Origin of the sequence: Streptomyces sp. GMY02 (genome assembly GCF_019056675.1) — a bacterium.
In the GTDB taxonomy this organism is placed as follows: domain Bacteria; phylum Actinomycetota; class Actinomycetes; order Streptomycetales; family Streptomycetaceae; genus Streptomyces; species Streptomyces odonnellii.
On record NZ_CP077658.1, the window covers coordinates 7,191,094 to 7,421,779 of the forward strand.

General features: G+C 69.7%; 200 protein-coding genes, 1 tRNA gene, 3 rRNA genes, 12 pseudogenes and 3 riboswitches (1 of these 219 cut by a window edge). Of the genes and pseudogenes, 115 read left to right on the top strand and 101 right to left on the bottom strand.

The genetic code is table 11. From position 1 onward, the window contains the following. Positions 1–528: 528 nt before the first annotated feature. The 13 genes from KQY30_RS30620 (at position 529) to KQY30_RS30680 (ending at position 15,764) form a co-directional block, all read left to right on the top strand. Positions 529–2,054, top strand: a 16S ribosomal RNA gene (locus KQY30_RS30620). A gap of 306 nt (positions 2,055–2,360) precedes the next feature. Continuing rightward, positions 2,361–5,483: ribosomal RNA gene (locus KQY30_RS30625) — 23S ribosomal RNA — on the top strand. An 81-nt stretch (positions 5,484–5,564) separates the two neighbouring features. After that, positions 5,565–5,681, top strand: a 5S ribosomal RNA gene (rrf, locus tag KQY30_RS30630). The 16S, 23S and 5S rRNA genes sit together here, the layout of an rRNA operon. A 136-nt stretch (positions 5,682–5,817) precedes the next feature. Then, the gene (locus KQY30_RS30635; RefSeq protein ID WP_046507525.1) at positions 5,818–6,426 is read left to right on the top strand and encodes a CDP-alcohol phosphatidyltransferase family protein; all 609 of its coding nucleotides are present in this window, start codon (positions 5,818–5,820) and stop codon (positions 6,424–6,426) included. A gap of 110 nt (positions 6,427–6,536) precedes the next feature. After that, entirely contained in the window at positions 6,537–9,041 is a 2,505-nt protein-coding gene (locus KQY30_RS30640) for a mannose-1-phosphate guanyltransferase (RefSeq protein ID WP_217309784.1), read from the top strand. A gap of 100 nt (positions 9,042–9,141) precedes the next feature. Next, a complete protein-coding gene (locus tag KQY30_RS30645; RefSeq protein ID WP_217309786.1) occupies positions 9,142–10,071 on the top strand; it encodes a DUF881 domain-containing protein in 930 nt (309 codons plus the stop codon). Beyond that, positions 10,068–10,400, top strand: coding sequence for a small basic family protein (locus KQY30_RS30650; RefSeq protein WP_023543062.1), 333 nt, complete (start codon positions 10,068–10,070; stop codon positions 10,398–10,400). Before KQY30_RS30645 ends, KQY30_RS30650 begins: the two co-directional genes overlap by 4 nt. 56 nt (positions 10,401–10,456) lie before the next feature. After that, positions 10,457–11,203, top strand: a complete 747-nt coding sequence (locus KQY30_RS30655) for a DUF881 domain-containing protein (protein WP_254407715.1) — start codon at positions 10,457–10,459, stop codon at positions 11,201–11,203. 148 nt (positions 11,204–11,351) lie between these two features. Further along, positions 11,352–12,173: an FHA domain-containing protein gene (locus KQY30_RS30660; protein ID WP_254407716.1), complete on the top strand. Its 822-nt coding sequence runs from the start codon at positions 11,352–11,354 to the stop codon at positions 12,171–12,173. A gap of 16 nt (positions 12,174–12,189) precedes the next feature. Continuing rightward, positions 12,190–12,927 (top strand): MerR family transcriptional regulator, encoded by a 738-nt coding sequence (locus tag KQY30_RS30665; RefSeq protein WP_217309790.1) that lies wholly within the window; start codon positions 12,190–12,192, stop codon positions 12,925–12,927. Positions 12,928–12,980: 53 nt separating this feature from the next. After that, positions 12,981–13,454, top strand: coding sequence for a bifunctional nuclease family protein (locus tag KQY30_RS30670; RefSeq protein WP_006123076.1), 474 nt, complete (start codon positions 12,981–12,983; stop codon positions 13,452–13,454). 183 nt (positions 13,455–13,637) lie between these two features. Next, a complete protein-coding gene (locus tag KQY30_RS30675) occupies positions 13,638–14,207 on the top strand; it encodes a MerR family transcriptional regulator (protein WP_217309792.1) in 570 nt (189 codons plus the stop codon). A gap of 75 nt (positions 14,208–14,282) precedes the next feature. Continuing rightward, positions 14,283–15,764 carry a DNA polymerase IV gene (locus KQY30_RS30680; RefSeq protein ID WP_217309794.1) on the top strand — a complete coding sequence of 494 codons (1,482 nt, stop codon included), beginning with the start codon at positions 14,283–14,285 and terminating at the stop codon, positions 15,762–15,764. Here KQY30_RS30680 and KQY30_RS30685 read toward each other — a convergent pair. After that, positions 15,653–16,057, bottom strand: a complete 405-nt coding sequence (locus tag KQY30_RS30685) for a PRC-barrel domain-containing protein (protein WP_217309796.1) — start codon at positions 16,055–16,057, stop codon at positions 15,653–15,655. The genes KQY30_RS30680 and KQY30_RS30685 overlap by 112 nt on opposite strands. A gap of 111 nt (positions 16,058–16,168) precedes the next feature. After that, a riboswitch (glycine riboswitch) is annotated at positions 16,169–16,266 on the top strand. Between the two features lie 176 nt (positions 16,267–16,442). Here KQY30_RS30685 and gcvP point away from each other — a divergent pair. Further along, a pseudogene (gene gcvP, locus KQY30_RS30690) lies at positions 16,443–19,335 on the top strand (aminomethyl-transferring glycine dehydrogenase). Between the two features lie 149 nt (positions 19,336–19,484). On the opposite strand, the gene KQY30_RS30695 reads toward gcvP, so the two are convergent. Both KQY30_RS30695 and KQY30_RS30700 read right to left on the bottom strand, forming a co-directional pair. Continuing rightward, entirely contained in the window at positions 19,485–19,691 is a 207-nt protein-coding gene (locus KQY30_RS30695) for a DUF5999 family protein (RefSeq protein WP_046508513.1), read from the bottom strand. Between the two features lie 327 nt (positions 19,692–20,018). Continuing rightward, positions 20,019–20,636 carry a hypothetical protein gene (locus KQY30_RS30700; protein WP_217309797.1) on the bottom strand — a complete coding sequence of 206 codons (618 nt, stop codon included), beginning with the start codon at positions 20,634–20,636 and terminating at the stop codon, positions 20,019–20,021. A 501-nt stretch (positions 20,637–21,137) separates the two neighbouring features. Here KQY30_RS30700 and KQY30_RS30705 point away from each other — a divergent pair. Beyond that, a complete protein-coding gene (locus KQY30_RS30705) occupies positions 21,138–22,673 on the top strand; it encodes a glutamate--cysteine ligase (protein WP_217309799.1) in 1,536 nt (511 codons plus the stop codon). 44 nt (positions 22,674–22,717) lie between these two features. Here the strand turns inward: KQY30_RS30705 and KQY30_RS30710 are convergent, their stop codons facing one another. Beyond that, the gene (locus tag KQY30_RS30710) at positions 22,718–24,487 is read right to left on the bottom strand and encodes a substrate-binding domain-containing protein (protein WP_217309800.1); all 1,770 of its coding nucleotides are present in this window, start codon (positions 24,485–24,487) and stop codon (positions 22,718–22,720) included. Between the two features lie 97 nt (positions 24,488–24,584). Between KQY30_RS30710 and KQY30_RS30715 the strand changes: the two genes are divergently transcribed. Further along, the gene (locus KQY30_RS30715) at positions 24,585–25,397 is read left to right on the top strand and encodes a CPBP family intramembrane glutamic endopeptidase (protein ID WP_217309802.1); all 813 of its coding nucleotides are present in this window, start codon (positions 24,585–24,587) and stop codon (positions 25,395–25,397) included. A gap of 79 nt (positions 25,398–25,476) precedes the next feature. Here the strand turns inward: KQY30_RS30715 and KQY30_RS30720 are convergent, their stop codons facing one another. Beyond that, entirely contained in the window at positions 25,477–26,298 is an 822-nt protein-coding gene (locus KQY30_RS30720; protein ID WP_217309804.1) for a PhzF family phenazine biosynthesis protein, read from the bottom strand. A 138-nt stretch (positions 26,299–26,436) separates the two neighbouring features. On the opposite strand from KQY30_RS30720, the gene KQY30_RS30725 reads away from it, so the two are divergent. Then, positions 26,437–27,060 carry a PadR family transcriptional regulator gene (locus KQY30_RS30725; protein WP_217309805.1) on the top strand — a complete coding sequence of 208 codons (624 nt, stop codon included), beginning with the start codon at positions 26,437–26,439 and terminating at the stop codon, positions 27,058–27,060. 116 nt (positions 27,061–27,176) lie between these two features. Here the strand turns inward: KQY30_RS30725 and KQY30_RS30730 are convergent, their stop codons facing one another. Next, positions 27,177–27,371 (bottom strand): hypothetical protein, encoded by a 195-nt coding sequence (locus tag KQY30_RS30730; protein WP_217311413.1) that lies wholly within the window; start codon positions 27,369–27,371, stop codon positions 27,177–27,179. A 296-nt stretch (positions 27,372–27,667) separates the two neighbouring features. On the opposite strand from KQY30_RS30730, the gene KQY30_RS30735 reads away from it, so the two are divergent. From KQY30_RS30735 to KQY30_RS30745, 3 genes are all read left to right on the top strand, one after another. Then, positions 27,668–28,219: a Clp protease N-terminal domain-containing protein gene (locus tag KQY30_RS30735; RefSeq protein ID WP_254407383.1), complete on the top strand. Its 552-nt coding sequence runs from the start codon at positions 27,668–27,670 to the stop codon at positions 28,217–28,219. A gap of 208 nt (positions 28,220–28,427) precedes the next feature. Next, positions 28,428–29,489: a DMT family transporter gene (locus tag KQY30_RS30740; protein ID WP_217309809.1), complete on the top strand. Its 1,062-nt coding sequence runs from the start codon at positions 28,428–28,430 to the stop codon at positions 29,487–29,489. Positions 29,490–29,761: 272 nt separating this feature from the next. Beyond that, entirely contained in the window at positions 29,762–30,697 is a 936-nt protein-coding gene (locus KQY30_RS30745; protein ID WP_254407717.1) for a DMT family transporter, read from the top strand. A gap of 148 nt (positions 30,698–30,845) precedes the next feature. Here the strand turns inward: KQY30_RS30745 and KQY30_RS30750 are convergent, their stop codons facing one another. After that, a complete protein-coding gene (locus KQY30_RS30750; RefSeq protein WP_217309811.1) occupies positions 30,846–31,538 on the bottom strand; it encodes a pyridoxamine 5'-phosphate oxidase family protein in 693 nt (230 codons plus the stop codon). A gap of 35 nt (positions 31,539–31,573) precedes the next feature. On the opposite strand from KQY30_RS30750, the gene KQY30_RS30755 reads away from it, so the two are divergent. Further along, positions 31,574–32,905: an aminotransferase class I/II-fold pyridoxal phosphate-dependent enzyme gene (locus KQY30_RS30755; RefSeq protein ID WP_217309813.1), complete on the top strand. Its 1,332-nt coding sequence runs from the start codon at positions 31,574–31,576 to the stop codon at positions 32,903–32,905. Positions 32,906–32,953: 48 nt separating this feature from the next. Here KQY30_RS30755 and KQY30_RS30760 read toward each other — a convergent pair whose 3' ends face one another. Continuing rightward, complete coding sequence (locus KQY30_RS30760; protein ID WP_217309814.1) at positions 32,954–34,009, bottom strand: DMT family transporter; 1,056 nt, start codon at positions 34,007–34,009, stop codon at positions 32,954–32,956. A 73-nt stretch (positions 34,010–34,082) separates the two neighbouring features. Between KQY30_RS30760 and KQY30_RS30765 the strand changes: the two genes are divergently transcribed. Next, positions 34,083–34,988 carry a LysR family transcriptional regulator gene (locus KQY30_RS30765; protein WP_217309815.1) on the top strand — a complete coding sequence of 302 codons (906 nt, stop codon included), beginning with the start codon at positions 34,083–34,085 and terminating at the stop codon, positions 34,986–34,988. Positions 34,989–35,074: 86 nt separating this feature from the next. Here KQY30_RS30765 and KQY30_RS30770 read toward each other — a convergent pair whose 3' ends face one another. Further along, positions 35,075–35,578 (bottom strand): Rieske (2Fe-2S) protein, encoded by a 504-nt coding sequence (locus KQY30_RS30770; protein WP_217309816.1) that lies wholly within the window; start codon positions 35,576–35,578, stop codon positions 35,075–35,077. 73 nt (positions 35,579–35,651) lie between these two features. Then, on the bottom strand, positions 35,652–37,832 hold the full coding sequence (locus KQY30_RS30775) for a prolyl oligopeptidase family serine peptidase (RefSeq protein WP_217309817.1): 2,181 nt from the start codon (positions 37,830–37,832) through the stop codon (positions 35,652–35,654). A 189-nt stretch (positions 37,833–38,021) separates the two neighbouring features. On the opposite strand from KQY30_RS30775, the gene KQY30_RS30780 reads away from it, so the two are divergent. From KQY30_RS30780 to KQY30_RS30810, 7 genes and pseudogenes are all read left to right on the top strand, one after another. Further along, positions 38,022–38,882 (top strand): HipA family kinase, encoded by an 861-nt coding sequence (locus tag KQY30_RS30780; protein ID WP_217309818.1) that lies wholly within the window; start codon positions 38,022–38,024, stop codon positions 38,880–38,882. After that, the gene (locus KQY30_RS30785) at positions 38,879–39,262 is read left to right on the top strand and encodes a DUF3037 domain-containing protein (RefSeq protein ID WP_217309819.1); all 384 of its coding nucleotides are present in this window, start codon (positions 38,879–38,881) and stop codon (positions 39,260–39,262) included. Before KQY30_RS30780 ends, KQY30_RS30785 begins: the two co-directional genes overlap by 4 nt. Positions 39,263–39,659: 397 nt before the next feature. Then, positions 39,660–40,421, top strand: coding sequence for a 3-oxoacyl-ACP reductase FabG (fabG, locus tag KQY30_RS30790; RefSeq protein WP_217309820.1), 762 nt, complete (start codon positions 39,660–39,662; stop codon positions 40,419–40,421). A gap of 17 nt (positions 40,422–40,438) precedes the next feature. Then, positions 40,439–41,290, top strand: coding sequence for an SDR family oxidoreductase (locus tag KQY30_RS30795; protein ID WP_254407384.1), 852 nt, complete (start codon positions 40,439–40,441; stop codon positions 41,288–41,290). Positions 41,291–41,462: 172 nt separating this feature from the next. Then, on the top strand, positions 41,463–43,043 hold the full coding sequence (locus tag KQY30_RS30800) for an ABC transporter substrate-binding protein (protein WP_217309821.1): 1,581 nt from the start codon (positions 41,463–41,465) through the stop codon (positions 43,041–43,043). 91 nt (positions 43,044–43,134) lie between these two features. Then, a pseudogene (locus KQY30_RS30805) lies at positions 43,135–43,817 on the top strand (uracil-DNA glycosylase). 134 nt (positions 43,818–43,951) lie between these two features. Further along, entirely contained in the window at positions 43,952–44,428 is a 477-nt protein-coding gene (locus KQY30_RS30810) for a hypothetical protein (RefSeq protein WP_217309822.1), read from the top strand. Positions 44,429–44,682: 254 nt separating this feature from the next. On the opposite strand, the gene KQY30_RS30815 is transcribed toward KQY30_RS30810, so the two are convergent. The 3 genes from KQY30_RS30815 to KQY30_RS30825 all read right to left on the bottom strand — a co-directional run bounded on the left by KQY30_RS30815 (position 44,683) and on the right by KQY30_RS30825 (position 46,618). Continuing rightward, positions 44,683–45,171, bottom strand: coding sequence for a hypothetical protein (locus tag KQY30_RS30815; RefSeq protein ID WP_254407385.1), 489 nt, complete (start codon positions 45,169–45,171; stop codon positions 44,683–44,685). Between the two features lie 215 nt (positions 45,172–45,386). Beyond that, complete coding sequence (locus tag KQY30_RS30820) at positions 45,387–45,914, bottom strand: DinB family protein (protein ID WP_217309826.1); 528 nt, start codon at positions 45,912–45,914, stop codon at positions 45,387–45,389. Between the two features lie 41 nt (positions 45,915–45,955). Continuing rightward, positions 45,956–46,618 (bottom strand): TetR/AcrR family transcriptional regulator, encoded by a 663-nt coding sequence (locus tag KQY30_RS30825; RefSeq protein ID WP_217309828.1) that lies wholly within the window; start codon positions 46,616–46,618, stop codon positions 45,956–45,958. A gap of 115 nt (positions 46,619–46,733) precedes the next feature. Here KQY30_RS30825 and KQY30_RS30830 point away from each other — a divergent pair, with 115 nt between their 5' ends. Beyond that, on the top strand, positions 46,734–47,969 hold the full coding sequence (locus KQY30_RS30830) for an FAD-dependent monooxygenase (protein ID WP_217309830.1): 1,236 nt from the start codon (positions 46,734–46,736) through the stop codon (positions 47,967–47,969). 37 nt (positions 47,970–48,006) lie between these two features. Next, positions 48,007–48,924: a Gfo/Idh/MocA family protein gene (locus KQY30_RS30835; protein WP_217309832.1), complete on the top strand. Its 918-nt coding sequence runs from the start codon at positions 48,007–48,009 to the stop codon at positions 48,922–48,924. Here KQY30_RS30835 and lnt read toward each other — a convergent pair. Continuing rightward, the gene (gene lnt / locus KQY30_RS30840) at positions 48,836–50,500 is read right to left on the bottom strand and encodes an apolipoprotein N-acyltransferase (protein ID WP_217309833.1); all 1,665 of its coding nucleotides are present in this window, start codon (positions 50,498–50,500) and stop codon (positions 48,836–48,838) included. The two genes, KQY30_RS30835 and lnt, sit on opposite strands and share 89 nt — an antisense overlap. Positions 50,501–50,715: 215 nt before the next feature. Continuing rightward, positions 50,716–51,153: a nuclear transport factor 2 family protein gene (locus tag KQY30_RS30845; protein WP_217309835.1), complete on the bottom strand. Its 438-nt coding sequence runs from the start codon at positions 51,151–51,153 to the stop codon at positions 50,716–50,718. A 579-nt stretch (positions 51,154–51,732) separates the two neighbouring features. Between KQY30_RS30845 and KQY30_RS30850 the strand changes: the two genes are divergently transcribed. The 3 genes from KQY30_RS30850 to KQY30_RS30860 all read left to right on the top strand — a co-directional run bounded on the left by KQY30_RS30850 (position 51,733) and on the right by KQY30_RS30860 (position 54,270). Then, positions 51,733–52,707, top strand: coding sequence for a RimK family alpha-L-glutamate ligase (locus KQY30_RS30850; RefSeq protein WP_217309836.1), 975 nt, complete (start codon positions 51,733–51,735; stop codon positions 52,705–52,707). Continuing rightward, positions 52,704–53,603, top strand: a complete 900-nt coding sequence (locus KQY30_RS30855; RefSeq protein ID WP_217309838.1) for a RimK family alpha-L-glutamate ligase — start codon at positions 52,704–52,706, stop codon at positions 53,601–53,603. The genes KQY30_RS30850 and KQY30_RS30855 overlap by 4 nt, the downstream gene beginning before the upstream one ends. A gap of 76 nt (positions 53,604–53,679) precedes the next feature. Continuing rightward, positions 53,680–54,270 (top strand): GNAT family N-acetyltransferase, encoded by a 591-nt coding sequence (locus KQY30_RS30860; protein WP_217309840.1) that lies wholly within the window; start codon positions 53,680–53,682, stop codon positions 54,268–54,270. A gap of 11 nt (positions 54,271–54,281) precedes the next feature. Here the strand turns inward: KQY30_RS30860 and KQY30_RS30865 are convergent, their stop codons facing one another. Together KQY30_RS30865 and KQY30_RS30870 are read right to left on the bottom strand one after the other, a co-directional pair. Then, a complete protein-coding gene (locus KQY30_RS30865) occupies positions 54,282–54,464 on the bottom strand; it encodes a hypothetical protein (protein ID WP_046500521.1) in 183 nt (60 codons plus the stop codon). Between the two features lie 203 nt (positions 54,465–54,667). After that, positions 54,668–55,543, bottom strand: a complete 876-nt coding sequence (locus KQY30_RS30870) for an undecaprenyl-diphosphate phosphatase (RefSeq protein WP_217309841.1) — start codon at positions 55,541–55,543, stop codon at positions 54,668–54,670. A gap of 326 nt (positions 55,544–55,869) precedes the next feature. Between KQY30_RS30870 and KQY30_RS30875 the strand changes: the two genes are divergently transcribed. Genes KQY30_RS30875 through meaB form a run of 3 tightly spaced genes read left to right on the top strand, consistent with a single transcriptional unit; the run spans position 55,870 to position 61,095 of the window. Continuing rightward, on the top strand, positions 55,870–57,744 hold the full coding sequence (locus KQY30_RS30875; protein WP_217309843.1) for a methylmalonyl-CoA mutase family protein: 1,875 nt from the start codon (positions 55,870–55,872) through the stop codon (positions 57,742–57,744). After that, positions 57,744–60,107 carry a methylmalonyl-CoA mutase gene (gene scpA / locus KQY30_RS30880; RefSeq protein ID WP_217309845.1) on the top strand — a complete coding sequence of 788 codons (2,364 nt, stop codon included), beginning with the start codon at positions 57,744–57,746 and terminating at the stop codon, positions 60,105–60,107. Before KQY30_RS30875 ends, scpA begins: the two co-directional genes overlap by 1 nt. A 4-nt stretch (positions 60,108–60,111) precedes the next feature. Then, entirely contained in the window at positions 60,112–61,095 is a 984-nt protein-coding gene (gene meaB / locus KQY30_RS30885; RefSeq protein ID WP_217311415.1) for a methylmalonyl Co-A mutase-associated GTPase MeaB, read from the top strand. 157 nt (positions 61,096–61,252) lie between these two features. Here meaB and KQY30_RS30890 read toward each other — a convergent pair whose 3' ends face one another. Then, positions 61,253–62,116, bottom strand: a complete 864-nt coding sequence (locus KQY30_RS30890; RefSeq protein ID WP_217309846.1) for a hypothetical protein — start codon at positions 62,114–62,116, stop codon at positions 61,253–61,255. Between the two features lie 462 nt (positions 62,117–62,578). Here KQY30_RS30890 and KQY30_RS30895 point away from each other — a divergent pair, with 462 nt between their 5' ends. The 3 genes from KQY30_RS30895 to KQY30_RS30905 all read left to right on the top strand — a co-directional run bounded on the left by KQY30_RS30895 (position 62,579) and on the right by KQY30_RS30905 (position 65,027). After that, positions 62,579–63,205: a histone protein gene (locus KQY30_RS30895; RefSeq protein ID WP_217309848.1), complete on the top strand. Its 627-nt coding sequence runs from the start codon at positions 62,579–62,581 to the stop codon at positions 63,203–63,205. A 6-nt stretch (positions 63,206–63,211) separates the two neighbouring features. Then, the gene (locus tag KQY30_RS30900) at positions 63,212–64,174 is read left to right on the top strand and encodes an SRPBCC family protein (protein ID WP_217309850.1); all 963 of its coding nucleotides are present in this window, start codon (positions 63,212–63,214) and stop codon (positions 64,172–64,174) included. A 145-nt stretch (positions 64,175–64,319) separates the two neighbouring features. Beyond that, complete coding sequence (locus KQY30_RS30905) at positions 64,320–65,027, top strand: RraA family protein (RefSeq protein WP_217309852.1); 708 nt, start codon at positions 64,320–64,322, stop codon at positions 65,025–65,027. Positions 65,028–65,057: 30 nt separating this feature from the next. On the opposite strand, the gene KQY30_RS30910 is transcribed toward KQY30_RS30905, so the two are convergent. Further along, positions 65,058–65,921 carry a spermidine synthase gene (locus tag KQY30_RS30910; protein ID WP_217309853.1) on the bottom strand — a complete coding sequence of 288 codons (864 nt, stop codon included), beginning with the start codon at positions 65,919–65,921 and terminating at the stop codon, positions 65,058–65,060. Between the two features lie 94 nt (positions 65,922–66,015). Then, positions 66,016–67,185 carry an elongation factor Tu gene (gene tuf / locus KQY30_RS30915; RefSeq protein WP_217309855.1) on the bottom strand — a complete coding sequence of 390 codons (1,170 nt, stop codon included), beginning with the start codon at positions 67,183–67,185 and terminating at the stop codon, positions 66,016–66,018. 507 nt (positions 67,186–67,692) lie between these two features. On the opposite strand from tuf, the gene KQY30_RS30920 reads away from it, so the two are divergent. After that, a complete protein-coding gene (locus KQY30_RS30920) occupies positions 67,693–68,394 on the top strand; it encodes a TVP38/TMEM64 family protein (RefSeq protein ID WP_217309857.1) in 702 nt (233 codons plus the stop codon). Positions 68,395–68,409: 15 nt separating this feature from the next. Here KQY30_RS30920 and KQY30_RS30925 read toward each other — a convergent pair whose 3' ends face one another. Further along, positions 68,410–69,480 carry an enoyl-CoA hydratase/isomerase family protein gene (locus tag KQY30_RS30925; RefSeq protein ID WP_217309858.1) on the bottom strand — a complete coding sequence of 357 codons (1,071 nt, stop codon included), beginning with the start codon at positions 69,478–69,480 and terminating at the stop codon, positions 68,410–68,412. A 48-nt stretch (positions 69,481–69,528) separates the two neighbouring features. Beyond that, positions 69,529–69,767, top strand: a riboswitch (cobalamin riboswitch). Between the two features lie 302 nt (positions 69,768–70,069). Between KQY30_RS30925 and metE the strand changes: the two genes are divergently transcribed. Further along, positions 70,070–72,361 carry a 5-methyltetrahydropteroyltriglutamate--homocysteine S-methyltransferase gene (gene metE, locus KQY30_RS30930; protein ID WP_217311416.1) on the top strand — a complete coding sequence of 764 codons (2,292 nt, stop codon included), beginning with the start codon at positions 70,070–70,072 and terminating at the stop codon, positions 72,359–72,361. A 54-nt stretch (positions 72,362–72,415) separates the two neighbouring features. Here metE and KQY30_RS30935 read toward each other — a convergent pair whose 3' ends face one another. Continuing rightward, entirely contained in the window at positions 72,416–73,753 is a 1,338-nt protein-coding gene (locus KQY30_RS30935; RefSeq protein WP_217309859.1) for an MFS transporter, read from the bottom strand. A gap of 161 nt (positions 73,754–73,914) precedes the next feature. After that, a complete protein-coding gene (locus KQY30_RS30940) occupies positions 73,915–75,042 on the bottom strand; it encodes a hypothetical protein (protein WP_217309860.1) in 1,128 nt (375 codons plus the stop codon). Positions 75,043–75,137: 95 nt separating this feature from the next. Between KQY30_RS30940 and KQY30_RS30945 the strand changes: the two genes are divergently transcribed. Further along, entirely contained in the window at positions 75,138–75,590 is a 453-nt protein-coding gene (locus KQY30_RS30945) for a DUF4442 domain-containing protein (protein ID WP_217309861.1), read from the top strand. A gap of 93 nt (positions 75,591–75,683) precedes the next feature. Beyond that, entirely contained in the window at positions 75,684–76,403 is a 720-nt protein-coding gene (locus KQY30_RS30950; protein ID WP_254407387.1) for a DedA family protein, read from the top strand. 112 nt (positions 76,404–76,515) lie between these two features. Here the strand turns inward: KQY30_RS30950 and KQY30_RS30955 are convergent, their stop codons facing one another. Then, a complete protein-coding gene (locus KQY30_RS30955; protein WP_217309862.1) occupies positions 76,516–77,046 on the bottom strand; it encodes a gamma carbonic anhydrase family protein in 531 nt (176 codons plus the stop codon). Between the two features lie 207 nt (positions 77,047–77,253). Between KQY30_RS30955 and KQY30_RS30960 the strand changes: the two genes are divergently transcribed. Further along, entirely contained in the window at positions 77,254–78,480 is a 1,227-nt protein-coding gene (locus KQY30_RS30960; protein WP_217309863.1) for a cytochrome P450, read from the top strand. A gap of 125 nt (positions 78,481–78,605) precedes the next feature. Here KQY30_RS30960 and KQY30_RS30965 read toward each other — a convergent pair whose 3' ends face one another. The 5 genes from KQY30_RS30965 to KQY30_RS30985 all read right to left on the bottom strand — a co-directional run bounded on the left by KQY30_RS30965 (position 78,606) and on the right by KQY30_RS30985 (position 83,147). Next, the gene (locus KQY30_RS30965) at positions 78,606–79,871 is read right to left on the bottom strand and encodes a cytochrome P450 (protein ID WP_217309864.1); all 1,266 of its coding nucleotides are present in this window, start codon (positions 79,869–79,871) and stop codon (positions 78,606–78,608) included. Continuing rightward, positions 79,868–80,482, bottom strand: a complete 615-nt coding sequence (locus KQY30_RS30970; protein ID WP_217309865.1) for an ATP/GTP-binding protein — start codon at positions 80,480–80,482, stop codon at positions 79,868–79,870. The genes KQY30_RS30965 and KQY30_RS30970 overlap by 4 nt, the downstream gene beginning before the upstream one ends. Further along, a complete protein-coding gene (locus KQY30_RS30975; RefSeq protein ID WP_217309866.1) occupies positions 80,463–80,819 on the bottom strand; it encodes a DUF742 domain-containing protein in 357 nt (118 codons plus the stop codon). Before KQY30_RS30975 ends, KQY30_RS30970 begins: the two co-directional genes overlap by 20 nt. Then, positions 80,816–81,277 carry a roadblock/LC7 domain-containing protein gene (locus KQY30_RS30980; RefSeq protein WP_106409542.1) on the bottom strand — a complete coding sequence of 154 codons (462 nt, stop codon included), beginning with the start codon at positions 81,275–81,277 and terminating at the stop codon, positions 80,816–80,818. Before KQY30_RS30980 ends, KQY30_RS30975 begins: the two co-directional genes overlap by 4 nt. Positions 81,278–81,359: 82 nt before the next feature. Continuing rightward, positions 81,360–83,147 (bottom strand): sensor histidine kinase KdpD, encoded by a 1,788-nt coding sequence (locus KQY30_RS30985; protein WP_217309867.1) that lies wholly within the window; start codon positions 83,145–83,147, stop codon positions 81,360–81,362. Positions 83,148–83,636: 489 nt separating this feature from the next. On the opposite strand from KQY30_RS30985, the gene KQY30_RS30990 reads away from it, so the two are divergent. From KQY30_RS30990 to KQY30_RS31000, 3 genes are all read left to right on the top strand, one after another. Further along, positions 83,637–84,377, top strand: coding sequence for a DapH/DapD/GlmU-related protein (locus KQY30_RS30990; protein ID WP_217309868.1), 741 nt, complete (start codon positions 83,637–83,639; stop codon positions 84,375–84,377). A 127-nt stretch (positions 84,378–84,504) separates the two neighbouring features. Next, on the top strand, positions 84,505–85,077 hold the full coding sequence (locus tag KQY30_RS30995; RefSeq protein WP_046498261.1) for a helix-turn-helix domain-containing protein: 573 nt from the start codon (positions 84,505–84,507) through the stop codon (positions 85,075–85,077). 75 nt (positions 85,078–85,152) lie between these two features. Then, positions 85,153–85,707 carry a YbaK/EbsC family protein gene (locus KQY30_RS31000; protein WP_217309869.1) on the top strand — a complete coding sequence of 185 codons (555 nt, stop codon included), beginning with the start codon at positions 85,153–85,155 and terminating at the stop codon, positions 85,705–85,707. Between the two features lie 48 nt (positions 85,708–85,755). Here KQY30_RS31000 and KQY30_RS31005 read toward each other — a convergent pair whose 3' ends face one another. Both KQY30_RS31005 and KQY30_RS31010 read right to left on the bottom strand, forming a co-directional pair. Next, positions 85,756–86,163, bottom strand: a complete 408-nt coding sequence (locus KQY30_RS31005; RefSeq protein ID WP_217309870.1) for a CoA-binding protein — start codon at positions 86,161–86,163, stop codon at positions 85,756–85,758. A 161-nt stretch (positions 86,164–86,324) separates the two neighbouring features. Further along, positions 86,325–87,083: a hypothetical protein gene (locus KQY30_RS31010; protein WP_217309871.1), complete on the bottom strand. Its 759-nt coding sequence runs from the start codon at positions 87,081–87,083 to the stop codon at positions 86,325–86,327. Positions 87,084–87,330: 247 nt separating this feature from the next. On the opposite strand from KQY30_RS31010, the gene KQY30_RS31015 reads away from it, so the two are divergent. The 8 genes from KQY30_RS31015 to KQY30_RS31050 all read left to right on the top strand — a co-directional run bounded on the left by KQY30_RS31015 (position 87,331) and on the right by KQY30_RS31050 (position 97,921). After that, on the top strand, positions 87,331–88,605 hold the full coding sequence (locus tag KQY30_RS31015; RefSeq protein WP_254407718.1) for a hypothetical protein: 1,275 nt from the start codon (positions 87,331–87,333) through the stop codon (positions 88,603–88,605). After that, on the top strand, positions 88,602–90,254 hold the full coding sequence (locus KQY30_RS31020; protein WP_217309872.1) for a VWA domain-containing protein: 1,653 nt from the start codon (positions 88,602–88,604) through the stop codon (positions 90,252–90,254). The genes KQY30_RS31015 and KQY30_RS31020 overlap by 4 nt, the downstream gene beginning before the upstream one ends. Then, the gene (locus tag KQY30_RS31025; protein ID WP_254407388.1) at positions 90,238–91,014 is read left to right on the top strand and encodes a hypothetical protein; all 777 of its coding nucleotides are present in this window, start codon (positions 90,238–90,240) and stop codon (positions 91,012–91,014) included. Before KQY30_RS31020 ends, KQY30_RS31025 begins: the two co-directional genes overlap by 17 nt. 71 nt (positions 91,015–91,085) lie before the next feature. Beyond that, a complete protein-coding gene (locus KQY30_RS31030) occupies positions 91,086–92,087 on the top strand; it encodes a zinc-dependent alcohol dehydrogenase family protein (protein WP_217309873.1) in 1,002 nt (333 codons plus the stop codon). A gap of 93 nt (positions 92,088–92,180) precedes the next feature. Then, positions 92,181–92,801, top strand: coding sequence for a YigZ family protein (locus KQY30_RS31035; protein WP_217309874.1), 621 nt, complete (start codon positions 92,181–92,183; stop codon positions 92,799–92,801). Further along, on the top strand, positions 92,798–93,964 hold the full coding sequence (locus KQY30_RS31040) for an exonuclease SbcCD subunit D (protein WP_217309875.1): 1,167 nt from the start codon (positions 92,798–92,800) through the stop codon (positions 93,962–93,964). The genes KQY30_RS31035 and KQY30_RS31040 overlap by 4 nt, the downstream gene beginning before the upstream one ends. Next, positions 93,961–96,951: an AAA family ATPase gene (locus KQY30_RS31045; RefSeq protein WP_217309876.1), complete on the top strand. Its 2,991-nt coding sequence runs from the start codon at positions 93,961–93,963 to the stop codon at positions 96,949–96,951. The genes KQY30_RS31040 and KQY30_RS31045 overlap by 4 nt, the downstream gene beginning before the upstream one ends. Before the next feature lie 118 nt (positions 96,952–97,069). Then, positions 97,070–97,921: an SDR family oxidoreductase gene (locus KQY30_RS31050; RefSeq protein WP_217309877.1), complete on the top strand. Its 852-nt coding sequence runs from the start codon at positions 97,070–97,072 to the stop codon at positions 97,919–97,921. A gap of 135 nt (positions 97,922–98,056) precedes the next feature. Here the strand turns inward: KQY30_RS31050 and KQY30_RS31055 are convergent, their stop codons facing one another. The 5 genes and pseudogenes from KQY30_RS31055 to KQY30_RS31075 form a co-directional block, all read right to left on the bottom strand. Continuing rightward, positions 98,057–99,739 (bottom strand): DUF885 domain-containing protein, encoded by a 1,683-nt coding sequence (locus KQY30_RS31055; protein ID WP_217309878.1) that lies wholly within the window; start codon positions 99,737–99,739, stop codon positions 98,057–98,059. A 365-nt stretch (positions 99,740–100,104) separates the two neighbouring features. Beyond that, complete coding sequence (locus tag KQY30_RS31060) at positions 100,105–101,589, bottom strand: GNAT family N-acetyltransferase (RefSeq protein ID WP_217309879.1); 1,485 nt, start codon at positions 101,587–101,589, stop codon at positions 100,105–100,107. A 94-nt stretch (positions 101,590–101,683) separates the two neighbouring features. Next, positions 101,684–104,356 carry a DUF6493 family protein gene (locus tag KQY30_RS31065; RefSeq protein WP_217309880.1) on the bottom strand — a complete coding sequence of 891 codons (2,673 nt, stop codon included), beginning with the start codon at positions 104,354–104,356 and terminating at the stop codon, positions 101,684–101,686. Continuing rightward, a pseudogene (locus KQY30_RS31070) lies at positions 104,353–105,722 on the bottom strand (SWIM zinc finger family protein). Before KQY30_RS31070 ends, KQY30_RS31065 begins: the two are co-directional and overlap by 4 nt. 169 nt (positions 105,723–105,891) lie before the next feature. Next, positions 105,892–107,544, bottom strand: a complete 1,653-nt coding sequence (locus KQY30_RS31075; protein ID WP_217309881.1) for an alkaline phosphatase — start codon at positions 107,542–107,544, stop codon at positions 105,892–105,894. 149 nt (positions 107,545–107,693) lie between these two features. Here KQY30_RS31075 and sigJ point away from each other — a divergent pair, with 149 nt between their 5' ends. Then, a complete protein-coding gene (sigJ, locus tag KQY30_RS31080) occupies positions 107,694–108,590 on the top strand; it encodes an RNA polymerase sigma factor SigJ (RefSeq protein WP_254407389.1) in 897 nt (298 codons plus the stop codon). 256 nt (positions 108,591–108,846) lie between these two features. Then, entirely contained in the window at positions 108,847–109,611 is a 765-nt protein-coding gene (locus KQY30_RS31085) for a GntR family transcriptional regulator (protein ID WP_217309883.1), read from the top strand. 60 nt (positions 109,612–109,671) lie between these two features. Here KQY30_RS31085 and KQY30_RS31090 read toward each other — a convergent pair whose 3' ends face one another. After that, positions 109,672–110,835, bottom strand: coding sequence for an ROK family transcriptional regulator (locus KQY30_RS31090; protein ID WP_217309884.1), 1,164 nt, complete (start codon positions 110,833–110,835; stop codon positions 109,672–109,674). Between the two features lie 128 nt (positions 110,836–110,963). Here KQY30_RS31090 and KQY30_RS31095 point away from each other — a divergent pair, with 128 nt between their 5' ends. Continuing rightward, positions 110,964–111,404: a nitroreductase family deazaflavin-dependent oxidoreductase gene (locus tag KQY30_RS31095; RefSeq protein WP_217309885.1), complete on the top strand. Its 441-nt coding sequence runs from the start codon at positions 110,964–110,966 to the stop codon at positions 111,402–111,404. A gap of 81 nt (positions 111,405–111,485) precedes the next feature. Next, entirely contained in the window at positions 111,486–111,926 is a 441-nt protein-coding gene (locus KQY30_RS31100; protein ID WP_217309886.1) for a hypothetical protein, read from the top strand. 134 nt (positions 111,927–112,060) lie between these two features. Here the strand turns inward: KQY30_RS31100 and purB are convergent, their stop codons facing one another. The 6 genes from purB to KQY30_RS31130 all read right to left on the bottom strand — a co-directional run bounded on the left by purB (position 112,061) and on the right by KQY30_RS31130 (position 118,327). After that, positions 112,061–113,503: an adenylosuccinate lyase gene (purB, locus tag KQY30_RS31105; protein WP_217309887.1), complete on the bottom strand. Its 1,443-nt coding sequence runs from the start codon at positions 113,501–113,503 to the stop codon at positions 112,061–112,063. Positions 113,504–113,732: 229 nt separating this feature from the next. After that, positions 113,733–114,302: a peptidase inhibitor family I36 protein gene (locus tag KQY30_RS31110; RefSeq protein ID WP_254407719.1), complete on the bottom strand. Its 570-nt coding sequence runs from the start codon at positions 114,300–114,302 to the stop codon at positions 113,733–113,735. 247 nt (positions 114,303–114,549) lie between these two features. Next, the gene (locus tag KQY30_RS31115) at positions 114,550–115,344 is read right to left on the bottom strand and encodes an SGNH/GDSL hydrolase family protein (RefSeq protein ID WP_217309889.1); all 795 of its coding nucleotides are present in this window, start codon (positions 115,342–115,344) and stop codon (positions 114,550–114,552) included. Between the two features lie 92 nt (positions 115,345–115,436). Beyond that, positions 115,437–116,450 (bottom strand): hemolysin family protein, encoded by a 1,014-nt coding sequence (locus KQY30_RS31120; RefSeq protein ID WP_217311418.1) that lies wholly within the window; start codon positions 116,448–116,450, stop codon positions 115,437–115,439. Next, positions 116,450–117,823, bottom strand: coding sequence for a hemolysin family protein (locus tag KQY30_RS31125; RefSeq protein WP_217309890.1), 1,374 nt, complete (start codon positions 117,821–117,823; stop codon positions 116,450–116,452). The genes KQY30_RS31120 and KQY30_RS31125 overlap by 1 nt, the downstream gene beginning before the upstream one ends. Before the next feature lie 78 nt (positions 117,824–117,901). Continuing rightward, positions 117,902–118,327 carry a GNAT family N-acetyltransferase gene (locus tag KQY30_RS31130; RefSeq protein WP_217309891.1) on the bottom strand — a complete coding sequence of 142 codons (426 nt, stop codon included), beginning with the start codon at positions 118,325–118,327 and terminating at the stop codon, positions 117,902–117,904. Positions 118,328–118,461: 134 nt separating this feature from the next. On the opposite strand from KQY30_RS31130, the gene KQY30_RS31135 reads away from it, so the two are divergent. Next, the gene (locus KQY30_RS31135) at positions 118,462–118,689 is read left to right on the top strand and encodes an antitoxin (RefSeq protein WP_217309892.1); all 228 of its coding nucleotides are present in this window, start codon (positions 118,462–118,464) and stop codon (positions 118,687–118,689) included. After that, a complete protein-coding gene (locus KQY30_RS31140) occupies positions 118,686–119,057 on the top strand; it encodes a hypothetical protein (RefSeq protein WP_046508085.1) in 372 nt (123 codons plus the stop codon). Before KQY30_RS31135 ends, KQY30_RS31140 begins: the two co-directional genes overlap by 4 nt. A 76-nt stretch (positions 119,058–119,133) precedes the next feature. Here KQY30_RS31140 and bioD read toward each other — a convergent pair whose 3' ends face one another. From bioD to bioB, 3 genes are read right to left on the bottom strand one after another with little or no spacing between them, the layout of a single operon-like run. Continuing rightward, entirely contained in the window at positions 119,134–119,844 is a 711-nt protein-coding gene (gene bioD / locus KQY30_RS31145) for a dethiobiotin synthase (protein WP_217309893.1), read from the bottom strand. Positions 119,845–119,847: 3 nt separating this feature from the next. After that, a complete protein-coding gene (locus KQY30_RS31150) occupies positions 119,848–121,137 on the bottom strand; it encodes an adenosylmethionine--8-amino-7-oxononanoate transaminase (protein WP_217309894.1) in 1,290 nt (429 codons plus the stop codon). Then, entirely contained in the window at positions 121,130–122,314 is a 1,185-nt protein-coding gene (gene bioB, locus KQY30_RS31155; protein WP_217309895.1) for a biotin synthase BioB, read from the bottom strand. The genes KQY30_RS31150 and bioB overlap by 8 nt, the downstream gene beginning before the upstream one ends. Before the next feature lie 144 nt (positions 122,315–122,458). Here bioB and KQY30_RS31160 point away from each other — a divergent pair, with 144 nt between their 5' ends. Then, a complete protein-coding gene (locus tag KQY30_RS31160) occupies positions 122,459–123,631 on the top strand; it encodes an 8-amino-7-oxononanoate synthase (RefSeq protein WP_217309896.1) in 1,173 nt (390 codons plus the stop codon). Here the strand turns inward: KQY30_RS31160 and KQY30_RS31165 are convergent. Together KQY30_RS31165 and KQY30_RS31170 are read right to left on the bottom strand one after the other, a co-directional pair. Then, complete coding sequence (locus KQY30_RS31165) at positions 123,621–123,824, bottom strand: DUF397 domain-containing protein (protein ID WP_254407390.1); 204 nt, start codon at positions 123,822–123,824, stop codon at positions 123,621–123,623. The genes KQY30_RS31160 and KQY30_RS31165 overlap by 11 nt on opposite strands. 107 nt (positions 123,825–123,931) lie before the next feature. Then, entirely contained in the window at positions 123,932–124,786 is an 855-nt protein-coding gene (locus KQY30_RS31170) for a helix-turn-helix transcriptional regulator (protein WP_217309898.1), read from the bottom strand. 261 nt (positions 124,787–125,047) lie between these two features. Here KQY30_RS31170 and KQY30_RS31175 point away from each other — a divergent pair, with 261 nt between their 5' ends. Then, positions 125,048–125,479 carry an ATP-binding protein gene (locus KQY30_RS31175; RefSeq protein WP_046494630.1) on the top strand — a complete coding sequence of 144 codons (432 nt, stop codon included), beginning with the start codon at positions 125,048–125,050 and terminating at the stop codon, positions 125,477–125,479. 156 nt (positions 125,480–125,635) lie between these two features. Here KQY30_RS31175 and KQY30_RS31180 read toward each other — a convergent pair whose 3' ends face one another. The 4 genes and pseudogenes from KQY30_RS31180 to KQY30_RS36790 all read right to left on the bottom strand — a co-directional run. Beyond that, positions 125,636–126,109: a C40 family peptidase gene (locus tag KQY30_RS31180; protein ID WP_217309899.1), complete on the bottom strand. Its 474-nt coding sequence runs from the start codon at positions 126,107–126,109 to the stop codon at positions 125,636–125,638. A 4-nt stretch (positions 126,110–126,113) separates the two neighbouring features. After that, positions 126,114–126,305: riboswitch (cyclic di-AMP (ydaO/yuaA leader) on the bottom strand. A gap of 333 nt (positions 126,306–126,638) precedes the next feature. Further along, positions 126,639–126,947: a hypothetical protein gene (locus tag KQY30_RS31185; RefSeq protein WP_217309900.1), complete on the bottom strand. Its 309-nt coding sequence runs from the start codon at positions 126,945–126,947 to the stop codon at positions 126,639–126,641. Positions 126,948–126,954: 7 nt separating this feature from the next. Then, a complete protein-coding gene (locus KQY30_RS31190) occupies positions 126,955–127,608 on the bottom strand; it encodes an ATP-dependent Clp protease proteolytic subunit (RefSeq protein ID WP_217309901.1) in 654 nt (217 codons plus the stop codon). A gap of 306 nt (positions 127,609–127,914) precedes the next feature. Then, positions 127,915–128,117, bottom strand: a pseudogene (locus KQY30_RS36790) (hypothetical protein); the annotation flags it as partial. 76 nt (positions 128,118–128,193) lie between these two features. Here KQY30_RS36790 and KQY30_RS31195 point away from each other — a divergent pair. Continuing rightward, positions 128,194–128,787: a hypothetical protein gene (locus KQY30_RS31195; protein ID WP_217309902.1), complete on the top strand. Its 594-nt coding sequence runs from the start codon at positions 128,194–128,196 to the stop codon at positions 128,785–128,787. A 2-nt stretch (positions 128,788–128,789) separates the two neighbouring features. Here the strand turns inward: KQY30_RS31195 and KQY30_RS31200 are convergent, their stop codons facing one another. Further along, entirely contained in the window at positions 128,790–129,194 is a 405-nt protein-coding gene (locus KQY30_RS31200) for an NUDIX hydrolase (protein ID WP_217309903.1), read from the bottom strand. A gap of 14 nt (positions 129,195–129,208) precedes the next feature. On the opposite strand from KQY30_RS31200, the pseudogene KQY30_RS31205 reads away from it, so the two are divergent. Further along, positions 129,209–129,607, top strand: a pseudogene (locus KQY30_RS31205) (transposase); the annotation flags it as partial. 10 nt (positions 129,608–129,617) lie between these two features. Here the strand turns inward: KQY30_RS31205 and KQY30_RS31210 are convergent. From KQY30_RS31210 to KQY30_RS31225, 4 genes are all read right to left on the bottom strand, one after another. Continuing rightward, positions 129,618–130,139 carry a hypothetical protein gene (locus KQY30_RS31210; protein ID WP_217309904.1) on the bottom strand — a complete coding sequence of 174 codons (522 nt, stop codon included), beginning with the start codon at positions 130,137–130,139 and terminating at the stop codon, positions 129,618–129,620. A 33-nt stretch (positions 130,140–130,172) separates the two neighbouring features. Then, entirely contained in the window at positions 130,173–130,370 is a 198-nt protein-coding gene (locus tag KQY30_RS31215; RefSeq protein WP_217309905.1) for a hypothetical protein, read from the bottom strand. Between the two features lie 389 nt (positions 130,371–130,759). Beyond that, complete coding sequence (locus KQY30_RS31220) at positions 130,760–132,313, bottom strand: IPT/TIG domain-containing protein (protein ID WP_254407392.1); 1,554 nt, start codon at positions 132,311–132,313, stop codon at positions 130,760–130,762. Positions 132,314–132,675: 362 nt separating this feature from the next. After that, positions 132,676–133,035 carry a hypothetical protein gene (locus tag KQY30_RS31225; protein WP_217309906.1) on the bottom strand — a complete coding sequence of 120 codons (360 nt, stop codon included), beginning with the start codon at positions 133,033–133,035 and terminating at the stop codon, positions 132,676–132,678. A 346-nt stretch (positions 133,036–133,381) separates the two neighbouring features. On the opposite strand from KQY30_RS31225, the gene KQY30_RS31230 reads away from it, so the two are divergent. Then, complete coding sequence (locus KQY30_RS31230) at positions 133,382–134,554, top strand: hypothetical protein (protein ID WP_217309907.1); 1,173 nt, start codon at positions 133,382–133,384, stop codon at positions 134,552–134,554. A 494-nt stretch (positions 134,555–135,048) separates the two neighbouring features. Here KQY30_RS31230 and KQY30_RS37230 read toward each other — a convergent pair whose 3' ends face one another. Then, positions 135,049–135,177 carry a hypothetical protein gene (locus tag KQY30_RS37230; protein ID WP_302185345.1) on the bottom strand — a complete coding sequence of 43 codons (129 nt, stop codon included), beginning with the start codon at positions 135,175–135,177 and terminating at the stop codon, positions 135,049–135,051. A gap of 158 nt (positions 135,178–135,335) precedes the next feature. Here KQY30_RS37230 and KQY30_RS31240 point away from each other — a divergent pair, with 158 nt between their 5' ends. The 4 genes from KQY30_RS31240 (at position 135,336) to KQY30_RS31255 (ending at position 138,744) form a co-directional block, all read left to right on the top strand. Beyond that, positions 135,336–136,205, top strand: coding sequence for an alpha/beta fold hydrolase (locus KQY30_RS31240; protein ID WP_217309908.1), 870 nt, complete (start codon positions 135,336–135,338; stop codon positions 136,203–136,205). 371 nt (positions 136,206–136,576) lie between these two features. Further along, a complete protein-coding gene (locus tag KQY30_RS31245) occupies positions 136,577–137,479 on the top strand; it encodes an alpha/beta fold hydrolase (protein WP_217309909.1) in 903 nt (300 codons plus the stop codon). A 125-nt stretch (positions 137,480–137,604) separates the two neighbouring features. Next, entirely contained in the window at positions 137,605–137,805 is a 201-nt protein-coding gene (locus KQY30_RS31250; protein ID WP_217309910.1) for a hypothetical protein, read from the top strand. A 111-nt stretch (positions 137,806–137,916) separates the two neighbouring features. Beyond that, the gene (locus KQY30_RS31255) at positions 137,917–138,744 is read left to right on the top strand and encodes a bifunctional 2-polyprenyl-6-hydroxyphenol methylase/3-demethylubiquinol 3-O-methyltransferase UbiG (RefSeq protein WP_254407393.1); all 828 of its coding nucleotides are present in this window, start codon (positions 137,917–137,919) and stop codon (positions 138,742–138,744) included. 310 nt (positions 138,745–139,054) lie between these two features. Here the strand turns inward: KQY30_RS31255 and KQY30_RS31260 are convergent, their stop codons facing one another. Both KQY30_RS31260 and KQY30_RS31265 read right to left on the bottom strand, forming a co-directional pair. Then, entirely contained in the window at positions 139,055–139,441 is a 387-nt protein-coding gene (locus KQY30_RS31260) for a hypothetical protein (RefSeq protein ID WP_217309911.1), read from the bottom strand. Between the two features lie 665 nt (positions 139,442–140,106). Beyond that, positions 140,107–140,460, bottom strand: a complete 354-nt coding sequence (locus tag KQY30_RS31265; RefSeq protein WP_217309912.1) for a hypothetical protein — start codon at positions 140,458–140,460, stop codon at positions 140,107–140,109. 151 nt (positions 140,461–140,611) lie between these two features. Here KQY30_RS31265 and KQY30_RS31270 point away from each other — a divergent pair, with 151 nt between their 5' ends. Continuing rightward, positions 140,612–140,812, top strand: a complete 201-nt coding sequence (locus KQY30_RS31270; protein ID WP_217309913.1) for a hypothetical protein — start codon at positions 140,612–140,614, stop codon at positions 140,810–140,812. Between the two features lie 61 nt (positions 140,813–140,873). Here the strand turns inward: KQY30_RS31270 and KQY30_RS31275 are convergent, their stop codons facing one another. Beyond that, complete coding sequence (locus tag KQY30_RS31275; protein WP_217309914.1) at positions 140,874–141,494, bottom strand: VanZ family protein; 621 nt, start codon at positions 141,492–141,494, stop codon at positions 140,874–140,876. 698 nt (positions 141,495–142,192) lie between these two features. Beyond that, the gene (locus KQY30_RS31280) at positions 142,193–142,936 is read right to left on the bottom strand and encodes an NUDIX domain-containing protein (protein WP_217309915.1); all 744 of its coding nucleotides are present in this window, start codon (positions 142,934–142,936) and stop codon (positions 142,193–142,195) included. Positions 142,937–144,316: 1,380 nt separating this feature from the next. Here KQY30_RS31280 and KQY30_RS31285 point away from each other — a divergent pair. The 3 genes and pseudogenes from KQY30_RS31285 to KQY30_RS37510 form a co-directional block, all read left to right on the top strand. Then, a pseudogene (locus KQY30_RS31285) lies at positions 144,317–144,594 on the top strand (ISAzo13 family transposase); the annotation flags it as partial. A gap of 1,081 nt (positions 144,595–145,675) precedes the next feature. Next, positions 145,676–145,873, top strand: a pseudogene (locus tag KQY30_RS31295) (hypothetical protein); the annotation flags it as partial. Positions 145,874–146,043: 170 nt separating this feature from the next. Further along, positions 146,044–147,126, top strand: a complete 1,083-nt coding sequence (locus KQY30_RS37510; protein WP_367997451.1) for a helix-turn-helix domain-containing protein — start codon at positions 146,044–146,046, stop codon at positions 147,124–147,126. A 341-nt stretch (positions 147,127–147,467) separates the two neighbouring features. On the opposite strand, the gene KQY30_RS31300 is transcribed toward KQY30_RS37510, so the two are convergent. Both KQY30_RS31300 and KQY30_RS31305 read right to left on the bottom strand, forming a co-directional pair. Continuing rightward, positions 147,468–147,986, bottom strand: coding sequence for a hypothetical protein (locus KQY30_RS31300; protein ID WP_217309917.1), 519 nt, complete (start codon positions 147,984–147,986; stop codon positions 147,468–147,470). 50 nt (positions 147,987–148,036) lie between these two features. Next, on the bottom strand, positions 148,037–148,570 hold the full coding sequence (locus tag KQY30_RS31305) for a hypothetical protein (protein ID WP_217309918.1): 534 nt from the start codon (positions 148,568–148,570) through the stop codon (positions 148,037–148,039). A 596-nt stretch (positions 148,571–149,166) separates the two neighbouring features. Between KQY30_RS31305 and KQY30_RS31310 the strand changes: the two genes are divergently transcribed. Beyond that, complete coding sequence (locus tag KQY30_RS31310; RefSeq protein WP_217309919.1) at positions 149,167–149,880, top strand: C40 family peptidase; 714 nt, start codon at positions 149,167–149,169, stop codon at positions 149,878–149,880. 791 nt (positions 149,881–150,671) lie between these two features. Continuing rightward, a complete protein-coding gene (locus tag KQY30_RS31315) occupies positions 150,672–151,061 on the top strand; it encodes a hypothetical protein (RefSeq protein WP_254407394.1) in 390 nt (129 codons plus the stop codon). A gap of 18 nt (positions 151,062–151,079) precedes the next feature. Here the strand turns inward: KQY30_RS31315 and istB are convergent, their stop codons facing one another. The 7 genes from istB to KQY30_RS31350 all read right to left on the bottom strand — a co-directional run bounded on the left by istB (position 151,080) and on the right by KQY30_RS31350 (position 157,564). Continuing rightward, positions 151,080–151,874, bottom strand: a complete 795-nt coding sequence (gene istB, locus KQY30_RS31320; RefSeq protein WP_217309920.1) for an IS21-like element helper ATPase IstB — start codon at positions 151,872–151,874, stop codon at positions 151,080–151,082. Positions 151,875–152,190: 316 nt separating this feature from the next. Next, positions 152,191–152,625: a DUF5395 domain-containing protein gene (locus tag KQY30_RS36795; RefSeq protein WP_254407395.1), complete on the bottom strand. Its 435-nt coding sequence runs from the start codon at positions 152,623–152,625 to the stop codon at positions 152,191–152,193. A gap of 272 nt (positions 152,626–152,897) precedes the next feature. Then, positions 152,898–153,728: a S1 RNA-binding domain-containing protein gene (locus KQY30_RS31330; protein ID WP_217309921.1), complete on the bottom strand. Its 831-nt coding sequence runs from the start codon at positions 153,726–153,728 to the stop codon at positions 152,898–152,900. Between the two features lie 35 nt (positions 153,729–153,763). Next, positions 153,764–155,308 carry a hypothetical protein gene (locus tag KQY30_RS31335; RefSeq protein WP_217309922.1) on the bottom strand — a complete coding sequence of 515 codons (1,545 nt, stop codon included), beginning with the start codon at positions 155,306–155,308 and terminating at the stop codon, positions 153,764–153,766. Continuing rightward, positions 155,305–155,625, bottom strand: a complete 321-nt coding sequence (locus KQY30_RS31340; RefSeq protein ID WP_217309923.1) for a helix-turn-helix transcriptional regulator — start codon at positions 155,623–155,625, stop codon at positions 155,305–155,307. Before KQY30_RS31340 ends, KQY30_RS31335 begins: the two co-directional genes overlap by 4 nt. 88 nt (positions 155,626–155,713) lie before the next feature. Continuing rightward, on the bottom strand, positions 155,714–156,682 hold the full coding sequence (locus KQY30_RS31345; RefSeq protein ID WP_254407396.1) for a tyrosine-type recombinase/integrase: 969 nt from the start codon (positions 156,680–156,682) through the stop codon (positions 155,714–155,716). A 117-nt stretch (positions 156,683–156,799) separates the two neighbouring features. Further along, a complete protein-coding gene (locus KQY30_RS31350) occupies positions 156,800–157,564 on the bottom strand; it encodes a hypothetical protein (protein WP_254407397.1) in 765 nt (254 codons plus the stop codon). A gap of 284 nt (positions 157,565–157,848) precedes the next feature. On the opposite strand from KQY30_RS31350, the gene KQY30_RS31355 reads away from it, so the two are divergent. After that, a complete protein-coding gene (locus tag KQY30_RS31355; RefSeq protein ID WP_302185346.1) occupies positions 157,849–159,531 on the top strand; it encodes a serine/threonine-protein kinase in 1,683 nt (560 codons plus the stop codon). Positions 159,532–159,630: 99 nt separating this feature from the next. On the opposite strand, the gene KQY30_RS31360 is transcribed toward KQY30_RS31355, so the two are convergent. Together KQY30_RS31360 and KQY30_RS31365 are read right to left on the bottom strand one after the other, a co-directional pair. Continuing rightward, positions 159,631–160,437, bottom strand: a complete 807-nt coding sequence (locus KQY30_RS31360; protein ID WP_217309925.1) for a hypothetical protein — start codon at positions 160,435–160,437, stop codon at positions 159,631–159,633. 126 nt (positions 160,438–160,563) lie between these two features. Beyond that, the gene (locus KQY30_RS31365) at positions 160,564–161,007 is read right to left on the bottom strand and encodes a hypothetical protein (RefSeq protein WP_217309926.1); all 444 of its coding nucleotides are present in this window, start codon (positions 161,005–161,007) and stop codon (positions 160,564–160,566) included. A gap of 194 nt (positions 161,008–161,201) precedes the next feature. Between KQY30_RS31365 and KQY30_RS31370 the strand changes: the two genes are divergently transcribed. The 6 genes from KQY30_RS31370 (at position 161,202) to KQY30_RS31395 (ending at position 169,528) form a co-directional block, all read left to right on the top strand. Then, the gene (locus KQY30_RS31370) at positions 161,202–162,005 is read left to right on the top strand and encodes a hypothetical protein (RefSeq protein ID WP_217309927.1); all 804 of its coding nucleotides are present in this window, start codon (positions 161,202–161,204) and stop codon (positions 162,003–162,005) included. A 336-nt stretch (positions 162,006–162,341) separates the two neighbouring features. After that, positions 162,342–163,361 (top strand): winged helix-turn-helix domain-containing protein, encoded by a 1,020-nt coding sequence (locus tag KQY30_RS31375; protein WP_217309928.1) that lies wholly within the window; start codon positions 162,342–162,344, stop codon positions 163,359–163,361. Between the two features lie 378 nt (positions 163,362–163,739). Beyond that, positions 163,740–164,270 (top strand): hypothetical protein, encoded by a 531-nt coding sequence (locus KQY30_RS31380; RefSeq protein ID WP_217309929.1) that lies wholly within the window; start codon positions 163,740–163,742, stop codon positions 164,268–164,270. 123 nt (positions 164,271–164,393) lie between these two features. Then, positions 164,394–165,176, top strand: coding sequence for a hypothetical protein (locus tag KQY30_RS31385; protein WP_217309930.1), 783 nt, complete (start codon positions 164,394–164,396; stop codon positions 165,174–165,176). A 7-nt stretch (positions 165,177–165,183) separates the two neighbouring features. Next, positions 165,184–167,394 (top strand): PQQ-binding-like beta-propeller repeat protein, encoded by a 2,211-nt coding sequence (locus tag KQY30_RS31390; protein ID WP_302185347.1) that lies wholly within the window; start codon positions 165,184–165,186, stop codon positions 167,392–167,394. Beyond that, positions 167,336–169,528, top strand: a complete 2,193-nt coding sequence (locus KQY30_RS31395; protein ID WP_217309932.1) for a PQQ-binding-like beta-propeller repeat protein — start codon at positions 167,336–167,338, stop codon at positions 169,526–169,528. The genes KQY30_RS31390 and KQY30_RS31395 overlap by 59 nt, the downstream gene beginning before the upstream one ends. Before the next feature lie 392 nt (positions 169,529–169,920). Here the strand turns inward: KQY30_RS31395 and KQY30_RS31400 are convergent, their stop codons facing one another. From KQY30_RS31400 to KQY30_RS31410, 3 genes are all read right to left on the bottom strand, one after another. Then, a complete protein-coding gene (locus KQY30_RS31400; RefSeq protein WP_217309933.1) occupies positions 169,921–172,560 on the bottom strand; it encodes a serine protease in 2,640 nt (879 codons plus the stop codon). 13 nt (positions 172,561–172,573) lie between these two features. Beyond that, positions 172,574–172,903 (bottom strand): trypco2 family protein, encoded by a 330-nt coding sequence (locus KQY30_RS31405; RefSeq protein ID WP_217309934.1) that lies wholly within the window; start codon positions 172,901–172,903, stop codon positions 172,574–172,576. Positions 172,904–173,379: 476 nt separating this feature from the next. After that, entirely contained in the window at positions 173,380–174,798 is a 1,419-nt protein-coding gene (locus KQY30_RS31410) for a hypothetical protein (RefSeq protein WP_217309935.1), read from the bottom strand. On the opposite strand from KQY30_RS31410, the gene KQY30_RS31415 reads away from it, so the two are divergent. Next, positions 174,797–176,680 (top strand): hypothetical protein, encoded by a 1,884-nt coding sequence (locus tag KQY30_RS31415; RefSeq protein WP_217309936.1) that lies wholly within the window; start codon positions 174,797–174,799, stop codon positions 176,678–176,680. The genes KQY30_RS31410 and KQY30_RS31415 overlap by 2 nt on opposite strands. A 473-nt stretch (positions 176,681–177,153) precedes the next feature. Here the strand turns inward: KQY30_RS31415 and KQY30_RS31420 are convergent, their stop codons facing one another. Next, a complete protein-coding gene (locus KQY30_RS31420; protein ID WP_217309937.1) occupies positions 177,154–177,465 on the bottom strand; it encodes a hypothetical protein in 312 nt (103 codons plus the stop codon). 361 nt (positions 177,466–177,826) lie between these two features. Between KQY30_RS31420 and KQY30_RS31425 the strand changes: the two genes are divergently transcribed. Both KQY30_RS31425 and KQY30_RS31430 read left to right on the top strand, forming a co-directional pair. Beyond that, positions 177,827–178,303, top strand: coding sequence for a hypothetical protein (locus tag KQY30_RS31425; RefSeq protein WP_217309938.1), 477 nt, complete (start codon positions 177,827–177,829; stop codon positions 178,301–178,303). A gap of 179 nt (positions 178,304–178,482) precedes the next feature. Further along, positions 178,483–181,425 (top strand): tetratricopeptide repeat protein, encoded by a 2,943-nt coding sequence (locus KQY30_RS31430; RefSeq protein ID WP_217309939.1) that lies wholly within the window; start codon positions 178,483–178,485, stop codon positions 181,423–181,425. A 155-nt stretch (positions 181,426–181,580) separates the two neighbouring features. On the opposite strand, the gene KQY30_RS36800 is transcribed toward KQY30_RS31430, so the two are convergent. Continuing rightward, on the bottom strand, positions 181,581–181,772 hold the full coding sequence (locus tag KQY30_RS36800) for a hypothetical protein (protein WP_254407399.1): 192 nt from the start codon (positions 181,770–181,772) through the stop codon (positions 181,581–181,583). A 447-nt stretch (positions 181,773–182,219) separates the two neighbouring features. On the opposite strand from KQY30_RS36800, the gene KQY30_RS31440 reads away from it, so the two are divergent. The 5 genes and pseudogenes from KQY30_RS31440 to KQY30_RS31460 all read left to right on the top strand — a co-directional run. Beyond that, complete coding sequence (locus tag KQY30_RS31440; protein WP_217309940.1) at positions 182,220–182,453, top strand: hypothetical protein; 234 nt, start codon at positions 182,220–182,222, stop codon at positions 182,451–182,453. Further along, positions 182,450–182,725: a hypothetical protein gene (locus KQY30_RS31445; protein ID WP_217309941.1), complete on the top strand. Its 276-nt coding sequence runs from the start codon at positions 182,450–182,452 to the stop codon at positions 182,723–182,725. The genes KQY30_RS31440 and KQY30_RS31445 overlap by 4 nt, the downstream gene beginning before the upstream one ends. Beyond that, complete coding sequence (locus KQY30_RS31450; protein ID WP_217309942.1) at positions 182,722–183,090, top strand: hypothetical protein; 369 nt, start codon at positions 182,722–182,724, stop codon at positions 183,088–183,090. The genes KQY30_RS31445 and KQY30_RS31450 overlap by 4 nt, the downstream gene beginning before the upstream one ends. A gap of 1,681 nt (positions 183,091–184,771) precedes the next feature. After that, a complete protein-coding gene (locus KQY30_RS31455) occupies positions 184,772–185,959 on the top strand; it encodes a PstS family phosphate ABC transporter substrate-binding protein (RefSeq protein ID WP_217309943.1) in 1,188 nt (395 codons plus the stop codon). 121 nt (positions 185,960–186,080) lie between these two features. Then, a pseudogene (locus KQY30_RS31460) lies at positions 186,081–186,521 on the top strand (transposase); the annotation flags it as partial. On the opposite strand, the gene KQY30_RS31465 reads toward KQY30_RS31460, so the two are convergent. After that, positions 186,505–186,921, bottom strand: coding sequence for a MarR family winged helix-turn-helix transcriptional regulator (locus KQY30_RS31465; protein ID WP_217309944.1), 417 nt, complete (start codon positions 186,919–186,921; stop codon positions 186,505–186,507). The pseudogene KQY30_RS31460 and the gene KQY30_RS31465 sit on opposite strands and share 17 nt — an antisense overlap. A gap of 114 nt (positions 186,922–187,035) precedes the next feature. Between KQY30_RS31465 and KQY30_RS31470 the strand changes: the two genes are divergently transcribed. Next, positions 187,036–187,950: an alpha/beta hydrolase gene (locus tag KQY30_RS31470; RefSeq protein ID WP_217309945.1), complete on the top strand. Its 915-nt coding sequence runs from the start codon at positions 187,036–187,038 to the stop codon at positions 187,948–187,950. A gap of 130 nt (positions 187,951–188,080) precedes the next feature. Here the strand turns inward: KQY30_RS31470 and KQY30_RS31475 are convergent, their stop codons facing one another. Continuing rightward, positions 188,081–189,334, bottom strand: a complete 1,254-nt coding sequence (locus tag KQY30_RS31475; protein ID WP_217309946.1) for an IS701 family transposase — start codon at positions 189,332–189,334, stop codon at positions 188,081–188,083. 88 nt (positions 189,335–189,422) lie between these two features. Between KQY30_RS31475 and KQY30_RS31480 the strand changes: the two genes are divergently transcribed. Beyond that, on the top strand, positions 189,423–190,532 hold the full coding sequence (locus tag KQY30_RS31480) for an IS630 family transposase (protein WP_217308917.1): 1,110 nt from the start codon (positions 189,423–189,425) through the stop codon (positions 190,530–190,532). Positions 190,533–190,547: 15 nt separating this feature from the next. On the opposite strand, the pseudogene KQY30_RS31485 reads toward KQY30_RS31480, so the two are convergent. Together KQY30_RS31485 and KQY30_RS36805 are read right to left on the bottom strand one after the other, a co-directional pair. After that, positions 190,548–191,359: pseudogene (locus KQY30_RS31485) on the bottom strand (IS5 family transposase). A 59-nt stretch (positions 191,360–191,418) separates the two neighbouring features. Then, positions 191,419–191,867 (bottom strand): annotated as a pseudogene (locus KQY30_RS36805) (IS5 family transposase); the annotation flags it as partial. Between the two features lie 635 nt (positions 191,868–192,502). Between KQY30_RS36805 and KQY30_RS31495 the strand changes: the two are divergent. Further along, entirely contained in the window at positions 192,503–193,147 is a 645-nt protein-coding gene (locus KQY30_RS31495; RefSeq protein WP_254407400.1) for a pentapeptide repeat-containing protein, read from the top strand. 79 nt (positions 193,148–193,226) lie between these two features. Here KQY30_RS31495 and KQY30_RS31500 read toward each other — a convergent pair. The 7 genes and pseudogenes from KQY30_RS31500 to KQY30_RS36810 form a co-directional block, all read right to left on the bottom strand. Next, positions 193,227–193,514: pseudogene (locus KQY30_RS31500) on the bottom strand (DUF1524 domain-containing protein); the annotation flags it as partial. A gap of 76 nt (positions 193,515–193,590) precedes the next feature. Then, the gene (locus tag KQY30_RS31505) at positions 193,591–193,965 is read right to left on the bottom strand and encodes a hypothetical protein (RefSeq protein WP_217309948.1); all 375 of its coding nucleotides are present in this window, start codon (positions 193,963–193,965) and stop codon (positions 193,591–193,593) included. Between the two features lie 5 nt (positions 193,966–193,970). Continuing rightward, positions 193,971–194,552, bottom strand: a complete 582-nt coding sequence (locus KQY30_RS31510) for a hypothetical protein (protein ID WP_217309949.1) — start codon at positions 194,550–194,552, stop codon at positions 193,971–193,973. A gap of 174 nt (positions 194,553–194,726) precedes the next feature. Beyond that, positions 194,727–196,721, bottom strand: a complete 1,995-nt coding sequence (locus KQY30_RS31515; protein ID WP_217309950.1) for a hypothetical protein — start codon at positions 196,719–196,721, stop codon at positions 194,727–194,729. Continuing rightward, positions 196,718–197,053, bottom strand: coding sequence for a helix-turn-helix transcriptional regulator (locus tag KQY30_RS31520; protein ID WP_055600122.1), 336 nt, complete (start codon positions 197,051–197,053; stop codon positions 196,718–196,720). The genes KQY30_RS31515 and KQY30_RS31520 overlap by 4 nt, the downstream gene beginning before the upstream one ends. Beyond that, positions 197,047–198,096, bottom strand: coding sequence for a tyrosine-type recombinase/integrase (locus KQY30_RS31525; protein WP_254407401.1), 1,050 nt, complete (start codon positions 198,094–198,096; stop codon positions 197,047–197,049). The genes KQY30_RS31520 and KQY30_RS31525 overlap by 7 nt, the downstream gene beginning before the upstream one ends. A gap of 247 nt (positions 198,097–198,343) precedes the next feature. Then, positions 198,344–198,541: pseudogene (locus tag KQY30_RS36810) on the bottom strand (HNH endonuclease); the annotation flags it as partial. Positions 198,542–198,808: 267 nt separating this feature from the next. Between KQY30_RS36810 and KQY30_RS31530 the strand changes: the two are divergent. Both KQY30_RS31530 and KQY30_RS31535 read left to right on the top strand, forming a co-directional pair. Beyond that, entirely contained in the window at positions 198,809–199,810 is a 1,002-nt protein-coding gene (locus KQY30_RS31530; RefSeq protein WP_254407402.1) for an AraC family transcriptional regulator, read from the top strand. A gap of 1,966 nt (positions 199,811–201,776) precedes the next feature. After that, positions 201,777–202,595 carry an isocitrate lyase/phosphoenolpyruvate mutase family protein gene (locus KQY30_RS31535; protein ID WP_217309952.1) on the top strand — a complete coding sequence of 273 codons (819 nt, stop codon included), beginning with the start codon at positions 201,777–201,779 and terminating at the stop codon, positions 202,593–202,595. Between the two features lie 441 nt (positions 202,596–203,036). Here KQY30_RS31535 and KQY30_RS36820 read toward each other — a convergent pair whose 3' ends face one another. Continuing rightward, a complete protein-coding gene (locus tag KQY30_RS36820; RefSeq protein ID WP_254407404.1) occupies positions 203,037–203,564 on the bottom strand; it encodes a hypothetical protein in 528 nt (175 codons plus the stop codon). A gap of 490 nt (positions 203,565–204,054) precedes the next feature. Here KQY30_RS36820 and KQY30_RS31545 point away from each other — a divergent pair, with 490 nt between their 5' ends. Next, a complete protein-coding gene (locus KQY30_RS31545; protein ID WP_217309953.1) occupies positions 204,055–204,615 on the top strand; it encodes a peptidase inhibitor family I36 protein in 561 nt (186 codons plus the stop codon). Positions 204,616–204,951: 336 nt separating this feature from the next. Further along, positions 204,952–205,025, top strand: a tRNA-Ala gene (locus KQY30_RS31550). Positions 205,026–205,077: 52 nt separating this feature from the next. On the opposite strand, the gene KQY30_RS31555 is transcribed toward KQY30_RS31550, so the two are convergent. Together KQY30_RS31555 and KQY30_RS31560 are read right to left on the bottom strand one after the other, a co-directional pair. Further along, complete coding sequence (locus KQY30_RS31555) at positions 205,078–205,281, bottom strand: hypothetical protein (protein ID WP_217309954.1); 204 nt, start codon at positions 205,279–205,281, stop codon at positions 205,078–205,080. Positions 205,282–205,478: 197 nt separating this feature from the next. Then, positions 205,479–205,946, bottom strand: a complete 468-nt coding sequence (locus KQY30_RS31560) for a hypothetical protein (RefSeq protein ID WP_217309955.1) — start codon at positions 205,944–205,946, stop codon at positions 205,479–205,481. A gap of 212 nt (positions 205,947–206,158) precedes the next feature. Between KQY30_RS31560 and KQY30_RS31565 the strand changes: the two genes are divergently transcribed. Both KQY30_RS31565 and KQY30_RS31570 read left to right on the top strand, forming a co-directional pair. Further along, a complete protein-coding gene (locus tag KQY30_RS31565) occupies positions 206,159–206,437 on the top strand; it encodes a hypothetical protein (RefSeq protein WP_217309956.1) in 279 nt (92 codons plus the stop codon). A 379-nt stretch (positions 206,438–206,816) separates the two neighbouring features. Continuing rightward, on the top strand, positions 206,817–207,119 hold the full coding sequence (locus tag KQY30_RS31570) for a type II toxin-antitoxin system Phd/YefM family antitoxin (RefSeq protein ID WP_217309957.1): 303 nt from the start codon (positions 206,817–206,819) through the stop codon (positions 207,117–207,119). 108 nt (positions 207,120–207,227) lie between these two features. Here the strand turns inward: KQY30_RS31570 and KQY30_RS31575 are convergent, their stop codons facing one another. Beyond that, complete coding sequence (locus KQY30_RS31575) at positions 207,228–208,235, bottom strand: ABC transporter permease (protein WP_217309958.1); 1,008 nt, start codon at positions 208,233–208,235, stop codon at positions 207,228–207,230. A 191-nt stretch (positions 208,236–208,426) separates the two neighbouring features. On the opposite strand from KQY30_RS31575, the gene KQY30_RS31580 reads away from it, so the two are divergent. The 8 genes from KQY30_RS31580 (at position 208,427) to KQY30_RS31615 (ending at position 215,495) form a co-directional block, all read left to right on the top strand. Further along, positions 208,427–209,065: a TetR/AcrR family transcriptional regulator gene (locus KQY30_RS31580; RefSeq protein ID WP_217309959.1), complete on the top strand. Its 639-nt coding sequence runs from the start codon at positions 208,427–208,429 to the stop codon at positions 209,063–209,065. Positions 209,066–209,201: 136 nt separating this feature from the next. Then, positions 209,202–209,504, top strand: coding sequence for an urease subunit gamma (locus KQY30_RS31585; RefSeq protein ID WP_217309960.1), 303 nt, complete (start codon positions 209,202–209,204; stop codon positions 209,502–209,504). Between the two features lie 13 nt (positions 209,505–209,517). After that, entirely contained in the window at positions 209,518–209,829 is a 312-nt protein-coding gene (locus KQY30_RS31590) for an urease subunit beta (RefSeq protein WP_217309961.1), read from the top strand. Beyond that, positions 209,822–211,543 (top strand): urease subunit alpha, encoded by a 1,722-nt coding sequence (locus KQY30_RS31595; protein ID WP_217309962.1) that lies wholly within the window; start codon positions 209,822–209,824, stop codon positions 211,541–211,543. The genes KQY30_RS31590 and KQY30_RS31595 overlap by 8 nt, the downstream gene beginning before the upstream one ends. After that, a complete protein-coding gene (locus tag KQY30_RS31600) occupies positions 211,543–212,247 on the top strand; it encodes an urease accessory protein UreF (RefSeq protein ID WP_217309963.1) in 705 nt (234 codons plus the stop codon). The genes KQY30_RS31595 and KQY30_RS31600 overlap by 1 nt, the downstream gene beginning before the upstream one ends. A 96-nt stretch (positions 212,248–212,343) precedes the next feature. After that, positions 212,344–213,021 carry an urease accessory protein UreG gene (gene ureG, locus KQY30_RS31605; RefSeq protein ID WP_217309964.1) on the top strand — a complete coding sequence of 226 codons (678 nt, stop codon included), beginning with the start codon at positions 212,344–212,346 and terminating at the stop codon, positions 213,019–213,021. Then, positions 213,018–213,773 (top strand): urease accessory protein UreD, encoded by a 756-nt coding sequence (locus KQY30_RS31610; protein ID WP_217309965.1) that lies wholly within the window; start codon positions 213,018–213,020, stop codon positions 213,771–213,773. The genes ureG and KQY30_RS31610 overlap by 4 nt, the downstream gene beginning before the upstream one ends. A 210-nt stretch (positions 213,774–213,983) precedes the next feature. Next, a complete protein-coding gene (locus KQY30_RS31615) occupies positions 213,984–215,495 on the top strand; it encodes an alpha/beta hydrolase (RefSeq protein ID WP_217311425.1) in 1,512 nt (503 codons plus the stop codon). Positions 215,496–215,587: 92 nt separating this feature from the next. Here KQY30_RS31615 and KQY30_RS31620 read toward each other — a convergent pair whose 3' ends face one another. Together KQY30_RS31620 and KQY30_RS31625 are read right to left on the bottom strand one after the other, a co-directional pair. Further along, on the bottom strand, positions 215,588–216,358 hold the full coding sequence (locus KQY30_RS31620; protein WP_217309966.1) for a 1-acyl-sn-glycerol-3-phosphate acyltransferase: 771 nt from the start codon (positions 216,356–216,358) through the stop codon (positions 215,588–215,590). A gap of 169 nt (positions 216,359–216,527) precedes the next feature. Beyond that, entirely contained in the window at positions 216,528–218,471 is a 1,944-nt protein-coding gene (locus KQY30_RS31625; protein WP_217309967.1) for a multicopper oxidase family protein, read from the bottom strand. A gap of 263 nt (positions 218,472–218,734) precedes the next feature. Here KQY30_RS31625 and alsS point away from each other — a divergent pair, with 263 nt between their 5' ends. From alsS to KQY30_RS31650, 5 genes are all read left to right on the top strand, one after another. Continuing rightward, complete coding sequence (alsS, locus tag KQY30_RS31630; protein ID WP_217309968.1) at positions 218,735–220,420, top strand: acetolactate synthase AlsS; 1,686 nt, start codon at positions 218,735–218,737, stop codon at positions 220,418–220,420. A 34-nt stretch (positions 220,421–220,454) separates the two neighbouring features. After that, positions 220,455–221,270 carry an acetolactate decarboxylase gene (budA, locus tag KQY30_RS31635; protein WP_254407405.1) on the top strand — a complete coding sequence of 272 codons (816 nt, stop codon included), beginning with the start codon at positions 220,455–220,457 and terminating at the stop codon, positions 221,268–221,270. A 248-nt stretch (positions 221,271–221,518) separates the two neighbouring features. Further along, positions 221,519–222,334 (top strand): SAM-dependent methyltransferase, encoded by an 816-nt coding sequence (locus tag KQY30_RS31640; protein WP_217309969.1) that lies wholly within the window; start codon positions 221,519–221,521, stop codon positions 222,332–222,334. A 222-nt stretch (positions 222,335–222,556) separates the two neighbouring features. Next, positions 222,557–222,778: a hypothetical protein gene (locus tag KQY30_RS31645; RefSeq protein ID WP_046494665.1), complete on the top strand. Its 222-nt coding sequence runs from the start codon at positions 222,557–222,559 to the stop codon at positions 222,776–222,778. Positions 222,779–222,856: 78 nt separating this feature from the next. After that, on the top strand, positions 222,857–224,059 hold the full coding sequence (locus KQY30_RS31650; protein ID WP_217309970.1) for an SPFH domain-containing protein: 1,203 nt from the start codon (positions 222,857–222,859) through the stop codon (positions 224,057–224,059). Between the two features lie 91 nt (positions 224,060–224,150). Here the strand turns inward: KQY30_RS31650 and KQY30_RS31655 are convergent, their stop codons facing one another. Next, positions 224,151–224,984, bottom strand: coding sequence for a helix-turn-helix transcriptional regulator (locus KQY30_RS31655; RefSeq protein WP_217309971.1), 834 nt, complete (start codon positions 224,982–224,984; stop codon positions 224,151–224,153). A 152-nt stretch (positions 224,985–225,136) separates the two neighbouring features. On the opposite strand from KQY30_RS31655, the gene KQY30_RS31660 reads away from it, so the two are divergent. Further along, positions 225,137–226,030 carry an NAD(P)-dependent oxidoreductase gene (locus tag KQY30_RS31660; protein WP_217309972.1) on the top strand — a complete coding sequence of 298 codons (894 nt, stop codon included), beginning with the start codon at positions 225,137–225,139 and terminating at the stop codon, positions 226,028–226,030. Positions 226,031–226,085: 55 nt separating this feature from the next. Here the strand turns inward: KQY30_RS31660 and KQY30_RS31665 are convergent, their stop codons facing one another. The 5 genes from KQY30_RS31665 to KQY30_RS31685 all read right to left on the bottom strand — a co-directional run. Next, positions 226,086–226,244 carry a hypothetical protein gene (locus KQY30_RS31665; RefSeq protein WP_217309973.1) on the bottom strand — a complete coding sequence of 53 codons (159 nt, stop codon included), beginning with the start codon at positions 226,242–226,244 and terminating at the stop codon, positions 226,086–226,088. A 93-nt stretch (positions 226,245–226,337) separates the two neighbouring features. After that, on the bottom strand, positions 226,338–227,288 hold the full coding sequence (locus KQY30_RS31670) for a cytochrome c oxidase assembly protein (RefSeq protein WP_217309974.1): 951 nt from the start codon (positions 227,286–227,288) through the stop codon (positions 226,338–226,340). A 193-nt stretch (positions 227,289–227,481) separates the two neighbouring features. Next, positions 227,482–228,507 carry a 6-phosphofructokinase gene (locus KQY30_RS31675; RefSeq protein ID WP_046494675.1) on the bottom strand — a complete coding sequence of 342 codons (1,026 nt, stop codon included), beginning with the start codon at positions 228,505–228,507 and terminating at the stop codon, positions 227,482–227,484. 228 nt (positions 228,508–228,735) lie between these two features. Beyond that, a complete protein-coding gene (locus KQY30_RS31680) occupies positions 228,736–229,464 on the bottom strand; it encodes a type 1 glutamine amidotransferase (protein ID WP_217309975.1) in 729 nt (242 codons plus the stop codon). 49 nt (positions 229,465–229,513) lie between these two features. After that, on the bottom strand, positions 229,514–230,686 hold the 3' portion of the coding sequence (locus tag KQY30_RS31685; RefSeq protein ID WP_217309976.1) for a MurT ligase domain-containing protein. It continues 66 nt past the right edge of the window; the window shows 1,173 of its 1,239 coding nt (coding positions 67–1,239); its start codon lies off the right edge, out of view; the stop codon is at positions 229,514–229,516.

The window sequence follows — 230,686 nt, forward strand, 5'->3', positions numbered from 1 at the left end:
GTCCGTGAGGGGACAACGTGCTGTTCAGAAGGGTAAGTCATAGGAAGTGCCGGTTCCGAGGGAGACCAGCCGGTTGGCGGACCGTGCGGCAGGCCGGAAACGATTTGCCTGTGCCGGTCGACGGCATGTAGGGTCGAACCCCTGCCTGGCCCCAGCGCGACTTTGAGTCGGGGGTCGGCGGTATCTATCAATTCTTGATCCCAACCCGGATGTGGATTCGCATGCCTGCGAATCGGTGGTCGGGGAGAGGGAAAAGGACTGGTAGAGTCGGAGACGCAAGACCGAAGGGAAAAGCCCGGAGGAAAGCCCGGAAGGGTGAGTACAAAGGAAGCCTCCGTTCCTTGAGAACTCAACAGCGTGCCAAAAGTCAACGCCAGATATGTTGATACCCCGACCAGCGGGAACGGTTTTCTGTTCCGGCAGGTTGAGGTTCCTTTGAAGAAAACACAGCGAGGACGCTGTGAACCACTGGTCCTATTCCGGCCGGTGGTTCCGCTCTCGTGTGTGATACCGGATATCCGGTGCACATTCACGGAGAGTTTGATCCTGGCTCAGGACGAACGCTGGCGGCGTGCTTAACACATGCAAGTCGAACGATGAAGCCTTTCGGGGTGGATTAGTGGCGAACGGGTGAGTAACACGTGGGCAATCTGCCCTTCACTCTGGGACAAGCCCTGGAAACGGGGTCTAATACCGGATAACACTCTTCTCTGCATGGGGGAGGGTTGAAAGCTCCGGCGGTGGAGGATGAGCCCGCGGCCTATCAGCTTGTTGGTGGGGTGATGGCCTACCAAGGCGACGACGGGTAGCCGGCCTGAGAGGGCGACCGGCCACACTGGGACTGAGACACGGCCCAGACTCCTACGGGAGGCAGCAGTGGGGAATATTGCACAATGGGCGGAAGCCTGATGCAGCGACGCCGCGTGAGGGATGACGGCCTTCGGGTTGTAAACCTCTTTCAGCAGGGAAGAAGCGTGAGTGACGGTACCTGCAGAAGAAGCGCCGGCTAACTACGTGCCAGCAGCCGCGGTAATACGTAGGGCGCAAGCGTTGTCCGGAATTATTGGGCGTAAAGAGCTCGTAGGCGGCTTGTCGCGTCGGATGTGAAAGCCCGGGGCTCAACCCCGGGTCTGCATTCGATACGGGCAGGCTGGAGTGTGGTAGGGGAGATCGGAATTCCTGGTGTAGCGGTGAAATGCGCAGATATCAGGAGGAACACCGGTGGCGAAGGCGGATCTCTGGGCCATTACTGACGCTGAGGAGCGAAAGCGTGGGGAGCGAACAGGATTAGATACCCTGGTAGTCCACGCCGTAAACGTTGGGAACTAGGTGTTGGCGACATTCCACGTCGTCGGTGCCGCAGCTAACGCATTAAGTTCCCCGCCTGGGGAGTACGGCCGCAAGGCTAAAACTCAAAGGAATTGACGGGGGCCCGCACAAGCAGCGGAGCATGTGGCTTAATTCGACGCAACGCGAAGAACCTTACCAAGGCTTGACATACACCGGTAACTGGCAGAGATGTCAGCCCCCTTGTGGTCGGTGTACAGGTGGTGCATGGCTGTCGTCAGCTCGTGTCGTGAGATGTTGGGTTAAGTCCCGCAACGAGCGCAACCCTTGTTCTGTGTTGCCAGCATGCCTTTCGGGGTGATGGGGACTCACAGGAGACTGCCGGGGTCAACTCGGAGGAAGGTGGGGACGACGTCAAGTCATCATGCCCCTTATGTCTTGGGCTGCACACGTGCTACAATGGCCGGTACAATGAGCTGCGATGCCGTGAGGCGGAGCGAATCTCAAAAAGCCGGTCTCAGTTCGGATTGGGGTCTGCAACTCGACCCCATGAAGTCGGAGTTGCTAGTAATCGCAGATCAGCAGTGCTGCGGTGAATACGTTCCCGGGCCTTGTACACACCGCCCGTCACGTCACGAAAGTCGGTAACACCCGAAGCCGGTGGCCCAACCCCTTGTGGGAGGGAGCTGTCGAAGGTGGGACTGGCGATTGGGACGAAGTCGTAACAAGGTAGCCGTACCGGAAGGTGCGGCTGGATCACCTCCTTTCTAAGGAGCATCTAGACCCCCAACGGGGTCCAGAGCCACTACGCCGGCAAGTGTCCGGCGGTGGTCAGCTCATGGGTGGAACGTTGACTATTCGGCACGATCGGCATGATGGGTTCACTAGTACTGCTTCGGCGTGGAACGTGGGTCTGTGGTGCTGGTCGGGTCGGGCGCGCTGTTGGGTGTCTGAGGGCACGGGCGAGTGTGTTGCCTGTTTCTTCAGTGCCGGTCCCAGTGAACTCGCTGTATGGCGGGGTGGTGGGTGGCTGGTCGTTGTTTGAGAACTGCACAGTGGACGCGAGCATCTGTGGCCAAGTTTTTAAGGGCGCACGGTGGATGCCTTGGTACCAGGAACCGATGAAGGACGTGGGAGGCCGCGATAGGCCCCGGGGAGCTGTCAACCGAGCTGTGATCCGGGGGTGTCCGAATGGGGAAACCCGGCAGTCGTCATGGGCTGTCACCTGCTGCTGAACACATAGGCAGTGTGGAGGGAACGAGGGGAAGTGAAACATCTCAGTACCCTCAGGAAGAGAAAACAACAGTGATTCCGGGAGTAGTGGCGAGCGAAACCGGATGAGGCCAAACCGTATGTGTGTGATACCCGGCAGGGGTTGCGCATGCGGGGTTGTGGGAGTTTTCTGGATCGGTCTGCCGGCCGGTCGGCGAGTGAGAAACCGTATGGGTAGGCGAAGGGCATGCGAAAGGCCCGGCGTAGAGGGTAAGACCCCCGTAGCTGAAATTTGTACGGCTCGTTTGGAGATTTCCCAAGTAGCACGGGGCCCGAGAAATCCCGTGTGAATCTGGCGGGACCACCCGCTAAGCCTAAATATTCCCTGGTGACCGATAGCGGATAGTACCGTGAGGGAATGGTGAAAAGTACCGCGGGAGCGGAGTGAAATAGTACCTGAAACCGTGTGCCTACAAGCCGTGGGAGCGTCGGAGCAAGGCTTGCCTTGTTCTCGTGACTGCGTGCCTTTTGAAGAATGAGCCTGCGAGTTTGCGGTGTGTTGCGAGGTTAACCCGTGTGGGGGGAGCCGTAGCGAAAGCGAGTCCGAATAGGGCGTTTTAGTAGCGCGCTCAAGACCCGAAGCGGAGTGATCTAGCCATGGGCAGGTTGAAGCGGCTGTAAGAGGTCGTGGAGGACCGAACCCACCAGGGTTGAAAACCTGGGGGATGACCTGTGGTTAGGGGTGAAAGGCCAATCAAACTCCGTGATAGCTGGTTCTCCCCGAAATGCATTTAGGTGCAGCGTCGTGTGTTTCTTGCCGGAGGTAGAGCACTGGATAGGCGATGGGCCCTACCGGGTTACTGACCTTAGCCAAACTCCGAATGCCGGTAAGTGAGAGCGCGGCAGTGAGACTGTGGGGGATAAGCTCCATGGTCGAGAGGGAAACAGCCCAGAGCATCGACTAAGGCCCCTAAGCGTATGCTAAGTGGGAAAGGATGTGGAGTCGCAGAGACAACCAGGAGGTTGGCTTAGAAGCAGCCATCCTTGAAAGAGTGCGTAATAGCTCACTGGTCAAGTGATTCCGCGCCGACAATGTAGCGGGGCTCAAGCATACCGCCGAAGTCGTGTCATTGCAGCATGAGGGCCAACGCCCGCTGTGATGGGTAGGGGAGCGTCGTGTGCCGGGTGAAGCCGCCGCGTAAGCGAGTGGTGGATGGTTCACGAGTGAGAATGCAGGCATGAGTAGCGATTCACACGTGGGAAACGTGTGCGCCGATTGACTAAGGGTTCCTGGGTCAAGCTGATCTGCCCAGGGTAAGTCGGGACCTAAGGCGAGGCCGACAGGCGTAGTCGATGGACAACCGGTTGATATTCCGGTACCCGCTTTGAAACGCCCAGTATCGAATCCATTGATGCTAAGGCCGTGAAGCCGCCCTGGAGCCTTCGGGCAAAGGGGAGTGGTGGAGCCGTCGATCCAAGGTGGTAGTAGGTAAGTGATGGGGTGACGCAGGAAGGTAGTCCAGCCCGGGCGGTGGTTGTCCCGGGGTAAGGGTGTAGGGCGTTGTGCAGGTAAATCCGTGCAACATAAGTCTGAGACCTGATGCCGAGCCGATTGTGGTGAAGTGGATGATCCTATGCTGTCGAGAAAAGCCTCTAGCGAGTTTCATGGCGGCCCGTACCCTAAACCGACTCAGGTGGTCTGGTAGAGAATACCGAGGCGTTCGGGTGAACTATGGTTAAGGAACTCGGCAAAATGCCCCCGTAACTTCGGGAGAAGGGGGGCCACACCAGGTCAAGGCACTTGCTGCCGGTAGCTTGGGGTGGCCGCAGAGACCAGCGAGAAGCGACTGTTTACTAAAAACACAGGTCCGTGCGAAGCCGTAAGGCGATGTATACGGACTGACGCCTGCCCGGTGCTGGAACGTTAAGGGGACCGGTTAGCTCCATTTCGGTGGGGCGAGGCTGAGAACTTAAGCGCCAGTAAACGGCGGTGGTAACTATAACCATCCTAAGGTAGCGAAATTCCTTGTCGGGTAAGTTCCGACCTGCACGAATGGCGTAACGACTTCTCGACTGTCTCAACCATAGGCCCGGTGAAATTGCATTACGAGTAAAGATGCTCGTTTCGCGCAGCAGGACGGAAAGACCCCGGGACCTTTACTATAGTTTGATATTGGTGTTCGGTTCGGCTTGTGTAGGATAGGTGGGAGACTGTGAAGCGGCCACGCCAGTGGTTGTGGAGTCGTTGTTGAAATACCACTCTGGTCGTGCTGGATGTCTAACCTGGGTCCGTGATCCGGATCAGGGACAGTGTCTGATGGGTAGTTTAACTGGGGCGGTTGCCTCCTAAAGGGTAACGGAGGCGCCCAAAGGTTCCCTCAGCCTGGTTGGTAATCAGGTGTTGAGTGTAAGTGCACAAGGGAGCTTGACTGTGAGACCGACGGGTCGAGCAGGGACGAAAGTCGGGACTAGTGATCCGGCGGTGGCTTGTGGAAGCGCCGTCGCTCAACGGATAAAAGGTACCCCGGGGATAACAGGCTGATCTTCCCCAAGAGTCCATATCGACGGGATGGTTTGGCACCTCGATGTCGGCTCGTCGCATCCTGGGGCTGGAGTCGGTCCCAAGGGTTGGGCTGTTCGCCCATTAAAGCGGTACGCGAGCTGGGTTTAGAACGTCGTGAGACAGTTCGGTCCCTATCCGCTGTGCGCGTAGGAGTCTTGAGAAGGGCTGTCCCTAGTACGAGAGGACCGGGACGGACGAACCTCTGGTGTGCCAGTTGTTCTGCCAAGGGCATGGCTGGTTGGCTACGTTCGGGAGGGATAACCGCTGAAAGCATCTAAGCGGGAAGCCTGCTTCGAGATGAGGACTCCCACCCCCACTGAGGGGGTAAGGCTCCCAGTAGACGACTGGGTTGATAGGCCGGATATGGAAGCCAGGTGACTGGTGGAGTTGACCGGTACTAATAGGCCGAGGGCTTGTCCTCAGTTGCTCGCGTCCACTGTGTTAGTTCTGAGACCACGAACAGCCGTGACTTCTTCCGGCGGGCTTGTGTGTTTCGCAGTGTTTCGGTGGTTATAGCGTGAGGGAAACGCCCGGTTACATTCCGAACCCGGAAGCTAAGCCTTACAGCGCCGATGGTACTGCAGGGGGGACCCTGTGGGAGAGTAGGACGCCGCCGAACAAACTTTATAAGAATGCCCTGTACCAGAGGTCTGGTACAGGGCATTTCTGTTTGCTCACCCCCTTGCACTCCACTGCAGACGCTGAGGGTAAGGTCAGGACGCATCGTTGGCACGTTCCACACAGGAGGCCCCCGGGTGGAGGTCCAGGAGACTCGCGTTCAGACGGACCGGGTGCTCACCGTCCCCAACATCCTCAGCATGGCCCGGCTCGTCGGCGTCCCCCTCTTCCTGTGGCTGATCCTTCGTCCCGAGTTCGGCGGACCGAACAGCGACGGCTGGGCATTGCTGGTCCTGATGCTGAGCGGTGTCAGCGACTATCTCGACGGCAAGCTCGCCCGCCGCTGGAACCAGATCAGCAGCCTCGGCCGACTGCTGGACCCCGCCGCGGACCGGCTCTACATCCTTTCCACTCTCGTCGGACTCACCTGGCGCGAGATCCTGCCGCTGTGGCTCACCGCCGCCCTATTGGCCCGCGAGCTGATGCTTCTGGTGATGGTGGGAATCCTTCGCAGGCACGGCTATCCGCCACCCCAGGTGAACTTCCTGGGGAAGGCGGCTACCTTCAACTTGATGTACGCCTTCCCGCTCCTGCTCCTGAGTGACGGAAGCGGTTGGCTTGCGTCACTCGCCGAAGTTTTCGGATGGGCGTTCGCCGGATGGGGTACAACTCTCTACTGGTGGGCAGGGATCCTGTATGTGGTCCAGGTCCGCCGGCTTGTGAAGGCGGACACCGCGGCCGATTAGCTCGTCGAGTGCGCCGTGCAGTGTCGCCGGCGCACGCCTGACGCCTTAGGGGCCGCTGTCCAGACGGGTGAAGTCGGCGAGACCGTCTCTTCAAGGAGGACGCTTCCGACATGAAGGCCGTCGTGATGGCTGGTGGCGAAGGCACTCGGCTTCGCCCCATGACCTCGAGCATGCCCAAGCCGCTCCTGCCGGTGGTGAACCGGCCGATCATGGAGCATGTGCTGCGGCTGCTCAAGCGCCATGGGCTCAGCGAGACCGTCGTAACCGTGCAATTCCTTGCCTCCCTCGTCAAGAACTATTTCGGCGACGGTGAAGAGCTCGGTATGGAGCTCACCTACGCCAACGAGGAGAAGCCGCTCGGCACCGCGGGGAGCGTGAAGAATGCGGAGGAGGCGCTGAAGGACGATGCCTTCCTCGTCATTTCCGGCGACGCGCTCACCGACTTCGATCTGACCGACCTCATCGCCTTCCACAAGGAGAAGGGCGCACTGGTGACGGTGTGCCTGACCCGGGTTCCGAATCCGCTGGAATTCGGCATCACCATCGTGGACGAGGAAGGCAAGGTCGAGCGTTTCCTGGAGAAGCCCACCTGGGGCCAGGTCTTCTCGGACACCGTCAACACGGGCATCTATGTGATGGAGCCCGAGGTCTTCGACTATGTCGAGGCGGATGTCTCGGTGGACTGGTCCGGCGATGTCTTTCCTCAGCTCATGAAGGAAGGCAAGCCGGTCTACGGCTATATCGCCGAGGGCTACTGGGAGGACGTCGGCACACACGAGAGCTATGTGAAGGCCCAGGCCGATGTCCTGGAAGGCAAGGTCGATGTGGACATCGACGGGTTCGAGATCTCGCCGGGCGTCTGGGTCGCCGAGGGCGCCGAGGTCCATCCCGACGCGGTCCTGCGCGGGCCGCTGTACATCGGGGACTACGCCAAGGTCGAAGCCGACGCGGAAATCCGCGAGCACACCGTCGTCGGATCCAACGTCGTCGTCAAGACCGGTGCGTTCCTCCACAGAGCCGTCGTCCACGACAACGTTTATATCGGGCAGCACAGCAATCTGCGCGGCTGCGTGATCGGCAGGAACACCGACATCATGCGGGCCGCCCGGATCGAGGACGGCGCGGTCATCGGCGACGAGTGCCTCGTCGGCGAGGAATCGATCATCCAGGGCAATGTGCGGGTCTACCCGTTCAAGACCATCGAGGCCGGCGCGTTCGTCAATACATCGGTCATCTGGGAGTCCCGGGGACAGGCGCATCTCTTCGGCGCCCGTGGTGTCTCGGGCATCCTGAACGTCGAGATCACGCCGGAAGTGGTGGTGCGGCTGGCCGGCGCGTACGCCACCACCCTGAAGAAGGGCTCCACCGTCACCACGGCGCGTGACCACTCCCGTGGTGCCCGCGCACTCAAGCGGGCCGTGATCTCCTCGCTCCAGTCCAGCGCCATCGACGTACGGGACTTGGAGAACGTACCGCTGCCGGTCGCCCGGCAGCAGACCGGCCGGGGCAGCGCCGGCGGGATCATGATCCGTACCTCGCCGGGCGTGCCGGACTCCGTGGACATCATGTTCTTCGACGAGCGCGGTGCGGATCTCTCCCAGGCGGGCCAGCGCAAACTCGACCGCGTATACGCGCGCCAGGAGTACCGGCGCGCCTTCCCCGGCGAGATCGGGGACCTGCACTTCCCCTCCAGTGTCTTCGACTCGTACACCGGCTCGTTGCTGCGCAATGTTGATACGTCGGGGATCTCGGAGGCGGCGCTCAAGGTCGTCGTCGACGCGTCCAACGGCAGCGCGGGGCTCGTACTGCCCAGCCTGCTGGGCCGGCTCGGGGTGGACGCGCTGACCATCAACCCCGGTCTGGACGAGTCCCGGCCGACGGAGACGGTCGAGTCGCGCCGTTCCGGACTGGTCAGGCTCGGCGAGATCGTCGCTTCGGCGCGCGCCGCGTTCGGGGTGCGCTTCGACCCTGTTGGCGAGCGGCTGTCGCTGGTCGACGAGCGTGGCCGGATCATCGAGGACGACCGTGCCCTGCTGGTGCTCCTCGACCTGGTGGCCGCCGAGCGGCGCAGTGGCCGGGTGGCGCTGCCGGTGACGACCACGAGGATCGCCGAGCAGGTCGCCGCGTACCACGGCACACAGGTGGCATGGACGACGACCTCACCGGACGACCTGACCCGGGTGGGCCGTGAGGAGTCCACGATCTTCGGCGGTGACGGGCGCGGAGCCTTCATCGTCCCGGAGTTCAGCAGTGTCCTGGACGGTACGGCGGCCTTTGTGCGGCTGATCGGTCTGGTGGCGCGTACGCAGCTCACGCTCAGTCAGATCGACGCCCGTATCCCCCGTGCCCATGTGCTGCGGCGCGATCTGGCCACGCCCTGGGCCGTCAAGGGTCTCGTCATGCGCAGTGTCGTGGAGGCGGCCGGGGACCGGCAGGTCGACACGACCGACGGTGTACGGGTCGTGGAGGCCGACGGCCGCTGGGTGATGGTGCTGCCCGACCCCGCCGAGGCCATCACCCATCTGTGGGCGGAAGGCCCGGACGACGCGTCGGCGCAGGCGCTGCTCGACGAGTGGTCCGCCGTGGTCGACGGCGCAGGTCACCAGGGTCCTTAGGGCAAGTCGTACCGGTGTGCCGGACATGCCCCTGAAGGGTGCCCGGCACACCGGTGGGGCCATTCGGCGGTAGCGGCCGCGACGTGCGACGATGTGCGGCATGCCGCAGCAGCCCCCCATTCGGAGCACCTCTGCTCCGCCCGTCCGCCCCGATGCGTCGATGTCGCTGCTGAACAATGTGATGGATCACAGCCTCGACGAGGGGTACGCGGAGGCGGCGGCCCGCAGGGACGCCGAGGAGGGCGGTCTGCCCAGCACGCTCCGCGCGAAGCTGTGGCTCGCGGCCGGTCTGGTGCTGGCCGCTCTGGTGGTCACGGTGGGCGCCGCGCAGGCGCGGATCTCGGCGCCGGTCGTGGCCAAGGAACGCGATGAGCTGATCGACCGCATCAACGCGGAGACCTCCACGGCCGACGAGCTGGAGAAGTCGGTCGAGAAGCTGCGCGACGAGGTGGGGGCGCGCCAGCGTGCCGCCCTGCGCGCGCACGGCGGCGACACCGGCGAGCGGATCGCCCTGCTGGCGGGCGCCACTCCGGTGCGCGGACCCGGTGTGAAGCTCGTGGTCGACGACGCCAGGGAATCGGGGTCGGACGGCGGCGGGCCGCGCGGCAGCGGCGGCTTCTCCGACACCGGCCGGGTACGCGACCGTGACATGCAGCGAGTCGTCAACGGCCTGTGGGAGTCGGGCGCGGAAGCGATCGCCATCAACGGGCAGCGCCTGACATCGCTGTCCGCGATCCGGGCCGCGGGCGATGCCGTGCTGGTCGACAACAGGCCACTGGTGCCGCCGTACACGGTGCTCGCGGTGGGGAACGGCAAGAAGCTGAGCGCCGCGTTCCAGGACAGTGCCGATGGCCGGTATCTGCAGTCGTTGCAGCAGAACTTCGACATCCGCACCAGCATTTCCGATCAGGAAGAGGTGCGTCTGCCTGCCGCGCCGAGCCTGATCGTACGTACAGCAGAGCCGGGGGCCGCCGACGCCGGGAAGGGCGACGGGCAGGGCACGGCAGACACCGGGAAGGGCACATCGTGATCGCCGTACTGGGCCTCGTCGTGGGAGTCGTGGTCGGACTGTTGGTCCGGCCCGAGGTGCCGGCGGTGGTCGAGCCCTATCTGCCGATCGCCGTCGTCGCGGCCCTCGACGCGGTCTTCGGCGGCCTGCGGGCCATGCTCGACGGGATCTTCGTCGACAAGGTGTTCGTGGTCTCCTTCCTGTCGAACGTGGTGGTGGCGGCACTGATCGTGTTCCTCGGCGACAAGCTGGGCGTGGGCGCGCAGTTGTCCACGGGGGTGGTCGTCGTGTTCGGTATCCGGATCTTCTCCAACGCTGCCGCGATCCGCCGGCATGTCTTCCGGGCGTGACGCCGATGAGCAGCGTGGAGACACCCGAGGACGCGAACGGTACGGCCGGTACGGACATGCCGCCGGCGCCGGGACCCGAACAGCTCACCGGCCGCCAGCGATTGGCGGCGGGTCTGTGGCCGCCCCGGGTCACCCGGGCCCAACTCACCGTCGCGGGCCTGCTGTTCGTGCTCGGACTCGGGCTCGCCATCCAGGTCACGTCCAACAACGACGACAGCGCCCTGCGCGGCGCCCGCCAGGAGGACCTCGTCCGCATCCTCGACGAACTGGACGACCGCACCCAGCGGCTGGAGGACGAGAAGCAGCGGCTCGACGACCAGCGCACCGAGCTGGAGAACAGCTCGGACCAGGCCGAGGAGGCCCGTAGACAGACGCTGGAGAAGGCCCAGCAACTCGGAGTCCTGGCCGGTACGGTCGCCGCCCAGGGGCCCGGTATCAGCCTGACGATCAGCGACCCGAACAGCGCGGTCGAGCCGGACATGCTGCTCGACACGATCCAGGAGCTGCGGGCGGCAGGCGCCGAGGCCATCCAGGTGGACGGGGTGCGGGTGGTCGCGGACACCTATTTCTCGGGTGCGGGCGGCGACGTCGAGGTGGACGGGCGGCCGGTGACGGCGCCGTACGAGTTCAAGGTCATCGGCCGGCCGCAGGATCTGGAGCCCGCTCTCAACATTCCCGGCGGCGTGGTCCAGACGCTGGAGAAGGAGCAGGCCACGGCCACGGTGACACGGGCTGAGAAGATCGTTGTGGATGCCTTGCGACCGGCGGAGCGGCCTGACTACGCTCGGTCGTCGTCGGGGTGAGCCGGCGGGGCATGGCGGCCGTCCGACGCGGGCATGAGCTTGCGGGGGGTCGGCGCACGATCAGCGTGGTGTGTGGTGGAAACTGTCCGGTGGATACGGACGTTGTCAAGATGTCCGGGTCGGCAGGTGTGTTCATTCAGGGTTCGTCCTGCCCCACGGGCGGGTCTGTTTCGGTCAAGGGGAATCGCCCGTGAAGTTGTTTGGGAAGTTGTTCGGCAAGAGCGCCCGCGAGGAAGGCGGCGGTTCGGCCCGCCACCGTGCGTCGCGGCACGGTCAGGGCGAGGAGCAGAGCGGCGAGCGCCCGCTCTTCCGCGACCAGGTGGGCGGCGACGCCCCCGGCGCGTCGTCTGTTGACCCTGCAGGTCCCGGCCGCATAGGTTTCGGGCAATCATCTGCCCCGGCGGGGCAGTCGCGGCAGGAGGATCCCACTATGGCGGGCTTGCCGGTCTGTACGAGGTGCGGACACCGGAACGCGGAATCGAGCCGGTTCTGCTCCAACTGCGGTGCGCCGCTGCGGGGCGGGGCGCCCGCCGAGCGCGCCTCGGAGACCACCTCGACGATCTCCATCTCGGGTCTTGAGGCGTACGACTCCGAAGTGACCGGCCAGACGGCGCTTCCCTCGCTCACGCCGGAGGCTCAGGCCGCCGTCGACGCGCTGCCGCCGGGCTCGGCGCTGCTGGTGGTGCGCCGGGGTCCGAATTCGGGCAGCCGCTTCCTGCTGGACAGCGAGCTGACCACGGCCGGCCGGCATCCGCAGAGCGACATCTTCCTTGACGACGTGACCGTGTCGCGCCGCCATGTGGAGTTCCGCCGGGGCGCGGACGGGCACTTCACCGTCTCGGACGTCGGCAGCCTGAACGGTACGTACGTCAATCGTGAGCGGATCGATTCGGTCCTGCTGGCGAACGGCGACGAGGTCCAGATCGGTAAGTACCGGCTGGTCTTCTACGCGAGCCAGCGGGGCGTGTGACCCTCAGGGAAGGTCCATGCTGCGACCACCGACGGGCGGTGCCGGCGACGGCACCGCCCCCACGGGCGAGCTGATGAGCATCGGCGCGGTGCTCGGCCGCCTCCGGGAGGAGTTTCCGGGGGTCTCCGTCTCCAAGATCCGTTTCCTGGAGTCGGAGGGGCTGGTGGAGCCGCACAGAACCCCCTCCGGTTACCGGAAATTCAGTCCCGAGGACGTCGAGCGGCTCGCCGACGTCCTGCGGTTGCAGCGGGACCACTACCTGCCGCTGAAGGCCATCCGGGAGTATCTCGACGCCCGTGGCCGCGGCGAGCAGCCGGAGCTGCCGGCCCTGAAACGCGGGTCCCGGCCGGTCGGCGCGGGCGAGCCGGAGCCCGAGGGCGCCACCGCCGCCACGATCGGGCGCGACGAGTTGCTGGCCGCCGCCGAGGTCGGCGAGAGCAGGCTCGACGAGTGGGAGGCGTACGGCCTCATCACTCCGATGCCGGACGGCGGGTACGACGCGGAGTCCGTCACGGTCGCGAGACTTGTCTCGGATCTGGGGAGATTCGGTCTGGAGCCACGGCATCTCCGCGCCATGAAAGCCGCCGCCGAGCGCGAGGCGGGACTGGTCGAACAGGTGGTGGCGCCACTGCGCAGACACCGTAATCCGCAGACCAGGGCCCATGCCGAGGCCACCACGAAGGAGCTGGCGGCGCTGTCCGTACGGCTGCACGCGGCGCTGGTACGGACGGCTCTCGGGGTCCGGCAGCACTGATCGCGGGGGAGCCCGACTACCCAAACCTGCCGGGCACGTCCTAGGGTTGCTGTGTGAACGAGCTCGACGTTGTGGGTGTCCGGGTGGAAATGCCCTCCAACCAACCGATCGTGCTCCTGCGTGAAGTGGGAGGCGACCGGTACCTCCCCATTTGGATCGGACCGGGGGAGGCGACCGCCATTGCCTTCGCCCAGCAGGGCATGGCTCCGGCGAGGCCGCTGACCCATGATCTCTTCAAGGATGTCCTTGAGGCCGTGGGCCAGGAGCTGACCGAGGTCCGGATCACGGACCTGCGCGAAGGGGTCTTCTACGCGGAGCTGGTCTTCGCCAGTGGCGTGGAGGTGAGCGCCCGCCCGTCCGACGCCATAGCGCTGGCGCTGCGCACGGGTACGCCGATCTACGGCAGTGACGGGGTGCTGGACGACGCGGGTATCGCGATCCCGGACGAGCAGGAGGACGAGGTGGAGAAGTTCCGCGAGTTCCTCGACCAGATCTCGCCGGAGGACTTCGGGACCAACAGCCAGTGAGCGGCCGCCGGTGAGAGCCGATCCGGGCTCCGTCAGCGCATTCGGCCATGCTTTCCCCGGAAAGGGGCACGGCAAACCACTCTCAGGGTGATTATCACTCGGCGTGGCGAGTGTGGCGATCGTTGACGCACCCCGGGTGACTGCCTACCTTCGACAAGGCAGGTCTAGGACGGAGGGGTCGGCGTGAGAAGCAGCGGCGACAGTACGGCGGCGGGCGGTCCGTATCCGCCTCACGGCAGTGCGGCCGACCCCGGGGCGGAGACGGTCGGATACCGCGGTCCGACCGCGTGCGCGGCGGCCGGGATCACGTACCGCCAGTTGGACTACTGGGCCCGGACGGGACTGGTCGAGCCGAGTGTGCGGCCGGCGTACGGCTCGGGCACACAGCGGCTGTACAGCTTCCGCGATGTGGTCGTGCTCAAGATCGTGAAGCGGTTCCTGGACACCGGGGTCGCGCTGCAGAACATCAGGGCGGCGGTCCAGCATCTGCGGGCCCGCGGCTTCCGCGATCTGGAGCGCATGACACTCATGAGCGACGGCGCGACCGTCCATGAGTGCACCTCGCCCGACGAGGTCGTGACCCTGCTCCAGGGCGGGCAGGGCGTCTTCGGGATCGCCGTGGGGGTGGTGTGGCGGGATGTCGAGGCGGCCCTGTCGCAGCTCCACGGGGAGCGGATCGACACCGGCGAGACCCTGATCGGGCACAACCCCGCCGACGAACTGGCGCGGCGGCGCCGGGACCGGGCGGTCTGACCGCCGCGGACCTGGCCCGGTTGCCGGTGCCGTTGCCGGTGCCGATTGTCAGTGGTGTGAGGCAGCATCGGGCCTGTGAGATCCGCGCCGACGATCCTGCATCTGGACATGGATGCCTTCTTCGCCGCCGCCGAGCAGGCGGCGAAGCCGAGTCTGCGCGGAAAACCGGTGGTGGTGGGCGGTCTGGGGCCGCGCGGGGTGGTGTCGACGGCGTCGTACGAGGCGCGGCGCTTCGGGGTGCACTCCGCGATGCCGATGGCCCAGGCGAGACGGCTGGCGCCGAACGCGGCGTATCTGGTGCCGCGCTTCTCGCTCTACCGCGCGGTGAGCGAGCAGGTCATGGAGCTGCTCGCGGGGCTCTCCCCGCTGGTGGAGCCGCTGAGCCTGGACGAGGCCTTCGTGGACCTGGAGGCGGGCGGCTCGGCCCATGACACGGCGTCGGCGCGGGCGGCCGGTGAGCGGCTGCGGGCGGACATCAGGGCGGTCACCGGGCTGACCGGCTCGGTGGGGCTCGCCGGTTCCAAGATGCTCGCGAAGATCGGCTCGGAGCAGGCCAAGCCCGACGGGCTGGTCGTGATCGAGCCCGGCACGGAGCGGGAGCTGCTGGGGCCGATGCCGGTGCGGACGCTGCCCGGCGTCGGGCCCGCGACCGGGGAGCATCTGCGCCGGGCCGGGATGACCACGGTCGCCGAGCTGGCCGAGGCGGGCGAGGACGAGCTCGTACGGCTGCTGGGAAAGGCGCACGGCGCCTCGCTGTACCGGATGGCGCTGGGGCACGACGACCGGCCCGTGGTGTCGGAGCGGGAGACCAAGTCCGTGTCGGTCGAGGACACCTTCGATGTCGATCTGCACGATCGGGTACGGGTGCGGACGGAGGTGGACCGGCTCGCGGACCGGTGCGTGGAGCGGCTGCGGGCGGGCGGGCACTCCGGGCGGACTGTGGTGCTGAAGGTGCGGCGGTACGACTTCTCGACGCTCACCCGGTCGGAGACGCTGCGCGGGCCCACGGACGATCCGGGAGTGGTGCGGGAGGCGGCGGGGCGGCTGCTGGAGTCGGTGGACACGACGGGCGGGGTGCGGCTGCTGGGGGTAGGGGTGACGGGGCTCGCGGACTTCACGCAGGAGGACCTGTTCGCGCAGGCCGCGGCCGAACGCCCCGTACCGGCACCCGCCGCACCCGAGCCCGAGGCCGCACCGGCGCGGCCCGCCGGGAGCCCCCAGGAGCCGGAGGCGCCCGCCGAGCGGCGCTTCCCGGCCGGCCACGATGTCCGGCACACCGAGTACGGGGCGGGCTGGGTGCAGGGCAGCGGGCTGCGGCGGGTGACCGTACGGTTCGAGGAGCCCGGGTCCGCGCCGGGGCGGGTGCGGACCTTCTGGGTCGACGACCCCGATCTGACGCTCTCCGAGCCGCTGCCCCTGGTGCCCCCGGCGGAGACCGACCCCGGTCAGTCGTCCTGGCCCGCGACCCGGCCGAAGTCCCGTTCGGAGTCCCGGTCGGACAGGGAGGCGGACCCTTCCGGCGGCTCGGGCTCCGGATCGGGGAGGGCGATGCCGTAGTGGTGGTAGAGCTGGAGCTCCTGCTCCGGCGAGAGATGGCGGCCGACGCCGAAATCGGGGGCGTCCTTGATCAGCGCGCGCTCGAAGGGGACCTGGAGCGCGTCATCCACCAGAGTGCTGGGGGCGAGCGGGACAAAGGCATCACGGCTGAACAGCCCGGTGCGGACCGCGGCCCACTCCGGGATTCCGGTGGCGTCGTCGAGATACACCTCGTCCACCGTGCCGAGCCGGTGGCCGTTGCGGTCGAACGCCTTGCGGCCTATCAGGCTGCGCGGATCGATATCAGTCTCCACGGTCCCTCCAACGGGTCGCACATGCTCGTATCACTACAAAAATGCAGATCCGGGGTGTCGGCCACTCGAACGTCACGCTCAAGTCCTCGCTGGTACGCTGGCAGCGGCTGCTGACCCCGTGCGGGAGAGTCCTCCGGTGAGAAGTCCGGAGGCGCCGAAGGAGCAAATCCTCCCCGGAATCTCTCAGGCCCCCGTACCGCACGGACGAGGTCACTCTGGAAAGCAGGGCGGGCGTCGGACGGCATCCGCTCTCACCGACGGTGAAAGCCGGCCCGTCTGAGACGGACCGGTGAAGCTCTCAGGTCGAGATGACAGAGGGGGAGGCCGTCCGGGCACCCGTGCCGTGGTGCCCCTCGCAGGTCGTGTCAGACCAGGAGGCCTCCCAATGACCGCCCACCGCATACCCCTCGCCCAGTTGGAGCGCGGCACCCCCTTCGAACAGCGCCACATCGGGCCCGACACGGGGGCGCAGGCGAAGATGCTGGCGCAGGTCGGCTACGGCTCGCTCGACGAGCTGACCGCCGCCGCGGTGCCCGAGGTGATCAGGAGCACGGAGGCGCTGGATCTGCCCGGCGCGCGCACCGAGGCCGAGGTCCTGGCCGAGCTGCGGTCCCTCGCCTCGCGCAATCAGGTGCTGGCGCCGATGATCGGCCTCGGCTACTACGGCACGTTCACCCCGCCGGTGATCCTGCGCAACGTCATGGAGAACCCGGCCTGGTACACCGCGTACACGCCGTACCAGCCGGAGATCTCCCAGGGGCGCCTCGAAGCGCTGCTCAACTTCCAGACCGTCGTGGCCGACCTGACCGGCCTGCCCACCTCGGGCGCCTCCCTGCTCGACGAGGGCACCGCCGCCGCCGAGGCGATGGCGCTCTCCCGCCGGGTCGGCAAGGTCAAGGGCGGGGTCTTCCTGGTGGACGCCGACGCGCTGCCGCAGACCATCGCCGTGATCCGGACCCGCGCGGAGCCGAGCCGGTGTCGATGTGGTGGTCGCCGATCTGAGCGACGGCATACCGGACGGGATCGCCGAGCGCGGGGTCTTCGGGGTGCTGCTCCAGTACCCGGGCGCCTCCGGTGCCGTACGGGACATCAGGCCCGTCGTCGAGCAGGCGCACGGCCTCGGCGCGATCGTCACGGTCGCCGCCGATCTGCTCGCGCTGACCCTCCTCACCTCACCCGGCGAGCTGGGCGCGGACATCGCGGTCGGCACCAGCCAGCGGTTCGGGGTGCCGATGGGCTTCGGCGGGCCGCACGCCGGGTTCATGGCCGTACGGGAGAAGTTCGCGCGCAGCCTGCCGGGCCGGCTCGTCGGGGTCTCCGTGGACGCCGACGGGAACAAGGCGTACCGGCTGGCGCTCCAGACCCGCGAGCAGCACATCCGCCGCGAGAAGGCCACCAGCAACATCTGCACCGCTCAGGTGCTGCTCGCCGTGATGGCGGGGATGTACGCGGTCTACCACGGCCCGGACGGGCTGCGCGGGATCGCCCTGCGCACCCACCGGTACGCGGCGATCCTGGCCGCCGGGCTGCGTGCGGGCGGGGTGGAGCCCGTGCACGGCGCGTACTTCGACACCCTGACCGTCCGGGTGCCGGGGCGTGCCGCCGAGGTGGTCGCCGCCGCCCGTGAGGACGGCGTCAACCTGCGCCTCGTCGACGCGGACACCGTCTCCGTCGCCTGTGACGAGACCACCGGCCGCGCCCAGGTGACCGCCGTATGGACCGCCTTCGGTGTCACGGGCGATCTCGACGCACTGGACGAGGCCGCCCGCGACTCCGGCGCCCTGCCCGCGGCGCTGCTGCGCACCGACGACTATCTGACGCACCCGGTCTTCCACCAGCACCGCTCGGAGACGGCGATGCTGCGCTATCTGCGCCGGCTCGCCGACCGTGACTACGCGCTGGACCGCGGCATGATCCCGCTCGGCTCCTGCACCATGAAGCTCAACGCGACCACCGAGATGGAGCCGGTCACCTGGCCCGAGTTCGGGGCGCTGCACCCCTTCGCGCCGGCCGAGCAGGCGCAGGGCTATCTCAACCTGATCCGGGAGCTGGAGGAGCGGCTCGCCGAGGTCACCGGCTATGACGCGGTGTCCCTCCAGCCCAACGCCGGTTCGCAGGGCGAGCTGGCCGGGCTGCTGGCCGTACGGGCGTACCACCGGGCCAACGGCGACACGGACCGTACCGTCTGTCTGATCCCGTCCTCCGCGCACGGCACGAACGCGGCGAGCGCGGTGATGGCCGGGATGAAGGTCGTTGTCGTCAAGACCCGTGAGGACGGCGACGTCGACGTCGAGGACCTGCACGCCAAGATCGCGCAGTACGGCTCCGAACTGGCCGTCCTGATGGTCACCTACCCGTCCACGCACGGGGTGTTCGAGGAGCACATCGGCGACATCTGCGCGGCCGTGCACGACGCGGGCGGCCAGGTGTACGTCGACGGCGCGAACCTCAACGCGCTGGTGGGGCTGGCCAAGCCGGGCCGGTTCGGCTCGGACGTGTCCCATCTCAATCTGCACAAGACCTTCTGCATCCCGCACGGCGGCGGCGGCCCGGGTGTCGGTCCCGTCGGGGTACGGGCGCACCTCGCCCCGTATCTGCCCAACCACCCGCTCCAGCCCGCGGCGGGACCCGCGACGGGCGTCGGGCCGATCTCGGCGGCGCCGTGGGGCTCGGCCGGCATTCTGCCGATCTCCTGGGCGTACGTACGGCTGATGGGCGGCGAAGGGCTGAAGCGCGCGACCCAGGTCGCCGTGCTCGCCGCCAACTACATCGCCAAGCGCCTTGAGCCGCACTACCCGGTGCTCTACACGGGGCCCAACGGGCTGGTGGCGCACGAGTGCATCGTGGATCTGCGGCCGCTGTCCAAGGCCACCGGGGTGAGCGTCGACGACATCGCCAAGCGTCTGATCGACTACGGCTTCCACGCGCCGACGATGTCGTTCCCGGTGGCCGGCACGCTGATGATCGAGCCCACCGAGAGCGAGGACCTGAACGAGATCGACCGCTTCTGCGAGGCGATGATCGCCATTCGTCAGGAGATCGAGCGGGTCGCGTCGGGCGAGTGGCCCGCGGACGACAATCCGCTGCGCAACGCTCCGCACACGGCGGCCACGCTGGGCGGCGAGTGGGCGCACCCGTACAGCCGCGCCGAGGCGGTCTTCCCGGCCGGGGTGTCGGCCGCGGACAAGTACTGGCCGCCGGTCCGCCGTATCGACGGTGCGTACGGCGACCGCAATCTGGTCTGCTCCTGCCCGCCGTTGGACTCGTACGACCACTGACGGACACGGGACCGGACTCGTAAGGTTCTAAGGTTCGTAGGGCCACTGCCTGGCGGCAGGGGGCACGGCGCGCGTCGGGGCCGGTGCGGAGGAAGCTCTCCGGGCCGGCCCCAGTCAGTTCCGGCGGCCCCCCGGGACCGCCGACGGCATCAGGCCGCCGTCACCACCTGGTCGGTGCCCAGCGGGCGGTGCGGGTCGATGATCTTTCCGTCCGGCAGCAGTTCACCGGTGTCCTCGAAGAGCAGGACGCCATTGCACAGCAGACTCCAGCCCTGCTCCGGGTGGTGTGCCATCAGTCGTGCGGCGTCGCGGGCGGCGGAGTCGGCTGTCGGGCAGGCTGGTTGATGCTGGCACATGGGCGAGTTCTTTCGCTGTGTCGTGGTGAGAGTCCTGCGGCTCGATGTGGTCAAGGCCGCCCCCCGTATCTGTTTGGTCCAGTCCTAGTGTTGCCCTACGGATGGTAATCCGCAGGGATTTCGCGGCAGCGCTTCCTTTTGCTTAAGGACGTGTCACCCGCCCGGACGGTTCAGTTCAACTGGACTGTCCTTCCGGGTGGTTCAGGGTGACCTGAGAGGACTACTCCGCATGGGCAAAAGGGTGCCCCGCGGCCTGAGTGACCGCGGGGCACGGAAGGGGTACGGAAGAAGGCGCGACAGTGAAAGGCCCGAACCGCCGGAGGCGCTTCAGGCCGTCGTGCTCAGCAGCGGAGCGGGAGCGAGCCGCAGTCCGATCCTGGGCAGCAACTCGGCCACCCGGTGCGGACGGTGGGCCGCGAAGCCCGGTGGCGCGGGTGCGAGCGGCACCAGGATGTCGGCGGGCTCGGGCGCCCCCGTGGAGGCGTCGGCCTCCGTGTCCCCGTGCAGCCAGAGCGTGAGCATGTACAGCTCGGGGACCGACAGCAGCCGCGGCTGGAAGTCGGTACCCAGGGTCTCCGCCTGGCGGAGCGCACGCTCCGTGGCGGTGATGTACGGGCCTTCGAAGAAGCGCGAGAAGGCCCAGCCGTCCGCGGTGAGCATGGTGTCGGCGGCGGCCACGGCACGGTCGCCGCTGTGGATCAGGAACCGCCAGCCGACCAGCCTGGTCTGTGGTGTGCGTGCCTCGGCGGTACCGGTCAGGCTTGCCGGGGTGACAGGACTGAGAACGCTGAGAACGTGGACGGGAAGCGGCAGTTCGGGGCTCAGCGGTCCCTGGACGGACTGCAGAGCGGGGGTGCGGGCATCGCGCACGGCGGTAGGGGAACCGAGTGCCGCGAGAACGCTGCGCAGCGCGGGCGCGGGAGCCGGGGGAACATGCAGCGGCATGGTGGGTTGCCTCTCACTTCTGGAGACAGGGTGATGCGTGAGGTGGAGCGCGGGCGAGTGCCGACGTCACTGTCAGCATCGGGTCAGAGGCCGGCCCAGGGTCGTGGAACGACCGGACGCCGACTCTCTGCCTCGTGGGCGCAGTTTATACGACGCGTGTTCACGGCATGTTTCTGCTAGCTCTCGCGGATATTGCCCGCAAGGCATATTCCGGTCCGTCTTCTGCGGACTTTCTGTTGATAAACGGTGAAGGCAGGCGTCTGGCCTGGGCTTGTCCGTCCGGACGGGTCGGCTGAAACTCGCCGTTGTTTCCCAGGGGTCATCGGACGGCGGAAACGGAACCCGCCGCCATGCCAAAGGAATGTGCCGTACGACCGTTGTGGACACTCTACCCCCGACCGGGCGACCACGGGGACGTTACGGATCACCCAGTGTGGGCATTATCGATCGTGACACGAGCGGCCGACGCTGCGGGCTGCCCACTCGAGGAGGGACACTTCGATGGGGGAGAAGGTCGAGGCGGACGGGTCCGAGCTGTCCGACCGGCGGAAATACCGCAGGAAGCTGCAACAGTGCCTGGCGGTGCTGGGGCGGCTCCTGGCCGAGGAGAGGTTCGACCGGCCCAAGAATCTGATGGGTCTGGAGATCGAGCTGAATCTCGTCGGCTCCGACGGGATGCCCCGCATGATGAATGCGGAGGTGCTCAGGCGTATCGCGAGCGGTGATTTCCAGACCGAACTCGGAATGTTCAACCTGGAAGTGAACGTGGCTCCGCATCGGCTGGGCGGACGCGTTCTCGACCAGCTTGCCGAGGAACTGCGCGCGGGTCTCGGATATGCCCACAGGAAAGCGTGCGAGGTCGACGCGGGAATCATGATGATCGGTATTCTGCCGACTCTCGGACGGCATGACGTGGTCCCCGACAATCTCTCGGACGTCCACCGATACACCCTGCTCAACGATCAGATGGCAGCGGCCAGGGGCGAGGACTTCACCCTGGACATCGAGGGGGTCGAGCGGCTCACCTGCACCTCGGCGTCCATCACCCCCGAAGCCGCCTGCACCTCCGTACAGTTGCATCTCCAGGTCACGCCCGACCGGTTCGCGGATGTGTGGAACGCGGCCCAGGCGATGGCGTCGGTGCAGGTGGCACTTGGTGCCAACGCGCCGTTCCTGTTCGGCAGAGAGCTGTGGCGGGAGTCCAGACCGCCGCTGTTCGAACAGGCCACCGACACCAGGCCGCCGGAGCTGAAGGCCCAGGGAGTACGCCCCAGGACCTGGTTCGGCGAGCGCTGGATCGAGTCCGCGTACGACCTGTTCGACGAGAATCTGCGCTATTTCCCGCCCCTGCTGCCGATCTGTGACGACGAGGACCCGCTGCGGGTGCTCGACGAGGGAGGCGTGCCGGAACTCCAGGAACTGGCGCTGCACAACGGCACGGTCTACCGCTGGAACCGCCCGGTGTACGAAGTGGCCGGCGGCGTACCGCATCTGCGAGTGGAGAATCGGGTGCTGCCCGCGGGCCCCACCGTCACCGATGTGATCGCCAACGCCGCCTTCTACTACGGGCTGGTGCGCGCGCTGGCCGAGGACGCCAGGCCGGTGTGGAGCCGGCTGCCCTTCGCCGAGGCCGCGGCGAACTTCGAGGCCGCCTGCCGCCATGGCATCGATGCCGAACTGCGCTGGCCGCGCCCGGGGCGGGCCGCCGGAGTCACCACGGTGCCGGTGGTCAAGCTCGTACGGGACGAACTGCTGCCGCTCGCCGCGGCGGGGCTCGACGCGTGGCAGGTCGAGCCGGCCGACCGGGACTTCTATCTCGGTGTGATCGAGGGACGGTGCCAGCGGCGGATGAACGGGGCGTCCTGGCAGGTGGACACCTTCCACCGGGCACTGGAGGCCGGTCTGGAGCGGGATGCCGCGCTGGCGGCCACCACGCGGCGGTACGCCGAGCTGATGCACCGGGGGGACCCGGTGCACACCTGGCCGCTGGGCCTGCCCACGCTGTCCTTGCGGGATGAGAGCGGGACCGTGAGCTGAAGGGGCGGACGAGGGAACGGGCGGGCGCCCGGGCCGGGTCCGGCTTACGATTCGTGCGTGTGGCCGACCGCCATGATCGCCCGAAGGATCACGGCCTGGATGTCGGCGGGGTCGCTCACCTCGTACCCCGCCCCCTCGGTCGCCTCGGCGATCTGGTCGACCTCGCGCCGGTCCGCGTCCGGCCCCACGGCGATCGCGACCAGGGACACCGGGCGTGCGGGATCCACCAGTTCCTTGAGCCGTTTGATGAGTTCGGCGCGGGAAATGCCGTCGTCGTCCTGGTTCGAGCCGTCCGTGAGCAGAATGACCGCGTTGAACTTGCCGCGTACGTAACCGGCTTGGGCTTCCCGGTAGGCGGCCAGCGCCGTGTCGTACAGCCCGGTGTCGCCGTCGGGGATGGGCTTGAGTGCGGTGATGGCGCCGGACAGCCGCTCGCGGTGCGTGCCACCGCCCTTCACCGGGTCGCCGAGCCGGACCGTCTCCTGGAGCTTGCGGTAGTCCTTGGCGCCGTCGAGCCGGGTGCTGAACTCCCACAGCCCGATCTCGTCCTCGGGCGTGAAGGTGTTGAGCGCCCGGAGAAGTGAGGCCTTGGTGATGTCCATCCTGCTCTGCCCGTTCCGTCCCGGCACGGGCGCGGTCATCGAGGCCGAGGCGTCCACGACCGTGGTCAGCCGGGCACTCTGCACCGTCACCGTCCACAGCCCGAGGGCCTGCTGCACCGCCTCGGACGACGGAGAGTCCGCGTCGCGCTCCTCGTACGGCTGCGGGGAGCGCCCGCCCGCCATGCTGACCAGCGCGGGCGCCACCGGCAGGTCCGCCACCCGGAAGCCGTGCTGCTCCAGGGTGCGGTACGCGGGCTTCTCACCGAGCAGCAGCATGAAGCGCATGGCGGCGCGGCTCTGGTCGGTGGTGAGGCGGGTGACGTTGACGAGGTTGTACGGGTAGTCGAGCGCGGGCGCGCCGTCCGTCGGGTAGAAGAGGCTGAGATTGGCCGAGCCGGTGCCGGCCGCGTTGTGCGCGTACGCGGCCTGCTCGGAGAGCAGCACCGCCTCGTTGGCTCCGTCCGCGCCCGCGCCGTCCGCCGCCAGCGTCCCGAGCGCCTGGGTGTCGGAGCCGGAGACACGGCGGGTGAGCAGTTCGGCGGTGGCGGCGGTCAGTGTGGTGTCCTTCGGCGCCTCCCGCCGCGAGGACTCCGAGATGCTGCTCAGCGCGAGCAGACCGGTGGCGCTGCGGGCGGGATCGGCCGCGCCCAGGAGCAGGCGGTCCTTGCCGGTCGCCAGGGCGGCAAGCCCGGCCCAGGTGTAGGTCTTCGCGGGCCAGCCCAGGGCCCGGGCGGACTCCGGCACCGTGGCCAGCGTCACGGGCGAGAGGGCCACATTGCCCGCCGGGGTCAGCGGGACGCCGTCGCGCCCCGCCCCCTCGGCGCGGTCGACCCAGACTCCGGAGTCGGGCACCCAGATCTGGAAGTCGGGGGTGCTGGTGCCGGCGGCGAGCATGTCCGCGACCTTGTCGTTCTCGCGGGCCTCGACCCGTACGTCGAGACAGCGGCCGTCGGAGGTGACGTGGTCCCGGCGGGCGCGGTCGGCCACGGAGCGCAGGGCGGGGGCGATGTCGGGCGAGGCCACGAGATCCACCCGTACCGGAGCGGGGTCGCACGGACCACCGAACGAGAGAAGCCCGCTGCCCACCGCGACCCCCGCCCCCGCCGTCACGGCGAGGACGATCGAGACGGCGATGGCCACGCGGCGGCGGCGCGGCGAACCGGCCCTGCCCGCGCTCCTTGAGGGCTTGTGGGGCAAGCTGTGACGTCCCATGGTCCCCGGCCTGTCGTACGCGATCTTCGTACCTGCATTCGAGACCCTAGCGGCACCGCGCACGGCATGGGACGGGAATAGTCAACTGGAGGCGGGCGTGCAGTCGGAGGCGGGACGGGTGGCCGGTTCTTACCCCGAGGAGGTTCCCGAGGGGGCTGCCTCACGGCGGATCCTGCGGTCCGAGACGGTGCTCGTACTGGCGCTTTCGCTGGGCGCGAGCGGGGTGTCGGCGCTGATCAGCTTTGTCGGTTCGCTGACAAAGCCGGGGGCGCTCAGTGACCAGGCGGCATCGCTCAACTCGTCGGCGGCCCCCGGGCGGCCCTGGCTCGATCTGGCCTGGCAGCTCTTCGGGATCACAACCGCCCTGGTGCCGGTCGCGCTGGTCGCGCATCTCCTGATCCGGGAGGGCAGCGGGCTGCGCGCCATCGGCTTCGACGGCCGTCGGCCCTGGTCGGACCTGGGGCGCGGCGCGCTGGTGGCGGCGGGGATCGGCAGCACGGGCCTGGCCTTCTATCTGGCGGTGCAGGCGGCCGGTTTCAATCTCACGGTGGTGCCGGAGTCGCTGCCCGAGGTGTGGTGGAAGTTCCCGGTGCTGATCCTCTCGGCGGTGCAGAACGCCGTACTGGAGGAGGTCATCGTCGTCGGGTATCTGCTGCGCCGGCTCGGGCAGCTCGGGTGGACACCGATGGCGGCGCTGGTGGCCAGCTCGGTGCTGCGCGGCTCGTACCACCTGTACCAGGGGGTCGGCGGCTTCCTGGGCAACATGGTGATGGGCGTGGTGTTCGTGCTGCTCTACCGGCGGTGGGGGCGGGTGGGCCCGCTGGTGGCGGCGCACGCGCTGCTCGACATCGGGGCGTTCGTGGGGTACGCGCTGCTGGCGGGGAAGGTGGGCTGGCTGCCCACGGTGTAGCGCCGTGGGCAGCGCCGGGAGCCGCTGCGGTTCAGGCGGAGCTGGGTTCAGAGGGAGTCGAATTCAGGGGGCGCTGGATTCAGGGGGAGCTGAGGAGTTCGCCGTCGATGACGGTGACCGCGCTGCCGGTGAGCAGGGTCCGGTGGCCGCGCAGTGCCGTACGGACGAGTCCGGTACGGGCGGAGGCCTGGAGGCCGGTCAGTTCCGTACGGCCGAGCCGCGCGGACCAGAACGGGGCGAGCGCGGTATGGGCGCTGCCGGTCACCGGATCCTCGTTGATACCGGGCCCCGGGTAGAAGCACCGCGAGACGAAGTCATAGCCCTGGCCGGGGTCCTCGGCGGCCGCGGTGACGATGATGCCGCGCCTGGAGAGGCCGACGAGCGCGGCGAAGCCGGGAGCGAGCGCGCGTACGGTCCGCTCGTCGGCCAGCTCGACGAGCAGGTCCCCGACATGGGCAGCGGTGTCGTGCACCGAGACCGGCCGCGCGCCGAGCGCCTCCACCATGCCGTCCGGGGTCTCCACGGGAGTCAGTGACGAGGTCGGGAAGTCGAGGGTGAGGGTGCCGTCCTCGGCCGCGGCCGCCCCGAGGACACCGGGGCGGGCGGCGAACCGTACGGCACCTGTCGTACGCCCGGTGGAGCGCAGCACATGCGCGGTCGCGAGCGTGGCATGGCCGCACAGATCCACTTCGGTGACCGGGGTGAACCAGCGCAGCGCCCAGTCCGCGTCCCCGCCGGGCGGCAGGGGGTGCGCGAAGGCGGTCTCCGAGAGATTCACCTCGGCCGCCACCCGCTGGAGCCAGCCGTCGTCGGGAAAGCCGTCGGAGTCCAGGAGAACCACGCCGGCGGGGTTGCCCGCGAAGGGCCGGTCGGTGAAGGCGTCGACGATTCGAATCCGCATGCACTGAGCGTAGGAGACGGGGGCCGTGCGGCCACGTCCGGGAAGAGGCATGCGGAATTGCTTGCCCAGCGAGCTGTCCCGATATATCGTTGAAGCATCACGACAGATCAACGATGAAACGATGAGAGGAGCGTAGTGATGCGTTCACATGGGCATGAGCATGGTCACGGTCCGCATGGGCCGGGAGCTGAGCACTGTGGGCCCGGGCGGCCGGGGTGGGGCGGTTTTGAGGGGCGGCGTGGGGCTTTCGGGCCGTTCGGTCCGCCTTTCGGTGGTCCTTTCGGCGGCGGCGGTCGCGGTCGCGGCGGTGGTGGCCGGGGCCGGGCGCGGCGCGGTGATGTGCGGGCCTCGATCCTGGCGCTGCTGAAGGACCGGCCGATGCACGGTTACGAGATGATCCAGGAGATCGGCGAGCGCAGCGGCGGGGCCTGGCGGCCCAGCCCGGGCTCGGTCTACCCGACACTCCAGTTGCTGGAGGACGAGGGGCTGATCACCAGCCGGAGCGAGGGCGGCAAGAATCTGTTCACGCTCACCGACAGCGGGCGCGCGGAGGCCGAGTCGGGGCCCGAGGCCCCGTGGGAAGAGGCCGGGCGCACCTTCGACTGGGACACGATGAACGAGATCCGGCAGGCCGGCTTCGGGCTGATGGAGGCGTTCGGACAGGTCTGGAAGACCGGTACGCCCGAGCAGCGGCAGAAGGCCCTGGGGGTCATCAACGACACCCGCAAGAAGCTGTATCTGATCCTCGCCGACGACGAGTGACCGCCTTCGCGGTACGCGCACGAGTGTGCGTACGGGCACAGGTACGGGTGGGTGCGTGAGCCCCGCGGCTTCGGTCGCGGGGCTCACGCATGTACCCATCTACCTGCTCCGCGGCCTTATGCATGGTTCACCGGGCCGAGCCGCCAGAGCACCGCCGAGTCGAACCGGTCCGAGGCCCGGGGGTGCGGCCCCTCGTCATGGCAGTGGAACGCGGCCCAGAAGACATCCCCGCGCAGCGCCTCGGGCGGGGCGTACACGCGGTAGACGTACTGCTTCCCGTCCAGGGCGAGCAGGGCGACCATCCAGTACAACGGCCCCTCCTCCCGGCGGCGGTATCTGCCCCTGCCCACGCGTTCATGCGTGTCCAAGCGCGTCCGTACGTCGGACGCGCGCGTGCTGCGCGCCGGTTGCGCCCCGATGGCCGCACCGGCGCCAAAGGCAAGGCGGCGCGACGCACCGGGGAGAGAACCGGGGCGATCTCATTCGTAAGGAGGAGAACCCGCGTCGGCACGCCCACCCTCCGGCGGACGTGCGAATGCTTCCCGCCGGGGATGCCCGCCAGGAAACGGACTGATGGGGTGAGAGGGTGCAGAGCCCTCCTCCGCGGGTGCCGGAACAGAACGCACCCACCCGAACCGAGCGCGCCGCCCCGGCGCGCGCCGGATCGAGGCAGGCCGAGGCCAGGGCCGAGGCCGAGTCCCGGCTCACCGTGGAGCTGGCCACGGCGCTCTCCCGCGCGCGCCGCAGGGCACTGCGCGACGGCGACAAGCAGATCGACACGGCCCATCTGCTGCACTCGCTGCTGGAGGCGGACCCGGAGGTACGGGCGGCCTTCGACAGCAACGAGCGGACGACCAGGGTGCTCGGCTATCTCGTACAGCGCAGCATCGGCTACGGACTGCGCTGGCACGGCACCGTGGAGGACTCCGGCATCCTTCCTGTCGTGCGCGGCCGCGCACTGAACGGCTGGTCGCCGCAGGCCGTCATCGCCATGAGGGGAGCCCTGGAGCGGGCCGCACTGCGCGGCGACCCGCGCGCCTGCGGGCTCGATCTGCTCGCCGCGCTCGCGTCCGACCGGGAGTGCCGGGCGGTGGATGTCCTCGTACGGGCCGGGGTCGACGCCGAGTCACTGGCCGGGCGGCTCTCCCGCCAGTTGTGACCGGCGGACATGACTTGGCGTGCGTGACCCGATGAGCGTGACTCGGTGGCCGGGATCCTGCGGGGTGCGGTCCGGCGGGGTGCGGCCCGGCCGGTGTGGTGTTCGAAAGGTGCTGCGCCCGCGAGGCGTGGGTGGCCGCATCGTGCCCCAGGTGTCCGACAGGTGTAATGGTGCCCTGACTCCTGACGGAAGCTGACATGATGACGCCATGCACGCGTCTCAGGGGAGGAGCGTCGGCCTGGGCATAGCCCTGGTGTCGGCGTTCGCGTTCGGCGGTTCGGGTGTCGCGGCCAAGCCGCTCATCGAAGCGGGGCTCGACCCGCTCCACGCTGTCTGGCTACGGGTCGCCGGCGCCGCGCTGGTCATGCTGCCCCTCGCCTGGCGCCACCGGTCGCTCCTGCGGCGCAGGCCCGCGCTGCTCGCGGGATTCGGGCTGTTCGCGGTGGCCGGGGTGCAGGCCTTCTACTTCGCCTCGATCTCCCGTATCCCCGTCGGGGTTGCGCTGCTCATCGAGTACTTCGGCCCGGTGCTCGTCCTGCTCTGGGTACGTTTCGTCCAGCGGCGCCATGTGACACGCGCCGCCGCGGTCGGGGTGGTGCTCGCGGTGGGCGGGCTGGCCTGTGTGGTGGAGGTCTGGTCCGGGCTGAGCTTCGACCCCGTTGGGGTGCTGCTCGGGCTCGGCGCGGCCTGCTGCCAGGCGTTCTATTTCATCCTGGCCGACCAGGGCACCGGCGGCGCGGACGCGCCGGATCCGCTGGGGGTGATCGCGTACGGGCTGCTCGTCGGAGCCGTCGTACTGACCGTGATCGCACGGCCCTGGGGCATGGACTGGTCGCTGCTCGGCGGGAGCGCCGACATGGGCGGTACGGAGGTGTCCGCCGCTCTGCTGCTCGGCTGGGTCGTACTGATCGCGACCGTGCTCGCCTATGTGTCCGGTGTGGTCTCGGTACGCAGGCTCTCCCCGCAGGTGGCCGGTGTGGTCGCCTTCCTGGAGGCGGTCGTCGCGACCGTACTGGCCTGGGTGCTGCTGCGGGAGCACCTTTCGACGCCTCAGATCATCGGTGGCGCTGTCGTGCTGGCCGGTGCCTTTGTTGCCCAGTCGACAACTCCGTCGGCACAGAAGCCGCCCGCCGGGCCGGTGGCGGGCGGGCCGGGCGGTGCGCGGCCGGTGGACGGCGCGACCGATGCCGTGCCGGAAGCCCCGATGGGAGCCGTGGTGGATGTCGCCGCGCGTGAGACGCGGTTGTCCGCCGATGGCACCGCACCGTAGGGTGCCGATCATGCATTCGACCGTGCTGCCGCCTCCCGCCGTTTAGCGCGGGCGGCCATCCGCTGACGAAGACCGGGCCCGGGCCGGGCTGTCCACAGGACAGGACCCTGCACCCGTGCGGTTCGTCGCTGCCCGCGTGACGGAGCTGAGCGACCGCCCACCCGTTCTTCACACGGAGACGTCACGTGTCGATTCCTTCTGCCCCTTCCGGCACTTCTGCCCGTTCTGCCACTTCTGTTTCTGGGCGCGAGCCCGCTTCCGCCGCCCCCGGCCTGCCCGTCGGGCGGGGGCTGTTCTTCCTGATCGTCGCCGGGGTCGCCTGGGGGACCGCCGGAGCCGCCGGCTCCCTGGTCTACCGGATCAGCGATCTCGGCCCCCTCGCGCTCTCCTTCTGGCGCTCGGCCGGCGGGCTCGTCCTGCTGCTGGGCGTACTCGCGCTCCGGCGGCGGCGCCGGGCACCCGGGCCCGTGGAGCCGGTCCGCCGGCGGCTGCTCCGTATCGCCGCGACCGGAATCGGGCTGACCGTCTTTCAGAGCGCCTACTTCGCGGCCGTCGAGGCGACCGGCCTCGCGGTCGGCACCGTGGTCACCCTCGGCGCGGGCCCCGTCCTCATCGCCCTCGGGGCGCGACTCACGATGGGCGAGCGGCTGGGCGCCGGCGGGCTCGCCGCGGTGGCCGGTGCCCTGGCCGGGCTCGGGGTGCTGGTCCTGGGCGGCGGGAGCGGCACCGTACAGCCCGCGGGGGTGGCCTTCGCGCTCCTGTCCGCGGCCGGATACGCGGCGATCACCCTGCTCACCCGTTGGCTGGGGCGCGACGGCGGCGGCACCGACTCCGTGTCCACCACCGCCTGGGCCTTCGCCATCGGCACGGTCCTGCTGCTGCCGCTCGCCGCGGGCGAGGGGCTGGTGCCGGGGACCGCGGAACCGGTGCGGGTGATCTGGCTGCTGGTGTACGTCGCGGCCGTGCCCACCGCGCTCGCCTACGCCCTCTACTTCGCCGGGGCCGCGGTGGTGCGGGCCGCGACCGTCTCCGTGATCATGCTGCTGGAGCCGGTGAGCGCGGCGGTGATCGCGGTCGTGCTGCTCGGCGAGCGGCTGACCGCGGCCACTGTGGCGGGCACACTGCTGCTGCTCGCGGCGGTCGCGGGGCTCGCACTGGCCGAGGCCAGGGGCGCGGCGGTACGGCGCAGGGCGACGGTGCCGGCCTGACCGGGGGGAGGGCGCGGGACCCGTACCCGCGCCCTCCTCCCCGTACAACCCGCTGTACGACACCTGCCGCACGACCGGCACACCTGCGGTACGACCGGCCTCGGCCGGAGCCCCGGAGGACGGCCGGAGCCCTGGAGCGCGGTGGATTTCAGAGCACGGACAGGTAGTCGGGCAGGGCGATCGACGGGTCGAGGTCGTCCGCCGGCACGGGCGCGCCGTAGCCGTGCGCGAGCGGCACCACCCCGGCCCAGTGCGGCAGCCCGAGGTCCTCGGCGTCGTCGTTGGGCCCGCCCGTACGGACCTTCGCGGAGACCTCGTCCAGATCGAGCCGGATCACGGCGGTCGCGGCCAGTTCACGGTCATTCGCGGGGCGCGAGTCGTAGGAGCGGCCGGGGACCACATGGTCGACGATCGCGTCGAGCGCGGCGCGCCGCTCGTCGGCGTCGGTGACCGGGCGGGCGATGCCGTGGACCACCACGGAACGGTAGTTGATGGAGTGGTGGAAGGCGGACCGCGCCAGGACCAGGCCGTCGACATGGGTCACGGTCAGACAGACGGCAAGCCCCGGATCTTCCGGGTCCGTACGGCCGCCCGCCATGCGCAGTGGGCGCGAGCCGGTCGAGCCATGGACATAGAGCCGCTCGTCCACCCGGCCGTAGAGCGTCGGGAGGACCACCGGAGCGCCGTCGCGGACGAAACCGAGATGGCAGATGTACGCCTCGTCGAGTATCGCGTGCACCAGCTCACGGTCGTATGACGCGCGCTCCCGGGCACGGGTGGGGACGGTGCGCGGTGTGGGCCGGTAGGCGGCGGTGACGTCCGGCGGCGCGGTCTCCGACATTGCGTCCTCCATTGCACTAGTGCATAGTGTTCTTTGTGCTAGGAGAGTATCGGATTACGGGTCGGGGCGCGGCGGAGATTTCCGCCGGTGTGGAGCGAGCGGTGGGCAGGGGCGAGCTGGTTCCGGGCCAACTGCTGCCGCCGATGCGGGAGTTGGCCGCCGAGCTGGGGGTCAATCCGAATACCGTCGCGGCGGCCTACCGGACCCTGCGTGAACGCGGGGTGATCGAGACGGCGGGCCGCAGGGGCAGCAGGATCCGGCCGCGTCCCGCCAGTACGGCCCGGGGGTCGATCCGGGTCGAGGCGCCCCCGGGCGTACGGGACGTGTCGGAGGGCAATCCCGATCCGGCCCTGCTGCCCCCGCTGCACGACGCCCTCGCCGCCGCAGCGCGCCACAACGCCCGCGAGCCGATGCTGTACGGACGGGCGCCCGTCGACCCCGAGCTGGCGAAGCTGGCCCGCGCGGATCTCGACGCCGACGGGGTGCCGCCCGGCCCCGTCGCCGTCACCTCGGGGTCGCTGGACGCGATCGAACGGGTGCTGGCCGCCCATCTCAGAACCGGGGACGCGGTCGCCGTCGAGGACCCGGGCTGGGGCGGTCTGCTGGACCTCGTACCCGCGCTCGGACTGCGGCCCGTACCGGTCGGGCTCGACGACGAAGGCCCCCGCCCCGCAGATCTGGACCGGGCGCTGCGGTCCGGAGTCCGCGCGGTCGTCGTCACCGACCGCGCGCAGAACCCGACCGGCGCCGTGGTGGGCGCGGCCCGCGCGCAGGAGTTGCGCGCACTGCTCGAGGCCCGGCCCGAGGTGCTGCTGATCGAGGACGACCACGGCCACCGCATTGTGGACGTACCGCTGCACCCGCTCGCCGGAGTCACCGATGCCTGGGTGCTCGTACGTTCCACCGCCAAGGCGTACGGGCCCGATCTGCGGCTCGCGGTGCTGACCGGGGACGCGGTGACCGTGGACCGGGTGCTGGGGCGCCAGCAGCTCGGCCCCGGCTGGGTCAGCAGACTGCTCCAGCGCGCCGTCGTGCATCTCTGGACCTCGGGCGCGGTGGACGCGCGGGCCGTGGCGCGGTCGTACGGGCGGCGGCGCGACGGACTCGTACGGGCGCTGGCCGACCGGGGTGTCGAGGCGCACGGACGCAGCGGGATGAACGTCTGGGTGCCGGTCGCCGACGAGACCGGCGCGGTGGCGCGGCTGCTGCGCGCGGGCTGGGCGGTGGCGCCCGGGGCGCGCTTCCGGATGGCCGCGCCCCCGGGCGTACGGCTGACCGTGTCGTCCCTGACGGACGCCGACATCGGCCCGGTCGCCGACGCGCTGGCGGAGGCCGCCGGACCCGCGCCCGCGCGCGCCTACGGCTGACCTCAACGACGTGCAGCGTCTCAGCCCCGTGCGGACGCGCCCGCGCGCCTACGGCTGACCGCTCCGGCGTGCCCGCGGCCGGCGGCCCGCGGGGCTCCCGGCCCGGCTCTGGGTGAGCGCGGCCCCGGCGAGGATGACCAGGGCGCCGACCGGCGTGTTCCAGGTCAGCTCCTCACCGAGGAGCGTGACCCCGGCCGCGGTCGCGATGACCGGGATGAAGTACGTGACCATCGTGCCGGTCGTCGGGCCGACCTCGGCGACCACTCCGTACTGGAGCAGGATCGCCAGACCGGTGCCCAGCGCTCCGAGCACGAACACGGAGAGCAGCGGGCCCGTCGGGAACGAGGTCGGCAGGGTGGTGAACAGCGGTGTGACCAGCGCCAGTTGGAGCAGGGCGAGAAAGAGCTGCGCGCCGGTCAGGGAGAGATGGGAACTGCTGCTGCCCGCCAGGGTGCGGCGTACGTAGATCCAGCCCACCGGGTAGCTCAGCGAGGCCAGCAGGGCCATCGCCGTACCCGTGAGGTCGAGACCCGAGAAGCCCTGCCAGGCGCCGAGCACGGTCAGCACCCCGAGGAAGCCGATGCCCAGACCGGCGACCCGGCGGCGGGTGGGCCGGTCCTCGGAGAGCGCGACGAGGGAGAGCGCCATGCCCCACAGGGGCGAGGTGGCGTTGCAGATACCCGCGAGCGTTGACGGGATCGTCAGCTCGGCGTAGGCGAACAGTGAGAACGGCAGTGCGTTCAGGAGGAAGGCCGCGACCGCGAGATGGACCCAGGTGCGGGTGCCCCGGGGGAGCCGCTCGCGCCGGACAGCCATCGCGACGGCCAGCACCGCCGTACCGAAGAACAGCCGGCCGAAGGTCACCTGGAACGGCGCGAAGCCGTGCGTACCGACCTTGATCAGCAGAAAGCTGAAGCCCCAGATGACCGCGAGCGCCGCGAACCGGATACGCCAGTCGAACCGGATGCGCCCGCCGAAGAAGACGCGGGTACGGGCCGGAGCCGACGCCGGAGCCGAGGGCGGCGGTGAGGTGGCTGCGGCGGGGGCCGGTCTGATCGCCGGGGCTGAGGACGGTATTGGGCCGGGCGGGGTCGCGGTGCTCATAGGGCCACGATGCCGTGAACCACCTCGTAGAACAAGCGAGAATATCTCGGCACTTCTGATTAGTATCGCTTACATGTTGAATCTGGAGAGGCTGCGCACCCTGGACGCGCTGGCCCGCCATGGCTCGGTGAGCGCCGCCGCCGAGGGACTGCATGTGACGACCTCGGCCGTCTCCCAGCAGCTCGCCAAACTGGAGCGCGAGGTGGGCCAGCAGCTCCTGGCCAGGAACGGGCGCGGGGTGCGGCTCACCGACGCGGGACGGCTGCTCGCCGATCACGCGGCACGCATCATCTCGCAGGTGGAAGTGGCGCAGTCGGACATCGAGGCGCAGCGCGGACGGGTGGTCGGAGAGGTACGGATCTCGGCCTTCCCGACGGCCGCGCGCGGCCTCTTCCCGGCGGCGATCAGCGCCCTGCACGAGAGACACCCCGAACTACGCGTGACATCCCGCGAGTTGGAGCCCGAGGCAGGGGTACGAGGGGTCAGCAGAGGCGATGTCGATCTCGGAGTGGTGCTGGACTGGAGCAACAAGCGGCTGCCCGTGCCCGGCGGACTGGCCACCGCGCATCTCCTCGACGACGCGGCCGATGTGGCCATGCCCGCCGACCACCCGCACGCGGACCGTACGGAAGTGGACCTGGAGGAGTTCGCCGACGACCCCTGGGTGTCCTGGCCGGAGGGCGAATTCTGTTACGACTGGCTGATGTTCACGCTCCGGTCGAAGGGGATCGAGCCGCGCATCGCGCATCTCGCCGGGGAGCACCACACCCAACTCGCCCTGATCGCGGCCGGACTCGGGGTCTGTGTGGCGCCGAGGCTGGGACGCGGGCCCGTACCGCAGGGCGTGGCGGTCGTTCCCGTACGGCAGAAGATGCGCCGGCACATCTACGCGGTGTGGCGGACCGACGCGGACCGCCGGCCGTCGATCAGGGCGGCGGTCGAGGCCCTGCGCGAAGCCGCGCGGCTGGTGGAGGGCTGACAACGCCCGTACGCATGACGGCCGGCGGGCTCCACTCCCTGCCGACGAGGAGTGGAGCCCGCCGGCCGCCGGTCAGCGGCCCGCGGTCAGGCGAGCGTGATCGAGTCCCCGGTGACCGTGATCGACGCCGCGGGCAGCGGCTGGGTCGCGGGCCCGGACTTCACACTGCCGTCCGCCGCGCTGAACTGGCTGCCGTGGCACGGGCAGTGGATGATCCCGTCGGAGATGTCCTTCACCGCGCAGCCCTGGTGGGTGCACTTGGACGAGAAGGCCTTGAACTCGCCCGCCGCGGGCTGGGTGACGACCACGCCCTTGTCGGCGAAGACCAGACCACCGCCCTCGGGGATGTCGGTGGTCTTCGCGAGGACATCGCCCCCGCCCGCGCCGTCGGAGCTGTCCGCTCCCGACGTGCCGCCGGCGCTGTCCGTGGCGTCGCCGCCGGCCGCCGGTGCCTCGCCCGCGGAGTCCGCGGGCGCGTCCGATCCGCTGTCGCCGCACGCGACGAGCGCCGCGCTGAGTCCCGCCGCTCCGGCCGCCGCCACCACTGTCCTGCGCGTCACGACCCGCGCGGACCCCTGCCATCCCGTCATACCAAGCTCCGTTCGACGGCCGGCTCTCGGTCGGCCGGTTCAACGGAAGATACGCGGCAAAGTACTGCGACGTTCAAGCACTGGGGGACGAATCGAGGGATTTTTTCAGAAAGCCGAGTTCGTGCAGGAGCAGACCGTCCGCCACCCCTTCCCGGGCGACGAGATGGCCTGTACCGGGCAGTGGCAGTACGGAGTGGGGGCGGCCCGCGGCGAACAGTGCGGCCGACAGCCGGAACGTATGGGCCGGGACCACATTGTCGTCGGCGAGTCCATGGATGAGCAGCAGGGGCCGGACCGGGACCTCGGCGGTTCCGGCATGGTCGTACGACAGGTGTTCGGCGTACGAGAGCGGGGAGCTGCGTGCGTAGCCCTCGGGCTGGACCTCCGGGTGGCCGAGGTAGCGCTCCTCCCAGTACGTGTCGTACAGCCGCCGGTCGGTGGGCGGCGCGCCCGCGACCGCCGCGTGGAACACATCGGGGCGGCGCAGCACGGCGCCCGCCGCCAGATAGCCGCTGAACGACCAGCCCCGGATGCCGACCCGCGTCAGATCCAGCGCGTCGTACCGCTCGGCCGCCGCGTGCAGCGCGTCGATCTGGTCCGCGAGGGCGGGGGCCAGCCGGTCGCCGACGATGGCGCGCTGCCACTCCACCCCGCGCCCGGGAGTACCGCGCCCGTCCGTGGCGAGCACGGCGAAGCCCTGCTCGGCGAACCACTGGCACACCGCCGTGTACCAGGCGCGTGCCTGGGTCACCACCTGCATACCGGGCCCCGCGTACGGACTGAGCAGCACCGGCAGCTTGCGGCCCGAGCCCTCCTCGTACCAGGAGGGCAGATGGAGCCGGGAACGCAACTCCCGCTCGCCGAGGGTGAGATGGACCGGCCGCGGCTTGATCAGTGGCTCCTCGGCGAGGACCGCGATCCGGCCCACGGGCTTTCCGCCGCGCAGTACGGTCACCTGTCGGCCGTCCGGAGTCGCGCTGTCGAGGACAAGGGTGTCTCCGCCGGCGGCAGCCGAGTGCACCCCGGGCTTGTCGGTCAGCCGGACGAAACCCCTCTCCTCTTCATACGCTCCTTCGTACGACCAGACATGGACCTCGGTCGGCTCCTCGCTCGCAGTGAAGTACACGCGTTCGCCGACCGCGCCCAGCACCTCGCGGATCTGGAGTCCCGCCGGGGAGAGCGCCTCCCCGATCCGGATCGACCGGGTGTCGCCCTGGACGCAGGGCAGCACCAGCGCACCGGAAGCGGTGTGGAACGGCGCGCCCGGCGGGAACTCCACCCAGTGGTCGTCCGTCAGCCGGGACAGCGGCTCGACCGCGCCGGTCACCGGATCGGCCCGCAGAACCCACATCGTGCGCTGGTCCCTGGTCTGGAGACTGATCAGCGGACCCGCGCTCTCCCACTCCGCGCTGACGGCATACTCGAATGCGAGGTCCTGCCACTCGCCCTTCGGCGCCTCGTCCTCGGGTGCCCGGGCGGGCAGTTGTACGGGAGTGCGGACGCCGTCGACCGTGACCAGGTGCAGCGAGGTCTCCGCATTGGCCGTCCCCGCCGCCGGATAGCGGATCGTCCGCGGTGGCCGGGCCGGGTCCGCCGGATCCCCGATGTACCAGCGCGTCACCATCGCCGCGTCGACCCGCGCCACCAGCAGGGCATCGCCCGTCGGCGACCACCAGTAGCCGCGCGATCTGCCGATGGACTCCGCCGCGACATGATCGGCCAGTCCATAGGTCACATCCGCGGCCTCGGGCCGCGCCAAGGCCCGGTCCCGCGTCCCGTCCGTTCGTACGGCGCGGAGGGTGCCCCCGGTCACATAGGCGATCAGGGTGCCGTCCGGGGAGGGGCGCGGGTCGGTCGCCGGCCCCGCGGTGGGGATGTGCCACGGGGCGCCGCCGTCCGTCCGTACCGCCCAGAGCGCGCCTCCCAGCGTGAACGCCACGAGCCGCACGGCGCGGTCGGTCGCGTACGCCACCACCCCGGCGGCGGTCACCCGGTCCCGCTCGCGCCTCGTCCGTTCCTCGTCGGACAGCCGCTCGGGCCCGGGGCCGGCCAGCTCAGCCGGGTCGGCAAGGATCCGCTCCTTGCCGTTCTCGTACAGCCACAGCGGGGTACGCGGATCGGAGCCGGAGACGGACCGTACGAACAGCACCCGCTCGCCGTCCGGGGAGACCGTGAAGCGGCTGGGGACACCGAGCGAGAAGCGACGGGTACGGGCGAACTGACGCGGGAACGCGGTGGGGTCGGCGGTCTGCATGGGCGGTGTGGCCTCCGTGCTTCTGTGCAGGCTTCTGTATGTACGGGCATGGCGAAGCGACAGGTGCGGGCGGGGCTGAGCGGGCGGGTCCGAGGGCCGTGCGGGCGTGGCCGAGTGGTGCGGATCATGGGCACGGGCCGGACCGTCAATGGACAGGGCGGCCGTCATCCCCGGCAGTAACCTGGCGCAATGCTCACCGAAGTCACAGCGACCCGCTATGTCACGCCCTTGCGTGAGGGCGGATCGCTCCCGGGGATCGTCGAGGCCGACGATCTCGGTACGTACGTCATGAAGTTCACCGGCGCGGGACAGGGCAGGAAGACCCTGGTCGCCGAGGTGATCTGCGGGGAACTCGGCCGCAGGCTGGGCCTGCGCGTCCCCACGCTGGTGCGGATGCAGCTCGACCCGGTCATCGGGCTCTCCGAGCCGGATCAGGAGGTGCAGGAGCTGCTGAAGGCGAGCGGCGGACTGAACCTCGGCATGGACTATCTGCCAGGATCGATCGGCTTTGACCCGCTAGCTTATCAAGTGGGTCCGGAGGAGGCCGGGCGGGTCGTCTGGTTCGACGCGGTCATCAACAACGTCGACCGCTCCTGGCGCAACCCCAACATGCTGGTCTGGCACGGTGATCTGTGGCTGATCGACCACGGCGCCACCATGATCTGGCACCACAACTGGCCGGGCGCGGCTGCCTCGGCGGCGAAGCCGTACAACGCGTCCGACCATGCCCTGGCACCCTTCGGACCCGATATCGCGTCCGCCGCCGCTGAGTTGGCGCCCCTGGTCACCGAGGAACTGCTGACCGCGATCGCGGCCGACGTACCTGACGAGTGGCTGGTCGACGAGCCCGGCTTCGACTCGACGGACGCGCTGCGCCGCGCGTATGTGGAACCGCTGCTGGCGCGCGCCGCCACCATCCATGAACGGATCGTCCTCGACGCGCCCACCAAGAGTCGGCCCTCCGGGGCGCCCGGCTGGCTGGCCGCCCGACTGGCCCCCGTGCCCCGGACCACGGGGCAGCAGAACGACGAGAAGGACAGCGGCCAGTGAGCGACAAGGACGTCTACGAGTACGCGCTGCTGCGCGTGGTGCCCCGCGTCGAGCGCGGCGAGTGCTTCAACGCGGGCGTGCTGGTCTACTGCCGCGCCCGGTCCTATGTCGCCGCGAGGACCCATCTCGACGAGGCCAAGCTGACGGCCCTCGACCCGCGCGCCGATGTGGTGGGGGTACGGGCGGCCCTGCGCGCGGTCGAGAGCGTCTGCCGGGGCGGGGACCTGGCGGGACAGGCCGCCGGGGACGATCCGGGCCGGCGCTTCCGCTGGCTCATCGCGCCGCGCTCGACGGTCGTACAGCCCGGTCCCGTACACACCGGGCTGACGGCCGACCCGAGTGCGGAGACGGAACGGCTGCTGGATCTGCTGGTGCGGTGACGGCCGACGCGATGGCGCGATGACGGGGACGGCGATGGGCCGCCGATGACTGGCTGATTACCGACGGGTGAGCGCCGCAGATTGTCCGATGGATGGTCGATTACCGGCCAATGGGCGGCCGCTCGCGACGGGGTCTGCGGGTTGCTCGCTGGCGGCTCGGGGGTGACTCGGACGCGGCTCCTGTGCGACTCGCACGCGCCACCGGTATGACTGCGGCTGCCGGACGGGGGCGGCTGCCGCAGTCGGCCCCGTGGGCCGTTGACACCGGGTGCTGTCCCTTCTAGCGTCTCGAATACTGGAGCGACTAAGCGGTCGCTCAGCGTTTGCGGGCCTGTTGACGGGTCCGTGCGCGGGTCTGATGAGAGCCGCGGGTTCCCAGAGCGAGGAGAAACAAGGGATGTCCACCACCGAACGGCGCGTCGCCGTCGTGACCGGGGCGGCGCGCGGCATCGGCGCCGCCACCGCCGTACGGCTGGCCGCCGACGGCCGCGCCGTCGCCGTGCTCGACCTCGACGAAGCGGCCTGCGCGGACACCGTCGGGAAGATCACCGAGGCGGGCGGCAGCGCGCTCGCCGTCGGCTGCGACGTCTCCGACAGCGCGCAGGTGGAGGCCGCCGTCGGGCGGGTCGCCGCCGAGCTGGGCGCGCCGACGGTCCTCGTCAACAACGCGGGCGTCCTGCGCGACAACCTGCTCTTCAAGATGAGCGAATCCGACTGGGACACCGTGGTGAACGTGCACCTCAAGGGCGCGTTCCTGATGGCGCGCGCCTGCCAGAAGTACATGGTGGACGCCCAGTTCGGCCGTATCGTGAGCCTCTCCTCCAGCTCCGCGCTGGGCAACCGCGGCCAGGCCAACTACGCCGCAGTCAAGGCGGGTCTGCAGGGCTTCACCAAGACGCTGGCGAAGGAACTGGGCAAGTTCGGCATCACCGCCAACGCCGTCGCCCCGGGCTTCATCGTCACCGAGATGACCGCTCAGACCGCCGCCCGGGTCGGCATGGGATTCGAGGACTTCCAGGCCGCCGCGGCGACCCAGATCCCGGTCCAGCGCGTCGGCAGGCCTGAGGACGTCGCCAACGCCATCGCGTTCTTCGCCGGGGACGACGCGGGCTTTGTGTCGGGACAGGTCCTGTACGTGGCCGGCGGACCCCTCAACTGAGCACGGGAGACAGGGACATGACCGAAGGCACGGGACAGACGGGACAGACTGAGCAGGCGGGGCAGGCGGGGCAGGCGGGGCAGGCGCGGCGGACCGAGCGGACGGACCAGCCCGGCCGGGCGCCCGACAGCGGGAAGGTCGCGCTGGTCACGGGCGCGAGCCGGGGCATCGGATACGGCATCGCCGAGGCGTTCGTCGCCCGCGGCGACCGGGTGTGCATCACCGGCCGGGGCGAGGACGCGCTCAAGGAGGCGGTGGAGCGGCTCGGTTCCGACCGGGTGATCGGGGTGGCGGGCAAGGCGCACGACGAGGCGCACCAGGCGATCGCGGTCGAGCGCGTCATGGAGGCGTTCGGCCGGGTCGACTTCCTGGTCAACAACGCCGGTACGAACCCGGTCCTCGGCCCGATGGCCGAGCTCGACCTCAATGTGGCGCGCAAGGTGTTCGAGACGAACGTGGTCTCGGCGCTCGGCTTCGCACAGCTCACCTGGCGCGCCTGGCAGCGGGAGAACGGCGGAGCGATCGTGAACATCGCGTCGGTCGCCGGGATTTCGGCGTCCCCTTTCATCGGCGCGTACGGAATGAGCAAGGCGGCGATGGTCAATCTGACCCTTCAGCTCGCCCATGAGTTCGCGCCCGCCGTACGGGTCAACGCGATCGCGCCCGCCGTGGTCAAGACCCGCTTCGCGCAGGCCCTTTACGAGGGCCGGGAGGCCGAGGCGGCGGCCGCGTACCCGCTGGGCAGGCTCGGGGTGCCCGAGGACATCGGCGGCGCCGCCGCGTTTCTCACCTCCGACCAGTCCGACTGGATCACCGGTCAGACGCTGGTGGTCGACGGAGGCATCTTCCTGAACGCCGGAGTGGGGTGAGGGACGGGCCGGACGGGGCCGGGGGGCGGGCGACGGGCGGGTGAGGAAGAGCACCCTGAGGGGTGAACGGAGCGCTCGACGACTTTTCCAAAAGCCCCACCGGATCACCGTACGAATCCGGCCAATGCTGCGGTATGGTCTGCCGATCCATGGCTGAACAAGGAGCGTGAACGTGTTCAACCGGACCAGTCGGCGGGCCACCGCGGCCCTCGCGTCCATATCCCTGCTCTCGGGATGCAGTCTGTTCTCGGACGACGAGGCGAGCGGGGCACAGAAGATAACCGTCGGCACGACGAGCGAGCCGCCGACCCTCGATCCGGCGGCCTCCTGGGACAACGGCTGGGAGATGTTCCGCAATGTGTTCCAGACCCTGGTGGCCTTCCCCACCGGCAGTTCGTATCCGCAGCCGGACGCGGCCCGGCAGTGCGAGTTCGCCGACGAGTCCAATCAGGTCTTCGAGTGCGTCTTACGGGAGAAGCTGAAGTTCTCCGACGGCACCAATCTCGACGCGGCGGCCGTCAAGCACTCCTTCGACCGGATTCTGAAGATCAATGTCCAGGGCGGTCCCGCCGGACTCCTGGAGTCCCTGGCGAAGGTCGAGACACGCGGTGACAGCACGGTCGTCTTCCGGCTGAAGAAGCCGGACGCCACCTTCCCGTTCATCCTCGCCACGCCCGCCATGTCCATCGTGAATCCGGCGGAGTACCCGCTGGACAAGCTCAGACAGGACGGCAAGGTCAACGGCTCGGGGCCGTACACCCTCGCTTCGTACACCCCGGGCGACAGCGCGGAGCTGGTGCGGAACGAGCTGTACGAGGGCTTCGCCGACCGCAGGAACAAGGGCGTCACGATCGAGTACTTCAAGGAGTCGGGCCCCCTCTTCGCGGCACTGAAGAACAAGGAGATCGACGCCATTTACCGGGGTCTCACCTCGGAGCAGGTAGTCGAACTCGAAGAGAAGAAGCCGCAGAACGAGCACCTCCAGCTCGTCGAGACCGTCGGCGCCGACATCCGCTATCTGGTGTTCAACCCCGCCGACCCGGCCGCCGGGAAGCTCTCCGTACGGCAGGCCGTCGCCCAGGTCGTGGACCGCGACGAGCTGGTCGCCAAGGTCTACCAGGGCACCGCGGAGCCGCTGTACTCGATGGTCCCCAAGGGCATCGCCGGCCACGCCACCAGCTTCTTCGACCAGTACGGCGACCCCGATGTGGACAAGGCGCGGACCATCCTCGAAGAGGACGGCGTCGAGACGCCCGTACCGCTCACCTTCTGGTACACGACGGACCGGTACGGATCGGGTACGGCGGCCGAGTTCGGCGAGCTGAAGCGCCAGCTCGAAGCGTCGGGGCTGTTCGAGATCACGCTGCGCGCCAAGCCGTGGAAGCAGTTCCAGGCGGGCTACCAGAAGGGCGACTACCCGGTCTTCGGGCGCGGTTGGTTCCCCGACTTCCCGGACCCCGACAACTTCATCGCGCCCTTCGTCGGCAAGCACAACGCGCTGAGCACACCGTACGAGAGCCCCGAGATCACCGGGACACTGCTGCCGGAGTCGCGCAGGGTCAGCGACCGGGCGGCGGTCAGCCGGCAGTTCGTGCGCGCGCAGGAGATCTTCGTGGACGACGTACGGCTGCTGCCGCTGTGGCAGGGCAAGTTGTACGTGGCCTCGACCGACGACATCGCGGGCGGGGAGCGGGCGCTCGACCCGCAGACGGTGATGCAGATGTGGGAGCTGTACCGCAAGGCGAGCTGGTAGACGGGGGTCCGGGGCGAGGCAGGGGGCCATTGTCAGTGGCCACCGGTAGGTTCAGTGATGCACAAGTGATCGCTTACCGGAGGTTGTTGACGTGACCGACACCGACATGCTGCCCGAGTCCTGGCGTGGCGTCCTCGGCGAAGAGCTGGGCAAGCCCTACTTCAAGGAGCTGGCCGACTTCGTCGAGGAGGAGCGGGCGAAGGGGCCGGTCTATCCGCCGCGCGACGAGGTCTTCGCGGCCCTCGCCGCCACGCCGTACGACAGCGTGAAGGTCCTGGTCCTCGGCCAGGACCCGTACCACGGGGCGGGGCAGGGACACGGGCTGTGCTTCTCCGTGCGGCCCGGCGTCAGGACGCCCCCTCCCTGCGGAACATCTACAAGGAGATGAAGGAGGAGCTGGGCCACCCGGTGCCCGACAACGGCTATCTGATGCCGTGGGCCGAGCAGGGGGTCCTGCTGCTCAACGCGGTGCTGACGGTCCGCGAGGGCGAGGCCAACTCCCACAAGGGCAAGGGGTGGGAGAAGGTGACGGACGCGGTGATCCGCGCGGTCGCCGAGCGGCCCGACCCGGCGGTCTTCGTCCTCTGGGGCGCCTATGCGCAGAAGAAGCTGCCGCTGATCGACCAGGAGCGGCATGTGGTGGTGAAGGGCGCGCACCCCTCGCCGCTCTCGGCGAAGAAGTTCTTCGGGTCGCGCCCGTTCACTCAGATAAACGAGGCGGTCGCGGCGCAGGGGCACGACGCCATCGACTGGCGCATCCCGGATCTCGGCTGACCTCGGCCGGCCTCGGCTTCCGCTGGCCGGACCGACAGGCTCGGGCCGTCCGCCCGAGCCTGAAGGGGATTGTTCGCCACGGGGGCTAGCGTCATGTTTGTCGGATTTATTGGGACGGGCATGCGGAGGCGGCAGTGCGAGAGCGGCGGGAGGCGTCGGACGACGCCGTGATGACCAGGATCGGGCAGGCGGTCATGCTCCTCCACGGCGGCGACCGCGAGGAGGCACGGAACCGGTTCGGTGCGCTCTGGACGGAGATCGGGGAGACGGGGGACCCCCTCCACCGCTGCACGCTCGCGCACTATATGGCGGACACCCAGGACGACCCGGGCGATGAACTGGCCTGGGATCTGCGGGCGCTGACCGTGGCGGACGGGATCGGGGGCGGTGAGCGGTCGGTGCGGGGCGGGGGCGGGCCGGCCGTGCGGGCCTTCTACCCGGCGCTCCATCTCAATCTCGCCGCCGACTATATGAAGCTCCAGCGGCCGGACGCGGCGCGGCTCCATCTCGACCGGGCGCGCGAGGCGGCGGACGCGGTGGGGGAGTGCGGGTACGGACAGGGGGTACGGGCGGGGATCGACCGGCTGGAACGTCGGCTGAGGGAGGGGTGAGCGAAGGGGGGCGGGGCCGCCCCGGGGGCGTTCTGCTGGGGCGGGCGGGTGCCGGGGTGCGGGCGAGGCCGGCCGAGGTCCGGGCGGCGTGCGGACGGGTTTGGCTGGGGCCGGCCGGGATTGGCCGGGGGACGCGGCTGGGAGCGGCGCGGTTGCGATCGGGTCCGGGCGGGGGCGGCCGGGTTGCGCTTGGGGCTGGCCGGGTGCGGCCGGGCCGGTCTGGCCGGGGTGCGGTTGGGACCGGTCTGGTGTGGTCAATTCCGGTAGGTCCGGGCGCAGATACGGGCCTGGGGGCTGTCCGCGGGCCAGCGGCCATAGGCCTCGCCGAGCGCGCACACATCGGCGAGCGCGGGAGCCGGGGCGCCGGGCGGCGCGGGGGAGCGCTTGCGCTCCGGCTGCTCGCGGGGGCGCTCGCGCGGTGGACGTACGGGGGCGGGGCCGCCCCGGGGGCGGTCGGCGCGTGGTGCCTGCTCGGGGGCGGCGTCGGCGGGGGGTTCGGCGGCCGGGTCGGCGGTGGGCGGCCGGGGTTCGGGGGAGGACAGCGGGGCCGGTTCCGGGCTGCGGTCGGGGACGATCGCCTCCAGCGCCTCCCTGGCCGGGGCCTGGACGATCTGCGGCTGCGCGCCGCCCGCCCCCGGCGCCCCGCTGCTCGCCCCCGGCCACGGTACGGACACGGACGCGGGCCGTGGCTCCACGGACACACACCCGGAGACGGCCGTGACCGCCATTCCCATCAGAACCATCGCTGCGCTTCTCGTTCGGTGCACTCGGACAACTCTGCTGGGCGGAGCGGCTGTTGGAGTGCGTTCAAGCGCGGATTGGCCCGGACGGGTGATGTGCGCTGGATCTCCACCGGCCGGGTGCGGTAGGTCGGCCCCCGGGCGACGGGGCACGCGGTGGCGGGCCGGACAGGGCGCGGGACCGGCGGCGGGCGGGACCGGCGCGGGGAGTGTCCTGCTCAGTCGCCGGTCGCGCCGTCGATCCGTTCGCGGAGGAGGTCCGCGTGGCCGTTGTGGCGGGCGTACTCCTCGATCATGTGGGTGTAGATCCAGCGCAGGTTGTACGGCTCGCCCGTGGAGCGGCGCCGCCGTCCCGCGCCGAAGTCGTCCAGGGCGTGCGGCGCGGCCAGCTCCCTGGCCCGGGCGATCTCGGCCTGCCAGGTGGCATAGGCCTCGTCCCAGGTGTCGTCCGGACCGGGATGGAAGTCCCCGTCCTGGTCGGCGTCCGTGAAGTAGATGGGCCTGGCCTTCTCGTCGGCCAGCGTGTTGCGGAACCAGCCGCGCTCCACCTCGGCCATATGCCGTACGAGACCCAGCAGGCTCAGATCGGAGGGCGGTACGGAGGTCTCCCGGAGCCGGTCCTCGTCCAGCCCGGCGCATTTCACCGCCAGGGTCTCGCGGTGGTACTCAAGCCAGCCCTCCAACATCTCGCGTTCGCCCGCGACGGTGGAGGGTTCGGTGCGCTCGGCGCGCTCAGTCGTTGTCATGGCGGCCATCCTCACGTACGGACCGGTGCCCTGGCGACGCGTTATTCACCCAGGTCGTGCCGGTCGTCCGGGCCGCCAGGACTGCCGCCGTCGGCCAGCATGCCGCGGAGCAGCTCGTCGAATCCGCGGCGCAGCGTGTCCAGGGACGGTACGGCGTCGTGGTACGAGCCCACCGCGCAGGAGAACATCAGCCCCTCGCACCAGGCCACCAATGAGAGCGCGTGCCGCTCGGGCTCCGCGGAGCCCGCCGCCCGCATCATCGCCACCAGCGGCTCGCGGAACTGCCGGCCCGCCGCGTCGTAGTAGGCGCGCAGCTCCGGACGCCGGGTGGCCTCCAGGGCCAGTTCGTAACGGCAGACGAGCAGTTCGGGATGGCGGGTCAGATAGCGGTGCAGGGCGAGCGCCAGCGCGTCGGCCGGCCCGACCGGTGCGCTCCGGCCGCTGGGACCGCCCGCGGCCCCGGGCATCTCGTCCGGCGCGAGCACCTGCGCCTCGCGCTCGGCCAGCCGTCGTACCGCCGCTTCGAGCAGGGCCTGCCGGGTCCGCGCGTGATTCGACGTCGAACCCTGCGGCAGCCCGGCCCGCTCGTCCACCGCCCGGTGAGTGAGCCCGCGCATCCCCCGCTCGGCGAGCAGGGCCAGCGCGGTGTCGGCGATCAGCCGGGCGCGGGCGGAGGGCGGGGCGCCGGTGGTGCGAGTGGCCATGCGGCCAATCTATCGCTGCCCGCCGACACCACCACTACGGCTGTAGTACGCTGCTGGATCACTACACCTGTAGTTGAGTCGCGCTGCCTGTCACCCCAGCAGAATCGAGAAGGCCATGGACCAGCCTCGCGCCGTTGTCATCGGCGGTGGAATCGGCGGACTGACCGCGGCCGTCGCCCTGCACCGGCGGGGCTGGGCGGTCACCGTCCTCGAACGCGCCTCCGACCTCACCCCCGTAGGCGCCGGCCTCGGCCTCACGCCCAACGCGCAGCGTGCCCTCGATGTCATCGGGCTCGGTGACACGGTCCGGTCGCTCTCCGCCTGGCAGGGTGACGGCGGCCTGCGCGCCCCCGGTGGCCGCTGGCTCGCCCGTACGAGCGCGGAGGCCGCGGCCGACCGCTTCGGCGGCCCCGTCGTCCTGGTCCACCGCGCCACGCTGATCTCCCTGCTCGCCTCCGCGCTTCCCGAAGGCGTGGTGCGAACCGGCACCGCGGCCACCCTCGCCGATCCGGGCGGGAACGGCCGCATGGCTCGGGTCACCGCCCCGGACGGCGGCGAGTGGGAGGCCGATCTCGTGGTCGGCGCCGACGGCATCAACTCCTGCGTACGCCGGGCGCTGTTCCCCGGCCATCCCGGGCCGCGGTACACCGGATTCACCACCTGGCGGCTGGTCGTACCAGCGCCCGAGCGGCCGTTCGCACCGCACGAGACCTGGGGGCGGGGGCGGCTCTGGGGCACGCAGCCGCTCAAGGACGGTCGGGTCTACGCGTACGCCATGGCGCTTGCGTCGGCCGACGCGCACGCCCTCGACGACGAGCGGGCGGAACTGCTCAGGCTGTTCGGGGACTGGCACGATCCCGTGCCGCGGATCATCCGGGCCGTCGAGCCGGGCCAGGTCCTGCGCCATGACGTCCACGAGATGAGCGTGCCGCTGCCCGCCTACCATCGCGGCCGGACCGCCCTGCTCGGCGACGCCGCCCATGCGATGCAGCCCACCGTGGGCCAGGGCGGCAACCAGGCCATCGAGGACGCCGTCGTCCTCGCCCATCACGCAGGACCGGGACATGACATCCCCGGCGACCCCGACACCCCCGATGCCTCCGGCATTCCGGCGGCCCTCGCCGCGTACTCGGCCGCGAGACTCCCCCGTACCACCGCCATCGTCCGCCAGGCCGCGCGGACCGGCCGGATGATCGCGGCCACCTCGCCGGCCACCGCCGTCCTGCGCGACACCGCGATCGCCACCGTCTCTCGGCTGGTCCCTGGCCTGCTCCTGCGCGGCTTCGCGGGGATCGCCGACTGGCGCCCGCCGCCGCGCACGTATGCTGCCGGGACAGCACACCCGTCATAACAGCACGTCAGGCCACGTCAGGCAGAGGGAGGCCCCCGTGAAGGTCGGCATCATCGGGCTCGGTGACATCGCGCGGAAGGCCTATCTGCCGGTGCTCACCACCCTGCCCGGGGTCGAGCCGCATCTCCACACGCGCACCCCCGCCACCCTGGCGGCGACCGCCGAGACCTATCGCGTCCCGGCCGCGCACTGCCACGCCGACCTGGACTCTCTCCTCGCACAGGACCTCGACGCCGCGTTCGTCCACGCGCCGACCGCCGTGCACGCCGAGATCGCCGTACGGCTGCTGGAGGCGGGCGTACCGACCTTTGTCGACAAGCCGATCGCGTACGAACTCGCCGACTCGGAGCGGGTGGTGGCCCTGGCCGAGGAGCGCGGTGTCAGCCTCGCCGTTGGTTTCAACCGCCGCTTCGCGCCCGGCTACGCCCAGTGCCTGGAGCATCCGCGCGAGCTGATCCTGATGCAGAAGAACCGGGTCGGCCTGCCGGAGGACCCGCGCACCTTCGTCCTCGACGACTTCATCCATGTCGTCGACACGCTGCGCTTCCTGCTCCCCGGACCCGTCGAACACACCGATGTACGGGCCCGGATCCGCGACGGCCTGCTGCATCATGTGGTTCTTCAGCTCTCCGGCGATGGCTTCACCGCGCTCGGGGTGATGAACAGGATGAGCGGCTCCAACGAAGAGATCCTCGAAGTGTCCGGTCAGGACACCAAGCGGGCCGTCCACGATCTCGCGACGGTCGTCGACCACAAGGGGCAGCCGAGCGTGCGGCGGCGCGGCGACTGGGTGCCGGTGGCCCGCCAGCGCGGGATCGAGCAGTGCGTGCTCGCCTTCCTGGACGCCGTACGGTCCGGAACGCTCCTCAGCGCACAGGGTGCGCTCCGGACTCATGAGCTGTGCGAGCGGGTGGTACGAGCAGCATGGGAGCAGGCTGAACAGGCGGCGTCCTGAACGAGCGCGCGCCGTCCGTGGCGCAGAGCGCGGCCAGTACGGCGAGAGCGGCGTAGACCGCCCAGTCGCCCAGCTCGGTGTACGGGGTCGTGCCCCGGGCCAGCGGAACGTCGAACACGCCGGCCGTGCTCCGGTCTGTACCGATCCACTCGCCGACCTGCTCCCCACTCGGCCCGAACGCCGCGCTCGCGCCCGTCAGCGTGGCGTGCACCATCGGCCGGCCGGTCTCCGCGGCCCGCAGCGCCGCCAGCGAGGCATGTTGCTCCGGCGCCCAGCTCCCCTGGAACGTCGAGGTCGAGGACTGCGCGACCAGCATCTGCGCGCCGTCCCGCACCAGCCGTCTGCTCATGTCGGGGAACGCCGACTCGAAGCAGACCAGCGGACCGAGCCGCAACCCTCCCCTGTCCCCGCTGTCTTCCGCGTCCCTTCCGTCCCCGCTGTCCAGGCTGTCCCCGCGGTCATGGTCCGGCAGCACCATCACCACCGGCCGGGTGCCGCGCTCGCGGTCCTCACCCGCCGCCTTGCCCACCGAGGTGACCCAGCTCAGGGCCGCACGGGCGGGTATGTACTCGCCGAAGGGCACGAGCCGCATTTTGTCGTACGTATCGCCCGTCGGGCCGTTCGGACCGACCAGTACGGCGCGCTTGAATATCCCGTCCGTCCCCGCCGCGTCCGTGCTGCGCGCGTCGACATTGACCAGGATCTCGGCGCCGACCGCGCGGGACAGTACGGCGAGCCGCGCCGCCAGATCGGGCCTGGTCGCCAGATCGGCGGACACGCTGCTCTCGCCCCAGACCACCAGATCGATATCCTGCCCGGCCAGGGGGCGGGTCAGGGTCTCGCCCTGTGTGAACCGGCGCTCGCGGGCGTCCGCGCCGTCGACGACGCCCGGCTGGACCACCGCGATCCGCGCCGTACCGGACCGCTCCGGCTCCGGCGCCCAGGCCCACACCGAGACCAGGGTGACCGCGCACAGCACGAGCGATACCGCTCCGGTGAGCCTCGGCCGTAGCCGGGGGACCGCGATCAGCACGGTCAGCGCGGTGTTCACCGCGACCACCAGCAGACTCACCAGCCATACCCCGCCCACCGAGGCGAGCCGCAGGGCGGGGGAGACCTCCCACTGGCTGGCGCCCAGCAGCCCCCAGGGTCCGCCCAGTCCCTGCCAGGACCTGATCAGCTCCGCCACCAGCCAGCCCGAGGGCACCACGGCGACGGCCGCCAGAGCCCGGCCTGCGGACGGCGACCCGCCGAGCATCGACCGCATCAGCCACCCCCAGGGCGCCCACAGCAGCCCGAGCAGCGCGGCCAGCAGCACCAGGAACACATGCAGACTCGGTGCCAGCCAGTGATGTACGGCAATCATGAAGCCGATACCGCCGAGCCAGCCCTCCAGCGCCGCGCGCCGGCCGGTGGGGGCCGACCGTACAAGCAGCATCCAGGGCACCAGCGCGGCATACGCGAACCACCACAGGGACGGCTCGGGAAACGCCAGGGCAGGCAGCGAGCCCGCCACGACCGCGGCGGCACCGCGCCACCACGGCGACGCCAGGCTCCGCCCGACCGGGCCTCGCATCCGAAGAGCCTCCTCGCCCCGCCGCTTGAGGGCCCTTGCCCCCTTCGGGTTCTCTTCCCCCGATGAACGGCACCGAAGCGGGAGGGACGGGAGAGAAAGCCGGGTCCGGGGAGGCCGGCCGGAGTGGCGGGGCGGCGCTACCTCCGGAGTGGTCGGGCGGCGCTACCTGGGGAACAAGCCCTGCCGGGGGAACAAGCGCTACCTGGGAAAAGGCCCTACTTGCGCCGCCACTTCTCGTGCACCGCCACCGTCCGCAGCAGCCACCCCGTATCGCCGCGCAGCAGCCCGAACGAGCACCGCCCGCCGCTCATCGACTCCTCGCCCGACTCGTGCCGCCGCGGACTCAGATAGTCCGCCCGCACCTCGGCGCGGTCGCCCGGATACCCGTCGGGACCCTGTATCCGCAGCCGCCGGTTGACGATCAGGATCTGATGCACGCTGTACGGCCGCAACGTCCCGGCCAGCCAGTCGGCCACCTCGGCGGCCGACCCCTCGATACCGCCCTCAGCGGTGTAGTCGGCCCGCCCGTCCGGAGTGAACAGGGCCCGGTACCCGGGCCAGTCGGCCTCGTCCACGGCCACCGCGTAATTCGTGATCACCTCATCGATGGCGAGACGGCCCATCACGGTCGCGAGATCCACGCGCTGTGTCATCGGCTCAGTCTCGGGCAGGAATCCCGTACGGCCAAGAGCCGCGCACAGAGGTCACTCGTGCGTTGCGCCGACATCATCCGTGCGGTCAGCCGTGTCCATACGCGACGGCATGGACACGGCTGACGGCCTGGTAGCCGGTCCAGTCGCCTGCGACGGCGACTCAACGGGGGACCATGACGGCCGCGGTCGACATGACGACCCTCGCATCGATGCCGACAGCCCCAGCCAGATGAACGCCTACAGTTACGCCCACAACAATCCGGTGACCCAGTCCAACCCCACTGGCCTCTGCCCTGCGGACCTCTGTGGCGACGACTACCCCATCGGCGGCACCGGCACGAGCAAGAACAACCCCACCCGCTACATCACCCACGCCTCCACCGGAAACCGTGGCAGCTTGTGCTGCTGGACCACATGTGTCAACTGGTGCGCCGTGCGGTCCGGCCAGCGGGCTACCGCGAGTCGCGACTGCCCACGTCGTCCTCCTTCTTGGCCGCGTCTTGGGGCGACCCGCGCGGTCGTGGCGTGGGGGCGGGGCGGATTATGACCTTTCTGGTGTCCGAGATGACGGGAAGGTCAATGAGGCTCTGCTTTCTGGTGGAGGAGCAGTACCGGTACGACGGGATGCCCCTGGAGGTGGTGCGGCGGTTGGTCTCGTGGGGGCATCGGGTGGATGTGCTGCGGCCCGGGAGTTCGCTGGTGCGGCTGGCGGAGGCGGTGCGGGCGGGGAGTCATGACGCGTGGGTGCTCAAGACGGTGTCCGGGGGGCCGGGGCTGACGTTGCTCGAAGCCGCCGCGGCCGTCGGGCTGACCACGGTCAATGACGCGCGGTCCATCCGTGGAGTGCGGGACAAGGCGCTCGCCGCGGTGGTGGGGCGCAGCCGGGGCCTTCCGATGCCGCTGACCTACGCGGCGGCCCGGCCGGAGTCGCTCGCCGAACTGCCGGACACGGAATATCCGTTGGTCGTCAAGCCCGCCGACGGGAGTTCGGGGCGGGCGGTACGGCTCGTGCCCACGCCCGAGCGGCTGGCCGAGCTGAGGCCCGAACTGGCCGCCGAGGGAATGCTGATCGCGCAGCCGTATGTGCCCAACTCGGGGGTCGACCTCAAGGTGTACTGCGTCGGCGGCGAGTTGTACGCCACGGAGCGCTGCTCGCCCCTGCACCCCGACCGTCCGACGAGGGAGCGGCGTGTACCGCTCTCGGCCGAGGTGGCGGAACTGGCGGCGGAGGTCGGGGCCGTGTACGGGCTCGACCTGTACGGGCTGGACGTGCTGCTGGGCCCTGACGGTCCGGTGATCGTCGATGTCAATGACTTCCCGAGCTTCCGGCTGGTCCCGGACGCGGTGGACCGGGTGGCGCGGGCCGTCCTCCAACTGGCGCGTACGGGCGGGGCCGTTCCGGGTACAGAAGAAGCCGCGACCGGTATGGACCGGACCAAATCCGGTACCGACCGGAACGAGGCAGGTACGGCAGAGGTCATTCCGCTCCCCAAACGCGGTGCCTTCAGGGCCGGTTCCCCGCTGCGCCCGACCCGAGCCGACGAGGGCCGATGAGGATCTGTCTGATCACGCCCCGGCCCGGTCATCCCCTGCTGGCCGCCACCGCCGCGCTGCTGACACCCCGTCATCACGTCGGCTGGATCGATCCCGGCGCACGGCACCCCGTACCGAGTGAACCTTCCCTGGCCGATGTCTATCTCCTCAAGGCGCGGACACCGCGGGCGCTGGCCCTGGCCAGGTCTTTCGAGGAGCGCGGGGCTCCGGTGGTGAACTCGGCCGCGGCGACCGGGTTCTGTCAGGACCGTACGGCGATGGCCGCGCTGGCCGAGTCGGCGGGGCTGCCGTTCGCGGCGACGCGGACCGTGGGCGCCCTGCGGGAACTTGTGGCCGAGGCCGGCCTCCCGTACCCGCTGGTCGTCAAGAGCAGGCACAGCCGGCGGCACGATCTGGTCGCCCGCGTCGACGACGCCGGGGCGTTGCGCGCGCTGTGCGCGAGCGCGGAATGGGCCGATGAGCCTGTGGTGGTGCAGCCGTTCACCGCCAACAGCGGCTGGGACCACAAGGTGTGGGTGGTCGCCGGACAGGTCTTCGCGGCCCTGCGCCGCTCGGAGCTGGCGGACTCCGGGACGGACTCCACGAACGGCGGTACAGGCCACGAGCCGCCCCGCCCGTCCACCCGCCCAGCGAACCGCCCATCGGCCCTCCCGCCGGCCGTCCCGCTGCCCCTCAGCGAACTCCCCGGCGGATGGCTCGACCTCGTCCTCCGGATCGGCCCCGTTTTCGCGCTCGACGTGTACGGGGTCGATCTCATCGACGCGGGCGATGGCGCCCCCCTGATCGTGGACATAAACGCCTTCCCTGGCATCAGGGGACAGGCAGGCGCCCCGGAGGCGCTCGCGGCTCTGGCGCTGCGGACCGCCACAGGCGGTTCACCCGTATTACCCCGGTGAGGCCGGGGGAGCCTCGGGTGGTGTTCAGCGCCCCTCCGGTCTCAGGCGTCCCAGAGCGATACGTAATACTCACTGCATGGCTTCGCGGGTTACGAGACGAAATGGCGCCCGGTTCGGCGGCGAGGCCGTACGGATCAGACGGGCGACCGCCCGGGACGCCAAACGGCTCACGGCGCTGGTCCGCCGTTCGCGTGCCTACGAGGGCCCGTACGCGCCGATGATCACCGGATACCGGGTGGGGCCCGACTACATCGAGGCCCATGAGGTCTTCGTGGCCGTCGATTCCGGCGAGCGGATCCTGGGCTTCTACGCCCTCGTACTGCCGGCCGCGGGGTCCGGTCGTACTACCGTTCCGGCTTCGGTCCCGGCGGAACTCGACCTGATGTTCGTGGCCGACGACGCCCAGGGCCTGGGCCTCGGCCGCCGGCTCATCGAGCATCTGAAGGGGCGGGCGGGCGAGGCCGGGCTCGACCGTGTCCGTATCGTCTCGCACCCGCCCGCCGAGGGCTTCTACCGCAGTGTGGGCGCTCGCCGTACCGGAACCGAAGCCGCGAATCCGCCCGCCGTGATGTGGGACCGGCCGGAACTGGTGCTCATCATTCCGAGGGTCGTCCCGAGGACCGTCCCCGAGGGCATCCCGGGGTCTTCACCGGTGCCCAGGGACTGAGGCCGCCGAGCCTACGCGGCCTCGTTCACCTGGTCGGAGTCGCCGCGGTGTACGGCGGCGGCCCACTCCTGGAGCAACACTTCGTACGCCTCCGAGGGCCAGGTCCCGTCGGCGGCGTCGACCAGCGCGCGAATCCGCTCATTGGCCGCAACGGCGTCAGCCGCCGAGGAGCCAGTGGCACGAGTGGAGGACATATGACAAGCGTAGGGGCAAGTGCGGTACCAGGGCACCGATCAGGGCGCGTCTTTGCTCACACTGTCCGATATCGCACCCGGATCGTGGCCCGAAATCCCGCCTTGCCCCGGCTCCGCCCGATCTGCCTGCGCCTACACCTGCGTCTGTGTCCGGGCGCCGGTCGGCCGCCGAACGGCAGACGGCCGACCTCGGCCCGCCGACCTCAGCCCGCCGACTCGCCCGCGTGCGGGCTGAGTGTGTCCGTACCGACCAGGGCGAGCAGCGCGATACCGAGCAGCACCCGGTAGATCACGAACGGCATGAAGCTCTTGGTCGTAATGAACTTCATGAACCAGGCGATAACGGCATATCCCACAACGAACGCGATGATCGTGGCGAAAATCGTGGGGCCCCAGGACACATGCCCGCCGTCGCCCGCGTCCTTCAGTTCGAACGCGCCGGAGGCCAGCACCGCCGGGATCGCGAGCAGGAACGAATAGCGCGCCGCCGCCTCGCGGGTGTATCCCATCAGCAGACCGCCGCTGATCGTCGCGCCCGAGCGCGAGACACCGGGCACCAGCGCCATCGCCTGGCAGATGCCGAAGATCAGACCGTCCCTGACACCCAGTTCCTTGAGCGACTTGCGCTCCCTGATGGCGCGGTGCTTGCCGCCGATCTCGTCACGGGCCGCGAGCCGGTCCGCCACGCCGAGGATGATGCCCATCACGATCAGCGTGGTCGCGATCAGCCGCAGATCACGGAACGGGCCCTCGATCTGGTCCTTGAAGGTCACCCCGAGCACACCGATCGGGATCGAACCCACGATGACCAGCCAGCCCATCTGGGCGTCATGGTCACCGCGCATCGCCTTGTTCACTAGCGAGCGGCACCATGCGGAAACGATACGGGCGATGTCCTTGCGGAAGTAGATCAGGACGGCCGCCTCCGTACCGATCTGGGTGATGGCGGTGAACGCCGCTCCCGGGTCGTGCCAGCCCGCGAAGGCCGCCGTCAGCCGCAGATGCGCGCTGGACGAGATGGGCAGGAACTCGGTCAGTCCCTGGACGAGCCCGAGAACGAAAGATTCGAACCATGACATGAGGTACTACGCCATCCCAGAAATAAGTGAGCGCGCGGCAGGCGGCATCCGGTGGCATGACAATCACACAATGGGCACGGTGATCTCATACCGGTTCGGGGCAGCGTAGCGTCTGCCGAGGACAGGACCGCTGGCAGCCCCCGGTGTGAGCCGCCCGTACCTCGCCGTTCGGGCCGCCCGGCCACCGCTCATGGCCCCTTGGACCGCCGTCGGCCGCATACGGCATTCCGCACAGTGAAAGGCCTACACATGGCGTCTCATGGAGAGGGATAGCTCACAGGCGCGCGCTCTGCTGCTCGTTCGGCGCGCTGTCCTAACATCTGGGCATGACGGTCCTGCCTGACGACGGGCTTTCCCTGGCCGCCGAGTTCCCCGACGCGACCCGCGAGCAGTGGCAGAGCCTGGTGGAGGGCGTACTGCGCAAAACGGGTCGTGATGTCACGGGACCGGCCGCCGAGGAGGCACTGGCCACAACACTTCAGGACGGGCTCACCACCCGTCCGCTCTACACCGCGGAGGACACGCCCGGCGACAGCGGCTATCCGGGTTTCGCTCCGTTCACCCGGGGCGGCCGGCCGGAGGGCGGTGCCGTCGCCGGCTGGGACGTACGGCAGCGCCATACGCGGCCCGATCCCGTGCGTACCAACGAAGCCGTGCTCGCCGACCTGGAGAACGGGGCGACCTCGCTGTGGCTGGGCGTGGGAGCCGCCGGAGTGCCGGTGAGCGGACTGGCCACCGCGCTCGACGGCGTCCTTCTCGACCTGGCGCCCGTCGCGCTCGACGCGGGCGACGAATTCGCGCCCGCCGCACGGGAGTTGCTGAAGCTCTACGACGAACGCGGCGTGGCACGCGACCAGGCGCGCGGCACCCTCGGCGCCGACCCGGTCGCCCAACTCGCCCGTACAGGACGGGAGACGGCAGGCGGGACCGAGGAGGCGGCCGGACTTGCCGCGCTCTGCCACCGTGAGTACCCCGGTCTGCGCGCGATCTGCGTCGACGCCCTGCCGTACCACGAGGCCGGCGCCTCGGACGCGCAGGAGCTGGGCTGTTCGCTCGCCACCGGAGTCGGCTGGCTGCGTGATCTCACCGCGGCCGGACTCTCCGTCGAAGCGGCCTGCGGACAGCTCGAATTCCGGTACGCGGCCACCGCGGACCAGTTCCTCACGATCGCCAAACTCCGTGCCGCGCGCAGGCTCTGGGCCCGGGTCGCCGAGGTCTGCGGCGCGCCCGCCGCCGGGGCGCAGCGCCAGCACGCCGTGACGTCGTCGGTGATGATGACCCGGCGCGACCCCTGGGTGAACATGCTGCGGACCACCGTCGCCGCGCTGGCCGCCGGGCTCGGCGGAGCCGACGCCGTGACCGTACTGCCCTTCGACCACACCCTCGGACTGCCCGACGACTTCTCCCGCAGAATCGCCCGCAACACGTCGACGATCCTGCTGGAGGAGTCGCACCTGGGGCGGGTCATCGACCCGGCGGGCGGTTCCTGGTACGTGGAGCGGCTCACCGACGACCTCGCGCACGCGGCCTGGGCCTGGTTCCAGGAGATCGAGCGCGCCGGCGGCCAACGAGCCGCCCTGCGCGACGGGTTGATCGGCGAGCGGATCTCCGCCACCTGGCGGGAGCGCTCGGAGAAGCTCGCCCGGCGGCGTGAACCCATCACCGGCGTCAGCGAGTTCCCGCAGCTCGCGCAGGTCCCGGTGGAGCGCGACCCGGCGCCGGAGCCGCCCGGCGGCGGACTGCCCGTCGTACGCCGTGACGAGGCGTACGAGGCGCTCCGCGCCCGCTCCGACGCGCATCTCGCGGCCACCGGCGCACGCCCCCGGGTCTTCCTGGCGGCCCTCGGACCCGCCGCCGCGCACACCGCGCGGGCCACCTTCGCCGCCAGCCTCTTCCAGGCCGGCGGAATCGAACCGGTCCACGAACCGATGTCGGTCGACGCGGACACCGCGGCCGAGGCCTTCACGCGCAGCGGCGCGGCCGTCGCCTGCCTCTGCTCCAGCGACGCGCTCTACACCGAGCACGCCGCGCCCGTCGCGGCGGCGCTCAAGTCCGTCGGCGCGCTGCGGGTCTTTCTCGCCGGCCGCCCCGGCGAGCACCGAGACACATATCTGGAGGCCGGAGTGGACGAGTTCGTCGTCGCGGGCGGTGACGCGGTCGCCGTCCTCACCTCCGTACTCGACCGGATGGGAGTGGCGTGATGGGGATCCCCGACTTCTCCGGCATCAGCCTGGATCCGGGTGACAGCGCCGCGGTCACCGAGGACCAGTGGCGTACGGCCGTCAAGGAGCACACCGGCCGGGCGGACGTAGAACTCGGCTGGGACACCCCCGAGGGCATCGCCGTCAAACCCCTCTACACCGCACACGACCTGGCGGGCCTCGACTTCCTCGGCACGTACCCCGGCATCGCGCCGTTCCTGCGCGGCCCGTACCCGACGATGTACGTCAACCAGCCGTGGACGATCAGGCAGTACGCGGGGTTCTCCACGGCCGAGGAGTCCAACGCCTTCTACCGGCGCAATCTCGCCGCCGGGCAGAAGGGCCTCTCCGTCGCCTTCGACCTGCCGACCCACCGCGGTTACGACAGCGACCATCCGCGGGTGACCGGCGACGTCGGGATGGCGGGCGTGGCCATCGACTCCATCTACGACATGCGGCAGCTCTTCGACGGCATCCCGCTGGACCGGATGAGCGTGTCGATGACGATGAACGGCGCGGTCCTGCCCGTACTCGCCCTCTACATCGTGGCAGCCGAGGAGCAGGGCGTACCGCCCGAGAAGCTGGCCGGGACCATCCAGAACGACATCCTCAAGGAGTTCATGGTCCGCAACACCTATATCTATCCGCCGAAACCGTCGATGCGGATCATCTCCGACATCTTCGCGTACACCTCGCGGAAGATGCCCCGCTACAACTCGATCTCCATCTCCGGCTACCACATCCAGGAAGCGGGGGCGACCGCCGATCTGGAGCTGGCGTACACCCTCGCCGACGGGGTCGAGTATCTGCGCGCCGGGCTCGGCGCCGGGCTCGATGTGGACGCGTTCGCGCCCCGGCTCTCCTTCTTCTGGGCCATCGGCATGAACTTCTTCATGGAGATCGCCAAACTGCGGGCGGCGCGGCTGCTCTGGGCCAGGCTGGTCAAGAAGTTCGACCCGGAGAACCCCAAGTCGCTGTCCCTGCGCACCCATTCGCAGACCTCTGGCTGGTCGCTCACCGCGCAGGACGTCTTCAACAATGTCACCCGCACCTGTGTGGAGGCGATGGCCGCCACCCAGGGCCACACCCAGTCGCTGCACACCAACGCGCTGGACGAGGCGCTGGCGCTGCCCACCGACTTCTCGGCCCGTATCGCCCGCAACACACAACTCCTGCTCCAGCAGGAGTCGGGGACCTGCCGGGTGACCGACCCCTGGGGCGGCAGCGCGTACGTCGAGAAGCTGACGTACGACCTGGCCCGGCGCGCCTGGCAGCACATCGAGGAGGTCGAGGCGGCGGGCGGCATGGCGCAGGCCATCGACGCCGGGATCCCCAAACTGCGGGTGGAGGAGGCGGCGGCCCGTACCCAGGCGCGGATCGACTCGGGGCGGCAGCCGGTCATCGGCGTCAACAAGTACCGGGTGGAGAGCGGCTCGGACGAGCAGATCGATGTACTCAAGGTCGACAACTCGTCGGTGCGGACCCAGCAGATCGAGAAGCTGCGGCGGCTGCGCGCCGAGCGAGACGAGTCGGCGTGCCAGGACGCGCTGCGGGCGCTCACGGCAGCGGCGGACACGGGCTCCGGGGGCGACGGCGGGGGCGCGCGTTCCGGCGACGGCCTGGAGGGGAATCTGCTGGCGCTCGCGGTGAACGCGGCCCGCGCGATGGCCACGGTCGGCGAGATCTCCGATGCCCTGGAGAAGGTGTACGGGCGGCACTCGGGCCAGATCCGTACGATTTCCGGTGTGTACCGGAACGAGGCAGGCACCTCCCCGGCCGTCGAGCGCACCCGCGCCGCGGTCGAGGACTTCGCGGCGGCCGAGGGGCGCCGCCCGCGCATCCTGGTCGCCAAGATGGGCCAGGACGGGCACGACCGCGGCCAGAAGGTGATCGCCACGGCCTTCGCCGACCTGGGCTTCGACGTGGATGTCGGCCCGCTGTTCCAGACGCCGGCGGAGGTGGCGCGGCAGGCGGTCGAGGCGGACGCGCATATCGTCGGCGTGTCGTCGTTGGCCGCCGGGCACCTCACGCTCGTACCGGCGCTGCGCGAGGAGCTCGCGGCGGAGGGGCGGGAGGACATCATGATCGTCGTCGGCGGGGTGATTCCGCCGCAGGACATCGAGGAGTTGCGCCGGGCGGGGGCCGCGGCGGTCTTCCCGCCCGGGACGGTGATTCCGGACGCTGCGGGGGATCTGCTGAGGGCGCTGGCGGGGGCGCTGGGGCATGAGCCTGACGGCTCGGGTCCAGGTGGCTCGGGTGCTGGTGGTGGCTCCGGCGCTGATGCCGGTGGTGGTGCCGGTTCCGGTGGGGCCGGTGGGCCGGGCGGCTCGGGTTCCGTGTCCGGTTCCGCTGTTGAGCGGTGAGCGTGTGGCGCCGCGGATCGACATCGACAGCTACGTCAAGGGCGTTCTGGACGGCTCCCGGTCGTCCGTCGCCCGTGCCATCACCCTCGTGGAGTCCACCCGGTCCGACCACCGCGCGCTCGCTCAGGAGCTGCTGACCGAGCTGCTGCCGCACTCGGGGAAGGCACGCCGGATCGGGATCAGCGGGGTGCCCGGCGTCGGCAAGTCCACTTTCATCGACGCGCTGGGAACGCTGCTCACGGGCCTCGGCCACCGGGTCGCGGTGCTCGCCGTCGACCCCTCGTCCACCAGGACCGGCGGCTCCATCCTGGGCGACAAGACCCGGATGGAACGGCTGGCGGTGGACCCGGCGGCGTTCGTACGTCCGTCCCCCACTGCGGGCACGCTGGGCGGCGTCGCGAAGGCGACCCGGGAGACCATCATCGTGATGGAGGCGGCGGGGTACGACGTCGTCCTGGTGGAGACGGTGGGCGTCGGCCAGTCCGAGACGACCGTCGCGCAGATGGTCGACTCGTTCCTGCTGCTGAGCCTCGCCCGGACCGGCGACCAGCTCCAGGGCATCAAGAAGGGCGTGCTGGAGCTGGCGGACGTCATCGCCGTCAACAAGGCGGACGGCCCGCACGAGCGCGACGCGCGGTCCGCGGCGCGCGAACTGGCGGGCGCGCTGCGGCTGATGCACCCGGCGGACGCGGTCTGGACCCCGCCGGTCCTGAGTTGCAGCGCGCGCGAGGGCACGGGCCTGGAGGAGGTCTGGGACCGCCTGGAGCAGCACCGCGCGGTCCTCGCGTCGGCCGGCCGCCTGGCGGACAAACGCAGCGACCAGCAGGTTGACTGGACCTGGTCGATGGTCCGCGACCACCTGCTGGACCGGCTGCGGGAACATCCGGCGGTACGGGAGGTGGCGCCGCGGGTGGAACGGGACGTACGGGAGGGCCGGCTGACGGCGACGTCGGCGGCGGAACGGATCATCGAGGCGCTGGGGTCGTAGGGCGCGTGGTGGTGCGGGCGCGGGTGTGCCTGGCGGTGTGGGCGCGGGCGCGTCCGGCGGCGCGTGGGCGCAAGGGCGCGCCGGGGTATGGGGGGCGCCCGCGGGGTTCGCCTGCGGCGGGCGTCGCGCCTGGCAGCGCGCGGGAGGCGGCTGCTCGTCAGCGCGCTTGGCGCCGGTGCGCCGTGCGGCGCCGGGCGGTCCTGGACGAACGCGTCCCGCTCTCCCTCCGCTCTCGGGTGCTCACTTCGGGTGCCCGGGCCTCTCTGCGGACACGTTTCTTCGCCGTGCCCCCGGCGGTTTCACCGGCTGTGTCACCGACGTCTTCCACGGTTTCGCCGGCCGTCTCGCCGATATCCTCGACGGCTTCGCCGACCGTGCCGCCGACCTGCTCGACGGTTTCACCGGCCCTGTCGCCGACGTCCTCGACCGTTTCCCGGGCTGCGTGCCCCAGGTCCTCGACGGCTTCGCCCGCTCCGTGCGCCACGTTCTCGACCGTCTCACCGGCCCCGCGTCCCACGTCCTCGACGGCTCGGCCCGTGCCCCTGCCCAGTTCGCCGACGGCCCGGCCGGCACCCGTTCCGACCTCCTGGACGACCATCCCCGCGCTCCGTGTCAACTGCTCCAGAATCTCCGGATTCCGGTCGATCGTCGTCAACACGCGATTGACGATGGCGGCCACATTGCCGAGACGGACCTTGAGCTGGGCCTGGGCCTCCACCCCCTTGATGCCGAGTTGCACCCTGCCGAGGTCCACATCGGCGCCCACCTGAAGCTTGAGCAGATCCAGGACCTCGGCCCGCAGGGACACACTCGCGGAGAGGTCCTCGACCTCAAGATCGATCTCCTCGATGTCCAGCACCGGGACATCGAGGTACACGTCCGAGGGGCCCTCGTTCACGATGTCGTCCCCGGCCAATTCGTCCTCGGCCGGCTCGTCGCCCTCGCGCGGGGCGACCTCGTCCGTCGGCTCCCCCTCGGCTTCGAGGTCGGCGTACTCGTTCCGGGCGCTTTCGTCGTCCATGGTGTCCGCACATCCTCAAGGATTCGGCTCCGTAAGCAATTGTCGGCTCCATCGATGCCCGACGCAATCGATGCAAGGCGCTTACGCACCCCGGGAATCCTTGGCGCGCAAGCGATTTGATGGATCGGCCGGAATCGGCCGGCGGGAATCGACGTGCCGAAATCGACGTACCGTCGTGATCGTTTCTCATGGAATCAGCCAAATGGCGTCATGGCGACATGCCGGGCAGAGTGGAAAGAAGAGGTCGCGGTCGTGAAGGTGACTCTCCGCGGTCGACAACACACCATGTGGCATGCATGGGCAGGGGAATGTCCCGCACTCGCAGGGGGCGCGCCGCACGAGGCTGGGCTCGGACGAATCATCCGCACGCGGTGTGCCGGCCGGGCGGACACCGGCTCCGGTCGAACGATGCGAACAATCGATGTGATCAGAACAATCGATGTGATCAAAGGTGGCACAGTCATGGATCGGACAACCAAAGTGGCTCTGGCTTCCGCGGTGCTGGGCGGCTATGTGCTCGGCCGTACGAAGAAAGGCCGCCTTGCCCTGACCGTCGCGACATTTCTGGCAGGCAAGGGTCTCGGCGTTGATCCGAAACAACTGGTCACCGACGGAGTGCGGCGCCTGGGCGAGATTCCGCAAGTCGCCGAATTGCAGGAGCAGGTGCGCGACGAAGGGCTCGACGCGGCCCGAGGCGCCCTCTCCGCCGTGGTCGACCGGGGAGTGGGCTCGCTCGGTGATTCGATCAGCGGCCGTGCCGCCAACCTCGCCGGGAAACGGGAGGAGCCGGACGAGACGGAAGAACAAGAGGAAGGAGTGGAGGAACCGGAGGACGAATACGAGGACGAGGAATCCGAGGAGGAAACGGAGGAGGAGCCGCCTTCGGGCCGGCGCCGTGGGAGGAAGTCGGACGAACTCCGGCGCAAGCAGCGTCAGCAGGGCAGGGCCACGGGCAAGACCGCCTCCCGGGCGGCGAAGAAGCCGGCGGCAGGCAAGGGCGCTCCGGCCCGGAGAGAGGCCAAGAAGTCGCTCTCGGCGAGGAAAAGGGCGGCCGGGACTTCTACCACGCGTAACAGCCGTCGGAGGTAGGCAGCCATGGTGAAGACAGCGGAGAAGGTCCGTGACGCCGGCAGTTCGGTGGCTGGCCGGGTGCGCGGAGAGGTCACGCATTACGTCGGAATGCAACTGGAGCACGCGGTGGGAAAGGCGGCCGAGAAGCTCAGCGAGAAAGTCTCCGACGTCACGGAACAGCTCACACAAGTCGCCGAGAACGGGGGACAGTTGCCTGCTATCGGCTCCCGTATCCTGCACGGCGAGTCACCGTTGAAGGCGTTCCTGAGTGAGAAGGCGAAGGCCGCGAAGGACAGCGTGGTCCAGCGGGCGAAGGACATTTTCGGCGGCGGTGGCGGCGGCCGGAAGGCGGGTGACACGAAGGTCACGAACATCGTTGAATTCATCGACGTGGGTGTGCCGGTCCGGACCGCCTACGACCACTGGACGCAGTACGAGAACTTCAGCGGTTTCACCAAGGGCGTCAGAAACGTTTCGAAAAGTGACGACGTGACGAGTGCATGGCGGACGAAGGTCGGCCCTTCGACGCGGAGTTACAAGGCCACCGTCCAGGAACAGATACCCGACGACCGCATCGTGTGGACCTCGGAGGGCTCCAAGGGCGCGACCCACGGCGCCGTCAGTTTCCATGAACTGGCGCCGAATCTCACCCGGATCGCCCTCGTCGTCGAGTACTACCCCTCGGGGTTCTTCGAGAAGACGGGCAATCTGTGGCGTGCTCAGGGCCGTCGGCTCCGCCTCGACTTCAAGCACTTCCAGCGGCACGTGACCCTCGCGGACGAGGATCCCGATGGCTGGCGCGGCGAGATCAGGGAGGGCGAAGTCGTCCGTACGCATGAGGAGGCGATGGAGGACGAAGAGGCGATGGAGGAGGAGGCGATGGAGGAGGAATCGGCTGAGGACTCCGAACCCGGCGAAGCCGATGATGAAGCCGAGGACGATGACGAAGCAGCCGAAGCCGAAACCGATGCCGACGCCGACCGGTGACTCCGAGAGCGGGACAGCGGATCTCGTCCTCAACGACGCCACCGCGTCAATGCGCGGGGCGGCCGAACACGATGGCTGATTCAGGCGAGTGCGGGCATGCTGGGCCCAGGCACGATCATGGGCCCGGAGCCGAGAGGGGAATCGTATGGATCAGCAGGAGCTTCAGAAGCGGTTCGCGGTGCTGACCACCGCCCATCTGGCCGACGCGTGCATCCGGGCGCGCGTTCCCGTGCGCTGCGCGCCCCCGGCCGTGCGGCCCGTCGTACCCGGCGGCCGGCTGGCGGGGCGGGTGTCACCGGCCAGGCACGCCGGCAGTGTGGACATCTTCCTGGAGGCCTTCGAAGAGGCCGGGCCCGGCGATGTGCTGGTGGTCGACAACGGCGGGCGGACCGACGAGGCGTGTGTCGGCGATCTCGTGGTGCTGGAGGCTGAGGCGGCGGGACTGGCGGGCGTTGTGATCTGGGGACTGCACCGCGACACCGCCGACATCCTGGCGATCGGACTGCCGGTGTTCAGCACGGGAGCGACCCCGACGGGCCCGCAGCGGCTGGACGTCCGTCCCGAGGACGCGATCGGGTCCGCCACGGTGGGCGAGTGGACGGTGGGGCGTGCGGACCTCGTCCTGGCCGATGACGACGGGGTGCTCTTCGTACCCGCCGACCGGGCCGAGGAGCTGTTCGCGCTCGCCGAGACCATCCGTGACACCGAGCGGCGCCAGGCCGACCGGATCCGCTCCGGTGAGTCCCTGCGCAGCCAGGTACGGTTCGACGCCTACCTCGCCGCGCGCCGGCAGACGCCGTCCCTGACCTTCCGCGAGCACCTGCGGGCCGTCGGCGGCGCCATCGAGGAGTGACACGCACCCCCACCGCCCGGAAACAGCCCCTCAGCCGATGCTGAACGCGCCCTCCGGCGGCCTCGGTGACGGCACCGCGCCGCTGTCCCGTACGACCGCCGCCGCCCCGATGAACCGCCGGAGCGACGCGCCCTCCTCCACCCGGGCGGGGAAGGCGTCTGACGCGGCACGGCGGGCCAGTGCCGCCGTGTCGAACGCGGTGTGCGAGGCGACCAGTACGGCATTGCCGAAGCGCCGCCCGCGCAGCACGCCCGGCTCCGCGATCAGCGCCAGCTCCTCGAAGACCGAGGCGAACGTGGCCAGTTGGGAGCGGAGAAAGCCGAAGGGCGCGCCATCGGCGAGATTGGCGGCATAGATCCCGTCGCTCTTCAGCACCCGCTCCGCCTCCCGCGCGTACTCGACCGAAGTGAGGTGCGCGGGCACCCGTGAACCGCCGAACACATCCGCGATCAGCACGTCCGCCGACCGCGCGGGCGCCGTTTCGAGCCAGCGGCGGGCATCCGCGCTCCGTACGGTGATGCCGGTGCCGGCCGGTATCGGCAGCCGTTCCGCGACCAGCGCCAGCAGTGCCGCGTCGGCCTCCACCACACACTGCGCCGAGCCGGGCCGGGTCGCCGCCACATAGCGCGGCAGTGTGCAGGCCCCGCCGCCGAGGTGGAGCACGGTCAGCGGTTCGCCGTCGCCAGCCGCGCAGTCGACGACATGGGCGAGCCGCCGTACGTACTCGAACTCCAGATGCGTCGGCTCGTCCAGGTCGACATACGACTGCGGCGCCCCGTCGACCGTCAGCAGCCAGGCACGCTCCCGGTCCACGTCGGGCAGCAGCTTCGCGGTACCGCCGTCGACGGCGCGCAGCACGGGGACGGGCTCATCAGGCTCGTCGGGCTCGTTCACCCTCCCATTGTGTACGGTCCGGCGCCCGCCCCCCGTCGAGGGAGGCGGGCGCCGGACCGCTTGAGCGGGCGCCTTCGGACGCCAGCGGGGGCCGTCAGATCAGCGACGTGACCGTACCGGCGCCGACCGTACGGCCGCCCTCGCGGATCGCGAAGCCGAGCCCCGGCTCCAGCGGAATGTCACGCCCCAGCTCCACGGTCAGCGCGACCGTGTCCCCGGGACGCGCCACCGCCGCCTCGCCCAGGTCGATGTCGCCGACCACATCCGCCGTACGGATGTAGAACTGCGGCCGGTACCCGCTGGTGACCGGTGTCGTACGGCCGCCCTCGCGCGCCGACAGCACATACACCTGCGCGGTGAAGCGCCTGCTCGGTACGAGACTGCCCGGCGCCGCCACCACATGGCCCCGGCGCACCGCGTCACGTGGCATCCCGCGCAGCAGCAGCGCGACATTGTCCCCGGCCTCCGCGGACTCCATCGGCTTGCCGAAGGTCTCCAGGCCGGTCACCACCGTCTCCGCGCCGGCGCCCAGCACCTCCACCCGGTCACCCACCCGTACCGTGCCGCGCTCGACGGCGCCGGTGACGACCGTGCCGCGGCCGGTGATGGTGAGGACGTTCTCCACCGGGAGCAGGAACGGCGCGTCCGTGTACCTGACAGGCATCGGCACATATGTGTCGACGGCGTCGAGCAGCGCCTCCACGGCCGCCGTCCAGCGCGGGTCGCCCTCCAGGGCACGCAGCCCCGAGACCCGGACGACGGGCGCGGCGTCGCCGCCGTACCCGTGCTCGGTGAGCAGCTCGCGCACCTCCAGCTCGACCAGGTCGGTCAGCTCGTCGTCGCCCGCGTCGGCCTTGTTGAGGGCGACGACGATGTGATTGACGCCGACCTGGCGGGCGAGCAGGACGTGCTCGGCGGTCTGCGGCATGATCCCGTCGAGCGCGGAGACGACGAGGATCGCTCCGTCGAGCTGGGCCGCGCCGGTCACCATGTTCTTGATGTAGTCGGCGTGGCCCGGCATGTCCACATGGGCGTAGTGCCGGGTGTCCGTCTCGTACTCGACGTGCGAGATGTTGATGGTGATCCCGCGGGCGGCCTCCTCCGGGGCCCGGTCGATCCGGTCGAACGGTACGAAGGAGCTGGTCCCGCGGTCGCTGAGGACCTTGGTGATGGCGGCGGTCAGGGTGGTCTTGCCGTGGTCGACATGGCCCATGGTGCCGATGTTCAGGTGCGGCTTGGTGCGCACGTATGCCGTCTTGGGCATGGTTCGCTGGTTCCTTCCCGGAACTCGGAGCTGAGAGGGACCCCCGGGCCTTGCCGACCCTCCCCCTGCGGGGTCCGCCGGACGATCCGGGAAGGGTCAGCTTCGGGCGCCGCCGAAGGGCGCTGCCGCGGCGGATGCCGCTGCTTCGGCATCCGTGGCCGCTGCGAAGGCATCCGCCGGGACGACTGCCGCGACGGGTGCGACAGGCGCGGCCGTGCACGCCACGAGGAAGACGGCAGCCTCCGGCGCGTCCGCGACTGCGGACGGCGCTGCGGGGAAGGCGTACCGGACCATGTCCCCGATCCTCGCCCAGCCCGTCCGCCCGCGTCGAACGATTTTCCGCCGGGCCGCAGTTGGCCGACTCCTGCCGTGGGACCGCCCGAGGCGCCGCTGACCGGCGCGTTCTTCGACCCGGTGTGCCCGTGTTGTGCCGGACACACGCCGGACGGGAGGCCTCCGTCACCAGGCCCCCGGCGACCGGACATCTTCGTCGGTTACGCTCCCCGCGTGCTCGACACCGCCCCCCGGTCCTCGCGAAGCCTCGCGCTCCGTTGCTACCGGGCACTTCTCTCGCCCTGGGCGAGATTCGCCGTACTCGTGGTGCTGCTCGGTGCCGCGGCCACGGTGGTGCTGCTCTATGAGCCGCAGAAGCTGCTGTCCGACGGCTGGCTGCCACGCGTCGGCGGGGGCGTCGCCGTGGTGCTGTTCACCGTGGGGTACGGGCTGTGCGCCACCGCGTTCGTACCGCGCCCGCTGCTCAACATCGCCTCCGGCGCGCTCCTCGGTTCGTATCTCGGGCTGGTCGCCGCGCTCGCCGGGACGGTGCTGAGCGCGGCCATGTCCTTCGGGCTCGGGCGCATGCTGGGCCAGGACGCCCTCCGTCCGCTGCTGCGGGGCCGCTGGCTGAAGGCGATAGACCGTCAGCTCAGCACCCACAGCTTCCGGTCGATGCTGATCATCCGGCTCTTCCCCGGTGTGCCGTTCGCCCCGATCAATTACGGCGCGGCCGTCTCCCGGATGCGCTGGACACCGTTCCTGCTGGCGACCCTGATCGGTTCGATCCCCAACAACGCGGCGTATGTGGTCGCGGGCAGCCGCGCCGCCTCGCCGACCTCGCCGGTGTTCCTGATCGCGATGGGGTTCATCGTGGTCAGCGGGCTGGTCGCGGCGGTGGTCGCCTGGCGCAAGCGCCACCACCTCCGCCGCTGACCACGCGCTCCGCCCTCAGACCCCGCCGGCCAGTCCGAGGTCGCCGCCCGGCGGCGGGGCGAAGAACCGCGCCACATCCGCCTCCGTGACCTGCGCCAGCTCCTTCGGGGACCACCGCGGCCTGCGGTCCTTGTCGATGACCTGCGCCCTGATCCCCTCCACCAGATCGGGCGTGGCCAGCGCGGCGCACGAGGCCCGGTACTCCTGGTCGAGCGCCTCCTCCAGCGTCGGCAGCAGACGGACCCGGCGCAGCGCTTCCAGGGTTGCCTTGAGCACGGTGGGCGACCGCGTCAGGATCGTCTCGGCGGCCTCCTTCGCCGCGGGCAGACCGGTGGCGAGCAGCCGCTCGACGATCTCTTCCACGGTGTCCGCCGCGTAGCAGGGGTCGATCCACTCACGGTCCGCGGCGAGTTGGCCCTCGGGCGCGGCCGTCCCGTACCCCCGTACCGTCGCGGTCACGTGCGCCGCCTCACGTACGTCGGGGCCGGCGAGCGCGGTCCGTACGGCGTCCAGCCGCTCGGCGGGTACGAAGTGATCCGCGAGGCCGCAGAGCAGCGCGTCGGCGGCGCCCACCGCCCGGCCGGTGAGGGCGAGATGGGTGCCCAGCTCGCCCGGTGCGCGCGAGAGGAGATGTGTGCCGCCGACATCGGGGACGAGGCCGATGCCGGTCTCGGGCATGGCGACCGCCGACCGTTCGGTGACGATCCGGACGGTGCCGTGCGCCGAGACACCGACGCCGCCGCCCATCACAATGCCGTCCATCAGTGCCACATAGGGCTTGGGGAAGCGGGCGATCCGGGCGTTGAGCCGGTACTCGTCGCGCCAGAAGGTGGGTGAGGCGGCGCCGCCGGTGCGCGCGTCCTCATGGATCGCGCGGATGTCGCCGCCGGCGCACAGCCCGCGCTCGCCGGCGCCCGAGATGATCACCGCTGTCACGCTCTCGTCGTTCTCCCACCGGGCGAGCGCCTCGGTGATCCGCAGCACCATGGGGTGGGTGAGCGCGTTGAGCGCGCGGGGCCGGTTGAGCGTGATGCGGGCGGTGCGGCCCGCCCGGTCGAGCAGTACCGGTTCGTCTTCGTGGACCATGGCGCCAGTATTCAGGACCCATGTTTCGAGCATGTCGAGTTCCGGACCTATGCTGGACGCGCAGTCGGTTCGCCCTGTCCGCCAGGCAGGCGCGTCGCAAGAGGGAACCCGGTGGGAATCCGGGACTGCCCCGCAGCGGTGAGTGGGAACGACCGCCGTCATACGCACTGGACGCACCGCGTCCGGGAAGCGACGGCCAGTAGATGCCTTGTCCGCGTACGCACATCGCGTACAGGCACAAGGCGCGCCCGCGAGTCCGAAGACCTGCCACTGCCCGTGTGCGAGGACCGCGCACGGAGATCTCGGTGACCTCGTGGGCGGGTCGGCGGATACGGGCGGGCGCACGCCACATGGCTGCGTGGCACATGGATGTACGGCACATGGCTGTGTCGCACATGGGTGTGCGGCACATGTGGGCGCCGCACATGGCTGTGCGGCACACGGTGTGGCGGTACCTGCCCCGGCTTCCGTTCCTTCGCCGCACACGAGTCCCGCCGGGATCGCTCCCGTACGACTCGCGAAGGAGAGTCCCGTGACACCCACGTCCGCAGCCGCGGCACCCCGGTCGGAACGGCAGGGCCGGCGGCCCGTGCCCAGGTCCACCGTCCATGGCTACCCCCGCCAGGGCGCCGACCGGGAACTGAAGAAAGCGATCGAGGGGTACTGGAAGGGCCGGGTCACCGCGGACGCGCTGCGGGAGACCGCCGCCGGGCTGCGCCGCGACACCTGGCGCGAGCTGGCCGACGCCGGACTCGACGAAGTGCCCACCGGCCACTTCTCGTACTACGACCACGTGCTCGACACCAGCGTCATGGTCGGCGCGGTCCCGGCCAGGCACCGGGCCGCCGTCGAGGCCGACGCGCTCGACGGCTACTTCGCCATGGCGCGCGGTGCCCAGGACGCCGCGCCGCTGGAGATGACCAAGTGGTTCGACACCAACTACCACTACCTCGTCCCCGAGTTGGGACCGGACACGGTCTTCACCGCCCACTCCGGGAAGCAGACCGGTGAACTGCGCGAGGCCCTCGCCCTCGGTCACACCGGCGCCCGGCCGGTGCTGCTCGGGCCGGTCACCTATCTGCTGCTCGCCAGGCCCGCGCCCGGGGTGGCCGCCGGATTCGAGCCGCTCACCCTGCTCGACCGGCTGCTGCCGGTGTACGCGGAGGTGCTGGCCGATCTGCGCGCGGCCGGCGCCGAGTGGGCGCAGATCGACGAGCCCGCCCTGGTCCAGGACCGCACGCCCGCCGAACTGAACGCGGTCGCCCGCGCCTACCGCCATCTCGGGGCGCTCACCGACCGGCCCCGGCTGCTGGTCGCCTCGTACTTCGACCGGCTCGGCGAGGCCCTGCCCGTACTGGCCAAGGCACCTGTCGAGGGGCTCGCGCTGGACTTCACAGGCCCTGCCGCCGCCAATCTCGACGATCTCGCGGCCGTCGGCGGGCTGCCCGGCAAGCGGCTGGTCGCCGGGGTGGTCGACGGGCGCAATGTGTGGATCAACGATCTCGCGGCCTCGCTGACGACCCTCGCGACCCTGCTCGGTCTCGCCGAGCGGGTCGATGTGTCGGCATCCTGCTCGCTGCTGCATGTCCCGCTGGACTCCGCCGCCGAGAAGGATCTCGATCCGCTGCTCGTCCGCTGGCTGGCCTTCGCCCGCCAGAAGACCGACGAGGTCGTCACCCTCGCCCGCGGTCTCGCCCGGGGCACGGACACCGTCGCCGCCCGGCTCGCCGCCAACCGCGCCGATCTGGCGTCCCGGGCCTCCTCGGGCGTCACGCACGATCCCGTCGTACGGGCCCGCTGTGCGGCCGTGACGGGCGCGGACGCCCGCCGGGAGCAGCCGTACGCCGAGCGCGCCGCCGCGCAGCGTGAGCGGCTCGCTCTGCCGCCACTGCCGACGACGACCGTCGGATCGTTCCCGCAGACCGCCGAGTTGCGCACGGCACGCGCCGAACTGCGGGCGGGGCAGCGGGACACGGCCGGTTACGACGAGCGCGTCCGGGCCGAGATCCGCGAGGTGATCGCCTTCCAGGAGAAGGCGGGCATCGATGTCCTGGTGCACGGCGAGCCCGAACGCGACGACATGGTGCGGTACTTCGCCGAGCGCCTCACCGGATTCCTGGTCACTCGGCACGGCTGGGTCCAGTCGTACGGCACCCGCTATGTCCGGCCGCCGGTGCTCGCGGGGGATGTCTCCCGGCCCGCCCCGATGACGGTCGACACGATCTCGTACGCGCAGTCGCTGACCACCCGGCCCGTCAAGGGAATGCTGACCGGGCCCGTCACCATGCTGGCCTGGTCGTTCGTCCGTGACGACCAGCCGCGCGGCGCGACCGCCCGGCAGGTGGCGCTCGCGCTGCGGGACGAGGTCGCGGATCTGGAGGCGGCCGGTACGGCAGTGATCCAGGTCGACGAACCGGCGCTCCGCGAGACCCTGCCCCTGCGCGCGGCGGACCGGTTGGCGTATCTGGACTGGGCGACCGAGGCGTTCCGGCTGACGACCTCCGGGGTCGGCCCGAGCACCCAGATCCACACGCACATGTGCTACGCGGAGTTCGGCGACATCCTGCCGGCCATCGAGGATCTGGACGCCGATGTGATCAGTCTGGAGGCGGCTCGCTCACATATGCGGGTCGCCGGCGAACTGGCGGCGGCGGGCTATCCGCGCGAGGCGGGACCAGGGGTGTACGACATCCACTCACCGCGGGTGCCGTCGGCCGAGGAGATGACCGCCTTGCTGGCCAGGGGACTTGAGGCGATCCCGCCGGAGCGGCTGTGGGTGAACCCCGACTGCGGGCTGAAGACCCGGAGCTGGGCGGAGGTCCGTACGTCCCTGGAGAACCTGGTCGCCGCAGCCCACCGCACCCGGGGGCCGGTCTCCTAGCGCGCCGTCTCCGGGCCGTCCTCCCGGCCCGGCCCGCTCGGCCGCCCCGGGTCCTCAGACCGGTCTCACCTCGTCCGGCGAGACAGGATCCGGGGCGGTCCGCGCGACGGGCGCCCCGGTCTTCTCCGGCTTCTCCGATGTGCGGCGGGTCAGACGCCGTACATCGGGGACGGTCAGGACCGCCGCCGTCAGCAGGACGATCAGCGCCGAGCAGCCCCACAGCGCCGTACTCCGCCCGAAGGCGCTCTCCGCCGGGCCCGCGAGTGCCGTGGCCAGCGGAATCATGCCCACCGAGCCCAGCCAGTCGTAGGCCGAGACACGGGACAGCTTCTCCTCCGGGATCTCCTGGTGCAGCGAGGTCATCCACGAGACACCGAAGACCTCGATGGAGACCCCCGTCAGGAACATCACCGCCGCCAGCCCCACGGCGGGCAGCGGCACCGCCAGCCCGGCCGAGGGAAGGGCCAGCGGGAAGACGCTGAGGGTGCCCGCGAGCAGCATCCGGCGCGGACGCCACCGCATCATCACCAGCGCGCCGCCGACCGTACCCGCGCCGAAGGCCGCCAGCGCCAGGCCCCAGGGGCCGGGGCCGCCGAGTTCGTCCCGGGCGACCAGCGGCCCGTACACCGCCTCGGCCGCCGAGACCATCGCGTTGACCACCGCGAACTGGACGACGATGCTCCACAGCCAGGGCCTGCCGGTGACCTCCCGCCAGCCGTCCCGCAGATCGGCGAGCATCCCCTCGCCCGGCCCGCGCGGCGGGACATGGCTCACATCGAGGAAGGCGCGCAGCGCCCCCGCGACCAGGAAGGCGGCGGCGTCGATGGCGAGGACCCAGCCCGGCCCGAACAGCGCGATCAGCGCGCCGCCCAGGGCCGCGCCGCCGATCCCGGCGCCCTGCATCGCCATCCGGTACAGGGCGAAGGCGCGGCCCACCTGCGCGCCGCTGACGCTGGACATCAGCATGCCCTCGGAGGCCGGGCTGAAGAAGGCGTGGGCGGTGCCGCCCAGCGCGGTCAGCGCCATCATCTGCCACAGCTCCGGCTCGCCCGTGAGGACGAGGACCGCGAAGGACGCCTGCGAGAGGCAGTTGACGGCGTTGGCGGCGACCATCACCCGGTGCCGGGGGAGCCGGTCGGCGAGCGCGCCGCCGATCAGCAGGAAGAGGACGAGCGGGACCGTACGGGCCGCCGCCACCAGCCCCACGTCGCCCGCGTCGCCGCCCGACTCCAGCACCGCGAACGCCGCGGCGATCATCGCACCCTGGCTGCCCAGATTGGTGACGATCGCCGCGGCGGTCAGCAGTGTGTAGTTGCGGCCGGCCCACTCGGGACGGCGGGCGAGGCGGGGGCGACGAGGGCGGTACGGGCTTGCGCCGACGGGAGAGTCCACTCCGGGACTATCGCCGCCCCGGCGCCCGGATGCCAATCGGTTATGAGCCCGGACGACACCGGCCGGCCTCAGGCCCGGGTCATCGGTCGGTCACGAGGCCGGACGCCGTCCGTCCACCGGCCCGGGGCACCGGTCCGTCAGAGGCCCGGGGCACCGTTCGGTTACGACGAGGACCCCGCCAGCCGTACGGTGCTCATGATCTGCTTGATCGTCTCGTCCGGCACCTCGTCCGGCACGTCCTTGTTGGCGTACAGCACCCAGGTCGCGAAGTCGCCCTTGGCGTTGGTGAAGGTGAAGGCGATCGACTTGCCGTCGGTGTCGCACTTGTTGGGCTTGGACACCCCCGTGGTGGCGGCCGTCGCGTAGTGCCCCTTGAGCCCGGACTTGGTGGTGTACGGCTGGGCCTCGGTGACCTTGACCTTCTGCTTGACCTCGGAATCCGGCTCCTGCTGGGCGTACGCGGCCCAGGCCCAGCTTCCCGCCTCGTTCTTGGCGGCCGACGCGGTGTCCTTGGCGCCCTTGCCGCCCTTGGTGCCGGTGCCCGCGAGGCTGCTGTCCTCCATCCTGCCGTCCTTGTTGGTGTCCTGCGAGCACCACTTGGACTTGTAGAAGGCGGGCGCGGAGAAGGAGAGGACGGGCGTGCCGTCGTTCTTCTTGTGGTCCTCGAAGCCGGATATGACCCCGGTCCCCTCGACCTCCCAGTCCGCCGGGACATCGAACTGCGTCCCGTGCTTGGGGTTGGTCACGACCTTCCAGCCCTCGATCAGCGGCTTGCTCTCGTCACCGGCCCTGGGGTTGCCGGTGGGCGCGTCCGCGCTCGGCTCGGCGGGCTCGGAGGCGGACGCCGAGGGCTTGTCGCCGGCGGCCTTGTCGGCCGTGCCGTCGTCCTTGTTCATCACGAAGAACGCGGTGCCCGCGGCGGCGACCACCACGACCGCGGCCGCGACGACCGCGACGACGGTCGTCTTCTTCTTGTCCTGCGAGGGTCCCGGCGGTCCCGGAGGGCCGGGCTGGTGCTGGCCGTACTGGCCCGGTACGGCGTACTGCGGCGTGGTCGGCTGCTGGTACGGGTTGGGCTGCTGGTACCCCTGCTGCGGATACCCCGGATCCTGGTACCCCGGCTGCGCGTAACCGGGGTGCTGGGGCTGCTGAGGCTGCGGGGGCGGGGGCTGCTGATATCCCGGCTGCTGATAGGGATTCGGCTGCTGGTACCCCGGCTGCTGGTACGGATTCGGCTGCTGGTCCTGCGGGTTCTGCTCGCCCCCGGGCGGCTGCTGTCCTGGCCACATGGCGAGTAACCATAGAGGGGTCGCCCCACCGCTGCCACGTCCGGTCCTTCAGGGGGATGGCCAAGCTCCGCTACCCGTGAGTAACATCCGGTTGTATGAGCGCTGATCAGAAGTCCGCCGGCGAACTGCTCGCCGCCACGGTCCCCATGGTCAAGACCCTGGGACTGGAATTCCTGGAGACCACCGCGGAGCGTGCCGTCGTCCGGCTGCCGGACCGGCCCGAGTACCACAACCATGTCGGCGGGCCGCACGCCGGAGCGATGTTCACGCTCGCCGAGTCCGCCAGTGGCGCGATCGTGATCGCCGCCTTCGGCGACCAGCTCCACCGCGCCGTTCCGCTCGCTGTCAAGGCGGAAATCGGCTACAAGAAACTCGCCATGGGCACCGTCACCGCCACCGCGGCACTGGGCCGCCCGGCGGCCGATGTCATCGCCACACTCGATGCCGGGGAGCGCCCCGAATTCCCGGTGACCATCGCGCTTACCCGGGAGGACGGCGCGGTGACAGGTGAGATGACAGTCGTATGGACCCTCCGCCCGCACTCCTGAGCGGTCCCCGCCACCCGGTAGGCTGCCCGCCGTGCGCCCGCGCGCGCCGGGCAGCCGCCCGTCGATGGTCAGGTTGTACGGAGGGAACCGGCGTTGCACGTCCAGGAGTGGCTAGAGACCATCCCCCCGGTGAGCATCTATCTCCTGGTCGGGATAGTGATCGGGCTGGAGAGCCTCGGGATCCCGCTGCCCGGTGAGATCATCCTCGTCAGCTCGGCGCTGCTCGCCTCGCAGCACGGCGACATCGATCCGTACATCCTCGGTGCCTGTGCCACGGCCGGCGCGATCATCGGCGACTCGATCGGCTATGCCATCGGCCGCAGGGGCGGCAGGCCGCTGCTGGCCTGGCTCGCGGTGAAATTCCCCAAGCACTGCGGTGAACCCCAGGTCGCCCTGGCGGAGCGGTCGTTCGAGAAGTGGGGGATGTGGGCGGTCTTCTTCGGGCGCTTCGTCGCCCTGCTCCGTATCTTCGCGGGCCCGCTCGCGGGCGTGCTGCGGATGCCGTACTGGAAGTTCCTGATCGCCAATGTGCTGGGCGGAATCCTCTGGGCGGGCGGTACGACCGCCGTCATCTATTCGGTGGGGGTCGTCGCCGAGGCATGGCTCAAGCGGTTCTCCTGGCTCGGTCTGCTGCTCGCGGTGGTGATCGGGATCGTCTCGATGCTGGTCGTACGGAACCGTGCCAAGAAGGCCGCCGAGCACCCGGCCGCACAGCCGGTCACGGAGTCCGCCGGACAGCCCGAGCCGGCCGGACCGGCACAGACAGTGACCAAGCCGGCGGATGAGCCCGGCAGCGTGCCGGCCGCCGACTGACCGGAAACCGCCCCGGCCGCCGCCTCACGGGCCCCACCCGTCCCGTACGCCTCGGACGCCTCTCGTACGGTCCGGCCCGCTTCCCGCAGCGCCCAGTCGTCTCCCGTGCGGTTCAGCTCTCGTGCGCCTCGCGATGGGCCCCCGCCGTCTCGATGTACCGTGCCGCGGTCCCCCTGATCCCCGCGCGCTCCTCCTCGGTCAGCTCGCGCTTGACCCTGGCAGGCACCCCCGCGACCAGCGAACCGGGCGGTACGCGCATGCCCTGCAGTACGAGGGACTGCGCCGCGACCAGTGAGCCTGCCCCGATCAGGGCGCCGTTGAGGACCGTGGCGCCCATCCCGATCAGCACCTCGTCCTCGACCGTGCACCCGTGCAGCACCGCGTTGTGACCGACCGACACCCGCTCACCGACCGTGAGCGGGAATCCGGGGTCGGCGTGCAGGGTGCAGTTGTCCTGGATATTGCTCCCGGCGCCCACCGTGACCGGCGCGCGGTCCGCCCGGAGCACGGTGTGGTACCAGACGCTCACCTCCGCGCCCAGCGTCACCTCGCCCACCACGACGGCGGTCGGCGCCGTGAACGCCGAGGGATCGACAGCGGGCTCCCTGCCGCCCACGCCCATGATCAGTGCCTGCCGTGTCATGCCGTCTCCTCGGTGCCGTCCCGGTCGCCCGCGGGCCCCTTCGCGCGTACGGGCCGGATGCGGGCCCGCGTACAGGCACCGTAGGCGACCCGCACCGGGCGGTGCCCGGCAGGTCGGCCAGGAGTCGGCTATTTGTGATGACGGATGATCAATAACCTTGGGGGCAGTGCCCGTTACCGATCGGGCCGGGATCGAACAAGGAGCTTCATGGCCACCGCACAGCAGGTTCCCGACATCCTTTCCCCCGAGTTCGCCGAGAATCCGTATCCGGCCTATCGCGTGATGCGGGAGAGCGCCCCGCTCATCTGGCATGAAGCCACGCAGAGTTACATCATCTCGCGGTACGAGGATGTCGAGCGTGCCTTCAAGGACAAGGAGTCGGTGTTCACCACCGACAACTACGACTGGCAGATCGAGCCCGTACACGGCAAAACGATCCTTCAGCTCAGCGGGCGGGAGCACTCGGTGCGCAGGGCGCTGGTCGCGCCCGCCTTCCGCGGCAGCGATCTGCAGAACAAGTTCCAGCCGGTCATCGAGCGCAACTCCCGCGAACTGATCGACGGCTTCCGGCACACCGGCTCCGTCGATCTCGTGGAGTCCTACGCGACCCGCTTCCCCGTCAATGTCATCGCCGACATGCTGGGCCTCGACAAGGCCGACCACGCCCGCTTCCACGGCTGGTACACCGCGGTCATCGCCTTCCTCGGCAACTTGTCCGGCGACGCCGAGGTCACCGCGGCGGGCGAGCGCACCCGGATCGAGTTCGCCGAGTACATGTTCCCGATCATCCGGGAGCGCCGCGAGAACCTGGGGGACGATCTGCTCTCCACGCTCTGTTCCGCCGAGGTGGACGGCGTACGCATGAGCGACGAGGACATCAAGGCCTTCTGCAGTCTGCTGCTCGCGGCGGGCGGCGAGACCACCGACAAGGCGATCGCCAGCATCTTCGCGAATCTGCTGCTCCACCCCGACCAGCTCGCCGCCGTACGGGAGGACCGCACCCTGATCGACCGGGCCTTCGCCGAGACCCTCCGCTACACCCCGCCGGTTCACATGATCATGCGCCAGACCGCCCAGGACGTCGAGCTGAGCGGCGGCACGATACCCTCCGGCGCCACGGTGACCTGTCTGATCGGTGCTGCCAACCGGGACGGCTCCCGCTTCCGGAACCCCGACACCTTTGACATCTTCCGTGACGATCTGACCACCACGACCGCCTTCTCCGCCGCCGCCGACCATCTCGCCTTCGCGCTCGGGCGGCACTTCTGCGTCGGCGCGCTGCTGGCCAAGGCCGAGGTCGAGACCGGCGTCAACCAGCTTCTGGACGCGATGCCGGACCTCCGGCTCGCCGACGGCTTCGACCCGGTCGAGCAGGGTGTGTTCACCCGCGGACCGCAGACGCTGCCGGTGGAGTTCACCCCGGTCACGGTCTGACAGATGCTGGCCTGACCGGCACCCGCCGGGCCCGGGGGACGACAACCCCGGGCCCGGCGGGCCGGTCGCGGGGGCGGGGGCGGGCCGTACGGTACGTACGACCGGCCGCCACGCCCGCGACGGCGTTACTGCACGACCGGGGTGAAGCTCACCGGCAGCGCGGTCAGCCCGCGCATCCAGATGGAGGGCCGCCAGGTCAGCTCCTCCGGCTCCACGGCCAGCACCACATCGGGCAGCCGCTCCAGCAGCGTCTCGATCGCGGTACGGGCGATCACATCGGCCAGCAGCGGTGCCGGATACGGGCAGCGGTGCTCGCCGTTGCTGAACGAGAGATGCGCGGAGTTCTCGGCGCCGACATGCCCCTCAGGCCAGATCTGCGGATCGGTGTTGGCCGCCGCGAGCCCCAGCACCAGACAGTCGCCCGCCTTGATGTGCCGGCCGCCGAGCTGGGTGTCCCGTACCGCCCAGCGGCCCACGAAGTTCTGCGTCGGGGTGTCCAGCCACAGCACCTCGTTGAGCGCCTGCCCGACGCTGAGGCGCCCGCCGGACACATTGAGCGCGAACCGGTCGTCGGTGAGCAGCAGACGCAGGGTGTTGCAGATCCAGTTGGCCGTCGGCTGCTGGGCCGCGGCGATGACCGTGATCAGATCGACGACCATCTCCTCGTCCGTCAGCCCGGCCGGATGGGCCAGCATCCTGGAGGTGATGTCGGGACCGGGGGAGTCCCGCTTGTCCTTGACCAGTTGCTGCATCCGCTCCATCACGCGCACATAGGCGGCGACCGGATCGTCCCCCTCATTGGCGTCCAGTGAGATCCGCAGATCACGCACCAGATCCTCGGTGTCCACACTGTCCGCGGGCATGCCGCAGAGCCGGACCACCGCCCGCATCGGGAGGGCGTGCACGTACGCGGACATCAGTTCGGCCTGCCCGCTGCCCGCGAAGGTGTTGATGAGACCCTCGGCGATCTCCCGGCAGAGATGGGCGAGTTCGAACTGATCGATGGCCTCCAGGGCGTCCGTGATCACCCCGGCCCGCCGCTGGTGCTCGGGGCCCTCGGCGAACATCACCGACGGCTGGTAGCCGACGAACGGCATCAGCGGCCAGTCGGCGGGGATCGACGCCCACTGGTTCCAGCGCCGGGAGTCACGGGCGAACAGCTCGTCGTGGCTCGTGACGTACGAGACCTCGGAGTAGCCCAGCACCAGCCACGCGGGAATGCCTCCGTCGAGAGTGACGGGGGCGATCGCGCCGTGCTCTCTGCGCAGGGTGCGGTAGAGCTGGGACGGGGACTGCTGGTACTCCAGGCCGCTGAGCGGCACCGCGCCCGTGTGCGCGGGGCATTCGGGCGGCGGCGCCTGGTCGGGTGCGGAGCCCGTGGCGTCGGTCATGGTGTCATCTCCCGGGCCATGGCCAGTTCGTAGAGGTGGTCCACAAGGGTGATCAGTACGTTCTTGCCCGACGAACGCACCCGGGCGTCGCAGTCGACCAGCGGGACATGGTCCGGCAGCGAGAGCGCCTGGCGGATCTCCTCCAGGGAGAACGACGAGGCGTCGCCGTCGAACCGGTTGACCGCGACCACGAACGGGGTTCTGTGGTGTTCGAGCCGGTCGATGGCGTACCAGGACTCGCTCATCCGCCGGGTGTCGACCAGCACGACCGCGCCCAGCGTGCCGGAGAACAGCCGGTCCCAGAGGAACCAGAACCGTTCCTGCCCGGGCGCGCCGAACAGATACAGCACCATCAGCTCGTTGAGGGTGATCCGGCCGAAGTCGAACGCCACGGTGGTGGTGGTCTTGGCGGGCAGCCCGGCCGTCTCGTCGACACCGATCCCGGCCTGGGTCATCACCTCTTCGGTGTTGAGCGGCCGGATCTCGCTGACCGAGCGGACGAGGGTGGTCTTTCCGACCCCGAACCCGCCCACGATGACGATCTTCAGCCCGGTCTCGGCGGCGTCGGCCAGCGGTGTACGGGCCGGGAGTTCAGAGGTTGCGGAGTCCAAGGAGCACCTCCTTCAAGAGGGCGGAGTCGGGAAGTTCGGCGGAGCGCGCGGCGCGCGGGTGCCGGGCGGTGATCCGGCCCGTCGCGAGGAGATCGCCGAGGAGGATACGTACCACCGTCACCGGCAGCCTCAGCTCGGCGGAGATCTCGACGACCGCGGTGGGGTGGCGGCACAGTCCGAGGATCTTGACATGCTCCGACTGCATCCCCTGCGTCGGCTCGCACTCGCTGACGATCAGGGTGACCAGGTCGAACGAGTCGTCGTCGGCCCGGCTGCGGCCACCGGTGACGGTGTACAGCCGGTCCGGATCCCCGGTGTCGACGGGCCGGCGGATCATGACGGTGAACTCTCCTGGAGCGGTGTGCGCGGCTCGGCCCGCAGATGCTCACCGATCTGCTCGACCAGCTCGGACATCTGGTGGCCCACCACTCCGGGGTCGGCGCCGTCCTCGGCCACCACCGCGAGATGGGCGCCGTCGCCGGCCTCGACGATGAAGAGCAGCCCGCCGTGGAACTCGGTCATCGAGTGCCGTACGCCCCCGGTGCCATTGCCGAACTCCACCGAGGCGCCCTGCGCGAGCGCCTGGATGCCGGAGCAGATGGCGGCGAGCTGATCGGCCTGGTCGAGGGTGAGATGGCGGCTCCAGCAGAGCTTCAGCCCGTCGCGGGAGAGCACCAGGGCGTGCCGGGTGCCGGGGGTGCGCTCCAAGAGGTTTTCGAGAAGCCAGGTCAGGCTGTTGTCAGTGGTGGTCTGCATGGTGTGCGTGGGGCGGGTTGTTCCCGGTGAGCCGGTCACCAGCCCGTGTCTCCTGTCTCGGGTTCGGGGGGTGGGATGGGCGCCGATTCCCCGGGCGCCGTACGGGGAGAGCGCGGGCGCCCTAGTCCGCCGGAAGCCCGGTTGTGCCACCGGTGCCGGAGGTGTGGTCGGAAGTGCTGCCGGTGCCGGGTGCCGGGCCGGTGGTGGTGCCGGACGCGCTGTCGGCCGGGGTGGTGGCGGCGCGGCGGGCGCGGTGGAAGGCGCCGAACTGGGAGCCCGCGTCGCGGCCGGGACGTTTCTCCTCGCGCCCGGACTCGGACTCCGGCTCCGCCTGCGGCCTGCCGCGGTCCGCGGCGGCCATGGTGCGGCCGGGCGGGCGCACCGGAAGGCCGTTGGGCGTCGCCGCGTCGGGGCCGTCCCCGGCCGGCGACGGCGCGGCGGTGCCCCGGCCGTCCGGTGCGGACAACGACGGGGAGGGCGGCAGGGACGTGACCGGCGGCACGGTGGCCGCGGCCACCGCCGACCCCGGCGCCGTACGGAGCAGCGACTGCTCGGCGGCCAGGATCCGCTGCTGCGCGATGAGCTGCGGCGGGAACAGCACCACGACCCCCGTACCCCCGCGTGACGAGGGCCGGTAGTTGACGCTGATGTGGTACTTCGCGGCCAGCCGCCCGACCACGGCCAGTCCGAGCCGGGTGCCCTGGAGCATCGCCAGGTCGGTGACCCGTCCCGACACGGACTCCTCGGCGCGCCGCATGGCCGCGTCGGCCATCTTCAGCCCGCTGTCCTCGATGGTGACGACGAGGCCCGCCGTGCGCTCCTCGACATAGACATGTACTTCGTCGATGGGCGGGGAGAAGTTCGCCGCGTTGTCCATGAGTTCGGCGAGGAGGTGCATCACCGGCTCGGCGGCGAATCCGGCGATCGCCGCGGTGCTGGAGCAGTGCAGCCGTACCCGCTGGTACGCGGCGATACGGCCGACCGCGCCGCGCAGGATGCTCTCCATGCCGATCGGCTTGTTCCAGGCGCGGCTGGCGCGGCCGCCCATCAGCAGGGCCAGCCGGTCGGTGAGCAGCCCGAGCTGCGAGGTGTTGTGGTCGAGCCTGAGGAGATCCCCGAAGACCTCCTCGCCGTGCCGGTCCTGCATCTCCCGCAGATCGGCCAGCATGCTCACGGCCTTCGCCTGCACCCGGCTCAGGGCCTTGGCGCTGGCCGCCTGCGCCGCCGCCGCGCGCCGCTCGCTCGTGGCGAAGTTCCGTACCACCGAGTCGGCCAGGACCCGCAGCCGGGGATCGGCAGGAGGATCGATACTGCCGAGCACCGTGTCGGCGGAGCCGCCGCCGCGCAGCCCGTCGAGCGCGGTGGGCAGCGTCTTGGTGGTGAGCAGATCCAACTCGTCGGTGAGCCTGCCCAGTTGGGTCATGGCGCTCTCGCCGTCGGCGGTGGCCCGGGCGGCGCGCTCCTCGGAGCCCGCCAGTTCCGCGGTGAACAGCTCCAGGAGGCGGCGGAGCTGCGGATCGGACGGCGTCGGCGTGGCCGCGAGCGTCTCGTCGGCCCCCGCGCCGTCCCGGACTCTCTTGACCACCGCGGGCAGCGTGACATTCAGCAGATGCGCGCATTCGGCGCCGGACTGGGCGAGCCGGGTCTGCGCCGTCCTGTTCTCGCTCTCCGCCGTGGTCGTGCCGCGCCGGACCCGGCGTACCAGCAGCGCGGCGGAGACGACGGCGACCGACACACACGCCCAGGCGGCCGCAACGGTGGCGGCCACCCAGCTACGGGCGGAGGCCGGGGCCGCCGCGGCGACCGCGCCGGCGACCGCGCCGGACAGCACCACCACCGTCAGGGGTACGGCGAGCGACGACCGTGTCGTGCGTATGCGGCGCGGGCTGGGGGCGACAGGCACTGACATTCCGCGGTCCCTCGGTACTTGAGTGCGGGGGGAACAGACCGGCCGACCAGCGCGGTACGGCCGCACGGGCGGGATCGGACACCGATGGGGACGGTGATCTTCCGCACCACATGTGGCGCTCATGCTAACCACGCGGAGTGGCGCGGGAGGACGCGGAAAGGCCGGAGCCCACACAACGGGGGAGTTCGTCCCGAAGTCACCCACCGGCCAGCGTCGGTATGGTAGATGGGGATGACAGCCGTTGGCCCTTCCGCCCAGGCCCATCATGCCCGTACGGACGCCCACACCGCCCTTCGGGCCGCCGGGCAGGCGGCCGGGGGCGCGCGTTCAGACCTCAACCGTCGCTGTGGTCAACTGATTTCAGCCATCCGAAACCCTCATACGGGTGCCTTTGACGCCTTCAGCGGTGCATCTCAGGGGAGGTCGTGGGGCGAACGTCACAGCGGGTACGCCCGATCCGGTCCGTCCCCGCCCACTACCGTGAGGCGCGTGCCGAAGAACAGAAACACGTTCTCATCACCGGGCACCTGGCGGCGGCGCCTGCTCACGCGGGCCGTCCAGGGCGGGTGGCGATGGCTCCAGGAGGCGGGCGCGGTGAGCGCCGAGCGTCCGGGCCGGCTGCGCTTCCGCCGGATCGGCACCGGTACCCGGCTCGCCTTCCCGCAGGGCACGGTCTTCGGCGAGCCGTGGATCGAGCTGGGTGACCACTGCGTCATAGGCGAACAGGTCACGCTGACCGCGGGGATGATGCCCGGAATCGACCTCGGGCCCGAGACGGTGCTGACGCTGGGCAACGGGGTGGTGCTGGGCCGGGGCAGCCATGTGATCGCCGACACCACGGTGTCCATCGGTGCCGACACCTACTGCGGGCCGTATGTCTACATCACCTCGACCAATCACAGTTACGACGATCCGGCCGTGCCCGTCGGCAAGCAGTGGCCGCGCATGGAGCCGGTGGAGATCGGGCCCGGCTGCTGGCTCGGTACCGGCGCGGTGATCCTGCCCGGAGCGCGGCTCGGCCGGAATGTGGTGGTCGCGGCGGGCGCGGTCGTACGGGGAGAGGTCGCCGACAACGCGGTGGTGGCCGGGGCGCCGGCCCGGGTCGTGCGGTGCTGGGACGCCGAGCGGGGCTGGCAGCCGCCACTGCGTACGCCCGCTCCGGTGCCGATACCGGAGGGGATCACGCCCGAGCAGCTCCTGGCGCTGGCGGAGCTGGAGCGGCCGTCCTGACGTGCCGCGCCCGTCATGGAGCCGGTGCGGCCGCGACGGGCCGCGCAGTACAGTGCGATGAACGGTGGGGTGCACCACACCATAGTGCAACTCACTGAATCATCTCATTGAATATATTGGACGGAATGTGTCTGACCTCGATCAGCTCACGCAGTCGCTGGCCCGTAATCTGAAACGCTGGCGAGGCGAACGGGGCTTCACCCTGGACGCCTTGGCCGCCCGCGCGGGGGTCAGCCGTGGGATGATCATCCAGATCGAGCAGGCGCGTACGAATCCGAGTGTCGGCACCACCGTCAAGCTCGCCGACGCGCTCGGCGTCTCCATCACGACTCTTCTCGACTACGAGCAGGGCCCGCAGGTCCGGATCGTGCCGGAGAGCCAGGCCGTACGGATGTGGTCCACCCCGGCGGGCAGCAGCACCACCCTGCTGGTGGGCACCGAGGCCCGGGGGCCGCTGGAGATGTGGTCCTGGGTACTGATGCCCGGCGACGCCAGCTCGTCCGACCCGCATCCGCCGGGCACGACCGAGCTGCTGCATGTCACCGCGGGCGAGCTGACCCTGGTCGTGGACGGCGAGCCGCACACCGTACCCACGGGCGCCGCGGCGGCCTTCGAGGCGAGCGTGCCCCACACCTACCGCAACGACGCCACGACAACCTGCGAGCTGGTGATGACCGTCTCGATCCCGCCCGTACGCTGAGGCGCCGCTGCGCCGGGGCCGGGAGCCGTGGGACATCCGGCCGGCCGCCCCGGAACGGCTGTTAGCGTGAGGGGCATGCGCGCTCCCCTCGGACATTTCGACAACGCCGTGGCCGCCCCCGACTGCCTCGACCTGCTGACGCCGCCCGTCGCCGAGGCCGTACGCGCATGGCGGGGCCAGGTGCCCGCCGATCAGTTGATCTATGTGGACACCGACCCGGCGATCGCGGACACGGCGGTCTTCGCCGAGCACTACGGCCCCGAACTGCTCGGCGAGTCCGCCAACTGCGTGGTCGTGGCGGGCAGACGCGGCGCCGAGACCACCCTCGCGGCCTGTGTCGTCCTCTCCAGCACCCGGGTGGATGTCAACGGTACGGTCCGCCGCCAACTCGGCGCCCGGAAGGCCTCGTTCGCCCCGATGGACACCGCGGTCGGCGAGACGGGGATGGAATACGGCGGCATCACCCCCATCGGCCTGCCCGGCGACTGGCCGCTGCTGATCGACTCCGCGGTGCTCGACACCGACTGGATCCTGATCGGCAGCGGCCGTCGCCGAGGCAAGCTCATCGTCCCGGGCAAGGCCCTGGCGGACCTCCCCGGAGCCCTTGTCCTGGAAGGCCTCGGCATCTGAGGGAAGGCCTCGGCGCCCGAGGGGAGCCCCGGTATCCGCGGCGACCGGTCAGGCGAGCTGCGGGATCTCTATCGCGGGGCAGCGATCCATCACCATGTCGAGCCCGGCCGCGCGCGTACGCTCGCACGCCTGCTCGTCGATCACGTCGAGCTGGAACCAGACGGCCTTGGCGCCGATGGCTACGGCCTCGTCGGCGACCTTGCCGGCCAGCTCGCTGTTGACGAAGACATCGACGACGTCGACATCGAACGGAATGGCGTCGAGCGACGGGTACCCCTGCTCGCCATGGACCGTCTCCGCCTTCGGATGGACGGGGACGACCCGCTTCCCGAACCGCTGGAGGACCTCGGCGACACGGTACGCGGCACGCCCCTGGTTCGACGACAGGCCGACGACGGCCCAGGTGTCACCGGACTGCGTGAGGATCCTGCGGATCGTCTCCTGATCGGCGTACATGCCGGCCTCCCATGGGTCCAAGGTCTGCTCGATCACCCTTCTCGATCGGCAACGATCGGCGGAACCCGACGATTCCCGGACCGGTTCCCGAGGCCGGATCGGGGCTGAATCGGGGCCGGATCCGGGCCGAATCCCGGGAAGGCGATGGCCCGAAGACGCCCTCACGGGGTGCGCGGCACGTCCCTGGCGTTCTCCCAGTGCCGGTCGAAGTACGCCTTGAAGTACGACGCGGCCTCGCTGTCCTCGATCCGCATCCCCTGCACCCGGTCGCCGACCGTGAAGGCCAGGAACACCGCGGTCGTGTCCATGATCGCCATACTCATCAGATCGGCCTTGATCGGCCAGGTCACCTCCCGGACGCTGTACCGGTGCAGGTCACGGGTGTTGTTCCGATGGCGGGTGATCCAGTCCGCGTAGCCCCTGGACGACCCCGAGCCCGAGCAGAACAGCCGCCGTACCGAGCCGCCGGCGCGCGCCCAGTCGAGCACCACCCGGAAGTAGTCCGCGAAGGCGGCCGTGGACTCGCTGAAGGCGTCCGGGGTCTCGATCCGCATGTACCAGGTGTCCAGGTGGCGGGGGCCCCGGTGGACAAGATGGTCGGTGAGTGCCTGGTAGAAGGACGCGGCATCCGGATAGTGCTCTATACGGGAGGTATTGACCCGGTCGAAGTCGCGCCGCAGCGACGCCACTTCGGCACTCAGGCCGGCAAGTTCCCGGTGTGAGCGGGTCAGTGGGACGAGGGCGCGCAGAATCGCGTACACCGCGGTGAAGAGGAACGGCATCTGCCAGGCGGGGGAGAGTCCGAAGAGCGCGGCGGCCAGCGATCCGCAGACGGCGATGAGACACGCGACGGCGAGTCCCCGCTCGTCCCAGCGCTCGAAGAGGCTCCCCGGCTCCGGCGCCGTACGCGTACCGGCCATGCACACCTCACAGGATCCGTTGGATTCCAATGACGGGGCGTCATATTCTAGGCATTCGAGGCCTGTTGGGCGCCGGATTTTACGGCGGCAGAACCGGCCGATCGCATTCCGTCCGGGCGGTCCGCCCCGGCCGCCGGTGGCGAGCTGTTCGCCCTCGGTTGGCCTTTGGTTCACCCGGCTCGCCGTGCGGGCGCGTAAAGCTGTTCATGACGTGGGACGAGGACAGCGGGGGAGGGTGTCCGTGACCATGGGGGGAAGACCGGTCGTCGAGGAGCCGCGGCTGGACGTACGGCGGCAGTCGTCGCCCTGGTGGCGGCGGCGCGACTTCCTGGTCGTGTTCCTGCCGCTCCTGGCCGCCGTGCTGACCGGGGCGACTCTGCTGGGCGTCCAGGGCAAGATCCTGCTGCCCTTCGAGCGGATCGTCACGCTGGAGGGCAAGATGGCCTCCAAACGGGACTACTTCGAGGACCCCGAGGTCCAGCGGCTGCTGCTGAAACACCGTATCCGTGTGCACATCAGCAGTTCGGGCTCGCGCGAGGTGGCCGTCCGGGACATCTCCAAGTACGACTTCGTGTTCCCCTCGGGGCAGCCCGCCGGGGATCTGATCACCAGTCAGCGCGCGGACACGAAGGTGTACCGGCCGTTCGTCAGCCCCATCGTCCTCCCCACGTACCGCGCGTACGCCGAGACCCTTGAGGACGCCGGGATCGCCACCGCGCAACCCCGTTCCGGGCCGGGCCTGCCGCTCTACTACGTGCTGGACATGGAGAAGTTCCTGACGGCCATCGGCCGCGAGCAGCGGTGGAACGAGCTCGGTATCCGCGATCACGGGCCCAGCAACGGGAACCGGATCCTCGTCCAGAGTTCCGACGTCTGCGACTCCAACTCGGCGGGAACCTACCTGGGACTGGTCGCCTTCACCTGGCACGGCAAGGGCGACGAGGTGCCCGACACCGACCAGGAGGCGGACGCGCGGGCGCGGGCCATCAAGCCCCTGCTGGAGCAGGGCATGGCGAACACCGACGTGTTCCGTACGTACATCTCGCCCGAGGGCACGGGGATCGCGCCCGTGGTGGTGGCGTACGAGCACCAGTACCTCACCTATCAGGCGCAGTACCGGGCCAAGTCGGGGAAGCTGGACACCGACCGGGTGCTGCTCTATCCGTCGAAGCAGTTCGTGACCCAGCCCCAGTTCATCGCGCTCAACGCGGACGGTGACCGGCTCGGCGAGCTGGTCACCCGTGACCCGGAGCTGCGGCAGCGGGCGATGGAACTGGGCTTCCGGATACTCGACCCGGCCGGGGAGGTCGCCAGCGACCAGCTCACCACGTTCCTGGAGGAGCGGCAGATACCGGTCCCCTCGATGGCGGGCGACAACACCCGCTCGTCGATGCCCAAACTCCGGTACCTGGAGCGCATGATCTCGATCGTGGGGGGCTGCCCGGCCGTCGACATCCCGGATGTGGAGCCGCTGCCGGCGAAGCCCCCAAGTACCGCTGCTTCACCCGGAGTTCCCGAATGAGCCGGAGTTCCCGGGCGCGTACGGTCCGCCGCTCCCGGACAATCCGGCGCCCGGCGAGGGGCATCCGGCGCCCGACGAGCCTTGTCGCCCTCTGCCTCGCCTGGCTGCTCCTCGGCACCGCCGTCACGGCCTGCTCGGCCGGTGACCCCGAGCCGGTGACCCTGCGCGTACTCGCCAGCTCCGAACTGGCCGACATGGCGCCGCTCCTCGACGACCTGCGCGAGGAGACCGGCATCAAACTGGAGATGGAGTACCGGGGCACCGTCGACGCCGGCGACGCGCTGGCCTCCGGCTCGTACCGGCACGATCTCGCCTGGCTCTCCTCCGACCGCTCCTTCCAGCTCAAGCGGAAAGCGGCCGGGGACCACGGCGAACCGCCCCTCGCCACCAGCATCATGCGCTCGCCCGTCGTCATCGGCCTGAAGCCCGCCACCGCCGAGCGGCTGCGCCGTACCACGCCCGACGGGCAGATCTCCTGGGCCGATGTCGCCGACGCCGCCGCCGACGGCAGCCTGCGGTTCGGCATGGCCGATCCGCGCCATGCCAACAGCGGACTCGCCGCCCTCGTCGGTGTGGCGACCGCCGCCGCGGACACCGGCGGCGTACTGCGCCCGCAGGATGTGTCCTGTGACCGGCTGCGCGGTTTCTTCGCCGGACACCGGCTCGCCGAGGACACCTCCGCCGGGCTCGTCGACGGATTCGTCAAGGACCAGGACAACCTGGAAGCGCTGATCACCTACGAGTCCGAACTGCTCGCCCTCAACGGCTCGGGAAAGCTTCGCGAGCCGCTGGAGATCGTCTATCCGGAGGACGGCATGGTGCTGTCCGACTATCCGCTGCTGCTGCTCGACCCGGCCCGGCGCGCCGCGTACGACACGCTGGTGGAATGGCTGAAGAGCGGACCGGTCCAGAAGAAGATCATGGACCGTACGCTGCGCCGGCCCATCGATCCCGCCGTCCCCCGGCTGCCGCGTCTGAGCCGGCCCATCGGTAACGCGCTGTACTTCCCCGACGACCAGAAGGTCGTCGACCGGCTCCTCGCCGACTACGGCGACCCCCGGCGTGACAGAAGCGCCCGGGTGATCTTCCTGCTCGACTTCTCCGGGTCGATGAGGGGCGAGCGCATCGCGCGGCTGCGCGCCGTCTTCGACGGACTGAGCGGCGGCGACGACTCGCGCTCCGGAAAGTTCGTCAGGTTCTACCGGGGCGAGTCGCTGACCGTCATGAGATTCGGCGGGCGTGTGCTCGACGAGCGGAGCGTGACCTACGAGAGCCCGCGCGACCTGGACCGGCTGCACGGCTTCGTCGCCTCCGACGGCTTCGGTACGAGCACCGCCATCTGGTCCGCGCTGGACCACGCGTACGACACGGTCGCCGACGAGGTGCGCGAGCGGCCCGGCCGGGACGTGTCCATCGTGATGATGACGGACGGCGAGAACAACGCCGGGATCGACCTCGCCACCTTCGTCCGCCGCTACCGGGCACGGCCGCCCGAGGCACGGGCCGTACGCACGTACACCGTCCGCTACGGCGAGGCCGACACGGGCGAACTGGACCGAGCGGCACGGACGACCGGCGGACGCATGGCCGACGCCACCGTCCAGTCGCTCCTGAGCGCTTTCAAGGAGATACGTGGGTGTCATCAGTGAGGCGTGGTGGGGCATTTGGTGGCCCTGGATGCTCGTATGGCTGCTCACCGCGGGCTGCCTCGCCGCGCTCCTGGTCCTGACGGTCCTCCGGCTCGTCCGGTTCGTCCGCGGGCGGCGGCCCGACAGCCGGCCGGCCACCTTCAGTATCTGCTTCTACCTCCATGGCACGACCGTCATGGACCACTACCAGATGCGCGGTTACGCGGCGGCCCTCCGCCGGGAGGTGGAGCAGCGGACCAGCGACAGTGCGGAGGGGAACGTCCGTGCCTCGGCCTTCGGGGCCACCCTGGGCGGCGGCAGGCGCGACACCATGGAGGTCGTCAGCAAGTACCTCCAAGTGGCCGAGCCGATCTCGGTGATCGGCGTCATCATGGATGTCCTTGAGAAGGAGGACGTCATCGTCCATGTCGATCTCGCCAACGGGACGGTCCGGCACAACAGGGCGCTGGCCGCCGGTGCCGGACCCGGGGCCGGGGCTTCGCCACGGACCGTACGGCTGCGGGACATCGAGGACTTCGTCCTGATCAGGGGCCGGTTCAGAAAGATCAGCGAATCGTCCGAGACGACGGTCTTCGAGGCGCCCTACGGAGACCCCGACCTTCCCGGCGAAGGGCCGCGTGTCCGGGTCACCTGCGCGACGGAAGGCCTGCGCACCGGGGTCGGACAGGGCACGTTCCTGGCGCGCTGCCTGGGCAAGGTCCAGGACTGGAACGCCCGGGACGCGGTGCTCGAAGTGCAGGCCATGGCGATCTTCCGCTGACCTGCCGGACCGGCCTCGCGGGCCCGTCCGCCGTAGACTGGAGATCTCCTGCGATCGAAGGAGATGGAAGCATGAAGGCTGTCCGATTCGATCAGTACGGTGAACCCGCGAAGGTCATCACGGTGGACGAGGTGCCTCTCCCGGAACCGGGGGAGGGAGAAGCCAGGGTGCGTATTACCGCGACCCCGGTCAATCCGTCCGATCTGCTGTATGTGCGGGGATATTACGGCGGTCTCGAAGCGCATTTCCCGGCGCCGATCGGATTCGAGGGCGTGGGTACGGTGGATGCCCTCGGGCCGGGCGTGAAAGACATTTCCGTCGGCCGGCGTGTGTCCGTTCTCAACAGCAAGGGCGGCAACTGGGCCGAATACACGGTGGTACCGGCCCGCGATCTCATTCCGGTGCCGGATGACATTCCCGATGAGCAAGCGGCCTCCTTCTTCATCAACCCGGCCTCCGCCATCGTCATGGTCCGCCGGGTCCTGGCCGTCCCCCGGGGCGAATGGCTGCTCCAGTCGGCGGCCGGCTCCGAAATCGGACGCATGATCATCCGCCTGGCCAAGCACGACGGGATCCGGACGCTCAATGTCGTCCGCCGCCGCGAGCCGGTCCCCGAGCTGAAACGCCTCGGCGCCGACGCCGTCATCGTCTCCACCGACGGTCCGATCGACGAACAGGTCCGCGACATCGTGGGCCCGGAAGGCGTCAAGTACGCCATCGACCCGGTGGTCGGGGAAACCGGCACCCAGATGTTCAAAGCCCTTCACGAAGAGGGCAGATTGCTGGTCTACGGCTCCCTCACCGGCGAACCGATCCGTATCGGCGAGGACCCGCGCTACATTCTCGCGGGCCGCCGGAGTCTCGAAGTCTTCTGGCTGGGCTACTGGCTCACCACACTGGACGACACAGCGCGTCGGCAGCTCGCCGACGGCATTGTGGCGCTCATGCGCGAGGGAATCGTGGAAACTTCGCCAGGCTCCGCGTTCTCCCTGGACGAAGTCGCCGAGGCGGTGGCGGAGGCGGAGACAATAGGCAGAAAGGGAAAGGTACTCCTGGTTCCCGGAAACCAATGAAACACGTGAAACACGGCCACTGATTACCCGTGGCCGCGCGGTCGCGCCGGCCCCGGACGAGCCCGGCCGGGGCCGGCGCATAGGGTGGGGGGGATGCAGGAGCGGTACCGGGTCGTGGCGCGGGCGGGTGGGCATGAGGTCGAGATCAATCGGTCGCGGTTCCTCTGCGCCCTGGCGCCCGTCGCGAGCGAGCAGGAGGCACAGGACTTTGTCGCCCGTGTCCGCAAGGAGCATCCGACGGCCACCCACAACTGCTTCGCGTATGTGATCGGCGCCGACGCCTCCGTACAGAAGGCGAGCGACGACGGAGAGCCCGGCGGCACCGCCGGAGCGCCGATGCTCCAGATGCTGATGCGGCGCGAGGTGCGCTACACGGCCGCGGTCGTCACCCGGTACTACGGCGGGGTCAAGCTCGGCGCGGGCGGGCTCATCAGGGCGTACGGCGGAGTGGTCGGCGAAACCCTGGACCTCGTGGGGACATTGACCAGGCAGCGCTTCCGGCTGGCCACCGTCACCGTCGACCACCAGCGCGCGGGCCGGCTGGAGAACGATCTGCGCGCGACCGGGCGTACCGTGCGCGAGGTGCGGTACGGAGAAGCCGTCACCATCGAGGTCGGCCTGCCGGACGCGGACCTGCCGGCCTTCCGCGCCTGGCTCGCGGACACCACGGCCGGTGCGGCTGTACTGGAACTGGGCGGCGAGGCCTTCATTTGAGGATTCTGCACACCTCCGACTGGCACCTCGGACGGTCGTTCCACCGCGTCGGACTGCTCGACGCCCAGGCCGTCTTCCTGGACCACCTCGTGGCGACCGTCCGCGACCGCGAGATCGACGCCGTCCTGGTCGCGGGCGACATCTACGACCGGGCCGTACCGCCCCTCGCGGCCGTCGAACTCTTCGACCGCGCGCTGCACCGGCTCGCTGACGCCGGCGTACCGACCGTCATGATCTCCGGCAACCACGACTCCGCCCGCAGACTCGGCGTGGGCGCCGGGCTGATCGAGCGCGCCGGTATCCATCTGCGTACCGACCCGGCCGGCTGCGCCACCCCGGTGCTGCTCTCCGACGCCCATGGCGAAGTGGCCCTCTACGGACTGCCGTACCTCGAACCGGCCCTGGTACGCGACGAGTTCGGCACGGAGAAGGCCGGCCACGAAGCGGTCCTCGGCGCTGCCATGCGGCGCGTACGGGCCGACCTCGCCGGACGCGCCCCCGGCACCCGCTCCGTCGTCCTCGCGCACGCCTTCGTCGTGGGCGGCGAACCCAGCGAGAGCGAACGGGACATCACCGTCGGCGGAGTCGCCGCCGTGCCCGCCGGGATCTTCGAAGGCGTCGACTATGTCGCCCTCGGCCATCTCCACGGCTGCCAGACCCTCAACGAGCGTGTACGGTACGCGGGTTCGCCGCTCGCCTACTCCTTCTCGGAGACCAGCCACCGCAAGAGCATGTGGCTGGTGGAGCTGGGACCGGCAGGCGAGATCGAGGCGGAGCGCGTCGACTGCCCGGTGCCCCGCGCGCTGGCCCGGATCCGTGGCCCCCTCGCCACCCTGCTCGCCGATCCCGCGCTCGCCCGCCACGAGGACTCCTGGATCGAGGCGACCCTCACCGATCCGGTGCGCCCCGCCGAACCCATGGCCCGGCTCAGCGCACGCTTCCCGCACACCCTCAGCCTGGTCTTCGCCCCCGAGCGCGGGGACGACGACCCCCACGCCTCGTACGCCCAGCGCCTCGCGGGCCGTACCGACCAGCAGATCGCGGAGGACTTCGTGGCCCATGTACGGGGCGGACCGGGACCCGACGAGCGGGAACGCACGGTGCTGCGCGACGCCTTCGACGAGGTACGGGCCGACGCCGCCGTGCGCGAGGTGGGCCGGTGAGGCTGCACCGGCTGACGATCACTGCCTTCGGCCCCTTCGCCACCACCCAGACCGTCGACTTCGACGCGCTCTCCGCCGCCGGGCTGTTCCTGCTGCACGGTCCGACCGGTGCCGGCAAGACCTCCGTACTCGACGCGGTGTGCTACGCGCTGTACGGAACCGTGCCCGGCGCCCGCCAGAGCCCCGGGGCCCCGCTGCGCAGCGACCACGCGCCGAGCGGGACACCCACCGAGGTCGAACTCGAACTGACCGTGGGCGGACGGCGGTTGGAGATCACCCGGCGGCCCGCCCAGCAGCGCCCCAAGAAACGCGCCAAGGGCTTCACCACCGAGAAGGCGCAGAGCTGGCTCCGCGAGTACGACACCGGGCGCGGTGCCTGGCGGGCGCTCAGCCGCTCGCACCAGGAGACGGGCGAGGAGATCGGCCGGCTGCTCGGTATGAGCCGGGACCAGTTCTGCCAGGTGGTGCTACTGCCGCAGGGCGACTTCGCGCGCTTTCTGCGCGCCGACGCCGAGGCGCGCGGCAAGCTCCTCGGCACACTCTTCGACACCCGCCGGTTCGCCGCGGTCGAGGAACGGCTCGCCGAGCTGCGCCGCGCCGCCGAACACCGGGTACGCGAGGGCGACGAGCGGCTGCTCGGTATCGCCCAGCGGATCTCCCAGGCGGCGGACGGCAGTTCGGCCGCGCTGCCCGAGCGGCGGCCGGGCGACGCGGGACTTGCCGAGGCCGTACTGGAATGGGCGGCGCTCGCCCGTACGACCGCCCAGGAGCGGGCGGACATCGCCGAGTCGGCGCTCACGGCGGCCGAGGACCGGCGGTCCACCGCCCGGCGCGCACTGGACGAGGCGCGCGAACTCGCCCGGTTGCAACGGCGGTTCGCCGAGGCCCGGCTCCGCGCCGAGGCACTCGAAGTACGCCGCCCCGAGCGCGACCGCGCCCAGGGCTTCATCGAGCGCGCCCACAAGGCGGAACTCGTCGCCCCGGCGCTCGCCCTGCGCGACGAGGCCGAGCAGGCGCACCGGACGGCCTCCGACGCGTACGACAGCGCAAGCGCGCTCCTGCCCGCGCATCTCGCCGGGGCGGGCGCGGAGCAACTCGCCTCGCTCGAAAGGACCGTACGGCAGGAACTCGGCGCCCTCGACGCGGCCAGGCGTGCCGAACAGCGCGCCGCGGAGATCACCGGCGAGCGTGCCGCACTGGACCGGCAGGCGCGTGCCGACGAGGAGTTCCTCCAGGAGGCGGCCGGCTGGCTGGCGGGCTGGGAGTCCGAACGCCGGGCGCTCCGGGACCGTATCGAAGCCGCTCAGGAGGCGGCCACCCGTGCCGAACAGCTCGCGGGGCAACTCGAACCCGCCAGGCTCCGCCTTGAAGCGGCCCGGCGGCGCGACACACTGGAGGCGGCGGCCGACGAGGCCGAACGGGGGCTGAGCCGGGCCAGGGAGCAGGCCAACACCGCCCATGAGACCTGGCTCGATCTGCGCGAGCGGCGGCTGCGGGGCATGGCGGCCGAACTGTCGGCCCGGCTCGTCGACGGCGAACCGTGCGCGGTCTGCGGCTCCGCCGTACATCCGGAGCCCGCCCGCGCCACCGTAGGGCAGCCCGAACCGGCTGTCGAGGAAGCGGCGCTGACGGAGTATCAGCGCGCCGCACAGGTCCGCGACAAGATCGAGCGCGAACAGGCCGCGCTCGCGGAGCGGCACACGGCGGCCCGCGAGGCGGCCGGTGGCGCGAGCGTCGGCGAACTTCTCCTGTTCACCGAGAAGTTGGAACGTGAACACACCGAGGTGCACCGGCTCGCCGCCGGTACGCACGCCGCCCGCGAGGCCCTGGGCCATGCCGAGCGCGAGCACGACGAGCGGCTCACGGCACAGCGGGAGGCCGAACGCCGCGTCGCCGCCCGCACCTCACGGCGCGAAGCCCTAGACCGTGAACTGGCCTCGCTGCAAACCGAATTGGACCGCGCCCGGGGCGACGCCGGCACCGTCGCCGACCGGGTGGCCCAGCTTGAGGACCGGGCCCGGTGGCTCGCCGGAGCCGCCGAGGCCGCCCGCGAGGCCGACACCGCGGCGGTCCGGCTCAAGGAGGCCGACGGCGGACTCGCCAACGCCGCGTTCCGGGCCGGTTTCGACACCCCGCAGGCCGCGGCGGCCGCCCTGCTCTCCGACCCGGACTGGCGCCGACTCCAGCGGGTACTGGACGAGTTCGGAGCCGAGGCCGCCGCGATCGAGGCGGTGCTCAACGAACCCGGGATCCGGGACGCCGGCGGTCGGCCGCCCGCCGGGACCGCCGCGACCGAGGCCGCGCACGAGGCCGCCGAACAGGCCTTCCAGGACGCCTCGGCCGCCGCCGTCACCGCCCGGGACCGCCGCGCCGAACTCGTCAGGCTCTCCCGCCACGCGGAGGCGGAGGTCCGGGGACTCGGCCCGGTCCGCGAGGAGTACGACCGGGTGGCACGCCTCGCCGGACTCACCGCGGGCACCTCCGCCGACAACACCCGCAAGATGCGCCTGGAGTCGTACGTCCTGGCGGCCAGGCTGGAACAGGTCGCGGCCGCCGCCAGCGCCCGGCTCCAGCGCATGTCGTCCGGCCGCTACGCCCTCGTCCACTCCGACGCCAGAACGGGCGGGCAGCGCCGCTCGGGCCTGGGGCTCCAGGTCATCGACGCCTGGACGGGCAGCGCGCGCGACACCGCCACGCTCTCCGGCGGCGAGACCTTCTTCGCGTCCCTCGCCCTCGCGCTCGGCCTCGCGGACGTGGTCACCGACGAGGCGGGCGGCGTACGGCTGGACACCCTCTTCATCGACGAAGGCTTCGGCAGCCTGGACGACCAGACGCTGGACGAGGTCCTCGACGTCCTGGACGGCCTGCGGGAACGCGACCGCAGCGTCGGCATCGTCAGCCATGTCGCCGATTTGCGCCGCCGTATCCCGGCCCAGTTGGAGATCGTCAAGGAGCGGCACGGGTCGGCGGTGCGCCATCGGGTGTAGGGGCGGGGGCGAGCGCCGGTGGCAGGTGGTCCCGGTGTGGTCCGGGGCGGTCCCGTGTGGGACAACGGCCGCGGAATCCGTGTGACATCCGCTGCGGTACCGGCCACCATGGGCGCCCATGCCCGCACTTGAACCCCCCACTCCCTCGGCCCTCCGCCGTGATCCGCTGCCCCTGCGCGGCCGGACCGCCCTGGTCACCGGTGCCAGCCGCCGTGGCGGTATCGGCTGCGCCGTCGCGCGGCGGCTGGCCGCGTACGGCGCGAGCGTCTATCTCCACCACCATGTGCCGCACGACGCCGGGCAGCCCTGGGGCGCCGACCCCGGAGGCCCGGAAGCGGTCGCCGCCGTTGTCCGCGAGGCGCGGGCCGATCCGGCGGCGCTGGTGGCGCACGGACCCGGTGATCTGTCCCGTACCGACGCGCCCGCCGCGCTGATCGGCACCGCCGCCGAGTCCCTCGGCGGGCGGCTCGACATCCTTGTCGCGAACCATGCCCTGAGCGGTTCCGACGGCACCCTCGACACCATCGACGCGGCGATGCTGGACGCGCACTGGGCGACCGACACCCGGTCGGTGGTCCTGCTCGTCCAGGCGTACGCGCGGCTGCGCGCGAAGCTGCCCGCCCGTACACCCGGCGGCAGGGTCGTCATGATGACCTCGGGTCAGGACCTCGGAGGCGGTATGCCGGAGGAGATCGCGTACGGTCTGGCCAAGGGAGCCCTTGCCTCGGCGACCCGCTCGCTCGCCACCGCGCTCGCGGACCGCGCGGTGACGGTCAACACCGTCAACCCCGGTCCCGTCGACACCGATTATCTGACGGGGCCGGCGTACGAAGCGGTCGCCGCCCGATTCCCGGCCGGCCGCTGGGGCATGCCCGACGACCCGGCCCGGCTGATCGCCTGGCTCACGACCGACGAGGCCGAGTGGATCACCGGCCAGGTCATCGACTCGGAGGGCGGCTTCCCCCGCTGAGACGGACGGGCGTGGTCATGTCTCAGGCGCTTCGCGAGGCGGCGCGCTGGATGGAGAGGCCGTCGGGCCCGGTCCGGTCGACCGGGCCCGGCCGGCACCGTCGCGGCGCGCGCCGTACCGTACTCCTGCCCCCGGTCAGAGCTTGGACAGCTCGTCCACCAGGTCGTCCAGACCGAGCGAGCCCTGGGACAGCGCCGCCATGTGCCAGGCCTTCGCGTCGAACGAGTCGCCGTGCGCCTTGCGGGCGTTGTCCCGGCCGAGCAGCCAGGCCCGCTCTCCCAGCTTGTAGCCGATCGCCTGGCCCGGCATCGACAGATAGCGGGTCAGCTCGCTCTCCACGAATTCCGCGGGACGGCCGCTGTGGTTGCCGAAGAACTCCTGCGCCAGCTCCGGGGTCCAGCGCTCACCCGGGTGGAACGGGGAGTCCGCGGGGATCTCCAGCTCCAGATGCATCCCGATGTCCACGATCACCCGGCAGGCACGCATCATCTGGGCGTCCAGATAGCCGATCCTGCGCTCCGCGTCCGGCAGGAAGCCCAGCTCGTCCATGAGCCGTTCCGCGTACAGCGCCCAGCCCTCCGCGTTGGCGCTGACCATGCCGACGGTCGCCTGGTAGCGGGAGAGCCGGTCGGCGACCAGCGTCCACTGGGCGAGCTGGAGATGGTGGCCGGGCACACCCTCGTGGTACCAGGTCGACACCAGGTCGTAGACCGGGAAGCGGGTCGCGCCCATGGTGGGCAGCCAGGTGCGGCCGGGGCGCGAGAAGTCCTCGGACGGACTGCTGTAGTACGGGGCGGCCGGTCCGCCGGGCGGGGCGATCCGGGACTCCACCTTCCGTACCTGCTCGGCCAGTTCGAAGTGCGTGCCGTCCAGCGCCTCGATCGCCTCGTCCATCAGGTTCTGGAGCCAGTCCCTGACCTCGTCGACCCCGTCGATGTGCGCGCCGTGCTCCTCCAGATGGGCGAGCGCCTCCCAGGGGCCCGCGCCGGGCAGGATCTTCCCCGCCTCGGACTTCATCTCGGCCAGCAGCCGGTGGTACTCGGACCAGCCGTACGCGTACGCCTCGTCCAGATCGAGGTCCGTGCCGTTGAAATAGCGCGCCCAGCGCGCGTAGCGCTCCCGGCCCACGGTGTCGGGCGCGTCCTCGACGGCGGACGCGTACACGTCGCGCATCCAGTCGCGCAGCTCGGTGACGGCGGCGGTCGCCTGCCGCGCGGCGCCGTCCAGTTCGGTACGGAGCGCGCCGGGGCCCGCCGCGGCGAACTCCTCGAACCAGCCGCGGTCCTCGCCCGCCCACTCCGTGAGCTGGCCGATGAAGGTCGCGGTGGGGCGCGGCCCGGCGTACAGCTTGCGTTCCAGGCCCAGGGCCAGCGAGGCACGGAATCCTTCGAGCGCGGCGGGGACCGCGCGCAGCCGCTCGGCGATCGCCGCCCAGTCCTCGTCCGTCTCGGCCGGGGTCACGGTGAACACGTCGCGGATGTGATGTGCCGGCGAGTGGATGTTGCTGACCTTGCGCAGCCCCTCATCGTTGTCGTGCACGGCGAGTTCCGCCGTGAGCCGCTCCCGCAGCAGCCGGCCGCAGCGCCGCTCGGCATCGGTGTCCGCGCCCGGCAGCGTCTCGGCCTTGTCGAGCCGGCTGAGGGTCTCCCGGGCGAGATCGGCGAGCGCCTGCTGGCCGGCCGGGGAGAAGTCGGGAAGGCGGCGGGAACTCTCCGCGACACCCAGGAAGGTGCCGGTGATGGGGTCGAGTTCGATGAGTGCGTCGACGTAGGCGTCGGCGACCTGGCGGGGCAGCGCGCTGCCGGCTGTGTCTGACATGCGGGCCATCTTCTCCAAGAGAGAGTCCGCCGTCACATCATGGATTCCGCTCCGGGGGCGGTTTGGCCGACGAGGATGCGGCGGGCGGGCCGCGATCCACTGCCCGTGCGGCCAACCGGGCGCCGAAGCGGGCGACTTCGGGCCATCAGCCGGATTCGTTCCGGTTGGTGGGACGTCAGGTCTGGACCGGAAGCGGGCGCGCGGAGCCCGCGCGACCGCATCAGAGTTTGGCCGGAATCAGTCGCCCGGCAGCCGGACCGGATGCCCGTACGGACGCTTTCGCGGGACCGCTGCACAGGCCGGCCGCGCGGGCGGGCCGGCCGCGCGGGCGCGGCGGCCGGCTGCACGGGCCGGGGCGGTGCGGGTCAGCGGTCGGCCTGCTCCTGGTCATGGCCGAACAGCCCGGCGGCCGGGTCCCCGTGGTCCCCGTGGTCGCCGTACGACGGGAGCACCGGCACGGCCGCCGCCTCCAACCGGGCCGTGATCACCAGCGTGTCCTCGTCGATCTGGTAGTCGAGGGGCAGTCCGAGCTCCCGCATGGTCGCGACCATGCCGGTGTTGGACGCCTGGGTGACCGCGTACACACTCGTGCAGCGCGCCTCGACCGCGAGCGCGACCAGCCTGCCGAGCAGCTCGGAGCCGATTCCGCGGCGCTGCCAGGCGTCCTCGACGATCAGGGCGACCTCGGTCTCGTCGCCGTCCCAGAGGAGATGCCCCAGGGCGACCAGCTTGCCGGAGGCCGACTCGACCGCGAGGGTACGGCCGAACCGCGGGCTGAGGAGATGCCTCAGATAGCGGTCCGCGTCGCCCACCGGGCCGTGGTAGCGCAGCCCGAGCGTACGGTCCGAGCAGCGGCCGTGCATGGCGAGGGCCGCGTCGAGGTCCTGGTGGTCGGCCCGCCGTACGGTGATCTCCTGGCCCTCGGGCAGGGTGAGGACCGCCTCGCCGCGCGGGATGCGGGGGCCGAGGCGGGCGTCCAGCTCCACCAGCGCGCGGGCCCGCGCGAACTCGGTCGGGGTGAACGGCAGATACGGACGCTCCACGGAGATGCTCCCGCCGTGCGGGTCGCGCAGCCGCATCTCCGTCCCGTCCAGCACGCCTTCGACCGGGGCGTCCTCATCGGCGGGCCGTCCGGTGACCGAGAGGGCCGGCCGCGAGTGGATGGTGCAGCGGCCGAGCAACTGGCGCAGCGCCAGCGGCAGTTCGGCGCCGTCCAGCGCGGTGCGGGTGGCCAGGCCGAGCACCCGGGTCGGGGTGTCCACCAGATCGTGCGCGTCGGCGCGCTCGATCCACGTACCGCTGCCGCCCGCTTCCGAGACCTCGCGGGTGAGGTCCTTGGCCTGGAGCGCGGCCGGGGCACGGAGCAGGAACTCGTCCACCGTGCCCTCGGTCAGCGGGTGCGTCTGGAGGGTGAGGATGTCCACCCGGAGCGCGGCGAACGCCGTGCACAGCGCGGCCAGGCTCCCCGGCTCGTCGCGCACGGTGGTGCGCATCCGCCAGAGCGTCGTCTCGCCCTCTCCGGCGGCGCCGGCCTCGTCCAGGGGGCCGGCTCCGGCGAGGGCCTCGGCGGTCGCGTTGCCGGTCGCTGCGTTGCCGGTCGCTGTGTCGCCGGTGGCGGATGCCGGTGGGGCATGACCGTGTTTCCGTGCCCACCATGTGTGGAAGGCCGCCGTGGCGATGAGCGCGATGGCAGACGCGAACAGCAGGAACATACCGTCGGGCCCATGAGCGATCATGTTCGCCACGGAGTCGGCGACTGCCACGGCGGTGAACAGGGCGGCCAGCTCGACCATGTCCCGGCGCCAGTGGTGGGCGCGCCGGACACTCTTCGCAGACGTCACATTGGTCATGACCTCACTTTGACGGAACGGTGTTGCGTGATCACGAACGGTTTGTGACTGATGGGTTAAGGATGGATCTGTTCCCTTTTGGGTGATCCTTGGCCTAATGTGCCATGGTTTGATCGCCCCCTTGGCGCAATGCGGCCAGCAGTCGGGCCGCCTGGGCGGCGAGGCGTGAGGTGCTTCCCCGGCCGGCCCACTCGGCGAGCCCCGGTATCCCGCCCCGGGCCCCGGAGCGCTCCACGCACTCCGCGGCCACGGACAGCACCTCCCCGAGCCCGGGCCGCGCCGGACCGGTCTCCGCCAGCAGCGCCGGCAGTGCCGGGGCCAGTACGGACCAGACCGTGGCACAGGCACCGGTGGCCGCTGCCGTACGGGCGGCGTCGGCCAGCCGCTTGGGCTTGACCGCTCCGGACGCCACCAGCCCGGCCAGCTCCCGGCCCAGCAGCGGCGCGTCCAGGTCACCACGGGCGGCCAGCACCAGCAGCGCGTCCACCGCCGACAGCCGGTCGTCCGGATGCCGGGCGCCGAGTCCGTACGCCACGCCCCGGTGCAGTCCGGCACCGGCGGGACCACCGCTCTCGGCGAGGGCCGGCAGCCACCATGAGCCGCCCCGCTGGTCCTCCTCCGCGCAGGCCGCCACCTTGGGCAGCAGCCACCCGGCGAGCGTTTCCCGGTCCTCCGGCAGCACGGCCGGCCAGTGGACGCTCTCGCTCCCGGTCCAGTGGTGGCACCCCGATCCGACGGGCCGCACCGGGCTGCCCAGCCAGCGGAACGCCGGCGGGAACTCCCGGTGGATCGCCAGCCGCTCCCTGACCGCGCCCACCCGGCCCGTCACCGACTCCAGCCAGTGGCGCCCCTCCCCGGCGGGCGCGTCCGCGTCCGGCCGCCGGTGCTCCGGGCCGGAGTCGAGCGCGGGCAGCGCCGTACCGTCCCCGCTGAGCCAGGCGGCCAGCCGCCCGGCCTCGGAGGTGCCGAGGGCCGCCGCCGCGCGCACCGCCTCCGGGTGGGCGTCGCGCCGTACCCGCAGCAGCGCCTGGGCGAAGTCCACCGGAGCCGGGGCGGCACAGAGCCGCTCGTACTCACTGAGCCGCTCGACCAGGACATCGGCATCCAGCGCACCCGTCTCCCAGGTCGGGGTGGCCAGCAGGAAGGGCAGCGGCCTGGTGCGCAGCAGATAGGCGGCCTCCCACAGCCGCGCCTCGGTCACTCCGTTCAGCACGGTATGCGCACAGGACTGCCGTACCGCCGCCCGTGCCCTGGTGTTCCACAGCGCCGTGACGGAGACCCGCTCGCATATGGAGGCGGCCACCACCTCCAGTCCATGGGGGAGCCTGGAGAACCGCCGGTCGCGTCCCTTCTCCGATTCGCCGTCGAGCCACCAGCGGTCGGCCAGCGCGTCCTTGAGCGCGTCGGCGAGTGCGGCCCGGTCCCGGTAGGCATGACGCACCAGCCCGTCCAGCGCCCGTTCGAACGAGGTCACCTCCTCGCGTGAGACGACCAGCGCCACCACCTCCTCGACCAGCTCGGCGATGCCCGCGGGGGCAGGCGCGAGATGCGCCGGGACCGGCACGGGCGGCAGGATCTCCTCGTACGGAACAGGCTCGGGCTCCGCGGGCAGCTCACCGAACACCTCGGCGGCCCGTGCCCGGTGGACCGGGCTCAACGCGCCCGCCGCCAGGGTCAGTTCGGCCCGCACCTCGGCACCGACGGCGGACAGCCGGCTCCCCACCAGCTTCAGCGCCCGCTCCTGGACGGCCGTGTCCTCGTGCCCGAACGCCTCGGCGACGACGGGCAGCAGCTCACCGGCCGAGCCGCTGTCCGCGCGCAGGACCTTGCCCAGCAGCACCAGTTGCGCCCTGACGAGCTTCTTCTCGGGCCGGAACAGCACCGACCGCGACATGTCCGCGAGACTCCGCACCGGCAGACCGCCCGCGAGCGCCAGCCCGCCGAGCACGCCCTGCGCGTGACCCGCCACCGTCGAGGACCCGTCCGCCGCCATTCCGATCCAGTCGGCCAGATGCTCCCGCTCCTCGTCCGCGGTCAGCCCGAGCCGGCGCAGCAGATTCAGAAAGAAGGCCGCTTCCCCCGGTCTGCCGCCGCGCAGCAGCCGGGCGATGGTGCACTTCACCAACAGACTCCGCTCCACCACCCCCTCCTCGGCGAGGACGGTGAGCGCCGTCGGCCAGTGATGCGGCTCCTCGGCATCGCCGTACCAGCCGACGGGAGCGGGGAGTTCGGCCGTCTCGAACAGCCGCGGCACCATGGTCCGCACCAGAGGGTCCGCCCGGAGCGCGGGCAGCAGCCTGCCGTGCGACGGCATGGCCTCCGCCCAGCCGTGCACAAACGCGTCAGTGGCCGGGATCTCGCACCCCGAGAGCCGTACCAGGCCCTCTATCAGTGGATAGTCCATCTGCGCGGTCGACGCCCGGCCCGCGAGCCGGTGCGCCACATTCCCGAGCCAGTCGGGATCCCGCTCCGCCAGCAGATCGAGCAGCTCGGCGTGCGGCAGCCGGAACCCCTCACGCATCTCACGGGCACCGATCCAGGACGCCGTCGCCGCTGCCCCCGTGTGGCACCCGGCGCCCGCGACGATCAGGGCCAGTCCGGCCCTTCTGCGCTCGCGCCAGCGGTCCCAGGACCATCTGCCCAGCTCCTTGCGCAGTTCCTTGAGCGCGGCCAGCTCCGTCTTCCTGTCCGCCGCCCCGAGCGGCTTGACCAGCCCGGGAATGTCCTGGACGCGGCCCTCCCGTACGGCATCGGTCAGCTCGCTCATCGGGCGCCCCCGCTCACCACGACGGCCTCGCGCCGCGCCATCCGGACGGCCAGCGCGTGTTTGCACGGGCCGCGCTTCCCCCGGTAGTCCGCCCACCACCGGCAGGTGCAGCTCAGCACACCGGCCGCCTCCCGCACCTGGTAGCGGCGCTCGCCCGAGGCGACGGAGGCCAGCTCGCCGTCCAGCGCCACCGCTCCCGAGGAGAGCAGGGCCCGGGCCGCGACCAGCCGGGGATTGTGCCGCTCCGCGCGGTCCGCGTCGTACGGCAGCTCACGGTGGAAGTACGCCGCGTCCGCGATGTCATAGCCGACCCGGCCCGCCGTACCCAGCCGCACGAGGGCCGCCCGTACCCGCTCCGCCGGCAGCCCCGCACGCTCGGCCAGCTCCGCCGGGTCGATCCGCGGCTCCCACGCCAGCAGCACCGAGATCAACTCGGCGTCCTCCGCGGCCTCCTCGGTGGCCAGCGCCTCCAGCACCCCGCCCTCGCCCGAGAATCCGCGCGCGGCGTCCGGGGACAGCGTGAGGGTGAGCCGCATCCCCGGCAGCACCGCCTCCCAGGCGCTCGCCGTCGCCGCGCCGTCCGTGACCGGGCCGTACACCCGCAGCGCCGTCGCGTCCCGAAGCACCCGCTGGAGGGCGGCGAGCCGCTCGGGACCCGGCAGACAGACGGCCCCCGGCACGGGCCGGGTGGTCGGCCGCAGGGTCCCTCCGGCCGGTACGACCCACCGCGCCCCGCGCGAAGCCGTCCCGCGCGGCAGCGAGCGCAGGAACCTGACGGCCTCCGGGGCGGACAGTTCGGCCCGGAGATCGAAGCCGGCCGAGATGACCTGCGCCTCGGCGAAGCCCCTCAGCCACCGGTCCGGCAACGGCACCTTCTTCTCCACGACCGGACCGTCCACGGTGGTGACCGTCAACTCGTCGGGGCCCACCCGCAGATGGAGCGGATCGTCACCGGTCATCCGTGAGAGTGCCTCACGCAACGGATTGTTGACGTCGACATTGGTCGTGCCGTGCCCGGTCTCCGCGCCGTCGAGCCCCTCGCGCCCCACATCGAGCCGCGCGTACACCCCGCAGCACCCGGAGAACGACTCGAAGCGCAGCCGGTCGCCGTTCCCCGTCACCACCGGATCGAGTGAACTGCCCGCTATCCGCTGGTAGTAGCGGGCCCCCGCCACATCCGCGACCGCGAGCAGCCCCGGGCGGCGGCGCGCGGCGAGGAGAGGAAGCCGGAGAAGAAGCGCGGGTGCGCCTCGGCGCCGGCCGGGGTGAGCCCGCCCGATGTCTCCAGGCCGAGCAGCCGCCCGCCCGGGGCGCTCTCCAGGGCGGACGGACGGGAATAGGCGAGTGCCTGTACGGATCGCGTCATGGAAGTGACGTTAGGACCCGGCACTGACAATCGGCCTCGGCCGAGGAGCGGGGCCCGCTGACAGCGCCCGCTCCTCGGCCCCCGTCGACTGCGCGGGGCTCCGGCCGTCCGCCGGCCCCGTCCCCGCCCCCGTCGACCGCTTCCGACTACGACTGATTACTTCTGACTGCTACTGACCGACCCGGCCCGGCTGGAGCACCTTCGTGAACAGCACCGTGCCGCCCTCCGCCCGCAGCCGCACCGTCAGTTCCCCGCTGCCGCCGTCGATGTCCACCTCGCCGAAGAGCTGCGGTGCCTCCATCGGCGACACATTCGCCCGGTCCGGAGCCTTCACGTACACCCGGTCGGGACCGAAGGTGCCGTCCAGCGCGCTGGCCTGGAACTGTCCCGCCGCGAGCGGCCCCGACACGAACTCCCAGAACGGCGCGAAGTCCTTGAACGCCGCGCGCTCCGGCTCGTAGTGCTGCGCCGAGGTGTGGTGGACGTCTGCCGTCAGCCACAGCGTGCCGGTGATGCGCTGGTGCTTGATGTACCGCAGCAGCTCCGCGATCTGCAGTTCCCGGCCCAGCGGGACACCGGGGTCGCCCTGCGCGATCGCCTCGATGTTCGCCGTACCGTCCGGAACGACCAGACCGATCGGCATGTCGGCGGCGATCACCTTCCACACCGCCCGCGAGCGCGACAGCTCACGCTTGAGCCACTGGAGCTGCTCCGCACCCAGGATGCCGGTCGTGTCGTCGGCCTGCCGGCCGGGCGAGTTGGCGTTGCGGTACGTCCGCATGTCGAGAACGAACACATCCAGCAGCGGACCGTGGCTGATCACCCGGTGAACGCGCCGGTCCGTGCCGCGCGCGCCCCCGCCGGAGATGGGGAAGTACTCGTGGAACGCCTGCGTGGAGCGTGCGGCGAGCACATCCACGTTCTTCTCGGTGTAGCGGACGTCGTCGAGGATCTGGCCCGGGTACCAGTTGTTGCGCACCTCGTGGTCGTCCCACTGCACGATGGCCGGCACCTGCGCGTTGAACCGGCGGACGTTCTCGTCGAGCAGGTTGTAGCGGAAGTTGCCCCGGTACTCGTCGAGCGTCTCGGCGACCTTCGACTTCTCCTCGGTGGTGATATTGCGGTAGACACGCCCGTCGGGCAGCGTCACGCTCGGCTCGATCACGCCGTCCGCGTAGATCGTGTCCCCGCTGCACAGGAAGAAGTCCGGGTTGAGCCGGCGCATCTCCTCGTACACCCGGAAACCGCCGATGTCCGGGTTGATGCCCCAGCCCTGGCCCGCGATGTCGCCGGACCAGACGAACCGTACGTCCTGCCGGCGCCTGGCGGGCGCGGTGCGGAAGGTGCCGTACACCGGCTCGCCGGTACGGCGGGGGTCGTGCGGGTCGGCGAGCGTCACCCGGTAGTGCACCTGCTCACCGTCGGGCAGCCCGTGCAGCGGGACCGTACCGGTGAAGTCGCTGCTCGGGCCGAGCAGCGGTCCGTGCCAGGTGCGGGCGCGGCGGAACGATTCGGTCGCCGAGGTCTCGACGATCATCCGGGCCGGCCGGTCGGACCGTACCCACACCAGCCCGGTGGAGGCCGTGATGTCGCCGGCCTGCACGCCCCAGGCGGCCTGCGGCCGTCCCGATCTGGCCTGCGCCGGGGCGGCGTTCACAAGCGCGGCGCCGGGCAGGGCCAGCGCGGCCGAAGCGGCCAGTGAACCGCGCAGCACACTGCGGCGCGCGGGGGAAGCGGTGGTGGAAGGGGCTGAATCGCCCGCATCGGGGGAGGAGTCGGAGGAGGTGGCGGCGAAGTCCGAGGGCTTGGAGGTGTTCGACATCGATGGGTCTCCTGGGCAGGTGGATGCCGGTGCGTCGTGCCATGCCTAGTCCTCGGTGGCGGCCATCGCGCGAACCCCGTGTGAACAACCGGCCGTTGCCCCGCGCGCGTCACCTGGACAGCCGTTCGGCCGTGGGCTGGGATGGAGCGGTGACGGCGGACCTGGCGAGCGGCGATGAATTCGAGGCGCACCGGAGCGTCCTGACGGGCGTGGCCTACCGGATGCTGGGCCGGATCTCCGACGCCGAGGACGTGGTGCAGGAGGCCTGGCTGCGCTGGAGCGCCGACGCGCGCACGGACGTCCGCGAGCCGCGCGCCTACCTCGTACGCGTGACGACCCGCCTCGCCATTGACCGGCTGCGCCAGCTCAAGGCGCGGCGCGAGGCATACGTGGGGCCCTGGCTGCCGGAGCCGGTCGTCACCGACTACGGGCCCGCGGCACCCGACACCGCGGAGCGCGCGCTGCTCGCCGAGTCCGTGTCCCTCGCCGTGCTGGTCGTCCTCGAATCCCTCTCGCCGCTGGAGCGTGCGGTGTTCGTCCTGCACGAGGCGTTCGGATTTCCGTACGCGGAGATCGCGACCGTACTGGACCGGAGCGAGGCGGCCGTCCGCCAGCTCGCGGGGCGGGCCCGCCGCCATGTCGACGAGCGCAGGCCCCGGTACGACGTCGACCCGGTCGAACGCCGCGATCTCACCGAGCGGTTCCTCGCGGCGGCCGGCGGCGGCGATCTGGAGGCGCTGATCGCGCTGCTCGCGCCGGACGTGCGGCTCGTCGCCGACAGCGGCGGCAGGGCCAAGGCGCCCCTGCGGGTCATGGAGGGAGCCGACAAGGTGGCCCGCTTCTTCGCCGGGGTCTCGGGCGACGCGGCCGCGTACGAATTCCGGATCACGGAGGTCAACGGCGCGGCGGGGGTACTCGTCCTCAGCGGTGGAAAGCCGGATCTCGTCCTTCAACTGGAGGTCGGGGACGGTGCGGTGGAGCGTGTCCACATCATGCGGAATCCGGACAAGCTCGTGGGCGTGGGTTCCGGGCGCCCGCCGTTGTAAGCCCTGCTCCACGCGCTCCTCTCACTCCGGAGCCCCGTGTCCGATCCGGACGCGGGGCTCTGTGCCGCCTGCCTTTCACGGGTGTACGAACGTACTGTGAACACCCTGAGTCGGAGAGTGACTTCTCTCGGTGACCGGCGCAGGATTGGTCTTGACCAACTGGATGGGCGGTCCTATCGTCGCTAGTTAGTGCAGGAACCTTTAATAAACAAGGGCATGGAAACCTGCTGGGACACGGCGATTGCGGAGGATCAGGGTGGGGACCACGCAGCTTGAAACAGTGCCGGAGCCTAAGTACTGGCACCTCAAGACCGTGCTCGGCGAGGCGCTCGACTCGGACTTCGCGGTGGGCGAGATCCTGCCCAACGAGCGTGAACTGGCCGCTCGTTTCGGGGTCGCGCGCGCCACGCTCCGGCAGGCGCTCGAACAGCTTGAGCTGGAGGGCCGCCTCCAGCGCCGCCGCGGTGTCGGTACGACCGTCGCACCGCCCCGGGTGGGTGTGGACGTCTCCACCGCCCAGCACGAATGGCCCGGCGCCGCGCAGGACGCCTGGCAGCCCGTCGACTGCGGTCTGGCGCCCGTCCCCTCCGCGGTGGCCCGGCTGCTGGAGATCGGCCCCGGCGAAGAGGCCCACACGGTCCGCAGGATCCGGGTCACGCACGGCCAGTCGGTGGCCACCGAGCTGCTGTACGTACCGTCCTCGTCCGTGCCCGAGCTGTCGGCGATCGACGTGCCGTCCGGACCTGCCCGCGCCCGGCGTGTCCTGCGCGAGCTCCAGCGGCTCGGCCTGGACGGACAGGACCGCGCGGTGGAGCTGGGCTCGGCGCGCGCGGACGACGCGAAGGCGCTGGACCGGCTGCCGGGGGCGCCCGTCCTCGTGGTCACGACGCGCTATGTGGTGGGGGGCCGTACGGCGGCCGTCTCGGTGGCCACCTACCGCGCCGACACCTGCCGGCTGACCTTCGGCGCCTCCGGTGACCTGGAGATCAGCGACCATCCGCAGGAGCGCAAGGCGTCCTGAGGCGCGGCCCGTGCGGGCCCCGGCGCGTCCCCGGGGCCGCCCCTTGCCCGCCGGACCCGGTCACCGGTCCCGGCGGGACGTCACCGTGCCCTCCACCGCGAAGAGCTGCTCCTCGACCTGGTCCAGGGCCAGCCGCAGCGCGCCGGTCGCCACCGCCGCCTCGCCGAGCAGCGAGAGCGTCACCCGCGGCGGGCGCAGACAGTAGCGGGACAGCTCGCCGCGCAGCGGATCGAGTACGCCGTCGAGCCCCGCCGCCCAGCCGCCGATCACGACCACCTCCGGGTCCAGCGCCAGCACCAGCGCCGCCACATCGTGCACCAGCCGCTGGATGAACCGCTCGACGGCCGCCTGAGCCCGTGCGTCGCCCTTCTTGGCGTCGGCGAAGACCTTGGCCACCGCTGCCTCGTCGAGCGGATGGAGCGGCTCGTCGGTCGTCGACAGCAGCTTCTCCGGAGTCACCCCGCGGCCCAGCAGATGCAGCGCGCCGATCTCGCCGGCCGCCCCGCCGAATCCTCGGTGCAGCCGCCCGCCGATCAGCGCGCCCGCCCCCGGGCTCAGCCCGGCCAGTACGAAGACGATGTCGTCGGAGTCGGTGGCGGCGCCCTTCCACTGCTCGGCCACCGCCGCGGCGTTGGCGTCGTTCTCCACGAGAACCGGACATCGGAACGAGCGGCGGAGCCGCTCACCGAGCGGGAGACCGGTCCACTGGGGGAGCGCCGTGCCCAGCCGTACGGTCCCGTCGGCCTCCACGATGCCGGGGCTGCCCACCCCCACCGCGCGCAGGGAGCTGCGTGCCACGCCGGTGCGCCGGAGGACATCGGCGACGACGAGCCGTACCCGCTCCAGCCGTTCGTCCGCGTCCGCCTTCTCGGAGACCTCGCGCGAGCCTGCGCCGATGATCCTGCCGTCCAGCCCGGAGAGCAGCGCGGCGATGCGGTGCGGGCCGATCTCGATCCCCAGCAGATGGCCGGCCTCGGCCCGGAACCGGAACCGCCGCGCGGGACGGCCCTGTCTGCGGGTCTCGCCCTCCTCCGGCGCGGACTCGCACACGAGGCCCGCGTCGATCAGCCCTTCCACCACACCCTCGACGGTCGGCCGGGAGAGATCCGTGATCCGGGTGAGATCCGTGAGGGTGAGAGTGCCGGCGCCGCGCAGGGCGTGCAGCACGACCGCCGAGTTGATCCGCCGCAGGAGAGAAGGGTCTCCGCCGGTCAGCCGCCCCACGGTATGTCCTCCCAGCTCGTGCGTGTCTGGCGGATGCTACTCGGTGGTCGACGGTGCGGCGAGTCGCCTGCGTTGCGGGCTGATTAGGGTGGGACACGTCGGCGAACGCATGGACCGAGGAGCCGGAAATGGCGCAGGACGAAGACGTGGTGATAAGCCCCACGGGCTGGGTGGCCGAGCAGGCGAGGACGTACGAGGAGTCCGACGGAGCGCGCGGCACCGTGATCCAGGGAGCGCCGTGTCTGCTGCTCGACTACCGGGGCCGGCGGACCGGCCAGTGGCGGCGGACCGTACTGATCTACGGGTCCGACGGCGACGACTATCTGCTCGTGGCGTCCAAGGGCGGTGCCGACGAGCATCCCCTCTGGTATCTGAACCTGGTGGCGGAGCCCGATGTACGGGTCCGGGTCGGCGCCGAGCGCTTCGCCGCGCGGGCGGAGACCCTGTCGCCGGAGGAGAAGGCCCGGGTGTGGCCGGGGCTGGTGGAGCTGTTTCCTCCGTATGAGGGATACCAGAAGAAGACGAACCGGGATATCCCGGTCATCAGGCTGCGTCGGGTGGCGGACTGAGCGCGCGCCGAAGCCGTGGGAGAGGGTCCGGGACAAGCTGACGGGCAGCCAAGAGTCAGTGGGCGGGGGTTTACTGGGGGCATGACCACCGCACAGCGTCTCGCCGTCATCGAGCTGCTGCGTGCCCGTGAATTCCCGGCGGCGCGCGGCCGGTCCGAGGTGGGCACGAGCGGGCCGGGATATCACCTCGCGGAACTGGCCCACGGCGACGGATTTCTGGGGGACGACGACGGCGCGCGCCGGATCGAGGAAGCCGAGCAGTTGGGTGCCGAGCACACCGCGCTGACGGAGATCCTCACCGCGCGGTACGGCGAACCGGATCACCTCAGCCTCTGGAGCCTTCGGATACGCGGCGGCGAGGGCGAGGAGATACCGGAGCCATGGCGGGAGTTGAGCGACGGCCCCCGGTTTCTGCATCTCTGGCGGATCGAGGGCCGCTGGCTGGCGGTGGGGCTGGCGGGGGAGGACGGGGAACAGCCGCTGCGGCTGATGGCAGCGGTCACGGAGACGGACCCGCCGTGACCTGACCTTGCCCCCGACCCGACTTGAGGTGACGGGCCGTCAAGGCAGGCCAGATCCGGCTCACCGAGTTGTGATCATCGCGTCCTGCTCACAGCACCGTGTCGGTCCCGCTCACAGCACCGTATCGGGGCCGCTCAGAGGATCGAGCCGGGGGTGTAGTCCGCCGCGGCCGGATGCTGCTTGACGATCGCCTCGATCCGGGAGACCACCGTCGCGATCTGGTCCTCGGCCGCGCCGGTGAAGGACAGCTTGTCCGCCATCAGCGCGTCCAGCTCGGCCCGGTCGAGCGGAATGCGCTCGTCCGCCGCGAGCCGGTCGAGCAGTTCATTGCGCTCCGCGCCCCGCTCGCGCATCGCCAGCGCCGATGCCACCGCGTGCTCCTTGATGACCTCGTGCGCGGCCTCGCGGCCCACCCCGGCCCGTACCGCGGCCATCAGGACCTTGGTCGTCGCCAGGAACGGCAGATAGCGGTCCAGTTCGCGCGCCACGACCGCCGGGAACGCGCCGAACTCGTCGAGGACCGTCAGGAAGGTCTCCAGCAGCCCGTCGAAGGCGAAGAACGCGTCGGGGAGGGCCACGCGGCGGACCACCGAGCAGGAGACATCGCCCTCGTTCCACTGGTCGCCCGCCAGCTCGCCGGTCATCGAGGCGTAGCCGCGCAGGATCACCATCAGACCGTTGACCCGCTCGCAGGACCGCGTGTTCATCTTGTGCGGCATCGCGGAGGAGCCGACCTGGCCGGGCTTGAAGCCCTCGGTGACCAGCTCGTGCCCGGCCATCAGCCGGATCGTCCTCGCCACCGAGGACGGCGCGGCGGCGAGCTGCACCAGCGCGGTCACCACCTCGTAGTCGAGCGACCGCGGATAGACCTGGCCGACGGAGGTGAACCCCTGGGCGAAGCCGAGATGTGCCGCGATCCGCTGCTCCAGCTCCGCCAGTTTCGCGGTGTCACCGCCCAGCAGGTCGAGCATGTCTTGTGCCGTGCCGACGGGGCCCTTGATCCCGCGCAGCGGATAGCGCGCGAGCAGCTCCTCCAACCGGCCGTACGCCACGAGCAGTTCGTCGGCGGCCGTCGCGAACCGCTTGCCGAGGGTGGTGGCCTGCGCGGCCACATTGTGCGAGCGGCCGGCCATGACCAGCTCGCCGTACTCGCCCGCGAGCTTCCCCAGCCTGGCCAGCACCGCGACCGTACGGTCCCGCGTCAGCTCCAGCGAGAGCCGGATCTGGAGCTGCTCGACATTCTCCGTCAGATCGCGCGAGGTCATGCCCTTGTGCACCTGCTCATGGCCGGCGAGGGCGTTGAACTCCTCAATGCGCGCCTTCACATCGTGCCGGGTGACCTTCTCGCGCTCGGCGATGGACGCCAGGTCGACCTGGTCGAGGACGCGCTCGTAGTCGGCGAGGGCCGCGTCGGGCACATCGATCCCGAGGTCCTTCTGCGCCCGCAGCACGGCCAGCCAGAGCCGGCGCTCCAGCCGCACCTTCTGCTCGGGGGACCACAGCACGGCCAGCTCCGCGGAGGCATAGCGGCCGGCAAGGACATTGGGGATGCGAGGCTTCGCGGTTACGGCGGTCACGTGAGCCGATTCTACTGGCGGTTTGCGCGGGTCGGCGCCGCGGCATGGTGCGACGGGTCGGGCCGGGGGCCGGTACGTCCTCGAACCGCCGGACGGGTTCAGGATCCGCGCTGTGATTCCGACGCGTCGTTTCCGCTACGTCGTTCCGTTCGAAAAGGCGCCCATGGGATTTCAGCGTTGAGCTGATATCCCACAGGCGCCCGGTCAATTGCCGCCGCCCGCGTCGGCGTCAGGCGGCGACTGAGCTGGCCCAGTCGTTATATGCGCCGAGATTCGAGCTGTAGGAGTTCGGGCCCAGCGAGATCTGACCGCCCCGGCCTCCCTCGTCGGCGGCCAGCCAGGCGTTCGAATTCGATTGCCTGTTCCGCCATGACGATGTCTGGTCGTTGAAGCCGTACTCGTTGAGGTTGTGCCACTGGTAGTCGTTGAAGATCAGCCGGCGTCCGCCGCCGTTCGTGTGCTCGTACAGACATGTCCAGCCGTCGGCGCAGGCCGGCAGCGCCTTGGCGCCGGCCGCCCGGCCGCGCAGCAGCGGATCGGTGGCGCGGGAGTAGCCCAGTGCCTTGTCCGCCTCCGTGTGCGCCTTGAAGCAGCGCACCTCGGTCAGGGAGTACACCACGCAACTGCGGGCGTCGCCCCAGCCGTCGTACTTGAGGTTGACCTTCTTCTGCCCGTACGCGGCGACGGCGCCGTCCACCGCCGAGGCGGCCTTCCCGCCACGGACCTGGACGTCCGCGGCCGATGCCGCCGGCACCGGACCGGCGAGCAGCGCGCCCACCCCTGCGAGTGCCGCGGCCACCAAGACGGAACTGTATTTCTTCACTGTTTCCCCCAGATCGGAAACTCAACGGACCAGTTGCCCCGTGGTCAGTCAGGGCATGGCATTCTTCTGGTCCCTCAATCCTGTCGACATGCCCCACTAAACGGTGCGGTGCAATGTCCGTCAATAGCCCGGCAAAATATTGGTCAGGAACAAGCCATTTCCGGATTCCCATTCGGGTCGGGGGCCGGGAATTCCAGTTCGCAATTCGCCTGTGAGTTCGTTCTCATTCACCGGACGGAGTGCATATCTGCGCCTCGTAAGGCAGCAGCTCCGGGCGTTTGGGGGATCTGCCGTCGCCGGAGGAGCGGCCGGTCACCCGGCGGGCGATCCACGGCCCCAGATGCTGCCGCGCGAACCGTATGTCGCTCGCCCGTCGCGCCGGCCACCCTACGGGCTCGGCCGGCGGCAGCTCCGCACGCCAGTCGTCCTCCACCGGCAGCCCCAGCCTCTGCCAGACCGCCTCGGCGACCCGCCGGTGGCCCTCCGCCGTCAGATGCAGCCGGTCGGTGTCCCACATCCGCTGATCGCCGAGCGCGGGCGCGCCGTACAGATCGACGACCAGGGCGCCGTGCCGTACGGCCAGTTCGTCCACACACGCGAACAGCTCCTCCATGCGCGGCCGGAAACGTTCCATCACCGGACCGTTGCGCCCCGGGCTGCGCATCAGGACGAGCCGGCCGCAGGACGGCGCCAGCTTCTCCACGGCTTCGGTGAGCAGCCCGCGCACCCGCCCCATGTCGCAGTTCGGCCGCAGCGTGTCATTGAGTCCGCCGACCAGCGTCACCACATCCGCGCCCATGGCCACCGCGGTGTCCACTTGTTCGTCGAGGATCTGGCCGATGAGCTTGCCGCGTACGGCGAGATTCGCGTACCGGAAGCCGGGGGAGCGGGCGGCGAGACGACCGGCGAGGACATCCGCCCAGCCGCGGTACGAGCCGTCGGGGAGGAGGTCGGACATGCCCTCGGTGAAGGAGTCACCGACCGCCACAAGGCTGGTGTAGTTGGCATTCATCTGCATGGCGGGCTGATCGTACCGCGCGGTACGTTCCCCCAATCGGCGGCCCCGGACCGGGCACCGGACCCCGCACCATGCCCCGCCCGCGCCTCCGCTCAGGCGTGCCTGCCGACCAGTTGGCGCAGGACGTCCTCCATGGTCACCAGGCCCGCCAGCCGGCCGTCGGCGTCCAGGACCGCCGCGAGATGCGTACGGCCGCGCCGCATCGCCGTCAGGACGTCGTCCATCGGGGTCGACGCCCGTACCCGCGCGATCGCGCGCATCGCGGAGACCGGGAACGGCTCGTCGCGCGGAGCCGCGTCCAGCGCGTCCTTCACATGGAGATAACCGAGGATCCGGCGGGTCGCGTCCACCACCGGGAAGCGCGAGAAACCGGACTCCGCCGCCAGCCGCTCCAACTCCTCGGCGGTGACCCCGAGCTGTACGGACACCACCTGCTCCAGCGGCGTCACCACATCGCTGACCGGCCGCCGCCCCAACTCCAGCGCGTCGTGCAGCCGCTCGGTGGCGCGGTCGTCGAGCACCCCGGCATGGCCCGCGTCCGTGACCAGCCGGGACAGCTCGTCGTCGGAGTACGTGGCCAGCACCTCGTCCCTGGTCTGCACCCGCAGCAGCTTCAGCAGACCGTTCGCGAAGGCGTTGACGGTGAAGATCACCGGGCGCAGCGCCCGTGCCAGCGCCACCAGCGGCGGACCGAGCAGCAGGGCGGCCCGTGCCGGTTCGGCCAGCGCGACATTCTTGGGCACCATCTCGCCCAGCAGCATGTGCAGATAGGTCGCCAGGACCAGCGCGATCACGAACGAGACCGGATGCACCAGGCCGTGCGGCATCCCGACGGCGTTGAAGAAGGGCTCCAGAAGATGCGCGATGGCGGGTTCGGCGACGATGCCCAGCACCAGGGTGCACAGGGTGATGCCGAGCTGCGCCGCCGCCAGCAGCGCCGACACGTGCTCCAGTCCCCAGACGACTCCGCGCGCCCGCCGGTTGCCCGCTTCGGCCGCGGGCTCGATCTGGCTGCGCCGTACGGAGATCAGGGCGAACTCGGACGCGACGAAGAAGGCGTTGACGACCAGCGTCAGCAGACCCACGAAGAGCTGGACGGCGATGATCATCCGGCCTTCCCCTCCTGACCTTCCCGGGTGTCCCCCTCCTCGCGTCGCTGTTCGTCCTCGGGCAGTCTGACCGGCGCGTGGAGCAGCAGCCGGGCCGCGCGGCGGCCGGTGGCGTCCACGACCTCCAGCAGCCAGCCGCCGAGGGCGAGCCGGTCGCCCACGATGGGGATACGGCCCAGCTCCGTGGCGACCAGCCCGGCGAGCGTCTCGTACGGCCCCTCGGGCATCCGCAGCCCGGCCGTCCGGAGCTGGTCGGCGCGCGCCGCGCCGTCCGCCGACCAGAGTGCCCTGCCCTCCGCGTCCTGGCCCACCGGCGCCAGATCGGCGGCCTCCTGCGGATCGTGCTCGTCGCGTACCTCGCCGACGATCTCCTCCACGATGTCCTCCAGTGTCACGACCCCCGCGGTTCCTCCGTACTCGTCGATGACGACGGCCATGGCGACGCCGCCCGAGAACCGGTCGAGCAGCCGGTCGACGGTCAGCGACTCCGGCACCAGCAGCGGTTCGCGTATCAGATCGGCGACCGGGAGGCGGTGGCGCTGTTCGGCGGGGACGGCCAGGACGTCCTTGATGTGCGCGATGCCGACGACCGTGTCCAGACCGTCCCGGTAGACGGGGAAGCGGGAGAGGCCGCTGGCGCGGGTGGCGTTGGCGATGTCCTCGGCGGTGGCCCGTACGTCGAGGGCCATCACCCGGACCCGGGGAGTCATCACGTTCTCCGCCGTGAGCGCGGCCAGGCTCAGGGTCTTCACGAACAGCTCGGCGGTGTCCTGTTCCAGCGCGCCCTCCCTCGCGGAGTGCCGCGCCAGCGCGACCAGTTCCTGCGGGCTGCGGGTGGAGGCCAGCTCCTCGGTGGGCTCCAGGCCGAGGCCGCGCACGATCCGGTTCGCGGTGTTGTTGAGATGGCGGATGAACGGGCTGAAGGCGGTGGAGAAGTACCGCTGCGCGGGGCCCACCGTTCTGGCGACGGCCAGCGGCGACGAGATCGCCCAGTTCTTCGGGACCAGCTCGCCGACGACCATCACGAAGGCCGTCGACAGGCCCGTACCGATGACCAGCGCCACCGAGGACGCGACCGACGGCGACAGGCCCACGGCCTCCGCGGGACCGCGGATCAGCTTCGCGATTGACGACTGGGCGAGCATGCCGATGACCAGATTGGTCACGGTGATGCCGAGCTGGGCGCCGGAGAGCTGGAAGGTCAGGGTCCGTACGGCCTTCAGCGCGCCCACCGCGCCGCGCTCGCCGCGCTCGGCGGCCCGTTCGAGATCGCCGCGCTCGACGGTGGTGAGCGAGAACTCCGCCGCGACAAAGGCGCCGCAGAGGAGCGACAGCAGGATCGCCACCAGGAGCAGCAGCACTTCGGTCATCGGTTCACCTCGGTCCCATGGTCGATCAGCGGACGGAGGACCGCGCGGTGTCGCCGCCGAGGGGGGCTTCCCGGAGCCTCAGCCGTCCAGCCGCTTCACCCACCGGCTCCACTGCCCTTGAGGGGTGTAGCCCGCGGCCCGCCAGGCGTGGTGCGCCCGCTCGTTGCGGTCCAGCACCATCGCGTCGCCGCGTCGCCCGCCCAGCCGTACGAATCGCTCCTCCGCCGCCGCGATCAGCGCCCGGCCGATCCCGAGGCGCCGCTGGTCCGGGTGGACGGCGAGCCGGTAGAGATGACAGCGCCAGCCGTCGAACCCCGCGATCACCGTTCCGACGACCGCCCCGCCGCGCTCCGCCAGCATCAGCGCTCCCGGATCGCGTGCCACGAGTCTCTCGGTCCCGTCGCGGTCGTCCGTGATGCTGGTGCCCTCGGCGGCGGTCTTCCAGAAGGCGAGGACCGCGTCGAGATCCGCCGGTGCGGCGGCCCGTATCCGTAGATCGTCCATGCGGGCATCCCACCACCGTCCGGGGCGCGCGGGCGAACGGTTTCCGGGGCGGGCACCCGCGCTTGTGCCGGGGCCGGTACCCCGCCGTACGCGGCCCTCTTGCCCTACTAGCACTCCTGCGCTAGCTTGGTCGGGTGGCAAAGACTCAGCTCAATGTACGGGTGGAGGACACCACCGCGGAGACCGCGCGGCGGCTGGCCTCCCAGCGCGGGATGAGCGTGAACCGGTATATCGAAGAGCTGGTCAGACAGGACGAGGGCGAGGCCGGGCGTACGTTCGTCGAGTCCGCGGCCGACTTCATGAAGCAGTACGCGTCGGTCTTCACCGAGGAGTTCGGCGCGGGGCGTGAAGGCGCGCGTTGACCCTTCGGATCGAACTTTCGTGGCTCCTCATGGTCGCGGAGCACAACACACCCGGTGACCCCCAGGTCACCGACTGGGGAGCGCTGGTCGCCGCCGTCAGCCGCCACGAGGCCGAGATATTCGGCACCCCCGTCTACGCGGACGCGCCCGCCCGTGCCGCGGCCCTGCTGCAACTGCTGCTCCATGTGCCGGCCCTGGAGCGCTCGAACGCGCTGTTCGCGTCCGCCGTGGCCTACGCCTATCTCGTCGCCAGCGGGCTGAAGGTCAGCACCTCGCCCGAGCAGGTGCGCGATCTCGCGAAGCTGGTCAAGGACGGCACCGCCGATGTGCGTGCCATCGCCGACGAGCTGCGGGCCTGGAGCGTCTGAGCCGAGCCGCGGGCCGGTCGGCCAACGGCCCGCGCTGTCCGTAAGGCGCGCCGCGCCAGGGCTCCCCGCTCCCCGCTCAGAATCCCGCGGCGAACCGCCCCGCGTCCCAGTCGCCGTCCAGCCGGGGCGCCAGCCACCCCGCCGCCCGCGCCCGGAACACACCGGGCTCCAGCACCCCCGCACCCTCCGGCACCGCGCCCAGCAGCGGCGCTCCCGCCACCTCCGGCAGATCCGTCAGGTTGCAGCGCTCCGCGAGCCCGGGGGCGGCGGGCCAGCTCCCGACCACCATTCCCGCGAGCGTCAGGGACCTCGCCCGAAGGGCCTCGGCGGTGAGCGCGGTCATATTGAGCGTGCCGAGCCCGGCGGGGACCACCATCAGCACCGGAGCCCCCAGCAGCCCGGCCGCGTCCGCCAGCGTCCCGCCCGCCTCGTCGAACCGTACGAGCAGCCCGCCCGCGCCCTCGACCAGCACCAGATCGTGCTCGGCGGCCAGCTTCCCGGCCGCCTCCGCCACCTCCTCGGGGCTCACCGGCGCCGCCCCGGCCCGGCGCGCCGCCGTCGCCGGGGCCAGCGGCTCCGGGAACCGCGCCAGCTCGGCCGCCGTCACCGGACCCGCCAGCCGTACCACCTCCGCCGCGTCGCCGTGCCCGTCCGGGCCGACCCCGGTCTGCGCGGGCTTGAGGACGGCGACCGTACGCCCCCGGGCCAGCGCCGCCGCCGCGACCGCCGCGGTGACCACTGTCTTGCCGATCTCCGTGCCGGTCCCGGTCACGATCAGTACGGGCATCGCTCAGCCCTCCCGCGCCGCCGCGGTCACCGCGCGGCAGATCCGTGCGACATCGTCGTCCCCCGTCACATACGGCGGCATCGTGTAGACGAGATCGCGGAACGGCCGCAGCCAGACCCCCTCGCGCACCGCCGCCCGGGTCGCCGCCGCCATGTCCACCTCGTGATCGAGCTGGACGACACCGATCGCGCCGAGCACCCGTACGTCCCGTACGCCCGGCAGGGCCGAGGCCTCCGCGAGCCCGTCGCGCAGACCCGTCCCGATCCGTTTGACCTCCTGCTCCCAGTCCTGGCCGAGCAGCAGCTCGACCGAGGCGAGGGCGACGGCGGCGGCCAGCGGATTGCCCATGAAGGTCGGCCCGTGCGCCAGTACGGGCACCTCGCCCCGCGAGATGCCGTCGGCCACCCGCGCGGTGCACAGCGTCGCCGCCATGGTGAGATAACCGCCGGTCAGCGCCTTGCCCAGACACATCACATCGGGGGAGACGGCCGCTTGATCCGCCGCGAAGAGCGTGCCCGTACGCCCGAAACCGGTCGCGATCTCGTCGAAGACCAGCAGCACCCCGTGCGTGTCGCAGGCCTCCCGGAGCACCCGCAGATAGCGCGGGGAGTGGAAACGCATGCCGCCCGCGCCCTGGACCACCGGCTCGACGACGACCGCCGCCAGTTCATCCGCGTGCCGGGCGATCAGCGCGCGCAGTCCGTCCGCGTAACCCTCCTCGTACTCGGCCGGCGGCGCCTCCGCGAAGATCTGCCGCGGCAGCACCCCCGACCACAGCCCGTGCATACCGCCCTCGGGGTCGCACACCGACATGGGATGCCAGGTGTCGCCGTGGTAGCCGCCCCGCCAGGTCAGCAGCCGCTGCTTCTCCGGGCGCCCCAGCGAGCGCCAGTACTGGAGGCACATCTTCACCGCGACCTCGACCGCCACCGAGCCCGAGTCGGCCAGGAACACATGGCGCAGCGGCTCGGGAGTGATGTCGACCAGCAAGGAGGCGAGCCGTACGGCGGGCTCATGGGTGAGCCCGCCGAACATCACATGGCTCATACGGTCGAGCTGTCCGCGCGCCGCCGCGTTGAGTTCCGGGTGGTTGTAGCCGTGGACCGCCGACCACCAGGAGGCCATGCCGTCGACCAACTCGTGCTGTCCGTGGGCGGGTTGGGCGAGCCGCAGCCGTACCCCCGACGCGGACTCCACGACCAGCGGTTCCGCGCGCCCCGGCATGGGGCCGTACGGATGCCAGACATGGGCCCGGTCCAGGGCCAGCAGATCGGCGGTGGACAGGTCAGGCATTGGGCGCCAGATCCGTCCCGGCACCCCTGCGGCGTACGGCGACCAGGTCCGTACGCGAGGCGGACGCCGGGTCCGCACCGGACGCCGTGCCCGCCGCGACCGTACGGCCCTCCGAGACGGGCGTGTCCTCCGCGGCCGGCACGGACTCGCCGCACGGGCCGCACCCGCCGCCCGCCCGGTGCTCCGGCAGCGTCGTGGTGTCAGCGCCCTCCACCTCGAAGCCCGCGTCCGCGATCATCTCCAGGTCCGCCCTGCCCTCCTGGCCCTCGCTGGTGAGGTAGTCGCCCAGGAAGATCGAGTTGACCAGATGCAGCGCGAGCGGCTGCATCGAACGCAGATGCACCTCGCGCCCGCCCGCCAGCCTGACCTCCACATCCGGGCAGACGAAGCGCGTCATCGCCAGAATCCGCAGGCACCGCTGCGGCGTGAGGTTCCACTCCTTGGCGAGCGGCGTCCCCTCGAACGGGATCAGGAAGTTGACCGGCACCGAGTCCGGGTCGAGTGCACGCAGCGAGAACACCACGTCGACCAGGTCCGCGTCGCTCTCGCCCATCCCGGCGATCAGCCCGGAGCAGGCCGACAGCCCCGCCGACTGCGCCTGCCGCACGGTGTCCACCCGGTCGGCGTAGGTGTGGGTGGTGGTGATGTCGCCGTACGTCCCCTCGGACGTATTGAGGTTGTGGTTGTACGCGTCGGCCCCCGCCGCGCGCAGCCGCTCCGCCTGACCCTCCGACAGCAGCCCCAGACAGGCGCAGACTTCGACGCCCTCGTTCTGCTCCTTGATCGCCTCGATGGTCTGCGAGACCCGGTCCACGTCACGGTCCGTCGGTCCGCGCCCGCTCGCCACCAGACAGACCCGCTTCGCCCCGCCCGCCACTCCGGCCGCCGCCGCCTTCGACGCCTCGTCGGGCTTCAGCCAGGTGTACTTGAGGATGTCCGCCGTCGAACCGAGCCGCTGCGAGCAGTACGAACAGTCCTCGGGGCAGAGACCGGACTTGAGGTTCACCAGATAGTTGAGCTTCACCCGCCGCCCGAACCACTGCCGCCGCACCTTCCCGGCCGCGGCCACCACTTCGAGCAGTTCGTCGTCGGAGGTCGCCAGTACGGCGAGCGCTTCTTCGCGGGTCGGCAGCTCGCGCCGCAAGCCCTTCTCCACCAGCGTGTTCAGCAGGTCCATGGTGCCGATCCTGGCCTACGCGAGCACCTCGAAGCCAGGGAGGAACCCGACAACACGGCTGGAACGAAGTGTGTGCATGACCACATCCTGACCCGGTCCCCGCGCGGTTAAAGTCTGTGCGCACCCTACAAAAGGACCGTATCCATGGCGCAGGATCCGTTCGACTGGACCGACGACGAGGCGCGCCGCCGCGAGCGGGCGGGTCTCGTCCGTACGCTCAGGCCGCGCCCGGCCGAGTCGGCCCTGCTGGATCTGGCGAGCAACGACTATCTGGGGCTGGCCCGCCATCCCTCGGTGACCGGCGCGGCGGCGGAGGCGGCACGCCGCTGGGGTGCGGGGTCCACCGGCTCCCGGCTGGTCACCGGCAGCACGGAGCTGCACGCCGAACTGGAGCGTGAACTCGCCGCGTTCTGCGGCTTCGAGGCCGCGCTCGTCCTCTCCTCCGGATACGCCGCCAATCTCGCCGCCCTCACCGCGCTCACCGCGCGCGGCTCCCTGCTCGTCTCCGACGCGGGCAACCACGCCTCGATCGTGGACGGCTGCCGGCTCTCGCGCGCCGAGACCGTGGTCGTACCGCACGCGGAGCCCGAAGCCGTGGGCAAGACCCTCGACGCGCACCCCGGGCGGCGCTCACTGGTGGTCAGCGACGCGGTGTTCTCGGTGGACGGCGACGCCGCGCCGCTGGCGGAACTGGCCGCGCTGTGCCGGGACAGGGGAGCCGCGCTGCTCATCGACGACGCGCACGGTCTGGGGGTGCTCGGCGAGGGCGGCCGGGGCTCGGCGCACGCCGCGGGCATCGCGGGCGCGGCGGGAGTGGCCGTCACCCTGACGCTCTCCAAGTCCCTGGGCAGCCAGGGCGGCGCGGTCCTCGGCCCGGCCCGGGTCATCGAGCATCTCGTCAACGCAGCCCGGACGTTCATCTTCGACACCGGGCTCGCGCCGGCGGCCGTGGGCGGCGCGCTCGAGAGTCTGCGGCTGCTGCGCGGGGAGCCCGGCCGGGCGGACCGGGCACGCGAGGTGGCCCGGACGCTGCACCGCAGGCTGACCGGGGCGGGGCTGAGCGCCGCGCCGCCGGACGCGGCGGTCGTATCCGTACGTGCACCGTCCCCGGAGGCTGCCCTGCGGTGGGCCGCCGACTGCCGTGCCGAGGGACTCGCCGTGGGCTGTTTCCGCCCTCCGTCGGTGCCGGACGGGATCTCCAGGATCAGGCTGACCGCGCGCGCCGATCTGACGCGGGAACAGATCGGCGCGGCGGTACGGACGGTCACGGCGACCGCTCCCGAGGGCGCGGCCGACGCCCGGCCGGTCAGTGCGTGAAGGTCTCCTCGCACAGCGCGGAGACAAAGGACGTCCACGCGGCTGCCGAGAACGACAGATGGGGCCGGGTCACGTTCTTGGAGTCCCGTACGGCGAGGACGTCCGCGGCGGTACGGGCGGACTCCACGCAGTTGTTCGCCCCGGTGCTGTGGCTGCTGCGCCGCCAGACGGAGTCCGCGGCCAGGGGTGGCACGGGGGACGGCGGACAGACCGGAGAAGCCGTTGATGGGGTGGGGGATGTGCGGGGGGAGAATGAAGTCTGGACAGGGGGCTGTGCGAGGTGGGCGGACATGATGCTCCCTACACGCCGTCACCGATCCCGGCGATGAGATCCACTGATTCTTCGGGCGGGAGGGCATGCGCCTGCATCGTACGGAACGCGGCGCAGTACGCCTCAAGGTCTTCTTTCCGTTCCAGATAGAGGCTATTCGTCAAATGGTCGAGAACGACCAAATCCAGATCAGCAATATGCGGGAATGAGAAGACAACGAAAGGCCCGGAGAGTCCGACATAGCCGCCCCCGGTGAACGGGAGCACCTGGAGACAGACCTGCGGCAGCGCGGCCAGCTCGGACAGCCGGCGGAGCTGACCCCGCATCACCCCGGGACCGCCCACCTCGCGCCGGAGCACCGCCTCGTCCAGTACGGCATACAGTTCGAGCGGCGCCGCGGAGTGCAGCACCTCCTGCCGGGCGAGCCGTACCTCGACCAGGGAGTCGACCGTCGTGGCGGGCAGACCGTCCAGCGCCGCGCGGGTCACGGCGCGCGCGTAGTCCGGCGTCTGGAGCAGTCCCGGCACCACCGAGGTCTCCAGCGTACGGGCCGAGGAGGCCTGGGACTCCAGGCTGATGAAGTCCCGGTAACGGGGCGGGATCACCCCGCCGTACGCCTTCCACCACCCCGGCCCGCCGCCCGTGATGCCCGCCAACGCGCCCAGCAGTGCCCGCAGTTGAGGATCCGAGATGCCCAGCGCGTCCAGCAGCGCCGCCAGGTCCTCGTCCTTCACCCCGCTGACGCCGGTCTCGATCCGGCTCACCTTCGACTGGTGCCAGCCCAGCAGCCGCGCCGTCTCGCCACTGGTGAGCCCCGCCCGTTGGCGCAGCCTGCGCAATTCCTCCCCGAGCCTGCGCCGGCGTACCGCCGGAATATGCCGCATGATTAATTCCCTTCCCCGAACCGCTTCGGTAAGCGTCTCGTACGCGCCAGGGCGCCGCGGCGGAGAAGTTATCTTTTCGCCGCCCAAATACGGTCTCGCGTCGCAGAGTTCACCACTTTGAGCGACAGATATATGCAGATCTCGGTGGATCGGCGATGCGAACGGCAGGATGAGTGGCACGCTGAGCACAGTCCGAGGCCGTCCGCGCAGTCATCCGTACTGCGCCGGAGTCAGGTCCGGCGGGAAAGGGACGGCGTCGCCATGGCAGACCATCAGGAAGCATCCATCACGCTGCCGAGCGATCCCGCGTCGGTACCGGCGGCCCGAAGATATGTCGCGGACCTGCTGACCGAGTGGGGTCTGCCGGGGGAGGCCGAGACGGCCGACGCCGTGCGGCTGATCGTCTCGGAGCTGGCGACCAACGCCGTGCAGCACACCTTCGGCCAGTCGCCCACCTTCACCGTGGAGATCGTGCTCGACCGGGACGAACAGCTCAGGGTCGGGGTGACGGACAGTCATCCCCGCTGGCCGCAGCGGCTGCCTGCGGCCGTGCAGCAGGACAATGGCCGCGGCATGGTGATCGTCCGCTCGCTGACGGCGGAGGGCGGCGGACAGGTGACGGTCACGCCGACCGCGGAGGGTGGCAAGACGGTCTGGATCGCACTGCCCTGGACGGTGCCGGTCCAGAGCTGATCCGCGTCAGGCTCTTGTACGGCCTTGCGGGTATGGCCTTGCTCGTACGGTCTTCCTGGTGCGGCTTTCTTCGTACGGCTTGGCTGCTTCGTACGGCTTGGGGGACTCCCCGGACCGGCCGGGCGCGCACCGGCCGGTCCGGGCATGTCGTGCCGGTCAGTTCACCCGGCCGTAGAGGGCGTTCCGGGACCAGATGCGTTCGAGCCGTACGAGCGCACCGGTCTTCGGCGAGTGCCAGATCTTCCCGCGTCCGGCGTAGATACCGACGTGGTAGACGTAGCCTCGCGAGTGGAAGAACACCAGGTCGCCCTTGCGCCGGTGGGAGGCCGGGATGTGGCGCGTCTTGTTGTACTGCTGGTGGGCGGTGCGCGGGAGCTTCTTGCCCGCCTTCTTGAACGAGTAGAGCGTCAGGCCCGAGCAGTCGAAGCGATGGGGCCCGGTGGCACCCCACTGATAGGGGGAGCCCGCCTTGGAAGCGGCCACCCGTAGGGCCTTGGCCGCGCGTGTGGCGGCCTGGGCCTCGGACGTGGCGCCGGGCGCCAGTATCGTGCCGCCGACCGCCGCGATGGTGAGGACCGACACGGCACCGGCCCGGGACAACAGAGACGGGACATTTGTCTGCGCATTCATCGCGCAACCCTTCGTCAGCCGCCTGTGAAGGATGACCTGTCGGGTTCGGACAGGCGAAGATGCCCGGCCGCGTCAGCGGCTTCACCCCAAGAGACGGCCTCGTAACGGACTGCGTGGCCGTCCCGTACTGCTCGGGTCCTCCACTCCTGCCGATCCACTCCTGTCGACCAGTCATCCGGAACGGCGGCAGGACTCGGCGTCCGCCCGGACCGCCCCGCCGTGGATGGCGGGGGCTTGTCGTCCCAGGGATCTTGGCCCGTAATCAGATGAATTCCGAGGAGAAACGACGCTATGTGAAGTTCGTCACGCCTGTTCCAAACGGGTGGCGGAGCGGTGTGTCGTTCCGGGGCTCCGGACCCCGATGAGTGCCGTACCTGCAGGCAGCCGGGGTGCGCTTCGCGCGTCCGGCCGCCCTGCGCAACTTGACTCCCCCCGTGTGTCCCGTCGTGTCGTACGTCGTACGGGCCAAGCGTTCCCGTACGGACGCCCTCCATACGGGAACGGACGGGGTGTCATGGCGTGTCGGGGCTCATTCGATGACCTCGGGAGGCAGTGCCACGCGCCCGGCGCGCCGCTGGCCGTCCAGCACCCGCAGCGCGCGGACCAGCGTCGCGCTGTGCAGCTCGGTCTCGCCCCGCATGTGCATCGCCGTCAGGGCGTCCCGCAGGGCCGTGGCCTGCGCGGGCAGCGCCTGTGCCGCCCGCAGCGCGCTGTAGGTGTCCGAGCCGCGTGCCGGGTTGATCCGTCCCAGCAGATCGACGACCTGGAGGAAGCTGTCGACGAAGTCCCCCTCGGCGCGGGTCAGTGCCGGCAGCGGCGGAGGTTCGGGTGGCGGCATCGGCGTGTCACCGCCTGCCGTGCGAACCGAAGGGGTGTCCCGTGGTGAGGGACGTCTTGCGGTTCTGGACCACGTGATCGACCAGACCGTACGCCTTGGCGTCGGCCGCGGTGAAGATCCGGTCCCGCTCGATGTCCTCGGTGATGCGTTCCTCGCTCTGACCGGTGTGCCGGGAGAGCAGCGACGCCAGCACGGCGCGCAGCCGCAGCAGTTCCTCCGCCTGGATCACCAGATCCGACGGCTGCCCCCTGACCGGCTCCTCGATCGCGGGCTGCTGTACGACGACACGCGCGCCCGGCAGCGCCATCCGCTTCCCGGGCGTGCCGGCCGCCAGCAGGAGGGCGGCGGTGGAGGCGGCCTGGCCGAGGCAGGTCGTCTCCACGTCGCAGGTGACGAGCTGCATCGTGTCGTAGATCGCGGACATGGCGCTGAGCGAGCCGCCCGGGGAGTTGATGTAGAGGCTGATGTCCCGGTCGGGCGCGGCGTATTCGAGATGCAGGAACTGCGCGATCACGTCGTTGGCGGCGGTGTCGTCGACGGCGGTGCCGAGGAAGATGATCCGCTCGTCCAGGAGCTTGGAGTACGGATCGAGCGTGCGGAACCCGCCGGAGGTGCGCTCGGTGAACTCGGGCAGGACATAGCGGGCCGAAGGACGGTGCATCGGTTACCTTTCCACAGGACTCTGGTACGTAAAAAATGTACAGGACGTACAGGTCGTTTGATGGGGAGCAGATTCTAGTGATCCACAATCACAGCAGGTCAGACCGTGTTTACGCTGATCGTGAAGCAGGTTTCTCTCACGACCATCCGGTATGTTCAGGCAGCCGCGTCGCCCTCGAAGCCGAGCAGAACCGTGAGGTGATCCGAGGCGGCGCGCAGGTCCTCGGGGCTCGGATGGACATAGACGCGCTTCGTGAACGGCGCGCTCACGTGGCCTTGTCCCTGCCGAGAATCTCGTCCGTGCGGTTCAGGCCGCATGCTGGTACTCGTGGAGGGTGTTGCCGAGGCGGTCGCGTTGGCGTATGTCGAGGTGGGCGATGGCGTCCGGGTCGGTGATCGGCGGAGGCAGGGGGTGCAGCGGGCGCGGGCGTCTGCGATGCCTTGGTGGGGCCGGTGGGAGTTGTAGTGCTGTTCGAACTCGCGCAGGGCGTGGAGCAGGTGGCGCTGGTTCGTACGGCGTCCGTGGTCGAGCTGGCGAGCGAGCTGATCCGCCGTCCGAGCCGGGCGGGGATCGACGACGATGGCCATGCAGGGTCTCGAGCTCCACCGTCCCGAGCACTGCCTGGGCCTGGCCGAGACCGGCCTTAACTGCGCCAAGGGGCAGGTCGACGCCCAGACCGAGGCCCTCTTCCGCGTCGTCCACGCCCACACCCTGGCCAAGAACGGCAGACGCCGCAGGGCTCTCACCGAGGCCGAACACGCCCGCACCCTGCTGACCGCCGCTCCCGGCGACGAGGTGCCGTTCTGGGCGCTGGCCCGGGGCCCGCCCGGCGTATCGGTGTACTCCCGCACAGCCAAGGTCCACGAGCCCCTGGGAGATCACCGGGCCGCCGCCGAGCAGTACGCGCTGGCCGCCGCGGCCCGCCCGGCGGGCACCTATGCGCGAATCGTCGCCCTGGACTTGGTCGCGGGCGCCGAGATGCACCTCAAACGCGGCAGCATCGAGCAGGCGTGCGCCACCTGGCACCGGGGCATGGACCACATGGGCGGTGTCCGCTCGGTCCGTACCCGTAAAGCGGTCTTCCGCATGCGCGGCGACCTCGCACGCCTCCGGCCCCGCGGCCTGCGGTGCGTGGCCGAACTCGACGAACGGGGGCGCGACTTCCTCTGCGGCCTGTGACCTCAGCGGCGCCCGCAGAAGCGGCGGACGATCGGCTCCAGGTAGTCCGCGTGCGGACCGGCCAAAGCGGCCAGTTCGTCCGGCGAACGCACCAGGGCGATGCCGTCGAGCTCAGGTTCACGGCCTTGAGCGCGCTCAGCTGCCGCAGCGACGTCGAAGTCCACGCGCAACGTTGCCTCCGTAAGGGCCGGCGCCAGGTAGGTCAGGCCGACACTGCCGTTCTCACCGCGGGTGACCACCCACAGCTTCAGGTCCTCGGAGGCCGCACTGGTCCCCACCTCCTCGACCAGCTCCCGCACAGCCTGGCCGACCAGCGCCGACTCATCCAGCACCGCTCCGCCCTGGGGAGGCTCCACAAACCCCCCTGGCAGCTGCCAGCGACCCGGGGCGGCCGTAGTGGGCGACATCCTCGCTGTCGATCATGGTCACGGCAGGACAGCGTGGAGACTCGCCGCAGTTCGAGCCAGTGCTGCAGAAGGTTCGCGTGCCCCGACTCGGGCCGGGCAGGCCACGCGTCCGCCCTGATCGCGTACGGTCCGACAGGGCATACGCTTCCCGGAAGAACCGTGCCTACCTGCGCCGCCGCCGGATCCGCTGCACCATCCCGGACAAGGCCGACCAGGCACGCAACCGCCAAAAGCTCGGCTCCCGCGGCGGCCGACCGCCATGCTTCGACCCGGTCGACTACCGCGGGCGCCATGCGGTCGAGTGCGGGATCAACCGACTCAAGAGACACCGCGCTGTCGCCACGCGCTACGAAAAGCTCGCCGTTCGCTACGAGGCGACCGTCCTCGTCGCTGCCATCAACGAGTGGCTATGACCCTCGACCGTCACCCGGTGGGATCCACGTTCCATGCGGCGGGAAGATCGCTCCCGCAGAAGACGCAAACGAAGTCGTCCTCGCGCACGATGTTGTGCTCCTGGCAGTCGGGGCACCGCCGGAACACCACCTCGTGGGTGAAGCCGGAGGGTCGCCGGAGCCCTACCGCGTCCAGAGCGCGGGCCACCTCCGCCCAGGAGGCCACATCCGGGCAATAGCCGGTGGACTGGTTACTGACCTCGCTCACCGTCCACCGGTCTGCCTCGCGTATGAAGCTGATCTCGCCGGCACTCAGAACCACGTCTCCGCCGGCACAGGCCACATGCTCGCTTCGCCGCGGCGCCAGCCGAAGCACACCGTCCACACCGACCACGAAGGTGAACGGCTCGGCCAGTTCCACCGCCGATTGCTCCACGATCCAACCACCGAAGTCAGCCGCCGAACCGATCCGACGACCGCCGTCGCCAGGCCGGACCGCAGCCTTCAGCTCGACCGGCCCGACATATCGATAACTCCGCCCCCGCCCACTCACGTCAGTCAACCTAGAGCACTTCCGACACACGCCCTAGTCCGCCACCTCAGGCCCCCTGCTGACCCGGCCGCCGTGCTGCTTCACCGGGCGCAGCGCGCTGTACACGGCGCCCAGCGCCCCCAGTACGCCGACTGCGATGCCGAGGGGCTCCCTGATCGCGGGGTGCTCGTAGGCGAGGTAGGCGGGGAACGTGCACACGAGCAGCACCACCAGGGCCGCGAGCAGCGCCATGGCGGTCGGGTGCCCGGCCGGGGCCGGGGCGGGCGTCGGCGGCTGCGTCCCCGAGGGCGGCTCGGGGGGCGGGCGGGTCGGTCGGCACGGTCGGAGCAGGCATGGCGTTTCCTCCGGATCGGGCGTGCGGGGGGATCGCACGCGGAGGGGGTCCCCGGGTAGGTCGAGCACCAGGAAGACGTCCCTCTTGACCCCGCACACGGTGCGGGGGCGACCAGCGGGACGCGGTCACGAGGAGTACTAGAAACCAACGGGATCCTGGTACGCACGCGCGGCCCGGACCCGCCCGCTTCCGTGCCCCCCGTACCGCCCTCCGACCCCGGACCCCGACGGCCTTGGGGCGGGCCTGCGGCCGGCTGGTGTTCCGGCTGGCCGCAGGCTGTGGTGGTTCAGGGGCAGGTGGTCAGGATGACGGAGACGACGGTGCAGGTGGCCGACGCGGTGTCGTTGGCCGGGTTCGGGTCCGACGGGGCGGACGCGGTCCGGGTTCCGGTGACCGTGACCTGACCCAGGGACAGCAGGTGCAGCGGGACGCGGAACTGTTTGTCCACGCTGCTGCCGTTGGCGATCGCACCGTAGGTGCAGGTCACGGTGGAGGGGGAGGCGGTGCAGCCGGACGGGAGGTTCGTGGCGGCCGCGCCGGGCGGCAGGGACGCGGTGACGGTCGCCGAGGTGACCGCGTCGGGTCCGGTGTTGCGGGCGGTGAGGGTATAGGTGAGGTACGGCACCAGGATGCCCAGGTGCGGCTGTGCGGAGAGATCGACGTCGACGTCGGCGGCCGGGGCCACGTAGGTGAATTCACCGGCCGGTGTGAGGGAGCTGGTGCCGCCGGGGGTGGTGACCCGCACATCGATCGTGCCCGCCGCGTGCGCGGGGGCGGTGGCGGTGCAGGAGGTCGCCGAGCACGTCACACCGGTGGCAGGCGTCCCGCCGAAGGTGATGGCGGTCGCGCCGTTCAGATCCGTTCCGGTGAGGGTCACGACGGTGCCGCCGGCGGTCGTCCCGCTGTTCGGCGTGACGCCGGTGACCTCGGGCGCCGGAATGGTGTGCAGGGCGAGCTCGTTGGGGCTGCTCAGCCCGCTGGCGGCGGTGGTGACGGTGTTGGTGGCGGTGTCGATGGCGTAGAGGAACCCGGGGACGCTGGAGGTCGCGTTGACCGAGTCGGTCACGTAGACCGTGGTACCGGTGGAATTGACGGCGACGCCCTGGGCGTTGCCGAGGCCGCCGACGAACGCGGTGGCGGTACCGGTGGCGGTGTCGATCACGTGGACGCCACTGTTCAAGGGGCTGGCGCCGTAGAGCGTGTCGCCGTCGGGGCTGAGGGCCACGCTGGTGGTGTTGGCGGCGGGGATGCCCGCGGTGACGGTGTTGGTCGCGGTGTCGACCTTGGTGATTCCCGCGCTGGCGGTGGCGACGTAGACGGCGGTGCCCGACGGGTTGACGACGGCGCCGTAGGGGGCGATCGGCATCGGCACGTTCGCGGTCACCGCGGCGGTGGCGGTGTCGACGACCTCCACGGCGTGCGCGGTGGTGTCGGCGACGTACAGGGCGGTGCCCGCGGCGTTCAGGGCGAGCGCCGTGGGGATGCCCGCGAGCGGGACGGTGGCGCTGACAGTGTTGGTGGCGGTGTCGACGGCCGCGACGGTGTTCGCGAGCGCAGTCGCCGCGTACACGGTGGTGCCCGCGCGGCTGACCACCACATCCTGCGTGTAGCCGGCGACCGGGACCGACGCGGTCACGGTGCCGGTCGCGGTGTCGACGACCGATACGGCCCGGCCGTTGAAGTCGGTGACGTAGGCGGTGGTGCGGCCGGGCTGCGCCGCGTGCGCGGACGGTCCGGTCAGGGCGACCAGGCCCGTCGCGGCGAGCATGGCTGCGGTGGCTGCCGAGGTCCTGCGGCGCCACCGGGCATACAGGGATTTTGGCCGTGTGGTCGATTGCATCGTTGCGGTCCCCTCTCCCCACGGGCCCACGGCCCGAAGGCGGAGCACGAACGGCCCGCGACGACCGCCGGGGCGGTCCCGTACGGTCCCCGGCGACCCCGATGGCAACGGGCCGCCGGGACCGCAAGACCGGGGCAATCCTCATGGAGCAGGCATCAACCCCGCCGACCGAAACACTGGACATGACCGGAAAGTCGTCACCATCGTCCGGATCACCCGTACTCACCCGGAACAGCGCCGAATATCCGGACCGGACAGCGGCCGGCCCGCCGCTGGCTTCTCCGTCCCCGCCCACAGGGATCCACACCCAGCCTGCCTAACTGATCGTTTCAGAACGAGCCGGTGAGGCTTGTCAGGCGGCTTCAGTCATCAAGTCGGTTCAGAATCTGAGTGAACTCGCCATTGTCGATCAGGCCCGCAAGCACCTGGACCATGTTGCCGATACCGGCATCACGGACGATGAGACCGTCCGAGCGCCAGAAGTAGCGCCCGCCAAGGGCCTCCCCGCTCGCGGCCCACCGCTTCATCAGGGTCTCCACGTGGGCAACCGTGCAGATGGTTGCGCTCCACCGGGACCCGTCCCCCAGCCGTACCTCGACGTCGATGTCATCCACGGTGTCCAAGTCCTCGCCCATTTCCGGTAGGAATGCGGCCTCGAACCGTTCCGTGTGGACGCGATACCAGGGGCCGTCCCAGCTGCCCGGCTCTGCGCTCTCGTTCATCGGGCGAGTGTGCCGGGCTGAACGGCCCACCTCAAGCGCGTTCGTCTGGCACGCTGCCGCGCGCGGACGGAGCGGTCAGCGAGGCACGTCAGTACGGTCGCCACCGTGCGGTTGGGCCGCACCACGTGAGGCGCAGCAACCACTCGCCAAGCGAACCCGGGCCCACCGACTCGCCGTGCGCGAGGCGTTCGGTGCGGCTCCGCGCTCAGGATTCAGGACGAAAGCATGTCCATCATGACAGGTCAGCGCCGTTTTTCGTAGGACGGAACCCACAGTTCGCGAGGCTTGTCCGGTCCGTTCCCCGCCTCTCAGAATCTCCTCTGTGCGTCATCTGGAGACAGGGGGAATGGTGACGATCGATCATGACGCGGTGCTGCGGGCCCGCGTGCTGCTGCTGGGGTCCGGCCGACCGGGTCGAGCCGAGCTGGTTGACGCGTACCGGGTCCTGGCCGAGGTGAGTCCGAAGGCGTACGTGCCGAAGCTGGTCGACGCCCTGCTCGCGCTGCGCCACGAGAGCCGGGATCCGAAGGTGGACATCGCGCTGGCCGCCGAGGCTTCCCGGGCCGCTCGCAGAATAGAGGTCGGGGCGCCGAACCGGGCGGGGCGTTTGCGCCGGGCCTTGGACGCCTACCAGACTTCCTTGTTCGCCCTCGGGCGCAGGGCGGAAGGACGCGCGATCTGTGAGGAGCTGGCCGAGGCCGGCCGAATCGAGCCCCTGGCCGGCATTCTCGCCGAGGAGGGGCGATTCAGGGAAGCTGCGGAGCTCGACGAAGAGGCCACCCGGAGGGGAATCCCGGAACACTCCTTCTGGACCATGGTGCGGCGGGCGGCGAACCTGGAGGGCGCCGGGCTGCACGACGCCGCATCGACCGTCTTTCGCGAACTCCTTGAGGAAACCCGGCGCGAGGCAGCCGAGCAGCGCACCGCTCTGGCGATACTCACCTGGGAGTTGGTTCACTTCTCCCGGATGCGGGAGGCCGTCGGGGATGGGGCGAGTGCCGCGGCCGCCCGGCGAGAGGCCCTGAGTGTCCTGGAGGAACTCGCGACCACAGGTGAGCCGCAGAAGTGGAGTTGCATCCTCGGGTGGTGGAGGACGCTCTTTGTCCTGTCGGGGCGGGCAGCCGAACCCGCCGCGAGCTCCGAGTCCCCGATGCCGCCGTTCGGCACGGAGCTCGGATGGTCGCGCGACGTGCGGGATGGCTTTCTCGGCATGCTGCCGGGCCTCGAAGCGGAGGCGGCGAAACTGCGCGAGGCCGACCGGCTGCCCGAGCTGGTCGACGTCCAACGCAGGATCGGCATCCGCGCGGCCGTCCGCGAAGGTGACCGCCCCTACCTGTTCGAGGAGCGGTTCACGCCATACTTTGACGAGGGTGTGACGCTCGCCCGCCGCCTGCCCGACAGCCCCGCACGCCTCGCCCGCGCCCTCACTGACCGGTCGATGTTCCTCGTCGCGGCACGGTCCTACGAACCCGCCCATGCCGACTTCGCCGAAGCGGTCGCCCTTCACCACGATCGCTGATCGCGCCGCCCGGTCTCCTCCGCGCGGGCTCCGGAGCGGTACACGCCGGCCGCGGCGAGACCATCAGAGCGACCGCCACGGCGATCAGGCCGATTTCAGTATTCCCCGGTCATCATCCGTGTAGCCAAGATGAAGCCATGAGCCATGAGGGAGGCGGCTTCGCCGGTTCGCGGCAAGAGCTCCCGCAGCCTGTGCACGCCACCGCCGGCGACTTCGCCCTCTCTGCTGAACTGTGCCCCGGCGGGTGCGCGTGCGAGTTCCGAGAACACGGTATGATCATGATGTAGCTCCGGTTCACCGCACGGGGTCATGCGTCTGTGGTCTAAGGAATGACGTCCGCCAGCCGGCGGGAAATGTAGGTGCAAGGCCTGCCGGGCGCTCGATACGAGAAGGGGCTCTTCCTCATTTAGAGGAAGAGCCCCTTCTCGTGCAGCAGTGCCACCTCAGACTGACCGGTTCTGGTTTCCGGTCAGGCCCGGGGCGTCAGGTCCGGGTCAGTGATGGTTTCCGTTGTGGTGGCCGTGGCCCCAGGACAGACTGTCGACGACCCGGGCGCGGTCGTTGCGCAGGGTCGCGGTGTCCCTGCAGTTGTCCCAGACATAGTCGCGGCGGTCCTGGTACACGTGCGTCGGCGAGGTCCGCGCGGTGTGGCCCCCAACATGCGCGTCTACCGTCGCGGAGGTAATTTGGGAACGATTGCCCCGAGCGGAGCAGGCGGCGCCCGAGCCGCATTTTGATTTTGTGCTGGCCATTACCGCCGCAGAAATTCGGAGGCCAGATCATGCCCTTTTCAAATCCGACCAATGGCTTTCGGCTGCACTATCTGCGGTCCGGAGAAGGTCAGCCCGTAGTGCTCGTACACGGCAACCCGGGTGACAACAAAGAATACTCCAAGCTGATACCCCGTCTGACCCCCGCGGCTGAAGTCGTCGTCCCTGACCTACGGGGCTACGGCAAGTCGGATAAGCACTTGGAAAACGTCGGCAATGCCTACTCCCTGACCGGTCAGGTCGAAGGCGTCATCGCCCTGATCGACGAACTCGGCATCACCAACGCGGTCCTGTGCGGATACGACATCGGCAGCTTCACAGTCCAGACGATCGCCCTAAAGCGCCCCGAGTTGGCTGCCTCTCTGGTCATCGCACCACCAGTCCTGGGGGTCGGCAGAAGAATTCTGGAGGAGAAAGCAGTCAACGCCTTCCTCCACGCGATCCTCTACAAGACGACGCTGGTTGAGGATCTCATCGACGGTAAGCCGGACGCGGTCCGCGCCGCACTGAAGGAGAACCTGGAGAACTGGTCGGCCCCCGGCTCCGACGTCGTGGACGTCCTGCTGGACCACCTGGTGGAAAACCACTCTGCCCCGGGTGCCTTCGTGGCTGGCGCCATGTGGTTCCGCTTCCCGGAAGGGAACCCCATCACCTACTACGCCAACGAGACGAAGCCGGATCCCGCGGACCGGTTCTCCAAGCCCATCACGATCCTGTGGCCCGACAAGGACCCGCTCTTCCCACAGGAATGGAGCGACACGCTGTCCGACTTCTACAGCAACTACGACCTTGTACTGGTGAAGAACGCCGGACACTTCAGCCCGCTGGAAGCACCGGACGTCTGGGCCGAGCACATCCTGGAGCACGTGCGCAAGGCCTAGAGCAAGCTGGCTCCTCATCAGTTCGGCGTCGTAGAAAAGCACTTCAAAAGTCGCAGAAACGCACTCCATCATCGAGGCGCTGTGCCCCGCCTCGGGATCGCACAGAAGATGGCGCACAGGCAGGCCTTCAGGTCCGACCGGCGCTGTCGTGGGCAGGTCGACTGTCAGTTTTCTCCTGCAATCGGCATTCGCGCCCGTCCGGCGTTCGGGGCCCTTGGCGTCAGGCCGCCGAGGCGGCCTTATCCCCGGCACTAAAACTCAACGGCAAGCCACACGCAGCAGCACCAGCGGCAGTACAGCAGAGTCAAGCCCGCCCTCAGCTCGACGGATCGAACTCTTCAGGAACTGCCCTCCCCACCAGGAGAATCACCATGCCGGAATTCCACCACAACATGTTCGAGAACGATGGGGTCCGAATCCACTACGTGACTGCGGGCACTTCACCGGCCAGGGGCGGGAAAGACCGGACGATCGTACTGATCCACGGATGGCCCCAGACCTGGTGGGAATGGCGCCACATCATCGAGCCTCTACAATCCGATGGCTGGTTCGTCGTGGCTCCCGATGTCCGGGGCGCCGGCGGGTCGTCGAAGCCCGAGGGCGGCTACGACAAACAGACGATGGCTGGTGACATCAGGGCGCTGCTGCATCACCTCGGCGTGCAGAAGCCGATCACTATCGTCAGTCACGACCTCGGGATGCTGGTGGGCTATGCCTACGCTTCCCTCTGGCCGGACGAGGTTGCTCGTCTCATGGTCTCGGAGGCCCCGATCCCGGGCACCGAGGGCTACGAGAGTGCGGTGGCGACAACCAAGTACAGCGAGAACAGGATCTGGCACTTCCACATGCACGGCGCGGCAGACAATGCCGCCGAGATGCTCATCGCCGGCCACGAGTTCCCCTACCTGCGCTCGTTTTACGTCCGGCTGAGCGCGAACCCCGACGCCATCTCGATCGCGGACGCCGAACGCTACGTCGCTGACTACACACAGCCCGGAGCCATGCGGGCGGGCATCGAACTGTTCCGGGCCTTCGAGACGGACGCGGAGGACAACCGTCGCGTCCTGGCGGAGAAAGGCAAGCTGAAGATGCCCGTGCTCGGACTCGGAGGGACCGCCAGTTTCTTCCTGCCCGTAGCCGAGAAAATGCTCTCGGAGGTTGCCGAGCACGTCACCGTCCGCGCGGTCGAGGATTCGGGCCACTGGATGGCCGAGGAGCAGCCGGAAAGGCTGCTGCAACGCCTGCGTGAATGGTTCCACGAGACCGGCGGCTGACGCTCTTGCGTAGGCCCCGCGTGAAGTCTCTCCACTGCGGTCAAGCCAACACAAACCTCGGGCGTGCTCTGTCCCCTTGTGGGCGGCGACGCCGTCCGGAACAAGCGGGCCGCGTTGGTGGAGCAGTGGCGCGCGGCGAGCCCGATCCGGGCCGCCGCGAAGGGCGGCAGCGGATCCGGGAACTGGCCGAGGGCGGCGCCGTCGCCGCGGTACCCGTACGCTGGCCCGCCGCCATCGCCCCGGAATCGGCGCACGAGTTCCGCCACCGCGAGACCCGCTGGCTCCAGGAACACGGCGTGCGCACACCAGACACCACGCCCGCCTGATCAGTATCGGATGCTGGCGAAGCAGACAGAAAAGACCGGCACGGCTGCTGTCGAGGAGCTGCCGTTAAACCAGTAGCATCCCCATGGATGAGCCTCATAGCTTGTGCGCCCGTGACTGATGCTCCGAAGATGCGCCTGAATCCACACGATCTCGGCCGGGTGTTCAACGAGGTGCCGAAGCTCTACGACCGGGTCCGGCCGGGATACCCCGACGAGCTGTTCGCGGACCTTGTCGCCGTCACCGGCATGGACGAAAGGTCGTCGGTCCTTGAGGTGGGCTGCGGTACCGGTCAGGCGACGCGCTCGCTGGCAGCGCTCGGATGCTCAGTGACCGCCATCGAGCCGGGCCTGGAAATGGCTGCACTCGCTCGCCACCGGATCAGCTCCTTCCGTAACGTCGCAGTCGAGACGTCGACGTTCGAGGAGTGGGACAACCGCGGTCGACGCTTCGATGCTCTCGTGGCCGCGTCGTCGTGGCACTGGATCGAACCGTCGATCGGCTGGCAGCGGGCGCACGACGTGCTCCATCCCGGAGGCTGGATGGCACTGCTCGGCCACGTCGTTGTCCGCCGGCCGGGAGAGCCGGAGGTGTATGCCGAGACCGCCGATCTCCACGAGCGGTTCTGCCCGGGGAATCCCGGCTGGGGTCATCCTCCCCTGGAGGACGACGTGCGCACCACCGACGAGGGCTGGGGCCTGGCCGACGATCCCGGAGGATTGTTCGGCCCGACGATCGTGGGCTGGTACCCGGCCGTTCAGTGGTTCAACGGGGACGGCTTTGCCGATCACCTTCGCTCGTTGTCGCTGTACCGGAGGCTCGACCACGACGTCCGTGAGCCCCTGCTCGACGCAATCGCCGAGCGCATCCGCACGCGGATGGGCGACCGAGCATCACGCCGTTACCTGAGCGTCCTCCGTGTCGGACAGCGCGCCGAGTGAGCCCAGTGGTGAAGGACCTGCCGATTCAGCAGCAAGGGATCCACCACACTTTCATGCCTGCCTGCCGAAAACGCCGTGGGTATCCGGTGAACTGCCGGAGGCCCTCTTCACGGCGACCTGTGTCGCTGACGCCGTGGACCCCAGCGCTGAACGAGGCCCTGATGCAGGGGGCGGCCCTGCCCGCAGGGGGCGGCTCCGATCGCCAGGATTGAGGCGCCCGGTCATCTGGACGCGTCATCGTCAAGGCTGCAGGGCACGTCTCTTCACCTCTTCGCACCGGGGCAACGGCGAACACCTACGTTGTTGACTGTTACCGGTGGCGCCACAGGTCGTGCAGTCTTTGGACGTCGGCATCGAGTGCGTCGCGGAGGTCGCCCGGATCGTCAGGCAGGTCGACACCGAGACGAGCGGCCGCCTTGCGGAACGCGGGAGCAATGCCGGGGTCGTTTACGGGGAGCAGCGTTGACAGGAGCGGCTCGTCCGGCGATGTGTTCCGGTCAACCTGGTAGAGGACTTCAATCTGTTCGTCGGCGGACAGGCGCGGCAGAGCAGACCCGAGCCGCCTGCGCAGCGTCGCCCATGAGGAGGTTGACTGCTCGCGGGCAGCCTTCTTCAGCGCCCCTCGGACCGCGTCAGCGACTTTTGCCAGCTTCGCCGCCTGGACTCGGGCTTCCTCGGCGAGTGCCTTCTGTCGCACGGCTTCAGCGGCCTACTCCTTGGCAATCGCCTTCTGGCGCGCGGCCTCGGCGGCCTGTTCCTTCGCCTGCAGTTCCTCGGCACTCGGCCTGTTCTGTTGTCCCCTGCGGGTTGTTGCCGCTCACCGGGCGGCTGCGCAGCCTCGGAACCATAGGCCTTTGAAGCCGCGTCCCCAGCTCTCCCGCGCGAGACCGACGCGTGAGCCTTGCCGGGACCGCTGGGCCGGAGGGCTCGGCCGGACGCCGACTGACTTCTCCAAACGGAGGAGGGCATCGCAGGCTCATTTCCTGGTCGCGCAGGTGGAGTGCCATGACCAGCATGTCGTCGTCGGGTGTTGGTATCGCAGGGCTATGTGGCCGACTGCGACCGATCCGCCGACGTCGCCGATGATCGCGCAGACGATGGCATCACGCGGCCTGCTCGCGCAACTGCTCCAACCTCGTCGTCATCAGGTACTGGGCCGTGCGCTCCCGAGAGGCGACGGGGCCGCGCCAGTCGGGTTGGCCCGGAACCAGCGGCGGTTCTGCTCGGTCGCGTATGCCCGCCCTGCCTCAGTTACGGCTCCACTCGATCAAATTCGGCCGATATCTCTGGCGTGAAACAGTCGCCGACTGTGTGAATTAGGCCAACGGGCCTCATTTTTAGTGCCGTTGATCCCTTGAGGGATCATGGCACAGATAGCAGATTCCATCCGGTCAACAACCGGGAATCAGCCAACGGATTATTTCGGTCCAGATGTGAAAGAGAAAAATATTGCTTGATATTTGAAGACCAGCGGGTGATCGTGGATATGTCATGTCCACGCAAACCGCTGAGGAGAAATGTGAAGCGAATCACTGGCGCGTCGTTGGCCATGCTGGCCGCGATGGCCTCTGTCGGCCTGTCTGCAGTCCCGGCCGAAGCCGCCAGCTCCCCCTCTCTCGAACCGGTAAGTGTTTCGAAGAGGGGTGCCACGGAAACCATCAAGTTCAACAATGGTTCTGTTTTCAGGTCGAAACCTGCCGCAGTCGACAGGGGCATGCTTGCGGGATCGTTCAACTGGACCGCAGACTTCCAGATCGGCTTCGAGTCCCGTACCTACACCGCAGTGAACTCGGGGACTCACAGAATTTCGACGGGTGCCGTTTTAAACACCAGCGGCCAAAGTCCCGCGGACTGTGCCGGATCCCAGGTGGTACAGATCACGCTCTACCGCGAGGCCTTCCCTAGCGATCAGAGTTACGGCACCAAGAGCGTGTCTTGTTCCGGCGGGTCCGCGAGCTGGACCAGTGTGCCGGCCGACACCTATTACTTCTATGCCCGAGTCACGGGCAACTGGGACAGCGGCGACACGACCAGCCGTCGGCTGAGCGGTACGACTACCTACCCCTGATCGAGCTTTAGGACCCCATGAGTCTGGCACCGCAGCAACTGCGGTGCCAGACCCTGCCCAGTCACCCATGCCGGCGCACGACCGGCCTGGACGTGGCAGCCAATACCATTCGGTCAGTGTCTCGTGGCCGCCACCACCGGCGGGTCAGTAGCGCGCCAACCACCGCCCCGACCGTATTCAGCAGCACGTCATCAACGGATGAAACTCTGCCAACGGACAGGACGTATTGCGCGATTTCAACACTTACCGACAGCAGCCCGGCGAGAGCGGCCACCCGCCCCGTTCTCGCAAATCTTTTGCAGCGCATTGGGATGAGGGCGCCGAATGGCAATAGCAAAGCGGCGTTGCCGCCAAGATTCAGCAGTGTTACGTCCGAAAGAGCGACCTGCGGAGAGCTGAAAGAAACGAATATCTCTCTAAATGGAACCAGGCTAATGGTGCTCTGGATTCCATATCCGCGTGACAAAGTAGCATACAAAAAAGGCAGCACTGACGCAAGGATCAAGCCGTTCAGCAGTATGCTTCTTGCTCCCTCATTCCTTGTTTCACTTGCCCCGCGCCAGCGGTGGAAAACCCAAGCAATTCCAAGGCAAACAGGTATCCCGATGAACGTGGCCACGGCCAGCTCATCCGCATAAGACCTCCAGACCCAACTCACTCCGGTCTCCTCATCGAGCGTCACCACCAAGCTTCTGCACACTACATGCAATTAGGGGTGCCAGGGCTCTTCATTTCAGCCCAGATGGTGGCTGGCAAGTGGCGAAAGCGCTACCCAAGAAGAGGTGCCCCCTGGCTGCGGCAGTGCCACGGCTCGCCCGGTCAGGCCGTGCGCGAACTCCGCAGCAGCCTGACAGACCGGGCGATCCCCGGGCTGCCCGCGCGCCTGTCCACCACCGAGCAGCCCTGAGTGCGGGCCTGGCCGCAGGCCGCGGAACGGGGCTTGGAGCGGGACACCGGCCGCCGACCTGTGGTGGCTGGACAACACGCCGTCGGCCCAGGCTCTGCTCGGCGACCTCGGCATGGAGCGCGACTGCCACCCCGGCGAAGTCGTCAGCAACGCCATCGCCGCATGGGAGGGCCCAGCACTTCCCGCATCCCAGCAGCGCTCCGAAACGAGCGACCAGCTCGCACGACAGGCCCTGGCAGTTCAGGAAGGATCCATGGCCTGCCTCAGAACCTGGGACGGCCGCCTGGGCCACTTCACCGTGACGAGCGTCCTGGGCCCCTCCGAACTGAACGTGCAAGCAACCATCTGGGACCGCCAGTGACCCCGACGCGGCCGCTGGGCACGAAACCGCCTCTGAGGATCGGTCGGTGTCCGGCTCCGCCCCCCCGCTACTCCTCCGGCCCACCTTTTTTGCCGTGCTGCGGCGATCCCCTTTACAGGAGTATCCGCGCGTACCGGTCGACGAGGGGTTCGAGGTAGTCGGCGTGGGGGCCGTCGAGGACCTTGAGGCCGGCCGGTCCGTGGACGAGCGTGATCTGTTCGAGCTCAGGGACCTGGCCGACGGCGGCGGCTGCGGAGACGACTGCGGCGAACCGGTCGGTGAGGACCGTCGCGGGCCGGGGCGGGGCGGTGAAGTGGATACCGTTGTTGCCGTGGTCGCCGCGGGTGACGGCCCACAGTGTCAGGTCGCCGGGATCGGTGTCGAGGCCGAGTTCCTCGCGGAGTTCGCGGGCTGCGTTGTGGCGCAGTGACGCGGCGTCCAGGGGCCGGCCGGCGTCGGGGGGCTCGACCGATCCGCCGGGCAGGTGCCAGCGGCCGGGGTGGGCGGTGGCAGTCGACATCCGGGCGACCAGCAGGGCACCGTCGTCGGTGGGCTGGAGGACGTCGACGAACAGGGACGGCAGGGTGGTGGCGCCGGGCACCCGGCGCAGAGCGAAGGCGCGGTACGACGTCCTGCACCAGCCGAGGAGGAGTTCGTGCGGGTGCAGCTGGGTGAGGCTGGTGCAGGCGACGACGCGTCCGTCGAAGAGGGCGGGGTTGGTGCTGGTCAGGTCGTCCCAGACGCGGTCGCGTGCCGCTCGGTGTTCGGCGGACAGGTGCGGCGGTGGCTCTTCGACGAGGCGGAGCTCGGTGGCTTCGATGACGTCAACGGGTGGGTCTGTTGAGGGTTGAGTCACCGCCGCAGGCTGTCACACAAGACACCCTGTTCACACAGGGTTGCCAGGATGCACCACCAAAGAGCTCGCTGCCCTTGTCAGCGCCTCTCCGGCCAGCGCCAGCGAACACGCCACAGTCCTGCGCGAAGCCGGGCTCATCCGCACACACGAAATCGCAACACCACACTGCACAGCCCCACCGGACTCAGCATCGCTCTCCTGAATGCCCCGCACCGCCCACACAGGCGTTGATGACGCCGAAAGCAGGCTGGCCGACACGAACCACACACCGTGCACAGCACCGGGCCCGGGCGGAACGCGCCAGCCGGACGCTCCGCATCCCGCGCGACGCGGCTTCCTCATCGATGAGGACGGCAATCGGAAGCGCCCAGCGACCAGGCGAGCGACTCCCTGCGGCCTGACGCTGCTTGATGGCGCAGCGCTCCCAACAGAAGACTCCGGTGCATCAACCGCCTCAAGCAATGGCGCGGCCTGGCCATGCGAGATGGTCCGCTCCCGCGCGGCCTTCTTCAGCGCCCCGCGGACGGCGGCCGCTACGGGCACGAGGCGTGCTGGTGCGCCGCCAGGTACCGCGGACGAGTTCGGTTCCGGCTCCGCGGCCGCGGCGGCTTCTTCGTCGGCCGGCGGCCACTGTGTGGGGTCGGCGAGCTTCTTCACCCACTCGTCCACGTCGTGCCGTTCCGCCACCGACAGAAGGTCGCCAGCAGCCTTCGCGAGGGGCGCCAGCTCCCCGATGAGCTGCTTTTCCTCAGCCGCTGGAAGCCCCTTCACCCGGAGTCTGCCGATGAGGCCCCGCGCCTGGGGCAGCGCCGTCCGCTGCGCTTTTCTCTCCGCCCGCGTTGGTTTCGTGCTCTGACGCACTGGTGGCGAGGGCCGTTGCGGCCGGAGGGCTCGTCGGCGCATCTCCTGAAGGAGTGCATTGGCGGCGTTGAGGATGCTCGATTCCTCCCGGGTGAGGGCCTCGTGGTGCCGGAGGATTTCCCTGATCTGGGGAACCAGGGAGCGGACCTCGAAGTCGTACCCGCGCTGGACCGCCTCGTTGACCCGGTCGAAGAGCACCCGGCGGATGCGGTCCTGCTGGTCGAGCCAGTCGTTCGCGTGGTTGATCGCACCTTGCAGGTGCTCAAGTGCTTGTCCTTCACAGCGGGACACCTGAAGCTCTGCCGTGTCCCGCAGCTGGCGGACCGTGGCGGTCTCCTTCTCCCGTACGGCGGTGTTGATACGCCGGGCCAGAGCGCCGATCTGGACCGGAATCCCCACCGTCTCACTGGAAGGCCGTTGCGACGGCGTCGGCATTTCATCGGCAGGAGAGGAGGGTGCGGAAACAGTGTCCGAGGCGGCGGCCAGGTCAGCGTGCTCGACCCGGAGCCGCGCCACTAGCGCGGCCGCCCGCCCCGGCTCGCCTTCCCCGACCAGGTCCTGGCAGCCGTCCTTCACCTGCGGGTCGCGCTGGCCGCGGAACCCCTCGCGGTGCTGTTTCGACAGCAGTCGGACCGCTACACATCGCACCCTGCTGAAGATCAGGAAGCTGCCCAAGGCGCACAGCATCGTCATCCCGCCCGACGGCCACTCCGCCCTCCGCCCTCACCGCCCTCCAGGCACGGGTCCGAGCCCAGAGTGGCGACTCCAGCAGCATGATCAAGACAACGTGTCAATGACCTGCAAGCCCCAAGGGCTGTCCCGAAACTGCTGGTCACAGTGAACCGGCAGCGCTGGCCAACGGTCAGCCAAGGAGAAGGTCGCCGTCCTTCTCGACGCAGAGCTTCAGGACGACCACCAACTGGTGGGCATCCTCAACATGCCCGCATCCCCACGGACCCATCGGTTGACGCACTCACCACCGCACGCTCCCAACCACCGGCACGGGGGCCGCTCCGAAACACCACAGACCCCGCTGCTACGTTTCGAAGCATGGGGAGATGGTGGGGACACGCAATCGGCAGCATGCTGCTACTGACGACACTGGGATGCGCCGCATCAGCCGGTGTACCAGACCCGGCCGACGGGCAAGTCCCGAGTCAGAGCGCCCTGACCAGCAGCCCCATCCAGACGCCTTCGCCGACAACCACCCCAACAAAGCGCACGTCCGCCACCGCCACCGTCACGGCCGCACCGACCCACTCTGCGACGACCGCGGCTACAACACCAACACCCACAACCCCCGAGATCCACGACTGCGCAGCCCCTGACCTCAGCGCATCGGCCGAATACCCGGGACTGTTCCCGGAGGACTACGAGCAGAAGACCGTCACCAGGGTTCTGCTGCGCAACGCGGGTCACTCGCCCTGCTGGCTCAATGGCTGGCCCGGCCTGATTTTCTACGGTTCCGACGTCGTGGCGGTCTGCGTCCCCGGGGCGTTGCCGGACACCCAGTCGTGCGCGACGCCGGAAACGAGACCGGACGAACGACGGCGTCTCACAACAGTCCGCTCGCAGCTACGCCCGCCTTCGGTCGTCGTGCTCTCCCCTGGCCACAGCACATCTTTTGACTTGTTCTGGCTCAGCTCGTTCGCCCTCGAGTGCGTTAACCCGGTCATCGATTCACCCCTCAGCGCTGAGATCCGAGTCCCCGGCGACGCACGCCCCATCGCCCTCTCGAAGCCCCGTCTGCAGCCGTGTGACGGGCTCATTGAGGTCACCACGTTCGGCACCCGGTTGACCACCCACCAGTAAGTCCGGCCACCAGGCATCAACCGCATCGAACCGGTCCTGGCCACCGAAGTCGCCGAGTCACCTTAAGGCCTGGTCATCGCCGCGGGCACAGGCCTGAGCCCCAGCCTGTGGCGCAAGAAGTACGGATCCTGGACCCAGGACGAGATGACTCCCCTCGAAGCCACCGCCGTCCTTCTCGCGGAGCACATCAACCGCCTCACCGGCGACCCGGACTCCGCCACCCGCCTGATCACCGAAGCCCTGTCCCGGTCGGACGAAGACTGACGTGCCGCCGCATCCGTCGGAAGCGCGCTTGAGGACGCCCGCGCAACCGGGACGTGGTTGCTGACGTCGGTGGTGGGGGTGCGGCAGGTCGGCGTCGCCCCGCTCTCCTAAGCTGCCCGTGGATGACTGATCTCCGACAAAAGAGATGGGGGACCGGCGTGGACGGGGGAATGCCACGGCCGCACGACGTCAAGGACTCCGCGGAGTTCGTGGCGGTCATGCGCCAGTTACGGCAGTGGGCGGATCTGAGCTACCGAGAGCTGGAACGCCGCGCAGGGGCGGTCGGGGACGTGCTGCCGCGTGCCACACTCTCCGGCGCGCTGAGCAGGAAGGACCTCCCACGGGAGGACTTACTGCCTGCTTTCGTCCGGGCCTGCGGCGGTGATGAGGCCACAGTCGAGGCCTGGGTGAAGGTCCGCAAGCGTCTGGCTGTCGAGGCCGAGCGGCATGCCAATGACTTCGTATCCCCGGCAGACGCACCGTCTGCCGCGCACGGGCCGCGGCAGGGCCCGCGCAGCGGATCGGCGGAAGAAGCCCCGGACGGTGCAGGCCACGACGACGAGGCAGACGGTACAGATACTGCTGGAACTGCCGAAGCGGCAGGCGAAACCCGAAGCGCCGTTGCCGGTGTGCAAGCCCAGGAGACCGTGGTCGCGCCCCCGTCGACCGCTGAGCCGGTGTCTGATGTCGACCCGGGTTTCCTTGCCGGGAATGTGGTGAGGGAAGGCTCCGTCACCACGCCGAAGAGAGCCAACTCCGCTCCAGCGGGGTCGAAGGCAGCCCTGCGCCGTGTCCGGCGGGGAGGCGCGGCCGTCACGGTTGCTGCCGCGATCGTGGTCCTGGCAGCCGCCGCCACAGGGATTCTCCGCCCCAGCCACGACACCGCGGAGCCGCGGGAGAGCAGAACGAGCGGACCGGCGGTCACGGTCTCCCCGGAGAAGACAGCCAGCGGCTCCCCGGCCGGGCGGCCGGATGGGACATCCAGCGGCACTGTCCTCAAGCCCGCCAAGGACGAAGACGAACCCGTACCCGGCCCGACACGGGATGCCGTGCAACCGACCCAGGACAGGAAGACAACGCGCCCGAAAGAACCGCAGCCAACACCGAGCTCCCGGACACCGCAACCGCCCCCGTACGAGCCGCCCCCGTACGAACCACCCGCGTCGACTCACACACCGCCCCAGGATGATGGCGGCGGTGGCGATCCCTTCCCGGAGGAGACCTGCTGGGACGTCACCAACGGCTGCGGCTGAGCTTGTTCTGTGGTCTCGGACCGCCTGACCGCTTGTCCACGTCGTACCTGCGCAGGCAACTACGCTGCTTCTCGCAGGAGCGGTCAGGTATGCCGAGACCGCCCCCTGCCATCCCGGAGTGGCAGGGGGCAGACGCGTACAGGATCAGCGGTTCCGTGCCTGTTTCTGAACCTGCGGATGTGTGGGCTCGCTCCGACTACCAGAGCCAGAGCCGGGTCCGTGGTTCTTCTGGCCGTTGGTCGGCCCGCGTCTCCGCTCCCGGCGCATGGCTCGCCCCGCAGCGGCCTTCGAGTGTCCGGCAGAGCTGGAGAAGGGATGGGCGCTCGGAGGCCAGCGGAGTGTCAGGGGGTGGACCAGAGTGCGAACGTGGGCGGTACTTGCTTTTTCTGGACGTAGGTCTTCACTTCGCGGGTCTTCTTGTCGGCGGTGATGGTGAGCGATGCCTTCCAGGTGTTGGTGCTCCAGCAGGGCCAGCCGACTTTAGGGGTGCAGCTTTGTGACTTGAAGGTCGCTTCGTACCGGGCGTAGTTGTTCCACTGGTTGGTCCCGGTCTCAGTGATGCTCAGTGTCGGCTCGTCGAGAACGGTCAAGGCCAGATTGCTGGCTGTTGCGTTCAGTTCGACGCTGGTCTGTGTCTTCCAGCTGCTGGGCTTCTTCGTGGGGCAGACCAGTGCGTCGATGCTCCATTCCCCGTAGCGGGGGGTGAGCTGGCTGCCGGGATACAGGGTGACGTTGACGTTCTGGCAGGCTGCAGCCCGCTGGGCGGGCGCCGCCGATCCCTGTGCCATGGTTGCGGTGACCAGGGCCCCCGCGATGAGACCGCAGGTGGCAGTGATGGTGGCGATGCGCTTCAGTTTCACTGGATTTCCTTTACACAGCTCGACAGCGGACGGGGTGGGGTCAGGCGGGGTCACGGTGTGCGGTAGACCGTCATGGCGCTGGGGACGGTGCTGTTGATGGCGCCGCCGTAGACGAGCCGTACCTGGCCGTCCTTCTTGTCGGCGGTGAAGGCGAAGCCCACCTCGATCTTGTAGGTCCCCCTACAGGGCCACTCGGCATAGGGAAGGCAGTCCCGCACGACGAAGCTGCCTGAGTAACTGGCGTTGCGGGTCTGCTTGTTCTCGCCTGATGCCGCAACCTTCAGGTCGGCCGACTCAAGCAGGCGGCCGACCGCGGAACCGGTCTTGTTGGTGATGGCGATGGCCTGGGTGTCCCACTCGGAGGCGTCTTCGTCAGGGCAGACGGTGACCTGGAAGTCCACCTCGCCGTAGCGCCAGGACGGAGGCATCTTGTCGCCCGGGTAGACCTTGACGTGCCGAAGCCTGCACTCCGCTGACTCCTCGTTGGCCTGGGCTGTGCTCAGGGCGGCGACGACGCCGGCCATCAGACCCACGACCGCGGTGACCACCACGAGGCGGGCCCTGTGAACGCGTGCAAGACGCATTGCTGACTCCTGATCGAATGAAAGAGGGAAAGGGGGCCGGTCCGGTAGCCCGGGACAGCCGGGCAGGACAGCACCGGCGGGTACGGGAATCCGGCTGCGCTGAGGCAGCACCAGGAGGAAATCGCTCCCGGCTGCGACCGGCCCAAGACCAGAGTCGGGGTGGCCCGCCGCATGAGCAATGACCTACGGAGTCCGAGACAGTCCGAAGGTGTCCGTGCAGGTCAGATTGCCTCTGAGTGCCTGCGGACGTGAGCGGTATGCCGTCCTGGACAGACTCGGACTGTCCGGGACAGCAAAGGCTCTTGCCGGGCACTTACCGGCTGCAAAAGGCTTCCGGCAGGGCGCCGCGTCGGGGCCCGGAGGAGGCCACGATGCTCAGAAAAGAAAGCCCCGCCCCGCGGGCCAGAAAGCCGCGCACTGTGCCCCGCGGACGGCATGCCCGGCCCACACGGACCAGGGCCCTCGTGCGCCTAGTGTCGAAGCTGACGGCGGCCGCAGTCACCGTGTTCGTAACCGGGATCGCCTCCGTCCTACTGGGCGCAGTCATCGGCGTGCACAGCTCCCCGGCCACATCGGCCCCACCCCCAACCACAGTCGTGGAAGAGCCCTCCCCGCCCGCATCTCACTCCTCGTCGGCGAAGCCGCCGAGGTCCACCGACCCGGGCCCGGCGAGAACCGCGACCGCAAGCGCCAAGAAGCTCACGCTGCGCCCCGGTGACACGCTCTACGCCCTGGCTGAAGCTCACGGCACGAGCGTCAAGGTCCTCCAGGAGTTGAACGATCTGGGCACCTCGACACTCATCTACGCCGGCGACACGTTGCGCGTCCCCGCCGACCCGTACCCCACGCAGCCGCAAATGGGCCCTGCCGGGGCAGATCGGCCGGAGACCGACCCGCCGAAGAACGACCCGCCCAAGCCGGATCCGCCGAAGAAGGAGACGCCCAAGGAGGCGCCGAAGTCAGGAGCCAAGGCAGTTGTCGCGTTTGCGCGGGACCAGCTCGGAAAGCCCTACGTCTGGGGTGGCACCGGCCCGCGCGGCTACGACTGCTCGGGTCTGGTGATGCGTGCCTGGGAGAAGGCCGACGTGGAACTCCCGCGTACCACCTGGGACCAGGCGAAGGCCGGCAAGACAACCACCCGAGGCAAACTCGTCCCCGGCGACCTGATCATCAGCAACAACGGTGGACACGTTCAGCTCTACATCGGGGACGGCCAGGTCATCCACGCACCCGGCCACGGCCGTCAAGTCACCACCGCGCCGCTCCCCGACCGGTCAGATGTCGTCAGCTACCGCCACATCACTCCGTGACCGAAACCGAAACCGCCTCGATTCCCGGGCTGGCGGCTCAACGCGAGGAGAGACGCGGCACCCCCGGGAAAGCCCGACACAACATGCCAACTGCCGCGTGATCAGGACTTCCGGCTGAGTGTGGGGTTGCCGACGACGACACTGCCCACGCTGCAATAGTCACTGGAGTCGGCGTCTTCATCTTCATCGAATGCGATGCGCAGGCCGCCGGTGATGTCACGGGTGATGCGTGCGGGTTTGCTGATGCTGACCGTGCCCTTTCGGGGTCGCTGCGGGTCAGGAGCACGGGGTCGGGCTGGGCGGGCACGGCTTCCTCCGGTCGTCGGGCGGGGCAGGGTTCAGGCGAAGGACAGCAGGTAGGAGGGCTCGCGGGCGCAGCGTGCGCAGACGCGGCCGGAGAAGCCGTTGGAGTCGGTGGCTTCGTGGCCGCGGCCGGGGCCTTCGCAGTTGTCGCAGGTCTTCCGGGGCTGTGGCAGGGGTAGGGCGGCGGGGGTGGTGCAGTCGGGCCAGTGCTCGACTTCGGCGTCCCGTCCGGACCCGATCAGGTGACCGTCGCTCGGGGCGATGTCCGCGCCGCAGGCGTGGAGGCATACGGCTGCGGCCTCCTCACACTGGCCCGTCCCTGAAAATTGACCCCGTGGCTGCGTAGGTCAAAAGCAGGATCGGTTGTCGACGCATTCTGAGAACGATCAGAGGCCGAGAGCCCTGAGGATGTTGGTGAGAAGTAGGAACAGGAGGAGTCCGCGTCTCGTGGTCTGGGCTTCGCGATCTCGGACCGCCGGGATTCTTTCATGAGGGATGATCCCCTCATGGACAGAGTTGTTGATCTTGATGATGCGGCTGTCATTCTGGCTGAGCGGGCCGTGAGCTGGACGTCGGCTGGCCTTGAAGTGAGCCGGTCGACCTGGAGGGATGCGGAGGCGTCGTGGCCTCAGCCACTGGAGACCGACAGGGCTCGCGTTCATGATCCCGACTCGGTTGGCGTGGTCATATCCGGTCCGGCTGAGGCCGTGCTGTCGGTTGTGCTGTTCCGTGGTGGCTGGGCCGATGTGGACTTCGTCGCTGACCTCGATGACGCTGGTTGCCTCCCCGCCTCGGACATCACCTCGGCATCGGACTTCGGAACCCGAATGGATCAGTGGGTGATTCGTGTCTTCGGGAGCCTTGGCCGTGTTCAGTAACAGCTGACCCGCCTCAGGTCACTTGACCGCTTGTTGTTCGACGCGGGCACGGGTGGTGGCGAGGCGGTAGGAGTCTGTGCCGGTCTCGATGATGTTGCCGCCGAAGGTGAGGCGGTCGACGATGGCCGCGCATAGGCGAGGGTCGGTGAACGTCTTTGTCCAGCCAGAGAAGGATTCGTTCGAGGCGATCGCCACGCTGTTCTTTTCCTCCCGCTCGGTCAGAACCTGGAAGAGGAGTTCGGCGCCGCGACGGTCGAGTTCCATGCAGCCGAGCTCGTCGATGCACAAAAGATCGACGCGGCCGTAGCGGGCGATGGTCTTGGTCAGTTGCTTCTCGTCGGCAGCCTCAACGAGCTCGTTGACCAGCTTCGTCGCCAAGACGTACTTGACCCGGTAGCCGGCCATCGCGGCCTCGGTGCCCAGGGCAATCAGCAGGTGGGACTTGCCGGTGCCCGAGTCGCCGATCAGGCAGAGGGGCAGGCCCTTCTTGATCCATTCACACTTGGCGAGAGTATGGATCATGGCCGCGTCGATGTTCGGGTTGGCATCGAAGTCGAACTTGCGGAGCGCCTTGTCGCGGGGGAACCCCGCGGCCTTGATGCGCCGTTCGGAACGTCGGCGGGCCCGGTCATCGCACTCGGCGAGGAGAAGTTCGGCGAGGAAGCCGAGGTAGGACATCTGCTCGCGCTCCGCCGTCTCGGCGAGTTCGGGGAACTGGGACCGGATGGTGGGCAGCCGTAGCATCCTGCATGCCTGGTCGACGGCGGTGGTGGCGGCCTGCTCGGTGAGTCCTCGCTGGCGGGGAAGGGACACGGCGTTCTCCTCAAGGGGTGGGGCGGTCGGGTCGGCGGAACGGAGGGCAGCGGGCGGTTGTCGGGCGGCAGCTGGGCCCGGACGGCAGCGGGCAGCGGAGCGATACCGGGCTGGCTCCCGGGAGCGACCGGCTGCGGCGGTTCCTCAGGCTCGGCGTCAGCTGCCTTGCGGGCTTCCAGAGCGACGGCGTCCGCGGTCAACGCGCCGGTCTTCAGCGCTGCGGCGAGGCCGGTGATCAGGTGTTCGTGGGGCAGGTGGCGGCTGAGGAGGAGGACCTCGATCAGGGCCCGGGTGCCCCCCCGTTCGCCGTGGGCCTTCACAGCGGCTTGCCACCAGGCGCGTGGATGGGGGTGAACCGGCCGGCGGCGCGGGCCTGGTCGAGGGCGGTGGCGCCGGGCAGGGCACCCGGTTTCCGGATCAGGGCCTTCAGGTAGTGGTCGAGTTCGAGGCGGGTAGCACCGCGGGCGATGAGCCGTTCGTGCCGGGCGACTTCTTCGCGGCCGTCGTACACCACCAGCTCGGAGGCGTGGAGCATGACACGGACGGTTCGCCCGATCAGACGGACCGGCACGGAGTATCGGTTCATCCGGACACAGATCTGGCTGTAACGGTCGACCCGCGGTGTGGAGAGGCGGCCTGTCTCGAACGGTTCCTCCGGCAGGGGCACCAGCAACGGCTGCTCGGCCGCGAAGTACTCGCCGATGGTGCGGGGACGGGACCGGATGCGCCGGGGTCGTCCTCGTGGTCCCACCGGTCGATCATCGCGTTGAGTTCGGCGAGAGTGTCGACTTCGGGGACGGGGACCAGGTGGTTGCGGCGGAACCAGCCGATTTGGCCCTCGACTCCGCACTTTTCGTGGGCGCCGCGGATGCCGGGCTGGCAGTAGAAGGCTTCCAGGCCGATCTTCCGTGGGTTCGCGAATTCTGAAGGGTGGTCGCGACGAACCCACGGTGTCAGGAGAGCAATTTGTCGGAACGAAGACGGTGGTTCAGAGCTTGCAGGTTGCGGCGAGACCCGAAGAGGTCAGTCGAGAGCCGTAGAAGCCTGCCGTCGGGAGAGGGACAGCCTGCGTCGCTCTCGGTCGATCTCTGTGACGACGACCGTGATCTCGTCGCCGACTTGAACGACCGCCTCTGGAGCCTCGACAGGCGTCCAGGTGAGCTCTTGAAGATGGACCAGTCCCTCGATGTCGTTGGTGACCCGCACAAACACTCCGAACGGGACCAGCTTGGTAACTCGTCCCTGCAGCGCCTGCCCCACCGTCGTGGTCTCGGCGAAGGTCTGGAATGGGTCGGGCTGCGTCGCTCGCAGGGACAGCCTGGCCTCTCCGTTCGTTGTATCGAACTGGAGGAACTCGCACCTAACGCGCTGGCCCACTTGAACGACGTCCGAAGCTGTCTCGAAGTGTCGCCAGGACAGCTCGGGGATCGTGATGAACCCGACGCCGGGGAAGACCGGATGGTCTGGGCCGTCGTCCAGCGCCACAAACACTCCGAACCGTTCGATCGCCCCGATCTGGCCCGACAGTACTTCTCCGGCGCGGAGGGTCTTCAGGAATGCCCAGAGCTCGGGGTTCTCCGTGGCGGCCGTGGACATCCAGGCTCGACCTTGCTCAAGGTCGATGGCAGTCACCTCGGCGGTGATCCGGTCGCCGACCTCCACCGCCGCTGCCGAGAACCGGACCCAGGACAGATCCAGCGACCCCACGAACCCCAGCGGACGTACGGCGAAACCGTCCAGGATCACCGACACACCTCGTGGAGTTACCGCTGCCACGATCCCGCTGCAGACATCACCGACCTGGATCGCAGCCAGAAACTTCCGGGAAAGCTCATCGTCCGACACCCCGCCCATGCCGCCCAGCCTCTCACGGGAAACCGTCCGTCAGGTCATGGGAGGGATTCGTGCTCGGCGGCCGAGACGGCGACGGCGGTCGTGTAGCGGAGGCTAGTTCTGGCACCGAGCGAGAACACGTGCGCGAGGTGGAGTGGATCTGCTCCGCTGGCAAGAGCCTCCTCCAGGATGCGGTCCTGCCGTAGTCGGTCGACGCCCACGGGTAGGTCCTTGACCAACCTGTCCATCCAGAATGTGCCCACTGCCGTTGTCGTCGTGGCTGTGTTCCGGCTGACCAGCAGGTGTGGATTGGTGCTGTTCGGCCAGTGATGGTGGCGATTGGCGAGATATTCGCCGATCGCCTCGGCGGTGTAGTCGTCCAGCGGACGGTTCAGGCCCTCGGGATCGAGCCGGCGGCCGGGTAGGTCCACCTGCTCCAGCAGCATCGCGCGGATCTGGCGGGCGGGCAGTGCATGGACACCGGACAAGGCCACGACCACGCGAAGGGCCGGATCCTGCAGTGCGGCAGCAGCGACGGATTCCACCTCGTCCGCAGTTAGGGACGCGGGGATCTTGATCGCCAGCTTACCGCCCTTGACGCCCCGCATCGGGTTGGCGAAGATCAGCCGCTCAGCCTTGAGGGTGCCGAACAGCGACCGTAAGGCGCTGGCGTCGTAGGCACGATGGGGCCGGTCGGCGAGCCAGCTGGTGATGTCGTCCTGTGTGACCTGCCGCAGGGTTGTGTACCTACCGGCGTGCTCGGTCAGGAACGGCAGGATACTCCTCAGGTTGGTGATGACCGTGGCTCGGGCACGTGGCCTGCGACGCGGGGGCCCGTGTCTCAGGATGTCGATCCAGACGCCCAGCTCAGAGCGGACATCGGAGGCAAGGAAGGACAGGTGTTCCTCGCGCCAGGCGTCGAGCGAGTCGGGCCGGTCGTCGAGGAAGATGTTGAGTTCATCGAACACCGCCAGGACGTGGTTGGCCGGCACTGCCGTGTAAGTGAGCTGGGTGATGGTTGAGGCCCGCATCCGCTCACCTGGCCGGTGGACCGCGCAGAGAATGCGGATGCCGCGTCGCACTGAGCCGAGAGTGCGGGGCGGCCAGCCATGCAGCTCCGCGATCCGGGCGGCCCGGGCACTCAAGGATGCGAACAGTTGAGGGTCGAGCGGTGGGGCCTTGCTGCTGACTCCGCGGAGCTCGCGTGGCATCTCGAACAGCAACAGCTCTGTCCAGCGTGGCGGAACATGGTGCGACCGCGGTGACCACGGTTCCGACGGAACGGGCTGAGGCCGGGGGCCACCGCGCGGTCGCAGGGTGCCGATGATGAAGAACTGCTGTCCCGTGCGGGCCGCTACCGTCAGGTCGACACGGGTCTTGTTGTCCGGGCCGGCGATCAGGCTGGCCTGGCGGCGGCAGAGGCGGCAAATCCCGTCCAACGCGGCGACCTCGCGTGTGCAGACGTCGCAGTGGCGGCTGGTGGCTTTCGAGGTGAAGCCCCAGCATGCTTTGCAGCGAGGGCGGTCGATCCAGCCCCATCCAAAGCAGTCCCGGCAGCTGCGGGTGGCCCAGGGGCGTGATCGCCGGACGGGCGTGCTCATAGCGGCGGCCCCGAGCGCCCCGGCCGGCGCTGGTGCGTGATCGGGCTGCCGCCGACGACCTGCTTCTCCGCCCCCAGTGTCGTGGTCTCCTGCCGGACGCTGGCCTTCTCCGGGACGAGTAGGTCGGCGGTCGTGCAGTCCAGCACCTCGCAGATGATGTCGAGGTCGGCCAGGCGGACGGTCAGCGGCCGTCCGGACCACAGGTGGGACATCTTGCCGGCAGAGATCACCAATCCGGCGTCCGCGAGCATCCGTTGGAGCTCGGACGCCTTCCAGATGTCGCGCTGGGCGGCGACCATCCGCAGGTTCCACTTCATCGGCGTGTCCCTCCGAATCGGGTTGCGGCACGTTGCCCCGCGCGGATCCAGGCATCTTCGACGTGGGACTTCTCGACGTGTACGTAGATCATGGTGTGTTGAGCCATTCGTGTCCGCGTATCTCTTGGATGGCAACGACGTCCATGCCGTTGCGGTAGAGGTCGGAAGCGGCGAAGTGCCGCAGCACGTGCGGTGTGAGCTGGCCGACCTGGTGCGGCAGATGCCGGGCAACCGCCTCGGCGAGAGCGTCGTCGGTCACGGCCCTGCTGGAGCCGTCGCCGTATCTGCGTTCTGAGGGCAAGAGAGGGGCACGGGGGTCGTTGACCTTGTCGTCGAACTCCCAGCGCGGCCCGGTGATCCACCATTCCAGCAGGTCACGAGAGCCGTTGATGAGCGGGACGAGCCGTTCCTTCTTGCCACGCCCCTGACTGCCCTTGCCCTTGAGGAGGACCTTGCCGAACCGCCCCAAGTCCCAGCGAACGTCGCCGATCCGCAGCAGGCACAGTTCCGAGATCCGCGGGCCGATGAGGCTGGCCAGCCGCGAGACGGTGTAATTCCGGGCGGCCGGAGCGTACTTGCGTGCCTCTTCCATGTCACACCGCCAGCCGCCGAAGAGCGCGGTGACCTCCGCTTCTGGCGGCGGGATCCGCAGCCTCGCGGAGGTGCCACCCCGAGGTCGGTTCATCTCATCCAGTGGGGACTCGACAACGAAGCCGGTGGCCGCGTGGATGCCAGCCTTGTGCCGTAGTTCGAGGAACTCGAAGAATACGGCGAAGGCCGCGGCCTGGCGGACCTTGGTGCCCGAGGCTGAGTCGCGACGGTGCCGCCCGAAGTACCGGTCGAGGTCGTGGGCCTCCATTTCCCACAGAGGCCGGCCGAACCATTCCCGCAGGCCAAGGACGGGGCCGACGTCACCGCGGATGGTGTTGTCGAGTACTCCGGCAGAGGCCCGGGCGAGCACGAACTCAGCCAGCAGATCCTGCTCGAAGGCCGCAACCTCCTCGGCAGTCTCCAGCCGGAGCTCCGGCCGCAGATCGCGCACGACGGCCAGTGCCATCCCGTTCCTCCTCTTCAGCTATCCAGCGACTCCGCCATGACAGCTGAGGAGACTTCAGGATTTCCGAGAAACGAGCAGCAATCACCCGATCGTGTCCACGAGACCGGAAGCCCCAGATCACGCAGCCATCGAGGTTGCTGACGCAGCCGGGATGCGGCGGGAACCCACGGGAACATGGACATAGTGCGACCGGAAGGCAGTCCAGCGTTCGGCTTCCACCCGGCGGCGTGAGAGGCCCAGCACCTGAGCAACGGCGGCCCTAAGGTTGTCGTAGCGGACCTTCCCGGTCGGCACCCCGCCCAGCACGTTGAGAGCGTGGACGTGGCCCTCGAAGAACGCCTCTTGCCCGGCCGAGGCGAAGATGCGGTGGACGGCCTTGCCCGAGTACGACAACCGGAACGCGAACAGGTAGCAGGTGACCAGTTCGCCGGCCAGCCTGAGCGTGACGTCCCCGAAGTCGACCTCGGCCTCAGCACCGGGCTTGTGGGTCTGCGGGACGAACGCGTCCACGACTCCCTTGCCGGCCTGCAGCCGGGTCTCCTCGCGGCGGGCGGAAACGTATCCGCGGACCATCTGATACGAGATGTCGACGGCGTTGTGCTCGTCCAGCAGGCGGTCGTAGATCCTCTTGGCCGTGTGGCGCTGCTTCCGCGGTGCGGTCAGGTCCGTCGTAAGGATCGCGTCGATCACCGGCTTGAAGGGGTCCAGCCGTGTCTCCCGCGGCTGCATCTTCTTTCGCGGTTCCGGCAGTGCCGACACCAGCGCCCTCTGTACCGTCTCGTAGCCAACGCCGTGCTTCCGCATGACCGCACGCGGCGACAGGCCGGCCTTGGCGTCACGGCGGATTGCCGCGTACAGATCGACCTTGGACTTCGGCAGCACCCGGGCCCCCTCGTCGTGCAGAGCACAACCATGGTCCCGAAGCAAGCACCCAGGTGTTTCCAGAACTCGGCGACATCACTCTCCCGTGGAGCCGGGCGTTCTCGCTGCTGAGCGACAGACGTTCTTGGAACTCACCTACGCAGCCAGGCAGGTGCAGCGCGTTGGAAATTCGGCGCCTGGTACCGCGACGCCTCGCACAGGCTGCTGTGTACCTGTGGCCGCATGGGGCCGCAACTGCCAAGATTCTCTGACCGTCCAAGTGCACTATTCAGTGGGGGTGTTGGGTGCAGTCGCTGACGGCTGAGGATCCGCGGCGGGTAGGTGCGTTCCGGCTGCTGTACCGCCTTGGTGAGGGCGGCATGGGGCGGGTGTACCTCGGCCGGTCGCCGGGCGGTCAGACGGTGGCGGTCAAGATGGTGCATGCGGGGATGGCCAGTGCGCCGGGCTTCAGGGAAAGGTTCGCGCGGGAGGTCCGTGTGTCCCGGGAGGTCTCCGGGGCAGGAACAGTGCCGGTGCTGGCCGCCGACGCGGATGCCCCGATTCCGTGGCTGGCCTCCGCCTATGTTCCAGGTCCGTCCCTCGCCGAGGCCGTCCACGACCACGGACCGCTACCCGAGCCGTCCCTTTGGCGGCTGCTTGCCGGGCTGGCCCGGGCCCTGAGCACGGTGCATGGGTGCGCTCTGGTACACCGCGATCTCAAGCCGACGAACGTTCTGTTGTCCTCGGACGGGCCGTTGCTGATCGATTTCGGGATCGCCCGGGCAGCCGACGACACGGCCTTCACCGCAACAGGCTCGGTGGTGGGTTCCGCCGGCTACATGTCACCAGAACAGGCGCATGGGGAGCAGGTGGGCCCCGCGAGTGACATCTTCTCGCTCGGGGCGGTGCTGACCTTTGCGGCCTTGGGGAGCGGCCCGTTTGGGAACGGCTCGCCACCGGAACTGCTGTACCGGGCTGTCCACGATGAACCGAACCTGAACGGCATGCCGGAGGACTACGCCGCAGTGGTGGGCGACTGTCTGGCCAAGGGGCCGGCGGACCGTCCCTCTCCGGAAGACCTGCTGGCCCGGGCAGAGGAACACGGTACAGACGAGCCCTGGCTGCCCGGCCCTCTTGTCCTGGCGATCGCCCGGAAAGCAGAGCAGCTCCTCAGCGTCGAGGCTGAGGACGACGCCACAAGGGCGGGGACAGGCGGCGGGCCACCGCCTCGTACAGCAGTGGTGACCGAGGCCGACTCCGGTTCCCGGCCCTGGACTCCGCCGTCGTCCGCCCAGCCCTCGTCCATTACGCCCCCATCCGGGCGGAGCGCGTACCTGTCGGGCTCCGCCACACCGCGCTCGTACGCGCCTCCCGCGTACCAGCCACCCGCACAGCCCCGCCCGGCAGGACCGAGGGCCGTGCCGGCTCATCCCGGGCCACGGCAACAAGTGTGGGTGAACCCGTGGGTGCGGCGCGGACCGCTGAGCCACCCGCTGCTGAGCCTGTTCGGACTGGCGCCCGCGACCGTTCTGCTGGCGACTGGGTCCAGCCTGAAGGCGATCGCTCGTGATCACACGAGTAGTTCGTTGGAGCTGGGGGGCTGGAAGGACCTGACCGAGTGGGCGATGACGGACGACGGATGGCGGCTGCCGTCGACACTGATCCTCATCGTCATGCTGATCGTGCTGCAGTACTTCCGCGCCCGGCTTGAGCAGTATCCGGTGGCCGTCACCCGGACCTGGAATGTGGCCATCGGGTGCTTCTGGCTCCTGTTGACGGGGACCGTGATCGCGAACTTCCTCTGGCTCATAGGGACGGCCGCGGGTGCCGAGGAGGACGCGGGAGACGGCAGGCTCCTCCTCCTCAGGGGGCTTGTGTCCGCAGTCCTGATGCTGGACGGCCTCATGACGGTACCGGTCGCGGTGGCGGCCTTCATCCGGGTACTCCGCGGCGTTTTCGGCGACGTGGCGCGTCCCGCCCATCCCTGATCTGCCTACCGGCTGCCAGATCGTGGCACCCCTGACCCCTCACGCGGACACCCGACCCGCAAGCCTCACTCAAACCAGTCACGAATCAGACATCAACCTTCATATCGCCCTCTGAGTTGCCGCATCAGAGTGTCGATGTTGATGCCTGCCGTGATGTCCGCCTCTTGCACGATCTCCAGGGCGCCGGGTCCTTGGGGAGACCGAAGTCGCCTGGGGCTCGTCCGGACCTGCGGCCTGCGCGGGCACTGCTGAACTTTTAGGCTGTTGCGGTGCATTGGCCTGTGATGGAACATCCTTCTCAGGACAGGGCGCTTCCTCTGCGATCAGCGTGGTATTGCCCGACGTCACGGTGGCCACTCCCTGTTCCGGCGCTACCGTTTCCTGCTGGATGGCATGCAAGATCTGCTCGGCTGTCGTCGGGCACATCGGCGTATGAGCGTTCATAGCGGCTTCGACCAGATCCCCCATCTGACGGGCGAACCGGCGATGAGCTCCGGCCCAAAGGCTGTGCGCCTGTGCAACGGTCTGATCGCGGAGCCGGATGGCCTCGTTCAGGTACTTCAGCACCTCCTCCTGCCCACCTCCGCCCAGCGAAACCGGCGTCATCACGCCGCTAGCGTCACTGCCGGGCACCGGGTTTGGGAACAGGAAGAAATCCGGTTCGAGGAGACGAGCCCGAACGCGGCGGGCGAGACGAGTAGAGCGCATCAATTCTTCGCCCAGCAGGCGCAGAACGGCTGCTACCGGTACTTCATCGGGAAGATCGAGGTCGACGACAGCCTGATCACACCAGCGTTTGAGCGCACGGTGCTCCGCTGGCTTCAGGTCAAGGGTGACGCGGAACGATACCGACCGGGCCGTCGGCTCAGGGACCGAACCGCCCTGGCCCAGCATCGTGGAATCCATACACCGGCTAACGAGCAATGCCTGCCCAAGTGCCGCAGCGCCGTCCGCGCCAGTGTGGGAGACGGGCATGAGCGGCGGCGAGGTGTCCGGCGTCGAGCCCAGCGCCGCGTACGAAGAGAGCCGGAGTCACCTCACGCTGACCGATTCGGCCTCGTCGGCCAGGTCGACCAGGATGTCGTTGATGCCCTCGATCAGCTGCGAGAAGCTCTTGTCGCCCAGTCCCGCCCGTACGCATTCCACCACACGAGCGGCCCATTCCACCTGCGGGGGAAGGCACAGGTCGACGTCCAACTGCTTGTTCGGGGCGAGCTCCCGGAAGATGAAGTGCAAGAAGCCAGCGGTCTTCAGGGCGCCGGGTGCGGTGTACTGCCGGTGAGCTTCCGCCGCCGCCCGGACCAGAGCTTCGGCGTTTGCCGGGTCATACGTCCTCATCGCGGTGTCGAGGAGAGACCACGCGCGGGCCAGGTAGGCATCCACTTGCGGGCGTCGCCCCGGGGCGGGCGGATTGCCGAACCGGTGAGCCACTTCCCCATGCAACTCTGCGCGATCGAGAACGTCATTGAGGTCCATGCCCGTATCGCTATCCCGACGGGCGGCCGAGCTTGCGCGATTTAGCCGCAGGGCACGCGACCTTCACCTTGATGGCGCAGCGCCGCGAGTGGAGAGCGCCCGGCCTGTCTTCGCTGCCGCCTCGCCAGGCCCGTACTTGAGCAGGCGGGGCCGGAGGCCTGCTACTTCTTCTTCATGAGCTTCGCCGTGCTGACATGGTCCGCGTCGATGAAAGGGTTGACGGTGAGGCGTTCGCGCGGCCCATCGAGTGGTTCGGGCTGGACGAGTGCGAGATGACGGAGCGGGGACTGTCGACGCCGGCAGTCGAACGGATCGTCCAGGCCGCCCGCAACACGCCCCGCGCGGCGCGATGGTCTCCGGGCAAGGCCCGGAAGGGGCCGGACGCAGATGCCCGGGCACGGGGGCTGCTGCGTCGGCTGGCCGACGCCCGGAAGGTCGACTCCGTGGTCGTGGTGCGCCGGGTGTGCGGCGAGATCGCCGACCTGACGGGAGTGAGCGCGCAAACCCAGGGGCAGTTGATGGATGCCGTGCAGGAGGCACGGGACTGGCTTGGTAAGCAGGCGGGGGCTCGCCGTGACCTGTGCGCTCGCCTGGACCAGGCGGTGAACGACGGGAACGCCAAGCAGGTGTGGGAGCTGTTGATTCTCGTCAACGCGACCGCCGCGCACGACCGCACCGAGACCGAGGACAACATCGTGGAGAGGGCCAGCGACTACTTCGCCGGTCTCGCCCACTCCACGCGGGAACTGCTTGAGGCGGAGGCCGCTGCCGAGAGAGCGGCGACGGAGGCTGTTGGCCCCACAGCCGTCCTCGCAAGCCTCCGCCAGAGAAGTGACCTTGAGACTGGGCTGCCGCGCACGGATGCGGCAGCGGGGTCCAATGATGACCGAGTGCGCTTGGAGTGTCCCGGCTTGGTCATAATGAGAGGATCACGAGCAGAGCGAGTATTCCGCCCGTGCACAGCATTTTTTCCGAATTTTCCTTCATGCCGAGAGTGACGAAGAACAGCCCAGCCGCCGTGATCGGTCCGTAGCGCCACTGCAGATACTGCTCCAGCAGAGCGAGAAGGCCATGCCCCCACATGATTGCTGCACCTTCTTTCCAAGGCAGCTGACGAGTGGTGAAGTACTTTCACCGGACGGCCATATGGTGCCCTGCCCTCTCGTCACAGTAAGCGAGTGAGGTCGCCGAAATGACGTGGTCGGAACCCTGGTCGGCAGTCCAGATGTCGTTTCCAGGTTCCGTTCTTGGCGCCCTGGACTCGACCTGATTCGGCCTGGACCGAACAACGACATTCCGGGAAGATCGGCGGACTGATCGCGGGAGGGGGGATTATGGTCTACCGCATTCACTTCACCGCCCAGGATCTGGCGCGAACCCGGGTTGCCGAGACGCCCAGACCGCTGGTGGAACTGTCGGCTGCGATGGTGACACTGCAGGGGCGTACCCAGCCCGTTCTGCTGGACGCCTGGCGGCGGCGTGCTCATCCACGGCTGTCCGGTGAAGCACGGATGGCTCTGTCTCTCGTCCCATTGCTTGGGTGGTCACCGGGTTTCCTCGCGCCCGCCGAGGCTGGAACGCCCGAGGAAGTGCTGGAACAGGTAAGCGCAACACCACGCCAGCAGATACACGCGGACATGGCTGAGATCGCAGAGAAGCAGGCCCTCCCCACGTGGGCTCGTGACCTGGCAGATGACGCCACTGTCCGCAAGGGGCTCTACGACGGGCTCAGCCAGCTGCACGCTCTTTTGCTGGCCCCCTACTGGACTCAGATCACCGACCACTTCGCGGCTGACCGAACCGTGCGCATGCGGCACCTGCTCAGCGGCGGCGTCGAGCGCTTGCTGGCCCAGGCCAATCCGCAGTGGATGCGCTGGAGCCCGCCGGTACTCGAAATCCGGACGGTATTAAGGGAAATCAGTCACGACCTGCACCTGGAGGGCCGCGGCCTGCTGCTGGTTCCTTCGGTGTTTCTCACGAGCTCCGCCAGCGTTTGGGATCACGAAACGTCGCAGCCCCTCGTCACCTACCCGGTCAGCCACGACGACCCCATGCGTCGGTTGACCTTCCTCACCCCCGAATCAGCCGTGCCGAAGACCACGGCTGCGGTGGCGGCGCTGCTGGGCCATACCCGGGCAGCCGTGCTGAACACCGTCGCCGAACATCCCGGCTGCACCACCAAAGAACTCGCCGCCCTCGTCAGCATCTCACCAGCCAGCGCCAGCGAACACGCCACGGTCCTGCGCGAAGCCGGACTGATTCGCACCATGCGGCACCCCAACACCGCGCTGCACAGCCCCACCGGACTTGGCACCGCTCTTTTGAACACCTCGTACCGCCCGTCCCGGCATTGACGGCGGTGACCACGGGCACCGCCGTACCGCGCCGAGGACGCGAAGGCGCGGGACAGTATGACCGCCGCGGCCGGACGTACGGCCAGGAGGAACGTCCGGCGGTGCAGTCAGTGCGCCCGGGAGCTACCCGAGGGCAGCAGGCGGTCGCGCCGGTACCGCGGCTCGGCCTGCCGTACGAGGGCCTGGCGGCAGCGTTCGCGTTCTGCAGGCGCCACCGTCTGACGCCTGCCGGTGACATACTGAGCCCTGACCGACTCACCGAAGGAGCACGGTCGCTGGGGGTAACGCTCCTGTGCATACATCGTCGCACGGTGGGGTATACGGCTCGCACTGTCGGCATGGAGCGCAGTCACGAGGGCTCGACACAACGAGGTGCACATGGACACCGCGCTCTTAGGCGTGCTCTGCGGCGCTGGCGGAACGGTGCTGGGCTCCGTCCTGACCTACCTCGGGCCGCTTCACCTGGAACGGCGGCGGGAGCGGCGGGAGAACACTGTACGCGGTGAGGACAGGGCCGCTTACGGTATCGCCTGCTACGTCAACGCGCGTGCGGCCGCCGACCGGTGGCTCGACCTGCTGCGCAGGGCACACCAGGCCGCACGGGAAGACAGCCTGGACGTACAGCAGTTCGACAAGGATGTCGCCGACTGCTCCGACGAGCTGCGCCTGCGTACCGCGGAACTGACCTACCTCGGCATGGGCGAGCCGCAGACCAACTCCGCGTTCGCCGCTTTTCGCCAGGCCACCGAGAAGATCAGACGGCTGGCCGCGGACGACGGCGTGGACGCCGAAGCAGCCGGCAGCAGGGCACTTGAAGCGCTGGAGATCTGCGTGGCGGAGCGCACTCGATGGGCTGGCCACATCCTGGTCAGACTCAGCGCGCATACGGGTCTGGAGCTTCTGCCCTGACAGCACTGGGAAGCACCCGGTATCGGGGAAGGCACCGGACCGTCGGTGTCCTTCCCCCCCCGCACCGCCACTGGGGCTCTCTCCGACGGGGGCAACGGGTCGCGGAGGACTTGGAGGTGACCGGTGAGTGACGACCGGACAGACAGTGGACAGGACGGTCCGGCGGATGCCTTGCCGCCCGAGGGACGGGACGGCGGGGCGCCCGCGCCTGCCCGGCCGCTCCAGCCGCCCGCCTCGTCCTGGTCGGACCCGGCGCCCCCGGACACCATCCTGCGCGGACCGGGCGGTGCGGCCCGGCCCTGGCTCATCGGCGGCGCACCGGTCGTCGTCGTGGCGGTCTGCGGTGTGATGGTCGGAGTCCTGAGCGGCGACGACAACGGGGCGGTGAAGTCGGCGGCTGCCCAGAAGCCGACGCACGTGGCGAAGGAGAAGACGTTCAAGGCCGCGCCTGAGGAGTGTCGACTGGTCAAGCCTGACACCCTTGCGAAGATCCTGCCTGCAGCGAGGTGCAGACCCTCACAGTTCAGTGGGGAAGGGCCAGGGGGCTTCCTCAGGATGCCGACATGGAAGTCGGATTCCGGCTCGACACTGGACGTCAACCTCAACATCGGTGCGACTGCGAAGTCGAACTACGACACGGACAAGGAGTCGGCCCTCACCGCTCTCAAGGACGTGCAGACCATCACCGACTCCCGTGCGGTCGGCGGCATCGGGGACAAGGCCTACCTGATCCACACCATCGACAAGGAGCCGTTCTCCTTACGAAATGCCACACTCGTGGTGAACGAGAGCAACGCCACGTTCACCGTCGAGTACACCTACAGGGCAGACTCCGGCCTGTCCGAGCAGCAGGCCGAGCAGTATACGAAGGACGCCGCACGCGACGTGCTCGGCTCGCTCACCTGACGCCGCCATGGCCGAGACGCGGACACCTCCCCCCGACAGGACGCCTTCCGAGGCGGACCCGCAGCCATCGGGCGCCCGTCCGCCCTCCGACGCCTGGCGGAGGGCCGCGCCCTCGCAGCGGTCCCACGCCCCGCCGCCCGGGCTCCTGCGTGTCCCGGGGCGCATCAGCGGACACGAGGTCTTCCAGCTGCTCGGCGAAGGGGGTATGGGGCAGGTCTTCCTGGCCCGTTCCACCAGGTCGCATCTGGTCGCCCTCAAGGTCATCCGCCCCGAGTACGCAGAGGACCCGGACTTCCGGGCACGCTTCCACTTCGAGACCAGAGCCGCCAAGAGGGTGAGCGGGAACTTCACCGCACCAATCCTTGAGGCGGACGCCGATGCGGAACGTCCCTGGCTGGCGGCCCGCTATGTGCCGGCGCCGTCCCTGACCGAGGTCGTGAACCGCTTCGGGGTGCTGTCCGAACCAGCGGCGCGCGCTCTGGGCACCTGTCTTGCCCAGGCGCTCCAGGAGATCCACGAGGCTGGCATCGTCCACCGCGACATCAAACCGGATAACGTCCTCATGGCCTCGCCCCGGCCCCTCGTCATCGACTTCGGCATCAGCGCACTGGAGGAACCGGTACATATCACCAGGGCGGGCCAGGCGCTAGGAACAAGCGGCTACATGGCACCCGAGCAGTTCGAGTCCGCCGGCAGACCGGGCCCACCGGCTGACGTCTTCTCCCTGGCTGCCGTCCTGGTCCATGCGCTGACCGGCCACGGTCCCTTCGGTTCACACACTGCGGCGGTGTTCTCCAGGACAGCGGACGCGGTCCCGGACCTCGACGGTGTGCCCGGGGCCCTGAGACAGCTTATTGAGAGATGCCTGGGCAGGGATCCTGCAACGCGTCCCAAACCCGGGGAGATCATCAGGGACCTGGCCTTCCACGACACCTCCGTCCTGTTCACGCCGGAGCTGAGGAAGGACCTGGCGCGCCGGGAGCAGCACGCGGCCGTGCTGAACGCCGCCCCTGCCCTGCCGTTGCCAGCCGCTGACGCCGCACGCCGGTTACGTCGGCGCCACGTCCTGTGGGTGGCCGGAGGGGGCACTGCCGTGGCAGCCGGCGCAGCGGCACTGCTCCGGCTGCGTGCCGCCCTAGGACCCGACGGACAGAGCACGGTGCGGCCCCGCGCGTCAGCCCCCGCGAGTCCGGCGCCGGTATGGGAGACGCCGGCGGCGGTGGGCGCCGGCTTCGGGCATGGCCTTGAGCTTGCCGGGGACACCTTGGTGCTCTGGGACCAGAAGGATGCGAAGGGTTACGACCGGAGGACCGGGAAACCACTCTGGACTGCCCGGCCTCAGCTGCCGTCCGACGCCTTGGACGACCGCCCCCAGTGGCTCAGGCTGCACGGGTCGACGCTGTTCGCCACCGTCAACGGCGACCAGCGCACCTACCTGATCGGCATGGACGTCTCGGGCCGGACCACGTTCGTCCATCCGGTCACCGACGGCATGTACATCGCCGACGTGCTCGCCGCCACCGCGTCTGTTGCTTTGATTACTTCCATCACCGACGGTGTGGCGGTACGCGCCGTTGACCTGGCGTCGGGGCGAACGCTGTGGTCACGCAACGGCAGCATGGCGAACGCCTGCATCGTCGGCGACCGGTGCCTCGTCTCCGAGGCCGGCGGCCGTGACCTGCACTGCTTCGACCTGCGCTCGGGCAGGACCCGCTGGTCGGTCGACCCGGGTCTCAACGAAGGTCCGAGTGTAGAGGTCGTCAGCGACGGCACAGTGGCGCTCCTAGCCGACACCAGACTGCAGGCGTTCGCCGTGTCCGACGGCCGCCGACTGTGGACCAGGCTGAACGAGTCGACCACCCTTGATCCGGTCAGGACCTTCGGCGAGCGGGCCTATCTCAGCGACGGGCACTCCGTGTTCGCGCTCAACACGCGTACGGGGGCCAGGATATGGCGCGTCCCCGGCGAGATCGGGGACGTGTCGATCTACGACAACCACGGCCCGGCGGTCACTTCGTCCCTCGTGGCCATGCCGCTGGTCAACGGCGGGTTCGCCGTTCTGCGGGCGGCGGACGGCAAAGTGCTGTGGATCCGGAAGCCCACCAACGAGAAGGAAAAGACAAGCGACTGGCGGCTGCGGGCGTCCGGCACCACCGTCTATGCCGCATCCGGCACCTTCCTCTACGCCTTCGGGAGCAGACCTCGTGACGACCCCTGATCCAACGCCGCCGTCATCCCCTGCGACGCCGTCGCGCATCGGTCCGTACCGGGTGATCCGGAAATCGGGTGGTGGCGGCATGGGCCAGGTCTACCTGGCGGTCTCCCGTCGGCTCCGTCCCGTGGCGGTCAAAGTGGTACGGCCCGAACTGGCTGCCGATCCCGGCTTCCGGACACGTTTCCGCACGGAGGTGGCAGCGGCACAGGCCGTCAACGCCACCTACACCGCACCTGTCGTCGGCGCCGACCCGGACGCACCGCAGCCCTGGCTCGCGACCGCCTACATCCCGGGGCCGTCACTCGACGCAGCCGTCAAAGACCCCGGGCCACTGCCCGAGGGAACCCTGAGGATGCTCGGCGGAGGCCTGGTCGAGGCGCTGGCCGCCGTCCACCATGCCGGAGTGGTGCACGGCGACCTCAAGCCGTCAAACATCCTGCTCACGTCCGACCGGCCGAGAATCATCGACTTCGGCATCAGCCGGGCCATCGACGCCGACGAGTCGTCCGTCGGCCGACACCCCGAAGGATCACCGGAGTTCATGTCACCGGAACAGGCCGACGGCGGGCACATCACCCCCGCGAGCGACGTATTCGCCCTGGGCGCGGTGCTCGTCTACGCGGCCACCGGTGCGCCGCCATTCGGCTCCGGCAGGGCTGAAGCAGTGCTCTCCCGTGTCGTCCACGCACCGCCAGCCCTGGACGGTGTACCGACCGGACTGCTCGGCACCCTGACCGCCTGCCTCGACAAGGATCCAGCCCGGCGTCCGAGCATCGAGGAGCTCCGGTCACTACTGCCTCCGCAGGCCCGGGAAGGCTGGCTCGGCGCCGTAGAGAGCCAGGTGATCGAGGCTCAGCGGGCGCTGCGCCACGACCTGCGCCCACCGCTGGTGCGTCGGCGTCTGCTGGTCGCGGGTGCGGTGCTGGCGGCAGCAGCCAGCTCGGGCGCCGCCGTGCTGCTGCGCTCGTCCGGCGCGGACCGGCCGTCGGCGCTGCCCGAACTGGCCTGGACCGCTCGCCTGCCAGACTCCGGCATGTTTCCGGGCGCGCTGGAGTCCACAGTGCTGTGCACGTCGAACACCACCTGCGCCTCCTTCGACCGGACCACGGGACGCCCGCTGTGGAAGGACCTCAGTGGCCAGACCAAGGAGTACGCGGCCGACGACCGGCACGTCTACGCCATCCGGCTCGACGGCAGACTGCACGCCTACGAAGCCCGCACCGGGAAAGCGCTGTGGACCGTGGCCCCGAACGGGGCCGAAGTACCCCAACTGACCCTGGTGACCCGCGAACTGGTGGTCACCCGCAGCGGCACGGCGAACCTGCAGGCAACAGACATCGAGTCCGGCACAGTGCGCTGGAGAGCAGGACATGCGGACACCGCCGACGGCGCCACCCCCGGAGGCGACGTGATCACCTGGGGTAACGCGAAGAACGGGCCCCCGTCCCCGAATCTGCTGGGTTACTCGGTGCTGGACAAGGACACCGGTCGTGCCGTGTGGTCCAGGGACCTGACCTGCGTGTACGCCTCCGCGACTCCAGAGGGAAGGAACGTGTGCTACGCCCTCGACGCCGACATGAACCTGCTCGCCCTCAACCCGGCGGACGGCACCACCAAGTGGAGCAGACCCACCCGGATCCCGGCGGCAAACGACACGTTCCTGATCTTCACGTCGTCCACCCTGAACCTCGTCGGTGACACGTTGTTCTGCTATCCCAGCGCCGGGGCGACCGGCGCCACCAGCGGGCTGCTTGCCGCCTTCGATCCGGAGACAGGCGCCTCCCGCTGGTCGGTGCGGACCACCGCCAGGGAAAACCAGGGCTACGTCCGCTCGGGCTCCGTCGTCGGCCTCCTTGACGACAAAGTGCTGCGCGGCCTCGACATCCGCACCGGCAGGGCACGCTGGGAAGCCGGCTCGACACTCGCCGAGCTCCGGCTGCTGGGCACCGCAAGGGGCCTATTCCTGTGCGCGGCCCGAAAGGGCCTGTACGCCTTCGACGCGGGCACCGGCGAACAAGTCTGGTTCCACGAGGTCATCGGAGCCTCGGGCGACTGGGGCGGTACGGTCGTCGGCCACAATGTCTTCGTCACCGTGGCCACCACCCTCTTCTGCTTCACGCTGGCCGAGCGCGGCTGAGCAGCCCATCGAAAGTGCACCGGCCCTCCGGGAGGGGACCTCATGGCAGAGGTTCCCGGCGAAGCAGCCGTTTCAGGCCGCCAATCCGGGTCGGTCCCTCATCCTGCGTAGCTACGGCGTAGCCGACGACGGACCGCGCCGTCTCAGGCGGCTGGTTTGCAGACACCGCATGCCGTCGCCGCTACCTCCGTCTCGCGTCGCGTTCTGCTGCGGCACCGTGTGTCGCCACGGCGCCCACGCCGCACAGCAAGTCGCCGAAATCACCCGGCACACGGCGATCGCCCGCGCCCGTCGCGAACGACCCTGGCCCGAGAGCTGCATCGCGCCGCCCATACGGAATACGCTGCCGGTACCGGGGGTGCTGTCCGTCCTGGGGCGAACTGCACCGGGAACTAGGGGTGTTGGAAGTGTCCGAACCGGATGCGCCAGGTGAAGGTCAGTGCGTAGAGGCCGATGGCGAAGACAGGCGGCCACAGCACCCAGGGCGTCCAAGACGGCCAGGGCGAGAGGAGCGGCAGCTCCGCAAGCCGCGCGAACAGGGTGGTCGTGCCGACCGCGAAAGGCGGTGCGACCCAATTCAGGAAAGCGTCGCCGATCCGACTGCCTATGAGGCCGGCGGCAGCCAGCTGTATGAACACGTTGAACGGCAGGTAGAACCACAGCATCCAGCCGTCAGTTTCGACGCTCGCAGTCAGCGCCGCGTACGACGTGATACCGGCGACCAGGAGCAGATGACAAAGGGCGACGACGGTCGCGAGGGCTCGGGTCAGCGCGTGCACCCGGGGCTTCACCAGCGTAGGCCGAGAATTGGTAGATGATCGTGAGCCGGAGGTGGGGGGACGGACTGCATTCGCGTCCGCGCTGGAGGCTCGTTTACTCCTTTGGGCTGTTGAGAGGATGTCCGTAAGTTCTTCCAGACTGTCGCCGCCGCTGTCGGCATGTGTTTGGACCCTGGCGACGAGGTTGGCTGCCCATTCGTAGGTGTCCGGGTCGGCTCCGGGCCGGGCGGCGTGGTCATCGACTGTGTGTTTGAGACCTGCGAGCCACTGGCGGGCGGCCTCGGCGCTCAGTTCAGCGGCGGCGGTTCGGATTGCCAGCGGCAGGAGCCGCTGTGGCGCGGCCGCGACGGCCCGGTGCGCGCTGTCGGCGAGGCCAGGCTGTTTTGGAGCGGCGCGCACGATGGTGCTGAGGGCCTGGCCGCACTGATCGGTTTCCAGGGCTTCGTGCTGGAGGAGGTGTTCGATGAAGCCCTGGTTGCTGTCGGCTTCGACTTCGGTGAGCAGGGCGACTGCCAGCGGTTCGCCGATGGAGCCCCAGCGGGCGCCGTCGGTGGCTGGGTAGGCGGCGGCCAGGATGTCGTCCAGAGCAGCCAGTTGGGCTGCGTCCGGTGGGGCTGTGGGGCCGTAGCCGCGGTGGTGGACGTCGAAGCCGGCTTGGACAGTCGCCCGGCCTTGCTGGACGGTCTGTGCTCCGGTCAGGAACTGGGCGGTGACCAGGGTGCGGATCAGTTTGGTGTCGACGGCGCCGGTGTTCATCCGGGCTTCGGCGATACGGCGCAGGTAGTTTTCCTCGTTCGCAAGCAGGACCTCCATGGGATGATCGCGCAGAGCGAAGTCGGGATTGGCGCGAGCAAGGACATCGGCGAGCGCTGCGATGTGGTGGTAAATCACCGGCTGAGGCGGGGCGTGCTCGATACCGGCTCCGTAGCGTCGTGGTGCGTCGGCGACTACGGCCTCCTGCCAGGTGTCGAGGTTGTGGCCGCGTCCGGTCTGCCGGAGCAGTCGGATGCGACGGGCAAAGTCGGCCTCGGCCTCCACGTAGATGTCCTCGGAGCTGTGACCGCTGAGCGCACCGTCAGGGGTGATCACGAACCTCTCACTGACAGGGCCTACCTGCTGGGACCGCAGGTAGCGTCTCAGCTCCGGCCACCATGTGTCGCCGCGGGCCAGGAGCAGGATGCGGACCGCAGCGCCGCCGTGGGATCCGGCCAGGGCCGCCGTCATATCGCGGATCTGCGAGATCCGGGCTTCGGCGAGATCGACCGCGATGAGCAGCGGGTACGCGGATGAGGCGAACAGCGTGTGCTCGGTGTGGCGGGGAGTCTCGGCGAGGAAACCTCCACTCCACGGCCGCAGGCCGTCACGGTTATTGGAGAGCCGGTCAAGCAGCTCGGTGACCAGACGGGACTTTCCGGTACCTCCCAGGCCGGTTACCGCAGCAACATCCATCCGGCCCGTGCCTCGGCACCACTGCTCGATCTGATCGATGTGCCCGGTCATGCCTGTCATGCCGACCACTCGGGAGCGCGGATCGAGCAGGTAGGAAGAGGACAGTGTCGGCTCAGGAGCACTGGTGAGCAGGCCCCGCAAGTCAGCGGGCTGGAGACGCGGGACTACCCCGGTACGGTCGGTCATTGCCCGTACGAAGCCCTCATCCCTGAGAAGATGAGAGACCGGCCGCACGAGCAGGACTCGGTCCCACTGACGGTCGACCAGCGTCGCGATCCCCACCAGCGTGCCGTCACAGAACACTCCGGCTCCAGACAGCCCCTGCCAGTTCTTCACCTCCGTCGGCACCGCGCCGTCGACCTCGAACGCGTACCACTTGGTACGGGAACCCGTGTGCGGGGCGATCCGACCGTCGACGGTCTTCAGGTCATCGACATACCGGTCCGGGTTCGCATGCGCCCTGCGCCGCATCGCCTTCGGGAAGCCCGTCATGGAGCACATCGGGCGAAGATCGGGATCGTCGCAGACCAGCTCGCCGAAACGCACGATGCCCACATCAGAGCCCACCAGAACACGGTCAGCAGCCAGCAGGACCGCGTCCAGCTCACGGTTCTCCCACACCATGGACGCCTTGACGAACCGGGCACCCGCCGCGCTCCAGACCTGCACCACGCTGTCGCCGCCCGGCTGAGCCACATGATGGGCAGTCAGCACCAGCCCGGGCCCGAGCAGGCAGCCGGTACCGTACGACTTCCTCTCCCGGTTGACGACCTCGACGGTCCGCTGGGCCGTCCCTCCCGCCATCGCCCGCGACCCCTTACCCCGCCTCTCCCATTGATCCGCCGCGGCCGTCACCCGAGTCCCGGATCAGCAGGTCACCGCCCTCACCGCCCCCGGCTACCTCCAGGGTGACCGTCATCCGATGCGTAGCGGTCTTCATCCGCTCCCCCTTCGCATCCGCGGAAACAACGAACGCCTTCACTCCACCACCAGCAGACGCCGTATGCCGCAACTCAATCCTCAAATCGAGCACGATCTCCCGCACCGTAAACCGGACCGGAAACCCCTCGCCATCCTGCTGCGCCGCAGCGAGCCCCCTACGTACCGCCTTGATCGCCTCAGACAGCTCAGTCGGCTCTAACTCCATGGATCCCCCTGATCACTTTGAGCGGCAGAAGCGTCAGTCTGCCGGGCGGCCACGAAATGCGGAAGGCGACACCTCATGCACGGCCGAGCACCTGTTCGCGATCCGGCTGGACCCGCGGACAGGCTCCAGCTTGTAGGAGGTGCCGGGCCCGCACCGTGGGCAGACCTGCTGCGTGAGCTCGCCGCTCACCCCGCTGGACGGGGCCGTCGAACGCGATGTACAGCCGGCCGCCCCGTTGCCTGTGCTGTCGGTGCTCATGCTTCTCGCTCTCGTCGGAGGTACTGGCCTGTCGGTCTTGGCGTTCGACAGGGCCCGCGCCAGTGGGCACGGACGCCAGCCCAGCAGGCCAGTAGCGCGGTCTGCCGCCGGAGTACAGGCAGTCAGTACCCGCGGGCGCACCTCGCTCCACCACCCAACGGCACCAGGCGGCGCTGGACCGCCCAAGGTGTTCGCGGCGGGGCGTCGTTCGGCCGGTCCTATCGGAAGCGCCAATCCGTGAAGACCCGTTCGACGTCGGCTTCGAGGACATCACGCAGATCCTCGTCGTCGTCCGGGGCTTCAAGACCGAGCGCGGCGACAACCCGGCGGTAATACTGGTGGGCGAAGTGTGGATCACCCGCCGCCAGCAGGGATGACAGAAGCGGCTCGTTACCTGCCGTGGCGCGGTCGACCTGGATCAGCACTTGGACCAGCTCGCTGTTTTTCAGGCGGGGAAGCGCGGAGCCGAGCTGGTCCTCCAGCCGTTTCCAGTTGGTGGTGCTCCGCTCCCGCGCGGCCTTCTTCAGCGCCCCGCGGACGGCGGCCGCTACGGGCACAAGGCGTGCTGGTGCGCCGCCAGGTACCGCGGACGAGTTCGGTTCCGACTCGGCGGCCGCGGCGGCTTCTTCGTCGGCCGGCGGCCACTGCGTGGGGTCGGCGAGTTTCTTCACCCACTCCTCCACACCGTGGCGTTCCGCCACCGACAGAAGGTCGCCGGCAGCCTTCGCGAGGGGCACCAGGTCCTCGATGAGCTGCTTCTCCTCGGCCGCCGGAAGTTCCTTCACCCGAAGTCTGCCGATGAGGCTCCTGGCCTGAGGCAGCGCGGTACGCCGCGCCTCTTTCTCCGCCCGCGTTGGTTTCGTGCGCTGGCGCACCGGCGGCGAGGGCCGTCGCGGCCGGCCGGCTCGTCGGGGCATCTCCTGAAGGAGCACGTCGGCGGCGTTGAGGACGCTCGATTCCTCCCGCGTGGGGTCCACGTCGCGCCGGAGGATTTCCCTGACCTGAGGAACCAGCGCGCGGACCTCGAAGTCGTACCCGCGCTGGACCGCCTCGTTGACCCCCTCGAAGAGAACCCGGCGGATGCGGTCCTGCTGGCTGAGCCAGTCGTTCGCGTGCTGGATCGCACCTTGCAGGTGCTCATGCGCCTGGCCTTCACAGCGGGAGATCTGAAGCTCTGCCTCGCCCCGCAGCCGGCGGACCGCAGCGGTCTCCTTCTCCCGCACGGCGGTGCTGATACGCCGGACCAGGGCGCCGATCTGGACCGGGATCTCCACCTTCCCGCGGGAGGGCCGCTGCGACGGTGCCAGCGTTTCACCGGCAGGAGAGGAGGGTTCGGAAAGCGTGTCCGAGGCGGCGGCCAGGTAAGGGTGCTCGGCCTGGAGCCGCGCCACGGCAGGGGTGATGAGCCGGCCGTCCTCGGTGACGGTGCAGTCTGCGAGGTCGAAGTCCCAGTCGGTGCCCACGTGAGGGAGTTCTGTGCCCAGGACCATGACCCGCTTGGTGCCCTCGCTGACGAATTTGACGCGGTTGACGTAGCGCTGGCGCATCAGGGTCAGCTGATCGATACGAACCCCCGGGCCGAGGATGATGTCGCCGGTGTCCACGGCATCCCAGTCGGGTGATGTTGTCCGGTCCATGGTGAACAGCGCCTTCGACGAACTCAAGGGCGACACGGGCGATGCCGCTGCGGATCTGCACGCCAGTTACGACCACAAGATCAAGGCGGGTCGGCGTATCGAACGTACACATCAGGAGCGTTTGGACGGCCGGATCAAGGGCCTGCTTTTCGCGATTACGACGGAGTCGTTTTCTGGAGCGGAGAAGGACAAGAAGATCCGTACGGAGATGAGCATCAGCCCGAACGAGACGGCGAAGACGGACGAAATTCCGCTGAGCGGCGAGAAATTCCCGTACAAAATCGGAAAGGCGACGGCCCCGGTCAGAATCTCTAAGGCCCGCCAGCCGATTGAGAAGCTGGACCCTCTTCATCTCCCATTCCTCAGCGAGGCAGATAAGAAGGAGATGAAGGGCTACGTCGTCAACATGGCTGCGCAGCCGGGAGAAGTGCAGCCGGGCGTTGCCGCGCGATACGTAGACGAGGCGTGGGCGGGCTCCTCGGCGCCGGATCTGGCGACGGCGAGTACGGCCGCAGTGATCGGCGTCAACACGTTCAAGCGGCTGGACCCGCAGGCGAACAAAGAGGGACTGAATACCGTCCGGGCCGCCATGGCGAGCATCAGCCAGCCGCGCCGACTGCGGATGGCCGTCATGGGCTTCACGTGGACACCGACCTGGACGCACGAAAGTAAAGGGTCGGTGTCGCTGGAAGAGGTCCGCGCGGCGTACAACAAATTGTCCGGGGAGGAGAAGCGGCAGGCCATCGCGGCGAATGAGGGGAACTGGCGTGAGGACCGCAAGCTCCCGTACGGCATCTTCCGGGAAACGGTGCTCGGCTCGTCGCACACCGCGAAGGCCGTGGACATCCTGTCTGCGGTCAACCAGCAGGTGTACGTCGTGAGCCAGGACGCCGACGGCGGTGTGCACACGCCGAGCGGCCGAGGAGTGCTGGAAGAGTACAACCGCATCCTCCGCGTGATGGCGAGCGACCCGAACCTCATGGTCGGTGGCTACACCTTCGACGGCTTCGACTGGGGCGCCCTGGCCAAGTCGCGCACGGCGCAGTTGACCACGCTCTCCAACGCGGTGGACCGGGCGATCCGGCAGGCTATCGCCAAGGTCCACGTGCGGATGCTGTATCCGAGGGAGCCGAACTCTCTGATCAAGGCATGGGACAAGGACACTGGCGACGGCATCTTCCAGCACCCGAAGATCCGGGACGGACTCGACATGTCCCAGGGTTCGCTGTACGGCGTCGGCTCGGCGGAGGGCCGTAGTGCCAGGAATCAGATGTCGGAGGTGTACGGCCGTGACGACTTCTCCATGGCTTACACACCGGACGCCAGAACTGTGACGAGTCCGCTGCCGGAGGACCCGTCGCGGGGGCTCACGATTACGCCGGAGGATGTGCACGAACTGGCGGCCGGGGAACGGTTCCGCGACAGCGATCGGGAGGACTACGAGCGCAGCAAGCACCGGGCGTACGCATTGATCTTGCAGTCGCAGACGACGGCCAGTGCGATGAACTTGGCCATGGAGTTTCGCCGGGAGAACACCAAGGGAGTCCGGTCGGCCGACCAGGAGCGTCTGCGCGACGCGATATTCGTGCATGTTGAAGAAATGGTCAAAATGATGACCGACAACCCCTCCTTGACCGCAGAAAGCCCTGAGGTCAAGGCCCGCGAGGCTGCCCTCAAAGCGGACGCGGAAGAGCTTGCGCGGGATGAAAAGATGGTCGGCAAGGAAAAACCGCAGGCGGCCATCGCGCTGGCCCTCCGCATCACCACGGAAATCCTCCAAGCCCTGTCCGCCGAAGACCTCAGGGACACTTGGAACAAGCTACACACCCTCCTCAACCAGATCATGACTGACCCGAGGCCGAGTCAAGGAGGCCCCCAGTGACCAAAAACGCCGTGAGCCGGGCACGCGCGGAGGCGTCGCGCGGGGACTACGCCTCCATGGCCCACCTGGCGCGGGCACTGTACGGAACGGGGCTCGGGCCCCGCGAGGTCATCCGCGAGTGCTACGGCATGGACTTCCCCGAGGAATTCTTCCTCCTCGCCGAGAAGAACCCGTACATGCTGGACTTGCTCATCGACTTCACCAACCAGCCCTGGCGGCTGGCCATCCCCCTATCCCAGGGCGGTCCCCCACCGGAACCGGACAGCCGGGACCGGATCGAACGCCGGGTCTTCGCCTACGACCCACACCTCGTCCTACTCGCCTTACCCCTTTATCATGGACGCGACCCACGAAGACCAGGTCAGGTGGTACCTACGGAACAAGACCGACGAGCGCGGCCCGGGAGAACTCTGCCGGGGCCGGTGGCCCCGCCTGTACCTGCCCGTCCAGCGAGGGTTGATCGCTGAATCCACTCATGAGGCGTCTGCTTTGGCGGGTGTGGGGTCGGGTGGGTATCCCTTGGCGCGTAGGAAGGCGTCGAGTGCGAGTGCGACGATGTCGCCGTGCTGGATTCCGTGGTCTGCGTGGTGGCGGCGGATGCGTCGCTGGAACTGGAGGGCGTCGGGGACGGCGTAGTTGATCTGCCTGCGGCGGGAGTGACGGCTGTTGATGATTTCCAGTGTGTCGGGGTGGAGGGCCAAGGAGTCGTTGGCCGGATCGGATTGTGCTTCGAGGGCGTCAGCGACGGTGCGCAGTTGCCGGGTGTGTTGTGAGAGGTCGGGCACGGGGCGCTCCGGTCGGGTCCCGCCGCGTATGACCGGATCCTCCACAACACCTGGGTATATCAGGCCCGCCGAGCGCCGGCCCCCGCGACTGTGCGCAGGGGCCGAACGACCAGACGCAATAACTGGCCCGGCTGGTGAACGACGACAGGGTGCTGCTTTGCGCAGATCTTTGAGGGCGGCTGACAGTTGGCAAAGCGCGTAAGCCGCCGGCGCTGGGGCGTGAGATACGTGCGCGTGGGTCGGCACGCAGCCAGCACGCGGCTCGCCGAAGGGAGCGCTTAGATCCGGGCCCTGGTACTGACATGGCGTCAGAGGCGGCGGTACCGTGCTGGTGACGTCCGTTGATCCGGGAGGGGAGCCAATGCTGGAGCAGGCGCTGATATCACTGGCCACGGCTGGCGGGACCGCGCTGGTCCAGGCTGCGGGGACGGACGCGTGGAATGGGCTGCGGCAGGCGGTAGCACGCTGGTTCGCCCGGGGAGACGGTGAGCGTGAGCGTGCGGAGCTGGAGCGCCTGGACCAGACCGCCGCGGCTTTGCAGGTTGCCGACCCGGGGGAGCAGGAACGGGCCCGGAGCTTTCAGCTGGGGTCCTGGCAAGCCCGCATAGAGGCGGTATTGGAGAACCTGACCGATGCCGAACGTGGTGAAGCTGCTGAGCATCTGCGCGGCCTTTTCGCGCAGCACGCTCCGCAGGGCGGCGTGACCGCCGGATCGGGCGGCCTGGCGGTGGGCGGCAATGTGATCAACCACGCTGACCAGGGCTCTGTCGCGGCCGGCGTGTTCCATGGAGGAGCTCAATTCGGCATCCCTTCGAAGCCGGATCCGTCCCAGGGCTGAACGGACCCGGCACCCAAGAGCCCATCCCCGCCACGACGCCTCCGACTGTCCCGCAGCTGGGAAGCCACACTAACTACGCCACCGACGGCAGCCTCGTCGTCGGATACGCGGCCCCGGGCAGCCGGGTCGCCTTCTACGCCGCGCCCCGGTCCGAGGTGCCCTGGCCACATCAGGTCGGGGTGCTGCCCCGGTCGGCCGACTGCTTCCAGCACCGGGCCGGAGTTCAGCAGCTTAAGCAACATCTGGCTGAAGACGGCCTCGCGGTGCTGTCCGGCATGGGAGGAGTCGGCAAGACTCAGCTCGCCGCTCACCACGCCCGCACCATGTGGAAATCCGAACAACTGGACCTGCTGGTGTGGGTTACCGCTGCGACCCGCTCTGCGGTCATCTCCGCCTACGCCCAGGCCGCCACCGAGATTATTGGCGCCGACCCCGCCGACCCGGAGCAAGCCGCACGCGCGTTCTTGGCCTGGCTGGAGCCCAAAGCCAGCACTGTCCAACGCCGTTGGCTGGTCGTGCTGGACGACCTCGTTGACCTCGCGGACCTGCATCTCTTGTGGCCGCCCGTCAGCCCGCACGGCCGCACCCTGGTCACCACCCGCCGCCGCGACGCTGCCCTTACCGGGCGAGGTGAGGGCCGGCAGCCCGTGCCGGTTGGCGTATTCACCACAGACGAGGCAGTCGCCTATCTGACCGCCGCACTGGCCTCGCACGGCCGGCAGGAGCCGCGAGACCGACTCGCTGCTCTCGCCACTGACCTTGGCCGCCTCCCTCTGGCTCTGTCCCAGGCCGCCGCGTACCTTGTTGATGCCGATCTGGAGTGCGCCTCGTACCGTGCGCTGCTGGGCGACCGCACGCGTGCTCTCGCCGAGCTGCTACCGGACCCATCTGGACTGCCTGACGATCAAGCCACCACCGCGGCGGCAGCCTGGTCGCTGTCCATCGACCGGGCCGACCGGCTTCACCCGGAGGGCCTGGCCCGTCCCGTGCTGCAACTCACCGCGATGCTTGACCCGAACGGCATCCCCGCGGCCGTTCTTACCAGCTCGCCCGTGCTGGCCCATCTCACCGAGCGCCGCACGGGCACCTCGGGCCAGGAACACGCAGGACACGTCACGGCTGAGGACGTATCGCGCGCGCTTCGAACACTGCACCGGCTGAGCCTGATCGACCACACTCCCAGGAATTTCCATCAGGCGGTTCGCGTGCATCAAATCGTCCAACGCGCCACCCGCGACACCTTGCCCCCCGAGCAACATGACCCGTTCGCCCAGGCTGCCGCTGACGCCCTGACTGCCGCCTGGCCGGAGATTGAACGGGACACCGTTCTTACCCAGGCACTTCGCAGCAACACCGAAGCACTCACGGGCCACGCCGAAGGCGCCTTGTACCAGCCCGACGGCCCGCATACCATCCTCTTCCGCACCGGCCTCAGTCTCTCCGAAGCCGGCCAGGTGACAGCCGCTATCGCCCACTTTCAGCACCTCGTGCGTACAGCCCGCGAACGACTGGGCCCCGACCACCCTGCCACCCTCGTGGCACGGCACAACCTCGCATGCAGCCGAGGAAACGCGGGGAATCCGGCTGGTGCCATCAAGGCGCTCACCGAGTTGCTCACCGACCAGTCGCGCGTGCTGGAACCCGACAGCCCCCCCACCCTCGCCACCAGGTCAGGCATTGCCGAGTTCTGCGGTGTGGCCGGGGATGCGGCCGGGGCCGCCACCGCGTTCGCCGAACTCCTGGCTGACAGGCTACGGCTGCTGGGTCCCGACCACCCCGCCACCTTGACCACCAGACACAACCTCGCCCACTGGCGTGGGGAAGCGGGGGATGCGGCCGGGGCCGCCACCGCGTTCGCCGAACTCCTGGCTGACAGGCTACGGCTGGTGGGCCCTGATGACCTGGACGCCCTCACCACCAGACATAACCTCGCTTATTGGCGTGGGGAAGCGGGGGATGCGGCCGGTGCTACCAAGGCGCTCACCGAGCTGGTCACCGACCAGTTGCGGCTGCTGGGCCCCGACCACCCTGCCACCCTCGGCGGACGGCACAACCTCGCCCGGTCGCGCGGTGTGGCCGGGGATGCGGCCGGTGCGGCCACCACGTTCGCCGAGTTGCTGCCTGACCAGCTGCGGGTGCTGGGCCCCGACCATCCAGATACCCTCATCACCCGACAAAACCTCGCCCATTTCCGCGGCGAGTCCGGGGATGCGGCCGGTGCGGCCAGCGCCTATGCAGAGCTGTTGACTGACCAGATCCGGGTCCTGGGCCCCGACCACCCCGCCACCCTCAGCACCCGGCAGAACGTCGCCCACCACTGCGGGCAGTCCGGGGATGCGGCCGGTGCGGCCAGCGCCTATGCACAGCTGTTGACTGACCAGCTGCGGGTCCTGGGCCCCGACCACCCCGCCACCCTCGCCACCCGGGCAATCCTTGCGAAATGGCGCGGAGTGGCAGGGGATGCGGCCGGGGCCGCCACCGCGCTCAAGCAGCTAGTGACCGACACTCTTCGAGCGCTGGGACCCGACCACCCCTACACTCTGATCCACCGGCACAACCTCGCGTACTGGCGCGGAGTGGCGGGGGATGCGGCCGAGGCCGCCTCCGCATTTGCCGAGTTGCTGCCTGACCAGCTGCGGGTGCTGGGCCCCGACCACCCCGCTACCCTCACCACCCGGCACGACCTCGCGGAGTGGCGGGGGAAAGCCGGGGATGCGGCCGGGGCTGCCTCCGTGTTCGCCGAGTTGCTGCCCGACCGGCTGCGGGTGCTGGGTCCCGACCACCGCGCCACCCTCACCACCCGGCAAAGACTGGCCCTGTGGACCGGGTTGGCCGGGGATGCGGCCGGGGCCGCCGCCATCTACGCCGAGCTAGTCACTGACCGAGTGCGGGTGCTGGGACCCGACCACCTCCTCACCCTGACCGCCCGGCACGGCCTCGCCCGATGTCGAGGAGAAGCCGGGAATGCGGCTGGGGCCAGCACTGGCTTTGAACAGCTATTGCCCGATCTCCTCCGAGTGCTGGGCCCCGACGACCCCCTCACCCTGAGCGCTCGGCGTCATCTTGCGGAGTGGCGAGCGGAAGCAAAGAACGGAGCCGGTCAGCAATCGACCGATAGATGAAAAAGATCAAGAGCGCGGGGTTCAGCGGTCCCCGCGCCACATTTTAGGACCTGCGGAGGGAGTGGAAGTCCAGGCCGTCGTCCAGGCCGAGGGCTCCCGGTAGGTGGTGAAGCGGGCCTTCATCTGGGAGAAGCCGACCCGGGCCGAACACTACGTCACCCATCCAGCCACTCGGCGCGCATGGCCTGGAGCCGGTCGAGATCGAAGGACAGCTCCGCCACCGTGGCCCGCAGTTCGTCGGCCCACTGCCGGGTGAGCGCCTGCCCGTTGACGTACAGCCCCCCGTCCCGGACGCCGACAGCGAACAGCACGTTGCCGTGCTGGGCGGGGAAGACCATCGCGCCCACCGGCTCGGCGACCTGCCCTGGCGGACCAGTACCGCGGTGGCGGCCTGCGCCTCGGCCAGCGCCTGGTCGTTCACCGGCGGCATCGGGTCGGGGCCTGAGGGCGGCACCAGCGGCATGACGCCGACCTCAGGCGCCCCGTCCAGGCCGCGGCCGGCGAGCTGGTTGTTCTCGTGCAATGTGACCATCCCCGCCAGCAGCGGCATCCGCTCCCGCAGGCGTTCGGCCACCAAAGGGGTGAGCCGTTCGCCGTTGGCCAGCACCTGCCTGGTCCTGCCGAGCGCGACGGGGAGCACGGTGCCGTCCGAGCCCAGGTGGTACTTCACGTCGGTGCCGCTGGCCATCGGCCCGGTGCCGATCGCCCGATCCTGCGGCCGGGCCCCCGGCGGGCGGCGCACGCTTCTTCTTGATCCGCCCCATCGGCGGCCCGGTCGCAGAGCGAGCCAGCCGATGAAACCGGCCACCCTGCGCGACGCGCTACGAGACCTCGGTATCCCTGCTGAGCGGGGCCGGACCTCCGTCATCCGCCAACTCGTCCTACAGGCCCCGGCCCCCGTCATCGCCCAGGCGCTCGGCTATCACGACAAGAGCGCCACCCGGATCGCCAGCGACGCAGGCGCCCCCTGGAAACATTACGCCCCCGGCGACCACAGCAGGCCGCACCAAGAAGCAGAAGACCGATGAACGGAAACGACTCCCTCGTGCAGACGCTGACCAAGCTTCTCGTCGAGCTCACACGGTTCATCGACAGCACGATCGACGAGGACGGCGAGCCCCGCGCAGCCGCCAAGCAACTCGACTTCGTGGCGGGCACCTTCGATCAGCTCACACCTGATCAGCGAGGCTCGCTCGCCGAGATTGTCCAGCAGTTGGCAGCAGCGGAGCCGTCGGCAGAGCGGCGCGAGTTCTTGGACGCGTTCACCGAGGACTTCGGCCTCATCGACGACGCAGAGTGACTTGGAAGGACGCGGCCCGTGCCCGTGTCGACGACCTCCGCACGCAGATCGATGACCTGCAGACCCGGCTGCGGGAGGTCGAGACACACCTCGAACACCTCGCGATCACCTGCAAGACCGTCACCAGCCTCGCCGACCGGCTTTCCGCCTCCCCGCCGGAGCTGCCCGAGCACCCGGACTACCCGCGTATCCTCGCCGTCTTCAACGAGACGACCGGTTCTCTGCGGGCCACGGACATCTGCCGAGCTCTCGGACACGAAGTAGTGCCGAAGAACATTGAGGGAACCCGGGCCAAGCTGAAGCGCCCGGTCAGACTCGGCATCCTCACCGAAGCCGACACCGGCTGCTTTGCCCGGCAGCAGTAACCATCACCACAACCACCAGCCCTGTCCCAATCCTCACCGATGAACGGACATCAACTCACGAACCGCCCTCTGATACCTGGTGCGGCGCACGAGAGTCCCGGCCTGCAGGTTTTCCCCACCGCAGTGGGCCAGTTCAGGCTGAACGGCGTCCGGGGCGACGTGCATGACCAAACTCGTCTCCACCACCGCGTGATGATCATCGATCCGTGCCACCCCTGTGTCTGCTGCGAGCGCGCCGCGGTACCCCTCGCCGACAACGTCCCACCAGTGCACGACCATGACCCGGAGGTGGGAATCACCTCGCGGGCCTCCCTGACGCTTCACACAGGAAGCTCAGATTGTCGATGGCCGAGTTGACCACAACAATGTCGCGGACTGCGTTCCTGGCCAGCGACAGCAGGATGTTCGCGCCTGCTGTCGGCGCTCGGCAAGGCTGAGCACCGACAGGTCTGAGGACCCAGGCAGAAATAATTCTCCGGATACCCCTCTACAACGAGCAGCACGCCCGGCACGTGCCCGCCGAGTACGCCGCGCACTACAACACTGGCAGGCCCCATCAGGCACTGTGTGATCTGAACGTGGGCGGCACGGGTCGCGGTGAACTGGGCGACGGACATGTTCGGCGTGCCGAAGACGGTGGTGAAGGTCCGCAGTGCCCCTGGGGTGCGGTCCAGATGGCGTCGGGGGCGTCGGCGGGGGCGCGAAGCTGCGGTTACGAGGTAGGTCAAGGTGACACCACTGACCGTGATGACTCCAGGGAAGTCACCTCCCCGCCGGAAGGCGGAGTTGCGACCCCGTACCCGATCGGAGGCATGACGAAGGCCGGCAAATGTTCGGCGAGCCGTGCTGCGAGATGCGGCGCCGGCGAAGGTGGAGCCGGTGCGCCGGAAGCTGCGCAAACTGGCTGAGCGCGGCTGGATCACCCGTATACCCGCTGGACGCTACGTTCCTCGGCAGCCGAGGCTGGCCTGATCCGCGCGCACCACAGGCAGAGCCAAGACGCGAGGGGGCCGGCCGTCGACCACCCTCTGCTCGCACCGCGGCGGTCTGTCCGCCTCCAGCCGGTGCAGCCCGCCGAAGCACGGCGCGCCGCAGGCGTTTCCCTGGGAGCGGGCGGTCGCGGCCGTGAGCCGCAATGGCAGGGCTCATGTTCCGCATGTGAACCCCCGCTGACCACAGTCGAATCACCGGCGAACAAAGGCTGAAGTTTCCCTTCCGTCCCGTGTGACGCATGCCACCCGTACGTACATTCGTGGTCCACCCAACCAGCCCTGGAACCAAGGGAGTCGGGCCATGAACTGGGAGACGGCGGTCGCGTGGGTCGGTATTGCGATACCGGTCGTCGCGGCTGTCTGGGAGTTCATCTTCGCCGGGCTCAAGCAGCTCGGTTACCGGGTGCAGATGGAGACCACCGCCACCCCGCCGGAGGGCGGGGGACAGCAGAGCGGGCGGTCCTTCGTGCTGCTGCGCTTCCACAACAACGGTTGGGCCGGCATCGACCCTGAGAACTACGTCGCCCCGGAAGGCAGCCTCGTGGGCATCCGGGTCAAATTCCCCAAGCGGCGCGTTGTCGACATGCAGGTTACCGAGTGCAGCCACCCGACGCAGTGGGACTTCTTCACCCCCGGCACCCCCCCAGTTCCGCATCACCGATTCGCACGACGGAATCGACCTGCCGAAGGTGCAGCTCAACCCCGGCTGGCTCTTCAAGGTCCTGGTCACCCTCGAGGCGGAGGCGGACGCGCCGGAACCCGCGTCCCTGCCCACCGACCTGCCCCGGCTGCGGCGCTGGCTGGCGATGCGCCGGTGGCCGGAGCGGCGGCTCAACGAGCTGGTCAAAGTGCAGGCCGCCATCAAGAGCGGCCGCGAGCGGCAGATCCGCTGGACCGAGAGCCACACCTACGCGTCGCCGCGTGTGGCCGCACTGGTCGTCGTCCTCGTCGCCCTCGGCGTCACCCAGTCCACGCTCACCTTTACCCGTGAGCCGGAGCGCGCCGCGCCCCTGGGGTGCACACAGGGGCAGCTGCGGCTGACCGGGTCCACCGCGTTCCGCCAGGCCGTCACCGATGTCGCCCGCGCCTACGAGAAGCACTGTCTGGGCCAGGTCACCATCGACACGGACGAGGAGAACTTCGAGGGCAGCGACGCCGGGATGACCAGCCTCGACACGGCGGGCAAGGCGCACAAGGGCGAGGGCGGGCTGCCGGACCAGGTGACGTTCTCCGACACCCGCAAGCCGCCGCAGTACACGGCGCTGCTGGCCAAGCCGGTCGCCCTGTCCCTGTTCACACTCGTCGTCAACAAAGACACCGGCGTCCATGATCTGAACCGGAAGCAGATCCTGGATCTCTACGCGGGAGACGTCACGAACTGGAAGGACGTCGGGGGGAACGACGTGCCGGTCCGGCTCGTCAGCCGCAACCCGGACTCCGGCACCCGCACCGTCCTGGAGCAGAAGGTGCTCGCAAAGGGGCAGCGGCTGCTCGCCACCACCGTCCGGAGCTGCGTGGAGATTCCCGCGAAGGAGGCGGGGCGCTGCGAGGTCAAGGACACCTCAACGCTCCTGCGGACCGTGGCCGCCACGGACGGCGCCCTCGGCCACAGCGAACTCGGCGCCGCCCGCCGGTCGACGGACGTCATACCGGTCCGCATCGAAGGCATCGAGCCGAACAGCGCGAGCGTGACGCAGAACCTCTACCCGTACTGGGACACCGAGTACGCCTACACCTACAAGACGCCGCCCGCCGAGTCCCCCGCCGCCGCTTTCCTGCGGTTCCTGTCCGCCAACGAGTCAGGCGCGGCACTGCTCCGCGAGAAGGGGTTCCAGCCCTGCGTGGACTTCGCCTCGCCGCTCAAGTGCTCGCCCTGAAAGGCTCCTTCAGCAGGTATGCCGGTCGCGTTCCGGCGAGTACAGGTGGCTGTTCCTGAACACTGACCGGCTACCCGGGACCGCGAGCGGCACGCACCCGACCGAGCCCCCGCTGCGGCACGGAGCCGTGAACACGCTGGCCGCGCTGAAGTCGATCCGCGCTGCCCGACCCGACGGCGCACCGATCTACATGATCATGGACAATCTGTCTGCCCATAAGGGCACCGCCATCCGGCGCTGGGCGAAGAACAAGGTCGAGTTGTGCTTCACCCCGGCCTGCGCCTCGTGGGCGAACCCGATCGAGGCGCACTTCGGACCGCTGCGGCAGTTCACCTTCGCCAACTCCCACCACCCCAACCACACCGTGCAGGCCCGGGCCTTGCACGCCTACCTGCGTTGGCGCAACGCCAACGCCCGTCACCGCGACGTCCTGGCCGCCGAACGCAAGGAATGCGCTCGCATCCGAGGGGAGAAGGGCATCCGCTGGGGCGGGCGCCAGCGGGCAAGGCATTCACCGGGAAGGCCAACCGCCTGTCATCACGGTTTCATTTTGGCGTCTTGAGCATCTCCAGAAGGATGCGCTGCAGATCGGTGCGGTCCTGCGGGGTAATCCTCGCCAGCCTGCGGTCGAACTCCGCCGCGAGCGCTGAGAGCGCGCGGTCCCGCGCTGCCTCGCCCTCGGCAGTCAGGATGAGCCGATGCCGCCGCAGGTCCTCGTCGTCGATCTCGCGCCGCATGAACCCCTTTGCGACGAGGTTGCGGACGTAGACCGTCACGCTCGCTTTAGGGATTATCAGCGCCGCCGCGAGTCCGGCAGGGTACGGCGACGCGGCCACCTCTGCCAGCACGAAGAACTCCTTCGTCTCCAGCCCGAGCTCGGCCAGTTCAGCGCTGCAGGCATCCATTACGACGCTCAGCAGACGCTGGTTCAGCGTCCACAGTTGCGCCCCGTCAATCGCCACGCAAGCCCCTCCATCTGTCCAGGTGGTACAGTTCTGAATTAGTTCCGAACTGTACTACCTGGTGTTTCGTACTGGACAGTTATGGAACAAACATCAACGTGAAGGCGCCATCAGATGCTTCAGCACATCGTGATCCCGCGCGGACCGATCGATCTCGCGGCCGACCTCTACCTGCCCGACAACATCGACGATGCGGCGCCGCAGCGCGCCGTGGTGCTCTCCACGCCCGGCAGCAGCGTGAAGGAGCAGATCGGCGCGAACTACGCATCCCGCCTCGCCGCCCGCGGCGTCGCGGCGCTCGTGTTCGACCCCGCCCATCAGGGCCGTAGCGGCGGAGAGCCCCGCGACCTCGAAGACCCCTACCGCCGCGGCGAGGACATCTCCTACGCGATCGACGCGCTCAGCACGATCCCCGGCATCGCCCCGGAACGCATCGGCGTCCTTGGCATCTGCGCCGGCGGAGGTTACGCAGTGCACACCGCCCGCACCGACCATCGCATCAAGGCAGTCGGCACGGTCGTCCCGGGCAACATGGGCACGTCGTTCCGCAGCTTCCAACCGGATGGCGCGGCGGCCGCACTCGACACCATGGCTGACGCGCGCATCGAAGAGACCCGCTCCGGCGAGCTGACCCGCGTGAACTGGCTGCCCGACACCTTGGAAGAAGCCACAGCAGCCGGGCTGACCGATATCGACACGACCCAGGCAGTCACCTATTACCGCACCGAGCGGGGCGGCCACGCACACTCCACGAACCGCCGTCTCGCGCGCGGGGACTCGCTGCTGCTGGGCTACGACGCGTATCACCTGGTCGACCAGCTCATGAAGCAGCCGCTGCAGGTCGTCCTCGCCGGACGCATCGGCAACACCGGCTCCTACGAGTCCGGCATGCGGTTGTGGAAGCTGGCACCCAACCCGGTCGACCTCATGGTGATCGACGGCGCCGGCCACTACGAGATGTACGACGAGCCCGAGTACGTCGACGCCGCCGTCGACCGGCTCGGCAACTTTTATCTGAACAACCTGTAAATCAACCAACTCGGTGAACCTATGCGGTCACGGCCCTAGTACTCCAGCAGCGGTTCGTGTCCTGAGCTGCGTTTTCGGTAGTGGCAGTGGCGGGCGACGGCCTGGCGGTGTCTTCTCCAGGCCGACCATTTCAGTGTGTGGGTGACGGGATCACGGTCGGCTCGTGGGTGGGGCAGGAGAGCGTCCAGGAGCCGCCGGATCTCTGCCACGGTGAGCGGGACGAGGGCCGATCCGTTTCTGCAGCCCCCTTTGCGGCGTCGGTGGTGGCCTGGGCTGCGAGTGCGGCCAGGACGGCGTGGGCGAGCATGGCCAGGGTGATGTGCCGGTACCAGCCGATGTAACGGCGGACTTCGTACTGGTCGAGGCCGCACTCGTTCTTCGCAGCCTGGAAGCACTCCTCGACAGCCCAGCGGGAGCCGGCAATCCTGACCAGCTCGGCGATCTCGATCCCGACGGGTGAGTAGGCGAGGTAGTAGGCGATCCGGCCGGGGTCGGACAGGCTGCGGCGGGCCATCACCCAGCGGTGACGGGTGGGCGGATCGGCATCGAAGACGAGGTTGGCGGGCAGCCTGGCCGCGGCCCAGTCGTAGACGCGCGGGCCCTTCGCCCCGTGGCCGCAGGGCAGCCGTTGCCAGGCATCAACAGGCGCTTCTTTGATGAGCTGGTCGATGCGCCAGATGCCGGCCAGGGACTTGATCTGCTGGGATTTGGGCACCGCCACCACGTATCCGACGTCGAGTTGTTCGAGCAGGCGACGGAAGTGCCAGTCCTGTCCGTAAGCCTCATCCGCGGTGACCCAGGCGGCGGGCAGGCCGGCGGCGATGCAGCGGCGGACAATGTCCCGGGCCAGTTCACCCTTGGTGGCAAACCCTCGCTCGTCAGGGATCTTCGCGCCCCGGCAGCGGTCCCGGTCGGATGTCCATGCCTTGGGCAGGTAGAGTTCGCGGTCGACCAGGGCCCGGCCCGAGCGGGTGGCGTAGGCGGCGAACACTCCGATCTGGCAGTTGTCGATCTTTCCCGAGGTGCCGGTGTACTGCCGACCGACCCCCGCCGACGTGGTGCCCTTCTTGATGAACCCGGTGTCGTCGATGATCAGTACGCCGTCCGGTCCGAGTCGTTCAGCGACGTATGTACGGACGTCGTCGCGCAGGGCGTCCGCGTCCCAGACACTGCTGTTCAAAAGCCGCTGGAAGCCGTCGGGAGTGCGGTGACCTGCCCACTCCGCGAGCTGCCAGCCGTTCTTGCGTGCCGCCTGTCCCAGCAGGCCCCGGACATAGTCCCGCATCCGCCACCGCAGATCCGCCCGCCCGAACCCGCCCGCAACCCGCCCGAACACCGACTCCAACTCATCGGCCCACCAAGCGACTTCAGCCATCCCCTTCATACCAGGACAACGACAATCACCAGCTCAGGACACGAACCGCTGCTGGAGTACTAGTGTTCTGAGTCTTAAATTTCCGTAGGGTTGGGTCATGGTGCGTCCGGGACCGAAGCTTGTGCCGTTGGATCTGACTGATGCTGAGCGGTCGGTGTTGGAGGGTTGGGTTCGGCGGCGTAAGTCCGCGCAGGACATGGCGATGCGGGCTCGTGTGGTCCTGGCCTGTGACGAGGTCGGGGAGGACGGTTTCCCTGTGTCGACGCGTGTGGTGATGGAGCGGGTCGGGGTGTCGCGTGACACCGTGTCGAAGTGGCGTCGGCGGTTCCTCGCGGACCGTCTGGACGGGCTGTCGGACGAGCCCCGTCCGGGCCGGCCCCGCACGGTGGGGGATGAGCAGGTCGCCGATCTGATCGCGCGGACTCTGGAGTCGGGGCCGGAGGATGCCACGCACTGGTCGACGCGGTCGATGGCGAAGAGGACGGGACTCTCCCAGTCGACCGTTTCGCGGGTCTGGCGGGCGTTCGGGCTGCAGCCGCACCGCTCCGAGACGTTCAAGCTGTCCGCGGACCCGTTCTTCGTCGACAAGGTCCACGACGTGGTGGGACTGTATCTCGACCCGCCGGAGCGGGCGCTGGTGCTGTGTGTGGACGAGAAGTCGCAGATCCAGGCACTGGACCGGTCTCAGCCGGTGCTGCCGATGATGCCCGGGGTGCCGGAGCGGGCGACCCACGACTATGTCCGCGCCGGCACCACCACCCTGTTCGCCGCGTTCGACGCGGCCACCGGCAAGGTGATCGGTTCGCTCCACCGCAGGCACCGGGCCGAGGAGTTCAAGAAGTTCCTGGGCAAACTCGACAGAGAGGTCCCTGCCGGGCTCCAGGTCCACCTGATCTGCGACAACTACGCGACCCACAAGACCGCGGCAGTCAAGAAGTGGCTGCTGGCCCATCCCCGGTTCCACATGCACTTCACGCCCACCAGCTCGTCCTGGCTGAACCTCGTCGAGCGATGGTTCGCCGAGCTGACGAACAAGCGGATACGGCGAGGCGTCCACAAGTCGGTCCAGGCACTGGAGAAGGACATCCGCACCTGGATCGACTCATGGAACGAGGACCCCAAGCCGTTCATCTGGACCAGGACCGCCGACCAGATCCTCGAATCCCTCGCCTCATACTGCCGACGAATTAGCGACTCAGGACACTAGGGGGTGTCTTGTCGATCATGTGTCGAGCCAGATGAGGGTGCTGGCGAGGGTGATGGCTGCGAGGTAGCGGTCGGGGTGTTTGTCGTAGCGGGTGGCGATGCCGCGCCATTGTTTGAGGCGGTGGAAGCAGCGTTCGACCACGTTGCGGCGCCTGTAGGCGGTCTTGTCGAATCCGCAGGGCCGCTCCCGACGACGTCTGCGGCCGGCGAGTTGGTCGGTGCGTTCGGGGATCGTGGCTCTGATCCCGCGCCGGCGGAGGTAGGCGCGGAAGGAACGGGCGGAGTAGCCCTTGTCCGCGACGACATGCCCGGGCCGTGTCCGGGGTCTTCCCGGTCCCGGTCGGGGGACGCGGATGCGGCCGATGACGGCTTCGGCCCGGGTGCAGTCGTTGCGGTTGCCGCCGGTGACCAGGAAGGCCAGGGGACGGCCCCGTCCGTCGCAGGCGAGGTGGACCTTGCTGGTCAGCCCGCCGCGGGAGCGCCCGAGCCCGCGGTCTTCGAGCCCCCTTTGGCGGCGGCGTGCTGGTGGGCGCGGACGATCGTGGAGTCGATCGCGACCAGCCAGTCGACCCCGGCCCGGGACTGGGCCGCGGCCAGGAGACGGTCGAAGGTGCCGTCGGCCGCCCAGCGGGCGAACCGCCCGTGGACGGTCTGCCACGGGCCGAACCGCTCGGGCAGGTCCCTCCAGGGCAGACCGGTACGGAACTTGAACACGATGCCCTCAAGAACCTGACGATGGTCACGCCACCGGCCACGAGCCCGGCCCGCAGGCGGCAGCAACGGCACGATCACCGCCCACGCGGCGTCAGAAATCTCCCCATCCCTCACAACCGAACCAACGATCCGGTGATCGACAAGACACCCCCTAGGCCGTGTCTGACAAATGATCACCTGGCCGGCGCGCGGAGCCAGAGGATCTGCGATGCCAGGAGAAGTCCAGCCCGGTAGCGGGTGGCGAGCTTGTCGAACCGGGTGGCGATCGAGCGGAACTGCTTCAAGCGGCTGAAGCATCATTCGACCACGTTGCGGTCGCGGTAGGCGGTCTTGCCGAAGGCTGGGCGCCCGCCACCATGAGCGCCGCGCCTTTTATGGTTGGCGATCTGATCGCGACGCTCGGGGATCGTGGCGGCGATGCCCCGGCGTCGCAGCAGTTGGCGGATCGACCGGCTGGAGTACGCCTTATCGGCCAGGACACGGTCCGGGCGGTCCGGGGTCGGCCCTTGCCTGGCCTGGGGACGCGAATACCCTCCAGGACTTTGACGAACGTGGTGGCGTCGTTGGAGTTGCCGGGTGTGAGCATGATCGACAAGGGCAGGCCCCGGCCGTCGACGGCGAGCGGGCGCGAGGTGGCGAGACCGGCGAGCATCCGCCGCAACGTCGCGATCGCGTCGGTCAGCCCCGCCGGGACGGTGGTACCGAAGAGCTGCCCGATGTGCTTCGTCTGCCAGGCCGCGAACGGGAACGGGCCGTCTGGGTATTCGAACCCCTCGGTCCCCTCGTGATCCTCGAAGTCCACCGGGAACATGCCGCCCGAGCGCCATCCGCACTCGCAGGCCGCCCGTACCGCCACGGCGCGCGGGCGGCCCTCCTTCCCGTCGTACAGCCACCAGCCCGACTTCGGGGTCGTGCCTGTCCGGCCGCCGCTGGAGTACGGGACCTGGATCGGTTCCGGCTCGCTCCCTTCTCCCAGCACGGCCACGCAGTACCCCTCGTGGTCGTACAGATCGTCGGGCTGGCTGCAACCGCTGATCTCCGGGCTTTGTCTCCCTCCTCATGACAGCCAACCGAACGCCGCGATCCATCCCGAATGATCGGGAGTTGCGACTGTGGAAGGCCGGCTGGGCTTTGACCCTCGCCTTCGCCGCCGCGGTCCTGGTCGCGGGCGGCGTCTTCTGCGGCTCGGTGGTGCTGCTGGACTTCTAGGAGATCGACAAGACCGCGAAGCTTGACGCCAAGACACTCTTCGACCTGGTGAAACTCTCCTTCGGGGTGGTCGCCGGGGCAGGTGCGCTCGTCGCCCTAGTCGTCGCCTACCGCCGCCAGCATGTCGACGAGGCCGGCGCCCACCGTGAAGCCACCCGGCTCCACATCGAACGCTTCACCACCGCTGTCTCACAGCTCGGCAACGACTCCCCGGCCGTACGACTCGGGGGCGTCCACGCTCTGGCCGGTCTTGCCGACGACGCCCCGGACGACAACCTGCGCCAGACCTGTATCGAGGTCCTGTGCGCCTACCTCCAGCTCCCCTTTACCCCCGACCCCGGCACCGACCCGACCCACCAGGAGGAACACCACCGCTACCTGGCGTTTCGCAAGGTCCGGCACACGATCCTGCGCCTCATCGGCGACCACTACCGGCGTCCCCGGGGGACTCACCGCTCCTGGCAAGGCTGCGACCTCGACCTCACCGGCGTCACCATTGACGGGTACATGAACTTCAGTGGTGCTGTGTTCTCCGACGGCACAGTGAACTTCCGCAGCGCAGTGTTCTCCGGCGCCACGGTGGACTTTGGTGGTGCGACGGGTCCAGTACCCATCAGGCTTCTCGCTGCCGTCGGCACTCCTGTTCCTGCCACGGTCCTTCTTCCTTCCGCTTGGCTGCCCACGTCCCCGTAGCACTGGGGGGCGGAAACGGTCGCTTGCGCCCCCTGCGATGCCCTCGAACTAATGCTTCGGAAGCTTCACAGGGCGGTCACTAGCGGGCGGGTGTCACTTCGACCGGGGCGTTCGGGCAGTGCGACAGCGTCTCGGTCAGCGCGCCCTGTTCGGCGGGGTCGACCGCCAGCCGCCAGCGGGTTTTGACCGCGACCCAGTCGGTGGCGTATTGGCAGCGGTAGCCGGTGGCGGGCGGCTGCCAGGTCGAGGGGTCTTGGTCGGCCTTGGAACGGTTGGATTTCGCGGAGACCGCGATCAGGGCCCGCTCGTCCCCGAGATCGTTCGCGTACGACTGCCGCGCTGCGGCGGTCCAGGCCGAGGCTCCAGCTGGCGGGGAGCGTCATTCGAACCGTGCCGTATTCCGCTCCGACCTCGTATCCGACGGCTGGTGCGTCCGTCCACACCTACGGCAAAGCGTCCGCCTTGCCGATGAGTTCTGCTGGGGTGGTGTCGGGTGTGATCACCAGGTCGAAGTTGTATCCCTGATCGCAAAAGATCACTTCAATGGACCCTGGCACGCAGTCACGGAATATGCAGGCGATCTGGGCGGCGTCGGTAAGGGCGGCATCGATGTAGAGGCACGTGCCGTCCGTGTGCAGGTAGGTCTCAGCTGATCCACAGGACGTCTGGAAGCTCCACGTGAAGCCCCGAGCTTCGCTCCGGATGGTCGGATCGATGACCGTATCGGCCCAGATGTCTTGGAGCACGGGAGTGAGGGCTGAAGGCTCGATACGGCAGGGGGTGCTGGAGTCGTCGAAGAGAGCCAGGTACGTCGCCATGTGGTTCAGCGCCAGCCACCGTGGCGAGGCTCCGAGTACTCGCCGAATGGTGGGTCATATGCCTCCCCGTCCTCGGTGGTCACCACGTAGTCCGGCTCGGTTCTCGAAGCGGCTTCCCACAGGCGGATGACGAGGTCGGCGACAGGCACAACACGAAGCGACAGGGCCGCAGCCACGTGGGCGCGCTCCTCGGCGATCTCCGGGTTGCCGCGGGACAGGTACCGTTCGAGGTGCTGGGCAGAGACCTGCATGACCTCTACGTCGCCCCCGCCGGAGAACCCGAGACAGTCCCGCCATTCAAGCCCGATGATGATCTCAAGCGCGTCCGCCAGGTCGTCGGCGATCAGCCCACCCTCTCCTTCGGAACTCGCGTACACCACCGGCCGACGGCCGTCCTCCTCAGCACACAGGAAGTACGCCCCGCCGGCGGACTCGCCGGCTATCGGCTCCAGTGGTGCACCCGAGGCAAGCCTCAACCCATCGCCGTGATACTTCCGCCCGATGTCGAAGCCGAAAGACGTCCGCAGCAGCAGATCGATCTCCGGGGTGTTCCGGATCAGGTCGAGCAGGTGATCACTTGAGGTCATGGCCGGACGATATCGAGTGCCTCTGACAGGCGAGGCAAGGCGGGCCCCCGGCGTGTGCCAGGCGGATGCGGTCGCGGCGGCCTGCGAACAGGTAGAAGAGCGACTCGGGCGTGTAGCCGGGGCGGGGGGAACCAGTTCCTCGCCTTCGGCCCCATGCCCATGTCGTCGGCGATCTCACACAGGACGTGTTCGGTGTTCTGGAGGAGGCCCGTCGGTAATGGCGCGCTGGCGTGCTTGGAGGTAGGCGGTCCAGTCGGTGGCGGACCGGCGGCGCCACTGGACGGCCGTGATCGGGTGGAGGCCGAGCATCGGGCCGAGGACCGCGGGCGGGAGGTCGCACGCGAGGGCCACGAGGGCGGTGGTGCGGGCGGGGCGGTTGGGGATGTGCTGGGTGGCCAGGCGTCGGCTGAGGGCGGCGGCGGAGATGTGGGCGCCGGGCAGGTGGCCGGGGAAAAGCCAGTCGGCGCTGGTGTTCGCGGCCCAGCCTTGGGGAGCGGGGCGGTCGGCGAGGGTGGTGAGAATGTCGGCCAGAGTGGTGGGCAGCGGGATCGGGGTCTGGCCCAGGGTGAGGAACGTCGTCCTGTCGTGGGTGGTCAGGACGGTGTTGGGCAGGGCGGCGATGCGGGTGAGGTGTTGGCCGAACAGCAGGAGGATCGCGCCGGCGGCCCGGACGTCGAGGGCGAGGCGGGTGTCGGTGAGGCACTGGTGGAGGAGGTCCCAATGGGAGTCCTCGTCCAGGCCGACCGGGTCGGCCTTCGGTCGGTGCGGCACGAGGGGGTCGCGGGCGTGGTGGCGGCGGTGGGCCCAGACGACGAAGTCACGGACCTCATAACGAGTTCCTGGGTTGGCCGCGAGCCAGGCGTCGAGGCGGCCTTGGTCGAGAGCGCCGATGGTCAGGCCGTGGCCGACGATCGTGGTGAGGAGCTCGGCCGCGAGGTTGATGCGGGTGTAAGCCCAGCGGATCCGGTGCTTGACCCCGCCCGCCCGGGCGTCCTGATGGCGTTTAGCGCGGGGCAGCAGGGACCAGCGGACGTAGGCGCGGAGCAGGCCACCGTGCTCGGGGTGGCGGGCGACGGTCCGTTCCAGGTGCCGGACGATCCGCACCGCGAGTTCGTCCCGGGGCTCCAGGACCTGGTAGGCGGTCAGCAGGCCGCGTAGGTACTCGGTGGTCATCGCCGTGCCTCGGCCGTCGATCGTGGCGTCGAGGTCGGTGTGGGAGAGCGGGCGGCCGGTGGTCATGAGGTCGCGCAGGAGGCGGGCGGAGCTGGAGCCGCGCAGCCAGTTCAGGACCGTTCCCGGATCCGGGGCCTGGGCCAGCGCCGCCCGCATCGCCGCGAGCGGCCCGGTGCCCCCCGCTTCGGGCACGTCGGTGAACAGGTCCTCCAGGTGGTCGGCGACGGCGCAGCGGTCGCAGAGTCGGCCGACCTTGTAGGAGCGCGGACCGGCGCAGCGTTCGCAGGCGTAGGGGTCGGGCACACCGACGCAGGGCCCGCAGACCCGGCGGTACTCGGCGCGGCCGATCAGTACCCGGGTCCGGCCGCAGCTTGGGCAGGGCATGGGGCGGCTGCGGGCGGTCCGGTAACAGGGGGTGCAGACCGGGCCGAGCGGCCAACGTGCGGTCACGGGTGCGGTGGCGTGGCAGAGCGCGCATGGGGTCGCCGGCCGGGGGCGGCAGTTCGCGCAGGGGTCCAGCTCGGCCGGCTTGCCGCACGTCGAGCAGTTTCGGGTCGCCGCGATCTGCCGGCGACGGCATGCCGCGCAGGTGTCCCGACTCGGCCGGGGGCCGGTCCTCCCGCAGCTCGTGCAGGGTCCGATGTTGCCTCGGGCGGCGAGGATGCCCTCGCAGCCGAGACAGACCCGGCCGCCGGGCACCGCCCTGCGAAGCATCCGGACGCGTCCGCAGCGCAGGCACGCCGGTGCCCGAACTCCGGTGACCCCGTGGTCGGCCAGGGTGGTGATGAGGGCCTGGACAGAGCGGGGTGCGGCGGATGCGCCGCTGACCAGGGCGTCGGGGTGGGCGGTGAGGTGGGCCCGGATGCGGCCACGGGCGGCTGGGGTCAGGTCGGCGACGATCCTGGCCGCGTCCGGATCGGCAAGGTCGGGGAGGGAGGCGGTCATCAGGCGGGCGAGTTCCCGCCAGGTGTCCGGGGCGGAGCCGGGGGCGTTCACCGGTCTCCCGGTCGGGTCAGGCGTACGCGGCGTGCCGGCGGGGCCTTTGCGGCGGTGGTGGTCTCGCCAGTCGCGGTCGGCTTGGCGACCTGGACGTGGGTCTCGGTGACCGTGATCAGGTCGGCCGGGGTGACGTGCAGGATCGAGCAGAGCGCGGCCAGCACGTCCATCGACAGGCGCTGCGGGACCTGGGCGACGAGGCGGTAGACCTGCTCGCGCGAGAGATGGACCCCGTGCTCGGCCAGGGCCGGGATCAGATCGGTGGTCTGGAACATGTCCCGCTCGGCCATCAGCCGACGCAGGTTCCACACGATCCCCATGCGCTTCACCACGACAGCGCCACCTCCTTCTTCGTGCCGGGCTCCAGCCGTCGCCGCAGCGCGCTCTCGATCAGCCGGTTTCGGTACTCGTCAGACACCCACGTGTACAAGGCCGTCGTCGAGCCGTAGGCGTGTCCGACCTGCTGCTGCACGAACCGCTCCGGATACCCGAACTCCACCAGGTGCGTGATGTAGGTGTGCCGCAGGCAGTGCAGGTCCAGCTCGCCCGGCAGCCCGGCTCGTTCGCGCACCGTGGCGAACACCTCGTCCAGGCGCCGCACTCCGATCCGGCCGCACCGCTCCGTCACCCACAACGCCGGATGCCGCCCCGGAGCGAAGCCGGGCCTCACCTCGGCCACCCACTCCTCGATGAGGGGAACGATCCACTCGACCTCCGGAACCGTCAGCACCGTCCGCCGCTTCGGCGGGCTCCCTCGCGACGCCTTCCCGAAGCGCACCTCCACCGCACCCACCCGCCCGTACTGCGGCGCCCGCGGATTCCGCCGCAGGTCCGCGAGATCCAGCATCGCCGCCTCCCGGCGCCGCGTCCCGTAGGCGTAGACCTGCTTGAGGAGGATGGCGTCCCGCCACGCCGCCAGCACCCCCTTGCGCTGCTTCCGGCGGGTCTCCTCGACCCGATCGTCAGCGGCGTCGAAGAACGTCTGGAGCTCGTCGAACGTCAGCGCCCGCCGCCCGGGCCAGCCCTCGTACTCGGCGACGTGAGCCGCGGTGTTCCAGTCGTGACACACCTGAACGGGGAACCGGCCGAACTCCTCCTGGCAGGCGGCCGCCCAGCCGTACCGCGAGTCGGTGATGAACGCGCAGAACATCTCCAGGTCGCCCTGCTGCCCCCGCACCGTCGACCACACCAGCTCGCTGCGCGAGAGCCGGGTGAAGAAGTACGCCTCGACATCCTCGGGGGTCCAGTCCCAGGGGTAGGTACCGGTGAACTCGGCGAACCGACGCACCAGACTGAGCCGGTCGGTGATCGTCTTCTTCGTCAGCAACCGACTGCGCTGCTGCTGTTCCCACCCGGTCAGCATCGCGGTGAACATCGCTGCCTCCGGATCCAACGCGGCCGCATTCGCCGCCCGCACGAGCCGGATCGCCCCCGGCAAACTCGCCCCGCTCAACGCCACCTCCGAGGGTTGCATCAGATGCAACATCGTGGCGTTGAATGCCCCGCCGCAGGTCAGAACTCACCCACCGTCACCTCGACGAGCGACAGCCCCATCCCCCACCTGCCCCAAGCCGTCAGCACGCGGGAGCAGAATGATGCGTCGGGCCCAACTCCGCCTACTTGCTGTCCCAGGCCTCCGCCAGCGGGACAAGGTGATCAATGTCGAGAGCGCGCGCCTCGGTGAAGTACACGTCGTCGTACGGCGAATACCAACGACCCCCGCTGAGAGCACAGTTCGGGCCCTGCTGCGGGGCTTCGACGGCCTCGGCCTTGAGGACTTCGGCCCGTGTGTTGCCGCCGTTCCGGTCGGCGTCGACCCAGAACCCGCTGCTCGTAGCCTGCGCGGCGACACCGTAGCTGCGTTCCTCACCATGAAGGCCGGACTGGTCGCTGCGGCCCGGGCGGCGGCCGAGGCCGACCCAGGGTGGCGTCGCGCGGATCGAGGAAGCGAGGCGGGGGCCACGCTAGGGGTCGTGGACTCTTGGAAGTGGACCCAGGTAGCCTCAGGCAGACCGGGAGCCTGGCTGGGGTACCCGCAACTGCATTGCTCCGTCAGGCTCGTTGTCACATCAGAGTCGGGGGACCGAGTGATCGAGACGATATTCCGCACGGTCGATGTGCCCGCAGAGCACCGGTTCGAGGCTATGCGCGAAAACATGACCAATGTGCACGCGCCGGCCCACCTCAGCAGTGCTCACGCGATCGATTTCTCGGCGGAGATGCGTCTTGTCCGGCTCGGCCGGCTCTGTGTGTGGCCCGCGACGGTCCAGCCTGCGCGTATGTGGCGGACGCCCCGGCTGATCCGGCAGAGCGATCCTGAGCAGTACCACCTCACGCTGATGCTGCGGGGCACCAAGCGCTGCATGCTGACCGGGCGGCAGTTCGGCCCCCACGAGATGCACATGACCGACACGTCACAGCCCTACGAGGTGGAGGTGGTCGACGACCACGGAGAGATCAAGATGATCGGAGTCGAGTTCCCCAAGGCACTCCTACCGCTCCCTGCGGACCAGGTCAACCGGGTGGTCAACCGGCGGCTGCCGGGGCAGCAGGGAATCGGCGTTCTGCTCACGTCCTTCCTCACCGGCCTCACCCGGCACACCGGTTGCTACCGGCCTTCGGACGGGCCACGGCTGGAGACGGTCCTGACGGACCTCTTCTCGGCCGTACTCGCCCATCACCTCGACGCCGAGACCGCGCTCTCCCCCGAAACGCCGCAGCGCACGTTGATGCTGCGCATCCGGTCGCACATCCGGCAGCGCCTGCACGATCAAGAGCTGACTCCGGCCACCGTCGCGGCGGCGCACCACATCTCCACCAGCTACCTCCACCGCCTCTTCCGTAACCATGCCCACGACAGCGACCACGAAGGCACCACGGTCGCCGCCTGGATCCGCCACCAGCGGCTGGAAGCGGCCCGCCGTGATCTGGCCGACCCCGCCCAGCACGCCATCCCGGTCCACCACATAGGACTGCGCTGGGGGTTTTCCCACCATGCTGCCTTCACCCGCGCCTTCCGCTCCGTGTATGGCATGCCCCCCAGGGACTACCGCCACGCGACCTGCCGCCCGGCCGGTCCCGCGCACTGAACTGTCATGAGAGTGAGACTGCCGCCGGGCCTTGGCGGGTGTGCGGCCCTGGCCTGGATCATCCACGCCCGTGCCGACACCCAACCACGAACGGCTCATCCGCCCGCAAGAGTGGTCAGTCGGCTTGCCCGACCTGCGTCACACGGAGCAGGAAGGGACAGTGGATCATCTGACTCCTCAGTGGGCAGCATCATCGCGCGCCGAGCAGGGACGCCGCCTGCGCAGGCTACCAGACACGCCGCCGTGGCGGCCACAGAGACGGTGGCACCGAACAATTTCCTCATGTTCATCCTCCCTGATCACGTCCGGCCTCTCCGGACACACGCATCTTTCGGCGCCCGGGGTCCCGGGCGCATGGGGCGGCTGTCCCATGTACCCAGGACGAGGCGCAGCCCGCCTGCCGCGTGTCTCCGGGGTGTTGTCACGGCCGCACGGCACACCGGCGGGCCCGGCTGTGATCGTCGGCCGTGCCGGCCCGGCCGCGTCGATGCCGACCGGAGGAGATGGCGGACAGAAGCTGAGTGGCGGCGCGGCGGCGGGTCAGCCCTGCGAACGGATGCCTGCTGCCGTGGCGGCCCGCAGCACCATGCCTCACTGCCAGCAGCCTGGCCCCGACAGAGGCCGACGGGCGGCTGTTCGGGCTGAGCTGTCACGGCTCCTCCTCTGCGGGGGTGTCCCGGCCAGTGTCCTACAGCGGCCAGTCTCGCCGGGTGAAGTTCTCGCGAGCGACAGGCCACCAACCTCGCGGCGACTCCCGCCGCAGGCGTGGGGCCAGCATCCACATGCCGGGGGTCGTCTCGTGCTGGGTGTCGTCGGGTGGAGACCAGACGATGTCCTCGTCTTTGAGCTGGATGCCCATCTGGGCCCATCCGGCGACAGCGAGTGGTGTTCTGGTGGAGGCGGGGGCGGGGCGGGATCACCCACGGGAAACGGGGCTTGTCCCAGGGCTTCCAAACGGCTCAGGGCGTCGAGGAGATCCCGGGTGGCGCGTCTCACTCCCAGACACTGTCGGCACCGGAAAGCAAGTTCGGCCAGTCGTCCAGGACAGCCACCGCCTTCTCGGCTGGCACTTCAACTCCGCCGGATTGACAAGAGGAACCGCACGTACCATCGCGTCTTCTTCCCGTACCGTCCGCCGTCTGGCCGTCGGCCTTGTACCGATCAGCGCGGCCAGCGGAGCACCGGCCGTTGACCACCAGGCCACCCCGCCCCGCCGGCACCAGTAGACCGGCACGACCCCGGCCCGGTCACCGGCGACCCGCAGTACGCCCCCGCTCCACCGCAGCGTCAGGAAGGAGCCCGGCAGACGTACGGCGTGCCGCGGATCCCCGGTGCGGGCCGCCGCCAGCGCGGCGCGTCTCTCGGCAGGGCTGGCCAGGCAGTGCCCGGCGGCCATCAGCGTCGTATCGTCCGGCGTGGCATTGAGGACCGTCTCCCGGGCGTCGTGACCGACCGTCCAGGCCCGCGCCCCGGGCACGGCCAGGATCTGGCGCCCGCCGAACACCCCAAAACTGCCTCCTGGCCGGATCCAACTGCGCTGGGAACGCACATCCCGCACAGGCTGGGATGTCACCGCCCGCCTGGGCCTGCCGAGCACCGAGGTACTCCTCGCCGCCCGGCCCAACGCCCCCGACAGCTGGGCGCATCTGATCTGTCCCCCCCACGAGTTGACCGGCCTGTGTGCCGCGCTCGGAGTGGCCACCGCTGCCCTGGGCCTCGCCAACCATCTCGTCGAGATTTGACCGGCACCGGACAAGGGCCGCCCTGCGCCGACCGGCACGGGGCGGCCTCGGCGTAACCCGGCCACTCGGACGGTTCGTACGCTCAGCGCGGGCTTGGTTGCCGGCTCCGGAAGTCCTTCGGGAGTTGACTCCGGAGGTAGGGAGCATGTGCGTCGGTTTCGAAGTCGACGTCTGCGTCGGATTCCTGCCAGACGGTGGGCGGAAGTCGATGTTTGACTGCGTCCATGAAGATCACACAGCCGGACAACGCCCATATCTTCCGCTCCCTGCACACCGCACCTGTACCCCTGGCTCTCGCCAACGCCTGGGATGTTGCGAGCGCCCGCGTCATCGAGGCCGCGGGCGCCCCGGCGATCGCCACGACCAGTGCCGGTGTCGCCTGGTCGCTGGGTTCCCCCGACGGCGATTCCATTAGCCGCGACCGGGCGCTGGAACTGGTCGGCCGAATCGTCACTGCCGTCGCGGTTCCGGTTACCGCGGACATCGAAGGCGGGTACGGGACGGATGCCACCAGCGTTGCCAAGACTGTGACCGGGGTGCTCGATGTCGGCGCCGTCGGTGTCAACATCGAGGACGGCACCCGGCCCCCGACAGAACTCGCGATGCGGCTGGCCGCGGCCCGGCAGGCCGCCGACCGGGCAGGCGCGCACCTGTTCCTCAACGCCCGTATCGACACCTTCCTGTTCGGGCTCGGCGACCCGGACACCCGGCTGAAGGAAACCCTGGCCCGGGCACACATGTATGTTGATGCGGGCGCGGACGGCATCTTCGTCCCCGGCGTCACCGACACCGCCACCATCACGGCGCTGGCCAGGAACATTCCTGTACCGCTGAACGTTATGGCCGGTCCCGGCGCCCCGACCGTTGCCGAGCTCGGCACCCTCGGCGTGGCTCGCGTCAGCCTCGGCTCGGGCGTGGCACAGGCCGCCTACGCTGCCGCCCGCCGCACCGCGCAGGAGCTCTTCGGCACCGGCGACTACGACTCCCTCGCCGAGGGCATGGCCTTCCCGGAACTCAACGCACTGTTCTCCGAGCCCCACTGACCCTGGTCGAGTCAAGGCGCTGCCATCCTGCCCGAGCCGCGTGGCAGGGCGTCTGGCGTGCCACGCGCGGGTGCGGCACGCCGGACGGTGTGCCGAGAACGCCCCGTATGCGGCGGCAGCCTCGGTCGCTGCGGCCTGGCGGCGCCGCTACGTACGGGCCGTGTCGAGCGGGGCTGGCGCGTCGTCCGGCGCGGTCTGCGGGCGCGGGCGCCGGATCTGCGTCGGCCGACTTGGGCGGCGCGGGCACACCGCTGGGCGGCAGGATCCGCAGGGAGCGGACGACCGTACGGCCGGCCGATTCGTTGGCGGCCTCAATAACCTGGATCTGCTCCAGGCGGGTTTTCGTCACCCAGGCCGACGACTCCGGGCACACAGTCTGCCGACCGGAGTTCGCATCGAAGCCACGTGCCTGCCCAGCTCCGGGGTGATATACGCGCCAGTTCAGGCATGCTCTGAGCCTAGGCCCGGTGTTTTCTCGCTCTCGAGCAGCAGCCCGGCGTCCTTGGCCCAATGGAAGAGCTCGCCGCACTTGGGCTGTGTCTCTCGTGAGCGTTGGGCGAGAGTGAGCAACGCATGGCGCACTTCTCTGGTGAGCTGGAAGAGGCGGCGGCTTTCCTGGCCGCCTTTGTAGGAGTACAGCCGTAAAAGACTGACAGCCTGTTCGTCGCGACTCTCGGAGAATGTATCCGGGAGTCCTGCGAGAAGCTCCACATCACGCTTGCCGGTTGCTGCGTCTGCCACAGTGCGCAGAGGTAACGCATCAACCGCCGTGGCGTCGACTGCTGCAGAGTGGATGGCAAGGGCTGTGAGGACCTCGATCAGGCGCTCGCCTTCCGCTGTGTCGATACCCCATGCCCTCAGGTTTTCGTGGCGCCTGGGCCGCCGCCATAGCTCCTGGTCCACCAGCGGCAGGAGAATGCGCCCGATGAAAGTGCAGCGGCGCCACAGCAGATTGTGCTCTGAAGTCATGGCCAGCCTCTTCGCGGTGAAGGGGGTGCTGGAGGTGGCCGAGCCACTTTCAGCACCTGTTCCTTGACTCACGTACTCTCGGCAACTTCATTTGGTCCTGCTTGATTCGTGATCGACACTCTTTGCGGCTCCACCGAGGGGTCAATACGGTGGCCTTGACCGTCGGACATCGGATAACGTCGACTTTCATGCCGGAGTGGGGCATTCGAGTTGCCGAAATACCTTACGCGCAGGGCACGTACAGGACAGGGCTGTAGGCAGTACCGCTCTGCGCGCCCCCAGGCGTGTGCCCCGGCGTCCTACCCCTGACCCACGGTGCAAGTGGCCGCTACAGCTCGAACGCCAACCGCCCGAGCGGGCTGCCGTGCCTGGTCGGCGTGTGAACTGAGTGTCAAGGATGTGGTGACGGACCGTCAAGGACAGCGGCCTTGCGTCACAGTAGGTTGATTTCCACGGCAGCAACGAATGGAGAGATATTCGAGCTTTACGCATGGCACTGACCGTTCTGTCCACGTCCGTGCTCCTGGGCGGGACGGTCACCGCGGCTCAAGCGGACAATGCCCCGCAGGCCAAGGACGGCAGCGGCGTCCAGGCCGTGTACAAGGGACGCAGCATCGACATGTCCAAGAGCTGGGAGGGGGCCACGGTCTGCGTGGAGCAGACCTACGGCGAGTACCGCTGCTACGACGACGATGCCGCCTACCGCGACGCAGAGGGCCTGGCCGGCCCCGCGTCCGATGTGGGAGTCAGCGCATGGGACGACTGCCGCAGCGGGTATTTCTGCATCTGGGAAGACAAGAACTACGCCGGCCGACGCGTCGAGGGCAGGGCGCCAGGTATGCACTATCTGCAGGACCTCACTCCAAGCTTCGCAAACCAGGGCAGCAGCTTCTACAACAACCGGTCGACGAACGCTCATCTGCTCGACGGCTGCACCAGCGACTATCTCCATGCCGATGGGCGTGGCTATTCGCCGGACCTGACGCAGGAGGACCGCCTCGTGTGCAGCGGAAACTACAACGACAAGATTGACCAGATCCTTCTGTTCTGAGGCTGTGCCGTCGGCCCAGCCTTGATCATTCGCGGGCGGTCTGCCGACAAGAAGTCGGTGGACCGCTTCGCGTTGCGACCCGATCGTCTGCGCGTGGAAGCCGGCGGATGCCAGGAGTGGGTCCGCGGGCCGTAGCGTTCGGCCCATTCCCGAACGGGCACCGCCTCGGCCAGCCAGTCCGGTGCCGCGCAGGCCAGCGTCTCCCCTGCCAACTCCAGCCTGTTCAGATCGGGGTGCCAGTCAACTTCTGTGGTGGCGTCACGTCGAGTGAGCCGTCGTTGCCTTTGAATATGCGATGCGGCGGAGTGCAGGGGCGCGTATGATCCCTGGCCGAATGGGGCTCGTAGCGCAGTGGTTGTCGCGCCTTCACCGCATGTGGGAGGACGCCGGTTCGAATCCGGTCGGCCCCATTCCGCTCGCTCTCCAGCAGCTTCGTACAACGTGGAAACGCCCAGCCGTGACTCAGAGTGCCCAGTCACAGAAGTTGTGCCAGAGCCCGTTCTCGCGGACAGAGTCACTGTGCGGCGCGGACGGCGAGGATGACGCTGTTGCCGGCGCGGGCGGTGAGGAGACGTGGGCGGTGGTGAAGGCATCGGGGTTGGTGCTTCGCGCCATGATCTCCCCGAGGCCGTCGCCGGTGACATCGTCGGAGGCGATCACGGACATGCTGGTGCAGTCGGTACCGGTCTCGCACTCATCGCGTAAGTGCGCGGTCTACCGACGGGGTGGGCGTGCGCCGCATGAGCCAGGCGTCGCTGCCCGACGTTCGCTCCGGTCGCAAGACCGGACCAGAACCATATAAGGCGCCCATCTCCGACGCTGCGTCCGCCACCGCCTGGAGCGACCCGCTGCCCGACGTGCCCTCAGTCGTCGTCCTCAGGATACTTTCCGTGGTTCCCGTGGCCATCGATCCCTATCTCCGGTATGACGGCGCTGATGAGCATGGTGGTACCGACGATGAGGCCTCCGGTCCAGAGGCTGCCTGCGGGCGGCGGATCGGCATGGAAGCCGACCAGGTCGGCAAGCCAGACCAGCACACGTAGCAGGGCGGTGGCGGCGAGGACCATGGGGCCGAACGCGACCACAACCATCACGGGGGCTGGCCGCCCCGGAAGCAGGAGCCTGACGCCGTTGCCGATCGTGAGAGCAAGCCCAATGACGGCGCCGCTGCAACTGGCCACGACTAAGTAGGCGAGGAGTGATCCCCAGAACCCGCCGAAGCCGAGGCCACCAAGACAGGCCGCAGCAATGACGAAGCCCGCACCCCGGACCGTCGGTGCCAGGCGCCAGCTCACCGTCCATCTCGTATACCGGATTGTGTAGTACCGCATGGTCCCTCCAGTTCGGCTCGTACCAGTTACGGGCATCCGTCACGAAGCAGTAGCAACTCGTCCGATTCCCAGCCGGACAGCAGCTGACACAACGACATGGATGAGCTCTGATCGCTTTGTCCGGTTGGTAGTTGATGGTGCAATGCGGCACGGGCCTTGTCGGCCGGGCGCCAGGCAGCTCCACGAGCTGCCCGCCGATTACCGTCTTCAAGGTGGCATTCAGGCTGGGCCTCCTTCCTGCCTTGTGCAGTACGCCCGCACGATCCGCCGCGCGGTGGGGCCGGGGCCTGGACCCGAAGGAGTTTCGCGAGCCGGGGCACCCTTTGGTGAAGGCGGTCGGGGTACTGCTGGAGGCCGCTCCGGCCACCGACACCGGCGAGTTGGCGTCGGTGGTGGACGCGTGGGCGGCGCTGTTGAGCATGGCGGTCATCCACCAGCGGCGCATTACGGCGGGGACTGCGTGTTCCTCGGTGGCCAGGACCTCCGCGTAGGGCGGCGCGGGCCGTCTCATACGAGTCAGTACCCCTGAGACGATGGGCGATGTAAACGGCCGGGATCACGCCGCACGCATGATGCCCACCACGGCTTGCCGATATGGAGGCTGGGCGGAGATCCGCCCAGCCTCCGGTGCGTCGACGGGCGAGCACCCGCCCGGCCGGAGTTGTGCGCAGGGCCGGCCGAGCGGGGCGTTCCGCTGTACCGGAGACCCGTCGGGATTCAGTGCGACCAGACAGCTCTTCGTCTCACCTCGTCTCACGTATCTCTCACAGACGAGAGCGCACAGGAGCGCGCGGGAGCCTCTGGTGCTTGGATATCCGCTGTCGCCACGGACCACGGTGGACCAGGCGGACACTGCATAGGCTAGGGAGCATGGCCTACGAGATTCCGGTGACGCAAGCCCGGGCAGAGCTCGCCGATCTGATCAACCGTGTGGTGTACGGCGGTGAGCGAGTGGTCGTGACCCGGCACGGGAAGCCGCTTGTCGCGCTGGTCTCCGCCGCTGACCTGGAGCGACTCGAAACGGAGCGGGAGGTGGCGGAGGAGCGGGTGATCAGCGCGGTCTCCGCGATCCGGCCCGCGCCGTCCGCTCCGGGCGAACGGCGGCGTTTCGGTATCGCGGCCGAACACCGGCCTTCGGAGCACCGGGCGGAGCACCGGCCGGACCGGGACTAGGTCCCGTCCGGAGCGAGGGCCGGTCGGAGAAGTCCTCGACGGAAAAGCCCTCGATCACCGGGCGGGCCGTCCGGGCCTGTCCGGTGATCGAGGGCTGATGCCGCCGTGTCAGCCCGCCAGGGCCGGTTCCGGGGTACGGGTCGCGGGTTCGGCGGGGGCGGGCCCGGGGCGGCGGGCGCCGACCAGCACCGCCGCCAGACCGAGCACCGCCCACAGCGCGAGTGTCAGCAGCGCGGGCCCCGCCGCGGCGCCGTCGAAGAACGCCACCGAGCGGATCAGCGTGCCGCCCGCTCCCGGCGGCAGCCACTGCCCGATCAGGCCGGCCGGCTCCGGCAGCATCTCGGGGGCGCTCGTCATCCCCGAGAACGGATTGCCCAGCAGCACCATCAGCAGGCCCGCGATCCCGAGCCCCGCCTGTCCGACCAGCGCCGCGAGCCCGGCGGCGGCCGCGCCGATGGCCAGGACGGTCAGCCCGAACGCCCCGGCCTGCGCCCACCAGTCGCCGGTGATCACCCCCAGCCAGTTGTCCGCCATGGCGGTGGCGGTGATCCCGACCAGCGCCGCCGCGCCGACCAGGGTGAACGCGGCGCGCGTGCCGCGCAGCCCCAGCAGGGTCACCACCGCGCCCGACGCGACCCCCGCCAGCGACATCGGCAGGGCGCTCGCCCCGAGCGCGCTGCCCCGGGGATCCCCGGCGGGCGCCGCGACCACATCCGTGACCGGGATCTCCGTACCGGCGGGGGCCCGGGCGGTCACCGCCTGGGTGAGCAACTGGGCCACCACCGGGCTCGCCGCCGTCGCCGTCAGCAGCCGGGGCCCCTGCTGGGTGACCACCACCGCGCCGTATACGACCCGGTTCTCGATGGCCGTACGGGCGCCGGCCTCGTCCTTGTACCGGTGAAGCTCGAAGGCGCCCGCCTGCTCCGCGAACCCCCGCTCCAGCGGGGCCACGGCCTCGGTCGGGCCGGCCAGTCCGACCGGCAGGTCGCGCGGGGCGATCCGGGCGGCGGGCCAGGCGAAGGCCCACAGGGCCAGCGCCACGGCGACGGGGACCAGGACCAGCACCGCGATCATGCGCCGTGTCGTCGCGGTACCGGACGGGGCCGGAGCGGACATGCTGCGCCTCGATTCAGGGTTCGTCGGGAGGGGGAACGGCCCGGGCCGCTGGTCCGGGCCGGCAAGCGGCTGGACCGGGAAGGGGCAGGGCCAGGACGTAAAAAGAAGGATCGTTCGTTTTGCTTGTGCCGCCACTGTCTCCGCCTGCCCGTCGCTTGTCAAGAAGGAATGTTCGTTTTACGTTGGCGTCCATGGCCCGTGTATCCCAGGAACACCTCGACGCCCGCCGCCGCCAGATCATCGAGGGCGCCGCGCACTGCTTCGCCCGCAACGGCTTCCACGCCACGTCGATGCAGGACGTCCTCCGCGAGGTCGACCTCTCCGCCGGCGCCGTCTACCGCTACTTCAGCGGCAAGGAGGAGCTGATCGGGGCCATCGTCACCGAGGTGCTGAATCTCATCAGGGACGCCTTCGAGGAGGCCGCGCTGCGCCGGCCGCCCGAGCCGCCGGACGTCGTGGTCGGCACGGTGATGAGCCGGGTCCTGGGCGGTGCCGTCGTGGCGAAGTGGGAGACCCCGGCCGGCTTCGCGCGTCTGATGATCCAGGTGTGGGCCGAGACGCTGCGCAACGAGGAGCTGGCCGCGCTGCTGCGCGAGGGGTACGAGAGTGTGCGCGCGGCCTGGATCAAGGTCGTCGAGGCGTATCAGGAGGCCGGACTGATGCGGGCGGACATCCCCGCGGCCGATGTCGCCAGGACCATGATCGCCACCTGCCAGGGATTCGCCGCCCAGCAGGCGCTGTTCGGCGACGGCTCCCGCGAGGTGCCCGTCGAGGTGCTCCAGAACGGCGTGCGGGGTCTAATGTCGATGGGCGTGCGGGAGATCAGTTAACGCGCCGGAAAAACGTGCGCCTTACCGTGCGAGGTCGGACCACGAGCATCCCGGTCGTGATCCGGCAGAGCACCGACGTCGGCCGGGGTTCCGCTGCGCCCGGCCGCCACCGGGCCGGAGACGATGAGGTGGAAGCGTGCAACTGAGCCCGCACGAGCAGGAACGGCTGCTGATCCATGTGGCCGCGGATGTCGCGGCCAGGCGCAGGGCCCGGGGACTGCGGCTCAACCACCCCGAGGCCGTCGCCCTGATCACCGTGCACATCCTCGAAGGCGCCAGGGACGGGCGTACGGTCGCCGAACTCATGGCGTCGGGACGGAAGGTGCTCTCCCGGGCCGACGTCATGGACGGCATCCCCGAGATGATCCATGACGTGCAGGTGGAGGCCACCTTCCCGGACGGCACCAAACTCGTCACCGTCCACGACCCGATCGTCTGAGGAGGGCACGCCGATGATCCCCGGAGAAATCCTGTACGCGGACGAGCCCGTGGTCCTGAACGAGGGCCGCGAGGTCACCCGGCTGACCGTGCTCAACGCCGCCGACCGGCCCGTCCAGGTCGGCTCCCACTACCACTTCGCCGAGGCCAACCCCGGCCTGGAATTCGACCGCGCCGCCGCGCGCGGCAAGCGGCTGCACATCGCCGCGGGCACCGCCGTACGCTTCGAACCCGGCATCCCGGTCGACATCGCGCTCGTACCGCTCGCCGGTCTCCGGGTCGTACCGGGCCTGCGGGGCGAGACGGGAGGGTCCCTCGATGACTGAGCTGTCCCGCGCCGTGTACGCGGATCTCTTCGGCCCCACCGCCGGCGACCGGGTCCGTCTCGCCGACACCGATCTGCTGGTCGAGATCGAGGAGGACCGCTCCGGCGGACCGGGCCGTGCCGGGGACGAGGCGGTGTTCGGCGGCGGCAAGGTGATCCGTGAGTCGATGGGCCAGTCCCGTACGACCCGGGCCGAGGGCGCGCCCGACACCGTGATCACCGGTGCTCTGATCATCGATCACTGGGGCATCGTCAAAGCCGACATCGGGGTACGGGACGGCCGTATCACCGGTATCGGCAAGGCCGGGAACCCCGACACCATGGACGGCGTCCACCCCGATCTGGTCATCGGGCCCGAGACCGAAGTCATCGTGGGCAACGGGAAGATCGTCACCGCCGGGGCGATCGACGCGCATGTCCACTTCATCTCGCCGACCGTCGTCGAGCAGGCACTGGCGACCGGAATCACCACTCTTGTCGGCGGCGGCACCGGACCGGCCGAGGGCACCAAGGCCACCACCATCACCCCCGGGCCCTGGCATCTCGCCCGGATGTTCGAGGCGTTGGAGACCTTCCCGGTCAATGTGGGGCTGCTCGGCAAGGGCAACACGATGTCGCGCGAGGCGATGCGTTCTCAACTGCGGGGCGGCGCCCTGGGGTTCAAGATCCATGAGGACTGGGGCGCCACGCCTGCCGTCATCGACGCCTGTCTGAGCGTCTGCGAGGAGTCCGGTGCCCAACTCGCCATCCACACGGACACCTTGAACGAAGCGGGCTTTGTGGCGGACACCCTCGCGGCCGTCGCGGGACGCACCATCCACGCGTACCACACCGAGGGCGCGGGCGGCGGGCACGCCCCGGACATCATCACCGTCGTCAGCGAGCCGTACGTACTGCCCAGCTCCACCAATCCGACCCGGCCGCACACCGTCAACACCATCGAGGAACACCTCGACATGCTGATGGTCTGTCACCACCTCAACCCGGCCGTGCCCGAGGACCTCGCGTTCGCCGAGTCCCGGATCCGGCCCTCCACCATCGCGGCCGAGGACGTCCTGCACGACCTCGGCGCGATCTCGATCATCTCCTCCGACTCCCAGGCCATGGGCCGGGTCGGCGAAGTGATCACACGCACCTGGCAGACGGCGCATGTGATGAAGAAGCGCCGCGGCGCGCTGCCCGGCGACGGCCGCGCCGACAACCACCGGGCACGCCGCTATGTCGCCAAATACACCATCAACCCGGCGGTCGCCCAGGGCCTCGACCACGAGATCGGCTCGGTCGAGACCGGCAAGCTCGCCGATCTCGTGCTCTGGGATCCCGCCTTCTTCGGGGTGAAGCCACAGCTTGTCATCAAGGGCGGACAGATCGCGTACGCGCAGATGGGCGACGCCAACGCCTCCATCCCGACCCCGCAACCGGTGCTGCCGCGCCCGATGTTCGGGGCGCTCGGGCGGGCGGCGGCCTCGGGCTCGGTCAACTTCGTGGCACCGGCGGCCGTTGAGGACGGGCTGCCCGAACGGCTCGGTCTGGCCAAGGAGTTCGTGCCGATCGGCAACACCCGGCGGATCACCAAGGCCGACATGCGGGAGAACGACGCGCTGCCGCGGGTCGAGGTCGACGCCGACACCTTCACGGTATCCATCGACGGCGAGCCGGTCGAGCCGGCGCCCGCCGCCGAACTCCCGCTCGCCCAGCGCTACTTCCTGTTCTGATGGGCACCCCGGGCGCGCCTCCGGTGTCCGCGGGCCGGGCCGCGCTGCTGGTGCTCGCCGACGGGCGGTTCCCCGCGGGCGGCCATGCCCACTCGGGCGGCGCCGAGGCGGCCGTCAGGGCGGGGCGTATCCGCGACGCCCGGGACCTGGCGGTGTTCTGCCGGGGGCGGCTGCACACCGCCGGGCTGACCGCGGCGGCGCTGGCCGCGGCGGCGGCCCTGGGCCTCGACCCGCTGGTGCTGGACGAGGCCGCCGATGCCCGGACGCCCTCACCCGCGCTGCGGGCCACGGCGCGCAGGCTCGGCCGGCAGCTCATGCGCGCCGCCCGCGCCACCTGGCCGGGTCCGGAGCTGGACGCGCTCGCCGCCGCCCGGCCGCGCGGGGCGCACCAGCCGGTGGTGCTCGGGCTCACCGCGCGCTCGGCCGGGCTGAGCCTCGAGGACGCCGCCCACTGCGCGGTGTACGAGACGGTCGGCGGGCCCGCCACCGCGGCCGTACGGCTCCTCAGCCTGGACCCCTTCGAGGCCACCGCCGTCCTCGCCCGCCTCGCACCCGACCTCGACCGGGTCGCGGGCCGGGCGGCGGAGTACGCGCGGCAGGCGGAGCGGGAAGGCACCGACGCGCTGCCCGCCGCCTCGGCGCCGCTGCTCGACATCGGCGCGGAGACCCACGCGGCCTGGCCGGTGAGGCTGTTCGCCTCATGACCGACGCCCCGGCGGGGGACCGCCCCGTACCTCCGGCTCTGTATCCCCGCCCCGTACCCCGGCCCCTCTCCGTACAGTCCCGACAGGAGTCGCTCCATGCATATCGACCACAGTCACCAGGGCCCGGCCGCCGTCGGCGCGGATGCCGTGCGGCCCGACGGCAGGCGGCGCGCGCTGCGGATCGGGCTCGGCGGGCCCGTCGGGTCGGGGAAGACCGCGGCCGTCGCCGCGCTCTGCCGGGCCCTGCGCGACCGGCTCTCGCTCGCCGTCGTCACCAATGACATCTACACCCGCGAGGACGCCGAGTTCCTGCTCCGTGAAGCCGTTCTGCCGCCCGAGCGCATCCAGGCCGTGGAGACCGGAGCCTGTCCGCACACCGCGATCCGTGACGACATCTCCGCCAATCTCGAAGCCGTCGAGGATCTGGAGGACACGGCCGGGCCGCTCGATCTGATCCTGGTCGAGTCCGGCGGCGACAATCTCACCGCCACCTTCTCCAAGGGCCTGGTCGACGCGCAGATCTTTGTGATCGATGTGGCAGGAGGCGACGACATCCCGCGCAAGGGCGGCCCCGGGGTCACCACCGCCGATCTGCTCGTCATCAACAAGACGGACCTCGCTCCGTATGTCGGCTCCGACCTCGGCAGGATGGCCCGCGACGCCAAGGAGCAGCGCGGCGAACTGCCCGTCGCCCTCACCTCGTTGAAGGCCCCGGGCGGTGTGGAGCCGGTCACGGAGTGGGTGCTCGGGCGCCTCGCCGACTGGACCGCGTGAGCGCCCGCCGTACGGGCGTCCGCGCCACCGCCCGTATCGTTGCGACCCCCACCGGACTGCCGGTACTCGCGGGCGAGGGACCGCTCGCGCTGCGCCGGACCCGCGCCACCGGACCCGGCGCCCGGGTCACCGTCGTCGGCGCGATGAGCGCGCCCCTCGGCGGCGACCGGCTCGCGATCGAGGCGGACGTACGGGACGGTGCCCAGCTCACCGTGGACTCCGCCGCCGCCACGGTCGCCCTGCCGGGCCGCGACGGCGGGCCCGCCCACTACGACGTACGGCTGACCGTCGGCGAGCGCGCCGAGCTGAACTGGCTGCCGGAGCAGCTCATTTCCGCCTACGGCAGCGACCTCCGGATGCGTACGCGCGTCGAACTCGCCGCCACCGGGCGCCTGCTGCTCCGCGAGGAACAGATCCTGGGCCGCCACGGCGAAGCGCCCGGCACCCTCTCGACCCGGCTCACCGTGCTGCGCGCGGGCCGCCCGCTCCTCGACCAGGAGCTTTCGTACGGCCCCGGAGCCCCCGCCGGCTGGGACGGTGGAGCGGTCCTCGGCGGCCATCGAGCGGTCGGCCAACTCCTGCTCGTAGGCACGGAGTTCGAGGAGAAACCGGCCTCCCCGCGGCTGCTGGGCGAGACCGCCGTACTCACCCCGCTGGCCGGACCCGCCGTCCTGATCACGGCCGTCGCGCCGGACGCCCTGCGGCTGCGCCGCGTGCTGGACGAGGCGCTGCACACCTCCGAGTACCGCTGAGCGGGACAGCCCGTACCGGTTATTGGTTCGGTAAAGAAATGCCGGTATGGCCTGTTCGCGGCGACGCCACAGACGAAAGGATCCCGGGGAGTCCCATTGAACGCGTTGCCGCAGGCAGCGAAACACAACAGGGGGAGGTTCCACTTGAGACGCACCGCAGTGCTCGGCTCGGCCGGCACTCTGCTCGCGGGCACGCTGATAGCCGGCGCCATGGCCGCTCCGGCGGCGAACGCCGACGGACGCCACCACGGCGACCCCGCGGCGTACGGCGCCACGGTCGCGGCGGAACGCGCCGCGAAGGCGGGCATCGACTGGCAGGACTGTCCGGCCGACTGGTCACTGGAGAAGCCCATCCAGTGCGGCTATGTGAACGTCCCGCTCGACTACGCCAAGCCGAACGGCCGGCAGATCAGGCTCGCCGTCGACCGTATCGCCAGCACGGGCACCAAGGACCAGCGCCAGGGCGCGCTGATCTACAACCCGGGCGGTCCCGGCGGCTCCGGCATGGCGTTCCCGCGCCGGGTCGTCACCAAGAACGCCATCTGGGCGGACGCGGCGAAGGCGTACGACTTCGTGGGCTTCGACCCGCGCGGGGTCGGCCGCTCGACCCCCATCTCCTGTGTCGACCCGCAGGAGTTCGTCAAGGCGCCCAAGCTCGACCCGGTCCCCGACAGCGAGGCCGACAAGCGCGCCCAGCGCAAGCTCGCCGCCGAGTACGCGGACGGCTGCAAGGAGCGCAGCGGCTGGATGCTGCCGCACATGACGACGCCCAACACCGCCCGGGACCTGGATGTCATCAGGGCCGCGCTCGGTGAGAAGAAGCTCAACTACCTGGGCGTCTCGTACGGTACGTACCTGGGCGCCGTCTACGGCACGCTGTTCCCGACCCATGTGCGCCGCATGGTCGTCGACAGTGTGGTCAACCCGTCGAAGGAGAAGATCTGGTACCAGGCCAACCTGGACCAGGACGTCGCCTTCGAGACCCGGTTCCAGGACTGGATGAAGTGGGTCGCCCAGAACGACGCGGCCTTCCACATCGGCTCCACCCCCGCCGCGGTCGAGCAGCAGTGGGAGAAGCTGCGGGCCGCCGCCAAGAAGAACCCGATCGGCGGGGTCGTCGGGCCCGCCGAGCTGCTCGGGCTCTTCCAGAGCGCCCCGTACTACGACTCCAGTTGGGTGCCCGTCGCCTCGGTCTGGAGCGACTACCTGGCCGGTGACACCCAGGCGCTCGTCGACGCCGCGGCCCCGGACCTGTCCGACACCAAGGGCAACGCCTCGGCCGAGAACGGCAACGCCGTCTACACGGCCGTCGAGTGCGCGGACGCGCAGTGGCCCACGAACTGGCGGACCTGGGACCGGGACAACACCCGGCTGCACCGGGACCACCCGTTCCTGACCTGGTCCAACGCCTGGCTGAACCTGCCGTGCGCCACCTGGGGCGTCAAGCAGCAGACCCCGATTCAGGTCAAGACCGGCAAGGGGCTGCCGCCGGTGCTGATCACGCAGTCCACGCGTGACGCGGCCACGCCGTACGAGGGCGCCGTCGAGCTGCACAAGCGGTTCGCGGGTTCGCGCCTGATCACGGAGCGGGACGCCGGTTCGCACGGCATCACCAACCTGGTGAACCCGTGCATCAACGACCGGGTGAAGGCCTATCTGCTGACCGGCGCGCTGGACAGCGCCGATGTGACGTGCGGTCCGCACGCCACGCCGAAGCCGTAAGGCCGACGTGTACGCGTAGCCCAGCAGGAGCATCGAGTACGAGTTGGGGCGACCGGTCCGGCCAGGGCCGGTCGCCCTTTTTCCGGGCCCTGTCAGTGCCGGCGCCGCGGGAACTTCCACGGCCGCCCGGCCTCGGTCCGCCTGCCCTTGCCCTCGCCCCTGGTCTGTTTGCCGGCCTGTTTGCCCTTCGCCTGCTCGGCCTTCACCTCGGCCGCGTAGCGGTCCACGTACTCCTGCCCGGACAGCCCCAGGATCGCGTACATGATCTCGTCGGTGACCGCCCGGACCGCCGCCCGCTCGTTCTCCAGACCGGCGTAGCGCGAGAACTCCAGCGGCTCGCCGAACCGGATCGTGACCCGGCGGATGCTCGGTACGACCTGACCGGGCGGCTGGATCTCGAACGTACCGACCATGGCGCACGGCACCACCGGCACCTGCGCCCTGATCGCCATCACCGCGACCCCGACCTTGCCCTTGTAGAGCCGTCCGTCGTGCGAGCGGGTGCCCTCGGGATAGATCCCCAGCAACTCGTCCCTGCCCAGCACCGCGAGCCCTTCCCTGATCGCCGCGCTTCCGGCCTCCTTGCCCGACCGGTCCACCGGAATCTGCCCGGCGCTGCGGAAGAAGAAGGCGGTCAGCCGACCCCTGAGACCGGGGCCCGTGAAGTACTCGGCCTTGGCGAGGAAGGTGATGCGCCGCTTCAGGATCGCGGGCATCAGGAAGTGGTCGGAGAACGAGAGATGGTTGCCCGCGACGATGGCCGGGCCATGGGCCGGGATGTGTTCCAGGCCCTCGATCCGCGGCCGGAAGAGCAGCCGCAACAGGGGACCCAGCAGCACATATTTGAGGACGTAATAGAACACGGGATGCGCTCCTCACTGGCCCGACCGGCTCCCGGGGTGCCATATTCCCAGGTCAGTGGGGGCTCCGGCGGGTAAGTGTAAGTGCGGGCGGCACCCGTTGTAACCGCCTCCGCACAGCGCTCCCGGCCCGCGACACCGGCTTCCCCGCCCGTGACGGCGGCTCCCGGCCTCAGGCCGGGCCGACGCGGAGCGGCCGCATCATCTCGTTGTCCTCGTGCTCCAGCATGTGGCAGTGCCACATGTAGTGGCCCGCCTGGCCGAATTGGACCTTGACCCGGGTGATGGCGTTCGGAAACGCGATCACCGTGTCCTTGAAACCGCGTTCCCACGGTTCCGGCGGGAGCGCCGTCTCCCCGTCCGGCTGCCGGTCCACCACCTGGAACTGAACTTCGTGGATGTGGATCGGGTGTGCGTCCTTCGTCAGGTTGTGGATCTCCCAGACCTCGGTCGCGCCCAGGGCGGGGTTCTCCGTGACCGGATCGCCCCATCCCAGCGGCACCGATGTCCCCGACGCGTCCAGGACGCCGAGAAGCACGGCACGCGGGCCCACACCCTGCAGACGGGCAGAGCCGACCTCGTTCAGGCTGACTCGCCGCGTAAGGCTCGCCGCTCCCAGGGGCTCGAACGGGGGCAGTACGAGTTCTGAGACCGGTACCGACCTGTCCGGCGCGGTGAGCGGTCGCACCGCGAACTTCATGACCTGTCCGGTGGTCCGCGGATCCGCCGGCGGAAAGTCCGTGCCCACTGTTCCGCCCCCGAACGGGGTGTCCGGTCCCTCGTTGATGAGGTACAGCTCGGTCCCCGCCGGGACGGAGGTGAAGTCGACTATGACGTCGGCGCGTTCGGCCGGCGCGGTCAGCAGTTGCTCACGCTGGACGGGGGCCGGCAGGAATCCTCCCTCACTGCCGATCTGCCAGAAGGGAAGCACCGGAGCGGCCGGTCTGGGGGCCAGCGGGTCGTCGACGATCTTGAGGATCAGGAAGCGCGAGTTGCAGCCGTTGAGGAACCGGAACCGGTAGCGGCGCGGTTCCACGGCCAGCACCGGCCAGGTCCTGCCGTTGGTGACCATCGCGTTGGCGAAGAACTCCGGATTCCAGATCGGCGCCATGTCGCTCTCCGGCACGTACGGTCCCTCGAACCCGTCGAAGAACGCCCGGCTCGCCGGATAGAACAGGCTTCCGTCGGTGTGGAACGACCGGTCCTGGATGACGACCGGGATCTCGTAGTACCGCGTGCCCGGCCGGTCACCGAGTCTCGGCGCGGGTCCAGGAAGCACTCCCGGGCCGAGGTCGGACGGCCCGCCCCGCAGCAGGTAGAAGCCCGCCAGACCGGCGTACACATTCAGCCGGGTGATGCCCAGGGCGTGGTCGTGGAACCAGAGCGTGGCGGCCCGGCCCTGGTTGGCGTAGTGGAACACGGCGTTCCCCGGGCCCCATGCCGTACCGAACAGTTCCTCGGACTTCTCGCGGAACCGGTCGTAGAAGGATCCGGTTCTCGCGTAGCCCACCGGGATGTCCCGTGCGTCGGGCAGGTACCACGCCTCGGCGTAGCCGTCGCTCTCCTCGGCGTTCCGCCCTCCGTGCAGATGCGTCACGATGGGCACAGGACCCGTGTACGGGCCGGGTGTCGAGGTGAACACGGGGGACGAGTCCCGCCCCGGGACCCCGCCCGGCGGGTTCGCCCAGTGCAGCGTGGGGTCCACCGGCAGCAGATGCGACAGGTGGTTCCCGCGTGCGTCGAGCAGACCATTGGCCCAGGTGACCCGGACCTCCCGGCCCGCCTCCGCCTCGATGGTGAAGGCGGGGTAGCCGAACGTGCCGGGGTGCCGGGAGGAGCCGTATCCCCAGACTGTCGTGGCCGGCCGGCCCCGCGGGAGGATCTGCTGCCGGAACTGCCGGACGCCGACCGTGTAGCTGTCGAGGCCCGGCCCGCCGGCCCGTGAGTCCCGAGGCATCACGGGCGGTATCGCGAATTCGGCGACGTACTTCTCTATCGCCGCCGGATCGAGCACCCCGTCCGCCGTCACCGGGACCGCGAACGCCGTCCCACCGGGCAGAAAGAGACAGGCGCCTCCGGCGACACCGGCGCGTACGACCCGCCGTCTGCTGATCATTGGCCCTCCCGCGCATCGGTCGAATCGACTCATACCGCCAGGAGGTGCCCCGAGACACCATCAAACAGATACCCGCATCACCACTGAAACCCTCCGCGAGCGGATACGGGTCACCCGATGGGGCGAGCCGCCGGGCGACTGGGAGGAGCGGCAACGGCACCCGTCGGCCGGTCACTCAATGGGTGCGATTCGTTGCCTTCGGTACTCAAGATGTGCCCGTTCTGTCACCAAAATAGAGTGTTTCTGGAGAGGAGGGCATCGCCATGGCCACCAGCGTGAAACAGGAAGACTCGGTACGCAGCGCACAGCGGGCGATCGAGACCGTCCAGTCACAAGGTGTCCCGTTCATCTTCGGAGTGCCGGGAGCGAAGATCGACGCGGCCTATGACGTACTCGCCGACATGGGCCCGCGGTTGGTGGTCTGCCGGCATGAGCAGAACGCCGCGTTCATGGCGGCGGCGTTCGGCAGACTGACCGGCACGCCAGGAGTCCTCCTGGTGACCTCGGGCCCCGGCACGGCCAATCTGGCGACCGGTCTGCTGACCGCCAACACCGAGCAGGATCCCGTGGTGGCGCTGTGCGGCGCGGTCGGCCGCGAGAACAGGCTCAAGCGGACACACCAGTCGATGGACGCCGCCGCGCTCCTCAAGACCGTCACCAAGTTCACCGGCGAGGTCAGCGATCCGGACAATGTCCCGGAAACGGTCGCCAACGCCTTCCGGGCCGCCGCCACCGAGCCGCGCGGATCGGCCGCGGTGGTCCTGCCGTCCGACGTCCAGGCGGCTCCCACCACCGCCGGGATCACCCGTGCCCTGCCCGTACCGCCCATGGGACCCGCTCCCGTGGAGGCCGTCGAGCGTGCGGCGAAGCTCATCCGCCGGGCACAGCGGCCGGTCCTGCTGGTCGGTACCCGGGCCGCCGACCCCGAGAGCTGTGCCGCGCTGCGTGCGCTGGTCGCGGAGACCGGGTTGCCGGTGGCCGAGACGTTCCAGGCCGCGGGCGTCATGTCCCGGACCCTGGAGCGGAATTACGTCGGGCGGGTAGGCCTCTTCCGCAACCAGCCGGGCGATGTCCTCGTGGCCGACGCGGATGTCCTGGTCACCATCGGGTTCGACCCCGTCGAGTACGACCCGGTCATGTGGAACGCCGACACGGCCCGTACGGTCGTCCACATCGACGCCCTGCCCGCGGCGATCGACAACCACTACGAGCCGGCCCTGGAACTGCGCGGCACCGTGGCCGCGACCCTCACCGAGCTGACCGGGCGGCTGGCAGGGGTGGCCCCGAGTGAGGCCTTCAAGGCCGAAATCGCCCTCAGGCAGAGGGAGCTGGCCGAGGGCGACGAGCGTGCCCGGGCCGCCGTGCCGACGGGTGCCGGGCTCAATCCGGCGGCCGTGGTGCTGGATCTGCGCGACGCCCTGACCGACGACGCCACCGTCACCTGTGACATCGGATCGGTGTACATCTACATGGCCCGCCACTTCCGCGCCTACGAACCGCGCCATCTGCTGTTCTCCAACGGGCAGCAGACCCTGGGCGTCGCGCTGCCCTGGGCCATGGCGGCGAGCATGGCGCGCCCCGGCACCCAGGTGGTGTCCGTATCGGGAGACGGCGGTTTCCTGTTCTCCGCACAGGAGTTGGAGACCGCCACCCGGCTCGGCCTGACCTTCACCCATGTCCTGATGCGCGACAACACCTACGACATGGTGGGCTTCCAGGAAGTGCTGAAGTACGGCAGGAAGTCGGGTGTCCAGCTCGGCGACTACGACGTGGTGAAGTACGCCGAGGCCTTCGGCGCGCACGGCTACCGGGTCACGACCCAGGACGAGTTCAGCTCCGTACTGCGACGGGCGCTCGCCGAGGACGGCCCCTCCATCGTCGACGTACCGGTGGACTACAGCCACAACACCGACCTGGCGGCCCAGCTTCACGACGAGGTCTTCGAGTGACGCCGTGCGCCGTCGCGCTGAACAGGGGGCACATATGAACGCGTCCGGCCAACACACCGCGGCGGGCCGGTTCCGGCGATGGGCACGCACGATGGTCGCGCACCGCTTCGGGGACGCCGGGGCCCGCGACGGGGGCGGCTCGGCCCCCGAGATCTATCAGTCCTCCACCATGGGCGCCCTGCTGGACGGTGTCTACGAGGGCGAGGTCACCATCGCGGAGCTGCTCACCCACGGCGACTTCGGGCTGGGTACGTTCAACCGGCTCGACGGTGAGATGGTCGTCCTCGACGGCATCTGCTACCACCTGTGGTCGGACGGTACGGCCGCGGTCGCCGCGCCCACGGACCGTACGCCCTTCGCCGCCGTGACGCGGTTCCGGCCCGGGGAGACCATCCGGATCACCGGGCCCACCGGCCGGGACGATGTCGTCGCCCTCATCGACAAGGCGATCCCCAGCGAGAACCTCGTCCACGCCATCCGGATCACCGGCACCTTCGGCTCCATGCGCACACGTACGGTGATGAAGCAGAGCCCGCCCTATCCGCCCCTGGTCAAGGCCACCGAGGGCCAGGCGGAGACCCGCTTCACCGATGTGGCGGGGACGCTGGCCGGATTCCGCTCGCCCGACTACGAGCAGGGCATCACGGTGGCCGGCTACCACCTGCACTTCCTGAACGCCGCGCGTGACGGCGGCGGCCATGCCCTGGACTTCCGGATCGACGACGGTGACATCGCCATCAGCACCGCCTCGGAGCTCCATCTGAGCCTTCCGCGGTCGGAGGAGTTCCTGACGGCCGATCTCCGAACCAGCCACCTCGGGGACCAGATCCGCCAGGCGGAAGGCGGCTGACACCGGCGGAGGGCAGGTGACACCAGCCGGAAGGCCGGTGACGCCACCCCCTCACCGTCTCGTTTACGCCACCCTCCCGGCCGGCCACCGGGCCTCCCGCTCAGGCCATACCGCCAGAGATCAACAAGCGCTTACACTCGGGCCAAGGCTTTGATCGGGGCCGGACCCTGCCGGGGCACCGGACGGGCCCGGGAGTGGTACGCAGGTGTCCGCGACACGCGGAACTCCGGTACCTGGGAGGAGTGAAGGTGGCACCGCAGGGCTCTCCGGACGACCGATTCAACACCGGCGAGGCGCATTCGGCGCGCGTCTACGACTACATCCTGGGCGGCAAGGACAACTATCCGGTCGACCAGGAGGCCGGTGACGCGATGTGCCAGGGATGGCCCGCGCTGCCCGTCCACATGCGTGCCAACCGGGAGTTCATGCACCGCGCGTCCCGCTATCTCGCGCGCGAGCAGGGCATCCGCCAGTTCCTGGACATCGGCACCGGCCTGCCCACCTCGCCCAATGTGCACGAGGTGGTGCAGGAGGAGCGCCCGGACGCCAGGATCGTCTATGTCGACAACGACCCGATCGTGCTGGCGCACGCCCGCGCGCTGCTCACCAGCACCCCCGAGGGCCGTACCGCCTACGTCGACGCCGATATGCGGGACCCCGAGGCGATCATCAACTCCCCGCAGTTCCTGGAGTTGCTCGATCTGAAGGAGCCCGTCGGCCTGATGATCATCGGCATTCTGCACTTCATACTGGAGAATGACGACGATCATGGTCTGGTGCAGCGGCTTCTCGATCCGCTGCCCGAGGGCAGCTTCCTGGCGATGACCATCGGGACCGCCGATTTCGCCCCGGTCGAGGTGGGCCGGGTGGCCGCCGAGTATGCGAGCCGTGGCATGCCCATGCAGCTCCGCACCCATGCCGAGGCGCTGACCTTCTTCGCCGGGCTCGACATGGTCGAACCGGGACTGACCCAGGTCCACCACTGGCGGCCCGACCCCGACCAGGAGCCCATCGACGACCGCGACATCGCCATGTACGGAGCCGTCGCCCGCAAAGGCGCCTGACGGTACGCCGTACAGGGCCACATCCGGCCGGAACGCTCTCCTGATGACCGCGGAGTAGTGTGAATTCATCGAGGGTCTGTCGCCGTCGGCCGCTTCGCCGGGGGCGTCCTCGACGAAGTACGAGGTCGGAGGCGTGGCCCTCCAGGAGGCGTGGTCCCATGATCGCGGCTGAGATGACCGGTACGGCCGGGGCGCCGGGCGTACGGACGCGGGCGGCGGCCCATGTACGCGGCGGATGACTCCGCGCAGAGCCCGGTCGGCGCGATCGGAAGGGTGACCGTGCCCATTCCGGCGGACGGGCCCGGGGAGGTCCTGGTCTCCGTACGGGGCGGGTCCGAGGCCTATGCGGCCTGGGCGGACCGCCCGCTCGGCAGAAACCTGCGTGTCATCGTCACCGAGTGCGTTTCGGCGCGCTCGGTGATCGTCGAGCCCTTCCCCGCCTGAGATGTACGGCCCGGCCTTCTCTCCGCGCGCGACACGGCCCGCCGTACGGCACGACCCGTAGTACGACAGGAGTTCCTCATGCTGTTCTGGCATGTTCCCGCGCCCAACGAGGCGATGCTCATCTCCGGTTCGAAACGGCAGGCGCAGGACACTCAGTTCCGGATCGTCACCGGGCACGGCAGCTTTGTCATGCCCATCAAGCAGAAGGCCCGCATGCTGTCCCTGGCGCTGCGGGAGGCGGAGATCGTCGAGGACTGTGTCACCCAGCAGGGCATCCGGCTGCGGGTCCGTGCGGTGGCCGTGTTCAAGGTCGGCGACGACGCCGTGTCCATCGCCAACGCCGCGCGCCGCTTCCTCGCGGAACAGGACCGGATGGAAGAGCTGGTGGGCCGGATCTTCGCAGGTCACCTGAGGTCCATCGTCGGCGGACTGACCGTCGAGCAGATCATCCGCGAGCGCGACCGGGTCGCCCAGGAGGTGAAGCAGGGCAGCCACAGCGAGATGGAGAAGCTGGGGATCGTGGTGGACGCGCTCCAGATCCAGGAGATCGACGACGCCACCGGCTACATCGACAATCTCGCCGCCCCGCACGCGGCGGCCGTCGCCAGCCAGGCCCGGATCGCACAGGCCAAATCGGACCAGGAAGCGGCCGAACGCGAACAGCAGGCCGCCGCGCTCAAGGCCGAGTACGAACGGGACACCGCGATCAAACGGGCCGGCTTCCACGCCGAGACGGAACAGGTCAACGCCCGTGCCGCACAGGCCGGACCGCTTGCCGAGGCGCGCTACTCGCAGGAAACCATCGAGGAACAGACGGCGTTGGCCGAGCGGCAGGCCCAACTGGCCGCGCAGCGGCTGGAGGCCGAGGTCAGGCGCCCCGCCGACGCCGAGGCGTACCGGCAGCGCACCCTCGCCGAGGCCGCCCGGGACCGGGCGAAGTACGAAGCGGACGGTGGCGCGTACACCGAACGCACCCTCGCCCAGGCGCAGGCCGACGCCAACACCGCCCGTGCCGCGTCGCTGAAGGACGGCAACCAGGAACTCATCGCGGCCAACCGCATCGTGGAGAATCTCCCCGCGCTCGCCGACGCGGCGTCCCGGGGCATCTCGGGTGCGAATCTGACCGTGCTGAACGGCACCGACGGCGTCAACGACATGGCGGCGGGTCTGGTGGGCCAGGGCATGGCCATCCTCAACGCGCTCAGGAACGGGGCGCCCGGAGCCGACAAGGGAGCGGGCGTGAACGGAAAGCCCTCGCTCCGCGTCACCGAGTCCAACTGAGCCGACCCGACCGACCCGACCGACCCGACCGACCCGGCCGACCCGACCGACCGGGCCCCGGGGCCCAGGCCCCGGGGCCGGCGCCGTGCCGCTACCGGTCCGGCGTCAGGTCCTGGAGGCCCACCACCCGCAGGAGTTGGAGCCGCTCGTGCGTCTCGGTGCCGGGCCGCGCCGAGTGGACGATCAGGAACTGCCCCCGGTCCGGGCTCAGCAGCACCTCGCAGTCCAGATCCAGCAGCCCGACCACCGGATGCAGGAACCGTTTCACCGATGAGCGCCGCACCGCCACCTCGTGCTCCTCCCACAGCGCCGCGAACTCCTCGCTGACCGCCCGCAGATGGGCCACGAGATGCGCCGGACCCGGATCCCGGGGCCGGGCCGCCAGCACCGAGCGGAGCTGGGCCACATGCGCCCTGGCATGCTCCTCATGGGACTCCGGCGGGAACAGCGCCCGCGCCGTGGGCTCGGTGAAGAAGCGCAGGACGATGTTGCGGCCCACTTCGGACTCGCCCGTCAGCGCCGCCGCCATCGCGTTCTGCGCGAGCACCTCGCCCCAGTCGCTCACCACCTGCGCGGGCGTGTCGTACAGCCGGTCCAGGATCATCATCAGCCCCGGCCGCACATGCGTGGACGCGTCGCTGTCGCGCGGCGGCTCCTCGCCCGTGAGATGGAAGAGATGGTCCCGCTCGTCCTCGCTCAGCCGCAGCGCCCGTGCGAGGGCGGTGAGCATCTGCCGCGAGGGCCGTGAGCCGCGGCCCTGTTCGAGCCGTGTGTAGTAGTCCACGGACATCCCGGTGAGCTGGGCGACCTCCTCGCGCCGCAGTCCGGGCGTACGGCGCCGGGACCCGGCCTCCATCCCCACATCGGCGGGGTCCAGCCGCGCCCGGCAGCGACGCAGGAAATGTGCCAGCTCTTCTCGGTCCACACCCCCAGCATGACGCCGGACGGCGGGCCCATCCAGGGAGAGCCGGTCCCAGGACAGGGACGTCTCTCCCCGCCAGGACGGCACCCGGCGAGGCTGGAGCCGCCCCACGAAGGACACACGGGGCGCGACACCGGAGCAGGGAGAGAAGAACGATGCTGACGCTGGTGACAGGTGTGACGGGGCAGGTCGGCCGCCGGTTCGTACCGAGGCTGCTACAGCGCACGGCCCCGGGCGACACGGTCCGGGTACTGGTACGGGACGAGGAGCGCGGCGCGCCGTTCGCCGCGCTGGGCGCGCAGGTCGCGGTCGGTGATCTGCTGGACGAGAAGAGCCTCCCCGCGGCGCTGGAGGGCGTGGACGCGGTGGTGAACATCGCGGCGGCCTTCCGTGGAGTCCCGGACGAGGAGGCCTGGGCCGTCAACCGCGACGGCGCGCTCGCCCTCGGCCGGGCCGCGCGTGACAGCGGGGTGAGCCGCTTCGTACAGGTGAGCACGAACCTCGCGTACGGCGCGGGCCGGGGCAGGCCGCTCACCGAGGACGACGAGCCCGTGCCCGGCGGCCCGCTGTGGGGCGCGTACGCCCGGTCCAAGGGCGAGGCGGAGGCAGGCCTGCTCGCACTCCACAACAGCGGTCACGACGGTGAGTCCGGTGAGGACGGGCGCGGTATGACCGTACGGATCGGCACGCTCGCCTTTGTCTACGGCGACGGCGACCCGCATCTCGCCCAGGCCCTCCAGTGGGCGTCCTCCTGGGCCGGCCACCAGCGGCTCCAGATGGTCCACCACGCCGATGTGGCCCAGGGACTGATCCGGCTGCTGTACGCGCCCGGAACGGCGGCGGGCAAGTACAACATCGCGGACGACGCCCCGCTGACCGCCGTGGAGGCCCATCAGATCAATGGCGTACCGCTGCCCCCGGGGCTGGACGACCGCACGGACCCCGACCCCTGGTACGGCATCGTCTCGAACCTCCGGATCCGCGACGAGCTGGGCTTCCGGCCCCTGTACCCCTCGGCCTGGACGGCCAGGGACGCGGGCGCGCTCTGAGCACCGGGCGCCGAGCGCACGGAGTCCGGGCCCGGAGGCCGGCGTACCGATCCGCTCAGCGTCCTTGCGCGGCGGCCATCGCGATGGTGATCAGCACGAGCACCACCCACCCGAACCAGAGCCATCCGTTCCCGCCGAGCACCGCGGTGTACCCCGTCACCAGAACCAGCGCGCCGACGGTCACCACACCCATCGTCTTCGTCGAGCGGGGCATCTGGGTCCTCCTCCGGGCCGGGGCCGTAGCGCCCATCGTCGCCCGCGACAGGGCCTTCGCGCTACCGGCTCCCGACTACTGGCCGGCCACCGCCTATTGGCTCCGGGCCTGGAGCGAGGCGAGATACGCGTTGTACTCCGCCAGCTCCTTGTCACCGTCGCGGTCGGCGGCCCGGTCGGAGCGCTTCGCCTGCCGCTGTTCCGAGCGGTACCACTGGTAGACGAGCGCCAGCAGCACCAGCACCGAGGGGATCTCGCTGAACGCCCAGGCGATACCGCCCGCCGCGTTCTGATCGCTGAGGGCGTCGATTCCGAGCGAGACCGGGGGAGTGCGGTACGCCGCGACCATCGGCTCGCTCGCCATCATCAGCGCGATCCCGAAGAAGGCGTGGAAGGGCATCCCGGCGAACAGTTCCAGCATCCGCATCAGATGGTTGGGCCGGTGCGGCCCCGGGTCGACGCCCATGATCGGCCAGAAGAAGATCAGCCCGACCGCGAGGAAGTGCACCATCATCGCGATGTGCCCGGCCTTGGACCCCATGAGGAAGTCGAAGAGAGGGGTGAAGTACAGCCCGTACAGGCTCGCGATGAACAGCGGGATGGTGAAGGCGGGGTGTGTGACGATCCGCACATAGCGGCTGTGCAGCACCATGAGCAGCAGCTCGCGGGGTCCCTTGCGGCCCTGGCCCGCCACCGGCAGCGCCCGCAGCGCCAGCGTCACCGGAGCGCCGAGCAGCAGCAGGATCGGCGAGACCATGCTGATCACCATGTGCTGGATCATGTGCGCGCTGAACATGACCATGCCGTAGTCGTTCAGCCCGGTGCACATCACCAGCGCCACGGTCAGCACACCGACCACAAACGCGACCGTCCGGCCGGCGGACCACTCGTCCCCGCGCCGCCGCAGCCGCAGCACCCCCGTGCCGTACAGCGCGAGTGCCAGCAGACACCCGATCAGGAAGAAGAGGTCCGGAGAGTACTCCAGGGCCCGTCCCAGCGTGAACGGCGGCAGATCCATGGTCATGCCGTGCCCGCCGTGATCCATCCGTGTGCTCCCACCGTGGGACGTGACTGCTCCACCCCGGCCGGATTCGCGCCGGTTGTCCGTACAGCCTAGAACCGCCCCCGGACACCTCGGCGGGCGGGGGCGGTTCTTTCGTGGGTGGCGGCGACGGGGGCGGTGACAGCCCTCACAGCCGGAGCCCCGCTGGTCGGAGCCCCGGCCGGTGGCCGTCAGGTCAGAGCACGCACTCCGCCTCGGCGTACCGCTCCGCGGGCACCGTCTTGAGCGTCTCCACGGCCTGGCCCAGCGGCACCATGACGATGTCCGTGCCGCGCAGCGCGGTCATCATGCCGAACTCGCCCCGGTGCGCGGCCTCGACGGCGTGCCAGCCGAACCGGGTCGCCAGGACCCTGTCGTACGCCGTGGGCGTGCCGCCGCGCTGAACATGGCCGAGTATCACCGGCCTGGCCTCCTTGCCGAGCCGCTCCTCCAGCTCGATGGCGAGCTGCCGGGCCACCCCCGCGAACCGCTCGTGGCCGTAGATGTCCTTGCCGCCCTCGTCGAACTCCATGGAGCCCTCACGCGGCTTCGCGCCCTCGGCGACCACCACGATCGCGAACCTCTTGCCCGCCGAGAACCGCTTGCCGACCAGTTCGGTCAGCTCACCTATGTCGAACGGGCGCTCCGGTACGACGATGGCGTGGGCGCCGGCGGCCATGCCGGAGTGCAGCGCGATCCACCCGGTGTGCCGGCCCATGACCTCCACGATCAGGACCCGCTGATGGGACTCGGCGGTGGTCTTCAGCCGGTCCAGCGCCTCGGTGGCCACCCCGACGGCCGTGTCGAAGCCGAAGGTCACATCGGTGGAGGCGATGTCGTTGTCGATGGTCTTCGGTACGCCGACGATGGGCAGCCCGGCCTCGGAGAGCAGATGGGCGGCCTTGAGGGTGCCCTCGCCGCCGATGGGGATGATCGCGTCGAGCCCCAGGTCCGCCACATGACCCCTGGCGCGCTCCACCCCGTCGCGGAGATGCGCGGGCTGGACCCGGGACGAGCCCAGGATCGTACCGCCGCGGGCCAGGATCCCGGCCACGGCGTCCAGATCGAGCTTGCGGTAGTCGGCCTCCAGCAGGCCCTTCCAGCCGTCGTGGAACCCGATCACCTCGTCGCCGTGGTCGACGACGGCGCGGTGCACGACGGACCTGATCACGGCGTTGAGGCCGGGGCAGTCGCCGCCTGAGGTGAGCACACCAATTCGCATTGCCCGGGATACCTTTGCAACGTGGGCCGACGGCCGGACCCCATCGTCCGGACAGATCCCGGCCACCCTACCGGCGGGCGGCGGGGGGACCGAAACCCGGAGTCCGTCTTCTGGACAGGCCCGCCGCGCCCGGACCGTACGCCTGCGTACGGCCAACTGGGCCCGTGCACGGGGCCCCGGCCCGCGGTCCCCGGAGGACCGGAGCGGGCCGGGGCGGAGCCGGCCGGGTCAGGCGGGCTGGACCGCCGCCGCCACCCGCTCGGCGCGCAGCGCCTCGTACCAGCGGTCGTCCGTCGGCGGCAGCGCGTTCACATCGAGGGCCAGCTTCAGCAGCAGGTCCGCGATCTGCGGGTTGCGCGCCATGACCGGGCCGTGCATGTACGTGCCGAACACGGTGTCGTTGTACGCGCCCTCCGTGCCGTCGCCCGTGCCATTGCCGCGGCCGAGCCTGGTCCGCGCGAACGGCCGTGCCGTCGGGCCGAGATGGGTGATGCCCTGGTGGTTCTCGAAACCCGTGAGCTGCGGCAGGTTCAGCCGGGGATCGATGTCCGCCAGCACATCGCCGACACACCGATCGCCCTCACCACGCGTGGACACCACGTCGAGCAGCCCGAGTCCGGGCTCGCGCTCGCCCAGGTCGTTGATGAACTCATGGCCCAGGATCTGGTAGCCGGCGCAGACCGAGAAGACGATCGCGCCGTTCGAGACGGCCCGGCTGAGACCTCCGTCACGCCGGAGCCGCTCCGCGGCCAGCCGCTGCGGCCTGTCCTCGCCGCCGCCGATCAGATAGATGTCGCCGGAGGTCGGCACCGGCTGGTCGCTGCGTACATCCACGCGGGTCACGTTCAGACCGCGCTGCCGTGCCCGGCGCTCCACCACCAGGGCGTTGCCCTGGTCCCCGTAGGTGCTCAGCAGATCGGGGTAGATCCACACCAGGCGCAGGCTGCTGTCGCTCATTCTCCCTCGTCCTCCAGGCGTCCGTGGACTCGTGTATCCCGACATCAGGTCAGTTCCCCACCCGTCTGCGAAGGTCCTGGAACGAGGTGTAGTTGGCGATGGCCTCGATCCGTCCGGGCGGCGCCATCCGCACCGCCTCGTCCGGTGTCTCACAGACCCGGAAGTCCAGTCCCGCGACCTCCAGGCGTACGGCGAGGTCCAGCTTGCGGTCACCGATCACGAAGATCGGGTGGCCGGCGAGCCGGGTGTAGTCGACGTCCCAGAGCCACGAGGTGTCGGTGCCGTCCGCCCCCCGGGCGTTCACGGCGAGAATGACCGGGGCCGGCGGCGGATCGATCAGCGAGAACGTCTCCAGCCAGCCCGCGGGGTTCTTGGCGAGCAGCAGCCGCAGATCGCGGCCGAGGAACGACACCACGTCGTACCGGCCGGCCACGGCCTGCACCTGGTACATCCGCTCCAGCGCCACCTGCGGAGGCACCCCGAACGTCGCCGCGACGGCCGCCGAGGTGGCGGCGTTCGCCTTGTTGGCGCGGCCCGGGAGCTGGAGATGGATCGGCCAGGCCGAGCCGTGCGGGTCGAGGACATGGTCGCCGTGGAGCGCCCAGCTCGGCGCGGGCCGGCGGAAGCCGCACTCGCCGCAGAACCAGTCGTCGCCGGGACGCTGCATCACACCGCCGCAGGCGGGGCAGGACCAGGCGTCGTCCTTCCACTCCTGGCCCGCGGCCACCCAGACGACATTGGGCGAGGAGGAGGCGGCCCAGACGATCAGCGGGTCGTCGGCGTTCGCGATCACGACGGCCTTCGTGCCGGCCAGCCCCTCGCGCCACTTCTCGGCGAGCATCCGGGTCTCGGCGGCACGGTCGAGCTGGTCGCGGGAGAGGTTGAGCAGCGCGATCGCCTTGGGCGTGGTGTCCCGCGCCACCCCGGCGAGGTACTTCTCGTCGACCTCGATCACGCCGTACTTTGCGTCGGAACCGCCCGCGAGGGCCGAGGTGATACCGGCCGGCATATTGGCGCCGAGCGCGTTGGACACCACGGGGCCCGCGGCCCGCAGGGCCTCGGCGATCAGCCGGGTCGTGGTGGTCTTGCCGTTCGTCGCCGACACGAGGATGACGTCGAGGTGCTGCGCGAGCCGACCCAGCAGGTCGGGGTCGAGTCTGAGCGCCACCTTCCCGCCGATCACCGATCCGCTGCCGCGGCCGGCGGCGCGCGACACCGCGGC

Coding starts and splice junctions, on each gene's coding strand:
- KQY30_RS31580 (WP_217309959.1), top strand. CDS start 208,427: ATGGCCCGTGTATCCCAGGAACACCTCGACGCCCGCCGCCGCCAGATC.
- KQY30_RS31065 (WP_217309880.1), bottom strand. CDS start 104,356: ATGAGCGAGCTGACCGATGCCGTACGGGAGGGCCGCGTCCAGGACATT.
- KQY30_RS30740 (WP_217309809.1), top strand. CDS start 28,428: ATGCACGCGTCTCAGGGGAGGAGCGTCGGCCTGGGCATAGCCCTGGTG.
- KQY30_RS31100 (WP_217309886.1), top strand. CDS start 111,486: ATGACCACCGCACAGCGTCTCGCCGTCATCGAGCTGCTGCGTGCCCGT.
- KQY30_RS30960 (WP_217309863.1), top strand. CDS start 77,254: ATGGCCACCGCACAGCAGGTTCCCGACATCCTTTCCCCCGAGTTCGCC.
- KQY30_RS31160 (WP_217309896.1), top strand. CDS start 122,459: ATGGCGCAGGATCCGTTCGACTGGACCGACGACGAGGCGCGCCGCCGC.
- KQY30_RS31050 (WP_217309877.1), top strand. CDS start 97,070: ATGCCCGCACTTGAACCCCCCACTCCCTCGGCCCTCCGCCGTGATCCG.
- KQY30_RS30875 (WP_217309843.1), top strand. CDS start 55,870: ATGACGGTCCTGCCTGACGACGGGCTTTCCCTGGCCGCCGAGTTCCCC.
- KQY30_RS31035 (WP_217309874.1), top strand. CDS start 92,181: ATGCAGGAGCGGTACCGGGTCGTGGCGCGGGCGGGTGGGCATGAGGTC.
- KQY30_RS30895 (WP_217309848.1), top strand. CDS start 62,579: ATGGATCGGACAACCAAAGTGGCTCTGGCTTCCGCGGTGCTGGGCGGC.
- KQY30_RS31600 (WP_217309963.1), top strand. CDS start 211,543: ATGGGCACCCCGGGCGCGCCTCCGGTGTCCGCGGGCCGGGCCGCGCTG.
- KQY30_RS31185 (WP_217309900.1), bottom strand. CDS start 126,947: ATGCCGCCACCCGAACCTCCGCCGCTGCCGGCACTGACCCGCGCCGAG.
- KQY30_RS31215 (WP_217309905.1), bottom strand. CDS start 130,370: ATGGCGCTGCTCGCGGCCCTGGTGGTGCTGCTCGTGTGCACGTTCCCC.
- KQY30_RS31645 (WP_046494665.1), top strand. CDS start 222,557: ATGTACGCGGCGGATGACTCCGCGCAGAGCCCGGTCGGCGCGATCGGA.
- KQY30_RS31200 (WP_217309903.1), bottom strand. CDS start 129,194: ATGTCGCCCACTACGGCCGCCCCGGGTCGCTGGCAGCTGCCAGGGGGG.
- KQY30_RS31400 (WP_217309933.1), bottom strand. CDS start 172,560: ATGGCGGGAGGGACGGCCCAGCGGACCGTCGAGGTCGTCAACCGGGAG.
- KQY30_RS30645 (WP_217309786.1), top strand. CDS start 9,142: ATGCCGCAGCAGCCCCCCATTCGGAGCACCTCTGCTCCGCCCGTCCGC.
- tuf (WP_217309855.1), bottom strand. CDS start 67,185: ATGCCCAAGACGGCATACGTGCGCACCAAGCCGCACCTGAACATCGGC.
- KQY30_RS31265 (WP_217309912.1), bottom strand. CDS start 140,460: ATGCCCCTGTCGACTGCGGCAGGTTTCGACCTGAAAACAGAACCATTG.
- KQY30_RS30965 (WP_217309864.1), bottom strand. CDS start 79,871: ATGACCGACGCCACGGGCTCCGCACCCGACCAGGCGCCGCCGCCCGAA.
- KQY30_RS31390 (WP_302185347.1), top strand. CDS start 165,184: ATGGCCGAGACGCGGACACCTCCCCCCGACAGGACGCCTTCCGAGGCG.
- KQY30_RS31415 (WP_217309936.1), top strand. CDS start 174,797: ATGGTGAACAGCGCCTTCGACGAACTCAAGGGCGACACGGGCGATGCC.
- KQY30_RS30900 (WP_217309850.1), top strand. CDS start 63,212: ATGGTGAAGACAGCGGAGAAGGTCCGTGACGCCGGCAGTTCGGTGGCT.
- ureG (WP_217309964.1), top strand. CDS start 212,344: ATGCATATCGACCACAGTCACCAGGGCCCGGCCGCCGTCGGCGCGGAT.
- KQY30_RS31170 (WP_217309898.1), bottom strand. CDS start 124,786: ATGCGGCATATTCCGGCGGTACGCCGGCGCAGGCTCGGGGAGGAATTG.
- KQY30_RS30770 (WP_217309816.1), bottom strand. CDS start 35,578: ATGACGGGATGGCAGGGGTCCGCGCGGGTCGTGACGCGCAGGACAGTG.
- KQY30_RS31340 (WP_217309923.1), bottom strand. CDS start 155,625: ATGAAGTGGAACCTGCGGATGGTCGCCGCCCAGCGCGACATCTGGAAG.
- KQY30_RS31375 (WP_217309928.1), top strand. CDS start 162,342: ATGGTCTACCGCATTCACTTCACCGCCCAGGATCTGGCGCGAACCCGG.
- KQY30_RS30860 (WP_217309840.1), top strand. CDS start 53,680: ATGGCTTCGCGGGTTACGAGACGAAATGGCGCCCGGTTCGGCGGCGAG.
- KQY30_RS30905 (WP_217309852.1), top strand. CDS start 64,320: ATGGATCAGCAGGAGCTTCAGAAGCGGTTCGCGGTGCTGACCACCGCC.
- KQY30_RS31010 (WP_217309871.1), bottom strand. CDS start 87,083: ATGGCCGGTACGCGTACGGCGCCGGAGCCGGGGAGCCTCTTCGAGCGC.
- KQY30_RS31230 (WP_217309907.1), top strand. CDS start 133,382: ATGGTGACGATCGATCATGACGCGGTGCTGCGGGCCCGCGTGCTGCTG.
- KQY30_RS30955 (WP_217309862.1), bottom strand. CDS start 77,046: ATGACACGGCAGGCACTGATCATGGGCGTGGGCGGCAGGGAGCCCGCT.
- KQY30_RS30725 (WP_217309805.1), top strand. CDS start 26,437: ATGCGTTCACATGGGCATGAGCATGGTCACGGTCCGCATGGGCCGGGA.
- fabG (WP_217309820.1), top strand. CDS start 39,660: ATGTCCACCACCGAACGGCGCGTCGCCGTCGTGACCGGGGCGGCGCGC.
- KQY30_RS31665 (WP_217309973.1), bottom strand. CDS start 226,244: ATGCCCCGCTCGACGAAGACGATGGGTGTGGTGACCGTCGGCGCGCTG.
- KQY30_RS31030 (WP_217309873.1), top strand. CDS start 91,086: ATGAAGGCTGTCCGATTCGATCAGTACGGTGAACCCGCGAAGGTCATC.
- KQY30_RS31440 (WP_217309940.1), top strand. CDS start 182,220: ATGAAACCGGCCACCCTGCGCGACGCGCTACGAGACCTCGGTATCCCT.
- KQY30_RS30760 (WP_217309814.1), bottom strand. CDS start 34,009: ATGAGCACCGCGACCCCGCCCGGCCCAATACCGTCCTCAGCCCCGGCG.
- KQY30_RS31345 (WP_254407396.1), bottom strand. CDS start 156,682: ATGGCACTGGCCGTCGTGCGCGATCTGCGGCCGGAGCTCCGGCTGGAG.
- KQY30_RS31545 (WP_217309953.1), top strand. CDS start 204,055: ATGGCACTGACCGTTCTGTCCACGTCCGTGCTCCTGGGCGGGACGGTC.
- KQY30_RS31615 (WP_217311425.1), top strand. CDS start 213,984: ATGGCCGCTCCGGCGGCGAACGCCGACGGACGCCACCACGGCGACCCC.
- KQY30_RS31180 (WP_217309899.1), bottom strand. CDS start 126,109: ATGAATGCGCAGACAAATGTCCCGTCTCTGTTGTCCCGGGCCGGTGCC.
- KQY30_RS31360 (WP_217309925.1), bottom strand. CDS start 160,437: ATGGATTCCACGATGCTGGGCCAGGGCGGTTCGGTCCCTGAGCCGACG.
- KQY30_RS30775 (WP_217309817.1), bottom strand. CDS start 37,832: ATGCAGACCGCCGACCCCACCGCGTTCCCGCGTCAGTTCGCCCGTACC.
- alsS (WP_217309968.1), top strand. CDS start 218,735: ATGGCCACCAGCGTGAAACAGGAAGACTCGGTACGCAGCGCACAGCGG.
- KQY30_RS30705 (WP_217309799.1), top strand. CDS start 21,138: ATGGGGGAGAAGGTCGAGGCGGACGGGTCCGAGCTGTCCGACCGGCGG.
- KQY30_RS37510 (WP_367997451.1), top strand. CDS start 146,044: ATGCCACGGCCGCACGACGTCAAGGACTCCGCGGAGTTCGTGGCGGTC.
- KQY30_RS31000 (WP_217309869.1), top strand. CDS start 85,153: ATGCGCGCTCCCCTCGGACATTTCGACAACGCCGTGGCCGCCCCCGAC.
- KQY30_RS30985 (WP_217309867.1), bottom strand. CDS start 83,147: ATGTCAGTGCCTGTCGCCCCCAGCCCGCGCCGCATACGCACGACACGG.
- KQY30_RS31220 (WP_254407392.1), bottom strand. CDS start 132,313: ATGCAATCGACCACACGGCCAAAATCCCTGTATGCCCGGTGGCGCCGC.
- bioB (WP_217309895.1), bottom strand. CDS start 122,314: ATGGACCTGCTGAACACGCTGGTGGAGAAGGGCTTGCGGCGCGAGCTG.
- KQY30_RS31380 (WP_217309929.1), top strand. CDS start 163,740: ATGGACACCGCGCTCTTAGGCGTGCTCTGCGGCGCTGGCGGAACGGTG.
- KQY30_RS31555 (WP_217309954.1), bottom strand. CDS start 205,281: ATGTCCGTGATCGCCTCCGACGATGTCACCGGCGACGGCCTCGGGGAG.
- KQY30_RS31535 (WP_217309952.1), top strand. CDS start 201,777: ATGAAGATCACACAGCCGGACAACGCCCATATCTTCCGCTCCCTGCAC.
- KQY30_RS31405 (WP_217309934.1), bottom strand. CDS start 172,903: ATGGAGTTAGAGCCGACTGAGCTGTCTGAGGCGATCAAGGCGGTACGT.
- KQY30_RS30720 (WP_217309804.1), bottom strand. CDS start 26,298: ATGCGGATTCGAATCGTCGACGCCTTCACCGACCGGCCCTTCGCGGGC.
- KQY30_RS30795 (WP_254407384.1), top strand. CDS start 40,439: ATGACCGAAGGCACGGGACAGACGGGACAGACTGAGCAGGCGGGGCAG.
- KQY30_RS31190 (WP_217309901.1), bottom strand. CDS start 127,608: ATGCACCGTCCTTCGGCCCGCTATGTCCTGCCCGAGTTCACCGAGCGC.
- KQY30_RS31175 (WP_046494630.1), top strand. CDS start 125,048: ATGGCAGACCATCAGGAAGCATCCATCACGCTGCCGAGCGATCCCGCG.
- KQY30_RS31660 (WP_217309972.1), top strand. CDS start 225,137: ATGCTGACGCTGGTGACAGGTGTGACGGGGCAGGTCGGCCGCCGGTTC.
- KQY30_RS30780 (WP_217309818.1), top strand. CDS start 38,022: ATGCTCACCGAAGTCACAGCGACCCGCTATGTCACGCCCTTGCGTGAG.
- KQY30_RS31115 (WP_217309889.1), bottom strand. CDS start 115,344: ATGCAGATGAATGCCAACTACACCAGCCTTGTGGCGGTCGGTGACTCC.
- KQY30_RS31370 (WP_217309927.1), top strand. CDS start 161,202: ATGGTCCGCGTCGATGAAAGGGTTGACGGTGAGGCGTTCGCGCGGCCC.
- KQY30_RS31395 (WP_217309932.1), top strand. CDS start 167,336: ATGCCGCATCCGGCACCTTCCTCTACGCCTTCGGGAGCAGACCTCGTG.
- KQY30_RS31335 (WP_217309922.1), bottom strand. CDS start 155,308: ATGAGCACGCCCGTCCGGCGATCACGCCCCTGGGCCACCCGCAGCTGC.
- KQY30_RS30765 (WP_217309815.1), top strand. CDS start 34,083: ATGTTGAATCTGGAGAGGCTGCGCACCCTGGACGCGCTGGCCCGCCAT.
- KQY30_RS31480 (WP_217308917.1), top strand. CDS start 189,423: ATGGTGCGTCCGGGACCGAAGCTTGTGCCGTTGGATCTGACTGATGCT.
- KQY30_RS30640 (WP_217309784.1), top strand. CDS start 6,537: ATGAAGGCCGTCGTGATGGCTGGTGGCGAAGGCACTCGGCTTCGCCCC.
- KQY30_RS30695 (WP_046508513.1), bottom strand. CDS start 19,691: ATGTGCCAGCATCAACCAGCCTGCCCGACAGCCGACTCCGCCGCCCGC.
- KQY30_RS31225 (WP_217309906.1), bottom strand. CDS start 133,035: ATGAACGAGAGCGCAGAGCCGGGCAGCTGGGACGGCCCCTGGTATCGC.
- KQY30_RS30865 (WP_046500521.1), bottom strand. CDS start 54,464: ATGTCCTCCACTCGTGCCACTGGCTCCTCGGCGGCTGACGCCGTTGCG.
- KQY30_RS30925 (WP_217309858.1), bottom strand. CDS start 69,480: ATGGTCCACGAAGACGAACCGGTACTGCTCGACCGGGCGGGCCGCACC.
- KQY30_RS30850 (WP_217309836.1), top strand. CDS start 51,733: ATGAGGCTCTGCTTTCTGGTGGAGGAGCAGTACCGGTACGACGGGATG.
- KQY30_RS31075 (WP_217309881.1), bottom strand. CDS start 107,544: ATGTCGAACACCTCCAAGCCCTCGGACTTCGCCGCCACCTCCTCCGAC.
- KQY30_RS31330 (WP_217309921.1), bottom strand. CDS start 153,728: ATGGGCGGGGTGTCGGACGATGAGCTTTCCCGGAAGTTTCTGGCTGCG.
- KQY30_RS31575 (WP_217309958.1), bottom strand. CDS start 208,235: ATGTCCGCTCCGGCCCCGTCCGGTACCGCGACGACACGGCGCATGATC.
- bioD (WP_217309893.1), bottom strand. CDS start 119,844: ATGCCCGTACTGATCGTGACCGGGACCGGCACGGAGATCGGCAAGACA.
- KQY30_RS30825 (WP_217309828.1), bottom strand. CDS start 46,618: ATGGCCACTCGCACCACCGGCGCCCCGCCCTCCGCCCGCGCCCGGCTG.
- KQY30_RS30890 (WP_217309846.1), bottom strand. CDS start 62,116: ATGGACGACGAAAGCGCCCGGAACGAGTACGCCGACCTCGAAGCCGAG.
- lnt (WP_217309833.1), bottom strand. CDS start 50,500: ATGCGAGGCCCGGTCGGGCGGAGCCTGGCGTCGCCGTGGTGGCGCGGT.
- KQY30_RS31150 (WP_217309894.1), bottom strand. CDS start 121,137: ATGCCTGACCTGTCCACCGCCGATCTGCTGGCCCTGGACCGGGCCCAT.
- KQY30_RS30870 (WP_217309841.1), bottom strand. CDS start 55,543: ATGTCATGGTTCGAATCTTTCGTTCTCGGGCTCGTCCAGGGACTGACC.
- KQY30_RS31590 (WP_217309961.1), top strand. CDS start 209,518: ATGATCCCCGGAGAAATCCTGTACGCGGACGAGCCCGTGGTCCTGAAC.
- KQY30_RS30820 (WP_217309826.1), bottom strand. CDS start 45,914: ATGACAACGACTGAGCGCGCCGAGCGCACCGAACCCTCCACCGTCGCG.
- KQY30_RS30975 (WP_217309866.1), bottom strand. CDS start 80,819: ATGATCCGCCGGCCCGTCGACACCGGGGATCCGGACCGGCTGTACACC.
- KQY30_RS31525 (WP_254407401.1), bottom strand. CDS start 198,096: ATGTTCACCGCGATGCTGACCGGGTGGGAACAGCAGCAGCGCAGTCGG.
- KQY30_RS31445 (WP_217309941.1), top strand. CDS start 182,450: ATGAACGGAAACGACTCCCTCGTGCAGACGCTGACCAAGCTTCTCGTC.
- KQY30_RS31245 (WP_217309909.1), top strand. CDS start 136,577: ATGCCGGAATTCCACCACAACATGTTCGAGAACGATGGGGTCCGAATC.
- KQY30_RS31125 (WP_217309890.1), bottom strand. CDS start 117,823: ATGACCGAAGTGCTGCTGCTCCTGGTGGCGATCCTGCTGTCGCTCCTC.
- KQY30_RS31195 (WP_217309902.1), top strand. CDS start 128,194: ATGCAGGGTCTCGAGCTCCACCGTCCCGAGCACTGCCTGGGCCTGGCC.
- KQY30_RS31315 (WP_254407394.1), top strand. CDS start 150,672: ATGAGGGATGATCCCCTCATGGACAGAGTTGTTGATCTTGATGATGCG.
- KQY30_RS31570 (WP_217309957.1), top strand. CDS start 206,817: ATGGCCTACGAGATTCCGGTGACGCAAGCCCGGGCAGAGCTCGCCGAT.
- KQY30_RS31015 (WP_254407718.1), top strand. CDS start 87,331: ATGGGGGGAAGACCGGTCGTCGAGGAGCCGCGGCTGGACGTACGGCGG.
- KQY30_RS31095 (WP_217309885.1), top strand. CDS start 110,964: ATGGCGCAGGACGAAGACGTGGTGATAAGCCCCACGGGCTGGGTGGCC.
- KQY30_RS31680 (WP_217309975.1), bottom strand. CDS start 229,464: ATGAGCGACAGCAGCCTGCGCCTGGTGTGGATCTACCCCGATCTGCTG.
- scpA (WP_217309845.1), top strand. CDS start 57,744: ATGGGGATCCCCGACTTCTCCGGCATCAGCCTGGATCCGGGTGACAGC.
- KQY30_RS30845 (WP_217309835.1), bottom strand. CDS start 51,153: ATGACACAGCGCGTGGATCTCGCGACCGTGATGGGCCGTCTCGCCATC.
- KQY30_RS31240 (WP_217309908.1), top strand. CDS start 135,336: ATGCCCTTTTCAAATCCGACCAATGGCTTTCGGCTGCACTATCTGCGG.
- KQY30_RS36820 (WP_254407404.1), bottom strand. CDS start 203,564: ATGACTTCAGAGCACAATCTGCTGTGGCGCCGCTGCACTTTCATCGGG.
- KQY30_RS31055 (WP_217309878.1), bottom strand. CDS start 99,739: ATGTCAGACACAGCCGGCAGCGCGCTGCCCCGCCAGGTCGCCGACGCC.
- KQY30_RS30700 (WP_217309797.1), bottom strand. CDS start 20,636: ATGCCGCTGCATGTTCCCCCGGCTCCCGCGCCCGCGCTGCGCAGCGTT.
- KQY30_RS31425 (WP_217309938.1), top strand. CDS start 177,827: ATGCTGGAGCAGGCGCTGATATCACTGGCCACGGCTGGCGGGACCGCG.
- KQY30_RS31510 (WP_217309949.1), bottom strand. CDS start 194,552: ATGACCTCAAGTGATCACCTGCTCGACCTGATCCGGAACACCCCGGAG.
- KQY30_RS31505 (WP_217309948.1), bottom strand. CDS start 193,965: ATGGCGACGTACCTGGCTCTCTTCGACGACTCCAGCACCCCCTGCCGT.
- KQY30_RS31470 (WP_217309945.1), top strand. CDS start 187,036: ATGCTTCAGCACATCGTGATCCCGCGCGGACCGATCGATCTCGCGGCC.
- KQY30_RS30945 (WP_217309861.1), top strand. CDS start 75,138: ATGAGCGCTGATCAGAAGTCCGCCGGCGAACTGCTCGCCGCCACGGTC.
- KQY30_RS30710 (WP_217309800.1), bottom strand. CDS start 24,487: ATGGGACGTCACAGCTTGCCCCACAAGCCCTCAAGGAGCGCGGGCAGG.
- KQY30_RS31130 (WP_217309891.1), bottom strand. CDS start 118,327: ATGGACGATCTACGGATACGGGCCGCCGCACCGGCGGATCTCGACGCG.
- KQY30_RS31020 (WP_217309872.1), top strand. CDS start 88,602: ATGAGCCGGAGTTCCCGGGCGCGTACGGTCCGCCGCTCCCGGACAATC.
- KQY30_RS31670 (WP_217309974.1), bottom strand. CDS start 227,288: ATGGATCACGGCGGGCACGGCATGACCATGGATCTGCCGCCGTTCACG.
- KQY30_RS30665 (WP_217309790.1), top strand. CDS start 12,190: ATGCTGCGACCACCGACGGGCGGTGCCGGCGACGGCACCGCCCCCACG.
- KQY30_RS31650 (WP_217309970.1), top strand. CDS start 222,857: ATGCTGTTCTGGCATGTTCCCGCGCCCAACGAGGCGATGCTCATCTCC.
- KQY30_RS31410 (WP_217309935.1), bottom strand. CDS start 174,798: ATGGACCGGACAACATCACCCGACTGGGATGCCGTGGACACCGGCGAC.
- KQY30_RS31625 (WP_217309967.1), bottom strand. CDS start 218,471: ATGATCAGCAGACGGCGGGTCGTACGCGCCGGTGTCGCCGGAGGCGCC.
- KQY30_RS30750 (WP_217309811.1), bottom strand. CDS start 31,538: ATGTCGGAGACCGCGCCGCCGGACGTCACCGCCGCCTACCGGCCCACA.
- budA (WP_254407405.1), top strand. CDS start 220,455: ATGAACGCGTCCGGCCAACACACCGCGGCGGGCCGGTTCCGGCGATGG.
- KQY30_RS31475 (WP_217309946.1), bottom strand. CDS start 189,334: ATGAAGGGGATGGCTGAAGTCGCTTGGTGGGCCGATGAGTTGGAGTCG.
- KQY30_RS31060 (WP_217309879.1), bottom strand. CDS start 101,589: ATGACCAATGTGACGTCTGCGAAGAGTGTCCGGCGCGCCCACCACTGG.
- KQY30_RS30940 (WP_217309860.1), bottom strand. CDS start 75,042: ATGTGGCCAGGACAGCAGCCGCCCGGGGGCGAGCAGAACCCGCAGGAC.
- KQY30_RS30830 (WP_217309830.1), top strand. CDS start 46,734: ATGGACCAGCCTCGCGCCGTTGTCATCGGCGGTGGAATCGGCGGACTG.
- KQY30_RS31305 (WP_217309918.1), bottom strand. CDS start 148,570: ATGCGTCTTGCACGCGTTCACAGGGCCCGCCTCGTGGTGGTCACCGCG.
- KQY30_RS30655 (WP_254407715.1), top strand. CDS start 10,457: ATGCCGCCGGCGCCGGGACCCGAACAGCTCACCGGCCGCCAGCGATTG.
- KQY30_RS30855 (WP_217309838.1), top strand. CDS start 52,704: ATGAGGATCTGTCTGATCACGCCCCGGCCCGGTCATCCCCTGCTGGCC.
- KQY30_RS31595 (WP_217309962.1), top strand. CDS start 209,822: ATGACTGAGCTGTCCCGCGCCGTGTACGCGGATCTCTTCGGCCCCACC.
- KQY30_RS31560 (WP_217309955.1), bottom strand. CDS start 205,946: ATGCGGTACTACACAATCCGGTATACGAGATGGACGGTGAGCTGGCGC.
- KQY30_RS31365 (WP_217309926.1), bottom strand. CDS start 161,007: ATGGACCTCAATGACGTTCTCGATCGCGCAGAGTTGCATGGGGAAGTG.
- KQY30_RS31005 (WP_217309870.1), bottom strand. CDS start 86,163: ATGTACGCCGATCAGGAGACGATCCGCAGGATCCTCACGCAGTCCGGT.
- KQY30_RS31675 (WP_046494675.1), bottom strand. CDS start 228,507: ATGCGAATTGGTGTGCTCACCTCAGGCGGCGACTGCCCCGGCCTCAAC.
- KQY30_RS30815 (WP_254407385.1), bottom strand. CDS start 45,171: ATGGTTCTGATGGGAATGGCGGTCACGGCCGTCTCCGGGTGTGTGTCC.